This is a genomic window from Bacteroides sp. 3_1_23, from assembly GCF_000162555.1.
Classification (GTDB): domain Bacteria; phylum Bacteroidota; class Bacteroidia; order Bacteroidales; family Bacteroidaceae; genus Bacteroides; species Bacteroides ovatus.
The window spans coordinates 362,529-525,739 of the sequence record NZ_GG774952.1 but is presented as its reverse complement, the minus strand read 5'-3'; the positions used below and the strand labels follow the sequence as shown (position 1 = coordinate 525,739).

The window sequence follows — 163,211 nt, the reverse complement described above, 5'->3', positions numbered from 1 at the left end:
GCTTCAGAGATCCATCTTGTTGCAGATTATCGTAGCCAAGACTGAATCTGAAATCATGGTAAATTAACCTCCCTTATTTGTAGGAGCTTATTTTCTTTTTTTGATGTATATTTGTACGTTGTAGATATGACTTGTTGCATTGTAACTCTTAATGATGTGGTGTCTTTAAAGTTACTAAAAAGCAAACATATCTACAACTTTTAATAGGATTAAGAAAGAAGAAGACAGTTGAAATAAAAAAGAGATTACCACCAAATTTGACGAAGAACCTTTTTAAACTTCATTGTAGAACGAAAATATCACCATTTAGCTCAAAACAGTACCAACATGAATCTAATATATTCATGCAAAAGAAATTTTCGGTCCATGCCTTCTACTTCTCTCCCATATACTTGGAAGGAGACACTCCAAACTGCTCCGTAAAGTGTTTGCGTAAAGTACGAGTATCGGAATATCCGACCATCTCGGATATCTCTTGAATAGAGTACCGGTTTTCCATAATCAACGAAGCCGCCTTACTTATACGTATACTGCGAATCATATCTATGACGGACAAATTACTGCGCTGTTTCACCCTGCGGTATAGTGTAGGCTGGCTCATATTCAATTGTTCAGCAAGCATCTTCACATTAAAATTCTCATTTGCGAGATTGGCTTCTATCACATGAACGAGCTGCCGCAAAAAGGCATCCTCTTTTTCTCCTTCTTCCGTAGTTTGTTTCAGCATCAGCGCTTTGGTATAAATCCGCTTCAGTCGTTCACGCTGCAAAATCAGATTATCAACTTTTGTTTTCAGTACTTCCGGATTAAAAGGTTTCATCATATAGTCATCTGCTCCACTATAGGAACCTTGCAAAATATCAGTATCTTCCGACTTAGCTGTCAGCAACAGAATAGGAATATGCGCTGTTTCCTGTCGGCCGCGAATCTCCCGGCAACAAGCAAAGCCATCCTTGACAGGCATCATCACATCCGAAATGACCAGGTCAGGCAATTGCTCTTTTGCTATACGGACTCCTTCTTCTCCGTCGCCAGCCTCATAAATAATATATCGGGAACTGAACAGACTACAGATATATTCACGGACATCTTCATTATCTTCAATAATCAACAAGCTCTTTTTAGTAGACGCCTCCTGTGTATCGTCATCGGAAATAGAAAGAGGAATATCGGGTAAATCGTCTGATTTTGTTTCTTCCGGCCGACAATCCATCCATTCATAGCTGTCTTTTACAAAATGCTCTTTGCCTTCAGGTATATACAACACAAAGGTAGCACCTTGTCCCGGAGCACTTTGCAGCGTTACCAGACCATGATGTAAATCCATGGTATGTTTAACAATATGCAAACCGATTCCAATTTTTGTAGAATATTCAGGATGATTATCTCCTGTGATGAAAGAATCGAAAACATGCTTCTGTAATTCTCTCGCAATCCCTATACCCGTATCCGAGACGGCAATTCGGCAATAGGCGTGCCCATCTCTGACGGTGCGCGAGACAGAAAGCAGGATGCTTCCTCCCTGCGGCGTATACTTAAAAGCATTGGATAGCAGGTTCTGCACAGCCGAGAAAATCTTTTTTTCATCTATCCAAAGCAGTTGCTTCCCTTCAGGGCAGCTTATTTCAAAACGTAATCCTTTGATTTCCGCCATCTGCCGGAATGAGTCGGTCACGTTTCTTATCAACCGGATAAGATCAACTTCTGATAATTGAAGTTTCACCATTCCCGCCTCTATCTTCTGTACATAGAGCAAATGGTCAACCAACGTATGCAACGATGTTGCGTTTTTGTACATAACCTGCAACTTCCTGCAAAAAGGCTCCGGCAGGTTACAAAGTTTCATCAGTTCCTGCAAGGGAGCTAGTATCAATGTCAGCGGAGTACGTAATTCGTGGGCAACACCTGTGAAGAAATTCTCACGTTCCATACGTATCTGACGTTCTTTCTCGCGTTCCAGATTGACCGTCAGCAATTCATGTTTCATCTGCATCTCATATTCTATTCGCTTCTGGCGAAGCTTCATCAATCTTATCATGTAGGCCATTCCCGCAAGCAACAATGCCAAAATAAAGAGGCGGAAATACAAAGTATGACTCCAATGAGGAAGAATAACGATCTTCAATGAAGTCACCGGGCCTGTTTGCCCGTCGGGATATATACTTTTCACTTCAAACACATAATCTCCGGCAGGCAAATTGGTATAGGAGGCTTTCTCTCCACCATCGGATACCAACCAATTCTCCTGATAGGGCAAGAGGCGGTAATTATATTTCTGTTGTTCGTTTGAATAAGACAGATTATTAAAGTTTAAAGCAAAGTCCCGATTACTATTATTCAATACAATCTGTTTTGTATAAGAAATTCCTTCATTAAGTATAACTTGGTCATTGATTCCCTCCCCTATCCCAACTAAACGGTTATCAACTTCCAGTCCAGTAATCAGAACCCGCCTATTAGCAGGATAAGCATCTATCTCATCAGGATTGAAATAGGTCAGACTTTGATTATTACCAAAAAATAAAGTCTCATCGCTAAAGAATGCGGAGCGGTTACTGCCTGAAATATAATAGTTATAGAAAAGATGCTGATGACGGCTATACCGGGAAATACCGGAATTACTCCCCAACCAGATATGCCCTTTACCGTCTTCCGCCATACAACCGATAAAATTACTGCATAATCCATCGTTTGTCGTATAACATTCGCTGATACTATCCTGCCGTGGATTCAGAATAGCAAAACCATCCATATAACCGATATACAGATTCCCGTCTGAAGATGCCAATAAAGAACGTACTGAATGATATTCCAACCCCTTTCTTCGTTCATAACCATTGCTTACAGAGATAATACCGGATTCGGATTCCACTAGTCTGCAAACTCCTGCATTCCCCGTTCCCAACCATATCGTTCCATCTTTTGTTTCAACAATCGCACGTACGAACAACGCCTGCTGTTCATTCAAAAACTGTTCTACCGGCAACTTAACACATGTACCTTTTTTATAATCGTACAACAAAAGCCCCTGTTCCGTTCCTACCCAAATTCTATTATTACGATCAATATACAAAGCCCAGACCGAAGACTTGTTGACAATACCACCGACCCATAGAGAATGAATTACAAACCTGCCAGTCTTATTATCGTAGCGAGTTATCGTACCATCCACATTTCCAAACCAAAGATTTCCTTCAGTATCTTTAATTGCACACAACGTCGTTTCTCTTATCTTTCCACCTGGTAAATCCATTCTGGAGAAATGAAGTTTCTCGCCTTTGGTATATGGCGTGTCACTTCGCATAACCCCTTTATGAAACGTCGCCAACCACATATATCGATTGTTATCCATTACGACACTGCAAATTTCATTATGTCTTTCTTGAGAATAACGGTTATAGAACTGTGACCTCAAATCCGAATACATCACTCCTCCTCCATTAGTACCTATCCAAAGCAGGCCATTCGGATCATAATATGCAGAAATCATCCGAGTTTCCAGATTCCGGTGAATCTGCGTATGGGTATAGTTGTAAATCTCCGAAGTCAATTCTTCAGGATGTTTCTCGTCCGTTATCAGCAACGTATAACCGCTCCATGTCACAGCCAAATAATGATTATTGTCTATAAATATTGTTTGATAAACATCTCTATGGGACAGAAGAGACTGTTTCCCCACACCTCCATACGAAATATTGTCGACATATCCCGTCTTTACATGATAGCGAATAATGCCATTAATAATGGTAGAAATCCAGACAATGCCATCTCTATTCATAATAGAAGTGACTTGCAGCGGCGCCTCATCTCTCAATGAAATTTTCCGGTAGGATTCCGGACGGTCCGGTTGAAACAGAAATAAGTTAGCCCGATTGCTCACCAGCCACAGAGCCTTTTTGTTTTCTCCATCATAACAAACCGCAGATAAGGTTTCATCTTCTCCACCTAAAATAGTGAACTCCTTTTGTAACTTCGCCCGGACAGAAAAGGTTTGTCCCTCTTGATTCTGATATTCTTCCCATTGGTATAATAACAATCTTTTTCCTGATATACCCCAGAAAAAAGATTGTTCCGCAGGTAATATACGAGAAATGGCAAGCTTGTTGCCATCATGATCAGAAACCAACGGAACGAAAGTCTCCAACTTCCGATTAAAACAATAAAGAGTGGAATCAGACATAACACCTAAGTAGTCATCAGACAATCTCACAATGGCAGAAATCGAGATAGATGATTCAATCGGTTTAAAGTTCTGAATAGTTTTTCCATCATAGCGGCTCAATCCATTACTTGTTCCAAACCACATAAATCCATCTATATCTTTATATATACAGGTGATTGTATTATCTGCCAATCCATCCTGCATCGTCAACAAACGGATGTCTTTATCGAAAAAGGCGTGAACCGAAGCCAAAGGACAACTACTTATCAGAATGGAAATAACAAATATTAGACTTAATTGCTTCATCTTAGTTCTGTTTTAGTACAAATAAACGAAAATAAGTCAAAAGACACAAAGAAGTAATGGAATAAATATTCTTCTGAATTAAACATGTATGCTAAATGAATGGAGTATGCATACCCCAGACGACTACATTTACATACATTTGCAATATAATAACCTTATGTATAACTTTAAATAAAATGCAATGAGAAAACTAACATCATTACTTACTATGTTGTTGCTCGGTATCAGTTTCGTGTATGCGCAGCAAATCAACATCAAAGGCACCGTAACAGACCAAAGGCTTAACGAACCTATCATCGGTGCCAGTGTATTAGTGGAAGGTAGCAGTAACGGAACCATTACAGATATGAATGGTGACTTCTCTCTCAAAAACGTTTCTAAAGGAAATGTACTGATAGTATCTTATATAGGATACCAACCCCAACGTCTGACAATCAACGGTAATCAAACTAGTTTCAATATCATGCTGACTGAAGATACACAAACTTTGGACGAAGTGGTAGTCGTAGGATTCGGTACGCAAAAGAAGGTGAACTTAACTGGGGCGGTAGCGACCGTAGATACCAAAACTTTGGAATCCCGCCCGGTTAGTTCTGTATCACAAGCACTGCAAGGTGTCATGCCGGGACTAAACATTGATATTAATGATAAAGGTGGACGCTTGGACTATAATCCTAATATAAATATCCGTGGTGCCGGCAATCTAGGAACAGGTTCCAGTGCTTCACCACTTGTTTTAATTGATGGCGCCGAAGGAGACATTAACTCTCTCAATCCACAGGATATTGCTAATATTTCAGTATTGAAAGATGCTGCAGCTTCTTCTATTTACGGTTCTCGTGCTCCGTTTGGTGTAATATTAATTACTACTAAGTCCGGAGAAGCAGGAAAGGCAACTATACAATATTCGGATAACTTCCGTTGGTCTCATCCGACTAATATTCCTGATATGCTTGATTCATACCGCTTTGCTAAATATTTCAATGCAGCACAAAAAAACAATGGCGGTGCCACTACCTTTTTATTCACAGAAGATACTATTGACCGTATTAAACGATATATGGCTGGAGAATATCCATACACCTCTGATCCAAACGGTTCCCAAGCCAGTAATTTCTTCCCTTTTAATATGGCCTCTAATGATAATCAGAATTGGCCACGGAACTTCATCGACAAAACAGCTTTCGGACAAGAACATAATTTAAGTATTTCTGGAGGAAGTGAGAAAGTGAAATATTATATTTCCGGAGCTTTCCTTTCCCAAGAGGGACAAATGAATTACTCGGATGAGAAAAAGAAGCGTTACAACATTAGCAGTAAAGTCAGCGGACAAGTCACAAAATGGTTGAGTCTGGATTTCAATGCCCGCTTTATCCGTGAAGACATTGCTATGCCCACTTTTATGAAACTTTATGGCGACCGTTTCTTTCAGGAAACAACAAAATTGTACCCAATGATGCCACTATACGATAACAACGGACATTATACTCGTAATCCCAAACTCATGCAGTTGACTTCCGGAGGACGTTCTGACACAAGTAAAGACACATACTTCACCCAAGGTGGCTTCCACCTAACTCCATTAAAAGGTTTAGGTATTCACGGACAGGCTAGTTTACGTACAGAAAGCTACCGTCATCAATACAACGTCAATAAAGTATATCTCTACACTCGAGATAATCAACCGGTAGAAGAACAATGGTTAGGTAATGATAATGACCTTGTTGCAGGAAAGACATTTGTACAAAGCGAAACTCAGCAAACCTCTATGATGACTACCGCATTATATGCAGATTATGAATACTCATGGAAAAAGCATAATTTCAAAGCCACTGTAGGTATGAACTCCGAATATTATTATATAAACAATTTGGAAGGAAAACGCTACGATGTAGTCAATGAGAACGTTCCAAGTATTAACACTGCCACAGGTAGCAGTAACTTAAAAGCCTACTCTAAAGAATGGGCAACGATGGGATATTTTGCTCGTGTCAACTATGATTATGACGGAAAATACCTGATTGAAGGAAATATCCGCCGGGATGCAACTTCCCGTTTTCGCGGAGATCAACGTTGGGGAACATTTCCTTCAGTATCTGTAGGTTGGAACATAGCTCGCGAAGCATTCTGGGAACCGATACAAGATTACGTCAATCTACTGAAATTGCGATTCTCTTATGGTAGTTTAGGTAATCAAAACACAGATAATTATTATCCGACCTATTCTATTCAAAACATTACTGTAGGTGGTGTTGACGATGGCGGTCGATGGTTACTTGAACAGGCTAATAAATCAAGTATAGCCTCCTCTCCAGGTCTTGTCAGCTCATTGCTTACTTGGGAACGAGTTACGAGCTACAATATAGGTCTTGACTTCGGCGCACTCAATAATCGCCTTACCGGATATGCCGAATACTACATCCGCGACACCAAAGACATGGTAGGACCAGCCGAAGAAATATCACCTATCGTAGGTGCCTCCGCTCCTAAACTAAACAATACCGCTCTAAGAACAAAAGGTTGGGAATTACAAGTTAATTGGCAAGACAGAATCGGACAAATTGGTTATCATGTAGCATTCAATCTATCCGATGCACAAACAGAAGTGACGGAATATCCGAATCCTGATAAAACTTTCTTCACAAAAGATTCAGATGGGAATACGGTAGACAATTATTGGAAAGGGAAAAAGCTGGGAGAAATCTGGGGATTCAAAACTGTTGGTATGGCTAAAACAGATCAAGAAATTCAAGATTATATTGCTATCCACGACCAAAGCAGACTTCCCAATATCGGTAACAATATCTGGAAAGCTGGCGATATCATGTACGCAAATCTTGATGACGACCCTGCTATTGAAAAGGGAACTTCAGCAAACGATCCAAAAGATCTCTGTATTATCGGTAACAGTACACCACGCTATCGTTTTGGTATTACTTTAGGAGCCGATTACAAAGGATTCGACATCAGTCTAATGTTCCAAGGAGTAGCCAAACGCGATATTTGGGTAGGAGGAGACGAGAAAACAGCAACTTCAAAAGGGATGATTTTTTGGGGAGTCAATGGAGGACAATGGGATTCTACCGGATACGAAGAACATTGGGATTTCTTCCGCCCAGAAGGTGATGAACTAGGTGCAAACTTAAATGCATACTATCCACGTCCTATTATCGGAAGTAAACAGAACCAACAAGTTCAGAGCCGCTATTTGCAAAACGCGGCATACATCCGCCTGAAGAATCTACAAATCGGATACACTCTGCCGAAAGCTCTGACACAAAAAATCAGCCTGCAAAAAGTACGAGTATTCTTCTCTGGTGATAACCTTTGGACAGGAAGTAAGATGAGTAAGAATTTCGATCCGGAACTATTGTACCAGAATGGTATGACTTATCCACTTAGCTATACATTGTCTTGTGGAGTCAACATTACATTATAAACCATTAAAAAACAGACTAATTATGAAACTAAAATATATCCTACTTTCATTCATAGCCGCTTCATTCACATTATGCTCATGCAGCGACTTTCTAGACAGGCAACCCTTGACAGACAACACGGACGAAGGTTTCTTCACTGATCCTATCCAGCTTCAGGCATACTGCAACAAAAAGTATGAACTACTTCCTGACTTCAAAGATGTCAACCTCTTTACTGATGATCAAAAAAGCGACAATCAGGCTGGGAATGAACCGGAAGACGTATTTCTGCCTCAGCGCATCAGAGTTGCAGCCGAAGGCGGCTATAACCGTCACGGACATTTACGTGATTGTAACCATTTTCTGCATTATACGCTCGAAAATATAAAAAACGGAACTCTTGAAAATACCAACGAAACACAGCAATATCTTGGAGAAATGTATTTCTTCCGTGCTTATATATATTTTGAATATCTAAGAAAGTTTGGTGACTTTCCTATCCTTGAAGAAGAACTTACCGCTGATGACTACACCACTAATGTAGAAGCAAATAAACGTAAACCTCGTAATGAAGTTGCACGTTTCATCCTCAAGGATTTAGACGACGCTATCACTCGGCTGCTCCCTCGCAGCAACGCTTTGACTAATCATCGCTTAAATCAGGAATCTGCGCTACTATTTAAATCTCGCGTTGCTTTATATGAAGCTAGTTGGGAGACTTACCACAAAGGAACAGCTCGCGTTCCAGGTGGTCCAGGATGGCCGGGAGGAACATTCGAAGGCAATCTGGACACAGAAATTAACTTCTTCCTGACTCAGGCTATGGAAGCTGCCAAACCTGTAGCAGAAGAATTTATCGCCAATATTACTACAAATATTCAGGACTATATGAATATGTTTAACCAATATGATTTATCATTCAATAAAGAGGTATTACTATGGCGTATGTACAGTGTAGATGCGAAAGTCAACAATACAGTAGAAGGCACATTCCACAGTATTTATAATATAAACGATGAAGGTTGTGTTGGCAACGGAGGTGGATATACCCGTTCATTAGTAGAAACATTTTTAACGACTAACGGCTTACCATTCTACGCAACCGGCAATACAGAATATCAAGGAGACAACAGCATTGAAACTGTAATGCAAAATCGAGATTTACGTTTAGTGAATTCAACTTTCAAACCGAATGATATGGTATGGAGAGGAGCGAATCTAGATGCTAACGGAGTCATGAAATATGCTAATCTACTGCAGGGATACCAGAACTTAGGCAGATCCACAACCGGCTATTTAGTACGCAAAGGATGGAGAGACAGTGCTGTTCCCCCAACAGAAAGTTCTCCCCTCGCTTACATGATTTTCCGCGCTTCAGAAGCATTCCTCAACTATATGGAAGCAGATTGTATGAGAAACGGGGGAACTTCAATAGATGCAAACAGCCAAAAATACTGGAAAGCATTGAGAAAACGTGCCGGAGTATCAGAAGATTATCAAAAGACAATAGACAATACTGATTTGAGCAAAGAGAATGACCTGGCTGTATGGTCTGGTAGCACGCAAGTGAGTAAAATGTTATACAATATCCGTCGGGAACGCCGTTGCGAATTTATTGCAGAGGGTATGCGCAAAGACGACCTATTCCGTTGGCGTTCTTTAGACAAGATGAAGAATTACAAGGTGGAAGGTTTCAATTGGGAGCAATATAAGGAACAGGAGTATTATAAAAAGCAAATCGCTGCCGGATTATCCGTCAAAGAAACCAAGTATCTGCAACCGCACGCTTTCAACGAATTGATTATCTCTAATGATGGCTACACTTTTGAAGAAGCGAACTATTTGACCCCGATTTCTTACGATGTATTCCGTATGTCAACGCCTGTAAAAGGAGGAGATCCCACCACTTCGGTAGTATATCAGAATCCAGGATGGCCGATAGGAGCTAATCTTTATGCAAATCAATAATAATTAGCCTATTATCTCATCACTAATCGATTCAAAAGACTATTTTTGTAAAAAAGAATATGACGAAGACAAAACAGCATCAAATATGGTTCATCGGAGCAGCATTAGCTGCTCCGATACTTCCGATGACAGCACAGTCACCTCCGAATTTGGTCTTTATCATGGCCGACCAGTACCGGGGGGATGCATTAGGCTGCATAGGCAAAGAGCCTGTGAAAACTCCTTCTTTAGACAAACTGGCCTCTGAAGGTATCCTGTTTACCAATGCCATCAGCAGTTATCCTGTTTCGTCTCCTGCCCGTGCCATGCTTATGACCGGGATGTATCCTTTGAACAATAAAGTAACTGGTAACTGTAATTCTGACACAGCTCCTTACGGAGTGGAGATTTCACAAGACGCCCGTTGCTGGAGTGATGTGCTGAAAGATATGAACTATCATACCGGATATATAGGCAAATGGCATCTGGATTCTCCCTACAAACCTTATGTAGACACCTACAACAATCACGGCAGAATAGCCTGGAATGAATGGTGTCCGCCTGAACGCCGCCACGGTTTCGAACACTGGATAGCTTACGGCACATACGACTACCACCTGAAACCGATGTACTGGAATACAACCGCTCCACGAGACAGTTTCTACTATGTCAACCAATGGGGACCTGCTTATGAAGCAGACAGAGCCATTGAATATATTCAGGACCAAAAAGAAAGGCAGCAACCATTTGCGTTAGTTGTTTCCATGAATCCCCCACATACAGGCTATGATCTGGTACCTGACAAATACAAAGAAATGTATAAAAATCTGGATATAGAAACTCTTTGTGCCAACCGACCGGACATACCGGCTAAAGGAACAGAAATGGGAGATTATTTCAGAAACAACATACGCAACTATTATGCCTGTATCACAGGAGTAGATGAAAACGTGGGACGCATCATAGATGCACTCAAAAGCAACGGGCTTTTCAACAATACCATTGTAGTATTTACTTCCGACCACGGTATCTGCATGGGAGCACACAACAACCCAGGAAAAGATATTTTTTATGAAGAAGCTATGCGTATTCCCATGATTATTTCCTGGCCGGATAAAATAAAGCCACGCAAAGACAATCGATTGATGATTGCCTTTGCTGACTTATATCCTTCCCTTTTATCAATGATGGGATTTCAAGAAGAAATTCCCGGAACGGTACAAACCTTCGACTTATCCCGGGAAATTCTGGGTAAAAGCAAAAGGGAAATCGTGCAACCTTATTATTATGTGCAGTATGACAATCATTCCACCGGTTACCGGGGATTGCGTACGGCAACCCATACTTTTGTAGTTCATACCACCCATGGAAAAATAGACGAAACAGTTCTTTTCGACCGGACAAAAGACCCATATCAAATGAATAATATCGCTCAAAGCTCCCCCAAGCTAGTAAAGCAACTTAGTAAACAACTCCAAACATGGTTGCGCCGGACTAATGATTCATTTGCCAATTATCTGAACCCTTAAATAAAATTATTCTATCATGAAGACATTATACTTTATATTCCTCTTTATTTGCAGCTCCGTCTGTAGTTCCGCACAAGTACAGAATATCATCCCTGTCCCCAAACCTCACCAACTAAAATGGCACGAAGCGGAAATGGGAGCCGTATTCCATTATGACCTGCATGTATTCGATGGTATCCGTTACGGACAAGGCAATAACCGCATCAATCCCATCGAGGACTACAATATTTTTAACCCTACCGAACTGAATACCGACCAGTGGATACAAGCCGCGAAAGCTGCCGGATGCAAGTTTGCCGTACTGACCGCTACTCATGAAACCGGTTTCGGGCTTTGGCAGAGTGACGTCAATCCATACTGTCTGAAAGCAGTAAAGTGGCGGGACGGTAAAGGTGATATAGTCCGCGATTTTGTTAATTCTTGCCGTAAATATGGTCTTCAGCCTGGAATTTATATCGGTATTCGCTGGAATTCCCTATTAGGTATCCATAACTTCAAAGCCGAAGGGGAAGGAGATTTTGCCCGCAATCGCCAGGCATGGTACAAACGCCTGTGCGAGAAGATGGTTACAGAACTTTGTACACGTTATGGTGATCTCTATATGATATGGTTTGACGGTGGAGCTGACGACCCACGTGGTGACGGACCCGATGTAGAACCAATCGTTAATAAATATCAACCGGAATGTCTTTTCTATCATAATATTGACCGTGCCGATTTTCGTTGGGGAGGTTCGGAAACGGGTACAGTGGAATATCCCTGCTGGTCAACCTTCCCGGTTCCCTGTTCTCATCATAAACGTATTGAAAGCAATATCGACCAGTTAGATTTATTAAAACACGGTGATAAGAATGGTCAGTACTGGGTTCCGGCTATGGCAGATACTCCATTGAGAGGAGCAAACGGACGTCACGAATGGTTTTGGGAACCGGACGATGAGAATAATATCTATGCGTTGGACGTGCTGATGGATAAATACGAAAAATCAGTAGGACGAAATGCCACGCTTATTCTCGGACTGACACCCGACCCGACAGGGCTGATTCCGTCAGGAGACGCACAGCGCCTCAAAGAAATGGGGGATGAAATAGACCGTCGATTCTCCTCACCCATAGCAAAAACGGCGGGACAAAAGAAAAATCTTGTCCTGAATCTTGGGAAAAAACAAACCATAAATTACTGCATTATCCAAGAAAATATAAAAAATGGAGAACGTATCCGCCAATATAAGATTGAAGCAAAAGTAAATGGAAAATGGAAAACTGTCTGTACCGGTGAATCTGTAGGGCACAAACGCATTGAGAAGTTTGGACCGATAGAAGCAACGGCATTCAGACTCACTATTCTTGAATCGATTGCATTACCGGATATTATCAATTTCAGCGCATATTACGTCAAATAAGACAAGTAGCATGAGAAGAATAACCCGCATCTGTTTATATATATTTGCAGGCATCTTTGTAGAAACATCGATGCTTGCTCAAAATCCATTTACTTATTATAAAGGGAAAGGATACAAAGACATTGCAGCATACCGGATGGAAAAAGAGATCGACCTGAACACATATACCCCATCCGTCCCCATCTTATACGAACAATCAGTACCCGAACATCAAAGTACTCTTTCGTATAGAATTGCACTTCCTCCTTATATCCGTGGTATATTCTTCAGTCGCGATTCTCGTCCCAATGACTATCAATGGCCCAATAATACCAACCGATTACTCCCTTGGATGTTTCATCGGCTGAAAGAACTTACTCAAGAAAGCTATCCGGGTATTCCTTCCAATTCCCAGCCTTCTACCCTGGGAGACGCTTTACTTCTTCAACTTTCCAACGGTGAGTATTTATTTGCCAAAGCCGTTGCAGGAGACAATAGCTTAAGTTGGTTTCAAGTCAATACAGATGGGACACTTACACTTTATATTTCCACCCTTGGAGAAGACAAATTAGCCGGACAAATACCTCTTCTTCTGATTCAAAGATCACAATCGGTATATGATGCATTCAACAATGCTTACAGTTCATTGATTGCAGACCCTAAAGTATCTTCTTTAAAAAGAAGAATAGACAAAGAGTATTTCGAGACATTCGATTATTTGGGTTGGTGTACCTGGGAACATTATCACTATGATATCGACGAAACAAAAATATTGAATGATATCAATGCTATTGAAGCCTCCGGCATACCCGTGCGTTATGTACTAATAGATGACGGACATATCGCCAACAAAGACCGCCAATTAACTAGCTTTACTCCCGATAAAAAGCGTTTCCCCCATGGTTGGAAACGAATCATGAACCGGAAGCGGGATCATAAAATTAAATGGATAGGATTATGGTACAGTCTTTCAGGATATTGGTTGGGTATCTCCGCCAACAATGATTTTCCGGAGGAAATTCAACAGACATTACACTCTTACAATGGTAGTTTATTGCCAGGCAGAAGTACGGATAAAATCGAGGCTTTTTATCATTATTACATCTGCACAATGAAAGAACATGGATTTGATTTTCTGAAAATTGATAATCAGGCTTTTACTCTTCCGCTCTATATGGGAGATATCCAAGTCGTTCGGCAAGCAAAGGACTGTAATCTTGCATTAGAACACCAGACCTACAATTCTGGGATGGGATTGATGAACTGCATGGCACAAAATGTAGTGAATACCGATCATACACAATACAGTGCCGTTACCCGCGTCAGTATCGACTATAAGAAGTACGACGAAAATATGGCAAAATCTCACTTGTTCCAGTCATACACCAATACCCTCCTGTTGGGACAAACAGTCTGGCCGGATCATGATATGTTTCATTCCAGCGATACTATTTGCGGTAGCCTGATGGCACGCTCGAAAGCTATATCCGGTGGACCGGTTTATTTATCCGATTCGCCGAATGAGTTTGTCGCAGCAAATATCCGGCCCTTGATTGACGAATCCGGAAAGATCTTTCGTCCGTCCGCCCCAGCCATCCCTACTCCGGAATCCATACTGACCAATCCATTACTAAGTGGTAAGGATTACCGGATATTTGCACCTACAGGAGATGAGGCTATCTCAATTATTTGTTATAATCTGAATACTTCTCCTGCCGATAAAACAGTAAAATCATATATAAAACAGGAAGATTACTTTAATGGAAAAAAGATTGAAAACTCTTCTCTCTATTCTTCTGCACCCGACGGAATTATTGCATTTGACTGGGAAAAACAAACGGCAGAAGTATTGAATGCGGATAAAGAGATTAAGTTAGAAGGGTTTACCGATCGTTTATTCCATCTTTGTCCCATCCGTCAAGGTTGGGCGGTGATTGGAATACAAGAAAAATTCTTGTCGCCTGCTACCGTACAGATATTGTCACGTACCAATGATATGCTGATATTAAATGCACATTGCACCGGGACATTGAAAGTATGGGTAGAATCCAATGGAAGACAAGAATTACGAAGTATCCCGATAAAAAGGACCGGTAAAATTGAAATCAAGAAATAACACTAAATAATTACCCCCATGAATAAAAAGACAATCTTTCCCCTCGTCCTTGTACCGATTGCTGCAACCAGTCTGTCGGCACAGAGTAACATTGAGACAAAACATGCCACAGGCAAACGTCCGAATATCATCCTCTTTATGGTGGACGATATGGGATGGCAGGACACCTCCTTACCCTTTTGGACAGAAAAGACGCATTACAACGAACTGTATGAAACTCCGAATATGGAACGTCTTGCCCGACAAGGAATGATGTTTACCCAAGCGTATGCCAGCAGTATCAGCTCCCCTACCCGATGCAGCCTCATCACCGGAACCAATGCGGCACGCCACCGGGTAACAAACTGGACGCTGCAAAAGAATACAATGACAGACCGCAAAGATAATATCCTGGCAGTGCCTGATTGGAACTATAACGGAGTAAGCCAAGTGCCCGGAACGAACAATACTTACGTAGGAACTTCATTCGTCCAACTACTAAAAAACAGCGGTTATCACACTATCCATTGTGGAAAAGCACACTTCGGTGCCATAGATACTCCGGGAGAAGATCCGCATCATTGGGGATTTGAAGTCAATATCGCCGGGCATGCTGCCGGAGGACTTGCCAGTTATCTGGGAGAAGAGAACTATGGACATACCAAAGACGGAAAACCGGTATCTCTCATGGCTGTTCCCGGATTGGAGAAATATTGGGGAACAGAAACTTTTGTAACTGAAGCATTGACGTTGGAAGCCATTAAAGCACTGGATAAAGCGAAAAAGTATAATCAGCCTTTCTATTTGTATATGTCGCAATATGCCATCCACATTCCTTTGAACAAAGATATGCGCTTCTATGAAAAGTACAAGAAAAAAGGAATGACAGACCATGAAGCTGCTTATGCCACACTGATTGAAGGAATGGATAAAAGTTTAGGTGATTTAATGAACTGGCTGGAAAAGAATGGAGAAGCCAACAACACTATTATCATTTTTATGAGTGATAACGGAGGACTTGCATCCGAATCCGGATGGCGTGACGGCAAGCTGCATACACAGAATTATCCATTGAACAGTGGTAAAGGTTCTACTTATGAAGGCGGTATCCGCGAACCGATGATTGTCAGTTGGCCGGGAGTAGTAGCTCCGGGAAGCAAATGCAACAACTACTTGTTGATAGAAGACTTCTACCCTACTATTCTTGAAATGGCAGGTGTCAAGAACTACCAGACAGTTCAACCGATAGACGGTATCAGTTTCATCCCTCTGCTGAAACAGACAGGCAACCCGGCCAAGGGTCGGAGTCTTTTCTGGAATATGCCTAACAACTGGGGAAATGACGGTCCCGGAATCAACTTTAATTGTGCCGTTCGAAACGGTGACTGGAAATTGATTTATTACTATGGAACAGGAAAGAAAGAGTTATTCAACATACCTGATGATATAGGAGAAAGCAACGACCTTAGTGCACAGCATCCGGACATCGTGAAGAAACTTTCTAAAGAGCTGGGCAACTTTCTAAGAAAAGTAGATGCACAACGACCGACTTTCAAAGCGACAGGTAAACCTTGTCCCTGGCCGGATGAAATTAAGTAAATAGATTACCTAAATAAAAGAACTGTGGCGGGGAGTGTGGAATAATTCCACACTCCCCGCCACAGTTTCCACACACTCCACACATACTTCCCCACTATCCTAATTGGCATCATCTTCCTCATTCCCTTATTTATCAATCACTTATCATACATTATCTAATTTTGGCACGCGCTTTGATCTTTAATTAGGCGTTAGCGAAAAGCAATAACCGATTCCTTAACACAAAGGTAGAGAATTGAAAACATATGTCTAATAATCATTAAAGCAAACGATTATGAAAAAATTAGTATTAGTAGTAGCAATGTTTATGTTTGTTTGTGGTGGTTCATTCCTTGTAAAGGCTCAGAGTTCTGCAGAAGCTGTGACAGCCCCGACAGAAATCAATGCAACAGTTGTCAATGATACAGTAGTAAAAGATACTGTAACTAAAGAAGACGCGCCTGCAAAGGCATCACTGGTTGCACTCGCCGCCAATGTCAATGATACAGTTGTCACAGACACTACATCAAAAGACAAACCGGCTGAGCCTGTCAAGGAATAACCTTGCCAACGACATGCAGGACATAGTCTGCCGAAGAATAGTAAGCACACTACAAAAAAAGCCATCCCTACTTTCGTCTATTCCGGGGATGGCTTTTTTATTATCCTATCTTCTTACAATCATTCTGTAGGAGTACTTGTTTCCAATATCGGATCTGTTTTCCAACTTGAAACAATATTTGCCGCCTCTGCTTCGAAGCTCTTTCCTGCCAAGGACACAAATGTCTTGGTATTACCATTTCCATTATTGAATGACCAATTAGCTACCATTCCATCCTTATCCTCACTCAACAACTTGCCGCTCTGCTCGGAGATCTGTTGATCCGACAAGGCTTTTGTCCAAATACGGGCATAACTGATAGCTCCGTTCAACCGGCGTTTACCATCAGACTGGCCGATGTAAAAATCAGAAGTAAGATTGATCTCTTTCAAATCATCCGGCGTACCGTTTGATAATTGAAGCGTTTCTCTGACACCATTTACATACAACGCAATCCGCTCGCTTCCGCTCTTACTATTATCCAATACCACAGCCACATCATACCACTTATTGGTTTCTATCTTAGTAGAGCCCTCATAGCGAATACTACCTTTATCATCTGCAGCAAGCTGAAGGAAACGTTCCTCATCATTGCTTCCTCCCTTATGCACATCGACACGCAGCAAGAATTTCTTCTCTATACCCATCACCGTATTAATCCGGGCATTTCCATTGTCATTGCCATTCAACGACTCAATGTTGAAACGAGCCTCAAATGTGAGCGTACTCAAATTCTTTAGCGATTCATCTGCCATACCATTATATTCAAACGGTACTTTAAAGTAATTACCGCTACCCAGGTTTGCCACTTTATCTGCCTGTACCACCGTTACGGTCAGACTTAATTCCTGTTCCGCTTCGTCTCTGACAAACACGGTAGTGATACCCGCTTTCTTACCTATTAAATTGAAACGAGTGTCATCCACCTGCTGAATAGCTACAATCTCTTCATTCTCTGCTGTCAGACTATAACCTCCGTTTCCTTTTTCTACCGTAATCATGATCTTATTGTTGACTCCCACTCTCGGTGTCAGATTGGAGACATCGATAGAAATCGGATTTACCGTCACCTGAACCACCGCCTGTTTTCCTTTATGGTCTGTAAAAGTCACTGTTGTATGTCCGTTCTTCAAACCTGTCAAAGTATAGAAAGGACGGAACTGATCTGTATTAACCATGCTGACAACCGTTTCATCCTCCACCTCATAAGACAATTCATCATTGCTGGAAAAGTTTCCCATGCTGACAATCAGTTGCTTTTCACCGGCAACTTCCAAGATCACCTCCGGTTCATTCACTTCCAATTCAAATACACCTACATTCACAGAAATATTGGCAACTACTCCTTCTCCATCCATTACTTCGACGGTAGTGGCCCCATTCTGTGAGCCACTTTTTACAGTTATCAATTCGCCGGAAACGGTAGCCGTTGCAATGGCAGTGTTGAAACTTCTCACGGTATAGTTTCCGTTTCCAACCACTACATTCACTTTGGCTTCCTCATTCTGCCCGATACGTATTACCGGTTTGTTCACAATCAACTCTATCAAGTCTTTAGCCACATCGTCGTCGTCATCGTCATCACAACCTGTAACGGCAAACGATAATACCGACAAAAGCAACAGACACATATATGTATAGATTCGTTTCATCTGATTTTCTTTTTAAAGTTATACATTCCTACCGGTTTACCATCCGGGATTTTGTTCAATGGTCGGTGTCTTCTGCAACTCACTCTGGCGAATCGGGAACAGATAATGCTGAATAGAGAACGTACGTTCTTCCACGCAGAAACGCTCCATTCTATATTTCACACCGTCAACCGTAATGGCCCCATTCTCATCCTGCACCGGACGCATTCCGTTAATCATTCGCTGGCAACGGGGCAATGCACCGTTATTGGCAGCCCAGTATTTCTGTGTACGTTTTGAATTGTCACTCCCGCTCGATTTCCAAAGGCTTTCCTTTGCTAGCTCTTCCTTACTGGTGGGTTCCAGATACAAGCGGCAAGTCCACGGACGTTTTCCTTCATAAAAAAGTTCCACGCGACGTTCGCGCTGAATGTATTCACGCATCAACTGTTGATTAGTCTTTACTTCCGGCGGCATCGGTTTCATAAAAGAACGTTCACGAACCGTATTCACCAATTTATAAGCTTCATCGATATCCTCGCCCAATTCATTACAAGCCTCTGCATAAATATAAATAAACTCCGGAAGACGCCAGATGGCGGGCGCATTGATACTGAAGTTACCGGATTTGTTCCATGACTCCTGTTGGAATTTACGTAAATAATAACCGGTAGTAGTTGCATTGGTAGCACCAATCTTATCGGAACCATTCGCCGTATTGATCGTTTTCGACTCGTTCTTATTATTACGGTAAGGAGCTCCGTGATAAATTACATCGCGATAGAAACGCGGGTCACGAGTACCTTTCACATACGGATTAGTATCATCATAGCCACCTTTGCGGGCTTCTGCCGAATATACCGGATAGCCATAATCACCTACGATATATTCGTATTCATCCACTTGTTCCTGCACCGGTTGCTGACGCGAACTTCCCTCACGGCTGGGCGGATAAATATCACCCTGCCATGCCTGATCCTTGCTCTTCGTCATAAAGAACACATACTCATTGGCAAAGGCATCCATATCATAAAACATATCCCACAAACGAGCATATACACGGCTGTCATTCAGATTACCGTCAGCCGGATCCTTGAAATCATTTGCATCATGTTTCGTATAGAGAGAATAACGCTTGGTTCCGCCGACTTCGAAATCCAGAACGGCTTTAGCCGCTTCTTTGGCTTTTCTCCAACGAGTAGCATCATAAGCATACTCATTTTCAAACACACGACGCAAGTTGTATCCATATTGAGAAGCACCGTTCCACAACGGAGTAGCCGCTACCCAGCGAACAAAAGAAATCAATCCCAGACAGGCTCCCTTATCCACACGCCCAAAATTCTCGGAAGTTTTCACATATTTATTAGGAACCATGCCATAAGCAGTTTGCGCATCCGTCACAATCTTTTCAACCATCGAATGAACAGATTCTTTCTTGAAGTCCATATTATCTCCGGCATTAATCACACGGTCAATATAAGGAGCTTCGCCATACATACGCAATAACAGCATGTGGAAATAACCACGCATGAAATACATCTCACCGATACGGTTGCGAAGATCACCATCCTGCTGTGGGTTGTCGGGCGTGTTATACTTCTGTACATTTTCTATAATCAGGTTCGCTTTACGGATTCCTTCATAAAGAGCTTCCCAATATTGCCCTACACTACCGGGCAAAGAATTCGGGTTCCAGGCACCGTTATTGAAGTTATTCGTAATGTTTCCCTCTACGTTGGTTCCTTCACATTCGTCCGTAATGGCACTGTTGCTGAAGTGCTCAAAGAACACCAGCGGACGGTCTGCTTTCTTTGCAGCCGCGTATACGTCGGAAACCAGTCCGTTCACTTTTTCGTAACGGGCAAAAACGTCCGCTTCCGTAATATTATCATCATCGTCCCGATCCAGGTAATCGCTACATGAAGTAAAGACCAACGGCAGGACCAATAAAGCAATTGCTGAAAATCTATATAACTTTTTCATATTTCTATCTTATTTAGAATGTTATATCAATACCAAAATTGAATACCTTTTGAATAGGATACCAGGAAGCTCCGTCTCCGGATTTCGTTTCCGGATCTATATCCACATCACCCAGTTTATCAAAAGTCAACAGATTCAGACCTTGCACATAGATACGTGCCTGTTGCACATGGAATTTACGTAATAATTTGGGTGATACATTGTAACCAATTTCCACATTCTTAAGACGCAGGTAGGAAGCATCATACAAAAACAAACTACTGTTTCCATTCTTGTTGTTATCATGTGTTCCATAATGCAATGCCGGATATTTGGCAGTAGCAGCCGTTTCCGGTGTCCAACGGTCCAGATGCATTTTCTTCACACGTCCGATCTTATCTTGTTCAAATTGCGGGAAGTCAAATACAGCAGCCCCATTCAACAGAATAGATGATTTTGTCGCACCTTGCAATAATACACTAAAATCAAAGTTCTTATACTGGAAACCGAAAGGAATACCGAACATCAGTTCCGGACTACGCGGATTTCCCATTGCTGTACGGTCTTCATCATCAATCACTCCGTTACGATCCAAATCCTTATAAACAACATCTCCCGGAATTAATTGTCCCCACGGCTGATAACCGATCTTGTTCAAACGGTCAGCCTCTTCCTGATCGGCTACAAAATGATCGAACACATAGACGAAGTTTTCGTATAAGCGTTTACCGGTTTCTTTACGCCAGGAGTTCTTGCGGGCAACTTCCGCTTTATATTCCAAACGGTTGCGGGAGAAAGTCAGGTTCGGACGAATATAGTAACGGAAATCCTTTCCAATCTTATCATTCCAGCTCAATTCGATATCCACACCGCGGTTGCTTACTTCACCCAGATTCTGTAAAGCTGCATCTTTACCTACAATATCCGGATATCCCATGATACCGTCACTATTCATATCTGTAATAATGTCAAAACGATATTCATAAAATGCATCTATCGTCAATGCCAAACGTTGGTTCAGGGTAGTAAAGTCGATACCGACATTCAGTTTACGGGCTTTCTCCCAAGTCAGATTCGCATTAGCCAGATTACCTTCGGAAGTACCGCCTACATTCGTACCAAAGTTATTACCGAAATCATAACCACTGCCACCACCGTAGAAAGCCAGATATGGGAAACGGCTGCTGACGTTATCACTACCTACCAAACCATAGGAGGCTCTTACTTTCAGGAAGTCAATCCAGGAAGCCTTTTTCATAAATTCCTCTTCAGAGACTACCCAACCGATTGAACCAGCTGGGAAGAACCCGTAACGTTTGCCCGGAGCGAAGTTCTCGGAACCATTGTAACCGAAGTTAAATTCCATCAGATACTTCTGATTATAATAATAAGCAAAGCGTCCGGTGATACCCTGGCTATGATAAGCCAGTTCATTGTTAACAGTACGGTTACCACGGTTTGCCAATAACATGGCGGTCACTTCGTGGCGGTTGCTAAACAAACGGTTGTAATCCAAACGTGCCTGTATATAAGTACGTCCGTCAGAAGCGTTATGACTGAATCCGTTGCCAATAGTCTGGTCAATATCATATTTGTTACCCGTTTTGTAAGCACCCGTATAGTGTCCGCCTGCCATATAAGCATCCGAACCTTCGATCGGCATAAACGTCGCATATTTCGGATATTCACGATAACCGTCTTTGTAAGTATCCAGTTTACGATTAATCCAGCGTCCTTCAGAAGCATCATAAGAGAACATCACTTCCGCTTTTAATCCTTTCGTCAGAAATTCCATATCCAGATTCATGGCAAAACTACCATTCAGATACGTGTTCTTTTCATTCAGATAACCGGTACGGCTCAATTCACCCAGAAGATTGTAACGGTAGATATTGTCACCATAAAGCATTCCACGAGGATTTTGCTGAATGTATTCCTCATTCTGCGGATGCGCATTTTCTTCCACCAGGATGGGCAGATATGGAGGCTGGGTAGCACAGATGGTCATCAGGCGACCGGCTGTTGTACCCGGTGCATTACGGTCGGTAATACGGGCCCCCAAATCCAAACGGGTACTCAAATAACGATTAATGTTGATATCGATGTTCGAACGGAAGTTGTAACGGGTGAACTTGGTTTGCGAGTCATATTCACCGGCATTCGAATATTTGTAGTTACCGCCTTGTGAAAAGTAATTGGCCAATACATAATAACGTACCTTGTCCGTACCTCCACGAATGGAGAGGCTGACATCTTCCTGCAAACCGGGTTTGAAGGCAAAATCATAATAATCCCAGTCATATCCCAAACCATCGGAATTGTCTCCTTTCGCACGGCGGAAATTGTCAATCGCCTGTTGAGAGAAAAGGTTCAAACTGCTGATGTCTGCGCCCGTCATCTTGGCATCGTTCAATCTGGCTTCATTATATAAAGTTGCATAATCGGCAGAGCCTAAATATTCGGGGAAACCGATCGGCTGGTTAATACCGATAGAGGCTTTCAGGTTCACGGTTGCCTTTTCCGCTGCCTTACCACGTTTGGTAGTAATAACGATTACACCATTTGCACCACGGATACCATAAGCGGCAGTGGCGGAAGCATCTTTCAGGATAGTGAATGTTTCAATTTCATCCGGTGCGAGGTAACTCATGTCACGTTCGATTCCATCGACAATGACAATGGCACTCTGGTTACCGTAAGTTGCCTTACCACGGATAAACAATTCACTTTGATCCACACCCGGTTCACCACCCGCATACTGGTTTACAATCAACCCCGGCAGACGTCCGGCAAGCGCATTGTTGATATTGGCAGTAGGACTTTGCGTCAGATCTTTTGTCGTGATGGTAGCAACAGAACCGATCATCGTTTCTTTACGTTGTTTGGTATAACCTACCACAACCACTTCCTGCAAGGCTTTCGTATCTTCCTGTAGTAAGACAGTCAGTTCCTTCTTTGCACCGGGAACAATTTCCTGTGGCTGGTAACCCAGGTAAGAAAACACCAACGGAGCTTCCGCATAAGGCAGCTTCAATGTAAACTTACCATCCATATCGGTAATCGTACCTGCATTGGCCACCCCTTTCACGACAACAGACACACCGATCAACGGGTCATTTGTCGTCTTGTCCAATACCGTACCCGACACTGTTATTTTATGGTTTTGTGTGGCCTGCACCTTTGCCGTTCTTCCCGTTTGCGCCACACCCTGCAAAGGTATACCTGCAAGAAGAGTGCAAGAAACAGCCACCAGACAAATATTTCTTTTTATATGTATCATCTTTCTTTTCGATTTTCTATGTGTAATAAATCAATCTTATTCCTCTGCTTTCTTACCGAAATCCGGTCCGACCCAGTTGGCCTTTTCCGTTGCTTTACCTTGTACCCAGTCTTCATAACGAGCACGGATTTCAATCATTGTTGCTCCCGGGACTTCCGCATTCAAGGAGATTGTCAGGCGATCTTCCCTATTGTCACGATTACCGAAGGTCGGTGCTTTTGCCCAGTCGTACTCCCACACATAATAGCCTTCGGGATGAGCCAACGTCCAAAGCACATCAGAACAGCTGCGCAATGCAGCGATAAACTTATTCTTGGTCTTTTCCGGATAAAGGCTGTTAGTCGGCTGTTTCACCATATCCAGGAAGTAACGGACAAATATTCCACGGAATAAAAGATTATCTCCCGAATTTCCTTCACCACTGAATACCGGATAGTTGGAATCCATCTTCTTATTCACCTGGTAAGAGCCGAAAGCAACCGCATTACGAAGATATTCATCCTCACCGGTAGCGTTGTACAGCTCCAGGGCAGCCGCCATAAATGTTCCCTGATTATAAGACAAGGCTACTTTATCAGGATCTCCCGGTGTTCCGTCATCTTTAATACTAAGATTATCATATACCTGTCCGGTGGAAATATCACACAGATAAGCCGTCATCCAGTTGTATACCTCTTTGGCGAAGTTCAGGTAATAAGCAGCCTGCTCTTCCCAGCCGTCTTTAGCCTCCTTAACGGTAAGTTGATACAATTTCATAGCCAGAAGGCAACCGGGACCATTGGAACAAGACATACGTGAAGCCGGCGCATCCGTTTTCCATGCCATTCCTCCTACCCCTTTATAGTCATTCTTCGCTCCCTTGATATGGTTCCACATCTTCATCAACGCACTGTAGTAATCCTGATCGCCAGTCAATTCATAAACCCGCAGACAAGACAGTGCCATCCATTCCATATCATCATAGAAGTTATTCCAGAAGTCTTTGCCACCATAACCGCAATGTTCATTCCAGTCATCAAAAGCCGGCAGGAAAGGTTTCATGATGTTTTCATACAAATGAGCTTGATATTCGGGATTGTTTGCGTGACGGATATAAGCATCGATCACGATGTCCAATGCATGTCCCTGCGACCATCCGCCGCTACCGCCCGTGCTTGCCGGTTCTCCGGTTTCCGGTGTATTCGGTTTTTCCCAGTAAATGCTTCCGCAAAAGGTATCCCGTCCGCTGGCATTCTCATAGAAATATTTGATATAAGTTCCCGTACTTTTGTCGGCTGCATCTGTCCAGTTCACATCCGACACATATTCACCGGATGAATTACCTTTGTAGATGTCTCCCAGATCGCCGTCGTCACAAGCTGTAAATATTGCCAGTGCACCGCTTAACAACAAAGCTCTTTTTGATAATGATACTATATAGTTCTTCATATTATTATTCAGTTTTAATCTTCATTCGTTTCCGAAGCTACCCAACGGTGGGTGTACGTTCCAAACTCTGCATTGAAATAGAGGGTTACATCGGTTTTCACCGTAGCATAATAGACATTTCCCTGCTTTTCGCCCCATTGCAGTAATTCGTCGCAGAAACGGAAACTGTAATCCCATGGATCTGTGCCCAATGCCAGTTGATATAAATTATAATAGCTGTTGTCGGTAGTCAGATTCGGTTGCCCTTTATCTTTCTCCTTATGTCCCCAACGGTAGGTTGTTCCGTTGATTTCCATCTTAAAGCTATGACGGGTTTCACCGCTTCCTGCCCAACTTTCCGTTTGTTTCCGGGCAGTATAATTCTTCACACCCCATTTGCCATATCCCAGATAGTTGAAATCCTGTCTATACCCACCCGAATGGTTATAAAGATATACAGCTCCTATTTCATCGTAACTGATCGTTTGTTCACCCATATTAATGGTAATCCGGTAGATGCCTGATTGAGGAACCGTAATTGTATAGTCTTCACCATCATTACGCTCACGCAACACTCCGTTGTCGTCTACATAATAATAGCATTTGCGACCTTCTACAGTAGACATAAATATAAATGGCTGGTCGGCTTTCAATTGAGTGAAAGTCTGATAGATTCCTTCATTCTGACGGAGCATTTGTTGTGCTTCCGCTTCATCACCATCATCTTCCGTACCCACGCCAGTGATATAAACCGGCTCGTTTTCAGAAGGCATATCATCAATGCCGTCCATCATAAAAATTACGAAATAACCTTCCAGACTACTAAGAGCCTGATCCAATCCGCAATAAGCACGCACCTTCCAACGCAGTGTGCCGTTGGTATTGCAACGGAATTTAGCCAGTTTACCTATTGTGTTTGCCTGATAATGGGTTAAAGTCAACTGTGATTCCAAACCGTTATTGTCAGAAAAGATCGTTTCTACCGGTTTGGTAAAGTCTCCCCCGATCGTATCAATCAATACTTCATAACGATATACTGTATTTCCGTGTTTCTCGGTAGGCGTCCATTTCAGAACAATATCCGTCAACGAAGCACCCGAAAGTACTACTCGCTCGCCACTAGCCATTGCATCCATTGTTCTAACAGGTTCAGGCGGAACAATCGGTTCATAATCATCCGGATCAAATCCCGGATTCAGTTTATTGTCACAAGCCGTCAGTCCGATAAGAAAAAACAGCAGGGCAAATTTGATTAGTTTTTTTGTTATCATATTGTTTCTCATATTATTATATTCCTAGTTTTAGTATGAATGAGGACATTCAATTGGTTCAAAGCGGCTCTTATCTCCATTATAAGTTGCAGGAAGTTCCGCTCCCCAGGCAGGTTTATTTTCGCTTATATTCTGCAAACAAACTTGCGCATCCAATCCGCTGCCGCCATTTCCCCAATTTTCAAAAACTGTAGTACCTCCGACACCTTTCGAGAATACCCAATATCCCATCAAGTCAGAGTGTTCTTCTGCATTAAGGATTTTGCACATATTCGCTTTAATTTCACTTTCGTCCAACGCTCTCTTCCACATCCGTGCCTGATAAACTTTGCAATATCCTACCCGATATGAATCTCCGGAACGTCCAATCAACAGTGCTTTATCATTTCCACCTACATCTGTCAGATTGAGAGATGAATTAGGGGCACAATCCTCATAAGAGTTATCTGCAGGAGTCAACGTTTCTCTCACCCCGTTTATATACATTTTATAAGCCTCTTTAGTACTTGATTTCGTTCCATCATATACAATGGCTATATGATACCATTTACCCGGAGTCTTACGTCCACCTTCCGAATCATCGCAATAAATAGTTTGCTGACTACGGAAACGGGGATCACTCTTACCATTAATTTTAGTGGCTATTTCAAAACGCGGATTCACATCCTTAGCTTCTGCACGAAGCAGGAATACACTTTCCAAACCTATAAACGATTGCATAGAACGAGTATAAGTCGGGTAGAACACAACCTCAAAAGTAAGCTGATTCATACTTTTCACCTCTGAATGTGATTCGGCATACTTTTTAATATCAATTTTAAAGCATACGTCATATTCCATACGATAACATACCGGATTCACATAAACTGGTAACGTCAATTTCTGACCTGCCGCATCAGACAGTTCCAGTGTGGTAGTCCCGAGCTTCTTTCCTGTTAGTTTTAACTTGGTAGCCCCGTCTTCCGTAATCAATTCTGCGGTTTTCAAATAGGTTTTATTATCATCTGTGAGTTGTGCCAACTTATAATCACCATTTCCTCTGGTAATAGCTATTTCTGTAGATGCCTCATAACCACCGATGATTAAAGAAGTTGCTTCATTTTCCAGTTTAAGGTTATATGGATTCACTTTCACCGAAATCTCCTCCACAGAACCTTTCTGATCTGTCACAATCACTTTCACATCACCTCTAGCTTTGGGTTTCAAGGTAATCAGGTTCTCTTTTTCAGTAGCTTCCACAATCGTTGCATCCGTAGTAGGCTCGCCGTCTCCCACCTGATAAGTGAAACTATATCCGCCATTACCTCTCTCAATAGAGATATATTGAGATTCGGCATCTGGTTCGGCAAAAGTGGCTTCATCACTTTTCAGTGTCAGATCCACGATGTTCACTACCACAGGAATAGTGATTGTCTTACCTTTCTTATCTGTTATCGTAATATTTACCGGATCGGCTCCAGTCTCGAACTTGGCAGTCAACGGAATAACTTGTCCGGATAGTTCACCCACTTCCAAAAACTTATCAGCACCTTCCGGTATGGAAATCTGATAATCTCCGTTACCGGTCAAAATCTTCACCAGTCTCTTTTCACCGATAAAAAGGTCAAAACCTTCTTCCGGTGCATCTACCGTCAAATCCCAGAGTTTTGCTACCCGAACCAGCACTCTAGCCACTTTCTTACGTCCATCTACTATTAATATAGTGGTTTCCGTACGGTTATTTTCTTCCAACTGGCTATTTTCGGTAGCTTTAATAGTCACCTTATTACCATTGATTGTAGCCGTCGCCACGTTTTCATCAAATGGCTTCACATAATAATCGCCATTACCGGAGGTGATACTCACCGTAATTTCGTCTCCTTGTAGTAGTGTCACCGAATTATTATCGACAACCAGATCTGTTGCCGGTTTCACTTCCTGTTCTTCTTTATCATCACTGCACGATACCATAAAAAATGGAATGGTCAATGCTGAAAGAAATAAAAAACTAAGTTTCCTTTTCATTAGATTAAAGATTAATAAATTAATACTTTTCAAGTTTATCTACTTAAAAACTTCGATGAGACAAAGATAAAATCACTAAACTCTACCAAAAGAAAATTAACTATCCTTTTTTACCTTTTGGCACGGATATTTACTATATTAACACGGATATTTACTTCTTCTTTTTCTTTAAAAATTCCCGCCACAGGCTACTGCTGAACCTCTTCCAAATGTTTCATCCGAAACTCTTTTGGCGTGCACTCATACTTTTCACGGAACACCTTAAAGAAAGTAACTTTGTTCGAGAATCCCGAATCGAATACAATTTCATCAATCGTCTTTTTAGTGGTCAGCAATAAATCTTTCGCTATGTGCAAACGACATTCCTTAATCAGATCGGTCGGGCTATCCTCTCCTATCTCTTCCATCTTCCGATAAAGACTCCGGGGACTGATTGCCAGCCGATCGGCGATATAACGTGGAGTCAAATCTTTGTTCGTTATATTATCATTGATAATCTTCAAAACCGACTGTAGGAACTTCTTCGACTCTTTATGCGTCAACTTCCCGTCCGACTTTTCAAAAGAACTGATCGGCGAACTGAAATAATTTTTCAACACTTCTTTCCGTTCTATCACCTGACAGACAGAGATACGAAGATACTCCGCACTAAACGGTTTTGTGATATACATTTCCGCACCGGTAGAAAGGGCTTCCATCTGTTGTTCCATCTCGTGTCGTCCGGAAACCACAATAATAGGAATATGCGCCGTCTCTTTCACCGATTTAATCCGCCTGGTCAGTTCAATGCCACCCATTCCCGGCATCATGACATCACAGATAATCACATTCGGATAAACCTCATTCATCACCTGATCCAGCCGTTCAGGATCTTGCAAGGTTACCACATTGAAGTCAGCTGAGAAGATTTCTCCAATAAACCATAGCATTTCGATTTCATCATCGACAACCAAAAGCGTAGGACGCATCTTATCAAACTCATACTGGGGAAGTTTCAGTATCGATTGAGTATCTATCTTAGGGATGTATTCCGCTGTGAGCCGCTTGGTTTCCACCACTCCGGTAGTCAGTTCCACGACCGGCAAGGTTAGTGTAAACATCACCCATCCGTCAGGAGTATTTTCCACTTTCAACGTACCATTCAGCAACTTTGCCATATTATAAGAGATGGCTAGTCCCAGGCCATTCCGTGAAAAGTTCTTTTCATCCTGATTCTCGAAATTATCCAAAATGGCATACCGGTTAAAAATATACTGAAAATCCTTTTCCTTGATGGTACTTCCTTCATTTGCTACACGAAGAGCCAGCATATTTTCCCGGCTCGTATCCACTTCAATCTTGATACTCTGTCCGTCGGGAGTATATTTAAAGGCATTAGAAATCAGATTAATAATGATCGTATTCAGGAATCCTTTGTCCGAGTTCCACATCACCTGCTCGGGTATCTTGCTCAAGAAAGTGATGTTTCTGGATTTAGCCATTTCAACAAACGTTTTGGCTATTCCTTTCACAATGGAAGACACATTCAATGATTCAACCCGCACTTCCCTGTTTCCCGTTTCAATCCGACGGAATTCGATCAACTCATGAATCAGGTTGTTGAGACGCTCCGCATTCGTCTGAATCATCTGTACGTAGTCTACGACAAATTTACTAAGTCCCTTCGATGAAAGGATTCGTCCGCAAGGACCATAAATCAAAGTCAGCGGAGTACAAAATTCATGTGCGATATTAGTAAAGAAACGAAGTTTGGACTCAAAGACATTCTTTTGATGGCGTTTCTCTATCTCGTTCAGCAATTCCTGCTTTTTACGTTTGGAGCGCAGGATAAAGGAACGTATCAGCAAGGCTGCCAGTAAAAGCAGACACAGGGCATAAATCAAATAAGCCCACCAGGAAGCATACCACGGATCACCTATACGAATCACCAGAGAATAGACATCACTCTCTTTATCAAAGACACTATTGTAATATTTCACCAGTAAGGTATATTCGCCGGGAGCCATATTCGTAAAAGAGACTCCGCTTTCCGAACCATTGTTTACCCATTGGTCACTCAATCCTTTTAGTTTATAGAAATAGGTACAGTTATTACCATTCAGATAATCCACAGAGGCAAATGAAACAGAAAAGAAATTCTGGTCATACTGCAAATTCAAGACTTCAGTTTCTTTTTTCCGGGTGAGAAATTCGCCCAGATTGTATTGTTCACCGAAGATAGACAGCTTATCAAAATAAACAGGAGGCATATAAAGCTGCTCCGGACGGCCATCCGCCCGGATAGCTACGACTCCATTGATTCCGCCAAAGAACAGAGTACCAGTCTGGGAATCCCGAAAAGCGGCTCCGTCACTAAACTCTACCACCTTTAAACCATCTCCAAAACCGTATGAACGAAAGACATTCCTTTTCGTATCGAAATTGATTAATCCAAGATTGGTGCTCAACCAGAAGTCGTCGGACGAGTTTCTAAGAATTGCATGAATGGTATTATTCAGGAAACCATTCTTGGCATTGAAGAGCTGATAAGAGGTTTCCGATGTGTACTTTATCAATCCGTAGCTCGTTCCGAAAAGATAGTTATTGCTGCTGTCTTTACTGATAGCGAGAATATTATTCAGGGTCATGTTTTCGTATTTGTGAGTAGACACCGGTTCCAGGCCATTCGTCGTTTCGTTATAGCGGAATACCCCATATCCTTTATTGCCAAACAACAGGTTGGCTTCATTCTCCGCATAAATAGTAAAGAAATAGTTCGATCCCAGTTCGCCGTCATTGATGATGTAACGTTGCGCATCCACAATCACCGGATTGTCCGGTGTTCCGGCAATACGAGCTTTCACCACTCCCATGCCGACACTCGCCAGCCACAGTTCGGAATCTGCTGTTTCGTAAATGTCATGGATGTATTTGAAATCTTCGTTACCGATCCGTATTGGTATACTCTTGATACGTTTTTCCCGATATGAATAATAAGTTAATCCTTCTTCGTCTCCTATCCAAAGCAAATTCCGGTGGCTCTTGGCAAAACAATAAACGGCATTACTACTCAAAGCACTATTAGAGGTAGTCAACACCTCCGCCCGACAGTCGGAGATGTTTTTATCGAATTCGTAATCATAGATTTTAAGAATTCCGTTTCCTTTGGTTCCCACCCAGAAAGTACGTTCATCATCAAGATAGATGGCACGCACGGGGCGTTCTATTTTCTCGGTATAATTGCTAAGCACCATTGATTTGATAGAATAAAGCGGGTTCGAATAAAGATAAACACCCTGCCCGTCGGTACCAATCCAAACAACATCCTGAAAACGGTCTTTCTTGAGACAGAATACACCGCTGTTGATAGGTAACGACTGAATTTGATAATGATTCGTCTCCTTCTGTTTCTCCAACAGCAGAATACCATCCATCAAAAAGCCCACAAAATAGCTGTTATGATAATGAACGATGGAAGAAATTTTACCACGTTCCTGTATTTCTTTACCTAGATTGGCAATAAACTCATTCTTCTGGGTCGGAATATGGAAAGCATAGAAATTAAATTCCTTGTCTATGTAATAAAGAGATTGCTCGTCATTGAAACAATAAATCAAGGAAGTCTGATAAATCAGGTTCGTTTTCTGGGGTAACAGGGTGATATCTCCCGATGCGGCTTCCTGCTGTATATCATAACAGCGGTTATATCCTTTCATGACTACCCACATCCGGTTGTTACCGTCGATAAAGAAGTTTACGATATCGGAAATCGGGATTCCCGTGATATTGATTTTCTTGAAGACTCCTTCTTTTTTATGATAATAATAAATGCAGTTACTATCCTGGATAATGAACAGATTACCATGACTATCCTTATTCATAAAGAAGAGTTTCTGAAATTCATTATAGTGAGTGATTGTATTGGTTTTCCGGTTCAAACGGTTCAGCCCATAGTAGGTTTGAATCCAGTAAATATCTTCGCCCGTATACACAATATTGTCAATCAGATTACCAGATAAGTAATCCTCCTTGTCACGAGTCTTAAATTCCTCAATCTCCTGTCCATCATAAATATTCAGCCCGTCGCAGGTCCCGATCCACATCAATCCACGCTCATCCTGGCACAGAGATGTAATCGAACTATTAGACATATACTCTTTATCTGCAACTTGCTTCAAATTATAAGCATAAGCGTTATGTATCAACAGATTAAGAAAAAAGAATAGAATAAAAACCAACTGTTTTCCCATAGTGTATTATTCTTAGATTTGCTATATGACAAAGGTAAACAAAAAAACATTCCGAGCTTTTTTTTGGCCGGAATATAAGTAAAGCTCCGTGCCAGAGTAGTTAATTTCAGCGACAAGAAACGATTTAGCCCCTCTATTACTAGAAGCACATTCCTTTTCTCCCTATTTTCGTCGTAGAAATTATTTTCAAATCTATAAATTCATTTGTTCATGAAAACACATTTTTCATTTAAACACTTGCTATTTCTTGGAGGTGCCGTGTTGTACAGCCTGCAATCTTCTGCCGTTAAGAATCCGGTAGACTATGTCAGCACACTGGTAGGCACTCAGTCCAAGTTTGAACTGTCTACCGGAAACACGTATCCGGCTACGGCATTGCCGTGGGGAATGAATTTCTGGACACCGCAGACCGGTAAAATGGGAGACGGTTGGGCGTACACGTATGATGCCGACAAAATCCGGGGATTCAAACAAACACATCAGCCCAGTCCCTGGATGAACGACTACGGGCAGTTTGCCATCATGCCTATCACCGGCGGACTGGTATTCGATCAAGACCGACGTGCCAGTTGGTTCTCTCACAAAGCGGAAGTTGCCAAACCTTATTATTATAAGGTATACCTTGCCGACCATGATGTAACAACCGAGCTTGCTCCTACGGAGCGCGCCGTCATGTTCCGTTTCACGTATCCGGAGACAAAGAATGCCTACGTGATTGTAGACGCTTTCGACAAAGGTTCTTATGTGAAAGTGATTCCGGAAGAAAACAAGATTATCGGCTATTCAACCAAGAATAGCGGCGGTGTGCCGGAAAACTTCAAAAACTATTTCGTGATTCAATTCGACAAACCGTTCACATTCGTTTCCACAGTTTTCGAAAACAACATTCTTCCGAATGAAACAGAAGCAAAAGGAAACCACACAGGGGCCGTGATCGGATTCGCCACGAAAAAGGGAGAAATCGTACACGCACGTGTTGCTTCCTCCTTTATCAGCCCCGAACAGGCGGAGTTGAATCTCAAAGAGCTTGGCAAAAACAGTTTCGACCAACTGGTAGCGAACGGAAGAGAGATTTGGAACCGTGAAATGAGTAAAATAGAGATAGAAGACGATAATATCGATAATTTACGTACCTTCTATTCTTGTCTATACCGTTCCATGCTTTTTCCACGCAGTTTCTACGAGATAGATGCTAAGGGAGAAGTCATGCATTACAGCCCCTACAACGGCGAAGTGCGTCCCGGTTATATGTTTACCGACACCGGATTCTGGGACACGTTCCGCTGCCTGTTCCCTTTCCTCAACCTGATGTATCCGTCAATGAATCAAAAGATGCAGGAGGGACTAGTAAATACTTACAAGGAAAGCGGTTTCCTGCCGGAATGGGCCAGCCCGGGACATCGGGATTGTATGGTAGGCAACAACTCGGCTTCCGTAGTGGCCGACGCTTACATCAAAGGATTGCGAGGATATGATATCGAAACTCTTTGGGAAGCATTGAAACATGGAGCAAATGCACATCTTCGCGGGACTGCTTCAGGTCGTCTCGGTTACGAATCTTACAACCAACTGGGATATGTTGCCAACAATATCGGCATAGGACAAAACGTTGCACGTACATTGGAGTATGCTTACAACGACTGGGCAATTTATACATTAGGCAAGAAACTCGGTAAACCGGAGAGCGAAATCGACATTTATAAGAAACACGCGCTGAACTACAAAAATGTCTATCATCCGGAACGCAAACTGATGGTTGGCAAAGACAACAAAGGCGTATTCAATCCGAATTTCGATGCAGTGGACTGGAGCGGTGAATTTTGCGAAGGGAATAGCTGGCACTGGAGCTTCTGCGTATTCCACGACCCGCAAGGACTTATCAACCTGATGGGAGGCAAGAAAGAATTCAACGCGATGATGGATTCCGTCTTTGTCATCCCGGGTAAACTGGGAATGGAAAGCCGCGGCATGATTCACGAAATGCGTGAAATGCAAGTAATGAACATGGGGCAATATGCGCATGGCAACCAGCCTATTCAGCACATGGTATATCTCTACAACTATTCGAGCGAGCCCTGGAAAGCTCAATACTGGATACGTGAGATTATGAACAAACTATATACCGCCGGTCCCGACGGTTATTGCGGTGACGAAGACAACGGACAGACTTCCGCCTGGTATGTATTCTCCGCACTCGGTTTCTATCCGGTTTGCCCGGGAACGGATGAATATATCATAGGAACCCCGCTCTTCAAATCAGCGAAGTTACATTTGGAGAACGGAAAGACCATCACAATCAAGGCAGATAACAACCAGCTTGACAACCGCTACATCAAGGAAATGAAAGTAAACGGGAAATCACAAACCCGTAATTTCCTTACACATGACCAGCTGATTAAAGGTGCTAATATTCAATTTCAAATGAGCCCCGTACCCAATAAACAACGGGGAACCACAGAAAAAGATGTACCTTACTCTCTTTCGTTTGAATAAAATATTGTACTTTTGGAGATCAATGAATTATCTACCAAACAAACTATAAAAACATGAAACTGAAAAACCTTTTACTAATTGCCCTTGTTGCGATCGTCTTTTGCGGTTGTCAAAGTAACTATCAGCCTACTTCTATCACCGTTGCCTCCTACAATTTGAGAAACGCCAACGGTGGCGATTCAATCAACGGAAACGGTTGGGGACAACGTTACCCGGTCATTGCCCAAATAGTGCAATACCACGATTTCGATATTTTCGGCACGCAGGAGTGCTTTATTCATCAACTGAAAGATATGAAAGAAGCATTACCCGGTTATGATTATATCGGTGTAGGTCGCGACGACGGCAAAGAGAAAGGTGAACATTCTGCTATTTTCTATCGCACAGACAAGTTTGACGTGATAGAGAAAGGTGATTTTTGGTTGTCGGAAACTCCCGACGTGCCGAGCAAAGGATGGGATGCCGTGTTGCCGCGTATTTGCAGTTGGGGACACTTCAAATGCAAAGATACCGGCTTCGAATTCCTTTTCTTCAACCTGCACATGGACCATATCGGCAAGAAGGCACGTGTGGAAAGTGCATTCCTCGTACAGGACAAGATGAAAGAACTTGGCAAAGGCAAAGAGCTTCCGGCCATCCTGACGGGAGACTTCAATGTCGACCAGACCCACCAGTCCTATGATGCTTTTGTGAGCAAAGGGGTGTTGTGCGACTCTTACGAGAAGGCCGGCTTCCGCTATGCTATCAACGGCACGTTCAACGACTTCGACCCGAACAGCTTTACGGAAAGCCGTATCGACCATATATTCGTTTCTCCGTCTTTCCATGTGAAAAAATATGGTGTGCTGACAGATACTTACCGCAGCATCGTAGGCAAGGGAGAAAAGAAGCAGGCGAACGATTGCCCGGAAGAAATCGACATCAAGACTTATCAGGCGCGCACTCCTTCAGACCATTTCCCCGTAAAGGTGGAACTGGAGTTTGACCAGCGTCAGCAGAAATAATCTTTGTATCTAGTTATAACCTGAAAGTTTCACCACACAACCCGATATTCCTATGAGAAATATATGTTTTGTAGCCTGTATGTTATTTTGCCTTACCTCCGCAGTGGGAAAGACACCGGGAAATACCCGTTATCTTTCTATTGCCGACTCGATTCTATCTAATGTATTGAATCTCTATCAGACGAATGACGGACTACTAACAGAAACGTATCCTGTCAATCCCAACCAAAAAATCACTTATCTGGCGGACGGAACGCAGCAGAACGGAACGCTGAAGGCTTCTTTTCTATGGCCGTATTCCGGGATGATGTCGGGTTGTGTGGCTTTATACAAAGCGACCGGAAACAAGAAGTACAAAAAGATTCTCGAGAAAAGAATTCTACCGGGAATGGAGCAGTATTGGGATAACAGTCGCTTGCCGGCCTGTTATCAGTCATACCCCACCAAGTACGGGCAGCACGGACGTTATTATGACGATAACATCTGGATTGCACTGGATTACTGCGATTATTACCAACTGACTCACAAGCCTGCATCTTTGGAAAAAGCCGTTGCATTGTATCAATATATCTACAGTGGATGGAGCGATGAGATAGGCGGTGGCATCTTTTGGTGTGAACAGCAGAAGGAAGCGAAGCATACTTGTTCCAATGCACCGTCTACTGTGCTCGGTGTCAAGTTGTACCGGCTGACGAAGGATGCCAAATACCTCGAAAAAGCAAAAGAGACGTATGCCTGGACGAAAAAGCATCTGTGCGACCCTACCGACCATCTTTACTGGGATAACATCAACCTGAAAGGGAAAGTTTCCAAAGAGAAGTACGCCTACAACAGTGGACAGATGATTCAGGCGGGCGTATTGCTCTATGAAGAAACAGGAGATGAACAGTATTTGAGCGATGCACAGCAGACAGCCGCAGGAACTGATGCTTTTTTCCGCACAAAAGCCGACAAGAAAGACCCGACTGTCAAAGTGCATAAAGACATGGCCTGGTTTAACGTGATCTTATTCAGAGGACTGAAAGCTCTGTATAAGATTGACAAGAATCCGGCGTATGTCAATGCGATGGTGGAAAATGCGCTTCACGCCTGGGAAAACTACCGGGATGAAAACGGATTATTAGGCAGGGATTGGTCGGGACATAACAAGGAGCAGTATAAATGGCTGCTCGACAATGCCTGTCTTATTGAATTCTTTGCAGAGATTTAACACTTCTTCTCCGCAACACTTTCATAATCAATACTAATCAACAAAAAAAGACTATTACCATGAATATAACTAAAGCCTTTTGTTTGTCCATAGCACTCTTGGGCGTTAGCAATATGCAGGCTATAACGAACAGTGATTTTGTCATCCAACAAGATAATACCAAAATCAACAACTATCAGACGAACCGTCCGGAAACATCGAAACGTCTGTTTGTCTCACAAGCTGTGGAACAACAGATTGCGCATATCAAGCAACTGCTGACGAATGCCCGCTTAGCATGGATGTTCGAAAACTGTTTCCCGAACACACTGGATACTACTGTTCATTTTGACGGTAAAGACGATACGTTTGTTTATACAGGTGACATCCACGCCATGTGGTTGCGCGATTCGGGTGCACAAGTATGGCCTTACGTGCAACTCGCCAACAAAGACGCAGAACTGAAAAAAATGCTCGCCGGCGTTATCAAACGTCAGTTCAAGTGTATCAATATCGACCCGTATGCCAATGCTTTCAACATGAATTCCGAAGGCGGCGAATGGATGAGCGACCTTACGGACATGAAGCCCGAACTGCACGAACGCAAATGGGAAATCGACTCGCTCTGCTATCCTATCCGTCTTGCTTATCATTACTGGAAGACGACGGGAGATGCCAGTATATTCTCCGACGAATGGCTTACAGCCATCGCGAAGGTTCTGAAAACGTTTAAGGAACAGCAACGAAAAGAAGATCCGAAAGGTCCTTATCGTTTCCAACGTAAAACGGAACGTGCACTCGATACGATGACCAACGACGGCTGGGGTAATCCTGTAAAGCCGGTCGGACTGATTGCTTCTGCTTTCCGTCCTTCGGATGATGCTACAACTTTCCAGTTCCTCGTTCCGTCCAACTTCTTTGCTGTAACTTCATTGCGCAAAGCTGCCGAAATTCTGAATACGGTCAACAAGAAACCTGATTTAGCTAAAGAATGTACTACACTGTCGAACGAAGTGGAAGCAGCCCTGAAAAAATATGCGGTTTACAATCATCCGAAATATGGCAAAATCTATGCTTTCGAAGTGGATGGTTTCGGCAACCAACTGTTAATGGATGATGCCAATGTGCCGAGTCTCATTGCCCTGCCTTATCTTGGAGATGTGAAAGTGAACGATCCTATTTATCAGAATACCCGTAAGTTTGTATGGAGCGAAGATAATCCTTACTTCTTCAAAGGTACTGCCGGTGAAGGAATTGGCGGTCCGCACATCGGATATGATATGATTTGGCCCATGAGTATTATGATGAAAGCATTCACCAGTCAAAACGACGCAGAAATCAAGACCTGTATCAAAATGCTGATGGATACGGATGCCGGAACAGGGTTCATGCATGAATCTTTCCACAAGAACGACCCGAAAAACTTTACTCGTTCCTGGTTTGCATGGCAAAATACGCTGTTCGGAGAACTAATCCTAAAACTCGTGAATGAAGGAAAGGTAGACTTGCTGAATAGTATCCAATAGTCTTCTATTATGTTTTTATTGTATTCCTGCTTATGAGATAACTGTTTCTAACCTTGAAGCTTACGCTTCCAAAGTAGTTTCAAGGTTGAAGAACTTTAGTTTCACGCCTTTGAAACCACAGTTTCAAGTAAGAGAAACTAGAGTTTCTCGCTGACGAAACAAAAGTTTCAAGCAATAGAACTTTTAGTTTCAAGTACTGAAACTCTCTCTTCCGTAATAGTCTGATAATCCTTGAATACCGCTCCGGATAGAGAAATAAGTACCCACATAGCAGAGAAACAATAAAATCCTTGCTTTCAACAAAGTGACAGCAAAGTTGTCGTCACCTTGCCGTCACATCATGCTGTCACACTGCAGTATATTTATAATCAATCATTTATGCCCAATCAGGTGACAGATGACAGCATTTTATTTATTTTCCAATTTATATGTAGGGAGTATATGACTCCTAAAAAATAAATGACCCATATAATATGAACAATATGAAATCAACTTTTTTATTCCTACTTACTACAACCATGATGACCTGTACTGCCTACGGACAGTCTTCCAATCATAAAGAGAACAAATTACCCGATTGGGCTTTCGGTGGTTTCGAACGTCCAAAGAATGTCAATCCGGTAATATCTCCTATAGAAAACACTAAGTTTTACTGTCCATTGACCAAAGATTCTATTGCGTGGGAATCGAACGATACATTCAATCCGGCTGCTACACTCTACAATGGTGAGATTGTCGTGTTATACCGTGCAGAGGATAAATCAGGTGTCGGTATCGGACACCGGACTTCTCGCCTCGGTTATGCCACTTCTACCGACGGCACACATTTCCAACGGGAAAAGACTCCTGTATTCTATCCGGATAATGATTCACAAAAAGAGTTGGAATGGCCCGGCGGCTGCGAAGACCCACGAATTGCCGTAACCGATGACGGATTATATGTAATGATGTACACCCAATGGAATCGCCATGTACCTCGCCTGGCAGTAGCGACCTCCCGCAACCTAAAAGACTGGACAAAACACGGTCCTGCTTTTGCCAAAGCATTTGATGGAAAGTTCTTCAACCTGGGTTGTAAGTCCGGCTCTATCCTGACCGAAGTTGTTAAAGGGAAACAGGTTATCAAGAAAGTCAACGGGAAATACTTTATGTACTGGGGAGAGGAGCATGTATTCGCAGCTACTTCCGATGACTTAATCCACTGGACACCGATTGTCAACATTGACGGTTCCCTAAAAAAGCTGTTTTCTCCCCGTGACGGCTACTTCGACAGCCATCTCACCGAATGTGGGCCTCCGGCTATCTACACTCCGAAAGGAATTGTCCTTCTTTATAATGGTAAGAACCATTCAGGAAGAGGTGACAAACGCTATACCGCCAATGTCTATGCTGCCGGACAAGCACTCTTCGACGCCAATGATCCTACCCGCTTTATCACCCGTCTCGATGAACCGTTCTTCCGTCCGATGGATAGCTTTGAAAAGAGTGGGCAATATGTGGATGGAACCGTATTTATAGAAGGAATGGTCTACTTCAAAAACAAATGGTATTTGTATTATGGTTGTGCTGACTCCAAAGTAGGAGTAGCCGTTTATGATCCGAAACGACCGGCAAAAGCTGATCCGCTTCCATAGTTATAAAAATAGTCTTGATTACATTCTTTTTTAAAGGAAAGATGTACTTATTTCTTAAAACTATATTCCCCAAAACGGCTGAAAACAGTAAGTTCTTGTTAAGGATTTGCTTTTCAGCCGTTTCTAGTATAAAATAAAGCTTTCCGAAGCAGAATTAAATGCTACAATCGGAAAGCCTTATAATACCTATTGAAAACTGAATTGAATATTGAGAACCAGCTTTATTCTTTCATTGTCGGAGGCTTCTTCCTCCTTTCAACAATTAGCTGTCTTTTATAAGTAAGCCATCTTTATCCATTTATCTTATTCAAAACAACCGGTCTGTTTGCCGGAGCCTTACCAAAATTCTTATTAGGCTTTTTCCCCATTACAAACTTCAATGTGCTGCCATTTATTATATCCTGATAAGTGATATAACTCTTATCATAAGGCTTGCCATTCAAATACACTTTCTGGATATAGATATTTTCTTTGCTGTTATTGGGTGCTTCTACAGTAAAAGTGTTACCACCACGTACCTTCACTTCTACTTTCTTAAAACAAGGGCTACCGAAAACAAATACACCATCCGACGGGTTCACCTGATAGAGTCCCATAGATGAAAGAAGATACCAGGCAGACATTTGGCCACAATCCTCATTACCGATGATACCGTCCGGCTGGTCTGTGTAAAAATCGCTCATGATAAAACGAACCTTTTCCGCCGTTTTCCATTGTTCACCGGCATACGCATAAAGATAAGCAACATGATGGCTCGGTTCATTTCCATGTGCATATTGTCCGATCAATCCGGTTATGTCGCTCGATGCTCCTTCCCCCATACTGTCGGTATTGGTAAAGAAACCATCAAGCCTCGTTGTAAAAGGTTTGTCACCTCCAAACAAGGCAATCAGCCCATAGGGGTCTTGTGGAGCAAAGAAAGTATATTGCCATCCGTTTCCTTCACAGAAATCTCCAACAGTATGGATGGAACGTGCCGGATCGTAAGGAGTACGCCAAGAGCCGTCTTCCAGTTTCGGACGAATGAAATGGATAGAAGAATCAAAATAGTTCTTGTAATAATGAGCACGTTTTGAGAATGTTTCAGCATCTTCTGTCTTTCCCATCTTACGTGCCATAGCGGCAATTCCCCAGTCGTCCACTGCATACTCCATGGCTATGGAAGTAGCTTCATGAACTTTGTCGGCAGGGATATAGCCTTTTTTGACTACATAAGGTACTCCTTTCTGCTTTTCATAAGTAGCTGTAGCTATCATTGCTTGCAATGCTTCTTCCGCATCGAACCCGGTAAATCCTTTCAGATATGCATCGGCAATCACCGGCACGGAGCTATACCCCGGCATCTGATCGGTCTCTCCACTCATCAAAGGCCAGATAGGGAGTTTGTCCTGCTGACGATAGATGGAAATCATCGAATTGACTACATGGTCAACCATTTCAGGTTGAGTAATAGTCATCAAAGGATTTAATGCACGGTAGGTATCCCATAAAGAAAGAGTCGTATAGTTGGCTTTCTTCGGGTCTGTGTAAATCATGTCATTCATCCCTCTATACTCTCCATTCACATCGCAAAAAAGCGTAGGGGCAATCATAGTATGATAATGGGCGGTATAGAATACACGTTTGGAAGCCTCATCATCAGTCTCTACTGTCATCTTCTCCAGTTGCTTATTCCATCGGTCGGCACTCATATCCACCACCTTATCAAAATCCCAGTGAGTAAGTTCGGATTGCAGGTTCATCGCTGCGTTGTCACAGTTGACAGAAGAAAGGGCGACTTTTATCTTCACTTCCTTCACGTTACCAAAAGTGAGGACACTCTTCACCGATGCCACTTTCAGTTGGTCCCAAGGTTGCGGGGTATTATCATCATAGGCAGTAAACTGCTCTATCTTCTTATCACTTTTCAACACAAAATAAACTTTGCGGGAAGGACTCCAGCCTCTCACATAACGATAACCCTCTACTGTATAATCATCTACCTTACGGATATAGCTGTCGTAAGCATTCGATCCGTTTCCTTCACGTAAGTCGATTAATATGGAAGCCGGTTTTCCTTCAGGATAAGTATAACGATGGAAGCCTACACGATCTGTAGCTGTCAGCTCGGCTTTGATATTGTAACGGTCGAGAAGCAAAGAGTAATATTCGGGACGGGCGATTTCATTCGCATGAGAATATCTGGAAGCATACCCATCACGTATATCATCCTGATTGCCTCTGGGAGTACGGATCTCATTCAATGGCATGATGAGAATATCACATAAGTCAGTACAGCCCGTACCGCTCAAATGGGTATGTGAAAAGCCAATTAAAATACTATCGGAATAATGATAACCCGAGCACCAGTCCCAACCTTTATGGATATTAGTAGGACCCAGCTGTACCATTCCATACGGAACACTCGTCCCAACAAAGACGTGTCCATGATAACCGGATCCGATATACGGATCGACGTACTGCAATAATCCTTCACTTTTTGAATAGTTCTGTTGCGCTACTCCATTTCCCGCTGCAAGCAAGACACAAGAAGTAAGTGCAAGTAGTTTAAATGCCTTCATTCGTATTTTTCTTTGGTATGATTGAAAATTATAGTTAGCGAATGATGCAAATATACTACCTATTTAGGAATTAACTAACTGTCGCTAGAGTTTACAAGAAAAATGGCAGGCAGGTTTACTCTTTTGGCAAGTTCCAACCACAGATTTACACGGTTTTCCACAGAAAAACTGCGTACCGTCTACTAAATAACATAATAAATGAATCTGTGGAAATCCGTGTTAATCTATGGCGAATCCTTTCCATAAATTCCCTTCGGGAAGAGGAGCTTCAAGCTCTATCAGTTCTTTTGAGACAGGATGTATGAACCGTACTCTCCGGGCATGCAGACAAATGCTCCCATCCGGATTGGAGCGTGGAGAGCCATATTTCAAATCTCCCTTGATAGGGCATCCCATTTTTGCCAGCTGACAACGAATCTGATGATGACGTCCGGTTTTTAAATCGACTTCGAGCAAATAGTAATTCTCCGAATGACCGATCAACCGGTAATGCAAGATCGCTTTCTTGCTGTTCGGCACTTCTTTGTCGTATGCATAACTTTTGTTCTGCTTTTCATTACGTACAAGAAAATGTACCAGTTCACCTTCCGGTTCTTGCGGAGCATTTTTCACAACCGCCCAATAAGTCTTTTTCACCTCACTGGTGCGAAACATTTCGTTGAGTCGTGTAAGTGCCTTACTCGTTTTGGCAAAAATAACAAGACCGCTTACGGGGCGGTCCAGCCGGTGTGTCACACCGAGGAAAACATTTCCGGGTTTCTGATACTTCTCTTTCAGATACTGTTTCACAGTCTCCGAAAGCGGCGTATCTCCCGTCTTGTCTGCCTGGACAATCTCGGAAGCGGTCTTGTTGACTACAATGATATGGTTGTCTTCGTATACAACAGTCATTCTGTTCGATTACATATTCATACCACCATCTACCTGAATCACCTGACCTGATACATAAGAAGACATATCAGAAGCCAGGAAGGTAGCGATGTTTGCCACATCTTCAGGAGTACCACCACGACGCAAAGGTATTTTCTTTGCCCATTCAGCTCTTACTTCGTCAGAAAGAGCAGCTGTCATGTCTGTCAGGATGAATCCCGGAGCGATAGCGTTGGCACGGATGCCGCGAGAGCCCAACTCTTGTGCGATAGACTTAGCCAATGCAATCATACCTGCCTTAGAAGCAGCATAGTTAGCCTGTCCTGCATTTCCGTGAACACCTACAACAGAGGCCATATTGATAATGCTACCAGCTTTTTGACGCATCATGATAGGTGTACAAGCGTGGATGAAGTTAAATGCAGACTTCAGGTTCACGTTGATTACCATATCCCATTGCTGTTCGCTCATGCGCATCATCAAACCGTCACGAGTGATACCGGCATTGTTTACCAATATATCGATCCGTCCGAAGTCCTTGTGGATTTCTTCAACGACCTTTGCAGTATCTTCAAAGTTAGCCGCGTTAGAAGCGTAACCTTTGGCTTTCACGCCCATTGCTTCAAGTTCCTTTGCTGTATTTTCTGCATTTTCGTCAATGACAAGGTCAGTAAATGCGATGTTTGCACCTTCGGCAGCAAACTTAAGAGCGATAGCCTTACCAATACCGCGAGCAGCACCGGTTACAATGGCTGTTTTTCCGTCTAATAATCCCATACTAAAAGTTATTTAATTAAATTTCTGTTCTATGCAGTGCGCCAAACACAATGTTGGACACATATCTATTTCTTGTATCTTCATCCAGATGTGCACCTATATGGCCTCGAATATAAGGAACTTCAATTCCTTTCACACAATAATGTATCAAGTCGGCAGTCATCTCCACATCGTCAATATGGAAAACTCCTTTTGCCTGTCCTTCTAGAAGAACAGCTTTAAAGAGCTGGACTTCCTTTGCATCAAACTTCTTGCGAACTTTTTCCACCCGCCATATATCACGGAAGAAATAAGCACGCAGTGTTCCGTTTCGATAGACGACCTCTTTTACTGCGTCCAACCGGGTATATATCATCTCCAACAATTTCTCGTCCGGTGAGATATTTTTCTCGGCCACCCGCTTCATCATATCCGACAGAATATCCAATTCCGATTCCACAACAGCCAAATAAATTTCATCCTTACTTTTAAAATAAGTATAGAGCGTTCGTCTACCTTTTTTAGAAGCAAGAGCGATATCATTCATAGTTGTGTTTTCTACTCCCATCTTCGCAAAAAGCTGACGGGCTACATCTACTAATTTGGCTTTTGTCTTGGATACGGTCATAGGTTACAAATTGCACATTGCTGAATATTTTGAGCAAAAGTAATTCTTTTCTTTAGACCATACAAGAAAATAGAGAGAATATTAACATTTGTATATTAATAGGTGCTAAGAAAAAGTTTCATCATTATTTCATTCATTCTCAACCAAATAAGAAAAAAATGATGATTTACTCGAAAAATATTCAGCAAATTATTTGTTTGTTTCAAAAAAAGCCGTACCTTTGCACCCGTTAAACATCGCGGAGTGGAGCAGTTGGTAGCTCGTTGGGCTCATAACCCAAAGGTCATTCGTTCGAGTCGGATCTCCGCAACTAAAGATAAGAAGAATCGCAGAAATGCGGTTCTTCTTTTTTATGACGACTCTTCTTTACTGACTTTATTCACAACCTAATTTCAGTTATCAACAAGGATATCAACAAAGTTATCAACAGGTTAATTTACTTATAATAAAACAATTAACTATATAGATTCCTTTTCTATCAACAAGGCAGTATTTAGTTATTCACCATACAAAAGCCGGCTGATTCATGAGGAATCAGCCGGCTTTTATGTTCCTTCGAAAAAGGGTATCCTATTGATGTTTATAAAACTTCAGTATCTTTTTCGCATAACGTTTTCCTAATAACAGTTGTGCTTCCGTATTAAAATGAGGGTCTTTCTCATCTTTATACCATCCCAATCCTTTCGATGATACCCAATCGGAATAGGGAATAAATGAAGAAACTTTTTTAATCATCTGATTAAAGGGGACTGTACCTGCTTCTCTTTTCGTCCAGTTCCATTGTGAAATCTGTCCTACAACAACCGGTAGATCCGGCATGTCCAGATCTTCCCGCAAGTCTTTCACCAAAGAAATCGGTTTCTGTTTATACGCTTCCGGATTCGAACAATCGGCTTCTCCCTGATGCCAAAGGATTGCTTTCAAAACACCTCCCTGCTTCATTGCAATCCGAACCCGGGAAAGAGCTTCTTCATAATATCCGTCTTTACTCCCTTTTAGCCAGGAGTTGATGGATGAGCCTCCACGCGCATTTACTACCAGTCCGACAGGACGTTTCGTTTGTCGGGCCATCTCTTTAGCAAAGCCGTAAGCCGGTCCCAAACGCTGCATTGACAAATCTTTCCGAACTGTAGAATAACGATTGAGAGGATTTACTGCCGGTTCAAAATTCCCCTTATCATTCAATAGATACACATTTTGGAGGGTATCCATGACTTCCGGAGTTAATGTTGCACGCCCCGCCATGTTGGATTGTCCGATGCATACATACAAATCAAAAGAGGACGGAACATTCTCCTTTACATTCCCGGCAAAAGCAAATAAGGATTGCAGGAGGAGAAAAGACAGTAAATAAATAGACCTAAGCATATTGACAGTGTTTATGATTAATAGTTTCTATAAATACGGATAGCGTTCAGAATAGGTTCTCCTTCTTTTTTATGAAAGTCAACACTCAATCCTTTTCCATCCTTCACCGTTACTACAAACTTCTTGATAACAGCACGGGCATATCCGTAATCACGAGCTATGTTGAAATCATCCAAAACAGTCGTTCCATTCATTGAAATTCCGAAGCTACGGTTTCCGGCAAACGTCTGTTCCGAGTCAGCTCCCAGATTATAAACCAACGCTTCCCTCTCTTTGTCCGACTCCAATTCTGCCCAGTACAAATATACGGAATATTCTCCATTCGGTACATCAGCTTTAAAAGATTTTATTCCAACACGTTGAGTCTGGAAGATTGGATTCATATCCGTTCCCAGAATGTCAATATCCGAACCAAGCATACTGCCGAATCCTGTTTTACGACGATAAGAAGTTCCGCCTACAAATCCCCAGCTACCGGGCTTATACTCCTGCTCGGGAATCCATGCTACATTTGCTGTACGGTCTTCAAAATATCTCGGAGAACCCAACATTACATTTATTTCCGTAAATGGGATTGCTTCGTCTTTCAACTGTGAGCCTACCAACTGGAACTGAATCCGGAGCATATCCCGCAATTTGCTATCACCAGCCACAGCAACCGCTTCCAGGAGATTCTCCCCACTAACGAACGGTACATCGAACAAAGCATAATTATCTTCCACCTTTTTCTTCCCCAGACTCTTATTGTTCACAAACAGCTCTACTTCTTCCGCATTGGAGAATACAGGAACAGACTGAATACATTCTTTCTGTGCAGTATTCACCACTCCCCCACGGCTTTTCCACTCCCGATTACCTATAACAAGTATCGGACGACGTGACAAAGCTGTCTTATAAAACCAATAAACATCTTTCTTCTCCCTGTTTAATCCGACAACTCCTTTATTGTTTACATGAGGAACAGCATCGACACGGGATTCGGAATAAAAATCATTCAGATTCCACAGACTGGAACCGGCAATAAACGGACGTTTCATCATTTCACGGAGATAATGTTTATGATACACCAAACCATATTCCTGTGAGAAGTCGAAACGTTCCGGCTGGTAGGAATGAAGTCCCGGATCTACTCCCGGTCCATATTCCGTAACCATCAACACTTTTCCCTTGTATACCTTATGGGCACGGTCGAGCAAACGTTGAAACTCATTGATATCCGGCTCATACCAGCCTTGATACAGGTTCCACCCCTGAATCATCGGAATTTCGGTCAGATGGGCGTCTTCGTAATATTGAGGCATATTATGATAAGCCATCATGGTATATCTTGAAGGATCTTCCTCGCGGATGGTCGCTTCCAAGGCACGGGCTACTTTTTCAGTAAAGCGGTAGTAATCTTCCAATTGCTTGCCTTCGGTATAAGGGCGACGCAGAAAAATCTCATTCATATACCCCCAAATCATAACAGAAGGGCGGTTGAAATCCTGACGTACCATTTCTTTAGCCATCTCAACGGAGTTCTGCAAAAACTCTTCAGTTTCCGTAACAGCATTGACAACGGGGATTTCAACCGAAGTCACAATACCCAGTTTATCACACATTTCCATGATTACAGGATCTTGGGGATAATGTGACACACGCAGGAAGTTCCCTCCCATCTCTTTCAACAGTAGTACATCCTGTACATGCAACTCGTCGCGCAAGGCATTTCCTTTCTGAAAATAATCCTGATGCCGGGCAGTTCCGATTAGTTTACGTCCTTTGCCATTCAGGAAAAAGCCCTTTTCCGAATCAAATTTAAACCAGCGCAAGCCTAACGGATTCACCACTTCATCCAGCAAAGTACCCTTTTTCTTATCGAGAATACGCGTATATACCATATACCGATAAGGATCGTCTATATCCCACAAACGGGGCGAATCTATTTTTATCTTTTTAGAGATGTCTGTCTTTGTTTCACCGGATGCCAGCTTTATTTCCGCATGAGTCTTTTTCACTTCCTTACCATCCGCATCGCAGATTACATTTTCCACCCTGATTTCTGCTGGTTGAAGTGTATTATTCGTCAGTAATGTAGTAATTTCTACCGAGGCTGCGGAGTTGTTCACTTCGGGTGTACGGATATAAACTCCTGACGAAGCATTATCATTCGTTGCAATGTGCACCGGATTCATAAACTGCAGATAGACATCCCGGTAGATACCGCCAAAGAAAGTAAAATCGGCAGATAAGGGAGGAATATTAGGGTTATAGACATTGTTCACATAAATGGTAAACAGGTTTTCCTGTCCATAACGCAAATGGGAAGTGATGTCAAAACAGAAACGGGTATACCCTCCTTTGTGTTCTCCCACGAACTGACCGTTCAGATAGAATCGTACTTCCTGATTGGCTCCTTCAAAATAGATCACTGCCTGACGTCCCTCCTGGCTTTTATCTACAAACAATTGTTTCCGGTACCAAGCCGGTCCCCGATAAAATCCCGGAGTTTCGTCGTCTGCATCTTTATTATTCCATGTATGAGGTATATTGACCGTCTCCCAAGAAGAGTCGTCACAGCCGGCCAGCTGCGCTTCAAACGGAGATCCTTTTGTAAATTTCCATCCGTCGTTGATTGTGTATACCACACGCTGTTGCGCCTGTGCCCATCCCACAATAAACAATAGAATAAAAATATAGAGAAACTTCTTCATAATCGATATATACTTATAATTAAAACTTTATTTTCACTTCTCTACCTGTGTAGACGCACTCTTTGCTATCAAGAGCTGCACCTTCAGGCAGATATAATTTCACATGCATTTTTATTTGTTCCGGCATACCGGGATAAGTTCCCTCACGCAGTCCAATAGTCAATGTCCGTTCCGAATCTTTCCATTGCATCGGCACTTTCGAACATATGCCCTCTTCATAGCGGTAGGAGTCACCTTCATCCTCATACCATAAAAAAGCAGCATCCGCTCCTCCATAGATACGCAATTCCAGTTCACGATCGGGATATTCCATCGCATATTGTTTCACTTCTGCCAAAGGCAAGATAGAACCAGCCTTCACATAGAGCGGAAGTATGTCGAGGATATTTGTCTGCATTTGTTCTCTTCCTCCTTCAAAAGCTTCTCCGGTCCAGAAGTCATACCAATATTTACCACTGTGTTCCGGCAGATAAATACAGATGTTCTTTTCTTCCGATTGCGGATGAAATACCGGACGCACCAATAAGGAAGTACCGAACATATAGGCATTATCAATATCAAATGTCCGGGTATCTGTTGTGAAATCCATTGCCAAACCTCTCAACATGGTATAATTATTGGCGGTTACCTGATGGGACATTGAGTAAATGTATGGCAACAGACGGTAACGCAGATGGATATACTTCACTTGATTATCATAAGATAATGTCCCCTCTTCACCGAATTGCCAAATTTCACGCGGCACATTCGTACCGTGAGCACGGAAGATAGGAGTAAATGCGCTAAACTGGAACCAACGGGAATATAACTCTTTATAATCATTACTTTTCAGTCCGTCGGGATATTTTGCATCCCGTTCTGTGACAAAGAATCCTCCCGTATCGGAAGTCCAATACGGAATACCGGACATAGACAAGTTTAAGCCGGCAACCAGTTGTTTGTGCATATTCTCCCATGAAGCCGAAACGTCACCCGACCATACGGCTGTACCATAATGCTGTTGCGAGGCAAAGGCGGAACGAGTTAGGATAAATATACGCTTCTGATCGCTCTCGGCGCGCAGGCGTTGATAGAAGTCCTTTAGCATTTCTAAAGAATAAGTGTTCAGATAACGGTGGAAGCTACCCAGATAAGTATTACCTGCCGATTTGGTCTTTTCTTCCTGCTTCAGCTGTGTGAATCCGTCCCGGAAAGATGGTTCCGTTGCATCCATCCACCAAGCATCCACGCCCATATCATAGAGTCCTTTCTTGAGGTATTGCCAGAAGATATCCCGTGCAACAGGATTGTAGGCATCAAAAACCTTATAACCCGCCCATGTAGGTTCGCTAAACAATGCACCGATAGAATCCAAAGACTGATAGACAGCCGTTTCCGGTCCGAATCCGGGCCATACGGAAAGCATAAAATGAACATGGTCCTGTTGATGCAGTTCATCAATAACCTGACGGGGATGATTAAAGTTTGCCGGATGGAAGGTCAGGCTGTTCCAATGAGGTTTGTCTCCCCAATATTCCCAGTCCTGCACAATGTTATCCAACGGAATTCCCCGTTTACGGTATTCTTTAACGACTGCCTTCAATTCATCGAACGACTTATAACGTTCTTTGGACTGCCAGAAGCCATACACCCATTTTCCAAACATCGGCACGTCCCCCGTCAATTCCCGATAACCGGCAACGACTTCGTCCATATTCTTACCATAGACAAAATAATAGTCGGAGGCATCACCTACTTCGGAAGTAAATGAGTAGCCCTCCTTCGTATCTTCAAACTTCGTAGAAGAATAATTATCCCATAAGACACCGTATCCGTTGGTCGAAATAAGGAACGGATTGACAATATCCATATTGGCCTGTAACAGAAGTACAGATTTCCCCCGATAGTTCATGATTCCATTCTGATACTGTCCCAGTCCGTAAATGGCCTCATCCTCGGTAGGAACAAAGCGTTGAGTGACTTCGAGACATTGTTCACCTCCGGCAACCGAACGTTTGAAGTTCCGTGCCTTTCTATCCCCTTTCTCTTTTAGTAATAACTTACCTGTGGATGTTTCCTGAAAAGTGAAAGCCACATCTGCCTTATCAAAAACTACGGAAAGTTCACGGGTGCGAAAGACCAGCTTCTGTCCCGTATCTTCCCATTTATAATCTTTAAAAGCCGGCTTTTCCGAATCGACCACCAATCTTCTTGTTACCAGTGTATCACCTTCAGGAAAAGACAGAATCCGCACGCACCCCGCCGACATAAACTCGACCCGATATTGAATACTGTCAGATACGAAAGCACATCCCCTACCGTCTTCATGAACCGGAGAGGAACATCCGATGCAGGATAGTACAGATAAAACTAATAACCAATTAAAACTCTTCATCCATGCATTTATTTGACTGTGTAGATCGTATAACCCAATGACAAATTACGAACTACGACATTTCCTTTTAAATAGAAAGTAGGCATATTGAATCCATTCATGATATTATCCTTATACAATTCTACTTTTGCGCTTTTCCATTCACCTGTATTGTCGGTACGTATCCGGGATACAATTTTAAACGGTTCTTTCGGTTCGCGCTGTGTAGATGAACGTATAAAAAGAGATTCATTTCCCTTGTCCAGGTATTCAAAATAGAGATACCCTACATAGTTATTCATTTGTAATTTGGAAACCAGCTCTTTGGGCAAAGAGATAGAGAGAGTTTCTTCGGCACTGTAACCACCGGATTTTCGCTTTCCCTGAATCTTCATGTCCGACTCACGCAAACGCATCATCTCAACCGCCAAAGCGGATTTTGCCGTCTTGACATCATTTTCTATTTGTGACAACAAGCCTATTGCCACCGAATAACGTCCCTGGCTAATCAACAATGCTGCCTTATCGAGCGAACGTTGACAAGCGGATACGTCCATCTTCGTCTTTTCCAGGAAACGGGCTTCTTTTCGCAGCCGGAAAAGCATTAAAGGTAAGGTTAATCCACGCTCGTCCGCCTGTTCGTCTTTGAATTCCGCCGCATACTTTAAAGTCGTACGTAGTTCACGGTCACCGTTTTCAATGGTCGGCTCTATTTCGTGTCCTTCGGTATAGTCACTCCACGAAGCGATAAACATCATGTCCAGGCTGTCCTTCTCTGCCATACAGAACTTCCACATACTTTGATAAGTTTCTCCATTGTTACGTGGGATATAATAGAAGTGTCCACGTCCCCAGCCTGCACAGCCCCGGTTATCCATTCCCGGCATGGCAAATCCCGACTTAATGGTATAAGCAGGATTGTTACTATGCCAAATTGAATCACGGAAAGGTTTCATAAACTCAATAACATCATCCTGTGTGGCATAATTATCCCATTCAGCATGTGCCTGATCTCTTGTGCGAACACGGGCAGGAAGCCATGCAGTCGGTATTTCTCCCACTTTTTCCCAAGCATCCATATCATCACTGCGGGTGACGGGAATGTATTTATCATTTTCCAGTTTTCCCCAATCCGCCCAACGGCGTAAGGCAACGGGCTGCCTCATTCCTTGCGGAAACTTCACTTGTGATAACACTTTCTTGTATTCATCAACTTTCGCTCCGGGACCGAAATGATAAAAAACAGGCATTCCTTTCACCATAGGAGCAGTCGGACCTGTGAAGACACTATCTACCAGATATTGATAACATTTAGCCATGTATTCGGTCTTTGCCTCACGGGTGTTAACTTCCGGATAAATCTTCGTAATCCAGTCATAATATAACCAACCGTCGCACCAGTTTACGCCGATTTCAAAGTCATACTTTGCTGCCACTTTCTGCATCTCACGCAGCAAGATGTCATTTTCGTGAGGCTTGAACCCCCATTCGATAAAGAATCCATCTATCTTAGCCGCTTTTGCCGACAATATCTGATATTCGATATAATCGGGATCGAGATTGGACTGCATTCCGACTTGGGGATAAGCCACTGCCGCTATCTCATGCCGTCCTTCGCTGTCTATCAGATCGGCATTATAACACAGCGACTTCCTTCCGGTACTTGATTTTTCCGTATTGGCATACATTTCCCAACGGCCCAACTTTCCGTCATGCTGCCGGGTATAACGTACACCGTGGAAGTCGGCATACACTTTCTTTCCGTTTTGCGCCAAAGCCGGTAATGCGATAGATACCAATAAAAAAAGAAGAAGTTTCCTCATTGTTCCAAACTTAATTATTCAACTTATATATTTTATCAATCTTCGGCTATACTTAATTTAATCTTCGCCCAATACGAAATCATGCTTTTCCGGATAACTGAAAGTATTGTCTATCATCCAACGACCTTTATAAATCTTAGCTCCGTCCATTTTGAAAAGTTCTTCTCCCTCCTCATTTACAAGTCCTTCTGCCCACCACTCTTCAGTCGGTTTCAGCATCAGGATTCCGTCCGGTCCGTTGCAGATGCTTTTTATATCGGCTATGCTGTAAACTTTCTCGCAAGTAGGTTCGGCAGAGTCATTAGTCGTAGCGTCGGTAACTCCAGTCAAATCAAACTTATAGACAGCCGAAGCAGCAGTAAGCCATAATTTATCTTCTTCACCATATACCGGGAACAAATCATGCCCACCCGATTCATTGCTGAATGTATAAAGGGTAGTCTGATTTATTAACTTGGGATTACTCCGGTTGCCATCGTACTTAAAACGGAATAATGCAGTCACTCCCTCTTTTTTGGTAGCTGTAGCATAAAGATACGATCTTTTCTTATCCCAAACAACATTATGCGCATTACCCAACTTCACCGTATTAGCTTTTGCTCCCAATACCTTAACCGTGTCAACCACAAAGGTATTGATTTCACCGGATTTAGATTCTGCCGTCACGATATTTCCATCGGGCAATACCTCCGCAGAGTGGGGATTCTGTCCGCAGTTTGCATAGAACATTAATTTATGATCGGACAAACGGATTAAAGCCACAGCTCCGCCGGAGGCAGTCATCAAGATATAGCGTCTATTGAAAACCGGTTTCACTTCACTCGGATTAACAAACCAACCCTGCTGTGCAGCAGGAACACAGGCAGTATAAGGATCCCAACTCCAAATATTGCGGTGCGTCTCCGCATCTCTGATGACAATAGCCCGTCTGGATTGTTCCGCCAGTACATAAGCCTTTTCCGGAAGTTGAAAGATTTCATTTTTTACTACAGGAGCGGCATCATCATCGGAACATGCTCCCAAAGCTATATTAAATCCTAAAAGGATTGCAAATAAACTAAACTTCTTCATGGTCATAACTATTTTAATTCTAAATATTCAATTTGTCTATTTAAAGTTTCCGTCAATCTATTGAACCGATTTTGTATCGTAATAATCGATCAATGAATGAACTGAAAGATTCAACTGCCGCATCTGCGACAGAAAAGATTCATAAGGTTCGTATTCGATGGAAACCACTCCTTTATTAGAAGCTTTTCCGTTAGAATCGTAACCATCATTATACTCAAAATGTACCCAGCCCACACAGTTATGAGTTTCAAGCAAACGAAGACAGAAGTTCTGATAAAACTCACCTCTATTTTTTTGTGTATGCACCAGCCAGCCACCTCCTTCAGTATTAGCATATCCAGTTCCTTGATAACTGGCATCTTCCGCTTTTATATAGAATTCTGAAACTAAAAAAGGTTTCGCTCCACACCAGATTTTCAGGTTTGCCAAGAAATCTGCCTCCGGTTGCCAACGTGCATAATAGTTGACGGAAACAAGATCGCAATAACGAGCACACGCTTCCACCACTTTCTGATTATATTTACTCCAATCATGCAGACGTGTTCCCAATATCAAATGCTCTTTATCATATCGTCTGACGGTAGCGGTGGTCAACTGATAATAATAATCAGCAACCATCCCCCGGAAGTCTTCCTGATTTTTCTTGGTTATCACTCCGGTAGAAGCTATACCGTTATCCCGCATAAACTTTTCGGCATACTCACGAGCAGCTTTATAGCGTTCGGGCAAAGACAAGAAATGTTTCAGATCAATTCCTCGCAAAGGGTCAGCATTCTGATAACTGGCAAATGGCAATTCATTGTCAAGATAGAAACCGATAAAATGCCGGTCACCGGCAAATAAAGCTGACTTTTCTTGTACGAGACGATCTATGTACGTAGCAAATGTGGGTTCAAAAAGAAGAACTAAGCGATTATATTTGTCATCATCAAACGCATAGCCCAAATTCCTACTCATATCCCACATAAAGGTACGAAGCAGATACAGATTCTCTGCATAAGCAATCTTTTGCGTCTTAGGGGTCAACAAGTTACCACGTACTGCAGCAGGAAATACTTCAATACGGTTCGAGCCATACGAAATATAGTTTATATGATTGTCTGCTAACAGTTTGCCAGTCTCTTCACTCCATTGCGCCTCACTACCGTATCGAGTACCGAAAGCCTTCTTATGAGCAGTAGATTCTCCCGGACGAACATGCTGAATTCCATGAATGATAACAGCTCCATTATCCGGATCGAGCAAATAAAAACGGCCTCTACAATTAGCCACTCGGAAAAAGCCTTCTTTTCCAACCACAGAAGAAGGCTGTAAACCGATTCGTCCTCCCCATGCAGTCCGGCTATAATCCGAAGAGGGAGTATACCAATTCATATTATCAATGGTACGTGTTTCCCTTGAATCTGCCGTTATCCATGCCTGGAAAGTTCCGTTCTGCCACTTCCGGTATTCTACATTCATAAAAGTATATTCATCTTTTTCCAAAGAAGCATCTTCTCCTTCCGGTTTCAAAGGTTCTATTTCGTTGGAAGAGGAGGAACAGCTAAACGTCAACTGCATCAGTCCGACCAAAGATAAAAAGAGGAAATACCTATATATTATATGTTTTCTCATATTACTTTCAGCTACTGCACATTATTACTTAACCATCGTATTTGTTATCAATCGCATCTTTCGTATACTCTAGTTCACCGGGATAGCTGTTAATAACTCTCGCGTCGGCTATTAATAGAAAAATTATCCTCCACTAGGAGAGAACTTCCTTCCTCCTTGTTGCAAACTTCTTTTATCCTTATTATAAACTATAAACGCAAGCTTTGTTTTTATAATTGCAAGTTTTGTTTTTATAAACGCAACTTGCATTTATAAAAACGTAAGCTTCGTTTATAGTTTGTATCGGACAGAGAACAACTTTACTCCCAATGAAAGGGAAGTTTAGTCTTAATAGAAAAGAAGTTTTCTATTAAGACTTCAGGCGGTAGGTAATACTACCCTGCTTACTTCTTCTTAGGGAATTTGATTTCAACAGTTAATACACGAGCTGTTGTATCTCCGGGCTTCAGTACACCTTCACCAATAGATGGTGTCATACTAATGATTTTCATCACTCCGATTCTGTTTCCACCTGCTGCAGAAGTCGATGCTGTTTTAAAGGCAATAATATCTCCCTCCGCTATAGGAATCAGTTCTTCTTTCACAATCAAACTAGCTGATATTTCAGAAGCTATAGAAGTAACTGTTGCATTATCATAATCAAAGCCGGAAAGTTTAGCTATCATAGTCTTATTCTTCACAGCCGCGGTGTTCAAAGATACCCCACCGGAGCCTGTATATTCATTTGTTTTTGTAGCATTTATAGAATACAGACGAGGCTCTGAAGGAACGTCCTTACCTTTTCCCATACAATAGAATTTCAAATCAACATTCTTCGCATTATCCGCACTAGCTAATGCATAATCAACAGAATACGTTTTTAAATCTTTGAAAGATAACAAACCATAAGCATCCGGATATTTTTCGTGCGCACTATTAGCAAAAGTCTTACTAGATATATTCACTGTGGCAACATCCATATTTACATATGCTTTCACAGTTCCGACAGCTTCTTTTCCCACTCTCCCATCAGAAACCACCACTTTAATTTGAGACGTAGTTTCAGTAAAATCAATTTCCGGAGTGTAATCCAATTGTTTCTCACCATTCTTCTGTTCCCGTAAGACTTCGATTTCCTGTCCGTTTTCAATACGGTAAATAATTACTTCGTGAACTCCTCGTACAGATTCGACCTTCACCGGCACTCCCTGTTTTGCATCTGTTGTAGCAAAAATAGGCAATTCAGGCAAAGTCAATACAGGTATTGGCACTGTTCTATATTCCACAGGTAAAGTTGAAATGGTCACATTATCATATATATCCACTGCTTTTACTTTGAAACCTTTATCGCCTTCTTTGTAATTAATCATCTCGTCATACGAGAAATCCTTTTTGCCATTCAGTTCCACACTTCCTTTTGATTCCTGTCCGGTGGCAGATACCAAATACACTTCCACAACCTTCAAGCCGGCTTCCGAAACAACTTCGAAAGTAGTACGGGGAATTACCGGATTTTCATCCATCTCATCATATACAATCTCTTCCGGATCGAATGTAATGACAGGACGTGCCATTACATCGGTAACAGCAATTGGTAAAGTCCCACTCGTAACATGATTCAGTTTATCTGTAGCTTCAATGATAAAAGCTTCATAATTTGCATTGTACTCCAAGTTTTCAGACAAGCTATACGAGTTGGGATTGAAAAAGTCGGTTACAGTTTTATATTCTGTCACTCCCTCCACCGTCTGCAATTTCATTGTCACGCTCTGAAGCCCTGCCTGTGATTTAATAACAGCCACTACCGGCAGATTGTCTACTTTATTCAAATCAACGTCCAGCTGCTCCATAGGAAAATTAATCACAGGAGCCGCTGCATTAGGATCCAATCCATCATTATCGTCGCCACAGGCAGCAAAGCCCAAGCAAAGTCCTAATATTAATAAGGTATATATTTTACGAATCATAATTAGTTCTCTTTTTAATTAACTGTGGTTATTTGGAATATTTGCAATAGTTCTCAAATATATGAATCACACCGTTTGTCGGCAGAATATTGCTAGTCTTAGCTTGTCGTTGCGGAGATTTTCCGTTGCTTCCGGTCTGATTCACCAGAATCTTACCTACTGCAGCCTGCCATGGATTTTTCCAAACAGACATTGTCATCAATCCAGTCTCACCTTTCAGCATAGTTAAGACGAACATCGGTTCTACCTGCAATTGCCCATAAGAACTATATTCTCCATCTACAATATGATAAAGCAACATATTCTTCACCTTTTCTTTATCACAATCTGTAATGGAAGCTACGCCTGCAAATTCATTCTCCCGATAAAGCTGCATACCGGCATTATTCAAAGCCAGAAAAGTATATTTATTATCAGTCTGGGTATAATAGTCCTTTAAGCCTGTATATTCAATAGCTGCTATCAACTCCGAGAACATATCTTTGTGATCCTGAAAATATTCCCACGCTGTCACTTTTACATACGGATCATCCACCGAAGGCTCATAATCATAGTTCTTTTGCAAGTCCAGATCACAACCGGTCAATGCCAAAATTGTCCAACAAAAGAAAAGAGTCTTATATAATATTGTCTTTTTCATTGCTTCTACCTTTTTTAGTTGTTAGTATTACCATAATACGTATTCTGCACAATCTTCGGATTTTCCAAGATATGTGAATAGTGGATCGGGAAAAGTTCATTGCCATCCTGCTCCATTCCGTTAATAGGTTTCATCACTTCCTTCCACTTTTCGGTACGCAGTAAATCAAACCAACGGCGTCCTTCGCCAGCTAACTCCACCTGACGTTCACGCAAGATATAATTGACTACCTCTTCTTCTGAAGCAAAATCATTTTCAGTCAGTGTATTCAATCCGGCACGGTCACGTACAGTTTTTACTAAATCCAAAGCTTCCCCCCATTTTCCCTGATGAGCACGAGCTTCAGCTTGCAACAACATCATATCTGTGTAACGATAGATTGGATAGGCTACTTCGCATGTCTTATTCAAAGAGTTACTGATGTCACCTGCCATATATTTACGCAATTCATTTCCATTTTGGTAATTCTTCACCGTATAATCTTTGCGTAAATCACCTTTCATATCCTTTTCATCAAAGATACTCATAAACTTATCAGACATGACTGCCGCACGATTCCCTGAACCGGAAAACCATTGATACATGTAACTGTAACCATTCGTGCCGACTTCATCCATGTTGAAATGAACAAGGAAAATAAACTCTCTGGAGTTATATTCATCATTTTCCGGTGTATCATCAGAAGGTTTATTAGTCAGCTCTTCCGTAAACATGGTATGCCAAGTAGCAATGTTAGGTTCGAAGTCTACAAAACGACCGCCCTTTTTAGAAGCGATAGTCGCCATCTTATCGATGGTCTGGTCGGCCAGATTATATTCTTTAGCCCACATATAAGCATCCGCCATGATGGCCCATACGCCACAGATAGAAATGCGTTTGCGTTCGTAATTCTTGTTACGGTTAATCAGGCTTTCCGCTTTCTTCAGGTCCGGAAGAATGACATGTTCCAAAATGTAGTTTTTATCCGTACGCTCTTTGTAGATGGCTTCCGAATACTTTTCAGTAGGTTCTGTAAACAAAGGTACGTCTCCCCAAACACGGATAGCATAGAAGTAGGCCAAAGCACGCAATGCATAAGCTTGTCCGAGATAGTCATTTCGGTCTGCCACATCAGGCATACTGATATTAGGAACATATTTAATAGCCAGATTTGCCTGGTTAATCATCTGATACAGAGTCGTCCACTTTGCACATTTCTCATCCGTAGACATTAGGTTGTTGATAACACGTGCCTGATCGGCCATTACCGGTGCTCCGGGAGCTACATTATCCGAACGGAACTCCCCCCAATAGAAATAGTTCTCCCGTAAAGTGGAACGTAACAATCCATAGATTTCATTTATACCTGCCTTAGCGTCACGGGCAGTCTGCCACATGTCACCTGCCGGAATTTCACTTACCGGTTCCTCATTCAGAAAGTCTGAACAGCTATTCAACGATAGAGCCAGGCATACAGCTCCAACAAAATATTTTATATTCTTCATACGATATCTTCAATTAAAAGTTTGCAGAAAAACCAATACCATATTCTCTCTTTCTCGGATAACGGTAAGAGTCTTTACCTACCTGCAGAGGATTGTTGGTAGAGAATTCAGGATCGAATCCCGAATAGTTGGTCCATGTCAAGGCGTTGTTTACAAAAGCGTAGATATTTATATTCTTCAACATCAGCTTCTTTATCCAGTTTTCAGGAAGATCGTATGCTACACGTATGTTCTGCAAACGAATAAAGGAAGCATCTTCCAGATAGAACGAGTTACCCATACGGGCATTGTTGTAATCATCATTATACGGACGCGGATAGATTGCCTGGTCACCCGGATGCAACCACATATTATGGATGACTTCCGGTGAAGGAGTAGTTCCGGTGTATTTGAACATATTACGATTATGTTCGGCTGCATTATAAATCTGTCCTCCCAATGAATAATAGAATCCTAAGTATAAACTCAAATTCTTCCAAGTCACCGTTGTATTCAAACCACCGGTTACATCAGGCATGGCATTACCGATCACCATACGGTCATTATCATCAATCACACCATCACGGGTTCCTTCCGGTTCTTCCCAGTTGTAATCTCCACCACGGAACGGTTTGCCGTTCGGCAACGTCTTCTGACGAATATTACCTGTATATTCTTTTCCATCCAACAAATATTTGTACTGGAATACACCATTCTCAAACACCGGAGTCAGTTGTTCCCATTTATCAGTGAAAGCATTCGATTCGTCGTATGCAAAGACACCGGCGCTTTTAAATCCGTAGAAGTCACCCACACGGCCACCTTCCTTCATCCACCAGATATCACCTTCCATATATGCCTTACCTTCAGACAGCTTTTCAATACGGTTGATGTTTCTGGAGATATTGAAAGAAGCATTCCATTTCCAATCCTTCGTGCGGATAATATCACCGGTAACGGCAATTTCAAACCCGCGGTTGCTCATCTCACCGACATTGGTTTTCATATATGCAAAACCAGACTCCTTAGGTAATTGGTAGTTTGCCAACAAACCGTCTGTGTATTTATCGTAGTAATCGGCAGTAATCGTCAAACGGCTATTCCAGAAATTCAAGTCCAAACCAAGGTTGAACTGTTTAGTTTCCTCCCATTTCAGATTGTCTTTACCGATACGAGTCGGAATAACGCCACCCACTCCGTCATAAATAGAATTCGGAGAATAAGAGTAGATATAGTCGTAGTTGCCGATTGCTTCGTTACCCGTGATACCGAAACTTGCACGGATCTTACCATCTTCGAGAAACTTTTTCGAAAATTTCATGAATTTCTCATCCGAGAAGCGCCATCCCACAGATACGGAAGGGAAATTACCCCATTTGTTCTCTTTGGCAAAACGAGAAGAACCGTCACGACGCATAATGGCATTGAGCAAATATCTTCCTTTATAATCATAAGTCACACGGGCAAAAATGGAAGCCATAGAGTGATTGCTTAATGTGGAGCCTGTAGATGACAAATCCAGGTTTGCGGCAAAAGCATTCATTGTATAGATAAAATCTGTAGACGAGTTTATCCCCACAAATGTTTCGTTTTCATAACGCCACTGCTGTGCACTAACACCTACCATGGCCGTAAAATTATGATCTTTTATTTTGCGTGCATAAGTAAGGATGTCTTCATTCATCCAGTTCCAGTTCAGGTAATTATAAGAATAACCTTTATTCTGTTTCTGCCATTCATCGGTGATAAGACTCGGTTCGAGTTTTTTGCGTTTATCCAGATAGAAGTTGGCATTAATATTAGCTCTAAACTTCAAATACTTGTTGAATTTGATTTCAAAGAACTGGAAGAAGTTAGCCTTATAAGAATCAGTAAAGTCGGTGGTATAATTGACCTGCGCAATAGGGTTCTTCTGACCGTTAAACACTCCGACCAAAGAGCCATCCGGATAATAAGTATTGAAATAAGGACGACGAGTCAACACTGCGCTCAATAAAGTACCTTCATTCAGACCTTTCTTTTTAGAATAAGTCAAAGAAATACGGCTACCCATATTCATCCAGTCTGTCGGTGAATAATCGGAGTTGATACGAGTATTTAATCTCTGGAAACCTGTATTGGAAATAATACCTTTCTCATTATAATAACCGGTATTGATGAAATATTTCAGTTTCTTTGTACCACCACCTACACTGATATCCACCTGATCTTTTTGTGCAGTGCTTGTAATCATGTCCAGATAATCGTTATCCACATTAAAGAAAGAGTTCAACGGATCATTCAGTATATCACTACTTTCATCCGGATTACCTCCGCCGTATGTTTCAAAATACTCTTTACGGTACTGGTCGTACAACAAACGTTCTTTACGGTTTGCTTGTGGAACCTTGTGAGACAATGTACCCCACGAGTGATTATACTTGATATCAATACGGGCTTTACCTTCCTGCCCACTTTTAGTAGTGATAATAATCACACCGTTCGCCGAACGGGAACCGTAGATAGCTGCAGAAGCGGCATCCTTCAAAATTTCCATAGAAGTAATATCATTGGTATTGATACCATCGATACTTTCCAAAGGAACACCGTCTACAATATAAAGAGGAGTCACACCTTCGGCAGAAAAAGTGGAAGTACCACGAATTTTGATAGAAGAAGATTCACCGGGCTGTCCGGAACCGGATACCACCTGTACACCGGCAGTAGTACCCTGCAATGCTTCAAAAACATTAGTAGCCATTTTTTGCTCAATGGCCTCGCTTGAGATGGAAGTAATAGCTCCTGTTACATCACGCTTTTTCATCGTACCGTAACCCACTACCACTACTTCGTCCAATAGCTTAGAGTTCTCTTCAAGCGTAATATTCATTGTTTTATCTTTCACTACCACATCTTTAGGGGTATATCCCATGAATGATACAGTCAAAGTAACTCCCTTCTTCGAAACATTCAATGAGAAATTACCATCTAAATCTGTAATTGTTCCATTAGATGTTCCCTTTTCCATCACATTGGCGCCAGGCAAAGGAAATCCTGTTTTATCCACAATAACTCCCTTCACTGCAAACCCGCCTTGAGCATAAGCCGGATTGACAAGGAAAAAGAGACTCAAGGAAATCAAAAGGAACGACTGAAGCAACCGCACTTTTGTCCTACTCTGCAAATTTTTCATAACTAGAATAAAATTAAATTGGTTAATTATCAAGGTTTTACTCACTACTTAATTAATTGGGGAAAATATATTGTTTCTCTCCAATAAGATGTTATCTTTTATTTATTATATGGATATTTGTCTTTCATAATACTACACAATAATTATTATATTAGAATAAAGATTACACAGCACCCGGTCTACCAAATGAAAGTGTGTGCGGACACACCTAACCAAAGAAAACTCAAGTACAAGCTGGCATTATCCAACGCCACAAAAGTATCACATTTGAATATATTGCACCCTATCGAATTGTTCGTTTTATCTAGTCTAAAAATTCAGATGACTTATTTTAATCACTTCACAGAGGGTTCGGAGGAGGTATTATGAGCTTTTCGGTATTGCGTAGGAGCAATATCAAAAAGTTCTTTAAAACATTTATTGAAGTATTGAGGATTTCCAAATCCTAACCGGTAAGCAATATCCGATATATTCATTTCCGGAGAATTCTGCAGAAAATATGCAGCTTTTTTCAGACGCAGATTCATGATAAAATTATTTGGCGTACTTCCCGTGATACCTTTTATCTTCTGGAATAAGACAGTACGTCCCACCCCCATCTCACGTGAGAAGACATCTACACTGAATTCGGGATTTTCCATATTATCTTCCACTACCTGTGTCGCTTGTTCGATAAACCTCTGATCGAGTTCATTCGTTGCAATCTTCTCCGCTTTGCTATCCAGCTGATGGGCATATTTATTCTGTAAAAGTCTGCGGGTATTAATCAGATTATTGCATTGCATCACCAGCCGCCGCATATTAAATGGCTTCACCACATAAATATCCGCTCCAATTCTTAATCCTTCCAACTCACGTTCGGGCGCACTAAGGGCAGTCAGAAGAACGACAGGGATATGACAAGTTTCAATATTGTTCTTAATTTTGGCACACAATTCCGTTCCGGGCATTCCGGGCATCATAATATCCGAAATAACCAGATCAGGTTGCATCATCTTTACTTTCTCATACCCTTCCTCACCATCACTTGCAGTTTCAACCGTGTACAATGGAGAAAAGATATCTACAAGGATATTTCTGATTTCTTCATTATCATCAATAACCAACAGCTTGCAGTCAGTAGTCCCACTCTCACTTTGAGCCGTTTGTACCTCCTTAACCAATAGTTCTTTATCTTCCGAATAATAAATATATTCCTTATCCTGCTCCGGTTCAATCCGGGAAACAGAAGAATCAAAGTGAGCATCTCCTTTCTTCAGAGTGACCTTAAAGCATGAACCTTTCCCCAACTGGCTTTCTACAGTTATATCTCCCTGATGAGCTTTCACAATCCCCTGACTTAAAGCCAGCCCGATACCCGTTCCTCCATACTGTCCGATATTCTCGGCCTGATAGAACCGCTCGAATATCTTCACGTAATCTTCCTCGGATATTCCTGCCCCATTGTCTGAAACGGAAAACATACATTCATCCGCTCCATCAGCCAATTCCATACTGATACTTCCACCGTCTGAAGTATATTTAAAAGCATTCGACAGCAGGTTATTAACCACTTTCTGCAATTGCATACGATCTCCCCACACGAGGCATTGCTCACAGTCAGCATGCAAAACAAACGAAATATTCCTGTTAGCTGCCAATTCTTTGAACAATACATAATGCTCTTTGAGTAAAGAATATAAATCAAATTGAGAAACTTTCAGTTTCAAAAGTCCCTGCTCCTGTTTCCGGAAATCAAGCAACTCCGTTATCAATGATTTCAGGTTACCGGCATTTTTATGTATATTCAGTAATTTCGAATAAGCATACGTAGACAACTTACCGGAATTCAACAACAGATCAACCTGCCCCAGGATAAGGGTAATAGGGGTTCTGATTTCATGTGAGATATTAGTGAAGAAACGCAGTTTGGATTGGTTCATTTCTTCAATATATTGTTTCTCACGAAGTTCAAAGTCCAACGAGGTTTTCAAGAACAGCCGAATTCTATATTCTCTCACTACAAAGAATAGAATCGTCAGAATCACACACACATAAATTGTATAAGCCCACCAGGTGGCATAAAAAGGTGGTGTGATCGTTATATGAAGAGATCTGATTACTTCCGGAAAGTTCTTCAATCTGATCTCAAAAACATAATCGCCCGGAGATATATTTGTATAGGTAATATCATTCCCCAAACGATTCTCACTCCATTCGTCATTAGAACCTATCAACCGGTATTCTACCTCACCACCGCCAATATGCAGAAAGTTATCTGTCGAGAAACCGATAGAAAACACATTCTGCAAATAATTCAATTTAATCCGGTCGGTATAGGCAAAGGACTTATTTAGGATGCCGGTTTGATCGCCTGTGGTAATCTCTTTATTATTGACATACAAATGAGCCAACTCCAAATCATATATTTTCGGAGGATAGGACAAACTACTTTCACGAATGGCAACCAGTCCGGTAGCTCCTCCCATATAAATATCATGATTGCGGGATACATGCATGGATTTCCTATTGACAAGAGTCAGCGGAAATCCTGTTTTAGAATTGAAGTTTATCACTTTCCCGTCTTTCTGTTCTAACACAGACAATCCATGTCCGGTACCAATCAATAAATTCCCGGAAGGAGTTTCGCCCAACACTCTGATATTTTCTCCCGACAATACGCTTTCAGGAGTATGTAAACGAAACAATCGCTCTTTCTTATCCAACAAGAAAAGCCCGTTGCCATGTGTTCCGACCCAAATGTTTCCCTTTCGATCTTCATAGATGACATTGACCAGCTCTTTTTGAGATCTGACCTGTTTCTTCAGACTTATCCTATACGTTTCAAACCGCCCTTCATCAATCACATAAGCTACACAACCATCATCGGAAGCAAACCATAGCCGGTTTTTCGAATCAAGCAACAAAGTGTTATAATTATGTGTAAACAACTCCTTTTGATGAAACAGCACTTCAGTTTTTAAGGTCTGTTTATCCAGACTAACAACTGCAGATGTTGTACCTACATACAATTTACGAGGAGTGTCGGCCAAGGCAAACAGAGCTTCTCCCACACTTTCCTCTCCGAGCGGTTCGAGGTCATATATATCATTCCGATAGTTATCAAGATGAAAACAGTTGACCTTGTTTGTAAAGTCAGCAGCAATCCACAAGCAGTTATTAGCCTCATCAAAAACGACATCTTTCAGATAATCCGTACTAAAATGATATCCGGTATGCGCATTAAAATGTTTGAATGTTCCTTGTTCCGGTTGATATAAATCCAGTCCTCCACCTTCTGTGCAAATCCATATATTTCCGGATTTATCTTCTGCCATAGCACCCACCACCGGAAAAGACAATCCGGTATCCGAAGCATGATAATGTACAAAATGTTGATATTCCGGTGAGAAGAAGTTCACGCCGCCCCAATAGGTCCCCACCCAGACAGTTCCTTGTTTGTCCGTATAAAGAGAAGTCACCGAACGATTGGACATAGCCCCCACCCGGTTAGGATCCGCCTGATAATGAAATATTTTCCCGGTAGCCACCTCAATCTTACTCAATCCGCTTCTGTAACCTACCCATATATTCCCTTCCAAATCCTGACATAGCGCTCTTGCCATATCATCCCGGACCGTGTAAACACTCTTGTTGTTATAATCATAATGATGTATGACTGCACCTTGAGGTGAAAAACAGAAAACACCATGATCCTGCGAACCAACCCAAATATTCTGATCGTTACTTTTTATCAGTTTCATCACCTTGATTCCGGGCAAATAAAGCGACATCGATCCACAAGTATCCACACGCATCACCCCGCCATCTTTCAAAGCAACCCAAAGATTTCCTTCCGAACCTTCTACCATTGTCGGCCCGGTGTCCGGCAAATGTACCTCCGCATACATGGGTTTCACGGAACGGGTATTCTTATCATATAAGAAGAGTTTTCCCCCTTCTGCAATCCACACTCCCAACTTTCCTTTGGCAAGAGTGGAAGGAGAAGGCACCGGAAGAATATAATATTTCTCCGTTTCAAGGTCGAACTGGAAAAGTCCCGTAGAGGTCAAGAGAAAAAGACTCCCCTGGCCGTCCTCCACCATCTGGGTGACATATAGATTACCATAACTGATGGAATCGTTATGAAAATGATTAAAGACTTTGATATGATTGCCATCGAAACAATTCAGACCATCCAGTGTGGCAATCCATATACGCGACTTCTCATCCTGGCAAATATCGCTCACCGTTATTTGCGACAATCCATCCTCCACACCCAATGTTCTGAACTTATATTCCTGTGATTGAAGAGGAGATATAAATCCTAAAAGAGATAACAGAATAAGAAAATGGATCTTAGATAGTTTTTGTCCGCGCATATCAAGAATGATGGTTTATAGCACATTATCTTCGCCACAAAAGTAACAGTTTTTATGATATTCCCAAAATCAGAGCCAAATAACTAATAGATATGAACTTCATCCTATTCATTCTTCCCGCCCGAACGAACGATACTCCAACGGAGTTAGTCCCGTACGTTTCTTGAAGAAAGAGAAAAAATATTCGGTTGACTGGAAACCTAGAAAAAAAGAAATCTCTTTTACTGACTGGGAAGTTCCCACCAGCATTTGTTTAGCTTTACGAAGTTTCAATTCCTGGAAATATTTAGCCGGAGCATAACCTGTATACTCCTTAAAAACACGTCGAAACCATGAATAACTAATATTAAGTCGCATAGCCAACTCTTCCGGGTCCACATTGCCGGAAACATTTTCATTCATAATGATTTTTGCCTGTTCGATCTTCTGATCCACATCACTCATCTCGAAAACCTTATTCTTGGAGACGGAAAGAATCATCCCTATCATGTGGAGCACAATCCCGGAAAGATATTGTTGCGCGGAAATCTTATCCGCTTCGGCTACGGCAAGAGCACGGGAGAATAATGAGACTAACTCTTCATTAAGGCCTATTTCCAGTATTTGCTGTTCCTGCGACAAAAAAGCATCATCAACAATGGCGTCTATCATAGGCCCCTCGAAACCTATATAATATTCCGTCCAACCAGTCTGCCGCAACGGGCGATAAGTATGCCATTGTCCGGGAAACAATACCATCAGCCGACCTTTACAAACTTGCTTTTCAGAGGTAGAATCAGATGAAAACAAACCACGTCCCTTGGTGATATATACCAATTGATACTCACGAAGCACTCTTCCTTTTTCTGCATTAAAGAAGTAACCGGAAGGATGCTCTTTCAACGGATAAGGTGAATCGGGAGGAATGGATTGATAGCCGACGGTATTTACCCATAGCCCGAATTTACGGTCCATGTCATTTACAATCAGATATTTAAATTCTAATCCTAAACTATTATCCTCGATCATACCAGTGTGTTTTCATGTAATTGAGTTGGACAAAAATAGGAATTATTTTCAGAAAAACACCACAGATTACACAGATTTACACAGATTATTTTCTAATCGGAAGCCGATATTTAAGAATTAAATCTGTGTAAATCTGTGTAATCTGTGGTGAAAAGAACTTCCGCAAAAACTAACTTTAGAAAGCTTTGCGATATAGAGCTTCGATATCTGCTACCGAAGTAGGACGAGGATTACCACCTGTGCAAACATCATTGAAAGCAGCTACAGCCAGTGCAGGAATATCTTCTTCCTTCACATTGATTTCATGTAATTTCTGCGGTATATTGATACTGGCAGAAAGTGCTTTCACTGCCTCAACAGCCGCTTTTACTCCCTCGGCTTCACTCATTCCGGTAGTATCCACTCCCATTGCTTTCGCAATATGGATATATTTCGGAGCTGCCGGAGATTCAGCATTGTATTCCATCACATACGGTAACAATAAGGCATTGGCTACCCCATGAGGAGTATCATAGAACGCACCTAGCGGATGCGCCATCGAGTGGACAATTCCTAAACCGACATTCGAGAATCCCATACCGGCAATATATTGTGCCTGTGACATAGCTTCGCGGGCTGCCACATCTTTACCATTATCCACAGCTGCTTTCAAGTTTTGAGCAATCATTTCAATGGCTTTCAATTCGAACATATCGCTCATTACCCAAGCACCCGGAGTGATATAACTTTCGATGGCATGAGTCAAAGCATCCATACCGGTAGCTGCAGTCAGTCCTTTGGGCATTGAGTACATCAGTTCAGGGTCTACGATAGCTACGGCAGGAATGTCGTTCGGGTCTACGCAAACCATTTTCTTGCGGGCATCTTCATCAATAATCACATAATTGATCGTTACCTCGGCAGCTGTTCCAGCAGTAGTAGGCAGCGCGAAAGTAGGCACCGCTTTGTGTTTGGTATCGGCTACCCCTTCCAGAGATTTCACGTCTGCAAAATCCGGATTGTTCACAACAATACCGATTCCTTTGGCAGTATCGATGGAAGAACCGCCGCCCAAAGCAACGATAAAATCGGCTCCGGAAGCTTTGTATGCCGCCACACCGTTTTGTACATTTGCAATCGTAGGATTCGCTTTTACATCACTATAAAGTTCGTAAGGAATCTGATTTTCATCAAATACTTTAATGATTTCGGCAGCCACACCAAACTTGATAAGATCTTTATCCGTTACAAAAAAGGCTTTCTTAAAGCCACGTCTGGCTGCTTCCACAGCAATGACACTACGGCATCCGGCACCGAAGTACGAAGTTTCGTTTAAAATAATGCGATTCATGGTTATCTATTTGTTTAAAGGGTTAACCGCAGCACCTTCCAGGGTAGAAAATGCCACGGTTTCTAAAGTAATTAAAATCAATGACTAGTATAAATCTTATTTAGGAAGATTGAAAGCAACTGACATTTCTTTCATCTGTTCCTGACTCATACCATCCGGTTCGAAGCCCATATTTTTAGCTGCGATATAAATCAGAGCCGACTTATTGAGTACATCAATCTGATCGAATGCCTGCATCGCATCGCAATCCACTGCAAATACACCATGTTTCTCCCACATCACCACATCGTAATCCTGCAATTCTTTGATGGTAGCTTCAGCCAATTCCACCGAACTAGGTAATTTATAAGGAATGATACCCAAACCACGCGGGCAGAATGCCTTTGTTTCAGGGATCATACTCCACAACAGATTGGTAGCCACATCTTTTTCCAGAAATTTCGGACAATGTGTCATGGCAATCAGTTCAATCGGGTGTGTGTGTACAGATGCTTTATAAGGAGAGTTTTTGCTCAACAGGTCATTGTGTACGCTCAAGTGAGAAGGCAATTCCGATGTCGGGACTACGGCTTCATCCGCAATAATCACATAGCTGGCACAGTCATTCAGAATACGGATTACCGAACCATTTTCCATCGGCCAGCGGGCTAAATCACGCATGCGTTTATTAGTTCCCTTGCAGTAGAAATAGCAGCCTTTCAGATAAGGAAGAGTCACACCGATAGACTTTACTTCGCTGATCGGCTTCATCTGACGGATTTCATCGTCTACAAACTCTGTGATATTAACAGTGATATTACCACCATTACGTTCAGCCCATCCTTTCTGCCACAAGTATCCGGCAACTTCTGCTACCTTGTTTACTTCTTTGGCAAGTGCCGGACGATTCTCTAAAATTGATTTCATTATATATATATTTTAATTAGGCACGGATTACATGGATTTTGCCGCAAGTTATAAAAAAACTGCGTAATCCGTGTAATCCGTTCTTGATTTTTTTAAAACAAATTTGGGAATACTAAAGAGAAGATAAGGACGATCAGACCAGCTATCAGCACAGTTATGGTCTTGTTTGACACCCCTTTCCATTCTTTTAAAATTATTCCCCAAACATTACTAAAGGTTACGTTCAATGCCATTAGAATACACCAGGAGAAAGCCAGTAACACCGGGCTTTCGGTGAGGAAGCTCTTACCCATTTCCAATCCGAAAAACTGCATATACCATAGTACACCAGCCAACGCACAGAACACTAGATTATTGCCCCACACTTTTCCTTTAGCATAGTCACCCATCGTTTTGTTAACCACATTCTGTTGCAAACAGTAAGCTGCATTTGTCAGGAAGCCTCCAAGCGTAACCAGAAAGATAACCGGAAGACCGGCATAAAGTCCTTCCACTCCACCAGCCAAAGCGGCTTCTTTGATAGGTGTTCCCGCATCCAGTCCCAAAGCAAAGCAGGCACTCATGATACCAGCCAAAAGTGCAACCAGTAACCCTTTTGTCAATGCAAAGTCTTTTACAGCAGCACGTTTTTCTTCTTCGCTCATGTTTTGCGCACGCAAACTACCGGCATACCCGATAATAGCAATACCTGCCAACGTGATGCAAACACCCAACAAAAGAATCAGCCCGTTACCTTCAAACAAGTTTGTACCGGCAAAAAGAGCCGGAAGAAGGGTACCGAAACCGGCACAAGTACCCAGTGAGATACTCTGTCCGAGCGCAACACCCAAATAGCGCATGGAAAGTCCGAAAGTCAACCCTCCTACTCCCCACAATATACCATAAAAGATGCTCATTCCAGCACCTCCTGCTCCCCACAAGTCGAACAAACTGCTCTCTTGGGGTACACCCAGTAGTGAACCCAGGAACGGGAACACTAACCAGGCAAATACACCTTGTATTAACCAGAAGCTTTCCCAGCTCCATTCTTTTACCTTTTTGATAGGTACATAAGAACTGGACTGGCAAAAGCTACCGATAGCTATAATCAATAAGCCGATTAAGATTTCCATAACTTATCGTTTAGAAGTTACTTCGGCTTCGTACTTTTCAATTTCTGCGATGAAATCTTCACCAACAGGCACATTGTTCTTCAAGCAGAACATATCCCAAACTGCATTCCAAGGAAGCGCCTTTTCTTCTTCAAGCAAAGCCAGACGTTGGAATCCCTGTCCGTTTGCTTCGTATTCGCGCAACTTGGCAATCGGTTCGAGCAGAGCACGAATCATACATTTCTGTGCAGCACGGCTACCGATTACGTATGCACCAATACGGTTGATAGATGCATCGAAGTAGTCAAGACCATAATGTACACGGTCCAAAGCACCGCAACGAACAATTTCGCTGAACAGTTCCATTGTCGGATCATCCATGATAGTAACGTGGTCTGAATCCCAACGAACCGGACGGCTTACGTGCAACATCAATTCAGGTACATAAAGCAACAGTGAAGATACTTTATCAGCTACACTTTCTGTCGGATGGAAATGACCGGTATCCAATGTAATCATCTTGTTACGAGAAGCACCATAACCGATATAGAAGTCGTTAGAACCCACTGTATAGCTTTCCAGACCGATACCGAACACCTTAGATTCGATACAATCCTTCATATTCTTATATTCGGTAGCGAAGATCTGATCCAAAGAATCTTTCAGCAATGCACGATATTTCATACGATTTACCGTAATATCCTTGCTTCCGTCATGTACCCAAAGATTCATGATACACGGATCCCCCTGTGCCTTACCCATTTCTTCCGCAACGGCACGACAACGTTTGGTATGTTCAATCCAGAACTGACGGATGCCTTCATCAGGATTAGAAAGAGACAAGTCACCTGATTTCGGATGAGAGAAAGAGGTAGAGTTGAAGTCGAGCTTCATGTTATGTTCTTTACCCCATTCGATCCAGCTCTTGAAATGTTCCGGTTCTACCTGGTCACGGTCTACCACCTTACCCTGGAAATCTCCATAGATTTCGTGCAGGTTCAGACGATGAGTACCCGGAATATAAGAAGCAGCTTTCAAAATGTCAGCACGCAATTCATCAATATTACGAGCTTTGCCCGGATAATTACCGGTTGCCTGAATACCTCCGGTCAATGAGCCGGCCTGTACTTCAAATCCTGCAACGTCGTCAGCCTGCCAGCAGTGAAGTGACAGATGAAAATCCTGCATCGTTTTCAATACTTGTTCGGTGTCTACACCTACTGCTGCATAACGTTCCACAGCAATCTCATACGCTTTCTGAATCAGTTCTTCTTTTTTCATGATATTCTATTAGTTTAAATAAATGATTATTCTGTCGGTTGTTCAATGTATTATCGAACGCAATTCTTAAAATGGATATAAGCCGCGTCCCAAGCTTCCGTATCTTGCGACTGATAAGTCTTCAACGGGATAGAGCGGTTGATTAACTGGCGCATACCGGCAACATCCGTTGCTTCACCTGCTGCCATTGCCTGAATCATTACATTACCGATAGCTGTTGCTTCAGACGGACCGGCTATCACAGGAATTCCTATCGCATTAGCTGTAAACTGGTTCAACAGATCATTCCGGCTACCGCCGCCAATTACGTGCAATGTATCAATCGGACGGGGAGAAAGCGAACGTAAATTCTCCAATACCTGACGATAACGCAAAGCCAGACTTTCAAAAATACAACGCACCACTTGTCCACGTTTCTCGGGAACTGCTTGTCCGGTAGCCCGGCAATATTCAGCAATGGCTTTTTCCATATCCGCAGGATTCGCGAAACAATCATCATCCGGATTAATCAGACTACGGAACGGCTCGCAAGCATCCGCCTCACTGATTAATTCAGGATAGCTTGTATCTCCCCAATTCAAACGGCAACGTTCCAACAACCACATTCCACAGATATTCTTCAACAGACGGATGGTTCCTTCCACACCACCTTCATTGGTAAAGTTCAACGCTTCTGTTTCGGCATTAATCACCGGAGCATCTGTTTCAACTCCCATCAACGACCAAGTCCCACTGCTCAAATAAGCAAAGTTACGATCGAGTGCCGGAACGGCAGCAACAGCAGAACCGGTATCATGACCGGCTACTGCAATTACAGGAATTGCCCCCAGTCCGGTTATCTTTTGCACTTCTTCCGTCAATACTCCCACCTTTTCACCCGGAAATACAAAACGTCCGAAATTCTTTTCACTCAAACCTACTGCTTTCAGCAACTCCGGTTCCAAACGACGTGTTTGAGCATTTACCAGCTGCGCTGTCGAAGCAATTGTATATTCCGTCACCATCTCTCCGGTCAGCATATAACTTAATGCATCCGGCATAAACAGAATTTTATCTGCCGCCTCCAATGCGCTGTCGTGATTGCGACGTAAAGTATCTAATTGAAAAAGTGAATTAAAATTCATAATCTGAATACCCGTTTTGCCATAGACTTCACTACGCGAAATACGGGAGAAAAGAGCTTCCGGTGCTCCTACCGTATGAGGATCACGGTACGCGTATGGCTGACGAAGCAGGTTACCGTCTTTTCCGACGCATACAAAATCCACTCCCCAGGTATCAATACCAATAGAAGCAATGGATTCGCCACGATGAGCCACCAACTTCAGCCCGTCAATAATATGACGATATAATGCATAAATATCCCAATAGAAATGTCCACCCACTTCAATCAGGTGGTTAGGAAAACGATTAATCTCTTCCAGATTTAATCCGCCTTCGATGAAAGTTCCTAAGATTGTACGGCCGCTCGTTGCGCCCAGGTCGACTGCAAAAAAGTTTTGTTTCATGGTATTCTGTCTATATATTTAAGGTATCCATTTACCTACATGGCAAAGATAGGCGATTCCCTCCTCCCTTTCCTTATGTATTTTGATTGAAAGGGTATACATTTTGACACAAAACAAAAAAGCAGGCTCTCACCGTTTAGCATATTTTTCACTTTTATGCAAAAAAACTTTGGTTTTATGCATATTTTCTCCAAAATAATGCATACTTTTGCGCCATTCTTAGAATAATTATACAATGAAGAAGAAAGCAAATCGGTTAGACGCCATCAAAATGATAATCTCAAGCAAGGAGGTCGGTTCGCAGGAAGAACTGCTGCAAGAGCTGAACCGCGAAGGCTTCGAACTGACACAGGCCACCCTCTCCCGCGACTTGAAACAATTGAAAGTAGCCAAGGCTGCCAGTATGAACGGAAAGTACGTATATGTACTGCCGAACAACATTATGTATAAACGTTCTACCGACCAGAGTGCCGGTGAAATGTTACGTAACAACGGATTTATCTCTTTACAGTTTTCCGGTAACATTGCCGTTATCCGCACCCGTCCCGGTTATGCGAGTAGCATGGCGTATGACATCGACAACAATGAATTCAGTGAAATACTGGGAACCATTGCCGGTGACGATACAATCATGTTGGTGTTGCGTGAAGGAGTTGCCATCAGCAAAATACGTCAGCTTCTGTCACTCATCATTCCCAATATCGAATAATTATACCTATTATTATATAATAAAGAAATGGACACTCAACAAATAGATGTTATGGTAGCCGACGCCTCACATGAGGTTTACGTTGACACTATTTTGGAAACTATCAGAAATGCTGCCGCCGTACGAGGAACAGGAATTGCGGAACGTACACACGAATACGTAGCGACAAAGATGAAAGAAGGTAAGGCGATTATTGCTCTTTGTGGCGATACTTTTGCCGGATTCACCTACATCGAATCATGGGGAAACAAGCAATATGTGGCTACTTCCGGTCTGATCGTTCATCCCGATTTCCGTGGGTTAGGACTGGCAAAACGTATTAAACAAGCTTCTTTCCAACTGGCACGTCTCCGATGGCCGAAAGCAAAAATATTCAGTCTGACCTCCGGAGCCGCTGTCATGAAAATGAACACCGAACTGGGTTATGTGCCTGTCACCTTCAACGAACTGACAGACGACGAAGCTTTCTGGAAAGGATGCGAAGGATGTATCAACCATGATATTCTGGTAGCGAAAAACCGCAAGTTCTGCATCTGCACAGCCATGCTGTACGATCCGACAGAGCCGCGGAACATCAAAAAAGAACAAGAAAGAAATAACATTTAAAAGATACAGCACTATGGAAGAAAAGAAGAAAAAAGTAGTGGTGGCATTCAGCGGCGGACTGGACACATCGTTCACCGTCATGTACCTCGCCAAAGAAAAAGGTTACGAAGTATATGCAGCTTGTGCCAATACGGGTGGTTTCAGCGAAGAACAACTGAAAACAAACGAAGAAAATGCTTATAAACTGGGAGCAGTGAAATACGTGACACTGGACGTAACCCAGGAATACTACGAAAAGAGCCTGAAATACATGGTTTTCGGAAATGTGCTGCGTAACGGTACTTATCCTATTTCTGTTAGTTCCGAACGTATTTTCCAGGCACTGGCTATCGCACGCTATGCCAACGAAATCGGTGCGGATGCCATCGCACACGGTTCTACCGGAGCAGGTAACGACCAGATCCGTTTCGACATGACTTTCCTCGTATTGGCTCCCAATGTAGAAATCATCACATTGACCCGTGACATGGCATTGAGCCGTCAGGAAGAAATTGATTATCTGAACAAACATGGTTTCAGCGCGGACTTCACCAAACTGAAATATTCTTATAATGTAGGTTTGTGGGGTACTTCTATCTGTGGTGGCGAAATCCTCGACTCCGCGCAAGGACTCCCGGAAACAGCCTACCTCAAACATGTTGAAAAAGAAGGCAGCGAACAGCTCCGCCTGACTTTCGAAAAAGGGGAACTGAAAGCTGTCAACGACGAGAAGTTTGACGACCCGATCAAAGCCATCCAGAAAGTGGAAGAGATTGGTGCAGCATACGGTATCGGCCGTGATATGCACGTGGGTGATACAATTATCGGTATCAAAGGCCGTGTAGGATTCGAAGCAGCCGCCCCGATGTTGATTATCGGCGCCCATCGCTTCCTTGAGAAATATACATTGAGCAAATGGCAACAATACTGGAAAGACCAGGTAGCCAACTGGTACGGTATGTTCCTCCACGAAAGCCAATACCTCGAACCGGTGATGCGTGACATCGAAGCGATGTTGCAGGAAAGCCAGCGTAACGTAAACGGTACGGCTATCCTCGAGCTTCGCCCTCTCTCCTTCTCTACCGTAGGTGTAGAATCGGAAGACGATCTGGTGAAGACTAAATTCGGAGAATACGGTGAAATGCAGAAAGGCTGGACAGCCGAAGACGCCAAAGGCTTTATCAAAGTCACTTCTACTCCGCTACGTGTCTACTATAATAACCACAAAGACGAAGAGATATGATTAAAGCAGGAATCATTGGTGGCGCAGGATATACAGCAGGCGAATTAATCCGTCTGCTGCTCAACCATCCGGAAACTGAAATCGTATTTATCAACAGCAGCAGTAATGCCGGAAACAGAATTACCGACGTACACGAAGGCTTGTATGGAGAAACAGATCTAAGATTCACCGACCAGTTACCTCTGGACGAAATCGACGTTCTCTTTTTCTGCACCGCCCACGGCGACACAAAGAAATTCATGGAAAGTCACAACATACCGGAAGACCTGAAGATTATCGACCTCTCGATGGACTACCGTATTATGAGCGACGACCACGACTTTATCTACGGTCTGCCGGAACTGAACCGCCGTGCCACTTGTACGGCAAAGCACGTAGCCAATCCCGGCTGTTTTGCAACCTGCATCCAGCTCGGTTTACTTCCGCTTGCCAAGAATCTGATGCTGACGGATGATGTAATGGTAAATGCCATTACAGGAAGTACGGGAGCCGGAGTGAAACCGGGTGCTACCAGTCATTTCAGTTGGAGAAACAACAATATGAGTGTGTACAAAGCATTCGAGCACCAGCATGTTCCGGAAATCAAGCAATCACTGAAACAGCTGCAAAACAGTTTCGATGCGGAGATCGACTTCATTCCATACCGTGGCGATTTCGCCCGTGGTATCTTTGCAACGCTGGTAGTCAAAACCAAAGTAGCACTGGAAGAAATCGTTCGTATGTATGAGGAATATTATGCAAAAGACTCCTTTGTACACATCGTAGACAAGAATATTGACTTGAAACAAGTCGTTAATACTAATAAGTGCCTGATACATCTGGAGAAACACGGTGACAAACTATTGATTATCTCTTGTATCGACAATTTGCTGAAAGGCGCCAGCGGACAAGCGGTTCATAACATGAACCTGATGTTCAATCTGGAAGAAACCGTAGGACTACGTTTGAAGCCTTCAGCTTTTTAAAAACAAAGAATTATGAAATTATTCGACGTATATCCTTTATATAACATCAACATTGTCAAGGGCGACGGTTGCAAGGTATGGGATGAGAACGGAACGGAATATCTGGATCTCTACGGAGGTCATGCCGTTATCTCTATCGGACATGCACACCCTCACTATACAGCAATGATAAGTAACCAGGTGGCTAAACTTGGTTTCTACTCAAACTCCGTCATCAACAAACTCCAACAAGAGGTAGCCGAACGACTGGGCAAGATTTCCGGTTACGAAGACTACAGCCTGTTCCTGATTAACAGTGGAGCCGAAGCGAACGAAAACGCTTTGAAGCTGGCTTCCTTCTATAACGGACGTACCAAAATCGTATCTTTCAATAAGGCATTTCACGGACGGACATCTCTGGCGGTAGAAGCGACTCACAATCCTTCCATTATCGCCCCTATCAACAATAACGGTCATGTCACCTATCTCCCGCTCAACGATATGGAAGCGATGAAGCAGGAACTGTCTAAAGGAGACACATGCGCTGTTATCATTGAAGGAATACAAGGGGTAGGCGGTATCAAGATACCGACCACCGAATTTATGCAAGAACTCCGCAAAGCTTGCAGCGAAACAGGAACGATCCTGATTCTCGATGAAATTCAGAGCGGATACGGACGTAGCGGTAAATTCTTCGCCCATCAATATAATGACATCAAGCCGGACATCATCACTGTAGCCAAAGGTATCGGCAACGGTTTCCCGATGGCAGGTGTCCTGATCAGCCCGATGTTTAAACCGGTATATGGTCAATTGGGAACTACCTTCGGCGGAAACCATCTGGCATGCTCGGCAGCACTCGCTGTGATGGACGTCATTGAGCAAGAAAATCTGATAGAAAACGCAAAGGTAGTAGGTAACTACTTACTGGAAGAACTGAAGAAATTCCCGCAAATAAAAGAGGTACGCGGACGCGGACTCATGATCGGACTCGAATTCGAAGAACCCATCAAAGAACTACGTAGCCGCCTCATCTATGACGAGCATGTATTTACCGGAGCAAGCGGTACGAATGTACTTCGCCTGTTACCTCCTCTCTGTCTTACTATGGAGGAAGCAGAAGACTTCCTTGCCCGGTTCAAGAAAGTACTCTAATCGCTCATTTGATTAATAAACAGCCAACGATAAAAGCAGCCTTTATTAGAAATTTATTTCTTATTCCGGCTGCTTTTTGTTTTTTCGTAATTAACTGCTACCTTTGCCTTTAACAACTCATTAAAAATAAGCGTATATGAAAATAGCCATTATCGGTGCAGGAAACATGGGCGGTTCAATAGCCCGTGGCCTGGCAAAAGGAAGTCTGATAGACGATTCGGACATCATTGTGTCCAATCCGAGTGCCGGAAAACTAGAGAAACTGAAAAAGGAATTTCCGGGTATCTCTATCACCAACAGCAATGTGGAAGCTGCCACAGGAGCAGATATTGTCATCCTTGCTGTCAAACCGTGGTTTATGGAACCGGTGATGCGCGAATTGAAACTGAAAAGCAAACAGATACTCATCTCCGTAGCTGCCGGCATCAGTTTTGAAGAACTGGCTCATTATGTCGTAGCACCGGAAATGGCCATGTTCCGCCTGATTCCGAACACCGCTATCAGCGAACTGGAAAGTATGACGCTTGTTGCCGCCCGCAATACGAACGATGAACAGGACAAATTCATCCTCCGGTTGTTCAGCGAGATGGGAACAGTGATGCTTATTCCCGAAGATAAAATAGCGGCAGCCACCGCATTGACCTCCTGCGGTATCGCTTACGTATTGAAATACGTTCAGGCAGCCATGCAAGCCGGAATCGAAATGGGACTTCGTCCCAAAGATGCCATGCAAATGATAGCACAATCCTTAAAAGGAGCAGCCGCACTGATTCAGAACAACGACACCCACCCCAGCGTAGAAATCGACAAGGTCACCACTCCGGGCGGAATCACAATCAAGGGGATCAATGAACTGGAACACAACGGATTCACCTCCGCTATCATCAAAGCCATGAAAGCCTCCAAATAATACCATAGAATTATTAATCATAAAAATACGAACCACTTGTATGAATGAACAAATTAAACAGATCGCAGAACGCCTCCGCGGATTACGTGATGTACTGGAACTGACCGCAGAGGATATCGCCCGCGACAGCGACATCTCTGCCGAAGAATACCGACTTGCAGAAACCGGAGACTACGATATCTCTGTCAGCATGTTACAAAAAATAGCCCGCACGTATAATATAGCTCTCGACGCCCTGATGTTTGGTGAAGAGCCTAAAATGAGCAGCTACTTCGTGACCCGTGCCGGCAAAGGAGTCAGCATCGAACGTACCAAAGCTTATAAATACCAATCACTGGCTTCAGGATTCATGAACCGTACCGCCGATCCGTTCATCGTCACTGTTGAACCGAAAGCAAACGACGAACCAATCCATTATAACCAACATAACGGACAAGAATTCAACCTTGTCATCGAAGGACGTATGCTTATCAACATCGAAGGCAAAGAAATCATCCTCAACCAAGGCGACAGTATCTATTTTAACTCTAAACTTCCACATGGCATGAAAGCGCTCGATGGCAAAACAGTACGTTTTCTGGCAGTAATTATGTAATAACATCATGGTAGAAAGATTTTTATCACAGACCTCTTTCAGTTCACAAGAGGATTTTATCAAAAACTTGAAAATAAACGTCCCGGAGAACTTCAACTTCGGCTATGACGTAGTAGACGCCTGGGCTGCCGAACAACCTGACAAGAACGCTTTACTCTGGACAAATGACAAAGGCGAAAGTCGCCAATTCTCATTTGCCGACATGAAACGCTCTACGGACATGACCGCCTCTTACTTCCAGAGCCTGGGTATCGGCCGTGGCGACATGGTGATGCTGATTCTGAAACGCCGTTATGAGTTCTGGTATAGCACCATCGCTCTTCACAAACTAGGAGCAACCGTTATTCCGGCTACTCACTTGCTGACCAAGAAGGATATTATCTATCGCTGCAACGCTGCCGACATCAAAATGATCGTAGCTGCCGGCGAAGGAATCATCCTGCAACATATCAAAGATGCTCTTCCCGAATGTCCCACGGTTGAAAAGTTAGTCAGTGTCGGTCCGGAAATCCCGGAAGGCTTCGAAGATTTCCATCAGGGTATCGAAAATGCTGCTCCATTTGTACGTCCGCGCCATGCGAATACTAATGATGACATCTCTCTGATGTATTTTACCTCCGGCACTACCGGCGAACCTAAGATGGTGGCACATGACTTTACTTATCCGTTAGGTCATATCGTTACCGGTAGTTTTTGGCACAACCTGGACGAGAACAGTCTTCACCTCACCATTGCCGATACCGGCTGGGGAAAAGCGGTATGGGGAAAACTCTACGGACAATGGATTGCCGGAGCCAATATCTTCGTCTACGACCACGAGAAGTTTACCCCGGCAGCTATTCTGGAAAAAATCCAGGAATACCATGTCACCTCTCTCTGTGCGCCTCCTACCATCTTCCGGTTCTTGATTCACGAAGACCTGACAAAGTTCGACTTATCTTCACTAAAATACTGCACCATTGCCGGAGAAGCATTGAACCCCGCCGTATTTGAAACTTTCAAGAAACTGACGGGTATCAAACTGATGGAAGGTTTCGGACAAACAGAAACAACCCTTACCATCGCCACCATGCCTTGGATGGAACCGAAACCGGGAAGCATGGGGCTTCCGAATCCTCAATATGATGTAGACTTGATCGACCATGAAGGCCGCTCTGTTGAAGCGGGTGAGCAAGGACAAATTGTAATCCGCACCAGCAAAGGTAAACCTCTCGGACTTTTCAAAGAATACTACCGGGATGCGGAACGCACTCACGAAGCTTGGCACGATGGTATTTATTACACCGGCGATGTTGCCTGGAAAGACGAGGACGGCTACCTTTGGTTTGTCGGTCGCGCAGACGACGTAATCAAGAGTTCCGGTTACCGCATCGGCCCATTCGAAGTGGAAAGTGCGTTGATGACTCATCCGGCTGTTGTGGAATGTGCCATTACCGGAGTACCCGACGAGATTCGCGGTCAGGTAGTAAAAGCTACGATTGTTCTATCCAAAGACTATAAAGCACGTGCCGGAGAAGAACTGATTAAGGAATTGCAGAACCACGTGAAGAAAGTGACTGCTCCTTATAAATATCCGCGTGTGATCGAGTTCGTAGAAGAGCTACCTAAGACAATCAGCGGTAAGATCCGCCGGGTGGAGATTCGCGAAAACGATAAGAAGTAAATTATAAACAACTCTAATCAATAGAAGAACGATATTACAGATGATGTAATATCGTTCTTCTCATATCTACCCAACAATAAAATTCAACAGAAATAATATGATAGTTCCTGTTTATTTAAAACTCTCTTTTTTCCAATAATTATGTCCTTCAATAATATGACTGTTATTAGCTTTATAAAAATCCTTCACAGGAGTCATCTGAAAACAATTATTAATAATAGCATTATCGACATCTTCAAAAGTAACAATCGGTTGTTGGTTTACAGGATACTTCGATCTAACATTATTCAGAACAATCTGCTTACACTTACTGAATTGCCACGGTGAACCAGTCTGCGAAGAGAAATCCACATTATCAAAACGAATATCTTCAGCAATATCAACTATAAATCCAACCTCTGCCTTCATATTAATATTTGAAAAGGACAAACCTTGTACAGGCATTTCTTCAATCCCTTTAATATAACCAATTTGCTTGATATCAGAACCTGTGATATTACTCAAATGAATGTTCCGGAAAACAGGAGTCCGTTCACTGACAGGTTCCACTTTTGATTCTTTATCATAGAACAAATCAAAGATGAAGGCATTCCGCTGAATATTCTTCATGACGATATTATCTACCCGAAGCTCTTCAACAACCCCTCCTCTCCCACGAGAAGATTTCAAGCGAATACCGGAATCCGTACCATCGAAAACACAATTAGAAATTGTCACTCTCCTTACACCGCCTGACATTTCACTACCAATAACTACCCCTCCATGACCGGAAAGCATAACACAATTAGTTATCGTTATATTTTCACATGCCTTTCCATATTTCCGTCCATCAGCGTCACGCCCCGATTTAATTGTAATACAATCATCCCCCACACTAATAAAACAATCAGAAATACGCACATTCCGGCAAGAAGAAGGGTTTATTCCATCCGTATTGGGACCTTTTGGGTCTTTTGAAGGGTTATATATCGTCACTCCATGCACTGTTACATTATCACAAAAAGCCGGATTTATGGTCCAAAAAGGAGAATTGACAATTTTCACATTCTCTATCAACACATTGTTACATTCATAAAACTGAATAAAAGGAGGCCGAAACATACGACGCTCTAAAGAAGGTTTATAATAATCCGAAATTTCCAGATCTTCATTAGCCTCTTCCCACATTCGTTGTAGTTTATTCAAAGCAGGCAATTTTCCTCCGTTCTTTTTAATCAGCTCCCGTGTTTCTTTCTCCCAGCTCCACCATTTGAATCCATTACCGTTCAACGTTCCACGCCCGGTTATAGTCAAATTCTCCGCATCATGCGCATAAATCAGGGGAGACAAAGTATTCATCACTGTACCTTCCCAACGAATCTTCACAAAAGGAAGATAATCTTCAAAACGATCTGAAAAACGAAGAACAGCTCCGGACTCCACATACAAAGTTATATTACTTTTCATGTGGATAGTGGCTGTCAAATAAACACCTGCCGGAAAATAAATAGTTCCTCCACCTTCAGAAGATGCTTTTTCAATCGTTTGGTTTATTAACTCCGTACAAGATTCAATACCTCGGGGATCAGCTCCAAGCTCCTTCATATTAAAGGTACGAGACCATGCGGTTACGGCTATAACAAGTCCCACTACACAAATAAATAGACGTTTCATTTATAGTTTTCATTTAAAATTTTACCAGTTCTAATTGTCAAAACAAAAGTACGAGGTATCTTCTCTCCTTATAGGGTAATAATTGTGCTTGATAGAGGATAGACAGGTGGATTAAATATGCAAAAGCGTGCATTTTATGTTCAATCACGGTTTTATATTTCCTTTTTAATCCAGTTTTATCTATTTTTGCTCTACACATAATTTATAATATCATGAAGACACTCTATGTTTTCCTTTTATGCTTATACACCAGTCTGACTGTAGCAGCTCAACCTCTTTGCCAGATTAAACACTTCTCTGTCAATAGTGGCCTTTCGCAAGGAGTAGTAGTGAATATAATGCAAGACAAAAAAGGATTTCTTTGGTTCGCCACCTGGAATGGACTGAACAAATTCGACGGATACACATTTAAAAATTACAAAGCATTCCCGGGAGACGGCTGTACGTTAACGACCAACCGCTTCTCTTATATTACAGAAAGCAAAGACGGAGATATATGGTGCAAATCTTATGATAACCGTGCATATCTATTCGATATTCAAACAGAGAAGTTTATTGACATACTCCTTCCTATTGAATCATCCCTGCAACAGACCAACATAGTCAGCAATATCTATACCTTAAATAAAGGGATTACATGGATCACCTGCGAACAAGGTTATGCTTTCAGAATCAATGAGCAAACCTGCAAAGAAGGAAAAGATATCATTTTATACAGCAGTTTCAACCAAAATTTAAAAGGAAACAAGATATTCGACATTTACGAAGATTCCGACGGGGACGAATGGATCATGACAGATAAGGGAGTAACCATCATCGGGAAAAAACGAATCAACAGCGATTATCCGTTCAAAATGGTCAAAGAATATAATAAGAGAATATATCTTATCTCAACTTCCGGAAAAATCGCAATATATGATCCCAAGAACGGAAATATAAAATTCCAGGAGCTACCATGTCCTGTCACAGATATCTATTCCATATCTTCCATTTCCCCTTCTAATGACAAGATCGGCTTAGGAACTGACAACGGATTTATAACATACGATACAGAAAAGAAAAAATTCCAACATTTTAATATACAAACAGCCACCCAGCCATCCAATGAAGCTCATTTCTTTTATCAGGACAAAACCGGAGAAGTCTGGATCTTTGCCAATACCTCCGGTGTGATAAAGCTAAATCTGAAAACAGGAGATAAGCAGCACTTCACAGCTCCTATACAAAACCTAATCCAATATGAACGCGACAACCGGTACATGATCTTTGAAGACCATGAAGGCACACTATGGATGAGTCCTCAAAAAGGGCATTTGTGCTATTATGACCGCGACAGTAATCAACTGAAACTATACTTTGCAGATGAAAATAATCCCGCTTCCCTATTTGCCCCCTCTATTCGTTATTATTATACCGACCGGCAACAGAATGTATGGATTACCAATGACCGGGGCGTAGACAAAATATCTTTCTATCCCAATAAATACAAAATACGTCCCATAGACAATGGATTGGAAATACGTGCTTTTCTTGCCGACAAACAGAAACGTCTCTGGGTTGCTTCCAAAAAGGGAAACGTCAGAATTTACCGTCCGGATGGGACATTAGAAGGCTACCTTTCTCCACAGGGCATAATCACCCCTCAAGAGGTTACTTTCGGAAAAAGTGTGTACTGTTTTATGGAAGATAAACAAGGAAATATATGGATGGGAACCAAAAAAGACGGCCTCATCCTTCTAAAGAAGAAAAACGAACACTCTTATCTTTTACAACAATTCGTCCATCAGCCACAAGATACATACAGTTTAAGTAACAATAGTGTCTATAGTATTATTCAGGATAGCCATGACAATATATGGATCGCATGTTATGGAGGTGGTCTCAACCTATTATCACAAGCACCTGATGGTTCTACCAACTTTATCCATAGCGGCAACCGGCTGAAAAACTATCCTGTTTCTACTTCACTCAAAATAAGACATATCGCAGAAGCCCCCAACGGAGTGTTATTGATTGGCACAACCAATGGTTTACTTACATTCTCCAATAAGTTCGATCAGCCTGAAGAAATTAAGTTCTATCACAGCAACCGTATCCCTAATGTAGATTCCAGCCTTAGCAGTAATGATGTCATGCAGATATTTACTGACAGTCGAAAAAACACTTATGTAATAACATTCACCGGAGGAATCAGCCAGGTTATCTCTAAAAATCTGCTCACGGAAGATATACAATTCAAAAGTTATACAATCAAAGACGGATTAGCTTCTGATTTGGTACTTTCAATGCTCGAAGATACTCAAAAACAATTATGGGTAATCTCCGAAAACACCATATCCAAATTCAATCCACAACAAGGAACATTTGAGAATTATGGAAGTAATTACTTTCAGAGAGAACTGAACCTCACCGAAGCAGTTCCCACACTAACCAGTCAAAAGAAAATCGTTCTCGGAACCAATCAAGGGATACTTGAAATCGACACAGAACAAATGAAAAAAAGTTCTTATGTACCTCCTATTGTATTTACCGGACTCAAAATACAAGGAAGTCAACTTCATGTAGCGCTTGATGACATAAAAGAACTGGAACTAAATCCTTCGGAACGTAATGTCACCTTTCAATTTGCAGCCATTGATTATGTAAATCCCGATGCCATCGAATACGCTTATCGCCTGCAAGGTCTGGAAGAAGAATGGAACGAAGCCGGTAATAACCGCTCTGCAACATACATAAATTTACCTGCCGGAGAATATCAACTGCAAATCCGTTCCAGCAATAGCGACGGAGTATGGACCGATAATATACGCATTCTCCCCATTCATGTTTTACCCACTTTTTGGGAAACATATTGGGCATGGTTATTCTATATTGTCATGTTCGTGTTATTCACTACTATCATTGTATACATTCTGTTCTATATCTACCGTTTGCGGCATCAGGTTGACTTGGAACAACATTTATCCAATATCAAATTACGCTTCTTCACTGATATTTCACATGAATTACGCACTCCTTTAACTTTAATATCCAGCCCTGTATCAGAAATTCTAGCGCATGAAACAATCTCTCCGACAGTTCGGGAACATCTAAATTTGGTACATAAAAACACAGAACGTATGCTTCGTCTGGTTAATCAACTACTGGATTTCCGCAAAATCCAAAATAAGAAGATGAAAGTGTTGGTAGAAAAGACAGAACTCGTTTCCCAATTACAGAAGATAATGGAAAGCTTCCACCTTATAGCAAAAGAAAAGAGAATTGATTTCCAACTTCAAACTAATACAGACAAAATATACGCATGGGTAGACCGTGACAAATTTGAAAAGATATTCTTCAATCTACTTTCAAATGCCTTCAAATATACACCGAACGGGAAGAAAGTAACGGTAAATATGATAACAGGTTCGGAGCAAGTCACCATCTCCGTATCTGATGAAGGCATTGGCATTGCTCCCGAAAAGCAACAATCCCTATTTTATCGATTTGAAACACTGGCACAATACAATATCCTGCAGCCCTCATCCGGCATTGGGCTTTCACTGGTACGCGAATTAATAGAATTACATCACGGAAATATCCAAGTGAGAAGCGAGCCGGGAAGTGGAAGTGAATTCATTGTCACACTTCCTAAGGAAGAAAAAGCATTTGCAGACGATCAACAAGCCGAATTTATTTTATCCGACAGTGACAATAATTCACCGACGATACAAGCTACTGAAGAAGATTCGGATAGTACATCCTTCAAGGCAGCATACGCAGAGAATGAAAATAAAACCGACGCAGAGGATGAAAAAACTTCCATTCTTATTGTCGAAGACAACAATGAATTACGTCATTTCCTATGGAATATCCTGTCAGAGACTTACACTGTTCTCGAAGCAGCAAATGGAAAAGAAGGATTAAAATATGCACAGCAGTACATTCCGGATCTGATAATCAGTGATGTCATGATGCCGGTCATGGATGGATTAGACATGGTGAAAGCAATCAAAGCCGATCATAACACCTGCCATATTCCTATTATATTACTATCAGCAAAATCTTCTTTAGATGATCGGATAGCAGGACTGGAACAAGGCATCGATGACTACATCACCAAACCATTCAGCTCTACGTACTTAAAAACCAGAATTTTGTCGCTGCTCCGTCAACGTAAACAGTTACAAGAGCTATATTTATCGAAACTGTCAGAGCATACTCAAGAAGAAGATCATATAAATGGGTGGGAGCCTTCACAACCTCAAGTGACTCCATACGATGAACAATTCATGCAACAAGTAATGGCGTTTATGGAGGAACAAATGGACAATACAGATATCACCATCGACGACTTCGCCAACAAACTAATGTTAAGCCGTACGGTATTCTACCGAAAATTAAAATCTATTGTTGGGCTGACTCCGGTAGATTTCGTATGTGAAATGCGCATCAAACGAGCCGCCCAGCTAATTGAAAAAAGTGAATACAGTTTCTCCCAAATTGCTTATATGACCGGTTTCAATGACCCGAAGTACTTTAGCAGGCGCTTCAAAAAAATCATGGGAGTCACTCCTACAGAATATAAAGAAAGAAAGGGAGATGCCTCATAAGCACCTCCCCTTTCCTTACCAGTTTTCTATATTCAATTACAATACACCTTTTTTACCTTGCGTTCCATATTGATTCACGGCAGATACCTTCAAAGCATAATTCACTTTCGACACCGGAAAAGAGGTATCAGTAGTCGTCCCGAGAATCTGTTCTCCATCATATACAATATATCCGATCGCATTCTTCACAGGGTTCCATTTAAGAGTGCCATGCTGATAAACCAGACTGCGCGGACTTCCTAATTTCTCCATCATAATACGCGGATTCCAGCCATCATTACCCGGAATCATATTTTCGTACGTATATTTGTCCGCCTCCTCTTTCGTTATAGTTGCCTGACAGGTACCCGATACTTCCTTACCGGTTTGGCGGTCTTTATATTGATATTCCGTTTTGCGTTTACTTAAATCCAACACATTACCCTGTGCATCACGACTATTGTATTCGGCAAAAATCCCGGGAACCGTTCCCATATTCGTCCATCCTTCATCAGCGACAGGGATAAGCATGATGGTATTGATATACACCGTCTTCGAATTATTATGCCATGGACGCCCCAACTTCAAACGTCCGTCAGCCGCTTCACTGTTTCCATCTATAGTGCAATTACGAAAAGCATAACCATATTTGGCATTTTTATGGGAAGGAGCCACTATTACTGCTCCACTCCGTACATTATAAAGCGTACAGTTTTCCAGCAACACATCACCACTACCATAAAAATAGTCTACCGCGCCTTCTATCCAGCAATCTTTCACATAGTGCCGACTGACATCATTATTGGCAGTCATCCAAGTATCTTGAAAAGAACGGAACTTACAATTATAAAAGGAAGCACAATCTGCCTGACTATTCATAGCCAAAGCCTGCGGACCATTATCTGATAAAACTCCCCAGTCATTCACATACGAAATGTTTTCCGTATAAAAGTGGTCTCCTTTTACCACCACTACCGATCCCTCGTATTTATAAACTGGAGAGGAAGGATTATGAACCGAGTGTTCCCAATAAGCTGTTTTTCCACCTATTTCTTTACCGGTCAGTTTACTACCAACATTCAAGTTTAAATGAATAATGGTCTTATCCTTATCCTGGCCTATTAAATGTACGTATGGCTTATTCTTAGGGATAATCACCTGCTCATTATACAAGCCATTCTTTATCAGAATCAACCAAGGTTTCGTCTGTCCGTCAGGAACAGCATTGATTGCTTCCTGAACCGTTTTATAATCTCCACTACCATCAACAGCTACAATAGCCTGATAAGGCGATGAGCCCGCCTGTGCATAAATCATTGCACAGGCACTCATCAATAAAATTGATAATACAATATTCTTCATGATATTCTTTATACCTAACAATTATAGGATCAATTAATACCAACGTGGATCACCAGCATTACCCGTTCCGGCAAACCCGGCTCCCGGTTTAATATGGAAATCACCGTTTAATGGATCAACGAACAAGTCATCCGAGCTTTGTTTTATTCTCGTTATTTCTTCAAACCTGTTATTGCCTTCCTGCAGGTCGGAAGTGATATAACAATTATCAGAGAAGTTCAAAATGTCATAAGCACCATTTCCACTATTCATTTTCTTTCCTTTGTTCGGACCGGAGAAAATCAAATTCCGCATTGTAGCAGATTTCGGAGAAGGCGGAGTACTTGCCGCATTATCGAAACGGAAAACCTTAGGCAATTCCTTCTTAGCATCCATAGAATTATAGAAAGTACAATTTTCCAATATCACATCACCGATTCCCCCTTTCACGTCCATCAACTGGTCACCAATATTAATCAATGTACTATTCGTTATAGAAACCTTTTCCAACTGATCGATATTTTTTCCGAAATTAATCATTCCATATCCGTCCGTACCAACTTCGGATATGACACAGTTATCGATCGTAATATCCGTCATGAACACACCACTTCCATCGCTAATACGTACAAGCGTACGTTTTATGTTCTGTATAGCACAGCCTGTGAATGAAATAGACTGGGCATAAGAACTATTTTTCCAATCCGTCATATAACTGGCCTCGCCATTTCCATTCAGGCAAACAAACTCGAATGACAGAGACTGTATCGGAGAAGCCAATGATATTTTATTAGTCACAATAAGCTGTGGACGATTATTTTCATTAGCTTCCGTACTGGTAAACAAAATATTATCCAATCCCGGAATCTTTAGTTCACTTACCTTATACACCGCCCCCGGAGTAAGTTGGACAGTTACATTGCTACATTCTTTCTCTTTCACAAAATTAGATAACAATGTACTTAAATCAATGACTCCGGTTTCCGTAGCCTCCACAAAAAGGATTTCGCTACCACCCAATCCAAGTGTTTTGAATACATACGAACCACGTAATGCATCATTATTATAAATCCGAACACGATAGGTCGCTCCATTCTCCAATTCGGAGAGTGTTTTCGAACAAGCCGCTATATCTTCCGAAGTCAAATCAATCTGTTTTTCCTCACCATATTTCGTATCCACCATTTGAGCCAACGTCAGATGAGTTACTCTGTTCGTTTCTTCCCATATCAAGGTTGCGGAATTAGCTGTAACTTCCACTCCGGTAAATAATTGCTCATCCGGAGTTTTAAATGCTACACTGACATAAGTGCTTGCCTTTCCCTGCGCATCTTCTCCTTTCATACGAACAGAATATTGCGTAGAACCGTTGAACTCCTGAAACAAAGTACGATATTCCACCCTCATAGGCGTATTACTCTCTGAAAATACAGTCAATGTATCTTTCAGAATCGTATCTGTCCTTACATAATTTTCCGCATTAAACTCCAAGCTGTCCGTATAAAACTCAAAAATATAGACTTTTGCATTCACAATCTGCGAATATCTTAATGTAACCGAAGTCGCATCGGTAGCCGACTTATCGAACGTCAACGGACGGAACAAAGCATCATAGTTCTTATTAACTGTCCAGTCATTGGCATCGTCCTCACAGGAAGACATACCCACTATCAAAGCCAATAGTACATACAGGCATGCTCCGGATAATCTATTAACTAGTCTTTTCATTTTTTCCTGCCATTAATTATTTATAACCATACGAATTAGAAACATACCCTTGCGTCTTATTGACATCCTCATAATAAATAGCGAATACATGGCGATAATTACACACTCCATTACCAACAGAATATTTACGGAACTCCGCTTCGGCTTCACCGCCCCAGTTCAGCCTGCCAAACAAATTCGAATAGTCGTAAGACGCATTCAGCCCTGTACCGCAAACCAATATTCTAGCCATTGTTTTCACATAATTAGTATTCAGGGTTGCATTTATATCACCATCCTTATTCAATGTCACCTGCATGCTGATCCAGTTGCACTCATACTGTCCTTTTGATGCAGAAGCAGTACCGGTTCCCATGTCCTCATTGAAATTAACGGACGACATATCAATGTATTCCGGATTATCAGAGTCTTCATATTTATAATAGATTTTTCTCGGTATTTCATCCACTTGATAAGTCTTCCCGAAAATAGTCACCGGCTTGTAGTCATACAACATACAAAGACCTATTTTCATCTCTTCTATTTTCTCCGCCAACAATCCCCAACGTGTCAAATCCTGACGACGAATAGATTCACAACCAAACTCCCATGCCCGTTCATTGACAATAGCCGTGAAGAAATCCGCGTCATACTGCGTGATTTCGGGAGCACCAGTACCAAATGCTCTTTCACGAACCTTTTCCAAAGCCTGTCGGGGAGACATACCGGCAATCGGACTAACTGCATCCGGCCCTGTCAATACATTTTGAGCCTCCGCAAACATCAGGTAAATATCTGAATATCGCATCAAAATCCAGTTGATACCAGTAGCAATACGTGAATTAGCTTTCGGGAAACGGACTTTCATATAATTATCAGTCATCCAATACCAACGCCATTTACCACAAGCCACTCCTAATGGGTTACAGCGAATAACTTCCTTATTTTTTCCATTCTCATTGATATATTCCTGGAAAACACAAGTAACATCCCGACGGGTGTCTGCCGGATCAAATGAATAAAAATAGTAAGCAGTAGTAGCCGCATATCCTGCCCCTCCCATACCTTGGGTGGTATTAAAAACCCCTCTGTTCAGGTTGTATCCCATCGTGGCCCCCACATCTCCATTCTGTCCTTCACCAAAAGCGACTTCAAACAGGTTTTCATTATACTTGTTGTATTCCAGATGATTGACAGTAGACCAAATATTCTCATAACTGGGATCAAGCTCATGAGGATTATCAGTCGCTCCCAAAATCTCCGCACACTGTTTGGCAGCCAGCTCATAATAATCTTTCCAATTCTTAGGGCGACCGACGAAATATCCGTTCATTTCCGGAATGGTCGGATGATGTTCCACATCCAAGTCCGGAAACTGATTTCCATCCCGTACAGACCATCCTCCGGCAAATAGCGCTACTTTTGCCAGCAGTCCTTTGGCAAAACCTTTATTCATGCGTTCTACCGTATATGATTCTTCTCCCATCCAAGGCAGATATTCAATTGCCTCTTTCAAATCCTCTATGATATAATTATAAACAATATCACGATCCACTTTTCCTATATAGACATTTCCCAATCCGCTTTCAGACGCATGCTCTTTATATGGCACATCTCCCCAATAACGGATCAGTTCAAAATAGCCTAACGCTTTTAGTGCTAATGCCTCTCCTAAATATCTACGCATGGCAGCCTTGTCCGAAGTAGATTGCATCAACGGGGACCGACGTATACCATCTACGATAGTAGTGGCGGATTCTGCCAGATAATAAAGTTTGTCCCATCTGGTATTCCGGTTATAATTATCGTCATAAAAATTGCCAGCACCTTCATCACGAAGTGTCGAATTATAGTTTTCCGTAGAAAACGCACCCGAGCCAACCTCCACGTCAGAAGCTCCCTGCCAGTTGACACACAGTTTCTGACCATATATATAGGTGTCCGTCATTGTCGCATACACACCCATCAGGGCTGCTTCCGTCAGAGCTGTCGATTTAAACAGATTCTCATCACTTGGAATAGAAGGACTTTCCGTATCCAAAAAATTATCCATACACGAAGTGCATAACACAGAGGAGGATAAAACCGCTAAAAATAGTTTCTGTATTTTCATTTTTCAAGTATTAAAAAGTAACATTAAGACCAAATACATAAGAATGTGCTTTCGGATATGCAGAATAATCCACACCCGGAGTCAAAGGGGTAGAACGTTGTGTGCTCACTTCAGGATCCTGTCCGGAATAAGCTGTCCAGCAAAATAGGTTATTGGCCGTAGCATACACGCGCAGATTCTTGACTCCTAGCTTACGAGTCACAGTAACCGGAAGCGTATACCCTAACGTCAGGTTACTACAACGCAAAAAAGAACCATCTTCAATCGCCCAGTCCGTCACAAGCGTACGCCCCATCATAGGCATCCAGATAGAGGCTTTGGAATTGATTTCAACAAAGCGCTCCGGATTAGCATCATTACCATACATTACATTGGCACCCGTTTCCGGATCAATAATCGACCAACGGTTTTCCAGGCTCATAAAATCCCTGATATTATTATATCTACGATTCGTATGAGTGGATGCCATAATCTTATTGGCATTATATACTTTATTACCATACGACCAATTGAACATAGCTGCCAGGTCAAACCCTCTCCATGCAGCATTCAGCCCGAATCCGCCAATATGCTTTGGCTGTACACTACCGATCACTTTACGGTCATTATCCGCGTCAATCACACCGTCATTATTCTGATCTTTCAGTTTGATAAAGCCCGGACCAAAGTTAGGCAAGTCGTTAGAGAACAAAGCCCTGTCGTCTACTACCCCTTTATTCAGTATCCATTTTTTCGTATTCTCATCAAACGTAAAGTCGTCTACAGAATAAAAGCCCTCTACTTCGAATCCATAAATCTGTCCTACCGCCTGACCTACAATAGCACGAAAATCATCAGAGCCGATATCCGGTCGCCAGTTGGATTGCGCACTCAATACAGTTGCCGTTCCATCCAGTTTATTCACTATATTTTTATTGAATGATATATTGAAGTTAGCGCCCAGATAGAAATCTTTACTATTGATAATCGTTCCGCTAAGCGTAAGTTCAACTCCCCTGTTCGTGCTGCGGCCTACATTCTGATACTGATATTCATATCCTGAATTTGAAGGAAGATCCATGCGTAAGATTAAATCTTTCGTTATATCATTATAGAAGTCAACCGTCACATTCAAACGGCTATTAAAGAGGCTGGCATCTATTCCCACATTAGAGGATAACTTCGTCTCCCAAGTCAGATTCTCGTTCCGCAAGGTGTTCTGCAATTTCAGGGCACTCTGTACTGTTTCATTTAGATAATATTGCCTATTGGCAGAAGATTCCATTTTATAATCCTGTCTCCAGTATGAATTGACACGCGCATTACCAACTGACCCGTAACTCACACGAAGTTTCAGATTATCCAGCCAGTCTTCCGTCTGCTTCATAAATTTTTCCTGGGAAATGCGCCATGCCAATGCCATACCCGGGAAAAATCCCCAACGGTTTTCAGGAGCGAACACATTCGTTCCGTCGGCACGGGCTGTAAAAGTGAACATGTACCGGTCTTTGAAAGCATAGTTTAAACGACCGAAGTAAGATGCCGTACGGGAAGGTTCACCAAGAGTGGTATACGTTGGTTGGGATTCTCCATAGTTCCACATAGCCAACACTTCGCTCGCCGTAAAATCCATAGGATAATATTTGGATGAGGCAATCATCTGATTTCTGTAATTACTCACCATTTCATGTCCGGCCATCAGATCAAGGCGGTGATTCTTTTTCAGAGAGAACCGGTAACTCAATATGTTCTGCAAGTTCCATCGTGCACCTTTCTCATCCGTACGTTTGGCTACGGGCTGACCGGCATTGGAGCTCGACTCTCCGGTTTTCTTTAACCAGACATTATCGGTATAATTATAAGTGTATGCGTAACTACCTTTCAGCTGATAAGTCAATCCTTTAACAATTTCCCAGTTAAATCCGGCATTATAAGTCATAGAAAACTGGTTTTGCTTCTTATACTCATTCACCGTATTATATACAGGATCATTCAATGATGATAACAATGCATCATCCGAGTAATCAATTTCACCCCCCAAAGCATCTCCCGCATCTATACTTGCAAGGCTGTTGATTGGCGAGAAAAGAACGGCATCTCTCAATTTACCTCCATTGGTACCCGCACCGTCAATCACCATTCTAGTCAGACGGCTGGAAAACTCAAACTTCAATTTATTACTTAACTTTTTATCCATCTTCACACTCAAGTTATCCCTCACATAATTGGAGTTGAGCATAATGTACTTCTCATCATCCCGCGTATAACTCAAATTATAACGCAATGTGGCATCCGTTCCTCCTGTTATACCAACGTTATAGCTTTGTTTGAATCCGGTGTTTCCATATACTTTATCCTGCCAGTTCGTGCCTTCTACCGAACGATAAATATTGCGGTCGTCCCAACGTCCATACATCGAATTAATGCTGCTGGTCAGAGAGGTGCCCGGATCAAGTTCTTTCTGATAACAATAGTATTCGTAAGGTGAAAGTACCCCCGTCAGATTATACACATTACTGACACCCCAGTGAGCATTGAATGAGATTTCTGTTTTTCCCGCCTTACCGCTTTTTGTAGTAACAAGAATAACGCCGTTCGCACCTTTAGCTCCATAGATGGCGGTAGAAGAAGCATCTTTCAAAACATCAATGCTTTGAATATCACCGGGAGGAATATCATTGATATTACTCACCTGAAAACCGTCAACAATATATAACGGTGAATTGTCCTGGGTAATAGAACCACCGCCACGTACTGTAATCTGGATTGTTGCATCGGGCGATCCATCAGTAGCCACTACATTCACACCTGCCAGTTTTCCTGTAATAGCCGCAGCCGCAGAAGTTATCGGAATATCCTTCAAAACCTTCTCACTCACTGAAGAAATCGCACCGGTCAAATCTCCGCGACGTGAGGTTCCGTATCCTACCACTACCACTTCGTCCAAAGTCTGATTGTCTTCTTCCAACACAACTTTCAGATGTTTTCCTGGTTTCACAGTCGCAACAACTGATTTCATTCCTACAAAACTAATTTCCAACTTTGTTGCATCTTCGGGAACAGACAAAGTGAAATTTCCATCCAAGTCGGTAATTGTACCGACGGAGGACTTTTTCAACACCTTCACACTAGCACCAATAATAGCATCGCCGTTGGTATCCACCACCGTTCCTTTCACAGATACCTTCTGTGCATATACTGTTGTCGCCGTTATAAAGCACAAGAGCAAGCAACATATATACGCAAAGCATCTTCTCAAAAATAAATGTCTTTGTACATCCATAGTATTATCTTGATTAATTTGTTTCATTTTTAATGTTACAAAAGTCACACTTTTACAGCTGTTTTCCACTCATTATTTATGCAAAAGCGTGGACTTTTTATATAGAATGCCTTATTTTACTGTAACAATAATCACCTCTCCTTCGCGTGTATCCACATCATACAAATAAGTATCACGTAATGCCACTCCTTTTAAAGGCGCTTTCTCACTAATCATCGGGCGTGAGATTTGCTGTACTTTAAATAATGCGTTCGGATTCGTTTCTTCTTCCTTCTTCTGTTTCAACGATGCTCCTTCAGCAGCCAATTTCCAGTAAGAACGCAGGCGCAGATTGCCTCCGATTTCCGAACGTAACACAGCTTTTACCAGCTTACCGTCCTTCCAGGTCAATTCATCAATCAAAAAACCTCCCCGGGCACGCAACCCTTTCACTGTCCCGCTCTTCCATTCCGAAGGCAACGAAGGCAACAGATGAATCGCACCATCATGACTTTGCACCAGCATTTCGGCAATACCAGCCGTGCAACCGAAGTTACCATCTATCTGGAAAGGTGGATGCGCGTCGAATAAATTAGGATACGTTCCGCCTCCCTGTCCTTTTTGTATTTCAGGGCTGACATAAGTCAGCTGATTCTTTATCAACTGATAAGCATGATCCCCGTCAAGCATACGAGACCAGAAACAAACTTTCCATCCCATTGACCAACCGGTAGAAGGATCTCCCCGTTGTATCAATGTGTTTTTTGCCGCTTCAAAAAGTACCGGAGAACGATAAGGAGAAATCTGATAACCGGGATATAGTCCCCAAAGATGAGAGATGTGCCGGTGACGATCATTAGGATGATCCCAGTCTTCAAACCATTCCTGCAATTGTCCGTACTGCCCTACCTGCATCGGAGGCAACTGCCGGCGCATATTCTTCAATGTATCACAAAAATCGGTATCTGCGTTCAGCACTTTGGCAGCTTCGCATGTATTTGAAAATAAATCAAAAACCAACTGATTATCCATCGTGATTCCTGCAAAAAGATTACTTTTCTTCTTTATCCAGCGCGGAGAATTCTCGGGTGAGTTGGAAGGAGTGACAACCAGATAACCCGTGTTCGGGTCGCGTACCAGAAAGTCGACAAAGAATTCCGAAGCACTTTTCATCATCGGATACACTTCCTCCAAATACTTCTTATCACCGGAAAACAAATAACGGTCCCATAAATGCTGACAAAGCCATGCATTAGCCACAGGCCATGTCCCACAATAAGGACGGTCCACCGCACCCGTCATACGCCACAAATCCGTATTATGATGCAACACCCAACCACGGCAACCATACATTCGACTGGCAGCTTCACGCCCATTCTCGCTCAATTCACGTACCATCTGGATGAATGGTTTATGAAGTTCGGCCAAGTTAGTGATTTCCGCCGGCCAGTAATTCATTTCAGCATTAATATTCGTTGTATAATTGCAGCTCCAGGGAGGCCCCGGGTTATGATTCCATTTGCCCTGCAAGTTGGCGGGCTGGCATCCGGGCTGTGAAGATGAAATCAATAAGTAACGTCCATACTGGAAATACAATGCTATCAATGCCGGATCATAGGATGAAGAAAACTCCTTGATACGTACATCCATCGACTTATTGGCTTGGGAAGTTTCACCCAAATCCAAAGTTACACGATTGAATTGTTTCTGATAAGCAGCAATATGAGCGGCTTTCGCTTTACTATAATCTTTCGCTGCATTTTTCAAATAAGCTTTATTCCGTTGATACGGATCGCCCGATATATCTTTATAGTTGACAAAGTTAGTCGCCATCGAGATATACAATGTAAGTTCACTGGCTCCTTGAACGCTAAGCAACGTGTCATTGGCAGTTATCACTTTCCCACCTTTATGTTTCACATCCAAATCGGCACAATAGTGCACTTTACCCGAAAAATAACGGCTGCCATGCGTAATACCTTCCAGCCGCAAACCTTTCTTTCCATAAATACTACGTTTCGGATCTCTCATCGGGGTATTAAAAAACAGTTCGCAATTGATTGTGCCCGGTTTGGATGCTTTGATATGCCTGATAACCAGTTGATCGGTAAATGATGCAAATGTTTCTTCGGTAAATTCCACTCCGTCTACTTCGTAGCGAGTCACAGCTACTGCATTGCTTATATCCAGATCACGATAGTAATTATTTACTTTTTTGTGATCTGGATAACGGATATTCAGACGACCCACTGTCTGGTAAGGCATTTCATTCCCCACTTGTGAAAGAATCTTCGTTGCCGCCATGTTCTGCGCTTCTTCGTACTTTCCTTCAAAAATCAACCGGCGCATTTCCGGCAAAGCCGTTTTTGCTTCTTCATTATAGTTCTGGTAAGGAGAGCCCGCCGACACTGTTTCTTCGTTCAACTGTATTTGTTCCAGTTGAGGATTACCGAACACCATTGCTGCAATCCGTCCATTACCAACCGGGAGCGCTTCTTCCCAATAAGAAGCGGGTTTGTCATACCATATTCTATAGATGTTTTGTCCTTCCACATTCCCCAACAGAGAAGAAAAAGCCAACATACAACTGAATACTTTACTTATCATTTTCATATTTTAAAGTTTTAATTGTCATCACTCTTCTAAAGGTTCACTCAAAGACCCATACTCACTAACGGCCTTCACCTGATATGTCTTTCCTTCCTCAACATTACAAGACGTTTCCTTGGTTATTTGTACAGTTTCATCGTTCGCAATTACCAAATAACAAATTGCATATTTTGAAGCATCCCAACTTAATATTCCGTTTTCTCTTTTCAGATTTTCCGGTGCGGATATTTGTTCCATATATTTCTTCGGGTCCCAATTATCGCCCTCACGAACAACGTTTTCATACGTATACCGAGCTGCTTCACCTGCCGTAAGGACAGCCTGACAAATGCCTGTCACCGGATTCTCTTGTTCATCCTGATAGGTATATTGCGTTTTACGCTGGCTTAAATCTACAGCATTCCCCTCCTTATCCTTACTGTTATATTCAGCAAACATCTGAGGAATAGCTCCCATATCCGTCCATCCTTCCGGAGCTATCTTTATATTAAAAATCGTATTGAGATATACAGCTATCGGAGAATTATGCCAGGGACGCCCCAACTTGACACTTTCTGTATCAGCCAATTCATTTCCATCCACAATGCAATTATTCAACACATATCCCCAACGTGTTCCTACTTTATGAGAAGGAGCAACAATAATTGCGCCATCCCTCATATTATAAAAGGTGCAATGTTCGAGAAAGCAATTCCCGTTTCCATAGAAGTAATCAACGGCTCCTTCAATCCAGCAATTCTGTGCATACAGTCTGCCGTTATCCGATTTAGGCCCGGTCTGCCAGGTGTCTTGGTACGAGAGGAATTTGCAATTATTGAATGAGTTGCGGTCATTCTGGGTATACATTGCCAATGCCATAGGACCTTTCTGTAATTCTTTGCCATATCCGTTTACAAAAGATATATTCTCTGCGTAAAAATCCGTAGCTTTCACTGATACCATAGCAGCTTCCGTTTTTCCTAAGTTCTTATAAGAGTACTTCCACACATCCGGATCAGTCGCACTGGCTTCGGTTGAGCTGTTAATTCGTAACTTGACAATTGTCTTATCCACATCCTGTCCGATGAGATGAATATACGGTTTGTCTTCAGGAATAATAATTTGTTCTTCATACGTTCCGTTCGCCACGAAAATGAGCCAGGGTTCTGTTCTTTTCGAGGGGACATTATCTATTGCTTTCTGTATACTGGTATAGTTTCCTTTTCCGTCAGGACTGACCACCGCATCAAATATGCGTGCTTCCGGTTGAGGACGTTCTCTGATTGTAAACTGAATACTGACACCTTCGAATACATTTCCCTGAAAGTCTATGACTGCACCTTTGGGGAGGCTGAACTGACAGGCCTGATTATAGTCCAAAGCAGTATAAGCGTAAGACGCTGTTTTACCTTTGAAAGTCAACTCCACTTCCTCGCCATTAAAATTCGCTTTCCCTTCTCCCGCTTTCACATACTCGTTAAAAGTAAGCAGAATCGTATTGTTTTCTTCGGCCGTTTCACCATTTGCAGGAGTTACAGACACCAAAGAAGGGGCTTCATGGTCGGGAACAAAAAAGTTATTGCTACTTTCCTTGCAACTTGTTGCCAGCAAAGCTGATAACAACAATAGTCCTTGGGACATCTTTGAAAATAAATGTGCTTTCATAAATTATTTGTTATATTCTTAATGATAGATTCTTATTCCATTATTATTTGGTCGTCCTGCCTTGAGCAGTTACTATTTCACGTTACAAAAGTATACGGAACAACATGAATACTTTCTCACTATTTGTTTGTTTGCGTGGACTTTTTTAATATCATTCAAAAGTTGCGGACTTTTTGTGCAATCTGGTGCACTATCTATGCAACCAGTTGTCTATCAAATTCTATCCACTTACATTTGTATCAGTATCACTATCATCACATTTTATAAAAAATCAGGTAAGATATGAAAAACAACAAGGTAAAATTCATTTTCGTGGCACTACTGTTTGCCACACAAGTAGAATCGTTCTCCTCCTGTTCCACATCTTCAGTCAATGAAGATAATAAAGAACAGGAGACTCCACCGGATTCTCCCTCCGTATCTCCACCAGTAGAAGAAACAGCATATGCCTTTCCCGGAGCTGAAGGAGGAGGAATGAACACTACAGGAGGAAGAGGTGGAAAGGTATATATTGTCAGATCCCTGGAAGACTCCAAAGCACCGGGTACCCTCCGGTATGCCATCGAACAAAAGGAGCCTCGTATAATTGTCTTCTGTATATCCGGCACCATTTATCTAAAATCAACACTGGACATTCGGAACGGTGATGTCACGATAGCCGGCCAGACAGCTCCCGGAGACGGTATCTGCCTGGCTCACTTTCCAGTAAATGTATCGACCGATAATGTAATTCTACGATACCTGCGTTTCCGAATGGGAGATACGGATTTGCTGGGCTCTTCGGCTTCCGACGGTGCAGATGCTTTGGGAGGACGCCAGAAAAACAATATCATGATTGACCATTGTTCCATCAGTTGGAGCACTGACGAATGTGCTTCATTCTATGATAATACTAACTTTACTATGCAATGGTGTATTATTTCAGAAAGTCTCCGCTTATCGGGACATACCAAAGGCCCTCATGGATATGGCGGTATTTGGGGAGGAGTCAACGCTTCTTATCATCATAATCTGATGGCACACCATGACAGTCGCACACCACGTTTCGGTTCCGGAGTAAAATATCAAGGTCAGGAACGTACTGATATGCGTAATAATGTTATTTATAACTGGAGCGGTAACGGATGTTATGGCGGCGCAGCAATGGGTATTAACATTGTGGACAACTACTACAAACCCGGACCCGCTACGGATGCCAAAGTGGCCAACCGTGTGATGGCTATCGACATCAGCTCTTCTGATGGAGATTTTGCACCGATCAAAGTGGTATTGGGACAGTATCATATCAGCCGGAATTACTTCGAGGCAGGAAACCAACTGACAGAAGCAGCAGCCGCAAAAGTGAACAAAGACAACTGGACTGGTATCCGTAACAACACCGGTCACTCTCTCGATGAACTGAAACGGGATACTCCGGTAGAAGTAAATGCGGTAACTACCCACACAGCACAAAAAGCTTACGAACTGGTGTTGAAATATGCGGGTTGCAGTCTCAAACGAGATGATATAGATACTCGTATCGTTGAAGAGACACGCACAGGAACGGCACAATTCATCGGAAAGAACGAACACAACGGATTAGGAGATGCCCCCTGCCCGAACGGTCCTTGTGAACATTGCGACAAAGGTATCATCCATTGGAAAAGTCAGAATTATCCTAAGGGCGGACTTATCGATAGTCAGAAAGACCTAAAGCCTTCCGGAGCTGGTAGCGACTGGAGCGCATGGCCAACATTAAAATCATTGACACAAATTACTGATTCTGACAATGACGGCATGCCTGACGAATGGGAAACCGCCAACGGATTGAACCCAAACAAATATGATGCAAACGGAAGAAATCTAAGTACTGCCTATGATAATATAGAGGTTTATATCAATAGCCTTGTAGAAACAATAACAAATACGCAAAATAAAAAATGAATGATGTGAGGGAAAACAACTCTTATTAACGCAAAAAACTGGTCAATTAATACAAATCCTGATTCAATGAATCATTTGTATACTATATATGAAACAATATTGCACCTCTATGTTGCTTTTCTCTCTTATCTTTGTCGCAGTAAAAACAAAAACACACTATAAAGATCATGATTACAAGTAGAAAGATTTCTCAAGTCAAAGTTTTTGCTGGTAGTCCTTGGGAGGTAGCCAGCGTAAAGAGTTTGTTGAATGCAGCTTATATTCAAGTGTCAACGAAAGACAATGGTTTAAACAGTATTTTGATTTCTGTTCCTTGCGAATACTATACTGCGGCCATGCGTGTAATTAATAACAGAAAAGTTTCATAGGTTTTAGGTTTACATATAAATTGGAGGGTTCTTATTGTCAGCAGGAGTTTTGGCTGGATAATACGGTGACTAGCAACTCATTGCCCCCTGACAATAAGCTATGACAATAGGCTGACAATAAAAAGATCGTACTTTTATTGTCAGCCTGTTATTTAATAGATAAATTCACAGCAGAATTATAGAATTCGTTTCAATCTCCTGCATATCTTTCTGATCCAGCAGTTGCTACAAATAGCATTGTCCGACATAGAATTCTTCTCGAAGGATCGCAGTCTTTCGTATTGTTCCTCCACCATTTTCCATAAACCGTCCAGTCGCGAACTTTGTCCTCTAATTGCCATTAATTCCTGATCCCGCATATTCAAGAGTGAAGCATACAATCTGCTGGTTTTGTTTTTTTCCATGCAAAGTTGCTCTAACTCATCGATATATTCAGACGTAATTCCCAGCTTAGTCCGTTTTATGAATTGCTGGATACTATCATCATCTATGGAAACTGTATCGTTCTCATAAGACACTGTGATTTTTTTCATTTCCACCCAGAGCCAGATATACTCTTTTTCGAGTCGGTATTTCTCGGCTGCCGCTTCTATGCTAATCCATTGTGACATAGTGTTTGTTTTTAATTTGTTATACAACAAGGAATAAATAGTGCTCTGTTGATGTTGATTCAACAAACATTCGCGCTTTTTGTATTCCGGGCGGACAGGAGATTGGGGTTGGGGATTTTTAAGGGTTATGAAACCAACCGGATACAAAAAAAGCGTGAATGCTGTTGAATCATTATCCGTATTTGAGGCCTAGCAAACCCGTCCGAAAGATAATGATAACAACAGACATCCACGCTAATTGTGTATATATAACACATCTTTCATCGATATGTTGACATACGGCCGTTCACGTGGAATATCTGTTGCCCCCCCCTCTACGGACAGAAACTTGCTAGATTTCAAATACGAGGGATAATGCAATAATATTCCTATTTATAAATAAAAAACGCTTCTTACCTGTTTCATCACGCTGGTGAACAGAAAGCGTATGACAAAGATATGCTTTTTTTTCGAAACAAAGTGGAAATACGGAAATAAATACAGTAAGTTTTGTATTGAAAGAGAGGAAGTTCAATATTAGCAAAGAGTCTATAAGAAATATAAACTCGCTACGAAGCGAATGTCGCCCCGTTAAATGAGTAGTTAAATGAGTACTGCACATCCGGTATCTTTCACTAAAGAAGCAGGTATTGTTCTGCTAAAGTAACAGTATTGTTCCGTTAAAGCAGCAGCATTGTTCGGCTAAAGCAGCAGTATTGTTCGGCTAAAGCAGCAGTATTGTTCAGCTAAAGTACCGGTATCTTTACCTTCCCACGGCCGTGGTTACTTCTTTCCACAGCCGTGACGAATTCCTACCACGGCCGTGGGAAGATCTCGTCACGGCCGTGGCGAACTACCAATACCGGTAAGTTAACGTAAGAATAACGGTGTCTTTATGCAACAATACACAGTGGCGAGCATATCTTTACTTGCTTGTTAATGTTTCAAGTCCGCCTTCTTGAATAGAGTATAACAAGAAAGCACATTCTTTATCGCGATAAAGCGCAAATAGTTTGCTTTACAGATACCTTATCCGTACCTTTGAAACCAATAACAAACACTTACTCTCATTAAATATCAAGAGAAGAAAAATGAAGATTACACAAATCAGGGAAAACGGAGATACGGAGGCACTAAGCGTAACAGACATCGACCTGCTGATAGAAAAAATGAAAAAAGAAACCAAGCTCCGCCCGGTAACCGGATTACGTCAGGCCCTGCATTTTGTTCTACCCGATGAGCCTTGTTCCCTCGCCAGCAAACTACCACGAGTGATTCCCGCAGCAGCCTTCGGGCGAGTGAACGGAGTGAAGCGAATGAAAACCTACAATGGCATTGTAGAACTGACCATCGGTCCGCTAGCCGGAAAGACAGAAGTGGAAATCGTGAAGCAAAAGGCTGCCGAACTTCCCCAAACAATGCTGGCTTTTATGGGAGCAAGTGGTAAAAGCGTCAAGATATGGACTTGCTTCACCCGTCCGGACGGCACTTTACCGCAAACAACGGAAGAAGCCGAAGTGTTTCAGGCACATGCTTACCGGCTTGCCATTAAATGTTATCAGCCTCAACTTCCCTTCAACATTCTATTAAAAGAGCCGAAACTGGAACAATTCTCACGTCTTAGTTATGATCCGGACTTGATTTATCGTCCCGCTCCCGTACCTTTCTATCTTTCACAGCCCATCGGTATGCCCGGCGAGATGACTTATCATGAGAAATCGAGCACTGAAGCATCTCCGCTGAATCGAGCACTGCCGGGGTATGACACGGAAGATACGGTAGCATTGCTTTATGAAGCGGCATTGCGGAAAACATTCGAAGAAATGGAAACGGACTGGCATCGAAACGATCATGATTTGCAAACATTAGTAGTCCCGCTTGCCGAAAATTGTTACTACTCCGGCATCCCGGAAGAGGAGATAACCCGACGAACCATCACGCGTTATTACAAAAGAAAAAATCCGATGCTGGTACGCGAAATGATAAGAAACGTATATAAGGAATGTAAGGGAGTGCCCAAAAGCAGCTGCCTGACTAAAGAGCAACGTCTTAGCCTGCAAATGGATGAATTTATGAACCGTCGTTATGAGTTCCGTTATAATACGCAGATCGGGGAAGTGGAATATCGGGAGCGTTTCTCGTTTCAGTTTTACTTTCATCCCATTGACAAACGGGCACAAAACAGCATCATGCTCGACGCACAATCCGAAGGTATTGGCGTATGGGATAGGGATATAGACCGATACTTACATTCCAACCGTGTGCCGATCTACAATCCGTTGGAAGAGTTTCTGTTTCATCTGCCTCATTGGGACGGCAAAGACCGTATTCATGCTTTGGCAAACAGGGTTCCTTGCAAGAATCCGCATTGGGAATTGCTTTTCCACCGTTGGTTCCTGAATATGGTTTCACATTGGAGAGGGGTAGATAAAATGCATGCGAATAATACATCGCCCATATTAGTGGGGGCACAAGGAACTCATAAGTCAACTTTCTGCCGTGAAATGATTCCACCTGCACTTCGCGCTTACTATACAGACAGTATTGATTTCAGCCAAAAACGGGACGCAGAACTGTATCTGAATCGATTTGCGCTCATCAACATCGATGAGTTTGACCAGATTACCCTGCCACAACAGGGATTTCTGAAACATATTCTCCAAAAGCCCGTGGTCAATCTTCGGAAACCGCATGGTCGCTCGGTACTTGAATTACAACGATATGCCTCATTTATCGGTACAAGCAATCAGAAAGATTTGCTGACTGATCCTTCGGGAAGCCGTCGTTTCATCTGCATTGAAGTGACAGGAAACATCGACACTACACAGCCGATAGACTATGAACAGCTTTACGCACAAGCCATGCACGAGATTTATCATGGTGAACGATACTGGTTTGACAGTGAAGATGAGCAGATTATGACTGAAAATAACCGTGAGTTTGAGCAAACACCGGCTATGCTGCAATTGTTTTATCAGTATTTTAAAGCTGCGCAAACGAAAGAGGAAGGAGAATTTCTTACTCCGGTCGAAATACTGAATTATCTGAAAAAGAAAAGCGGTATGTCATTGTCTGATAACAAAGTATATCACTTCGGGAGATTGCTGCAAAAATGCGGTATTCCTTCGAAGCATACTTATAAAGGTACTGTTTATCAGGTAATAAAGCTATCATAAGAGATAAAAGTAAGGCTGACAATAAAAGTCTGGATATTTTATTATCAGCCTATTATCAATGGTTATTGTCAGGTGATAGAACGTTGATATTCATCTACTTGCGCATAATCCTGACAGTATGACAATAAAACAGGTACAAATCTTATATGAGTAGTAACATACGAATCATAAGAGCCCCTCTCACATTCCCTGTTTAGAATAAATCCATTGCAAAGCCTGTGACCAATGTTCCGGATAAGCATAGTGCTCGGCTTCCTCCATTATCACAATCTCTTTAGGGGAAGTAATTACGTTATATACAGAAAATGTGGAAGTAGGAGGACATACCATGTCGTTATATCCTAAATAGAAGAAGACCGGGACTTTCAGCTGCTTTGCGAAATTAGCCACATCATAATAAGAAGATACTTCCAATTTCTTCTTTCTGATTTCGACAGCATCGGTGGAATCTCTGAATAAATGCGGCCATCCACCTGCCCGTCCTTTCTCATAGCCGCTCAAATCGCTAAGTGCCGGAAAGAAGCTAACGACTCCTGTCACACGCGGATTAAGAACCGCCGTGACGATGGCCAACGCACCTCCCTGACTACCTCCCTGCACCAAGAGGTTGCTGCCATCAAATTCTTTCATAGAACAAAGATAATCTACCGCACGTACACATCCCATATAGACGCGTTTATAATAAACTTCATCACGATTGTCCCAATTCTGATATTGATATCGATAAAGTCCTCCCTGGCTCAAACTAGCATAAACGGACGGTTCTAATGTTACCGGAATACCATGGATGCCAATCTCCAACGTAATCATACCTTTTTCCGCTTCTACAATCGCACCGGCATATCCCCGTACTCCCGCTCCCGGTACCCGCAATAAAGCAGGATACTTTCCGGGCTTTACCGGCACACAAAGAATACCATATACCCGGCTGTTCAAACGGTAGTTCTGTACATTCCATTCATAAACATTCACCTTCTCGGTACAACGTTCGGGCAGTAAACGCAATTTCACATTCATAGGAATTCGAACATTCTCCTGTTTGGCACTTTCCCAGAAAGTATTGAAATCGTTTGGCAAAACAGCTGTCGGTTTTATCTTCTCAGGTTCAAAGGCAGCCGTAGCCCGTCCTTCAACAGTTCTACCGTCATATTTTGTCCAGACACGACAACGCAAAAAGCCAGGAGTTTTCATGGTTCCGGCATCCAATGTCAGCACACCATTTTCCAAGACAATGGTATCTTTGAGTAATGGATGCATCATATCCTGAGCAACTTCATACCATACAGTCACATTTTCTTGAGGTACACGATTCTTTGTCACCACAACGTTGAATTTCACCTTCTCACCCAGTTCGTACTTCCAATCGACATGATCAGGTACAACATTCACTTTAACCATTCTTTCCTGCAATTGGGCGGACAGAGCCGCCGCCATGCAGAAAGAAATGAATATAAAAAACAGTCTTTTCATAAACTACTATTCAAAACCTTCGCTACAATACAGAAAAGTCCCATACCCCAAATGAGCAATATCAGTACCGGCGTTTTCAGGACGAACCTTTGTTTCTAAGACTTCTTTCACATAAGGCATTCCCAATCCTAAACGTGTCGCATAATGATTGTACACCCGCTCATAGACAGGAGCAAATTTACCACGTCTTGATTCAGGTCTCTGACCACTGGCTACCTCTTTCTTGTCTACTTCGTCTATTTCATACCAATTATACTTCCCGGTGAGTTCCGGCATATACTTGAATGGCACATCATACCCTAAATTATATTTAGCTGTATATTCATAGCCTTTCAGCAAGCGGTTGTCTAACACACCGTAGAGATCAGTACCTTGTTTCCAGGCCGTCTCACAAAGCATGGACATCATACCTAATCCCAACTGTGCATGTGTTTGGTCACGACCACTTTCCTGACATTGTCCAGTTTCTCCATCTATATAATAACGTATAGAACCATTTTCATATCCGTAAAGATAAATATCTATAGCTTTCTTATACATTTCCATATCATCCAATACAATCGCCATGGCCATGTAACAGTTAATGGCAGATGCGCCAAAGTTACCGACTGCCTTATTCTTAGGCTCTGTGATAGAGAAGAAATCATCTAATACGGGAATAAAACACCGCTTAAACATATCACATGCTCCCTGAAAGTCCTCATTCGTCATCCCGGAGCCATCAAGATATCGCATAAGTTCAACAGCATAAACTAGTTTTATGCATAAGTTACCCACCATCAGCACATGATCCAAACCAGCTTGTCTCGCACTATAGACCGGCTTTTTAAGGCTAACGGAATAACCACGTATGATCTCCATTGACTTATCAGCATAGCCTTTTTGTTGTGTAGTAGCAAACATAATGGCATTCTGACAAGCTGCCGCGAAATCGTTTCCAAATTGATTCATTATGTTCGGATGAGAAGCATCTTCACCGGCATAAATTTCATCATAAGGACCATTCATTATATATGTACTTTGAGAGAGTTTATCCGCACTCAATAATTCATAAGCCGCATATTGTGGTTGTATCTGTTGGGTAGCAATCTTACGAAAACGCTCGATGTCTTCTACAGTAAAAACAACTCCCGGGTGTTCAAATTCCGTAGGATAGGTCACTTCTATGCGAGGCAGCGGCCAACTATCTATATCTGTCGTCCCATCTTCTATTTCACTGTTACACGAGCATAGTGAGGTGCAGGCAATCACCATGCCTGCTACCTTTATCTGATTCTTTATATAATCTATCTTCATAATCATTTAACTATAAGGTGAATATAAGTCCATATTATTTCCCAGCCTCAACCTCTGAAAACGTCATCATTTCTTCTACACTCTTAAATGTACGTATCCAGTCTGCCGAGAATGAAGGAATATCGACTTTTAATATCTTGAACATAAAGGCTCTAATCGGAACGACCCCTTCTGTATTGGTAAACTGTGCTAAGGAAGATGCGTCATAATAAACCAGTTGTGTACCATCTGACAATTTCTCAACTTTCATAGCCGGTGCGATATTTATGGTATTTCCCAAGTTAGCAAGATTAAGAGTATATTGTGCACCCGATGGTATATCTGTGCATTTCATGGCAATCACCGGATAATCTTTAAAATTCATATCCATCTGATTAGCTACCGTACTATAGACTCTTTGCATATACACGCGCTTATTATTATCAGCAGTCACGGTCATAACCAGTTTTCCGTCTTTACGCTCCATAGAGCCAATATTACTATTGATAGCCCATCCCTCAAAGTCTGTTGTGGCATCCCATACATAAAAACCTGAGGCTACAGTCAAGTCGATAGTCGATTTATTGCCAGTCTCTATACAAGTGGCAGTAACAGTGGCTGCTCCGAAGCCCATGGCTTTCACTTTTCCTCCTTCCACAGTCAATACCTTCTCATCGCTTGATGTCCATTCCACAGAACTTACAGTAGCTACTTCCGGTGTTAGTGTAAAGTCTAAATCAAGTTGCTGTTTCCAGTAGAGAACATCCGTATGAGGAACAATCTCAACATTCGTCGCAGGTTCATATTTCATCACTTTCAATGAATATTCTCCTCTTACATTACTGCCATCGTGCGTATATGCATAGATAGTCACATCTCCGGCTTTTATCCCCGTCACTACTCCATTCTTATCTACCGTCGCAATATTTTCATCGCTACTTGCCCAAGTCAAATAAGAATAAGTATGGTCAGCAGGCAATATATCATATTTCAACTGTAATTTATCAGTTTCGTAAACTCCTTCCTCAATGTTTGTAAACTGAATCCCGGTAGTCTTGATTACTTCCGGAATCACTGTTACCTCGATAGTCCGTACAGTGGATGCTGTTCCAAATCCTACCGATGGAGTTACGGTAATCATCGTTTTTCCCAACGATTTAGCAGAAATCGTTCCATCTTGTGATACTGTAGCTACCAATTCGTTAGTAGTCGTCCACTTCAACTCTGTATGATCCGCATTTTCGGGAGTAATATGATAGACAATAGTTGTATCTGTTCCCAACTGTACAGGCAGTTCACTACTCACTTCCAATGAAATAGCTGTAATCAACTTGTTCTCGGGCATGTCAGTAGTAAATTCCTTCTCTCCGCAGGAAGCTATTAACAGACATAAGCCAAGTAATACACCAGCCTCCCAATATCCTTTCTTAAACAATGAATATCTGTTTTTCATGTCACTTACAATTATTTGTTTTTATTATTATTCCCATCCGGGATTCTGTTGCAAATTAGGATTCAACTGCAACTGGTCACTCGGCAACGGGAACAGATAGTTCTTTTCTTCCCATTTACGCCCCTTTTCAATAATGATACAACCTTCAGCATTGGTCTCATAAGGACAATTCGCCCACACTTTTTCATACTCCGTACCTTTCCACTGAATTCCTACAATATCCATCGGCATTTCTGTTTCTGCTGTCTTCCAACGTTTCAGGTCATCTAAGCGGAAGCCTTCATTGAATAGTTCAATGGTACGCTCACGGCGGATTTCTGTCCGCATATCCATACCCGCATTTTGGGTAATCAGTTCATTAGTCAATGGAGTCATAGCCGGATTAACACGGAGACGCACCAAATTCAAGGAAATATTCAGGTCAGTATTCGAGATCTTGTCGTCCCGTTCATACACTGCCTCTGCATAATTCAACAAAACTTCAGCATAACGGATTATAGGAAAATCATAACCTTCTTTTTTATCTTCCACCTTACGCTCTGTTGCCCATTTCTGATTGTGATATCCGGTCCCCGTCTTCGGCACAAAATTAGATATATATGGGTTCTTATCCTTTCCATCCCAAGAAGTACGTGGTTTCTGATTGTTCCAAAAGTTATCGTGAGGACGCATCATTGTATAACGCATACGATTGTCACGATCCTGAAATTCATCATCTATTTTCATATACCCTTTGAATTGAGGGTTTGTTTTTCCTCCATAAGTGATGGGAAGTCCATTTTGACAAAGATACATATTGGCGAATTTACGACTAATCCATATTGCATTATATAATGAACTTTGTGTAATATTCCAGTTGATAGGTGCCAATATTTCATCAAAGCGCCGAGCAAATATATATTCTTTATTAGCACTTTTCTGTAATCCGGCAGGATTAGACTTCGCATCCTCCAAGATGAACATATATTTCTGTGCACTGTCACCCAATGCTTCCGGTTTGAACAAACTGAATGTTTTGCTATCGATCACGTCTTTGGCAGCTTTCGCCGCAATATCCAGCAGTTCTTTTCCACGTTCTACGTTACCACGACTTTTTTGCCAGGTACCTTCGTACAACGCCACTCGTGACAAGAATGCCTGACATCCTTCCCGACTTATGCGCCCATACTCTTGTATTTCGGAGAACTTCGGTAACAGAGGAACGGCTTCTTTCAAATCTTTAATGATGAAATCAGCCACTTCACTACGATCATTCTGCTTGACATACATTCGCGCATCAGTTACCTCCATAGGTTCCTTCACCAAAATAGCATTGCCATATAGTTGCAATAAATCGAAATAAGAATAAGCACGAAAGAATTTTGCTTCACCCACATACTGGGCTATGTCACTCGGAGTGGCATATGACTCTGCATTTTTCAATAACAGATTCGTACGGCGGATGTGCGAGTAATTGCTGGTATAGTTAGCATCCGCAGGCTGTACAGCATTGCTTCCATTGCTAAATAAATTACGTTCATCTTTATTGGTAAACAGATCTGAAGTATAATCAGAATGTACCGGTTTTGTCGACTTATATTCCATTGCTCCTGAAAAGTGACGTGTCCAGCCATAGAATTGATTGGCAAATAGCATATAGTCATCCGGTGTGTTCCAGTAGTTCGTTTCCGCCAACTGTTCTTGCGGCTCGAGATCAAGGCAAGAGTGTGTGGACAGTCCCAAGGTTAAAACGACAAACAGATTTTTTATTTTATTTAATCTCATACTATTTAATATTTAAAAGGTCAAGTTTAATCCTACCGTCAGGTTTCTCGTAAAAGGATAGCGGCCAAATGTCTCTACTTTGCGCGACGCTTCCGGATCCCATCCATCCTTGATTTTACTATTCTCCCACAAATCAGCTCCCGATACATAAATACGGGCATAGCTTATGAATTTAGTCTTCGAAAGCACATTTGCCGGAAACGTGTAGCCTAACGTAACATTCTTCAGACGAAGATAAGCACCATCTTCCACTGACCAGGAAGAACAAATATAGTTATACAGATTGATCTGTGTCTGATGTGTGTAAGTGGGATAATGGGCGTTCGGCGTTTCTGCCGACCATACATTACCAACCGACTGATTCGTTGAATTATTATACCAAGACATCATCGGTATCCGCCAATTGTCATTCTTTCCCTTTTGATTATTTTCGCCACCACGCCATACTGTGCGTTTACCGGCTCCTTGGAAAATAACCGAGACATCGAAGCCTTTCCACGATAATCCGGCATTAAAAGAGAAAGACACCTTCGGATCGTCAGTTCCCAAATATACATAGTCAGCTTCTGTCAATTTACCATCTTTATTGACATCTTCATACATATTATCTCCCAAACGCAAGTTACCAGGCATAGCAATATTGTTATTGCCATTGGCATATTGATTAATATATTTATCCAACTGATCTTGCGTTTGTATCTTACCGCAATATTTCAAACCGAACACGGAATTCAACGGATAGCCTTCACGATTTGAAACTACACCGGATTTAATCACAGCGTCACCCCCATTATCTACCAATTTGTTAGTGGTATAGGTGAAAGTCCCCCCCAGATGATAGGAAATTTCTCCTATTTTATCCGACCAGTTAATCGTGCCTTCCCAACCGTTTGCCTTAAAACTACCTCTATTAGCGGTAGGAGCTTTATCCCCCAATGTTCCAGGATAGGTGACATCAATCAACATATTGTTACACTTCTTCCAAAAAAGTTCGGCAGTACCTGTCAGTCGATTATCCAGGAAACCGAAATCCAAACCGATATTGTAGTTCTTGATGACTTCCCATGTACGGTCTGTACTCAACAGCTTACCGTTTGTATCCACATAGGAAAGTAAACCACTCCCCACTAATGCACCTCCATTCTGTTTGAAATCGTATAGCTGCACACCATCGTATCGATCAATACCTCCCTGATTACCCACTGTACCATAAGAAAGACGTAGTTTCAAATCATCGAAAACACCCAGCCCTTTCACAAACTCTTCTTCACTGATACGCCATCCTCCGGATACACCTCCAAAGAAAGCCCAACGATTCTCCGGCTGAAATTTAGAAGAACCGTCATAACGGAAATTTCCTTCAAGCAAGTATTTGGATTTATAGTTATAGTTCAAACGTGCAAAATAAGAAAGCAATGCTTCCTGATATCTGGAAGGTCCTTCATTCTTTGTGTTGCGTAATGTTATCTCTCCTATTCCGTTGATAATATTCAGTGAAGGTAAAATATTCAAAGCCTTAGTTGCAGTATAATCATATTCTTTCATGCTATATTGCGTACCAAGCATCATTCCGAGGTTATGACTACCGAATGTCCGCTTCCAGTTCAAATAGAAATTTAACGTATACAGATTGGTTCGTGCAGTTGTTTTAATATAATAAGTATCCTCTTGCCTGGGTTCCACACGCGTTTCCCGTTTTGTACCAGTGTAGTCATAATAATCTACTGTTTGGTTTTTCACGTCCCGAATGGCAGTAGAGGTGTTATACCCCAAAGTGGCTACTGCATCAAAATGCTCGTCAAAACGATATTTAAATGTCTCACTGATATTGATACCGGAAGTGTTGAGTTTGTTGTCTCCTCCCAATTCACAACGCCAGTTGGGCGTAGCCCAGTTACCCCACGCATAAGGTTTCCCATCCATCGTGGAAGAAGGAAAACCCGGTTGTTGCGTTCCGGCTGTCAAAGCTTCTCCAATTTGCGTCGGTGACACTTGATCCTGACGATAATAGAAAATGATAGACTCAAGATCAAAGTTCTTTGTAAGATGGAATGTATTACTCAAACGAAAATTATAACGTTGATTCTTATTGTTACCCCATTTCAAATTACTATCATCATACATATATCGTCCGGAAAGACGGAAGACAGACCTTTCGTTACCACCCGATACGCTCAGTTCATGTGAAGTGGAAGCTGCTGTCCCCCACATGATATCTTGCCAATCGGTATCAAAAAAGACGAAGTCGTATAAACCTTGGAAAGAATCCGGGAAAGGATTACCCGACTGCTCCACATTAATATAATGTCCCTTATTCTGACGAGCCAAAGCTACGTATTGCAGCCATTGATCGTCTGCCAGCTTTTTGTTATCATTCAAACGAGCTTGTTCCATAGCATCACACCACTCATCCAATGTCATCAGTGTAGGCTGCAACCCTACGAATTTAGCAGTTACCGAACCACTATATTCCACCTTTACCTTACCTTCTTTGGCCTTTTTAGTCTGTACCAGAACAACACCTCCGGCAGCTTTACTACCATAGATAGCTGCAGAAGCGTCTTTAAGGAAATTGATGGACTCTATATCACCCGGATTTAATTGGGAAAAATCGTCAGACTCCACACCATCAATAATCACCAACGGAGCTGAATTATTCTTCGAGAATGAACCGCGTAATTTCATATTCCAGCTCTCATCTCCCGGAGCAGCCGAGTTACGGGTTATAATGACTCCCGGCACTTGTCCTTGCAAAGCCTGTGCAGGATTAGAGAGAGCTCCCTTATCCTTTAACATCTTGTCACTAACTACGGTCACCGCACCTGTTAGTGTTTCTTTCTTCTGTGCGCCATATCCTACAACTACCACTTCTTCGAGCACTTCAGTACTCTCCTTCATTGTCACATTTAGTACCGCTTTTACACCTGCATCAATTATTTGGTCTTCGTAACCGATATAACTAAATTTCAATTTAGCACCCGCAGGAACATCTAGCGAATAGTTACCATCAATGTCGGTAATCGTACCACCCGTTTGTCCGACTACACTCACATTGACGCCGATAAGCGGCTCACCTAACACGTCAATCACTTTTCCTTTAATTTTCTTCAGGGTTTGTGCTACCGACTGCTGTTCACCGACAGCCGCTTGTATCCCAGCAACGGGATACACCACACACACCAAACAAGCAAAGATTGTTATCTTCTTCACCTGCTTTACCATACATAGCATTTTCTTTCGGAGTTTCATGAAATTAAATCTGAGGTTTTTACATTATTATTTTTATTCTCAAGACTCGGCAAGATGTGCAGACATCCCGTCATTTTACTTTTTCTGCTCTTTTTCTTCATTGGCTTCACTTCTATTTATTGATTCAGTTCATATTAAATGCAATTCTTCATATATCGGCGCATGTCACGACGTCCTAAAAATAAATGATAATCTACCGTACGCTGACTAAGATTCAACATATTGGCTATCTCTTCCGTATCTTTTTCTTCATAACGGCTCAACGCATACACCGTACGCCGTTGTACAGGAAAGGCAGCAAGTATCCGTTGTTCTGTCTTACACAAGTCATCGGCAATAATCTTCTCTTCTGTTTCATTAGTAAAAGAAGGGATCATATCATAGATATAATTATTCACTTCTTGTTTTTTGTAGTATCTGCGTAAATAATCGGTTACGATGTTACGGGCAATGGTAAACAAGAAATACTTTACAGTATCCGGACGAAGCATTTGTTTATAATCCAATAAACGTACAAATACATCTTGAGCCAAATCTTCTGCCTCACAACGATGAGTGATGCGATAGGTTATGTAATTGAGAATTATCTGGTGATACTCTTTATAAGAGCAAGTTATGATATCATCAAAAGTATTAGCCATCATTGTTATTTTAAAGTTCTCTATAATATTGAATAAAGGCAGCAAGAGGAATTCCCATTGTCGGATAATTAGGATATGGATGGGGATTTCCGGTCTGTATTCCGTCACGATTCCGGTTGTACCCTTTTTCATTATCAATGGTAATGCCTATGTCAACGACATAGTATCCTTCACTTTCCCTACCATCAAATGTATCAATGATATTTTTTCGCAGTTGCCACATGGATGCATTCTGCCGTAACGTAAAATCTCCTCTGATATTGTTGAGCGAACCACAGGTTGTACACGGGATCAGAATTATAAATTTACCATCGGGCACAGCTTTGTAATATGACTCTTTCATCTCGGCAATCTTTTTATTCCATTCCCGATAATCGGCCGTCAAACTGTCGCGATAATCATTGAGCCCCAACATCTGTGCAAAGAACTTAGGTGCATCAAGATTCCACATATCCAGATATTTTCTATAATTGAAAGCCCATTTTCTCTCATCAACCTCAACATTCTTCCACTTCTTTCCTGTATAAACCATGTAGCTTCCACGTGCATTATCATACATTAAATCGTTTTTCTTCGGAGCTGCCAAATAACCTGTCTCCTTATCGAATTTAGTTATGCATTGATCGTATCTCCCACAGTTATAGACTATTTCAGTATCTGTCAGTTCACCATTAATCACCTTATAACAGTTTTTCCAAAACTCACAACTCCCCCAATATCTATATTCACCCACAGGTTGCATATATCCATGATATGATGTCATCTCTCCTTTAGGAATCTCGAAGTATTTCTTCACTGTCCATCCACCCCGCCCTTCATCATATTGTCCTTCTTCATTCTTTATATTCCTTAGTCCGACCAGTTTTATACCGGGAATATAATTCTTCGACAGCAACGCGTCCCTGAAAAAAGCTCCGTTGACAAAACTGTCCCCCAGTATCTGAACAGTAACTTCCTGAGTTCCTATTCCTTTTTTCCCTACGCATATAGAAATTGCTTTTTCTTTTATTATTTCAAACTCATCCGAATTGACCAATTCGATTTTCATATTCGATCCATCCACAGGAGTATCGACAGAAGCTACACGATTCAGTTTTCTCGAATAAACACAGTCACCCGAAAATCTCACAAAGTCATTGTAAGGTCTCCATCTTTTAATTAGTGCTTCGACAAAAACATCATTCCTTATATCCGAAAGCATATACAGTTTGCCCGGAATACAAATGTCATTTTTAAAGTTACTTTTCTGTCCCCAAAGCGGATGAAGTGAAAAAAGAAATAGTGGTAATACAATAAATGTTCTTTTAGATAGAATATTCTTCATGGTTCCATCATTTTGCAGTTCATAGTTATTTTTAATCACACTGCAAAAATAGACGAATCCAATCGACACCATTGAGATAATTTGTCCCGATTATTAGGTTAGTTTGTCTCATTATACCCTTTTTAGGGCATTTTCAGTATATAAATGGGAATGGAGAGACTTTTTATTTAGTCTCTCCACTACCATTCGAACGATATTGCGTCGGAGTGAATCCGAACTCTTCTTTAAAGTATTTATTGAAATATTTAATGGAATTGAATCCGACCCTGTCCGAAATCTCCGAAATATTATATGAACTGCCCCGAAGCAACTGGGCAGCTCGTTTCAATCGGACAGAACGAATAAAATCATTCGGTGTCAATCCTGTAATGGACTCAAATTTACGATATAGCTGACTACGACTCATCCCCAAGTCATCACACAAGTTATTAACCGAGAACTCCGGATTTTCCATATTCTCTTCCACCAACCGTAAGGCTTTCTCCACAAATTCTTCATCTAAAGAAGTAATAGTGATATTCTGAGGAGAGATTTCTATTTCTTTATGAAATATTTCCTTACGCTTTTCCTGCTGTTCTAAAAGCATATTAATACGCGTCAGTAATATGTCATAATTGAAAGGTTTCGATATATAAGAATCAGCACCAGCTTTATAACTTTCTATCCGAGCTTCGTCTGAAATACGTGCCGTGAGCAAGATAATCGGGATATGTGAGGTCTGAATATTGTTTTTAATCCGGACACACATTTCCAGACCATCCACTTTCGGCATCATCATATCGGATATTATCAGGTCCGGCGACTTATGTATGGCAACTTCTTCGCCTTCGGCTCCGTCTCCAGCCTCCAGAATATTAAATTGACCTATCAATTGTTCCACCAAAAAACGACGGAATTCTACATTGTCTTCCACTATCAAAATAGTTTTCCTGTCCGAATATACCACCTTTTCTTCCACATCGGGAGACATAGCCGGAACTTTGGATTCACTGTCGTCTCCTTTCAAGTCGGATGGAATATATATCAAAAATGTTGTTCCTACTCCTATTTTGCTATGCACTTCTATCTTTCCGTTATGCAAAGAGACATATTCTTTGACCATATGCAAACCAATACCGGAACCTGTCACACCAGGAATTGGCTCCGACTGATAAAAGCGGTCAAATATCACATTCAAGTCTTTTTCACTGATTCCACATCCTGTATCGGATATTTCGATTCTTACGAATATCTTTTCATCTTTTTTCTCCGTCGCTACAATCGTTGAGATAAGCCCTCCATCAGGAGTGAATTTAAATGCATTGGAATAAATATTATTCAGAATCCGTTGCATTTTCGTATCATCAAACCAGATATTCATGCCAGGACATTCACTCTCTATCGAAAACTTTATAGATCGATTTGTCGCCAGTTCTTTAAACCCTGAACCAATGTACCGCACAAACTCTACGATGTCAGCCTGATGTAATTTCAGACTTTCACCTCCCATCTCCAGTTTCCGAAAATCAAGCAGTTGATTAATCAACTCCAACAAATTACCGGCATGGTTATAGATTGACTTCAATTTGTCCTTCATTGGATTCTCCGCTTGTTGAATAAGGATACCTAAAGGCGTCATTATCAAAGTAAGCGGAGTACGGAATTCGTGACTGATATTGGTGAAAAAGCGGAACTTCATCTGATTAAGCTCTTCTTTCTGCTGTTCACGTTTCAATGCCTCTTGTTCGAACTGCTTTTTAAGTTTTTTCTTCCTATAAGCTTTTAAAAACAAATAGATGACTCCACCTGCAATCAATATGTAAAATATGTAAGCAGGAACAGTTGCCCAAAAAGGCGGAGAAACGACAATAGTCATTTCTGCGGCCTGTTCTCCCCAACTTCTGTCATTATTGGCTGTGTATACCACTAATTTATATTTCCCCGGATGTAAACCGGTATAGGTAGCCACTCCCAGACCATTGGTCTTTATTTCATTCCAGTCCGGATCAAAATTCTCGAGTTTATACCTATAGTAGGTTTGCAAAGTATTCACATAGTTAAGCCCGGCAAATTCGAAAGTAACAAAGTTCTCATTATACTTCAAATGAATCTCACGAGTATTATTTATCGGATATTCAAGAATAACACGCCCTTTATATTCTGTGTGTTCCTTAACAGGAGAATTGAACAGACGGAATGCAGTGAATATAGGTTTATTGTGGACATGATTATAATAAATCTTTTGAGGTTGAAACGAATTAATGCCATGATGACCGCCAAAATACAGTTCTCCATCACGGGTTTTTAACGATGAATTCTCATAGAACTTTCCTCCCTGCAATCCGTCTTCTGAACTGAAGTTGACTATGAGAAAATCATATCCTTCAGAAGTCTCTTTTAATTCAATTCGTGAGATACCACTTACCGTTGATACCCAATAAATACCGCTATCATCCTCAATGATTGACGATATAGAATTGTTAGCCAATCCGGTCTCTGTAGTTATCGTATGAGCTTTCTTCTTTTGTTCGTCCCATACACGAATTCCAATATCCGTCCCAAACCATTCTAGCGAATGGCTATCTTTGTACACACAATTATAGCTTACCTGAGGCCCCATAAATTTAGGATTATCCGGATCGTCTATTTCAGGAACAAAGATTTTATCTTTATGAGTATCATAGTAGTAAATACCATTTTCCCCAAACACCGCAAAAGTAGAATTGCTGACAGGATAAAAACCATAATCGCGTTTATGAAAGCTAATCTTCGGATGTTTATCCCGCAACAATCGTATTTTTCCCGTTGAGGTGTCTAGCTCACCTACTCCTTCATTACTGACACTGACCCAGTAACGCCCATCCGGATCTTCATAAACTGCTCGGGAGATATTCTGCTCCGGGAATAACTCTGTATTAACTAATTGTTTATTGTAATATCTCACATTTTTTCCATCTATGCAGCAAAATCCATTCAAATACGTTCCAACCCACAATCTCTTTTTACTGTCTCTATAAAGAGTCAGACAAAGATCACCGGACAGAATATCTTTGAATGCCCTGCTGACTTCTCCCGTAGAAGGAGAGTAACGCATCAATCCGTATGCAGTAGTACCAATGAGTATCGTTCCGTCTTCGTCTTCCAACAAACAACGCACCGATTCGTTGGTAATCATTGTTTTATTCTGAACAGTCTGAATTAGCTTGAACTTATACATACTCGGATTATAGTAACAGATCCCTTGCCACAAAGTGCCTACCCAAATTCCGCCATTATTATCGGCAAAGATGCACTGTATGTCATTACTTAACACACTGCCGTCACCTAATTTCAATCCGGGCATTGTTTCAATTCTATGTGTAGAGTTTTCAATTTTCCGCAATCCAGACCACGAAGAACCGACCCATGCGTTTCCTTGCTTGTCCAAATCCATACAGGTAAAGAAGTTGGACATACCTTTAATGGTGCTTATCTCTTGCCAACCTTTATCAGTTTTATCACGATAGCAAACAGCCTGATTATACATCAGCCATAGATTCCCATCGGAGGTAGATTGTATTTTTAACCGGTCTGTAGCTTCAGAGATACGTCCTACAAAAAAAGTATCCTGACCGGTGTAATCTCGCAAGGTTTTGTCCCAACGACGAATCAGCCCGCTCGAATATACGATATAATAAGTATTCTTATATTGAGCTAACTCGTACGGAATACCGTGCCGATATGTAAAGTCACTGTTCCCCTTTTCGATTATCTGTAATTCTCCTGCGGATATATCAAAAAAATAGAATGTATTATCTTCGGTAAGAAACCAATAGTTCTTGCTCTCATCAATAAACAAATTCTTCAATTTTCCACTTACTCCCATCCGGCGTAATTCGGAATCAATATCATAAATAAACTGATTGGTATTCAAATCGAATAATAACAAATATCCCGGAGATTTCATCCATATCCGTCCGTAAGCATCGTGATAATCTTTAAATATTTGATTCCGGTTGAAATCCCATTTATAGATTTTCCGCCTATCGTGATAAAAATGTTCGAATGTAGCACCATTGTAGATGTTTAAAATAGAAGCTGTTCGAATGACCATACGACCATCCGGTGCCATTGTAAAATATCGTATTTGATTATCCGACATCCCATCAACCACATCCCAATGCCGAAACATATATTGTGAGTATACCTTAAAAATGCTTAGCAGGAGAACGAGTGTGATAATGCTTGTACGCTTTGTATTTTTCATAAGCCAGCCTAATTTGCCAGACAAAAATAGAGATTAAACATCAATACAACAAGGGTATACATTATAATTTTCGAAAAAACACAAATGATTAAGCGAGATAGACGTTTCATTCGTATTTCATTTAAATAAGGAACCAATTTATGCAAAATGTAATATGAAACGAATTCTTTTATGTCTTTCAGCAGCTTTATATTTACTTTTTATCCATGCAGAAAAAATAAAGCATCCAGCCTTACTTTATACCCCTCAACGAATTGAGCAGGCAAAAATAAGTGTCAGACAGGATACACGAATGTCTGAAGCTTGGAATTCAATCAGGAAAACTGCCGATAACCTATTGCAGAAAACTCAATTGAATAAGATAGACTATTTAGCACTCTCATTTCTAATGACGGATGAAAAGAAGTATGCTGATAAAATAAAAGAGATTTTGCTGGATGTCACTGAGGACGAAACTTGGGGCAATCAAGAAATGATGGCTCGTACCCCAGCCTGGAACGCCGACCTTGAGATTGCACATAAAGCTTTTTATGCAGCAATAGCTTATGACGCCATCTATCAAGAACTTTCTCAATCTGAAAGAAGAAAAATAGCTCACGGATTAAAACGTCTGGCAATGGACCCGCTATTAGGTGACTGGATCTTGGAGCCAACACGTATTCATTCACTAAACTCAATGGGGCACAACTGGTGGACTTCTTGTACGTGTATGGGTGGTCTACTTGCACTAAGCTTACAGAATGAATTGGAAGAAGCAAGAGATGCTGTAAAGATTATCAACGAAGTCCTTCCCGAATGGTTTGAGTTTGCAGGAGATGTGCTTCATCAAAAGCCAAAGACCTTTGATGAGGCCGGTGGAATGTATGAATGTCTGAACTATGCAAACTACGGGATTCAAGAGGCTTTATTATTCCGCTTAGCTTGGATGAATACTCACAAGGAAGATAAAGCAATAGAGATACCCCAACTGGAGAAGTTATCAGATTTTTTTGTACATATCTGTTATCCACGTACAGGTATGCTTTATAATATAAACTTCGGGGACAGTCATAAAAACACGGCTGCCGAAAGTAGTCTGATGTTATTATATGCAATGGGGATTCAAAATGATGATATGCTTTGGTATATGAATCAGATAGAGCAAGGGCAACACCGTGATGGATATTTTATCGACCGCCCGATAGGATTTCTCTATACTCCCGATTTGAGTAAAGCACCCAAGGTTCCTAAACTAAAGAAATCACAATTATTCAAAGACTTCGGTTGGGCAACCATGCGCAACTCTTGGGAGAAAGATGCCACAATGTTAGCCGTCAAGTCCGGATATACCTGGAATCATTCTCATGCCGATGCCAATTCATTCATAGTCTTTCATAAAGGAGAGGATATTATCAAAGATGGAGGACGATGTTGGTATGCGAATCCCGAATACCGCAACTACTTCTTTCAAAGCGAGGCACATAATGTCGTATTATTCAATGGCAAAGGGCAAAGACGAGAACAGCAATATTATGGTTCTACCTTAAGAGGATATCTGCATTATCTGTTGGATGCCGGAAATATAAAATATGTGTTGGCAAATGGTACAGGTCCTTATTCGGACCAGTTTAGCCGCAACTTCCGTCACTTTTTGTGGCTAGACAACGTCATCTATATCATTGATGATTTAAAAACCTATGAAACCGGTCATTTTGAATGGTTGTGGCATCCGGGAGGAATAACTGAGAAAAAAGGGACAGATCTAAACATTACAAATGGAAATTCTTCAGTAATAGTCCGTCCATTATATCCTCGCACGTTGGCACGATCTAATTTTGTGCATGATTATCCGGACGATTTGTATTGGGAAGTAATAGAAGTACCGACTGAAGATTTGAAAAGTAAAGATAGTTATTATTCTTTTCACTTGCCTGACGAAGTCAATAGAATGAAAGGTGTGACTGCTATTATTTTAAAAGAGACTCCCGATGAAAAAGAGCTTCCTGAGATTGAGAAACGTGAAGGTAAAAACTGGATTGGTTTACGCATCCGCAATAAGGGTAAGATTACAGATATTTATATTAATCAGTTAGCAGACGGACGATTAATGCATAGCAATTCATGGATTGAAGCCGATGGCTGGTCTACAGATGCTTATATGTTTATAGTTACATATCCGGAAAAGAGCGCTCCGGCAGATGCTAAAGAGTATTTTATTGGTTATGGCAGTTCATTAAAAAGAGGAACTACCTCTTATTTCTCCTCGCTGGCAAAACTATTTATTATTCAGAAAGAAGAAAATAGACGCATGCAGCTATGGATTGATGGCTCCACCAAAGTCAAAGCCTATATCAGAAGTTTACAATGCCCGGTATCTGTGTCTGTTAATGGGGAAAGTATTCCCATAGTCTATGATCATTCAAATCTAAAAATCGAATTATAAAGCGCGAACCAAGTGGAGTGAAATGATAGCATCGAGACTATATTTCATTATCAGCCTATTATCAGAGGTTATTATCAAGAGAGCATTGATATTCATTTATTTGAATGTTATACTAACTGTTTGACAATAAAAATAGGTGCAAGCTACAAATACATTCAGTCAAAGATGGCATCTCCTATTTTATAGCTACTTTCGTCTGTAATCTTATGTCATCGGAAGCAGCACCAATCATTATCTGAAAAGTTCCCGGCTCCACAATCCTCTTTAAATTCCGATCGACAAGCGAGAAATCCTCTTCGGACAAAATAAACTTCACTTCCCGTTCTTCACCACGCTTCAAAAACATTTAGATGGAAAAGATATAAACAGGATAAATAGTAACTTCTTCATAAAACAAACATAAATAAAAGAAACCTGCTTACCAAAAGAATATTATCTTTTCAGTAAGCAGGCTTTCACTCATATTCAAAAATGCAAAGAGCAAAAACTCTCACAAATTTGTGTGTTCCATTAATTGATAGCTATCGGAGCATCCAACGTCTTAATAGTAATTCCATTTGTAGTACCGTTTATACGCCCTGTGGCATCTTTGATAACTCCACCTTCCTGAGTCTCTGATCCGTCTAGTTTATAATAAAGTGCCAAGCCTTCTGAAGCAGGGTCAACACCCAGCATATTCTGCTTAAGTTGATTTTCCGTACGGGCTACACTCCAAACACGGACTTCACTCATTTTACCATGGAATGGACGTTCACCCCATTTAAAACCATAGATTCTACCAATATAAAAACCCATGTCCGAATTCGGATCAAAACCGTCAATACCCCAATCTGAACCAGCCCATTTCTCACCATTTACATAAATACCTGTTTTTCCTGTCGGTTGATCATAAGTCAACGCTACATGATACCAACGATTTGTTAACAACGGTTTCGTTACACGGTAGTTCTGTCTTCCGGCCACTTCCAAATAATCTTTAGGAGTAATTCCTCCTCCTGCATCACCGATACGGAGAATCATCACACCTTCGGTTCCCATAATCGTATTATTATCGAGGAAATAATCCACATTAATCAATGCTTCGTAAGTGAATGACGAGAAGAAAGTACCGACAGGGAACTTCACAGAAATATAGTGATTACTGAAATTACCAGCTTTGGTAATTTTCAACGGTTTGGAGAAAAAGAAATATGCAATGTTTGTTCCGGAAAGAGTCGACACCGAAGACGAATGCACCCGCATAGGCAAAACATATGAGTTCCCGGCTTTCAAGGCTTCTAACCCGGAAAGTTCGACTTCTACATTATCCGCATACAATTTTCCACTCGAAATAGAAGATGTCGTACTGCTTAGCTTTACCTGCGAAACATCAAGCATCTCATAATTTGTGCCATACTTTGCATTGTATTCGTCTACTACACTTGGTTCGGCTACACTATATGATACGTCTACCTGAGAGGAAGTTGCTGACGAGAGTCTTGAAACCAGATCAAATGTCATTACATCCATTTCATCTTCCACCGAGAAATTATATTCCTTGCTTTCGAAATAAACCTTAGGCTCCAGCAGGTCATTCATGCTGTCGTTGCAAGCGCCCAACAATAACGCCATACTACCTACCATCAAATAATAGAATATATGTTTATTCATCATCTTTTTACTGTTTTAGAATTTTATAAGTCCACTTATTTCTGCGGTTTATTTTCCGCTTCGTTTTGTTTCGCTTTCCATTCATTGAAAACCCGCTGATTGATTTGAATAGCCTGACGCATCCATTTATAATTTGGCGTATTGTCATAATCATTATCGAAGCGATAAGCTCCTACTCCACCTTTATAACCTTCTTGCGGCATAGCAGCAGCCTGCTTCAGCAATTGACCTCCATTAGTGGCATACTTTTCAAAGTTCTCTGTGCAGATTATTTTTTTAGGATCAACGCCATAACCATCAAAACCGGGATTGGAACTACCATAACTTTGTATAATCCAATAATCGACATACTCATCCAATTCATGGGTAAGCCCATAAATATTTCCATCAATACAGATCATTTTATGTCCTTTACCTTCCGGATCGCTTTTCGGACCAATGTAATTGTTCATCTCTTTAACCAAATGAATCAAATGCTTATTCTGACTCAATGTGCCATCCATATCAAACACACCACTACCGATTTCCCAGTCTACATCATAACCGTCCCATTCGTTTGCATACAAAGAATCACACAGAGCTTTGGCAAACTTCGCCAGACATGCATAATGGTTTTCACTTTCAAACTGACCTTCAAATCCCCAATATTTCCAACGGGCTTGTTTCTTCGCCGTTTCCAATTGAGCCGCCGACCAGCCTTCTTCCTCCGCTTGTTTTTCCACTTCGAGGTATACCGAATTTGGTGTCGCGCCCTTACCAAGATAAGAAAGCAGACTTACCTGCAACAGTTTCGTTCCTTTCACCTTTTGCACAAACTCTTTATCTGCCTTCTGCTCCGGAGTGATTTCATAACGTCCTGGAGCGCCACTCCACATAGAAACAAAATCCATACTATCGGGCATAGCAGAGAGATATCCTCTTCGATAAGCTCCAGCAGGCGCCCAATTGGAATACCATCCGAAAGCTACGGGACGATTGTAATTCCAAGCAGTCGCCTTATAGGCGCGCAGATTGGCATAATATGCCTCACTCTCCGCATTGTTCATTGTGGCATACCCGCCTATATGGTCTATCTCAATATTCTCCACATCCATGCAAGAAGTTACCATCATGCCTGTCAATGGAATAATATATAACAATTTTCTTAATGATTTCATATTCTTCATCTGTATTAAAATGATACATGTAGGTTATCTCTTACAATCCCACCACAAACGGGTAGAAGACTTATCTTCGCCACCTGCACCGTTATTGAACAACTTCAAGGCTGCTTCATAAATAGCCTTTCCCTCGTTAGTCTGAGAAAAACTGGTGGGATAAATCATACGGCGAATACCGCCCTCAAGAGTTGCGCCTTGCACTGCTCCTTTCAAAGTCTTAATGACATTCAACTTCGGATAACCGGTTCTTCTCCATTCCGTCCACGCTTCCTGTCCGTTAGGAAACAAAGCAATCCACTTCTGAATCATAATTTTTTCCAACTTCTGCTCAGTTGTCCCTTCAAACTTGACAGTAGTCTCACACGGAGCAGAAAGTGTTTGCCCATACTGATAATGGGAAAGAACATATGCCCGAGGTGACAAATTGGAATTCATATAATCGTCTACAGGTTCGGTCACACCATTCTCCTGAAAAGACATATCAATGCCCTGTTTATACCATGAATCCGCACTGCCGAAACCTTCCCACACTAAAGCTGCTTCCGCACGCAAAAAATAAACTTCCGATGCACGCAGCCAATATGTAGGAGTTCCACTTTGAATATTGGGCTTTGAGCAAGATTTATAGATATCATTCTGCGCATTGGCATGCCCTGCCGGCACCGCTTGATATGTTTTTCCGTTGAAAGCCTCAACACCATAAGAGGCATTACCATCCATCGGCAAAAAATAAACGTTCAAACGCGGGTCTTCATATCCCATCAGATAAGAAAAGATAGAAGAACCCATACGAGCTTCATTATAGTTGCCTGCCAGCCATTCAATGTTGTTGCGAAAAGTCATACCTGCTCCTTGACTCATTTGAGCCGCATCATCCTTAGCCGTCATCACGCCGATAGAATGATTTACTGCTTGAGTAGCAAACTTTTTCGCCAGTTCCGCATCAGCGAAGCGGACACGCATAGCCAAACGAAGCATCAGCGAATTGCCGTATTTCACCCATTTGGTAGCATCTCCGGCATATACCGCATCATAAGCGCCCATTACATTCACCCCATTTTCCGCCTTTTCTGTTAATTCTTCAATGGCTGCGGTCAATTCTTCAAACATCGCCGTATACACCTCTTTCTCCGAATCGAACGGAATGTTCATTGTAGCGTCCGCCGCATGAGAATAAGGCATCGGACCGAAACTTTCAAGTGTCTTGTGCCAAGCGGAAATCTTCAGAATTTGAGCCAAAGCAAAGACTTCGGGCGTACCATTTTTCTCGGACGCTATTTTCAATTTCTTCCAAGGATCAAGAGCATTGGTATAAGACTGTGTATAGGTCGCTTTTATCCAATTGTCCAACAAATAATAAGTAGTATTGTTACTACCTGCGTTCCAACCGTTACTGTTGTTCTCGCCAAAAAATCCACTCCAATTATCGGCCGATAGATGATAAGCTATTTGATACTCATTGATAACATCTGTATCATCAGCCTGTGTGCCTACGGGAATCACTGTCCGTTGCATAGCTGTAATCAGCCCTCCGACTTCAAAACCATCCATCGCACCTTCTCCGTCGCTCATCTCAAATTGGTTGGTATTGATTTCTTCAAAATTGCATGAGGCAAATAGCGTCATTGCGCATATCACCGCTAATAGTTTAAAATGATTCATTTTTCTCATAATAAAGAAGGTGTATTATAATTTAAATTTAATACCGAAGCCAAAGCTACGAACACTCGGTTGCATAAAATAATCATTACCTTGTCCGTAAGTACTAGTGGAAGGAGTCAGTTCCGGATCGAACGGAGCTTCGCAATACAACATCCAAGGATTGTTGGCTATAAACGAAACTGTAACATCTTTCAACACGTTACCAAACCACTTATTAGGCATAGTATAGCTAAAGGTAAGTTCTTGCAAACGAATATTGGTGGCACTGTATACATAGTAACCGGAAGTTTCATAATTTCCCGTACCTGTCATCTGATAATAAGACTTCGCATCTACCAGACCTTGTCCCTTCAACAATACGCCTCCCGCTTCACGAGCCTCAGCCGAACGTTTGGATACACCGAAACGATCAAGCAATGCCTCTGTAGAAGAGGTCACCACGCCTCCAAAACGTCCGTTGATCTGGAATCCGAGCCCAAAGCCTTTGTATGTCAACATATTACTCCATCCCATATTGAAATCAGGAGAAGTTTTTCCCAAATAAACGGGTTCCCCCTTTTCCATTCCAAAGGTTCCGTCGCTCTTTACCTCAACATATCCCAAGTGGTCTTTCTTCAAGAAGGTGTTGGCATAAATATCGTGGATACTTCCGCCTTCTTTCAAGATGACACGACCACCATCCTTCAAAACCTCCGGAATATTAATCGGTTCATCCATCAAATCCGTATGATAGTTTTCAACCATCTCCTTAATCTCGTTTATATTACGAGAGAATGTCAATGTTGAAGAGATTCCTAATCCGAACTTAAACTGATCGGAATAGCTTAATGAAGCCTCCCAACCACGATTTTCCACATTACCGGCCTGCAAATAAATCTGCTTGTATCCGGTAAATTCCGGAAGATCACCCAAGAAAGTCTGATTGTATGTATTAGAATGATAGTAGGTTACCTCCGCACTTAATTTATTCCACAACTTCAGACTTAATCCAAATTCGTATGACTTTGTACGTTCTGCCTTGAAATCAGTAAACGGATAGATACCGGTAGGATCTAATGCACCACCCACAATAGGGGTAGTTACCGTACCCGGAGTCAGTCCCGAACGGGATACAGGCGCACCGACTTCCGTATACGAACCGCGAACTTTCAGGTAAGAGATAAATTCGGGCAATTTGACCATCTCGGAAATAATCCCGGACAGACCGATTGAGGGATAGAAGAAAGATTCTTCATCGGTATTCACCAAACGTGAATTCCAGTCATTACGTCCGGTCAGCGTCAAATAAAGCATACTCTTCCAACCAAGTTCCAAATTGGCAAAAACAGCATGATTACGTACACGACTATCACCACCCTTTTCTGAGATACGACCATTAGCCGGATCGATATTAGAAGCCGCAAATTTATTGGGCACTCCCAATAATGTCCCTTTGTATCCTCTCTCCAATGCCCAATAGTTAGAATAGTTCCAACCCGCATTGGCAGAAATACTGAAATCAGCTATATGTTTGTTTACGTTCAACATAAAGTCGGCATATTCCTGACGGTCTTCATAGTTATTGTATCCATACAGTCCTTTCTTTCCTTCCGCAAATTTATCGTCGGATGAAGCGTAAATCTTGCGTTCAAACAATACATGTGTGTCATCCATTCTGAAACGGGCTGTCGCATTCAACCAATCGGTAATATTATAAGTCAACCCTACGTTGAACATATAACGACTCTTTTCATTCGTAGCTACATTGCGATAAGCAGTCCAGTAAGGGTTCTGTGAAGCATATACCGGATCTGCCACCGGCCAATACTGAACCGGAAGTTGGCGACTTTCATCGAAATGTTCGAATGACTTAATTCCATCAAAGTCTTCACCACGAGGGAACAAATAGGCGGCCATCACCGGATTCCAATATTGTCCTTGCGATACCATATTCTTGTCTTTCTGTTTCACATACGACGCACCTAAATCGAGTTGTAATTTATCATTAAGGAAAGTTGCCGTATTACGGATTGTGAAATTCAAACGTTCATATTCATTATTAGGCACAATACCTTTGGAATTGGTAGAAGAAACAGAAGCAAAAGTCTGATTCGATTTCGTACCGGTGGTCAACGTAACCGAATTAATAAAGTTTGTTCCGGTATTAAAGAAATCCTTCTTAGGATCATAACTTGTAGGAGTCAACAGTTTCTCACCCCAGCTTTCATACATATCTTTTTTGTTACCATACGTATTTTGAAACTCAGGAGTCATATAAGCTTTGCTGAACTCTGAAGAAGAAGAGAACTGCACTGAAAGTTTTCCTTCTTTTCCTTTTTTAGTGGTAATCAAAATTACACCGTTAGCGGCACTACTACCATACAACGCAGCAGCCGAAGGACCACTCAAAACAGAAAGACTTTCAATATCTTCGGGATTGAAGTCGGCGATTCCTTCTGTTCCGGCCTTACCTTCACCCATAATACCACTGTCGGTATTTCCCATATTGGTATTGAACAAAGGAATACCGTCCACCACATACAAAGCATTGTTATCACCTTCGATAGATTTTGCACCACGCATTACAACACGTGTCGCACCACCAACTCCACTAGCACTTTTGTTAATACTCACTCCGGCTATCTTACCGTTCAGCGAGTTTACGAAGTTAGCATCTTTTACCGTAGTCAGTGCATCTCCCTTGACTTGTTGTACATTGTAAGACAACGCCTTTTCTGCACGTTTGATACCCAATGCCGTTACAACAACTTCATCGAGCACTTCTGTATCCTGCTTCATTACAACCGGATAGAAATCTTTCTTGGAAACAGGAATTATCTGTGCAGCATATCCGATATAAGATACTTTGAGAATAGATTTCTCTGCCGCCTTGATCGTAAAGTTACCATCGAAATCGGTAATCGTACCTGTAGAACTACCATCCACAGATATATTTACTCCAATCAACGGTTCACCGCTTTCATCAGTAACCTTTCCTTTGATATTTTTAAGGGTTTGTGCAACTACAGGCTTCTTTTCAGCTATTATGATGTAGTTACCTTGAATCTGGAATGAAAAGCCCGTCCCTTTTAAGATGGTATCAAGTGCGGTTTCGAGGGATGCGTTCCGCAAGTTTAACTGGGCTATTACTTTTCCTTTTAATTCGGAATCACTATAATTTATAGACTTTTTAGACTGTTTTTCCACAGTTTTTAAGGCATCAATGACAGTGATGTTCTTTTGCTGGATAGTTATTTTACTATCATTTTGAGCCAAAGCGAAAGTCTGTATAAGAATAAGACTTAAAAAAGTGAGAAAGACCCGCTTATGAGCTATTTTTTCTGCTATTTTTTCGTAGATTTGTAGCATCTTTAGTATTAGTTAATTGGTTATTATTCTAGGATCATTCAGAATAGCGTCAATATTACGCTAATATTAAAAGAGATTGATTTCATATCCGGGAGGAACGGCCATTCCTTCCGGGTATTTTTTTGCATTACGTATTAAATTTAAAAGGTTCTACAATATATTTATTCTTTACTAGTTACATAGCACTTATTTCCCTTGATAACATAGTTTACATTTCCTACAACTTGCGATATAATCTTCATAACTTCCTCCAGATTCGCCTGTTTGGAGAAGCGGAAACTATATGTATTCTTTTTCAAGCTATGAAGGCTATATACAAAAGCATAAGGAAATTTGCGTTCAAGACTTGTAAAAATATCCTCCAGATACATATTACTAAAAACCAATTCCCCACGTTGCCATGCTGTCACATCATCTATCTCAGGCATCCGCAGATTGTGCGCTTTCGTATGTTTGTCATATACCAACTGTTCATTAGGCTTTAAAATAATATTGGACAGCAAGTTATTGAATTCAACTTTCACACTACCTTCCAGCAAAGTAGCCATCAGTTCGCTATTTTCCGGATAAGCATTTACATTAAATTCAGTACCTAAAGCAGTAACTTGATAATCATTGGCCTTTACAATGAAAGGATGCTTCTTATCCGGTTTCACTTTAAAGTTGGCCTCACCAATCAAATATACGCTTCTAGTCTCTCCTGTAAATTTTTCCGGATATAGTAGTATACTCTTCGAATTCAGCATGACATTTGTACCATCCGGTAATGTAAGTTCACGAATTTCCGCTGTCGGTATATAGCATTCAACTAAATCTTTTTCCGGCCGTTCCTTTTCCAACATCAAATAAATAGAAACGGATGAGACTGCTAACAAGAAAATAGCTGCAGCTCTCCATATAAGTAACTGGTAATTTCTACGTGAAGTGATAGACTGCATTCCCAGATTCTGCCGCATTCGTTGTATTGATTGTTGCATGCCATCAGGCACTTTCTGCTCTCCTGCTTGTTTCCAAAGCTCACGAAGAGCCTCACTCTTTTCATCAACATGCTCCTCATCAGCCAACCACTGTTGCACTTTCTTCTGTGTTCCGGCTGAATAGCTATTATGGCCGAATAATTCTACGAGTTGTTGAATATAATTTTTCATGAATCTTTTTCTTTCTTTTTTGGGCTTTATACACTAAATACAACTACTACATACATACTACTTAAAAATATTAGAGAAAAAAATAAAAAAGAGGAGTACCTTCTTTAATTCGATCAATGCCAAATAAACCTGATGCTCTATTGTTCGGATAGAAACATCGAGTTTATCAGCTATTTCTTTATGACTTAATCCCCTGAAACGACTTAGTTCGAATATCAACCGACGACGCTTCGGCATCTTCTCCAGTGTCAACTGAATAATTAAGAGCATCTCCTTATAATACACACTATTCAATATCTCTTCCTTTTCTGTCAATTCATAAAGAAAAGTTTTTTCTATAACCTCCGTCTGATATTCTTGCTCTACCTGTTGATGTTTAAAGATGTTCAGAACTATATTTCTAGTCATTATGAAAATGTAATTATCTAGTTCTTTATCATTATCCAGCCATAACTCCGGCTGCATCCAAAGCTTACAGAAAACATCTTGAGCCACATCTTCTGCATCACTTTCAGATTTAAGCAGCATTTGAGCAAAGTTCTTTACTTTCGGAAAATTCACAGTAAAAAACCTCTGAAACTTTAATTCAATCTGCTTGTCGTTATTTTCCATCTCTCTAGTATTTTTCAGCGTTAACGGTTAAATTAAATGTACCATGTATAAGGTTAAAGAAGCGGTAATATAATAATTCATTATAAACTTATAATCTGAAAGCAAAATAAAAGATTAATAACAGAATAAAAAAATATTATTACTGTTTTTTGATTTTTTTTCAAGTAGCCATTACTACAAAGCTCCCTCAAACAAAACAAATGTATATTACACACCCATAAAAATAAAAAAGGCTTCATGAATCAATGATTCATAAAGCCTATAAAGAATACTCGTACTCGAAGCGGGACTTGAACCCGCACAGCCGCAATGGCCAAAGGATTTTAAGTCCTTCTTGCCGGTGACTTCGCCGGTCGAATACGATTGTAATATATCTCTAATAATCAACACATTACAATAAAAGCTTTATAAATCTCTCCTACACTAACTATACTCCGGTTTACATATTGGTTTACATCAACTATGTAGAACAAGATTAGTTATCCAATAAATTAATAATCTCCTTTGTAGGATTTACCCACGCTGCAAAGGTAGTGAATTATACTTATAATGCAACTATTCAACCTTTCATAGATAGGGGTATTATATAAATATATTCTGCAATAAAAGGTAGTATTGATTATGGCTATATAAGAAACATTCAACTTTCAAATAGAATACAACTAGATTATTGACCAGACAGCTTCTTATTTTAAACCTAGTGATTGCCTTGTAGATTTCGAATATTCTGTTTCCTTTACAAGCCAACATATCAAATATCCAATATCATCAACCTTTGCATAAGCTGCAATATGGGTCTTCGAGTTTATTATTTCATTCCAATATTCTAAAATAAATAGTGAGTATAATGCCATGTATTGGAATTTAAATTCAAGAGAATTATCTAGAAGAAGTACTGCTGTTGAAACAATCCTAAAGGGGTATGGCACAGCATTTCGTACTTCATAACCCTTTAATAATTCTTTAGTACTCTCAAACTCCCTAACTTGGGTACGTAAAGCATAATATCGTTCTTCACATAGTCCAACTTCTTTGATAAAATACAATTTACAGCGTCTCAACATTTCGCCTAAAGTAGTAAAGGGGAACGGGAAGATTCCACTAGGTCTTATATTAACTTTCATCGTAGCCCCTCTAGACAACAAATAATCAACAATGTTGTCATGACGATAATTATAGGCAATTTGTATAGGAGACATATTGGCTAACTCTCCCGTACTATATTTCCAAATATACATCTTCTCATCATCTGTTCTCTTCTCTCTTGGTTTAATGTACAAATCATCAGAAGGTTCTTTCACTCTAATCCTTGTCTTGTTAAAATATACGTCTCTATCTGATAGGTTTCTCTCCACACAGAAATTAATATCTGCACCATTATCGAGTAATATTTTAACAGATTCTAAATTACCTATTTTAACAGCCTCTATCAATGGAGTTGTGCTTTCATAACACCTTCTATCGCTATTGTACCTCCTTAAACTAGAATTGGGGTCAGCACCTTTATCTAATAAGAATTGTAACACATCATACAGTCGATTCTCTATAGTAAAGAGCAAACTCTTCGCATTATTTATAAATGACCTATCTACTTCAAACATTATAGCCCAATCCCTATTGGGTTCATCAGCTCTTGCAATCTTAGCCCAATCCCTATTCATACAGTCTTGTAAGAAGCTATCATATTCCCTCTGCCATTGTGCCACTACTTCTTCCCTTCGCATATTACATTATTTAGTCGGTTTATTTATCAATTATAGCATTAAGTTAATGGAAACCATAACTTGAAATGCTAAGCACAAATATACAACTTCTTTATTATTATAGAATATTTACGTGTAAGAATTTATAACGATTATCCTAGATAGATAACCACACTAATACGAAAGATTTACAAGAATAATAAAACAGGTCATTCTATCTATTAAGATTATCAATATTGTATTTGGTAAAATTGCACACATTAAATACTCATACTTTATAATTAATAAAACCCAGCCTAGCGAAAGCTAAGTTGGGCTTATTTTATTATATAATCGCAGAACTAATAATATAAAAGTTTCTCCTTATAAGTCGGGCAGTCCCCCCCCTTCCCGTAATCTATTGACATTCCAGTCAATTCATTCAATTTGTCTTGTGTTACTATTTTACTCATTATTATATTTAGATTTGATGTTAATCATACAAGACTAATACATCATGTTAAGATTAATTATCTACTTGCTATATTAATAATAATCTGTATATTTGTGATATGTTTAACCATTAAATTTATAAGATTATGCCATTAGTAACAATTCCACTCCGATTATTTGGTAAATCACTTAAAGAGTATAACTTCTCTGTATTTACATTACCTGCTACTTTTAAACCGGTAGAGGAGTTTGGTATGCTTTATGTTTACTTCTATAAGGATGAAACTACTACTAGATTAATTTATTGTGGTAAAGATACCAATATTCCTCAAAGGCTAGAAGACCACGAACGTGATGACAGAGATATTATAGAAGCATCAAATTACATAGGCGTTATATACTATGCTGATTATGAGCAACTCAAAGCTGATGAAGTTGATATATTAGAAGGCAACAACTTCGAGAAGAACATTCAGCATAATTGTTGAATTATTTCCATTGGGACAGAATGGATAGGATGCCAGTTCACCCCTCCTTCTGTTCTCATAAAGACATAATTATCTTCTTTATTGTACACCATTATAGTACTGTTGTTACTTTTAAATAGTGCTGTAACTTTTACTTGCCCGTCTTCTTTAGTCATTACTCCACATTCTAAAACGGGATGTTCCTGCACTTTAGTCCATTTATTATCCATATTAATCCATTTAATTATTATCAGTTATATATCTATATGTAAAGTTATTGATTATTAGCCAATTAAACTAATGCAAGAATGTTAAGTATTGTTACTTGGTGGTATATAATCATCTGGTACATCATGCGGTTCACGTGGGTCTGGGGCCATCCATATCTTATCTACACTCCACATCTTCTTACAAGCTTCTTCTTCAGTCATCTCTCCTGCTTCAACCTTAGCATAAAGGTCGTTAAGCAATTCGTTATACTCACTATTACTCATTTCTATCATAACTCATTCCTCCTATTAATGTAGTTCCTATTAATGGATATACAAAATACTTACCTGTCAATGCGTTCCATACTCTCTTAGGATGTTTCATATTTAAGTACTTAGTTATAAATGCATGTTCATTACCAGATTCAGAGAACTCCTTAAGCATTTGCTCTAAAGCTTGTCTGCCTGGATATTCTTGTCCTGGTTGCAATCCCAATCTCTTACCTAGTTCCATTGTATTAGCGGCTGTTTCTCCCTCTATAAGCAAGTAATTATATGTCTCTAAATCAGGAGCTTCATTCTCTGGAACTAATAACTTCTTGGTTTTAAAGTTGTAGAAATCCCTAGTATTAGTCTTACGTTTAACATGCTCAAACAAATTACCTCCCATTGGCATCCTGTCCTTATCAGCCATTCCATAATATCCTCTATGTAGAGTTTCATGGTATGCAGTTGGATGTAAGTTATAATGCTTATTATACTGTAGTATATCTTTAGAAGGGTCTGCATCAAATGCTACCCTACCAGCAAACTCCCCATTTGGATAAGTAATCGTTTCATAATCTGGCGTTACTTTAACTCTAGCCCTATCTGCGCCATTTGGGTATGGTGTAAAATGTTCATATCCTAATCTCTTCGCTAGTTCCTTGTTATATAATTCAGTCTCCTTCTTTACGTCTGATTCCAAGAAATCTATAGCTTCCTTAGTTCCCTTATCTACATCACTATGTATCTTATCCATATTCCAACTTCTATCTGGATTAAGATTAACCTCTAAATTCTTAGCGGGATATTTATTAGATGCTTTAACAACCTTCTTACCAACTCGTTTAAGTGCCTTTAATGGCTTCTCAATAAAGTTAGGAAGTAATAGTAATCCTGCACCCAAGGCGGCTTGACCATAATTACCAGACCTAGCATCTTGGTATATATCTTTAGCTGATTCTATATCACCTAATGGAGTAGTTGCAGATAGTATCTCTTTACCCATATTACCAACAGTTCTCCTTCCTCTATCTACAGCTCCTGCTAGATTAATATTCCTAGGAGTAACTGTTACTTCTGGTAAAGTTACATTATTCATACCATTCTCATTAGTAACTGGCAATACCATATTACCTCTCTTATCATAACCTCCCATATATTTAATAGGTTGTGCAGGTTCTTGGTATTTAATAATACCACCTGCTTTGAAACTATTATACACACCTCTTAATGAATTGGCATACTCCTTAGCTTCTGCATATCTTCTCTTACCTTTATTAGAACCAGTAAGCTTAGCTACAAACTTATTAATATCATCATTCTCATCAAAGTCATATAGTCTCTTTAAGAATTGTATCTTATCTGCTGCATACTCATCCATAGAATTATAAGACCTAAACTTCTGCTTAATAGCTTCACCTTTAGCATTTTTATCATTACCAGTTACATAATCACCTTTCCATGAACTACCAGTAGTTAAATTGCCAAAGTTGTACTTACCTTGCGCAGACTTACCCCAACTAGATTCTAATGCGTCTTGTGCTAATAGCATTCTAATTGCATTATCATTAGTAATACCTGCCTTCTTATAGGCATTAATAAGTTCTGTAGCCCATTGCTTTCTGTTAGTATATGGACTCTTCCAAGTTGAGTTGGCAGTAACAGGTTTATCGGTAACAGATTTACTAGCTACTGACTTATTAATTACTGGCTCTACTGTAGGATTATTAGCTACTACATCAGTTTCATTAGTATCTCTTACTGGAACTACTAATGCTTCTGGTTTATCGTAAGTTGTGTTGTAATTATACTCACTAAATGGATTAATAGGATTAGTAATATCAGTGTAATCTATTGTAGGATTACTTACTGGATTATAACTAACAAATCTCATTCCTTGTTGAGCTTTCTTGATTCGCTTCTTATAGGTTGGGCGACTTGATTTGATGAACTTCTTGCGCATGTCTCGTTTGCCATTTATAAATATTCAACCTTTCCGGCATAGGGGTATTATATATAGATATATGACTAAGAAAGGTTGAATATTATATTAACAGCATGAGTATGATTCAACAAGGAAATAGTAATCCAACTATCTTCTTAAATACATCACCTGCCATTAGTTCACCACTTGCAGGTAATCCAGCCTTATTAATGGAAACTATGATACTATACTTAGGATTATCAGTAGGGAAGTAACCACAGAACTCTACCGCATACATATCCTTAGTACTATCCTCATTAGTAGATAATGAACTAGTTCCCTGCATACCTGCAACTAGTACCTTATCAGACTTGGCATGTTGACCTAATCCGTCAGTAATATTAAATACTAGAGCTTTCTTTAAACTATCAATACTAGCCCTACTTGCTATTTGAGGATTAATAACTACTACACTATCCTTATATAGTTGAGGCTGTATCATCTTCCCATTATTGGCGATAGCATTATAGAAAGTTAGTATTTGGATTGGCGATACATGTTGGTTATAACCAATACTAGACCATACAAAGGCTGTCTTAGTCCAATTGTTATCTTTAGGAGTTACAAAGTGTGCAGGCTTTAGATTGGCTATTCCTGTGATACTATCCGGTTTACCATAGCTCATATTAGCTAATAAATCAAAATACGATTGGGGATTATTAGCAAATGCTTTCTCCATAGTCTTATAAATAGCAATATTGGAACTAGCTGCCAATCCTTCTTGTACTGTAAGCTCACCATATCCACCTCTATGCCAATTATGGTCTTTAAGCTCTCTGCCATGAACTTGGTAGATACCATTTCCAGTATCAACTTTATCACTCAACTTCACCTTACCAGTTTCTAAAGCTGCCAATAGTGATATTGGGTGCATCAGACCAGTAGACTGCCATACAGAGAAGTTCTCACATGGTTGGTAGTTCGTACTATCTTTCCTAGTAAGTCCAACTAAAGCCTTAATTTGCCCTGTCTGAACTTCCATAACTATAACCTGCCCAGATTGGGCATTTATCTCTGATAACTTGCTTCCCAATATGGCAGTAGCATTAGTTTGTAATGTACTGTCTATGGTGGAAACAGTTCCTGTAGCTTGCTGCTTGGATTGACAGGAGACTAATCCTATCATTATCGTTGAAATTAATAATCTACCCTTCATTATATTATGCGTTTTACTTATATTGGTTACTTCTTATCAAACTTACCCATATCTCTCATCTTCTTAATTATACGTTCTTTAAAATAAGAGGGCAGAGGTCCTAATGTAACTATCCATATAAAGAATCCCACACAAATACCTACACATATTATAGCAATATGTTCCAACGAGGTATGTCGGGATTCATCACCTGCTAATGAGAAGTAAATGATAATTATAGGAAATCCCAATAGCCCAATAAATGATAATAATTGGAGAATTTGATAAATAATACTATTATCAAGTTCCTTTTGGATTAAAGTATCTTCTTGGAATTGCTTATCTATGGAAGTACCCTTTATCTTATCAACATAAATGGTTTTAGAGACTTCACTATTCTGGTTATAGCACTGGAGAGTGACAGTAAGATATTCCCCTTTTATCCTCTTCACTATTATCGATTTACCTCCAGTATAACCAACATTGTCATATAGTTTCTTACTATATCCATTATCTATGATAATATTGGCTAGACAAGGGATAGCTGAATACCATGAAAGAGTTATAGTATCTCCTTCGTTGATTTCATTCTTTGAGCATGTAATCTCAATATCACTAAGTTCTAATGACTGCTCTGATAAATCTTCTTCATTATTATAAATAAATTCGTCAGATTCTGTATAATGTGTACGTAAATAGTCGTATGCTTCCTGTACCTCTTGAAATCTCTCTTTAAAGAAGTTATCCCCATTATGCTTGTCTGGATGAAACTTCACTACATATTCCCTGTATGCAGCTTTAATTTCATCCAAAGTTGCACCTTCTTCCAATCCTAATATTTGATAGTAGTTCTTCATCTTCTTCTAATTGAAACCTAATATTTACTATTTATAATAGGTTATTACAAAGTCCATAATAATTAAATAATCCAGTAATGAATATGATGAAGAGCAAAGTGAAGATAGTTAATATAATTCCATTCCTCTTACCATTCACCTGTAATACTTTATTGTATTTCACTCCAAGCCAGAATGTCAATAAATAAAATACTGCATGAATTAACCAAAATGCTATCATAATATTCTTGATTGATTTAATTGTAAAACTTATGTCCGCATTGAGGACATTTATAATCATAACAAGGACACCCACCTGTGTATTTAAGCCCTGTAGGTTTAGGGTGTACAGTTGGATAACCACATTTAGGACACTTCTTAGTGAAGTGTTTGTTCCTTCTCTTCTGTGCTAGAACTGCCAAAGTGATAATAAAGGCTAGTCCTATAATTGCATAGAACATATCTTCCATATAATAACTCCGTTTATTATTTACCCAAATAGAGCTCTAAACAACCAGAATAATATCATTATACCGATTCCGAAGATAAATATTTGAATTAGTACATATCCACATCCCATACCTCCTGTTACAGCACCTGCAAATGCACCTTCACTCTTCTCTCCGTCTTTAGAAGTCAAAGCTCCCCAAATAGCACCAATGATAATTGCTATAATAATGACCCAAATCCACATAAGCTATTCTCTTATAAAGGCTAAAGAGGCCATTATATCCCCAACAATACACAAGATAGTATTTAAAATCGCAGCTCCTTCTGATATAGGAAGCACATATACACATAATATATAGCCCACAACAGGGAACGCTCCCGCAAATACCATTCCACCAACAGGGCTATTATCATCCAATATTATATGACAAAGAATTATATATCCAACAGCTACACAAGCATATACAAGAATTTCTTTATTATAGATTTCTTCTAGAGTTGTGCTATCTACTATCTCCCATATAGAGAAGTAGATATCTTTAGCAATCCACCCTATTCCGAAGTAAACGATTAAAGGTATAATTATAGCTAAAATGTATTTGAATATAAGTCCAATATCTGCTTTCATGATAAATTTAATTATTAATTCGTTTATAAACAAGCATAACTATCTGATTGTTAACAGTCGCTCCTATAGTTATTCTACTCAACACCCCTTTAACTTTATTGGCAACTACTATTACTCCATTCTTACCACGTCCCTCATACTTTAAACTATCCTTAGAAACTAATACAATGGTTTCATTCTGATAAGTAACAGTAGCTTTGGTAGAACTGATTAGAGTAGCCGTAATATTAGGCGCATTAACGGTAGTAACCTTCTCATTATTAATTACCGCATAGTCAAACTTGTAGTTGTCAGCAAGTATGTTAATGCTAAACATACCTAGTAGACATATTAATAATATTCTTCTTAATTCCATGATAATAAATCATTTATTCTTATATCTCCAACGTTCGATAATTGCATATAATACAAATCCAATTACCAATATCACTGCGAATATTTCAGCACCATATCCAGAAGAAGAATCTGCATAGTCAGACATCCTACCTCTACTTAATAAAGTCATTAATAGATACATAAGCTTAAATTCTAATAGTTCTGTATGTTAGTTGGCTATTCAACCTATCATAGTGAAGGGTATATAATCTAAATAATCCTTATTAAAAGGTTGAATATAACTCTGTGGATTCATTCTACTATCTGATAATAGAACTGAATAGGTAAATAAGTAGTATGTCTGCTTCTTATAGATATTGATTTATACTCCCCAATTCTCCCCAAGGAAGTTGTTAATCATAGTATTTAAAGTACTAGAGAACCGATAGCATATAATTGACTGCTATAATACTTTATCTTGTCACAAATATAATAATTACTTAGTTTATTTACCCAAAGATTTTAAGATAAAAATACCTAATCTTTGGATTTAGTAAGGATTTTAACAGTCTACATACTGTTTGAGAGGTAGGGACTAGTTGTAAATATGCCTGTTCCATAGTCTATCATTTGTTGTATCTAGTTCCCAATAGATACAATTCTACATACAAATAGGTGCGGGAACTGCCAATGTATATGTCTCCAAGCATCGCCAAACGCTCCAATCACAAATACACAACAGTAACCCGCACCAGACGATATATGAACTATCATTAGATAGGCATATAGCACTAGTGCGGTGTTGTGCACGTTCCTGTGATTGTATAAATTTTGGCGAATTTAGAGACAAGAACTATGCAAAACACCTTTCGTTAATATGTCCTCCTATTTCTAGGATTGGCACAAAGATAATGAAAGGTATTTTATTCTGCAATTAAATGTATCTGTTAAAATGAGAGTTGAGAGCTATTTCTACTCTGAATATCCATAAATTGAGACAGAACTATTCAGAGCATAAATAAGTAAACTCCGATTCATTCTGTCTCAAATCTCAATTATCAGAAGCTAAGACAATCATAGGTATTAAGTAATTCCTCTTGCCTTAATCCCAAGTATCTCTTAGTAATTGATACACTGGAATGATTGAATAGCTCCATGAGCTTAACAAGTGCAAGCTCTGAATTATCACTGTTCATATTATAGACCTGTCTGCCAAAGGTCTTTCTAAGAGAATGACAACTGAAATTACCTATATGTAACTTGTACTTCTTCTTAATCTCTTTCAGCATGACATTGATTCTCTGAACTGTGTACACTGTCCCCTTCTGACTTATCAATACAGGAGCATTTATGCCAACTGGATTTATATGCTCATAACAATCTCTGATATGTTGCTGTAGCTGCATATTAATCCTAATTGTCCTTTGCTTCCCTGTCTTAATCTCTATAATGGTAAATTCTTCTGCATCTAATATCTGATTCCACCTCAAAGCAAGAATATCAGAAATTCTTAGACCTGTGAAGCAACCCAAAGCGATAAGAAGTGACATCTTATAGTTACTATCCCTTGCCAACTTTCTTACTAGGTTCATTGCTTCGCTCCATTGCAGATAATCTGCTGTTGTACTTGAATATTTAAGTGACATAATGTTCTGTTTTATAGTGAAACTAATAAAAGTGAATATTAATTTTGAGTTGGAATATCTAACTTGCTGATTACTAGCTAAACATTCACTAATAACAGAAGTGAATGTTATACTACTGGCTATAGCTAATAAAGAGTACCTATATATAGTATATAGATACCCTTATTAGTACTTCATGTACTACTTCATCGTAATAATCTTGTATATAGTCCAAATAATCATCAAGAAGAATACAATAGGTGAGATTGCACACGCAATAAAGAAAACTATAATCCAGAATGTAACGATTAATAATGCTTGTAACATAATCTTTGATTAAATTGATAACATAAAAGAATGTGTTCAAACCACCTTTGCAGATTAATTTGAACACATTCCCAATTTGAACACAAACAAGTTAAAGCGTACCTTCATCGCTAAAGCTATAATAGCTTTCACTTGTCATAATGATATGGTCTAGTACATTAATTCTCATTAGCTTGGCAGCTTCCTTAATACATCTCGTTAACTCAATATCCAGTGTGCTTGGCTTTAAATTCCCGCTTGGGTGATTGTGTGCCAAGATTAAAGATACAGAATTAGTTAGCAGGGCAGCCTGCAATATCATTCTGACATCTACGCTTGTCTCTGTTATCCCACCTTCGGATATTTGTGTATATCCCAAGACCTGGTTGGCTTGATTCAAGAATAATACTTTAAAGTACTCCTTGTAATCTATAGTCCCTTCTTTGAAGGTAGGCAGCAGAATCTGGAAAGCGTCAGCAGCACTGTAAACCTTGCTTCTGTTTCTGGTAGTTGGCTTATATGTAAGCTCTACTTCTCCAACTTTATAATCTAAATTCATAACGTCAATTATTAATGTGATTGTCTTGTTAATAACTGCTATCCTTTGAACAAGGCATATATTAGCAATAAGATATAGCCCGCTATTAATAAAGGAAAGGATAACATTGCCACAATCATTGTAGCAATGACAACTAACAGATAGAATAAACTTCTCATAAAATCCTGTTAATTTGAAATTCCCCTATCTGAAAGCTAAGCAAGCCACAATCAGTATTAATAATCCAATAAAGAATTGCGGCATTAGAATTAACGGCACAATTAGTATTGTACCAATCGTACATAACATCTTTAAATCTTCCATACATATTGTTTTAGATTAGTAATCAGTGAATAAAGCAGTAAATAGACGGCTTGACATGAAGAACTTCCTTTATCACCTGTCTTTGTGTCTGTCAATACAGAATCATATATTAATAATAGATGAGGCTGATATTCCAGAGATTCAGAAAGCTTGTGAGTTGGAAAGCGATTCACGCTAAACTATTTACTTCTCCAATAATGGGTGAGGGGGTGTAGAGTAGTTACACCGTTATAGAGTGCATAATATATACCTTATGCTCACTGCCTGACTAATAATTTTACTTTATCAAAGCATAAAGTTTAAATAGAAACACGACCTAAATCTAAAGGGGCGGGGGTATGATTTTAGATACTACCAAATTTGAGTTGGGGTATATAATATAAATAAATCTCATTAAAAGGTAGTACACTTATATATCTATATATTGTCAGATTCAAATAGATTGGTTACATTTGCATAAACTCATAATTATATGAATTATGGAATACATTAATGAATTTCACAAGCAATGGATAGAGCGTACCCGCCAATCAATAATCTCTTGGAGCAAGCAGCCTGTATCACCGGAAGAAGTAAGGAAGCAACAGGAGAAATTGAACCAACAGAGGGCTATAAGGGAAGGCAAATTAAAGAACTGATAGTATTTGCCAACGCCAACAACTTATGGATTGACTTGTCACACCTCAACATTACCTACATGGATAAGGGCGGTGAGAATGAAGTATTCCATGACGGTAAATCGTCTGTTATCAAGCTGAACAACTTTGAGTATGCAGGGGATGATTTGGAGAACTTCTTCATTCGCATTAACGCACACAATAAGTTCTTTAGTAATGTACCCTATCAGATGATTGGCTTCTCTTATAACAGCCGCCAAGAGTTCAGTGCAGTTCTCACACAACCTTACATATTGGCAGAACGGGAAGCAACAGAAGATGAAATTGTTGAATACATGGAAGCGCTTGGCTTTGAAATGGATTACATAGACGAGTTCCATAACGACCAATATGAAGTGTTTGATGCCGTTCCCAACAATGTGCTGTACGGTATTGACAAGGACTTGTATTTTATTGACACTCAAATCAGACTAAAGATGTAATTTGGATATATGTGTAGAGAGCCCCAACCTTATAATATGAATCTCATTAAAAGGTAGTGGTAGTATTCTTATCAAATGCTATCTCTGTCATTATTAATTCGACTTCATAAGCATATAAAGACTATATATTACAGTCAGAGGTCAAATTATACCCTCTCTTAATATAATTAATAACAGGTATAAAATGACCTCTTTACTTACTTATTAAAGCTAAGAATTATATTAGGTAGTAAATCTCCTGTAATGGGATGCCATTCTTTCTTTTGTTTGGCTTCATCATTGCTTATTAGTAATTCATTAGGAGTAAGTTCCAACCTGTCGGGAAACAGTTTTAACAATCCTGCTTGGAATAATTCAATATTATACTTGAATACTGTATTCTTACTTATTCCCAACTTATTAGCTATTCCTATGTTAGTAAGAGGAATAGTATTATTCTCTGCAATTAATAATAGCTTGATATAGTACCCTTTCACTTTCACACTTAGCTTAACTTGGGTAAACTTATGGGATAATGTGATAAAGCCTTTGTAATCCATGGCAGGTATCTTATACAGACTTCTCATTGTAAATTCATATACAGGGTGGTTGATTGGGCTGGGGTATTTCTTTCTTGTCAATATCGTGTCCATACTCTTATTGAAATTCTTTAATACACCTTTCTTCTCACCTGTAATCTTGGCTATATCTTCAATCCGTAGTCTTACATTATAATAGCTGTTTCTATATAGGGACAGACAGAAGAATCTATACAGGTCAGGCTCATTTAAGGCATTAATCATTGACTTATTAATGGTAGCATTATGAGTTCTTATGTTTGTCCTGTTTATTAGATGTTGTTTGGCAATATTCATTAGTAGCTGATTGAACATTATCGGTAAATAACAAATCTCTCTTCTCCCGTTCCAACTTGTAATAGTAGGCTGTACCAAAGTAAATCTTGGCTTCCTTCCTGTTGGCAAACTGCTTTCCTGTAGGTAAATGGATTATCATAATTAATCGGTTAGTCTTTGTAATGGGATATATACAGTATAATATCTTCCGTTCCTGTGTACCCTGCGTTTCATGTAGCCATTAAATTGCGCCCACATTCCGATTTGAAGTTTATTGTCCCGTACATTATTCTTCAAGGCTTTAATTCTGATTTCATGATAGGTAAGTTCTTTCATAGTAATTAATAAGATTAGAATAGGTTAGTAGTAATGAATCTCGGTAGGTTGCAGATAATCTGAATGTTATGTCATTTGAGGTACTGCAAAGGTAATAAATGTCAATGGCATTGCCTAACCATTATACCACAATCGGGAATGACAGACTACAGGATAAAACAAATCCCGATAATCCAAGTTAGTGATAACCGGACTATCAGGATTATAGCATATTCAACCTTTTATGAGGTGGGGCATATAAATTGAACATTCTTCCCTAAAAGGTTGAATGGCTATATTACACTTTCTCTCTTACAAGCAACAGGGCTTTATCCTTCTTAATCCACACTTCTTTAGTTTCAAAGTATGAATTGATACTTTGGGCTGTTATCTTATTAGGCGGAGTAACTCCCAATAACTCGAATATACGAATCAGTTCTTCTTTAATATAGGTTAGTCTGTACTTCATTCCTACCTTGAATGAGGTCTTTATCAGTTGGATAGTCTCCGTTCCTTTGGCTCCCAACAGGTATTGTGCAACTATCATCCGCTTCTTGATTTCAGGATAGGAGTAATCCAGTTCTTCAATCACTTCCTTACCTACCAGTTCGTATGCTTCAACTATGAATGAATCCGTTCTTCTCAAATCAGCTTTAAATTCACGTTCCTGTTCTGTAAGGTCATTATTGCCTAGATATTCCAGTAACTTGACAATCTGCGTTCTCCTATCCTTTGTGCTAAGCGTCTTCAATCCCCGTTTGAATCGTAGGTCTTCATCTGTAAGGGCGGGACGGTCGGACAATGTAAATACGGAAGGCGTTAATATATCATTATGCTGTTCATAAGCCCGTTGAAGTGACTTCGCATCCCGATAATATCCAGTTACCAGTGCATCATTTATATAGTTGTCAACAGCAAACCAGTTCTTGTTACCATCGATGTCCAACATCTGATTGAATGGCAAACTGTCCATTGCAGCTTTATATGCTACCCTTGCCCCTTTACTGGCTGCCGCATCATAAAATGTTTTGAGTGTATTATATACTTCCTCGCTTGTCCTGACAAACTCATCTAGTTCTTCCTCGGTTCTCTGTGGCAGTTCGTACTTGGTATTGGTAACGTGGGTGACAGCTGTTATTCCATTCCTGAATCTGCCTATAATCTGGACTACATCGGAATATGGGTCAAGCATCGTCTGTTCTGCAAAGTACACATCAGTAACCAGTATGACATAAGGCTTGAAGTCCAGTTCAATATCCACCGCATTAAAGAAGCGACTGGTAAAGAAGTTGTATTGGCTCATTCTCTCTATATCCCAGTTCTCATAACATCGGTTGAAGTTATTCTGCTTTAACTTGTCTATGCTCTTGGGGGCGCAGAATACGGAAGACTTGTCAAACAGTTTAAGTTGGGATATTATAGAGTAGATAATATCTACAGAATTTATGAATATGAAGAAAGGTCTGTCTTTGTCTTGTCCTGTTATGAATGGCATCCAACCAAATTCCTCCCAAACTTCCCTTAATATGTTGGTTGAAGGCTTTATATCAATCTCCTTAGCGTAATCGTATGTAGGTTCAATCTTAATGATACTGAAACCGTTCTCTTCAAAACGTGGGTCACTGAATTTAAGCGGAGTTGCAGATACCAGCGCCTTCCCCTTGAACTTGAAGAAGTCATTCATAGGCAGGACAATATCACTTCTATAATCCACGTCCTTTATAGTCTTGTGAGCTTCATCAATAAGTAGGAAACAGGTATTATATATCTTGCCGTTAAATATCAGAAACGCATCTTTAACCTTCGTGAAGCTTTCGGGTGTAGTGAGTATCTTATAATATTTCCCCCTGCTTGCTCCTAGATATTTGATAATCCTGTCAGTAGTGACACCCTCATAGACACCCAGCAAATTGTCATTCTTATGTTTGTCGGAATTACATTTACCGATTATTACAGGAACGTTCGGTTCTATGATAATGGAATGTCTTTGAGCCTTAATCTCGCTATAAGTCGCACCGATACCTGTCAGGGTCTTATAAAGAATGACATTGGACGGTATTTCTTCCAATACATCTGACAGATGTTTGTCCGGTGAATCAATCTCGATATATGTGGTTTCCATTTATTAAAGTAAAATAAAGTCACGTGCCTTTAGATATTCCAACAGCTCGTCTGTCTTCTTTAATTTAAATATCACCTTCCCGTTATCAAATGCCGATATGGCTCTTACAAATCCGCTTCCGTCTCTAGGCAGAGGACTGAACTGTACTGTCATTTTGCTTTCAATGAAGTTCTTCAACATACATAACTGGAAGTCTTCCTCTTCTTCTATCTCTCCCTGTATTCCGAACGGTTTCGCATCTATGTCCTCAACCTCACCATTGACAAGATAGTTCATAAGCCAGTAAACGTTATCTTCCTTAAAGATAACATATTTAAATGCGCTGACAGTTTTTGATTCAATCCATGCGCATGAGTAATTGGTTATGTCCTCATTGAAGAAGCCTATTGTAAGCTTCTCACCTCTAAGCATAAGTTTCTTTATTTGATTATGCGCATCAGAATTGCCGTAATTGGATAGTTTATGTTTCATGTGTAATGTTGTATAATTAAATGCTTCAAATATATAAATAAAATCCCACCTGCAATAATTACAAGTGGGATTAATTGAAAGTACTATAACAAGTTCTTCATTGCATCATTTAATTGCCTGTTCTCAAAGCTATCCAAATAAATTTGTGTCACCCTTTCCGAACTATGCCCCAACGATTCGCTGATAACAGAAGTAGATACTCCGGAACGTTTCAAAACTGTCGCATAGGAATGGCGGGCGACATAACTGGAAATCTTTAATTCAATACCCAACTCCTTTCCAATATCAGCCAAATATCCATTAACGTTATCCAACACATCATATATCCGGTTTCTTATTTGCCGTGGTGTCCGCTCACGATTATCCAGTACTGGAAATACATATTTACGCTGTGAGGAACGATAGCGGTTCACTATCTCAACAGCCTTCTCTTGTAACGGTAACATTATTAACTTCTTCGTCTTCTGACGAATATACACCAAACGTTCACCGTCAAAGTTCTTATCTGTAAGAAAAGCCATGTCCGTGAAGTTAATGCCACCCATTAAATAAGAGAACGTAAACATATCAACCGCCAATCTCTTATAGAAACGTGCCCTTGACACATCATATTCAATAACCTGCTTCACCTGTTCTTTTGTTATAGCACGTTTAGCTGTCTCCTTATGTAATTTAGAGACTTTGTATTTTTTAAACGGATAACAATCCACCTTCACTATACCTTCAGCCAAAGCCAAGTTATAAACAGCCCGCAATGTCCTAAAACGTATGCCAATGGTATTATCCGCCAAATTACAGCGTCTCAGCCAAGATTCATACGCTTTTAACCAATTTACATCAATTTCGGAGAAGTAAATGTCTAAATGCCCTCTATACTTCAACAGAGAGTTACATACCTGTTGTACAGAAAGCGCATACCCTAACCTACCCTCGTCTTTAAGTTGAGCTATATACTCATTAAACAGTTCACCGACCGTTCTAGCCTTCTGTACAGGCACAACTGCTTCAATCAAAGATGCAGATGAATACTCCCGATTCTCCGCAGAGAACTCAAGCACACATTCAGCATACTTCTGTTCATGCTCATTAATAACCTTTATTAACTGTTCCCTATTGGGACAATTACGCTTAGGACTATTCTTCTTAAAATCCCAATATTTAGGATTTACAGAGATTCCAAGACCGACATACTTCCGTTTGCCGTCTTTGCACACACAAATCATTAATGGATGCTCACCATTACTAAGAGTTTTAGACCTGTAACACAACACATTAACCGTTGCTTTCATACACATTTCCGGTTTACATCTTGGTTTACATAAGTCGCATAAATCAACCTTAAAACGGGCTAAAATCAGGATTTGAGACAGAATGAATCAGTGATAAACGGATAAATAAAAAGCTCCGTAAATCAAAGATTTACAGAGCTTTTAATCAGGAATACTCGTACTCGAAGCGGGACTTGAACCCGCACAGCCGCAATGGCCAAAGGATTTTAAGTCCTTCGTGTCTACCATTCCACCATTCGAGCATCCTTTCAAAGAAAGAGCGGAAAACGAGACTCGAACTCGCGACCCTAACCTTGGCAAGGTTATGCTCTACCAACTGAGCTATTTCCGCGTTTTTTCAACGGGTGCAAAGATAAGTAGTTTACTTGTTTCTGCCAAATCTTTTCGGAGGAAAGTTTAAAAAACTATCCTCCGAAAGTCTATTTTATCTTCCAAGCAGTGCTTTCTCCGCTTTCTCCATTCCACAAAAGTTGAATCCATCAATCACTTGCTGCATCAATGCGGAGATTTCTGCATTACAGAGGTTGCCGATACTACCTTCATGAGTATGGTGTACTTCTTTAGTATGCGAGAATTTACCTGCTTCAATATCCAAACCAACCTTCTTATATGCATCACGGAAAGGCATACCTTCACGTGCCAAACGATTTACCTCTTCCACGCTAAAAATAAGGAGGTATTTGTCATCATCAAGAATATGTTCATTTACCTTTATTTCATTCATGATATAGGTTGTCATCTGCAAACAGTCTTTCAGTTCCTGAAAAGCAGGAAGGAAAACTTCTTTGATAATCTGCAAATCACGGAAATAGCCAGAAGGCAAATTATTCGCAATCATCATGATCTGTTGGGGAAGCGATTGCAGTTTATTACATTTAGCACGTGTCAGTTCAAAGACATCGGGATTCTTCTTATGAGGCATAATGCTAGACCCCGTGGTACAGTCATCAGGCAACTTAACGAAACCGAAGTTTTGACTGTTAAACATACAGGCGTCAAAAGCTAATTTGGAAATCGTCCCGGCAATCGTAGCCAATGCAAAAGCAACATTGCGTTCCATCTTTCCACGCCCCATTTGAGCATATACAACATTGTAATTCATTGAATCAAAACCTAATAAGTCAGTCGTCATGGTACGGTTCAAAGGAAAAGACGAACCATATCCGGCTGCTGAACCTAATGGATTACGATTGCACATTTTAAATGCTGCCTGCAAAAACAGCATATCGTCCATAAGACTCTCGGCGTAGGCACCAAACCACAAGCCAAAAGAAGAAGGCATTGCAATCTGCAGGTGTGTATATCCCGGCATCAAAACGTTTTTATACCGTTCGCTCTGACGGATCAAGACATGAAATAGTTGTTCTACCGCTTCGGCAACCTCTTTTATTTGCGTACGGGTAAAAAGTTTCAAGTCCAACAGAACCTGATCATTTCTGGAACGACCACTATGTATTTTCTTTCCGATATCTCCCAAACGACGGGTCAACATCAATTCTACCTGTGAATGTACATCTTCCACCCCGTCTTCTATCACAAATTCGCCTTTTTCGGCCGAGGCATAAATACTCTTCAATTCCACCAGCAACTGGTCCAGTTCTTCTTTTGTCAACAACCCAATGCTTTCAAGCATCGTAATATGAGCCATAGAACCAAGCACATCATGCTTGGCCAAATAAAGATCCATCTCACGATCACGACCTACCGTGAAACGTTCGATATCCTTATTTACCTGTACGGACTTCTCCCAAAGTTTCTGTGCCATAAAAAAAAGTTTAATATCCAATAACTGCCAGCATATCAACCATCTTCTCCAAACCTTCCTGGAGAGGTTTCTGTACCATTGCTTTCATAAATGGATTAAGATCCATTCCGATAGTTACCTTCACTTTGCACTCTTCTTCTGCAGTTTCAACCAATTGAATCCACATATTAAAAGGAAGAGGAGAGTTAGTTGTTGCCAACTTTATACATTTACAAGGATCACGCTCTACAATTTGCAAAGTCAACTTTCCGATAGGAGAGACACTAAAACTCAACGTGTCCGAATCAAAACTCAAATCCTGCACCTTATCTTTTGGCAAACGGTCTTTGACTGCTTCCAGATTACTTAAATCTGAAAGTTTATTATATACGCGCTCCTGGCTGTAAGGTATTACCTTGACACTACTCTCAAAATTACTCATAATTTTCTATTAGTATAAAACAAAAAAAGAACAATCCGGCCAAATATTGCCCGAACAGTTCTTTTTACCAAATATGTTTGATCAAAAAATGAATCTTATTTTCCAGCATCCCAATGAGCAGGGTCTTTACGCCATTCGTTCAATGTCTGTATGTCTTCTTCTTCGATATAACCTGTACGAAGAGCAACATCAAGCACGGCTTCATAATTGGTCAACGTTACCAAAGTCACCTTCGCATTTTTGAACGCCTCTTCAGCTACCGGGAATCCGTATGTATACGCTGCAACCATACCGATCACTTCACAACCATCGCGACGAATTGCTTCAACAGCCTTCAAACTACTACCACCAGTAGAAATCAAGTCCTCTACGACTACGACTTTCATACCCGGACGAAGTTCACCTTCAATCAGGTTTTCTAATCCATGATCTTTGGGGGTAGAACGAACATACACGAACGGCAAATTCAATGCATCAGCCACCAAAGCTCCCTGCGGAATAGCGCCTGTAGCCACACCAGCAATCGCATCCACCTGTCCGAATCGTTCTAATATCAGACGTGTAATTTCAATCTTCACAAAATTACGAAGAGAAGGATAGGACAGAGTTTTACGGTTGTCACAGTAAAAGGGGGATTTCCATCCAGAAGCCCATGTAAAAGGGTTAGCGGGTTGAAGTTTAATAGCTTTAATCTTCAACAGTTTCTCCGCAAATAGTCTCTCTAAGTTTTTCATAACTAAACTAACTATTAATTATTTGCCGCAAAAGTACAGAAATTGAACGAGAATAAAAAGAAGAATCCGTTTATTTTTTCAGTCAATTTGTTCCTCTTCATCGGGAATGTCGATACAACGCTTAATATCTTTCAGTTCAAATCCACGACTCATGGCAAATCGCATCAGCTTTCCATTCAATTCATAATCGTCTGCCGCATGAATACTTTTCCGTTTGGAAGCCAGCAGGTCACGCAGAATAGAAAGGTATTCTTCTTCATCAATTTCATTCAGATAACGCCATGCCACATCAGAAGGGATCTTCTTCATGTAAAGCCCCTGGGCTATTTTCATTTTCCCCCACTTGGCAAAGCGGAACTTGTCATTCACAAAAGCCCTGCAGAAACGTTCATCATCAATGAACTTCTCTGATTCCAGTCGGTCAAGAATACGCGCAATGGTATCATAGGCAATTCCCCAACGTTGTAACTTCTCATTTATTTCTGCCCGGCAATGCTCGGCAGTGGAGCAGTAAGAGGCTACGCGATTTAAAGCCTCTTCATCAGTTAATTGTGCACTCATCGGTTAGCTGTAACTATTCTATCTTTTCCAAATATGTCTTTTATAACACGAACATCACGATATTGGTTCATTTCAAGTATGTGTGCTGTTTCCCGGCCATAAGCCTGGTTGATTTCAAAATAAAGTTTTCCGCCCGGCAATAGCAATTCACTTCCCAGACAGGCTATACGATTATAAAACCGTAAAGGATCCTCGTCAGGAACGAACAATGCCAACCCTGGTTCCCAATCAAGGACATTAGCGTCCATTTCATTCTTTTCCGTTTCAGTCACATAAGGCGGATTACTGACGATCACATCAAAAGACGGCACCTTTTCCCAGTCATCAGACAATACATCTCTTTGCAGAAATCTCACCCCGGCTTCCAAATCTTCATTGTTTTTACGGGCAATAGCCAACGCTTCTTCCGAAATATCCCATGCCTCTACGTCTACATCCGGAAGTTTTTTATCCAGAGAGATCGCAATGCATCCACTTCCCGTACCTATATCTAACAGATGACGGGCATTCGGATTCTCCTTTACTATTAGCTCTACGAGTTCTGCGGTCTCCGGTCGAGGGATTAACACGCCGGAAGCAACCTTAAAATTCCTTCCACTAAACTCTGCAAAACCGCGAATGTACTGTATCGGTTCATTTTTCTGTAAACGGAATATAATGTTTTCTAATTCACGCTGTTTGCATTCGGATAAAATTATATCTTTGCCCATGTAAATATCAAGCGCATCTAAGCCTAACATGTCGCAACAAATCAGCATTGAAAGAGCTTTTATCTCTTCCTGCGGATAGCTTTCCTGCAAAGACTGGCGAATGTAAGCGGTGATACGATTCATATTTTCACAATTTCGGAGTGCAAAAGTAAGAATAATATGGCGAAGAGCACCAAAATGGAAGAAGAAAAATACATGAGGCGTTGCATTGAGCTTGCAAAGAACGGGTTATGCAATGTGCCTCCAAACCCGACGGTAGGGGCTGTTATCGTATGTAACGGACGTATTATCGGCGAAGGTTATCACATTCGCTGCGGAGAGGCACATGCGGAAGTCAATGCAATCCGTTCTGTCAAAGATGAGTCTTTATTGAAACATTCTACGATTTATGTCAGTCTGGAGCCTTGCTCCCACTACGGGAAAACACCTCCTTGTGCGGATCTGATTATAGAGAAACAGATTCCACGCATTGTTATCGGATGCCAGGACCCCTTTTCTGAAGTAACCGGACGGGGGATTCAAAAACTACGGGATGCCGGACGAGAAGTTACAGTCGGCATATTAGAGAAAGAATGTCAATCACTGATTCGTCGTTTTATTACTTTCAATACACTTCATCGGCCTTATATTACATTAAAATGGGCAGAGTCAGCCGATCGGTTTATTGATATAGAACGTACAAGTGGAATGCCTTTGATACTCTCCTCTCCTCTCACTTCAATGCTAGTACATAAAAAAAGAGCGGAGGCGGATGCGATTATGGTAGGCAGGCGAACAGCTTTATTGGATAATCCGTCGCTAACGGTACGCAACTGGTATGGACATAATCCAATACGTGTCGTATTAGACCGCACATTATCTCTTCCGAATGATTTACAAATATTCGATGGGAATGTGCCAACATTAGTCTTTACTGAAAAGAAACAACCAGCAAGAACCAACATCACATATATCTCCATCGACTTCAATCATAACACACTGGAGCAGATTATGGAAGTACTGTATCAACGGAAAATACAATCATTACTGGTGGAAGGAGGTAGTCAACTGCTACAGTCGTTCATCGACGACGAGTTGTGGGATGAAGCTTATATCGAAAAGTGTCCCAACAGGTTACACTCCGGTGTTAAAGCACCTCAAATGGACGATAAATTTAGTTATTCGATAGAAGAACACTTCGAAAGACAAATTTGGCATTATGTTCGCCGAATATAGCTAAGATAGTTCTATTCAGGGGGTTTTACGTCGATAAAAACAGTGTTATTATCTATAATTTTATATAAAACTTACCTGTAATGTTCATTATCGGAAAAAATGTTTCTATTTTTGCAACTTGTAAATAAACACAATCTTTCAAATGAGAATAAAGTTTTTATCATTCATTGCGAGTTTTTTCATGGTGTCATTTGTTATAACGTCATGTCTTGATGACGATAATAACATCGAATATAGCCCGGATGCAACTATCCATGCGTTTGCACTTGACACAGCAGGCCTTGGGAGTTATAAATTCACTATTGATCAATTATCACGTGAAATTTATAATGAAGACTCTCTTCCTGTTCATGCCGATACCATCATTGACAAGATTTTAATCAAAACATTAACTACGGCATCAGGCGTCGTAACAATGAAAGACAAAAGCGGTAACGATTCTGTCATAAACATCAATGACTCTATCGATCTTCGGGAAGATCTCACTATTAAAGTGTGGTCAACAGAAGCGTTAGCAGGAATATCTCCTAATCAAACTAAGGAATATACTATTAAAGTACGAGTACATCAGCATGATCCGGATTCGTTGAGATGGAAGTATATAAATGAAATAGATAATCAAATTACAGGAGAACAAAAATCCATTATTTTGGGAAGTGAAGTTCTCACATACTCTGTAGTTGGTAACGAGTTACGTGTGTATAAGAATTCTTTAACTAACTTCGGCAATGGGGTCTCACAAGAAACTGTGGGATTACCAGAAGGTCAACTTCCGACTTCTATCGTCACATTCCAATTCAACAGAAGCATAACCATGTTATATGCTACATCCGCAGGTGATGGTCATGTATATGAATCTGCAGATGGTATAAATTGGGGAAAATCAAGTATGTTTGGTGAGGGAGTGGAGTTACTTCTAGCCACATTGACCAATAACGATATCAGCAGAATTTGTTATACAAAGAAAGGAGCCGATAACCAACGCTATTTCTATTATCAAACAAATGATATACCACAAGAGACTTTGGATGAAGCAGAAAATGGAGGAAAAGTACCTGCTAATTTCCCAACTAAAAACATATCCTACACAGTATATGAGTCTGCGACAAATATTAAATCCGTCCTTTTAGTGGGAGATACAGAAACGGCGACTTTGGCTGATGACAGCGAATTAGAAACGACCATTGTATGGGCGTATGACGGTAGTAAATGGGTTGAGTTCTCAACAACTTCCTCCGTTGCATACTGTCCCAAATATACTCAACCATCTATCATATATTACAATGACTTAGTATATATATTTGGCCAAAATTTCAGTTCCATTTATGTTTCCAATCAAGGGTTATTCTGGAGAAAAGCTAACTCCAAGTTTGCATTCCCTCATAGAGATTGGAGCAAAGGAGGAACTCCAAACCCTAGCGTAGATCCTGAATTCAGAGGTAAAACGAATTACTCAATGGTACTAGACCCTGCGACTCAAAATCTATGGATTATATTTAGTAAAGGAAACGCCAGTTTCGAAGAAGAGGTAGATAAAGCAGAAAGTACTAAGTCTACCACAACTGAAACACGTACTTATAATCATGATTCAGAGGTATGGCGTGGTCGTCTTAATCAGCTATGGTTTGATTTAGCAAATGCTGGCAAATAAAAAACGTATACGTTTAAAATAAAAAGATGTCCTATATAGAACAAATAGACAAAACTCGGATACCACAACACGTGGCCATCATTATGGATGGGAACGGACGATGGGCAAAACAACGAGGGGAAGAACGTACTTACGGTCACCGTGCTGGCGCAGAAACGGTACAGAATATTACCGAAGATGCCGCCCGTTTGGGAATCAAGTACCTGACACTGTACACCTTCTCAACCGAGAACTGGAATCGGCCGCAAGACGAGATTGCGGCTCTGATGAATCTATTGCTAGAATCTATTGAAGAAGAGACATTGATGAAAAACAATATTCGCTTCAATGTAATCGGTGATTTCAAAAAGTTACCTGTTGAAGTCCAAAAAAGTTTGGCATCATGCATAGAACGTACATCCAAAAATAGTGGTATGTATATGGTATTAGCTCTTAGTTACTCATCCCGTTGGGAAATAACCGAAGCTGTACGGCAAATAGCAACACTGATAAAAGCAGGAGAAATGTCTCCCGAACAGATAACGGATGAATGTATCTCATCTCATCTGGATACTAAATTTATGCCCGATCCGGATCTACTGATCCGCACAGGAGGAGAAATCCGGCTAAGCAATTACCTCCTATGGCAATGCGCTTATTCGGAGCTTTATTTTTGTGACACCTTTTGGCCCGACTTCGATAAAGAAGAACTCTACAAGGCCATTTGGGAATATCAACAAAGGGAACGCCGATTCGGCAAAACCAGTGAACAGATCAGCTAATATAACTCGAAACATCAAATTATAACATAAATGCATTATCGTATTTCCTTTATATTCATAACGTTTGTCTGCCTGTGCTGCTTTGCGACAACAGGCATTGCGCAAAATGCTAACACTGATGAAGACTCGAAACCTGTCATCTTATACTCCGGAACACCCAAAAAGTATGAGATAGCAGATATTAAAGTCGAAGGCGTAAAGAATTATGAAGACTATGTATTGATTGGACTATCCGGACTATCGGTAGGACAGACAATTACTGTGCCGGGTGACGAAATTACTGGAGCAATCAAACGTTATTGGCGTCATGGCTTGTTCTCAAATGTACAAATCACAGCCGAGAAAATTGAAGGCGACAAAATCTGGTTAAAAATCAGTCTGACACAACGCCCGCGTATCGCAGATGTGCGCTATCATGGTGTGAAGAAGTCGGAACGTACCGATCTTGAAAGCAAGCTGGGAATGGTAAAAGGCATGCAGATTACTCCGAATACCGTAGACCGTGCCAAGACATTAATCAAACGTTACTTCGACGATAAGGGATTCAAAAATGCAGAAGTAATCATCTCGCAGAAAGACGATCCATCCAGCGAAAATCAGGTGATCGTTGACATTGATATCGACAAAAAAGAAAAAATCAAAGTACACGAAATCCAAATCGTTGGTAATCATGCGATCAAGACTTCCAAGCTGAAGAAAGTTATGAAGAAAACCAATGAGAAAGGTAAACTTCGTAACCTGTTCCGCACCAAGAAATTCGTGCCGGAAAACTTTGAGGCAGACAAGCAACTGATTATCGACAAATATAATGAGTTGGGATACCGTGATGCAATGATTGTAAAAGACAGCGTTTCACAGTATGACGAAAAGACTGTAAACGTTTATTTGAATATAGACGAGGGACAAAAATATTATCTGCGTAACGTTACATGGGTAGGTAACACTCTCTATCCGTCAGAACAGTTGAACTTCCTGCTCCGCATGAAGAAAGGTGACGTATACAACCAGAAGTTATTGAACGAACGTGTTTCTACAGATGATGACGCTATCGGTAACTTATACTACAACAACGGTTACCTGTTCTATACCCTTGACCCGGTAGAAGTAAATATCGTTGGCGACTCTATCGACCTCGAAATGAGAATCTATGAAGGCCGTCAGGCTACTATCAATAAGATCAAGATCAGTGGTAATGACCGTTTGTATGAAAACGTCGTTCGCCGTGAACTTCGTATTCGTCCGGGACAATTGTTCAGCAAAGAAGACTTGATGCGTTCTTTGCGTGAAATTCAGCAGATGGGACACTTTGACCCGGAAAAACTGCAACCAGATATTCAACCGGATCCGATGAACGGAACTGTTGACATAGGTTTGCCTTTGACTTCCAAAGCTAACGACCAGGTGGAATTCTCTGCAGGTTGGGGACAGACGGGTATTATCGGTAAGTTGAGCTTGAAGTTTACCAACTTCTCTGTAGCCAACTTGTTGCACCCGGGTGAAAACTACCGTGGTATACTTCCTCAAGGTGATGGTCAGACATTGACTATCAGCGGACAGACGAACGCTAAATACTACCAATCATACAGTATTTCATTCTTCGATCCATGGTTTGGCGGTAAACGTCCGAATTCATTCTCTGTATCGGCATTCTTCTCTGTACAGACAGATATCAGTAGCCGTTACTACAACTCCAGCTACTTCAACAACTACTACAACAGTATGTATAGTGGCTACGGTGGTTATGGTATGTACAACTATGGTAACTATAACAACTACGAAAACTATTATGACCCTGATAAGTCTATCAAGATGTGGGGACTTTCCGTAGGTTGGGGTAAACGTCTGAAATGGCCGGATGACTATTTCACTCTTTCCGCAGAATTAGCTTACCAACGTTATAACTTGAGCGACTGGCAATACTTCCCGGTCACCAACGGTAAATGTAATGACCTTAGCATTTCATTGACTTTGGCTCGTAACTCTATTGACAACCCAATCTTCCCTCGTTCGGGTTCAGATTTCTCACTGTCAGTTCAGTTCACACCGCCTTACTCGTTGATGGACGGTAAAGACTATAAGGGATATTACAGCAACCCTGAAACAGGTAGCATTACCCAGGACAACATGAATAAACTTCATAAATGGATAGAATACCACAAATGGAAATTCAAAGGCAAAACATATACTCCGCTGATGGATCCGGTTGCTCATCCTAAATGTCTGGTATTAATGACACGTACGGAATTCGGTCTGTTAGGTCACTATAACCAATACAAGAAATCTCCGTTCGGTACATTCGACGTAGGTGGTGACGGTATGACCGGTTATTCAACTTATGCAACTGAAAGTATCGCTTTGCGTGGTTACGAAAACAGCTCATTAACACCATACGGTTCTGAAGGTTATGCCTATGCACGTCTCGGTATCGAATTGAGATATCCGTTGATGCTGGAAACAAGTACTAACATTTATGTGTTAGGTTTCCTTGAAGCAGGTAACGCATGGCATGATATCAAGAAATTCAATCCATTCGAGTTGAAACGTTCTGCCGGTGTCGGTGTTCGTATCTTCCTTCCGATGATTGGTATGATGGGTATTGACTGGGGTTACGGTTTCGACAAAGTATTTGGTTCTAAACAATATGGAGGAAGCCAGTTCCACTTTATCTTAGGACAAGAATTCTAATGTATCATCAAAAACTAAACGTTATGAGAAAGTCTGTTCTATTAATCATGATGCTATTTGCTGTCAGCATGGCAGCAAATGCACAGAAATTTGCACTGATCGATACGGAATATATTATGAAGAAT

Annotated in this window: 106 protein-coding genes and 4 tRNA genes (1 of these 110 only partly in view); 34 read left to right on the top strand and 76 right to left on the bottom strand. The window is 41.0% G+C overall.

Features of this window, described 5'->3' with window-relative positions; genetic code table 11:
- Positions 1–373: 373 nt before the first annotated feature.
- Positions 374–4,468 carry a hybrid sensor histidine kinase/response regulator transcription factor gene (locus tag HMPREF9010_RS09595; RefSeq protein WP_032852755.1) on the bottom strand — a complete coding sequence of 1,365 codons (4,095 nt, stop codon included), beginning with the start codon at positions 4,466–4,468 and terminating at the stop codon, positions 374–376.
- Positions 4,469–4,649: 181 nt separating this feature from the next.
- On the opposite strand from HMPREF9010_RS09595, the gene HMPREF9010_RS09600 reads away from it, so the two are divergent.
- From HMPREF9010_RS09600 to HMPREF9010_RS09630, 7 genes are all read left to right on the top strand, one after another.
- The gene (locus tag HMPREF9010_RS09600; RefSeq protein ID WP_008649716.1) at positions 4,650–7,907 is read left to right on the top strand and encodes a SusC/RagA family TonB-linked outer membrane protein; all 3,258 of its coding nucleotides are present in this window, start codon (positions 4,650–4,652) and stop codon (positions 7,905–7,907) included.
- A 22-nt stretch (positions 7,908–7,929) separates the two neighbouring features.
- On the top strand, positions 7,930–9,855 hold the full coding sequence (locus HMPREF9010_RS09605; RefSeq protein WP_008649715.1) for a RagB/SusD family nutrient uptake outer membrane protein: 1,926 nt from the start codon (positions 7,930–7,932) through the stop codon (positions 9,853–9,855).
- Between the two features lie 125 nt (positions 9,856–9,980).
- On the top strand, positions 9,981–11,363 hold the full coding sequence (locus HMPREF9010_RS09610; RefSeq protein WP_232284365.1) for a sulfatase: 1,383 nt from the start codon (positions 9,981–9,983) through the stop codon (positions 11,361–11,363).
- A gap of 16 nt (positions 11,364–11,379) precedes the next feature.
- Positions 11,380–12,765: an alpha-L-fucosidase gene (locus HMPREF9010_RS09615; protein WP_008649713.1), complete on the top strand. Its 1,386-nt coding sequence runs from the start codon at positions 11,380–11,382 to the stop codon at positions 12,763–12,765.
- A gap of 10 nt (positions 12,766–12,775) precedes the next feature.
- Positions 12,776–14,860: a Sip1-related alpha-galactosidase gene (locus HMPREF9010_RS09620; protein ID WP_008649712.1), complete on the top strand. Its 2,085-nt coding sequence runs from the start codon at positions 12,776–12,778 to the stop codon at positions 14,858–14,860.
- Positions 14,861–14,878: 18 nt separating this feature from the next.
- The gene (locus tag HMPREF9010_RS09625; protein ID WP_008649711.1) at positions 14,879–16,438 is read left to right on the top strand and encodes a sulfatase; all 1,560 of its coding nucleotides are present in this window, start codon (positions 14,879–14,881) and stop codon (positions 16,436–16,438) included.
- Positions 16,439–16,712: 274 nt separating this feature from the next.
- Entirely contained in the window at positions 16,713–16,979 is a 267-nt protein-coding gene (locus tag HMPREF9010_RS09630; RefSeq protein WP_004299920.1) for a hypothetical protein, read from the top strand.
- Between the two features lie 119 nt (positions 16,980–17,098).
- Here the strand turns inward: HMPREF9010_RS09630 and HMPREF9010_RS09635 are convergent, their stop codons facing one another.
- The 7 genes from HMPREF9010_RS09635 to HMPREF9010_RS09665 all read right to left on the bottom strand — a co-directional run bounded on the left by HMPREF9010_RS09635 (position 17,099) and on the right by HMPREF9010_RS09665 (position 32,805).
- Positions 17,099–18,670, bottom strand: a complete 1,572-nt coding sequence (locus tag HMPREF9010_RS09635; protein ID WP_032852754.1) for a LamG domain-containing protein — start codon at positions 18,668–18,670, stop codon at positions 17,099–17,101.
- A gap of 36 nt (positions 18,671–18,706) precedes the next feature.
- A complete protein-coding gene (locus tag HMPREF9010_RS09640) occupies positions 18,707–20,635 on the bottom strand; it encodes a RagB/SusD family nutrient uptake outer membrane protein (RefSeq protein ID WP_008649707.1) in 1,929 nt (642 codons plus the stop codon).
- 13 nt (positions 20,636–20,648) lie between these two features.
- A complete protein-coding gene (locus HMPREF9010_RS09645; protein WP_008649705.1) occupies positions 20,649–23,894 on the bottom strand; it encodes a SusC/RagA family TonB-linked outer membrane protein in 3,246 nt (1,081 codons plus the stop codon).
- Between the two features lie 36 nt (positions 23,895–23,930).
- Positions 23,931–25,322: a glycoside hydrolase family 76 protein gene (locus HMPREF9010_RS09650; RefSeq protein WP_004299916.1), complete on the bottom strand. Its 1,392-nt coding sequence runs from the start codon at positions 25,320–25,322 to the stop codon at positions 23,931–23,933.
- A 14-nt stretch (positions 25,323–25,336) separates the two neighbouring features.
- The gene (locus HMPREF9010_RS09655; RefSeq protein ID WP_008649703.1) at positions 25,337–26,584 is read right to left on the bottom strand and encodes a SusE domain-containing protein; all 1,248 of its coding nucleotides are present in this window, start codon (positions 26,582–26,584) and stop codon (positions 25,337–25,339) included.
- An 18-nt stretch (positions 26,585–26,602) separates the two neighbouring features.
- Entirely contained in the window at positions 26,603–28,576 is a 1,974-nt protein-coding gene (locus tag HMPREF9010_RS09660) for a LamG-like jellyroll fold domain-containing protein (protein ID WP_032852753.1), read from the bottom strand.
- A gap of 188 nt (positions 28,577–28,764) precedes the next feature.
- Complete coding sequence (locus HMPREF9010_RS09665) at positions 28,765–32,805, bottom strand: response regulator (protein WP_008649693.1); 4,041 nt, start codon at positions 32,803–32,805, stop codon at positions 28,765–28,767.
- Between the two features lie 210 nt (positions 32,806–33,015).
- Here HMPREF9010_RS09665 and HMPREF9010_RS09670 point away from each other — a divergent pair, with 210 nt between their 5' ends.
- The 5 genes from HMPREF9010_RS09670 (at position 33,016) to HMPREF9010_RS09690 (ending at position 40,651) form a co-directional block, all read left to right on the top strand.
- Entirely contained in the window at positions 33,016–35,298 is a 2,283-nt protein-coding gene (locus HMPREF9010_RS09670; RefSeq protein ID WP_008649690.1) for a GH92 family glycosyl hydrolase, read from the top strand.
- Positions 35,299–35,351: 53 nt separating this feature from the next.
- Positions 35,352–36,302, top strand: coding sequence for an endonuclease/exonuclease/phosphatase family protein (locus tag HMPREF9010_RS09675; protein ID WP_008649689.1), 951 nt, complete (start codon positions 35,352–35,354; stop codon positions 36,300–36,302).
- Positions 36,303–36,354: 52 nt separating this feature from the next.
- Complete coding sequence (locus HMPREF9010_RS09680) at positions 36,355–37,512, top strand: glycoside hydrolase family 76 protein (RefSeq protein ID WP_008649686.1); 1,158 nt, start codon at positions 36,355–36,357, stop codon at positions 37,510–37,512.
- 59 nt (positions 37,513–37,571) lie between these two features.
- The gene (locus tag HMPREF9010_RS09685) at positions 37,572–39,017 is read left to right on the top strand and encodes a glycoside hydrolase family 125 protein (protein ID WP_008649685.1); all 1,446 of its coding nucleotides are present in this window, start codon (positions 37,572–37,574) and stop codon (positions 39,015–39,017) included.
- A gap of 473 nt (positions 39,018–39,490) precedes the next feature.
- Positions 39,491–40,651 carry a glycoside hydrolase family 130 protein gene (locus HMPREF9010_RS09690; protein ID WP_004299907.1) on the top strand — a complete coding sequence of 387 codons (1,161 nt, stop codon included), beginning with the start codon at positions 39,491–39,493 and terminating at the stop codon, positions 40,649–40,651.
- Positions 40,652–40,941: 290 nt separating this feature from the next.
- Here the strand turns inward: HMPREF9010_RS09690 and HMPREF9010_RS09695 are convergent, their stop codons facing one another.
- The 4 genes from HMPREF9010_RS09695 to HMPREF9010_RS09710 form a co-directional block, all read right to left on the bottom strand.
- Entirely contained in the window at positions 40,942–43,212 is a 2,271-nt protein-coding gene (locus HMPREF9010_RS09695; protein ID WP_008649683.1) for a GH92 family glycosyl hydrolase, read from the bottom strand.
- 219 nt (positions 43,213–43,431) lie between these two features.
- Positions 43,432–44,103: an RluA family pseudouridine synthase gene (locus tag HMPREF9010_RS09700; RefSeq protein WP_004299905.1), complete on the bottom strand. Its 672-nt coding sequence runs from the start codon at positions 44,101–44,103 to the stop codon at positions 43,432–43,434.
- Between the two features lie 9 nt (positions 44,104–44,112).
- A complete protein-coding gene (fabG, locus tag HMPREF9010_RS09705) occupies positions 44,113–44,859 on the bottom strand; it encodes a 3-oxoacyl-[acyl-carrier-protein] reductase (protein WP_004299904.1) in 747 nt (248 codons plus the stop codon).
- A gap of 16 nt (positions 44,860–44,875) precedes the next feature.
- Positions 44,876–45,466: a TetR/AcrR family transcriptional regulator gene (locus tag HMPREF9010_RS09710; protein WP_004299903.1), complete on the bottom strand. Its 591-nt coding sequence runs from the start codon at positions 45,464–45,466 to the stop codon at positions 44,876–44,878.
- Between the two features lie 237 nt (positions 45,467–45,703).
- On the opposite strand from HMPREF9010_RS09710, the gene HMPREF9010_RS09715 reads away from it, so the two are divergent.
- A tRNA-Met gene (locus HMPREF9010_RS09715) sits at positions 45,704–45,776 on the top strand.
- Between the two features lie 260 nt (positions 45,777–46,036).
- Here HMPREF9010_RS09715 and HMPREF9010_RS09720 read toward each other — a convergent pair.
- From HMPREF9010_RS09720 to rhaB, 17 genes are all read right to left on the bottom strand, one after another.
- Entirely contained in the window at positions 46,037–46,834 is a 798-nt protein-coding gene (locus tag HMPREF9010_RS09720) for a sialate O-acetylesterase (protein WP_008649679.1), read from the bottom strand.
- Between the two features lie 17 nt (positions 46,835–46,851).
- On the bottom strand, positions 46,852–49,527 hold the full coding sequence (locus HMPREF9010_RS09725; RefSeq protein ID WP_008649678.1) for a glycoside hydrolase family 2 TIM barrel-domain containing protein: 2,676 nt from the start codon (positions 49,525–49,527) through the stop codon (positions 46,852–46,854).
- A gap of 19 nt (positions 49,528–49,546) precedes the next feature.
- Entirely contained in the window at positions 49,547–51,901 is a 2,355-nt protein-coding gene (locus HMPREF9010_RS09730; RefSeq protein ID WP_032852751.1) for a TIM-barrel domain-containing protein, read from the bottom strand.
- Positions 51,902–51,909: 8 nt separating this feature from the next.
- Complete coding sequence (locus HMPREF9010_RS09735) at positions 51,910–53,703, bottom strand: glycoside hydrolase family 71/99-like protein (protein WP_008649676.1); 1,794 nt, start codon at positions 53,701–53,703, stop codon at positions 51,910–51,912.
- Between the two features lie 57 nt (positions 53,704–53,760).
- Positions 53,761–54,774 (bottom strand): DUF6528 family protein, encoded by a 1,014-nt coding sequence (locus HMPREF9010_RS09740; RefSeq protein ID WP_032852750.1) that lies wholly within the window; start codon positions 54,772–54,774, stop codon positions 53,761–53,763.
- Positions 54,775–54,831: 57 nt separating this feature from the next.
- The gene (locus HMPREF9010_RS09745) at positions 54,832–56,388 is read right to left on the bottom strand and encodes a hypothetical protein (protein ID WP_032852749.1); all 1,557 of its coding nucleotides are present in this window, start codon (positions 56,386–56,388) and stop codon (positions 54,832–54,834) included.
- 383 nt (positions 56,389–56,771) lie between these two features.
- Positions 56,772–58,334, bottom strand: coding sequence for a hypothetical protein (locus tag HMPREF9010_RS09750; protein WP_004310455.1), 1,563 nt, complete (start codon positions 58,332–58,334; stop codon positions 56,772–56,774).
- A gap of 28 nt (positions 58,335–58,362) precedes the next feature.
- Positions 58,363–58,974: a fasciclin domain-containing protein gene (locus HMPREF9010_RS09755; RefSeq protein WP_004310456.1), complete on the bottom strand. Its 612-nt coding sequence runs from the start codon at positions 58,972–58,974 to the stop codon at positions 58,363–58,365.
- A gap of 14 nt (positions 58,975–58,988) precedes the next feature.
- Positions 58,989–60,458, bottom strand: a complete 1,470-nt coding sequence (locus HMPREF9010_RS09760; RefSeq protein WP_004310457.1) for a RagB/SusD family nutrient uptake outer membrane protein — start codon at positions 60,456–60,458, stop codon at positions 58,989–58,991.
- Between the two features lie 13 nt (positions 60,459–60,471).
- A complete protein-coding gene (locus tag HMPREF9010_RS09765; protein ID WP_032852748.1) occupies positions 60,472–63,609 on the bottom strand; it encodes a SusC/RagA family TonB-linked outer membrane protein in 3,138 nt (1,045 codons plus the stop codon).
- Positions 63,610–63,944: 335 nt separating this feature from the next.
- Positions 63,945–67,970: a two-component regulator propeller domain-containing protein gene (locus HMPREF9010_RS09770; RefSeq protein WP_008649672.1), complete on the bottom strand. Its 4,026-nt coding sequence runs from the start codon at positions 67,968–67,970 to the stop codon at positions 63,945–63,947.
- Between the two features lie 108 nt (positions 67,971–68,078).
- Positions 68,079–68,978: an AraC family transcriptional regulator gene (locus tag HMPREF9010_RS09775; RefSeq protein ID WP_004310460.1), complete on the bottom strand. Its 900-nt coding sequence runs from the start codon at positions 68,976–68,978 to the stop codon at positions 68,079–68,081.
- Between the two features lie 175 nt (positions 68,979–69,153).
- The gene (fucO, locus tag HMPREF9010_RS09780; protein WP_004299884.1) at positions 69,154–70,308 is read right to left on the bottom strand and encodes a lactaldehyde reductase; all 1,155 of its coding nucleotides are present in this window, start codon (positions 70,306–70,308) and stop codon (positions 69,154–69,156) included.
- A gap of 96 nt (positions 70,309–70,404) precedes the next feature.
- Positions 70,405–71,214 (bottom strand): rhamnulose-1-phosphate aldolase, encoded by an 810-nt coding sequence (gene rhaD, locus HMPREF9010_RS09785; protein ID WP_008649671.1) that lies wholly within the window; start codon positions 71,212–71,214, stop codon positions 70,405–70,407.
- Positions 71,215–71,306: 92 nt separating this feature from the next.
- Positions 71,307–72,326: an L-rhamnose/proton symporter RhaT gene (gene rhaT / locus HMPREF9010_RS09790; protein ID WP_004310462.1), complete on the bottom strand. Its 1,020-nt coding sequence runs from the start codon at positions 72,324–72,326 to the stop codon at positions 71,307–71,309.
- A 3-nt stretch (positions 72,327–72,329) separates the two neighbouring features.
- Positions 72,330–73,586 (bottom strand): L-rhamnose isomerase, encoded by a 1,257-nt coding sequence (locus HMPREF9010_RS09795; protein ID WP_008649670.1) that lies wholly within the window; start codon positions 73,584–73,586, stop codon positions 72,330–72,332.
- Between the two features lie 50 nt (positions 73,587–73,636).
- Positions 73,637–75,094, bottom strand: coding sequence for a rhamnulokinase (rhaB, locus tag HMPREF9010_RS09800; RefSeq protein ID WP_008649669.1), 1,458 nt, complete (start codon positions 75,092–75,094; stop codon positions 73,637–73,639).
- A gap of 235 nt (positions 75,095–75,329) precedes the next feature.
- Between rhaB and HMPREF9010_RS09805 the strand changes: the two genes are divergently transcribed.
- The 8 genes from HMPREF9010_RS09805 (at position 75,330) to HMPREF9010_RS09840 (ending at position 82,898) form a co-directional block, all read left to right on the top strand.
- On the top strand, positions 75,330–75,803 hold the full coding sequence (locus HMPREF9010_RS09805; RefSeq protein ID WP_004310466.1) for an arginine repressor: 474 nt from the start codon (positions 75,330–75,332) through the stop codon (positions 75,801–75,803).
- A 27-nt stretch (positions 75,804–75,830) separates the two neighbouring features.
- A complete protein-coding gene (locus tag HMPREF9010_RS09810; RefSeq protein ID WP_004299851.1) occupies positions 75,831–76,409 on the top strand; it encodes a GNAT family N-acetyltransferase in 579 nt (192 codons plus the stop codon).
- Between the two features lie 13 nt (positions 76,410–76,422).
- A complete protein-coding gene (locus HMPREF9010_RS09815; RefSeq protein WP_004310468.1) occupies positions 76,423–77,631 on the top strand; it encodes an argininosuccinate synthase in 1,209 nt (402 codons plus the stop codon).
- A complete protein-coding gene (argC, locus tag HMPREF9010_RS09820) occupies positions 77,628–78,596 on the top strand; it encodes an N-acetyl-gamma-glutamyl-phosphate reductase (RefSeq protein WP_004310469.1) in 969 nt (322 codons plus the stop codon). The genes HMPREF9010_RS09815 and argC overlap by 4 nt, the downstream gene beginning before the upstream one ends.
- Before the next feature lie 12 nt (positions 78,597–78,608).
- Positions 78,609–79,730, top strand: a complete 1,122-nt coding sequence (locus HMPREF9010_RS09825) for an aspartate aminotransferase family protein (RefSeq protein ID WP_008649668.1) — start codon at positions 78,609–78,611, stop codon at positions 79,728–79,730.
- 136 nt (positions 79,731–79,866) lie between these two features.
- Positions 79,867–80,640 (top strand): pyrroline-5-carboxylate reductase, encoded by a 774-nt coding sequence (gene proC, locus HMPREF9010_RS09830; protein WP_004310476.1) that lies wholly within the window; start codon positions 79,867–79,869, stop codon positions 80,638–80,640.
- 40 nt (positions 80,641–80,680) lie between these two features.
- Positions 80,681–81,235, top strand: a complete 555-nt coding sequence (locus HMPREF9010_RS09835; RefSeq protein ID WP_004313803.1) for a helix-turn-helix domain-containing protein — start codon at positions 80,681–80,683, stop codon at positions 81,233–81,235.
- A gap of 7 nt (positions 81,236–81,242) precedes the next feature.
- Positions 81,243–82,898 (top strand): AMP-binding protein, encoded by a 1,656-nt coding sequence (locus tag HMPREF9010_RS09840; protein ID WP_008645207.1) that lies wholly within the window; start codon positions 81,243–81,245, stop codon positions 82,896–82,898.
- Between the two features lie 111 nt (positions 82,899–83,009).
- Here HMPREF9010_RS09840 and HMPREF9010_RS09845 read toward each other — a convergent pair whose 3' ends face one another.
- A complete protein-coding gene (locus tag HMPREF9010_RS09845) occupies positions 83,010–84,551 on the bottom strand; it encodes a glycoside hydrolase family 28 protein (RefSeq protein ID WP_004299837.1) in 1,542 nt (513 codons plus the stop codon).
- A 212-nt stretch (positions 84,552–84,763) separates the two neighbouring features.
- Here HMPREF9010_RS09845 and HMPREF9010_RS09850 point away from each other — a divergent pair, with 212 nt between their 5' ends.
- Entirely contained in the window at positions 84,764–89,143 is a 4,380-nt protein-coding gene (locus HMPREF9010_RS09850) for a two-component regulator propeller domain-containing protein (protein ID WP_008649666.1), read from the top strand.
- A 36-nt stretch (positions 89,144–89,179) separates the two neighbouring features.
- Here HMPREF9010_RS09850 and HMPREF9010_RS09855 read toward each other — a convergent pair whose 3' ends face one another.
- From HMPREF9010_RS09855 to HMPREF9010_RS09880, 6 genes are all read right to left on the bottom strand, one after another.
- Positions 89,180–90,484: a pectinesterase family protein gene (locus tag HMPREF9010_RS09855; protein WP_008649665.1), complete on the bottom strand. Its 1,305-nt coding sequence runs from the start codon at positions 90,482–90,484 to the stop codon at positions 89,180–89,182.
- 33 nt (positions 90,485–90,517) lie between these two features.
- Positions 90,518–92,191 carry a DUF5123 domain-containing protein gene (locus HMPREF9010_RS09860; protein ID WP_008649664.1) on the bottom strand — a complete coding sequence of 558 codons (1,674 nt, stop codon included), beginning with the start codon at positions 92,189–92,191 and terminating at the stop codon, positions 90,518–90,520.
- A gap of 16 nt (positions 92,192–92,207) precedes the next feature.
- A complete protein-coding gene (locus HMPREF9010_RS09865; RefSeq protein WP_004322178.1) occupies positions 92,208–94,283 on the bottom strand; it encodes a RagB/SusD family nutrient uptake outer membrane protein in 2,076 nt (691 codons plus the stop codon).
- A 10-nt stretch (positions 94,284–94,293) separates the two neighbouring features.
- Complete coding sequence (locus tag HMPREF9010_RS09870) at positions 94,294–97,545, bottom strand: SusC/RagA family TonB-linked outer membrane protein (RefSeq protein ID WP_050428289.1); 3,252 nt, start codon at positions 97,543–97,545, stop codon at positions 94,294–94,296.
- A gap of 111 nt (positions 97,546–97,656) precedes the next feature.
- Complete coding sequence (locus HMPREF9010_RS09875; RefSeq protein WP_008649662.1) at positions 97,657–100,137, bottom strand: glycosyl hydrolase family 95 catalytic domain-containing protein; 2,481 nt, start codon at positions 100,135–100,137, stop codon at positions 97,657–97,659.
- A 21-nt stretch (positions 100,138–100,158) separates the two neighbouring features.
- Positions 100,159–101,778: a pectinesterase family protein gene (locus HMPREF9010_RS09880; RefSeq protein WP_008649661.1), complete on the bottom strand. Its 1,620-nt coding sequence runs from the start codon at positions 101,776–101,778 to the stop codon at positions 100,159–100,161.
- Between the two features lie 282 nt (positions 101,779–102,060).
- On the opposite strand from HMPREF9010_RS09880, the gene HMPREF9010_RS09885 reads away from it, so the two are divergent.
- Positions 102,061–103,701 (top strand): pectate lyase, encoded by a 1,641-nt coding sequence (locus HMPREF9010_RS09885; protein WP_008649659.1) that lies wholly within the window; start codon positions 102,061–102,063, stop codon positions 103,699–103,701.
- A gap of 167 nt (positions 103,702–103,868) precedes the next feature.
- Complete coding sequence (locus HMPREF9010_RS09890) at positions 103,869–104,069, top strand: DUF2007-related protein (protein WP_004299812.1); 201 nt, start codon at positions 103,869–103,871, stop codon at positions 104,067–104,069.
- A gap of 176 nt (positions 104,070–104,245) precedes the next feature.
- Here HMPREF9010_RS09890 and HMPREF9010_RS0124530 read toward each other — a convergent pair whose 3' ends face one another.
- Positions 104,246–104,680, bottom strand: coding sequence for a hypothetical protein (locus tag HMPREF9010_RS0124530; RefSeq protein ID WP_004305010.1), 435 nt, complete (start codon positions 104,678–104,680; stop codon positions 104,246–104,248).
- Positions 104,681–105,750: 1,070 nt separating this feature from the next.
- On the opposite strand from HMPREF9010_RS0124530, the gene HMPREF9010_RS09895 reads away from it, so the two are divergent.
- Positions 105,751–107,835: a BT4734/BF3469 family protein gene (locus HMPREF9010_RS09895; RefSeq protein ID WP_008649654.1), complete on the top strand. Its 2,085-nt coding sequence runs from the start codon at positions 105,751–105,753 to the stop codon at positions 107,833–107,835.
- Positions 107,836–108,015: 180 nt separating this feature from the next.
- On the opposite strand, the gene HMPREF9010_RS09900 is transcribed toward HMPREF9010_RS09895, so the two are convergent.
- The 8 genes from HMPREF9010_RS09900 to HMPREF9010_RS09935 all read right to left on the bottom strand — a co-directional run bounded on the left by HMPREF9010_RS09900 (position 108,016) and on the right by HMPREF9010_RS09935 (position 123,236).
- Entirely contained in the window at positions 108,016–109,269 is a 1,254-nt protein-coding gene (locus HMPREF9010_RS09900) for an acetylxylan esterase (protein ID WP_004299805.1), read from the bottom strand.
- 42 nt (positions 109,270–109,311) lie between these two features.
- Positions 109,312–110,601 carry an alginate lyase family protein gene (locus HMPREF9010_RS09905; RefSeq protein WP_032852781.1) on the bottom strand — a complete coding sequence of 430 codons (1,290 nt, stop codon included), beginning with the start codon at positions 110,599–110,601 and terminating at the stop codon, positions 109,312–109,314.
- 34 nt (positions 110,602–110,635) lie between these two features.
- Positions 110,636–112,033, bottom strand: a complete 1,398-nt coding sequence (locus HMPREF9010_RS09910) for an Ig-like domain-containing protein (protein WP_008649651.1) — start codon at positions 112,031–112,033, stop codon at positions 110,636–110,638.
- A 27-nt stretch (positions 112,034–112,060) separates the two neighbouring features.
- A complete protein-coding gene (locus HMPREF9010_RS09915) occupies positions 112,061–113,797 on the bottom strand; it encodes a RagB/SusD family nutrient uptake outer membrane protein (protein WP_004324609.1) in 1,737 nt (578 codons plus the stop codon).
- Positions 113,798–113,809: 12 nt separating this feature from the next.
- Positions 113,810–117,046, bottom strand: a complete 3,237-nt coding sequence (locus HMPREF9010_RS09920) for a SusC/RagA family TonB-linked outer membrane protein (RefSeq protein ID WP_004299801.1) — start codon at positions 117,044–117,046, stop codon at positions 113,810–113,812.
- Positions 117,047–117,180: 134 nt separating this feature from the next.
- Positions 117,181–117,696 carry a sigma-70 family RNA polymerase sigma factor gene (locus HMPREF9010_RS09925; RefSeq protein ID WP_369746308.1) on the bottom strand — a complete coding sequence of 172 codons (516 nt, stop codon included), beginning with the start codon at positions 117,694–117,696 and terminating at the stop codon, positions 117,181–117,183.
- 1 nt (position 117,697) lies between these two features.
- Positions 117,698–119,011, bottom strand: a complete 1,314-nt coding sequence (locus HMPREF9010_RS09930) for a hypothetical protein (protein ID WP_229065791.1) — start codon at positions 119,009–119,011, stop codon at positions 117,698–117,700.
- A gap of 163 nt (positions 119,012–119,174) precedes the next feature.
- Positions 119,175–123,236: a two-component regulator propeller domain-containing protein gene (locus HMPREF9010_RS09935; RefSeq protein ID WP_008649642.1), complete on the bottom strand. Its 4,062-nt coding sequence runs from the start codon at positions 123,234–123,236 to the stop codon at positions 119,175–119,177.
- 154 nt (positions 123,237–123,390) lie between these two features.
- Between HMPREF9010_RS09935 and HMPREF9010_RS09940 the strand changes: the two genes are divergently transcribed.
- Positions 123,391–125,658 carry a heparinase II/III-family protein gene (locus HMPREF9010_RS09940; protein ID WP_008649641.1) on the top strand — a complete coding sequence of 756 codons (2,268 nt, stop codon included), beginning with the start codon at positions 123,391–123,393 and terminating at the stop codon, positions 125,656–125,658.
- A 175-nt stretch (positions 125,659–125,833) separates the two neighbouring features.
- Here the strand turns inward: HMPREF9010_RS09940 and HMPREF9010_RS25505 are convergent, their stop codons facing one another.
- The 9 genes from HMPREF9010_RS25505 to HMPREF9010_RS09975 all read right to left on the bottom strand — a co-directional run bounded on the left by HMPREF9010_RS25505 (position 125,834) and on the right by HMPREF9010_RS09975 (position 136,962).
- Positions 125,834–126,004 carry a fibronectin type III-like domain-contianing protein gene (locus tag HMPREF9010_RS25505; protein ID WP_004299796.1) on the bottom strand — a complete coding sequence of 57 codons (171 nt, stop codon included), beginning with the start codon at positions 126,002–126,004 and terminating at the stop codon, positions 125,834–125,836.
- Positions 126,005–126,168: 164 nt separating this feature from the next.
- On the bottom strand, positions 126,169–127,311 hold the full coding sequence (locus tag HMPREF9010_RS09945; RefSeq protein ID WP_004310490.1) for a DUF1735 and LamG domain-containing protein: 1,143 nt from the start codon (positions 127,309–127,311) through the stop codon (positions 126,169–126,171).
- A gap of 32 nt (positions 127,312–127,343) precedes the next feature.
- The gene (locus HMPREF9010_RS09950; RefSeq protein WP_004305021.1) at positions 127,344–128,465 is read right to left on the bottom strand and encodes a glycoside hydrolase family 18; all 1,122 of its coding nucleotides are present in this window, start codon (positions 128,463–128,465) and stop codon (positions 127,344–127,346) included.
- 33 nt (positions 128,466–128,498) lie between these two features.
- On the bottom strand, positions 128,499–130,139 hold the full coding sequence (locus tag HMPREF9010_RS09955) for a SusD/RagB family nutrient-binding outer membrane lipoprotein (RefSeq protein WP_004305022.1): 1,641 nt from the start codon (positions 130,137–130,139) through the stop codon (positions 128,499–128,501).
- A gap of 15 nt (positions 130,140–130,154) precedes the next feature.
- A complete protein-coding gene (locus tag HMPREF9010_RS09960; protein WP_008649633.1) occupies positions 130,155–133,478 on the bottom strand; it encodes a TonB-dependent receptor in 3,324 nt (1,107 codons plus the stop codon).
- 161 nt (positions 133,479–133,639) lie between these two features.
- Positions 133,640–134,626 (bottom strand): FecR family protein, encoded by a 987-nt coding sequence (locus HMPREF9010_RS09965; protein ID WP_008645190.1) that lies wholly within the window; start codon positions 134,624–134,626, stop codon positions 133,640–133,642.
- A gap of 57 nt (positions 134,627–134,683) precedes the next feature.
- Positions 134,684–135,238 carry an RNA polymerase sigma-70 factor gene (locus HMPREF9010_RS09970; RefSeq protein WP_008649630.1) on the bottom strand — a complete coding sequence of 185 codons (555 nt, stop codon included), beginning with the start codon at positions 135,236–135,238 and terminating at the stop codon, positions 134,684–134,686.
- Between the two features lie 273 nt (positions 135,239–135,511).
- A tRNA-OTHER gene (locus tag HMPREF9010_RS26165) sits at positions 135,512–135,599 on the bottom strand.
- A 325-nt stretch (positions 135,600–135,924) separates the two neighbouring features.
- Positions 135,925–136,962, bottom strand: coding sequence for an ankyrin repeat domain-containing protein (locus tag HMPREF9010_RS09975; RefSeq protein ID WP_005679044.1), 1,038 nt, complete (start codon positions 136,960–136,962; stop codon positions 135,925–135,927).
- 557 nt (positions 136,963–137,519) lie between these two features.
- On the opposite strand from HMPREF9010_RS09975, the gene HMPREF9010_RS09980 reads away from it, so the two are divergent.
- Complete coding sequence (locus tag HMPREF9010_RS09980) at positions 137,520–137,861, top strand: hypothetical protein (RefSeq protein ID WP_008649628.1); 342 nt, start codon at positions 137,520–137,522, stop codon at positions 137,859–137,861.
- On the opposite strand, the gene HMPREF9010_RS09985 is transcribed toward HMPREF9010_RS09980, so the two are convergent.
- The 10 genes from HMPREF9010_RS09985 to HMPREF9010_RS10030 form a co-directional block, all read right to left on the bottom strand.
- On the bottom strand, positions 137,846–138,070 hold the full coding sequence (locus HMPREF9010_RS09985; RefSeq protein ID WP_008649627.1) for a hypothetical protein: 225 nt from the start codon (positions 138,068–138,070) through the stop codon (positions 137,846–137,848). The two genes, HMPREF9010_RS09980 and HMPREF9010_RS09985, sit on opposite strands and share 16 nt — an antisense overlap.
- 81 nt (positions 138,071–138,151) lie before the next feature.
- Positions 138,152–138,343: a hypothetical protein gene (locus HMPREF9010_RS09990; RefSeq protein ID WP_008649626.1), complete on the bottom strand. Its 192-nt coding sequence runs from the start codon at positions 138,341–138,343 to the stop codon at positions 138,152–138,154.
- A complete protein-coding gene (locus HMPREF9010_RS09995; protein WP_008649625.1) occupies positions 138,327–140,276 on the bottom strand; it encodes a glucosaminidase domain-containing protein in 1,950 nt (649 codons plus the stop codon). Before HMPREF9010_RS09995 ends, HMPREF9010_RS09990 begins: the two co-directional genes overlap by 17 nt.
- 106 nt (positions 140,277–140,382) lie before the next feature.
- A complete protein-coding gene (locus HMPREF9010_RS10000; protein ID WP_032852745.1) occupies positions 140,383–141,453 on the bottom strand; it encodes a penicillin-binding transpeptidase domain-containing protein in 1,071 nt (356 codons plus the stop codon).
- 26 nt (positions 141,454–141,479) lie between these two features.
- The gene (locus tag HMPREF9010_RS10005; RefSeq protein WP_008649623.1) at positions 141,480–142,289 is read right to left on the bottom strand and encodes a J domain-containing protein; all 810 of its coding nucleotides are present in this window, start codon (positions 142,287–142,289) and stop codon (positions 141,480–141,482) included.
- A gap of 469 nt (positions 142,290–142,758) precedes the next feature.
- On the bottom strand, positions 142,759–142,962 hold the full coding sequence (locus tag HMPREF9010_RS10010; RefSeq protein WP_008649622.1) for a hypothetical protein: 204 nt from the start codon (positions 142,960–142,962) through the stop codon (positions 142,759–142,761).
- Between the two features lie 3 nt (positions 142,963–142,965).
- Positions 142,966–143,346, bottom strand: coding sequence for a hypothetical protein (locus HMPREF9010_RS10015; protein WP_008649620.1), 381 nt, complete (start codon positions 143,344–143,346; stop codon positions 142,966–142,968).
- Positions 143,347–143,353: 7 nt separating this feature from the next.
- Positions 143,354–143,701 (bottom strand): hypothetical protein, encoded by a 348-nt coding sequence (locus HMPREF9010_RS10020; protein WP_008649619.1) that lies wholly within the window; start codon positions 143,699–143,701, stop codon positions 143,354–143,356.
- 1,018 nt (positions 143,702–144,719) lie between these two features.
- A complete protein-coding gene (locus HMPREF9010_RS10025; protein ID WP_005679026.1) occupies positions 144,720–145,307 on the bottom strand; it encodes a tyrosine-type recombinase/integrase in 588 nt (195 codons plus the stop codon).
- Positions 145,308–145,704: 397 nt separating this feature from the next.
- Positions 145,705–146,151, bottom strand: a complete 447-nt coding sequence (locus HMPREF9010_RS10030; protein ID WP_008649616.1) for a JAB domain-containing protein — start codon at positions 146,149–146,151, stop codon at positions 145,705–145,707.
- A gap of 358 nt (positions 146,152–146,509) precedes the next feature.
- On the opposite strand from HMPREF9010_RS10030, the gene HMPREF9010_RS26715 reads away from it, so the two are divergent.
- Both HMPREF9010_RS26715 and HMPREF9010_RS10035 read left to right on the top strand, forming a co-directional pair.
- A complete protein-coding gene (locus HMPREF9010_RS26715) occupies positions 146,510–146,632 on the top strand; it encodes a hypothetical protein (RefSeq protein WP_255342293.1) in 123 nt (40 codons plus the stop codon).
- Between the two features lie 330 nt (positions 146,633–146,962).
- Complete coding sequence (locus tag HMPREF9010_RS10035) at positions 146,963–147,553, top strand: hypothetical protein (RefSeq protein ID WP_008649615.1); 591 nt, start codon at positions 146,963–146,965, stop codon at positions 147,551–147,553.
- Positions 147,554–147,750: 197 nt separating this feature from the next.
- Here the strand turns inward: HMPREF9010_RS10035 and HMPREF9010_RS10040 are convergent, their stop codons facing one another.
- The 12 genes from HMPREF9010_RS10040 to prmC all read right to left on the bottom strand — a co-directional run bounded on the left by HMPREF9010_RS10040 (position 147,751) and on the right by prmC (position 156,897).
- On the bottom strand, positions 147,751–148,425 hold the full coding sequence (locus HMPREF9010_RS10040; RefSeq protein WP_008649613.1) for a hypothetical protein: 675 nt from the start codon (positions 148,423–148,425) through the stop codon (positions 147,751–147,753).
- Complete coding sequence (locus HMPREF9010_RS25500; RefSeq protein ID WP_008649611.1) at positions 148,355–148,546, bottom strand: hypothetical protein; 192 nt, start codon at positions 148,544–148,546, stop codon at positions 148,355–148,357. Before HMPREF9010_RS25500 ends, HMPREF9010_RS10040 begins: the two co-directional genes overlap by 71 nt.
- 453 nt (positions 148,547–148,999) lie before the next feature.
- Positions 149,000–150,823, bottom strand: a complete 1,824-nt coding sequence (locus HMPREF9010_RS10045; protein ID WP_008649609.1) for a DEAD/DEAH box helicase family protein — start codon at positions 150,821–150,823, stop codon at positions 149,000–149,002.
- 3 nt (positions 150,824–150,826) lie between these two features.
- Complete coding sequence (locus tag HMPREF9010_RS10050; protein ID WP_005679019.1) at positions 150,827–151,294, bottom strand: hypothetical protein; 468 nt, start codon at positions 151,292–151,294, stop codon at positions 150,827–150,829.
- Between the two features lie 83 nt (positions 151,295–151,377).
- Positions 151,378–152,583 carry a site-specific integrase gene (locus HMPREF9010_RS10055; RefSeq protein ID WP_005679018.1) on the bottom strand — a complete coding sequence of 402 codons (1,206 nt, stop codon included), beginning with the start codon at positions 152,581–152,583 and terminating at the stop codon, positions 151,378–151,380.
- A 158-nt stretch (positions 152,584–152,741) separates the two neighbouring features.
- Positions 152,742–152,825, bottom strand: a tRNA-Leu gene (locus HMPREF9010_RS10060).
- Between the two features lie 16 nt (positions 152,826–152,841).
- A tRNA-Gly gene (locus HMPREF9010_RS10065) sits at positions 152,842–152,914 on the bottom strand.
- 93 nt (positions 152,915–153,007) lie between these two features.
- Entirely contained in the window at positions 153,008–154,348 is a 1,341-nt protein-coding gene (gene argH, locus HMPREF9010_RS10070) for an argininosuccinate lyase (protein WP_004305025.1), read from the bottom strand.
- A gap of 10 nt (positions 154,349–154,358) precedes the next feature.
- Positions 154,359–154,769, bottom strand: a complete 411-nt coding sequence (locus HMPREF9010_RS10075; protein ID WP_004299788.1) for an SRPBCC family protein — start codon at positions 154,767–154,769, stop codon at positions 154,359–154,361.
- A gap of 95 nt (positions 154,770–154,864) precedes the next feature.
- Positions 154,865–155,503 (bottom strand): orotate phosphoribosyltransferase, encoded by a 639-nt coding sequence (gene pyrE / locus HMPREF9010_RS10080; protein WP_004299787.1) that lies wholly within the window; start codon positions 155,501–155,503, stop codon positions 154,865–154,867.
- A 78-nt stretch (positions 155,504–155,581) separates the two neighbouring features.
- Positions 155,582–156,064 (bottom strand): regulatory protein RecX, encoded by a 483-nt coding sequence (locus HMPREF9010_RS10085; RefSeq protein WP_004299786.1) that lies wholly within the window; start codon positions 156,062–156,064, stop codon positions 155,582–155,584.
- Positions 156,061–156,897 (bottom strand): peptide chain release factor N(5)-glutamine methyltransferase, encoded by an 837-nt coding sequence (gene prmC / locus HMPREF9010_RS10090; RefSeq protein ID WP_004299785.1) that lies wholly within the window; start codon positions 156,895–156,897, stop codon positions 156,061–156,063. Before prmC ends, HMPREF9010_RS10085 begins: the two co-directional genes overlap by 4 nt.
- A 36-nt stretch (positions 156,898–156,933) precedes the next feature.
- Between prmC and ribD the strand changes: the two genes are divergently transcribed.
- The 5 genes from ribD to HMPREF9010_RS10115 all read left to right on the top strand — a co-directional run.
- Positions 156,934–157,989, top strand: a complete 1,056-nt coding sequence (gene ribD / locus HMPREF9010_RS10095; RefSeq protein WP_008649603.1) for a bifunctional diaminohydroxyphosphoribosylaminopyrimidine deaminase/5-amino-6-(5-phosphoribosylamino)uracil reductase RibD — start codon at positions 156,934–156,936, stop codon at positions 157,987–157,989.
- Positions 157,990–158,131: 142 nt separating this feature from the next.
- Positions 158,132–159,640, top strand: coding sequence for a DUF6242 domain-containing protein (locus HMPREF9010_RS10100; protein WP_008649601.1), 1,509 nt, complete (start codon positions 158,132–158,134; stop codon positions 159,638–159,640).
- Between the two features lie 26 nt (positions 159,641–159,666).
- Positions 159,667–160,401 (top strand): isoprenyl transferase, encoded by a 735-nt coding sequence (locus HMPREF9010_RS10105; protein ID WP_004299782.1) that lies wholly within the window; start codon positions 159,667–159,669, stop codon positions 160,399–160,401.
- Between the two features lie 30 nt (positions 160,402–160,431).
- The gene (gene bamA, locus HMPREF9010_RS10110; RefSeq protein WP_008649598.1) at positions 160,432–163,086 is read left to right on the top strand and encodes an outer membrane protein assembly factor BamA; all 2,655 of its coding nucleotides are present in this window, start codon (positions 160,432–160,434) and stop codon (positions 163,084–163,086) included.
- A gap of 23 nt (positions 163,087–163,109) precedes the next feature.
- Positions 163,110–163,211: the 5' end (the start) of an OmpH family outer membrane protein gene (locus tag HMPREF9010_RS10115; protein ID WP_004305030.1), read on the top strand. 414 nt of this gene lie beyond the right edge of the window; only the first 102 of its 516 coding nucleotides appear in the window; the start codon lies at positions 163,110–163,112; its stop codon lies off the right edge, out of view.

Coding starts and splice junctions, on each gene's coding strand:
- HMPREF9010_RS09595 (WP_032852755.1), bottom strand. CDS start 4,468: ATGAAGCAATTAAGTCTAATATTTGTTATTTCCATTCTGATAAGTAGT.
- HMPREF9010_RS09600 (WP_008649716.1), top strand. CDS start 4,650: ATGAGAAAACTAACATCATTACTTACTATGTTGTTGCTCGGTATCAGT.
- HMPREF9010_RS09605 (WP_008649715.1), top strand. CDS start 7,930: ATGAAACTAAAATATATCCTACTTTCATTCATAGCCGCTTCATTCACA.
- HMPREF9010_RS09610 (WP_232284365.1), top strand. CDS start 9,981: ATGACAGCACAGTCACCTCCGAATTTGGTCTTTATCATGGCCGACCAG.
- HMPREF9010_RS09615 (WP_008649713.1), top strand. CDS start 11,380: ATGAAGACATTATACTTTATATTCCTCTTTATTTGCAGCTCCGTCTGT.
- HMPREF9010_RS09620 (WP_008649712.1), top strand. CDS start 12,776: ATGAGAAGAATAACCCGCATCTGTTTATATATATTTGCAGGCATCTTT.
- HMPREF9010_RS09625 (WP_008649711.1), top strand. CDS start 14,879: ATGAATAAAAAGACAATCTTTCCCCTCGTCCTTGTACCGATTGCTGCA.
- HMPREF9010_RS09630 (WP_004299920.1), top strand. CDS start 16,713: ATGAAAAAATTAGTATTAGTAGTAGCAATGTTTATGTTTGTTTGTGGT.
- HMPREF9010_RS09635 (WP_032852754.1), bottom strand. CDS start 18,670: ATGAAACGAATCTATACATATATGTGTCTGTTGCTTTTGTCGGTATTA.
- HMPREF9010_RS09640 (WP_008649707.1), bottom strand. CDS start 20,635: ATGAAAAAGTTATATAGATTTTCAGCAATTGCTTTATTGGTCCTGCCG.
- HMPREF9010_RS09645 (WP_008649705.1), bottom strand. CDS start 23,894: ATGATACATATAAAAAGAAATATTTGTCTGGTGGCTGTTTCTTGCACT.
- HMPREF9010_RS09650 (WP_004299916.1), bottom strand. CDS start 25,322: ATGAAGAACTATATAGTATCATTATCAAAAAGAGCTTTGTTGTTAAGC.
- HMPREF9010_RS09655 (WP_008649703.1), bottom strand. CDS start 26,584: ATGAGAAACAATATGATAACAAAAAAACTAATCAAATTTGCCCTGCTG.
- HMPREF9010_RS09660 (WP_032852753.1), bottom strand. CDS start 28,576: ATGAAAAGGAAACTTAGTTTTTTATTTCTTTCAGCATTGACCATTCCA.
- HMPREF9010_RS09665 (WP_008649693.1), bottom strand. CDS start 32,805: ATGGGAAAACAGTTGGTTTTTATTCTATTCTTTTTTCTTAATCTGTTG.
- HMPREF9010_RS09670 (WP_008649690.1), top strand. CDS start 33,016: ATGAAAACACATTTTTCATTTAAACACTTGCTATTTCTTGGAGGTGCC.
- HMPREF9010_RS09675 (WP_008649689.1), top strand. CDS start 35,352: ATGAAACTGAAAAACCTTTTACTAATTGCCCTTGTTGCGATCGTCTTT.
- HMPREF9010_RS09680 (WP_008649686.1), top strand. CDS start 36,355: ATGAGAAATATATGTTTTGTAGCCTGTATGTTATTTTGCCTTACCTCC.
- HMPREF9010_RS09685 (WP_008649685.1), top strand. CDS start 37,572: ATGAATATAACTAAAGCCTTTTGTTTGTCCATAGCACTCTTGGGCGTT.
- HMPREF9010_RS09690 (WP_004299907.1), top strand. CDS start 39,491: ATGAACAATATGAAATCAACTTTTTTATTCCTACTTACTACAACCATG.
- HMPREF9010_RS09695 (WP_008649683.1), bottom strand. CDS start 43,212: ATGAAGGCATTTAAACTACTTGCACTTACTTCTTGTGTCTTGCTTGCA.
- HMPREF9010_RS09700 (WP_004299905.1), bottom strand. CDS start 44,103: ATGACTGTTGTATACGAAGACAACCATATCATTGTAGTCAACAAGACC.
- fabG (WP_004299904.1), bottom strand. CDS start 44,859: ATGGGATTATTAGACGGAAAAACAGCCATTGTAACCGGTGCTGCTCGC.
- HMPREF9010_RS09710 (WP_004299903.1), bottom strand. CDS start 45,466: ATGACCGTATCCAAGACAAAAGCCAAATTAGTAGATGTAGCCCGTCAG.
- HMPREF9010_RS09720 (WP_008649679.1), bottom strand. CDS start 46,834: ATGCTTAGGTCTATTTATTTACTGTCTTTTCTCCTCCTGCAATCCTTA.
- HMPREF9010_RS09725 (WP_008649678.1), bottom strand. CDS start 49,527: ATGAAGAAGTTTCTCTATATTTTTATTCTATTGTTTATTGTGGGATGG.
- HMPREF9010_RS09730 (WP_032852751.1), bottom strand. CDS start 51,901: ATGAAGAGTTTTAATTGGTTATTAGTTTTATCTGTACTATCCTGCATC.
- HMPREF9010_RS09735 (WP_008649676.1), bottom strand. CDS start 53,703: ATGAGGAAACTTCTTCTTTTTTTATTGGTATCTATCGCATTACCGGCT.
- HMPREF9010_RS09740 (WP_032852750.1), bottom strand. CDS start 54,774: ATGAAGAAGTTTAGTTTATTTGCAATCCTTTTAGGATTTAATATAGCT.
- HMPREF9010_RS09745 (WP_032852749.1), bottom strand. CDS start 56,388: ATGAGAAAACATATAATATATAGGTATTTCCTCTTTTTATCTTTGGTC.
- HMPREF9010_RS09750 (WP_004310455.1), bottom strand. CDS start 58,334: ATGATTCGTAAAATATATACCTTATTAATATTAGGACTTTGCTTGGGC.
- HMPREF9010_RS09755 (WP_004310456.1), bottom strand. CDS start 58,974: ATGAAAAAGACAATATTATATAAGACTCTTTTCTTTTGTTGGACAATT.
- HMPREF9010_RS09760 (WP_004310457.1), bottom strand. CDS start 60,458: ATGAAGAATATAAAATATTTTGTTGGAGCTGTATGCCTGGCTCTATCG.
- HMPREF9010_RS09765 (WP_032852748.1), bottom strand. CDS start 63,609: ATGAAAAATTTGCAGAGTAGGACAAAAGTGCGGTTGCTTCAGTCGTTC.
- HMPREF9010_RS09770 (WP_008649672.1), bottom strand. CDS start 67,970: ATGCGCGGACAAAAACTATCTAAGATCCATTTTCTTATTCTGTTATCT.
- HMPREF9010_RS09775 (WP_004310460.1), bottom strand. CDS start 68,978: ATGATCGAGGATAATAGTTTAGGATTAGAATTTAAATATCTGATTGTA.
- fucO (WP_004299884.1), bottom strand. CDS start 70,308: ATGAATCGCATTATTTTAAACGAAACTTCGTACTTCGGTGCCGGATGC.
- rhaD (WP_008649671.1), bottom strand. CDS start 71,214: ATGAAATCAATTTTAGAGAATCGTCCGGCACTTGCCAAAGAAGTAAAC.
- rhaT (WP_004310462.1), bottom strand. CDS start 72,326: ATGGAAATCTTAATCGGCTTATTGATTATAGCTATCGGTAGCTTTTGC.
- HMPREF9010_RS09795 (WP_008649670.1), bottom strand. CDS start 73,586: ATGAAAAAAGAAGAACTGATTCAGAAAGCGTATGAGATTGCTGTGGAA.
- rhaB (WP_008649669.1), bottom strand. CDS start 75,094: ATGAAACAAAACTTTTTTGCAGTCGACCTGGGCGCAACGAGCGGCCGT.
- HMPREF9010_RS09805 (WP_004310466.1), top strand. CDS start 75,330: ATGAAGAAGAAAGCAAATCGGTTAGACGCCATCAAAATGATAATCTCA.
- HMPREF9010_RS09810 (WP_004299851.1), top strand. CDS start 75,831: ATGGACACTCAACAAATAGATGTTATGGTAGCCGACGCCTCACATGAG.
- HMPREF9010_RS09815 (WP_004310468.1), top strand. CDS start 76,423: ATGGAAGAAAAGAAGAAAAAAGTAGTGGTGGCATTCAGCGGCGGACTG.
- argC (WP_004310469.1), top strand. CDS start 77,628: ATGATTAAAGCAGGAATCATTGGTGGCGCAGGATATACAGCAGGCGAA.
- HMPREF9010_RS09825 (WP_008649668.1), top strand. CDS start 78,609: ATGAAATTATTCGACGTATATCCTTTATATAACATCAACATTGTCAAG.
- proC (WP_004310476.1), top strand. CDS start 79,867: ATGAAAATAGCCATTATCGGTGCAGGAAACATGGGCGGTTCAATAGCC.
- HMPREF9010_RS09835 (WP_004313803.1), top strand. CDS start 80,681: ATGAATGAACAAATTAAACAGATCGCAGAACGCCTCCGCGGATTACGT.
- HMPREF9010_RS09840 (WP_008645207.1), top strand. CDS start 81,243: ATGGTAGAAAGATTTTTATCACAGACCTCTTTCAGTTCACAAGAGGAT.
- HMPREF9010_RS09845 (WP_004299837.1), bottom strand. CDS start 84,551: ATGAAACGTCTATTTATTTGTGTAGTGGGACTTGTTATAGCCGTAACC.
- HMPREF9010_RS09850 (WP_008649666.1), top strand. CDS start 84,764: ATGAAGACACTCTATGTTTTCCTTTTATGCTTATACACCAGTCTGACT.
- HMPREF9010_RS09855 (WP_008649665.1), bottom strand. CDS start 90,484: ATGAAGAATATTGTATTATCAATTTTATTGATGAGTGCCTGTGCAATG.
- HMPREF9010_RS09860 (WP_008649664.1), bottom strand. CDS start 92,191: ATGAAAAGACTAGTTAATAGATTATCCGGAGCATGCCTGTATGTACTA.
- HMPREF9010_RS09865 (WP_004322178.1), bottom strand. CDS start 94,283: ATGAAAATACAGAAACTATTTTTAGCGGTTTTATCCTCCTCTGTGTTA.
- HMPREF9010_RS09870 (WP_050428289.1), bottom strand. CDS start 97,545: ATGGATGTACAAAGACATTTATTTTTGAGAAGATGCTTTGCGTATATA.
- HMPREF9010_RS09875 (WP_008649662.1), bottom strand. CDS start 100,137: ATGAAAATGATAAGTAAAGTATTCAGTTGTATGTTGGCTTTTTCTTCT.
- HMPREF9010_RS09880 (WP_008649661.1), bottom strand. CDS start 101,778: ATGAAAGCACATTTATTTTCAAAGATGTCCCAAGGACTATTGTTGTTA.
- HMPREF9010_RS09885 (WP_008649659.1), top strand. CDS start 102,061: ATGAAAAACAACAAGGTAAAATTCATTTTCGTGGCACTACTGTTTGCC.
- HMPREF9010_RS09890 (WP_004299812.1), top strand. CDS start 103,869: ATGATTACAAGTAGAAAGATTTCTCAAGTCAAAGTTTTTGCTGGTAGT.
- HMPREF9010_RS0124530 (WP_004305010.1), bottom strand. CDS start 104,680: ATGTCACAATGGATTAGCATAGAAGCGGCAGCCGAGAAATACCGACTC.
- HMPREF9010_RS09895 (WP_008649654.1), top strand. CDS start 105,751: ATGAAGATTACACAAATCAGGGAAAACGGAGATACGGAGGCACTAAGC.
- HMPREF9010_RS09900 (WP_004299805.1), bottom strand. CDS start 109,269: ATGGCGGCGGCTCTGTCCGCCCAATTGCAGGAAAGAATGGTTAAAGTG.
- HMPREF9010_RS09905 (WP_032852781.1), bottom strand. CDS start 110,601: ATGAAGATAGATTATATAAAGAATCAGATAAAGGTAGCAGGCATGGTG.
- HMPREF9010_RS09910 (WP_008649651.1), bottom strand. CDS start 112,033: ATGAAAAACAGATATTCATTGTTTAAGAAAGGATATTGGGAGGCTGGT.
- HMPREF9010_RS09915 (WP_004324609.1), bottom strand. CDS start 113,797: ATGAGATTAAATAAAATAAAAAATCTGTTTGTCGTTTTAACCTTGGGA.
- HMPREF9010_RS09920 (WP_004299801.1), bottom strand. CDS start 117,046: ATGAAACTCCGAAAGAAAATGCTATGTATGGTAAAGCAGGTGAAGAAG.
- HMPREF9010_RS09930 (WP_229065791.1), bottom strand. CDS start 119,011: ATGAAGAATATTCTATCTAAAAGAACATTTATTGTATTACCACTATTT.
- HMPREF9010_RS09935 (WP_008649642.1), bottom strand. CDS start 123,236: ATGAAAAATACAAAGCGTACAAGCATTATCACACTCGTTCTCCTGCTA.
- HMPREF9010_RS09940 (WP_008649641.1), top strand. CDS start 123,391: ATGAAACGAATTCTTTTATGTCTTTCAGCAGCTTTATATTTACTTTTT.
- HMPREF9010_RS25505 (WP_004299796.1), bottom strand. CDS start 126,004: ATGTTTTTGAAGCGTGGTGAAGAACGGGAAGTGAAGTTTATTTTGTCC.
- HMPREF9010_RS09945 (WP_004310490.1), bottom strand. CDS start 127,311: ATGATGAATAAACATATATTCTATTATTTGATGGTAGGTAGTATGGCG.
- HMPREF9010_RS09950 (WP_004305021.1), bottom strand. CDS start 128,465: ATGAAATCATTAAGAAAATTGTTATATATTATTCCATTGACAGGCATG.
- HMPREF9010_RS09955 (WP_004305022.1), bottom strand. CDS start 130,139: ATGAGAAAAATGAATCATTTTAAACTATTAGCGGTGATATGCGCAATG.
- HMPREF9010_RS09960 (WP_008649633.1), bottom strand. CDS start 133,478: ATGCTACAAATCTACGAAAAAATAGCAGAAAAAATAGCTCATAAGCGG.
- HMPREF9010_RS09965 (WP_008645190.1), bottom strand. CDS start 134,626: ATGAAAAATTATATTCAACAACTCGTAGAATTATTCGGCCATAATAGC.
- HMPREF9010_RS09970 (WP_008649630.1), bottom strand. CDS start 135,238: ATGGAAAATAACGACAAGCAGATTGAATTAAAGTTTCAGAGGTTTTTT.
- HMPREF9010_RS09975 (WP_005679044.1), bottom strand. CDS start 136,962: ATGCGAAGGGAAGAAGTAGTGGCACAATGGCAGAGGGAATATGATAGC.
- HMPREF9010_RS09980 (WP_008649628.1), top strand. CDS start 137,520: ATGCCATTAGTAACAATTCCACTCCGATTATTTGGTAAATCACTTAAA.
- HMPREF9010_RS09985 (WP_008649627.1), bottom strand. CDS start 138,070: ATGGATAATAAATGGACTAAAGTGCAGGAACATCCCGTTTTAGAATGT.
- HMPREF9010_RS09990 (WP_008649626.1), bottom strand. CDS start 138,343: ATGATAGAAATGAGTAATAGTGAGTATAACGAATTGCTTAACGACCTT.
- HMPREF9010_RS09995 (WP_008649625.1), bottom strand. CDS start 140,276: ATGCGCAAGAAGTTCATCAAATCAAGTCGCCCAACCTATAAGAAGCGA.
- HMPREF9010_RS10000 (WP_032852745.1), bottom strand. CDS start 141,453: ATGAAGGGTAGATTATTAATTTCAACGATAATGATAGGATTAGTCTCC.
- HMPREF9010_RS10005 (WP_008649623.1), bottom strand. CDS start 142,289: ATGAAGAACTACTATCAAATATTAGGATTGGAAGAAGGTGCAACTTTG.
- HMPREF9010_RS10010 (WP_008649622.1), bottom strand. CDS start 142,962: ATGTGGATTTGGGTCATTATTATAGCAATTATCATTGGTGCTATTTGG.
- HMPREF9010_RS10015 (WP_008649620.1), bottom strand. CDS start 143,346: ATGAAAGCAGATATTGGACTTATATTCAAATACATTTTAGCTATAATT.
- HMPREF9010_RS10020 (WP_008649619.1), bottom strand. CDS start 143,701: ATGGAATTAAGAAGAATATTATTAATATGTCTACTAGGTATGTTTAGC.
- HMPREF9010_RS10025 (WP_005679026.1), bottom strand. CDS start 145,307: ATGTCACTTAAATATTCAAGTACAACAGCAGATTATCTGCAATGGAGC.
- HMPREF9010_RS10030 (WP_008649616.1), bottom strand. CDS start 146,151: ATGAATTTAGATTATAAAGTTGGAGAAGTAGAGCTTACATATAAGCCA.
- HMPREF9010_RS26715 (WP_255342293.1), top strand. CDS start 146,510: ATGAAGAACTTCCTTTATCACCTGTCTTTGTGTCTGTCAATACAGAAT.
- HMPREF9010_RS10035 (WP_008649615.1), top strand. CDS start 146,963: ATGGATAGAGCGTACCCGCCAATCAATAATCTCTTGGAGCAAGCAGCC.
- HMPREF9010_RS10040 (WP_008649613.1), bottom strand. CDS start 148,425: ATGTTCAATCAGCTACTAATGAATATTGCCAAACAACATCTAATAAAC.
- HMPREF9010_RS25500 (WP_008649611.1), bottom strand. CDS start 148,546: ATGATAATCCATTTACCTACAGGAAAGCAGTTTGCCAACAGGAAGGAA.
- HMPREF9010_RS10045 (WP_008649609.1), bottom strand. CDS start 150,823: ATGGAAACCACATATATCGAGATTGATTCACCGGACAAACATCTGTCA.
- HMPREF9010_RS10050 (WP_005679019.1), bottom strand. CDS start 151,294: ATGAAACATAAACTATCCAATTACGGCAATTCTGATGCGCATAATCAA.
- HMPREF9010_RS10055 (WP_005679018.1), bottom strand. CDS start 152,583: ATGAAAGCAACGGTTAATGTGTTGTGTTACAGGTCTAAAACTCTTAGT.
- argH (WP_004305025.1), bottom strand. CDS start 154,348: ATGGCACAGAAACTTTGGGAGAAGTCCGTACAGGTAAATAAGGATATC.
- HMPREF9010_RS10075 (WP_004299788.1), bottom strand. CDS start 154,769: ATGAGTAATTTTGAGAGTAGTGTCAAGGTAATACCTTACAGCCAGGAG.
- pyrE (WP_004299787.1), bottom strand. CDS start 155,503: ATGAAAAACTTAGAGAGACTATTTGCGGAGAAACTGTTGAAGATTAAA.
- HMPREF9010_RS10085 (WP_004299786.1), bottom strand. CDS start 156,064: ATGAGTGCACAATTAACTGATGAAGAGGCTTTAAATCGCGTAGCCTCT.
- prmC (WP_004299785.1), bottom strand. CDS start 156,897: ATGAATCGTATCACCGCTTACATTCGCCAGTCTTTGCAGGAAAGCTAT.
- ribD (WP_008649603.1), top strand. CDS start 156,934: ATGGCGAAGAGCACCAAAATGGAAGAAGAAAAATACATGAGGCGTTGC.
- HMPREF9010_RS10100 (WP_008649601.1), top strand. CDS start 158,132: ATGAGAATAAAGTTTTTATCATTCATTGCGAGTTTTTTCATGGTGTCA.
- HMPREF9010_RS10105 (WP_004299782.1), top strand. CDS start 159,667: ATGTCCTATATAGAACAAATAGACAAAACTCGGATACCACAACACGTG.
- bamA (WP_008649598.1), top strand. CDS start 160,432: ATGCATTATCGTATTTCCTTTATATTCATAACGTTTGTCTGCCTGTGC.